Annotated in this window: 204 protein-coding genes, 1 pseudogene and 3 riboswitches (2 of these 208 only partly in view); of the genes and pseudogenes, 114 read left to right on the top strand and 91 right to left on the bottom strand. The window is 58.5% G+C overall.

Annotation, left to right across the window (positions count from 1 at the left end; genetic code table 11):
• Positions 1-2994 carry the 3' portion of a double-strand break repair helicase AddA gene (gene addA / locus ASD46_RS16520; protein WP_025594735.1) on the top strand. 564 nt of this gene lie to the left of the window's left edge, so the window shows 2994 of its 3558 coding nt (coding positions 565-3558); its start codon lies beyond the left edge, outside the window; it ends in the stop codon at positions 2992-2994.
• Positions 2995-3071: 77 nt separating this feature from the next.
• A complete protein-coding gene (trxA, locus tag ASD46_RS16515; RefSeq protein WP_003516334.1) occupies positions 3072-3392 on the top strand; it encodes a thioredoxin in 321 nt (106 codons plus the stop codon).
• A gap of 49 nt (positions 3393-3441) precedes the next feature.
• Here the strand turns inward: trxA and ASD46_RS16510 are convergent, their stop codons facing one another.
• From ASD46_RS16510 to ASD46_RS16475, 8 genes are all read right to left on the bottom strand, one after another.
• Positions 3442-4821, bottom strand: coding sequence for a bifunctional folylpolyglutamate synthase/dihydrofolate synthase (locus ASD46_RS16510; protein ID WP_174041043.1), 1380 nt, complete (start codon positions 4819-4821; stop codon positions 3442-3444).
• 85 nt (positions 4822-4906) lie between these two features.
• On the bottom strand, positions 4907-5800 hold the full coding sequence (gene accD, locus ASD46_RS16505; protein WP_060642530.1) for an acetyl-CoA carboxylase, carboxyltransferase subunit beta: 894 nt from the start codon (positions 5798-5800) through the stop codon (positions 4907-4909).
• Between the two features lie 27 nt (positions 5801-5827).
• On the bottom strand, positions 5828-6667 hold the full coding sequence (gene trpA, locus ASD46_RS16500) for a tryptophan synthase subunit alpha (RefSeq protein WP_003516338.1): 840 nt from the start codon (positions 6665-6667) through the stop codon (positions 5828-5830).
• A gap of 4 nt (positions 6668-6671) precedes the next feature.
• Entirely contained in the window at positions 6672-7892 is a 1221-nt protein-coding gene (gene trpB, locus ASD46_RS16495; protein WP_019565940.1) for a tryptophan synthase subunit beta, read from the bottom strand.
• Between the two features lies 1 nt (position 7893).
• Positions 7894-8556 (bottom strand): phosphoribosylanthranilate isomerase, encoded by a 663-nt coding sequence (locus tag ASD46_RS16490; protein WP_025594733.1) that lies wholly within the window; start codon positions 8554-8556, stop codon positions 7894-7896.
• A 102-nt stretch (positions 8557-8658) separates the two neighbouring features.
• Positions 8659-9426 (bottom strand): M48 family metallopeptidase, encoded by a 768-nt coding sequence (locus ASD46_RS16485; RefSeq protein ID WP_025594732.1) that lies wholly within the window; start codon positions 9424-9426, stop codon positions 8659-8661.
• Positions 9427-9494: 68 nt separating this feature from the next.
• Positions 9495-10727, bottom strand: a complete 1233-nt coding sequence (locus ASD46_RS16480; protein WP_025594731.1) for a polyhydroxyalkanoate depolymerase — start codon at positions 10725-10727, stop codon at positions 9495-9497.
• 125 nt (positions 10728-10852) lie between these two features.
• Positions 10853-11695 (bottom strand): fumarylacetoacetate hydrolase family protein, encoded by an 843-nt coding sequence (locus ASD46_RS16475; RefSeq protein ID WP_019565943.1) that lies wholly within the window; start codon positions 11693-11695, stop codon positions 10853-10855.
• A gap of 127 nt (positions 11696-11822) precedes the next feature.
• Between ASD46_RS16475 and ASD46_RS16470 the strand changes: the two genes are divergently transcribed.
• A complete protein-coding gene (locus ASD46_RS16470) occupies positions 11823-12425 on the top strand; it encodes a nitroreductase family protein (protein WP_025594729.1) in 603 nt (200 codons plus the stop codon).
• 103 nt (positions 12426-12528) lie between these two features.
• Here the strand turns inward: ASD46_RS16470 and gyrB are convergent, their stop codons facing one another.
• From gyrB to ASD46_RS16445, 5 genes are all read right to left on the bottom strand, one after another.
• Positions 12529-14964 carry a DNA topoisomerase (ATP-hydrolyzing) subunit B gene (gyrB, locus tag ASD46_RS16465; RefSeq protein WP_003516345.1) on the bottom strand — a complete coding sequence of 812 codons (2436 nt, stop codon included), beginning with the start codon at positions 14962-14964 and terminating at the stop codon, positions 12529-12531.
• A 155-nt stretch (positions 14965-15119) separates the two neighbouring features.
• Positions 15120-15485: a helix-turn-helix domain-containing protein gene (locus tag ASD46_RS16460; protein WP_003516346.1), complete on the bottom strand. Its 366-nt coding sequence runs from the start codon at positions 15483-15485 to the stop codon at positions 15120-15122.
• Complete coding sequence (locus ASD46_RS16455) at positions 15482-16051, bottom strand: Smr/MutS family protein (RefSeq protein ID WP_025594726.1); 570 nt, start codon at positions 16049-16051, stop codon at positions 15482-15484. Before ASD46_RS16455 ends, ASD46_RS16460 begins: the two co-directional genes overlap by 4 nt.
• Positions 16048-17160 (bottom strand): murein transglycosylase A, encoded by a 1113-nt coding sequence (locus ASD46_RS16450; protein WP_025594725.1) that lies wholly within the window; start codon positions 17158-17160, stop codon positions 16048-16050. The genes ASD46_RS16455 and ASD46_RS16450 overlap by 4 nt, the downstream gene beginning before the upstream one ends.
• Positions 17157-17855 (bottom strand): Tim44/TimA family putative adaptor protein, encoded by a 699-nt coding sequence (locus ASD46_RS16445; RefSeq protein WP_025594724.1) that lies wholly within the window; start codon positions 17853-17855, stop codon positions 17157-17159. Before ASD46_RS16445 ends, ASD46_RS16450 begins: the two co-directional genes overlap by 4 nt.
• A gap of 141 nt (positions 17856-17996) precedes the next feature.
• On the opposite strand from ASD46_RS16445, the gene ASD46_RS16440 reads away from it, so the two are divergent.
• Together ASD46_RS16440 and secB are read left to right on the top strand one after the other, a co-directional pair.
• Complete coding sequence (locus ASD46_RS16440) at positions 17997-18554, top strand: FxsA family protein (protein ID WP_025594722.1); 558 nt, start codon at positions 17997-17999, stop codon at positions 18552-18554.
• Positions 18555-18653: 99 nt separating this feature from the next.
• The gene (gene secB / locus ASD46_RS16435; protein ID WP_003516359.1) at positions 18654-19136 is read left to right on the top strand and encodes a protein-export chaperone SecB; all 483 of its coding nucleotides are present in this window, start codon (positions 18654-18656) and stop codon (positions 19134-19136) included.
• 120 nt (positions 19137-19256) lie between these two features.
• On the opposite strand, the gene dnaQ is transcribed toward secB, so the two are convergent.
• From dnaQ to ASD46_RS16410, 5 genes are read right to left on the bottom strand one after another with little or no spacing between them, the layout of a single operon-like run.
• On the bottom strand, positions 19257-19958 hold the full coding sequence (dnaQ, locus tag ASD46_RS16430; RefSeq protein ID WP_025594721.1) for a DNA polymerase III subunit epsilon: 702 nt from the start codon (positions 19956-19958) through the stop codon (positions 19257-19259).
• Complete coding sequence (gene coaE / locus ASD46_RS16425) at positions 19951-20559, bottom strand: dephospho-CoA kinase (RefSeq protein ID WP_025594720.1); 609 nt, start codon at positions 20557-20559, stop codon at positions 19951-19953. The genes dnaQ and coaE overlap by 8 nt, the downstream gene beginning before the upstream one ends.
• Positions 20559-21419, bottom strand: a complete 861-nt coding sequence (locus ASD46_RS16420; protein ID WP_025594718.1) for a shikimate dehydrogenase — start codon at positions 21417-21419, stop codon at positions 20559-20561. Before ASD46_RS16420 ends, coaE begins: the two co-directional genes overlap by 1 nt.
• Positions 21412-22011, bottom strand: coding sequence for a Maf-like protein (locus ASD46_RS16415; protein ID WP_060642529.1), 600 nt, complete (start codon positions 22009-22011; stop codon positions 21412-21414). Before ASD46_RS16415 ends, ASD46_RS16420 begins: the two co-directional genes overlap by 8 nt.
• A gap of 31 nt (positions 22012-22042) precedes the next feature.
• Positions 22043-22864: a pyruvate, water dikinase regulatory protein gene (locus ASD46_RS16410; RefSeq protein ID WP_025594716.1), complete on the bottom strand. Its 822-nt coding sequence runs from the start codon at positions 22862-22864 to the stop codon at positions 22043-22045.
• Positions 22865-23271: 407 nt separating this feature from the next.
• Between ASD46_RS16410 and hemE the strand changes: the two genes are divergently transcribed.
• The 8 genes from hemE to ASD46_RS16370 all read left to right on the top strand — a co-directional run bounded on the left by hemE (position 23272) and on the right by ASD46_RS16370 (position 32018).
• Positions 23272-24306: a uroporphyrinogen decarboxylase gene (gene hemE, locus ASD46_RS16405; protein ID WP_025594715.1), complete on the top strand. Its 1035-nt coding sequence runs from the start codon at positions 23272-23274 to the stop codon at positions 24304-24306.
• Positions 24303-24848, top strand: a complete 546-nt coding sequence (hemJ, locus tag ASD46_RS16400) for a protoporphyrinogen oxidase HemJ (protein WP_025594713.1) — start codon at positions 24303-24305, stop codon at positions 24846-24848. The genes hemE and hemJ overlap by 4 nt, the downstream gene beginning before the upstream one ends.
• Positions 24849-25033: 185 nt before the next feature.
• Positions 25034-26299 carry a transcription termination factor Rho gene (rho, locus tag ASD46_RS16395; protein WP_013637014.1) on the top strand — a complete coding sequence of 422 codons (1266 nt, stop codon included), beginning with the start codon at positions 25034-25036 and terminating at the stop codon, positions 26297-26299.
• Positions 26300-26384: 85 nt separating this feature from the next.
• Positions 26385-27716 (top strand): tRNA uridine-5-carboxymethylaminomethyl(34) synthesis GTPase MnmE, encoded by a 1332-nt coding sequence (mnmE, locus tag ASD46_RS16390; protein WP_025594712.1) that lies wholly within the window; start codon positions 26385-26387, stop codon positions 27714-27716.
• Between the two features lie 62 nt (positions 27717-27778).
• Complete coding sequence (mnmG, locus tag ASD46_RS16385; protein ID WP_060642528.1) at positions 27779-29662, top strand: tRNA uridine-5-carboxymethylaminomethyl(34) synthesis enzyme MnmG; 1884 nt, start codon at positions 27779-27781, stop codon at positions 29660-29662.
• Positions 29663-29673: 11 nt separating this feature from the next.
• Positions 29674-30291: a 16S rRNA (guanine(527)-N(7))-methyltransferase RsmG gene (rsmG, locus tag ASD46_RS16380; protein WP_025594710.1), complete on the top strand. Its 618-nt coding sequence runs from the start codon at positions 29674-29676 to the stop codon at positions 30289-30291.
• A 19-nt stretch (positions 30292-30310) separates the two neighbouring features.
• Positions 30311-31105, top strand: a complete 795-nt coding sequence (locus ASD46_RS16375; RefSeq protein ID WP_025594709.1) for a ParA family protein — start codon at positions 30311-30313, stop codon at positions 31103-31105.
• 31 nt (positions 31106-31136) lie between these two features.
• Positions 31137-32018, top strand: coding sequence for a ParB/RepB/Spo0J family partition protein (locus ASD46_RS16370; RefSeq protein WP_013637009.1), 882 nt, complete (start codon positions 31137-31139; stop codon positions 32016-32018).
• A 62-nt stretch (positions 32019-32080) separates the two neighbouring features.
• On the opposite strand, the gene ASD46_RS16365 is transcribed toward ASD46_RS16370, so the two are convergent.
• Positions 32081-32281, bottom strand: a complete 201-nt coding sequence (locus ASD46_RS16365; protein WP_003516384.1) for a DUF1674 domain-containing protein — start codon at positions 32279-32281, stop codon at positions 32081-32083.
• A gap of 119 nt (positions 32282-32400) precedes the next feature.
• Here ASD46_RS16365 and htpX point away from each other — a divergent pair, with 119 nt between their 5' ends.
• The 4 genes from htpX (at position 32401) to purH (ending at position 38310) form a co-directional block, all read left to right on the top strand.
• Positions 32401-33366, top strand: a complete 966-nt coding sequence (htpX, locus tag ASD46_RS16360) for a zinc metalloprotease HtpX (protein WP_013637008.1) — start codon at positions 32401-32403, stop codon at positions 33364-33366.
• Entirely contained in the window at positions 33363-34748 is a 1386-nt protein-coding gene (locus ASD46_RS16355) for an RsmB/NOP family class I SAM-dependent RNA methyltransferase (protein WP_013637007.1), read from the top strand. Before htpX ends, ASD46_RS16355 begins: the two co-directional genes overlap by 4 nt.
• Before the next feature lie 151 nt (positions 34749-34899).
• The gene (locus ASD46_RS16350; RefSeq protein ID WP_076845212.1) at positions 34900-36540 is read left to right on the top strand and encodes a heparinase II/III domain-containing protein; all 1641 of its coding nucleotides are present in this window, start codon (positions 34900-34902) and stop codon (positions 36538-36540) included.
• A gap of 153 nt (positions 36541-36693) precedes the next feature.
• On the top strand, positions 36694-38310 hold the full coding sequence (gene purH / locus ASD46_RS16345) for a bifunctional phosphoribosylaminoimidazolecarboxamide formyltransferase/IMP cyclohydrolase (protein WP_025594704.1): 1617 nt from the start codon (positions 36694-36696) through the stop codon (positions 38308-38310).
• A gap of 94 nt (positions 38311-38404) precedes the next feature.
• Here the strand turns inward: purH and ASD46_RS16340 are convergent, their stop codons facing one another.
• Together ASD46_RS16340 and ASD46_RS16335 are read right to left on the bottom strand one after the other, a co-directional pair.
• The gene (locus ASD46_RS16340; RefSeq protein ID WP_025594703.1) at positions 38405-39937 is read right to left on the bottom strand and encodes a UxaA family hydrolase; all 1533 of its coding nucleotides are present in this window, start codon (positions 39935-39937) and stop codon (positions 38405-38407) included.
• A 43-nt stretch (positions 39938-39980) separates the two neighbouring features.
• Positions 39981-40673, bottom strand: a complete 693-nt coding sequence (locus ASD46_RS16335) for a FadR/GntR family transcriptional regulator (protein WP_013637003.1) — start codon at positions 40671-40673, stop codon at positions 39981-39983.
• A gap of 254 nt (positions 40674-40927) precedes the next feature.
• Between ASD46_RS16335 and ASD46_RS16330 the strand changes: the two genes are divergently transcribed.
• From ASD46_RS16330 to ASD46_RS16290, 9 genes are all read left to right on the top strand, one after another.
• Positions 40928-42493 (top strand): sugar ABC transporter ATP-binding protein, encoded by a 1566-nt coding sequence (locus tag ASD46_RS16330; RefSeq protein WP_013637002.1) that lies wholly within the window; start codon positions 40928-40930, stop codon positions 42491-42493.
• 8 nt (positions 42494-42501) lie between these two features.
• Positions 42502-43524: an ABC transporter permease gene (locus ASD46_RS16325; RefSeq protein ID WP_003516396.1), complete on the top strand. Its 1023-nt coding sequence runs from the start codon at positions 42502-42504 to the stop codon at positions 43522-43524.
• Between the two features lie 74 nt (positions 43525-43598).
• Positions 43599-44540 carry an ABC transporter substrate-binding protein gene (locus ASD46_RS16320; RefSeq protein WP_003516397.1) on the top strand — a complete coding sequence of 314 codons (942 nt, stop codon included), beginning with the start codon at positions 43599-43601 and terminating at the stop codon, positions 44538-44540.
• A gap of 121 nt (positions 44541-44661) precedes the next feature.
• Complete coding sequence (locus tag ASD46_RS16315; RefSeq protein WP_025594700.1) at positions 44662-45675, top strand: aldo/keto reductase; 1014 nt, start codon at positions 44662-44664, stop codon at positions 45673-45675.
• A 4-nt stretch (positions 45676-45679) separates the two neighbouring features.
• On the top strand, positions 45680-46501 hold the full coding sequence (locus tag ASD46_RS16310; RefSeq protein WP_025594699.1) for an amidohydrolase family protein: 822 nt from the start codon (positions 45680-45682) through the stop codon (positions 46499-46501).
• A gap of 3 nt (positions 46502-46504) precedes the next feature.
• Entirely contained in the window at positions 46505-47515 is a 1011-nt protein-coding gene (locus ASD46_RS16305) for a zinc-binding alcohol dehydrogenase family protein (RefSeq protein WP_025594697.1), read from the top strand.
• Complete coding sequence (locus ASD46_RS16300; RefSeq protein WP_025594696.1) at positions 47512-48645, top strand: mannitol dehydrogenase family protein; 1134 nt, start codon at positions 47512-47514, stop codon at positions 48643-48645. Before ASD46_RS16305 ends, ASD46_RS16300 begins: the two co-directional genes overlap by 4 nt.
• 11 nt (positions 48646-48656) lie before the next feature.
• Positions 48657-48986, top strand: a complete 330-nt coding sequence (locus tag ASD46_RS16295) for an L-rhamnose mutarotase (RefSeq protein WP_060642527.1) — start codon at positions 48657-48659, stop codon at positions 48984-48986.
• Positions 48987-49022: 36 nt separating this feature from the next.
• Positions 49023-50300, top strand: coding sequence for an L-fuconate dehydratase (locus ASD46_RS16290; RefSeq protein ID WP_003516405.1), 1278 nt, complete (start codon positions 49023-49025; stop codon positions 50298-50300).
• On the opposite strand, the gene cobD is transcribed toward ASD46_RS16290, so the two are convergent.
• Complete coding sequence (cobD, locus tag ASD46_RS16285) at positions 50282-51328, bottom strand: threonine-phosphate decarboxylase CobD (RefSeq protein ID WP_025594693.1); 1047 nt, start codon at positions 51326-51328, stop codon at positions 50282-50284. The genes ASD46_RS16290 and cobD overlap by 19 nt on opposite strands.
• Here cobD and cbiB point away from each other — a divergent pair.
• On the top strand, positions 51327-52292 hold the full coding sequence (gene cbiB, locus ASD46_RS16280) for an adenosylcobinamide-phosphate synthase CbiB (RefSeq protein WP_025594692.1): 966 nt from the start codon (positions 51327-51329) through the stop codon (positions 52290-52292). The genes cobD and cbiB overlap by 2 nt on opposite strands.
• Here the strand turns inward: cbiB and ASD46_RS16275 are convergent.
• Both ASD46_RS16275 and cobO read right to left on the bottom strand, forming a co-directional pair.
• Positions 52279-53736, bottom strand: coding sequence for a cobyric acid synthase (locus ASD46_RS16275; RefSeq protein ID WP_025594690.1), 1458 nt, complete (start codon positions 53734-53736; stop codon positions 52279-52281). The two genes, cbiB and ASD46_RS16275, sit on opposite strands and share 14 nt — an antisense overlap.
• A gap of 1 nt (position 53737) precedes the next feature.
• A complete protein-coding gene (gene cobO, locus ASD46_RS16270; protein ID WP_025594689.1) occupies positions 53738-54355 on the bottom strand; it encodes a cob(I)yrinic acid a,c-diamide adenosyltransferase in 618 nt (205 codons plus the stop codon).
• 127 nt (positions 54356-54482) lie between these two features.
• Positions 54483-54698, top strand: a riboswitch (cobalamin riboswitch).
• 153 nt (positions 54699-54851) lie between these two features.
• Between cobO and ASD46_RS16265 the strand changes: the two genes are divergently transcribed.
• Genes ASD46_RS16265 through ASD46_RS16235 form a run of 7 tightly spaced genes read left to right on the top strand, consistent with a single transcriptional unit; the run spans position 54852 to position 63134 of the window.
• Positions 54852-55238 (top strand): DUF1636 family protein, encoded by a 387-nt coding sequence (locus ASD46_RS16265; RefSeq protein ID WP_025594687.1) that lies wholly within the window; start codon positions 54852-54854, stop codon positions 55236-55238.
• On the top strand, positions 55235-56272 hold the full coding sequence (gene cobW, locus ASD46_RS16260; protein WP_003516415.1) for a cobalamin biosynthesis protein CobW: 1038 nt from the start codon (positions 55235-55237) through the stop codon (positions 56270-56272). The genes ASD46_RS16265 and cobW overlap by 4 nt, the downstream gene beginning before the upstream one ends.
• A gap of 5 nt (positions 56273-56277) precedes the next feature.
• Positions 56278-59628, top strand: coding sequence for a cobaltochelatase subunit CobN (gene cobN / locus ASD46_RS16255; protein WP_025594685.1), 3351 nt, complete (start codon positions 56278-56280; stop codon positions 59626-59628).
• Entirely contained in the window at positions 59625-60983 is a 1359-nt protein-coding gene (gene cobG / locus ASD46_RS16250) for a precorrin-3B synthase (protein ID WP_025594684.1), read from the top strand. The genes cobN and cobG overlap by 4 nt, the downstream gene beginning before the upstream one ends.
• The gene (locus ASD46_RS16245; protein ID WP_025594682.1) at positions 60980-61612 is read left to right on the top strand and encodes a precorrin-8X methylmutase; all 633 of its coding nucleotides are present in this window, start codon (positions 60980-60982) and stop codon (positions 61610-61612) included. Before cobG ends, ASD46_RS16245 begins: the two co-directional genes overlap by 4 nt.
• Positions 61609-62376 (top strand): precorrin-2 C(20)-methyltransferase, encoded by a 768-nt coding sequence (locus tag ASD46_RS16240; protein ID WP_025594680.1) that lies wholly within the window; start codon positions 61609-61611, stop codon positions 62374-62376. Before ASD46_RS16245 ends, ASD46_RS16240 begins: the two co-directional genes overlap by 4 nt.
• Positions 62373-63134 (top strand): precorrin-3B C(17)-methyltransferase, encoded by a 762-nt coding sequence (locus tag ASD46_RS16235; RefSeq protein WP_025594678.1) that lies wholly within the window; start codon positions 62373-62375, stop codon positions 63132-63134. The genes ASD46_RS16240 and ASD46_RS16235 overlap by 4 nt, the downstream gene beginning before the upstream one ends.
• On the opposite strand, the gene ASD46_RS16230 is transcribed toward ASD46_RS16235, so the two are convergent.
• The gene (locus tag ASD46_RS16230; RefSeq protein WP_060642526.1) at positions 63101-63883 is read right to left on the bottom strand and encodes a cobalt-precorrin-6A reductase; all 783 of its coding nucleotides are present in this window, start codon (positions 63881-63883) and stop codon (positions 63101-63103) included. The genes ASD46_RS16235 and ASD46_RS16230 overlap by 34 nt on opposite strands.
• Here ASD46_RS16230 and ASD46_RS16225 point away from each other — a divergent pair.
• From ASD46_RS16225 to cobM, 3 genes are read left to right on the top strand one after another with little or no spacing between them, the layout of a single operon-like run.
• Positions 63882-65159 (top strand): bifunctional cobalt-precorrin-7 (C(5))-methyltransferase/cobalt-precorrin-6B (C(15))-methyltransferase, encoded by a 1278-nt coding sequence (locus tag ASD46_RS16225; RefSeq protein ID WP_025594676.1) that lies wholly within the window; start codon positions 63882-63884, stop codon positions 65157-65159. The genes ASD46_RS16230 and ASD46_RS16225 overlap by 2 nt on opposite strands.
• Positions 65153-65566, top strand: coding sequence for a cobalamin biosynthesis protein (locus ASD46_RS16220; RefSeq protein ID WP_060642525.1), 414 nt, complete (start codon positions 65153-65155; stop codon positions 65564-65566). Before ASD46_RS16225 ends, ASD46_RS16220 begins: the two co-directional genes overlap by 7 nt.
• Positions 65563-66336 carry a precorrin-4 C(11)-methyltransferase gene (gene cobM / locus ASD46_RS16215; protein WP_025594672.1) on the top strand — a complete coding sequence of 258 codons (774 nt, stop codon included), beginning with the start codon at positions 65563-65565 and terminating at the stop codon, positions 66334-66336. Before ASD46_RS16220 ends, cobM begins: the two co-directional genes overlap by 4 nt.
• On the opposite strand, the gene ASD46_RS16210 is transcribed toward cobM, so the two are convergent.
• The gene (locus tag ASD46_RS16210; RefSeq protein ID WP_029658816.1) at positions 66291-67421 is read right to left on the bottom strand and encodes a cobalt-precorrin-5B (C(1))-methyltransferase; all 1131 of its coding nucleotides are present in this window, start codon (positions 67419-67421) and stop codon (positions 66291-66293) included. The genes cobM and ASD46_RS16210 overlap by 46 nt on opposite strands.
• Before the next feature lie 59 nt (positions 67422-67480).
• Between ASD46_RS16210 and cobA the strand changes: the two genes are divergently transcribed.
• The 3 genes from cobA to ASD46_RS16195 all read left to right on the top strand — a co-directional run bounded on the left by cobA (position 67481) and on the right by ASD46_RS16195 (position 70956).
• A complete protein-coding gene (gene cobA, locus ASD46_RS16205) occupies positions 67481-68269 on the top strand; it encodes a uroporphyrinogen-III C-methyltransferase (RefSeq protein WP_025594669.1) in 789 nt (262 codons plus the stop codon).
• A complete protein-coding gene (locus tag ASD46_RS16200; RefSeq protein WP_025594668.1) occupies positions 68266-69582 on the top strand; it encodes a cobyrinate a,c-diamide synthase in 1317 nt (438 codons plus the stop codon). The genes cobA and ASD46_RS16200 overlap by 4 nt, the downstream gene beginning before the upstream one ends.
• A 123-nt stretch (positions 69583-69705) precedes the next feature.
• Entirely contained in the window at positions 69706-70956 is a 1251-nt protein-coding gene (locus tag ASD46_RS16195) for a cytochrome-c peroxidase (protein ID WP_025594667.1), read from the top strand.
• Here the strand turns inward: ASD46_RS16195 and leuB are convergent.
• From leuB to ASD46_RS16180, 3 genes are all read right to left on the bottom strand, one after another.
• Positions 70937-72049, bottom strand: coding sequence for a 3-isopropylmalate dehydrogenase (gene leuB, locus ASD46_RS16190; protein WP_003516442.1), 1113 nt, complete (start codon positions 72047-72049; stop codon positions 70937-70939). The genes ASD46_RS16195 and leuB overlap by 20 nt on opposite strands.
• A gap of 225 nt (positions 72050-72274) precedes the next feature.
• Positions 72275-72880 carry a 3-isopropylmalate dehydratase small subunit gene (gene leuD / locus ASD46_RS16185; protein ID WP_025594665.1) on the bottom strand — a complete coding sequence of 202 codons (606 nt, stop codon included), beginning with the start codon at positions 72878-72880 and terminating at the stop codon, positions 72275-72277.
• 165 nt (positions 72881-73045) lie between these two features.
• Positions 73046-73276: a hypothetical protein gene (locus ASD46_RS16180; protein WP_003516445.1), complete on the bottom strand. Its 231-nt coding sequence runs from the start codon at positions 73274-73276 to the stop codon at positions 73046-73048.
• A 109-nt stretch (positions 73277-73385) separates the two neighbouring features.
• Here ASD46_RS16180 and ASD46_RS16175 point away from each other — a divergent pair, with 109 nt between their 5' ends.
• Positions 73386-74297 (top strand): HpcH/HpaI aldolase/citrate lyase family protein, encoded by a 912-nt coding sequence (locus ASD46_RS16175; protein ID WP_025594663.1) that lies wholly within the window; start codon positions 73386-73388, stop codon positions 74295-74297.
• On the top strand, positions 74294-74500 hold the full coding sequence (locus ASD46_RS16170) for a DUF1737 domain-containing protein (RefSeq protein ID WP_003505258.1): 207 nt from the start codon (positions 74294-74296) through the stop codon (positions 74498-74500). The genes ASD46_RS16175 and ASD46_RS16170 overlap by 4 nt, the downstream gene beginning before the upstream one ends.
• 21 nt (positions 74501-74521) lie before the next feature.
• Here ASD46_RS16170 and ASD46_RS16165 read toward each other — a convergent pair whose 3' ends face one another.
• Complete coding sequence (locus ASD46_RS16165) at positions 74522-74962, bottom strand: metallopeptidase family protein (protein WP_025594662.1); 441 nt, start codon at positions 74960-74962, stop codon at positions 74522-74524.
• Between the two features lie 328 nt (positions 74963-75290).
• On the opposite strand from ASD46_RS16165, the gene rplU reads away from it, so the two are divergent.
• The 14 genes and pseudogenes from rplU (at position 75291) to ASD46_RS16095 (ending at position 87468) form a co-directional block, all read left to right on the top strand.
• Positions 75291-75605, top strand: a complete 315-nt coding sequence (gene rplU / locus ASD46_RS16160) for a 50S ribosomal protein L21 (protein WP_003516451.1) — start codon at positions 75291-75293, stop codon at positions 75603-75605.
• A 40-nt stretch (positions 75606-75645) separates the two neighbouring features.
• A complete protein-coding gene (rpmA, locus tag ASD46_RS16155; RefSeq protein ID WP_003492686.1) occupies positions 75646-75915 on the top strand; it encodes a 50S ribosomal protein L27 in 270 nt (89 codons plus the stop codon).
• 131 nt (positions 75916-76046) lie between these two features.
• The gene (locus ASD46_RS16150; protein ID WP_003516453.1) at positions 76047-76679 is read left to right on the top strand and encodes a GNAT family N-acetyltransferase; all 633 of its coding nucleotides are present in this window, start codon (positions 76047-76049) and stop codon (positions 76677-76679) included.
• Positions 76676-77266, top strand: coding sequence for a GNAT family N-acetyltransferase (locus ASD46_RS16145; RefSeq protein ID WP_025594658.1), 591 nt, complete (start codon positions 76676-76678; stop codon positions 77264-77266). Before ASD46_RS16150 ends, ASD46_RS16145 begins: the two co-directional genes overlap by 4 nt.
• A 168-nt stretch (positions 77267-77434) precedes the next feature.
• Entirely contained in the window at positions 77435-78502 is a 1068-nt protein-coding gene (gene obgE, locus ASD46_RS16140; RefSeq protein ID WP_003516456.1) for a GTPase ObgE, read from the top strand.
• Positions 78499-79668, top strand: coding sequence for a glutamate 5-kinase (proB, locus tag ASD46_RS16135; protein WP_025594657.1), 1170 nt, complete (start codon positions 78499-78501; stop codon positions 79666-79668). The genes obgE and proB overlap by 4 nt, the downstream gene beginning before the upstream one ends.
• Complete coding sequence (locus tag ASD46_RS16130; protein ID WP_060642524.1) at positions 79661-80947, top strand: glutamate-5-semialdehyde dehydrogenase; 1287 nt, start codon at positions 79661-79663, stop codon at positions 80945-80947. Before proB ends, ASD46_RS16130 begins: the two co-directional genes overlap by 8 nt.
• A 42-nt stretch (positions 80948-80989) precedes the next feature.
• The gene (locus ASD46_RS16125; protein ID WP_075807713.1) at positions 80990-81574 is read left to right on the top strand and encodes a nicotinate-nucleotide adenylyltransferase; all 585 of its coding nucleotides are present in this window, start codon (positions 80990-80992) and stop codon (positions 81572-81574) included.
• Positions 81575-81668: 94 nt separating this feature from the next.
• Positions 81669-82113: pseudogene (gene rsfS / locus ASD46_RS16120) on the top strand (ribosome silencing factor).
• Between the two features lie 157 nt (positions 82114-82270).
• Positions 82271-82753: a 23S rRNA (pseudouridine(1915)-N(3))-methyltransferase RlmH gene (gene rlmH / locus ASD46_RS16115; protein ID WP_003516464.1), complete on the top strand. Its 483-nt coding sequence runs from the start codon at positions 82271-82273 to the stop codon at positions 82751-82753.
• Between the two features lie 159 nt (positions 82754-82912).
• Positions 82913-84319, top strand: coding sequence for a murein hydrolase activator EnvC family protein (locus tag ASD46_RS16110; RefSeq protein WP_035198824.1), 1407 nt, complete (start codon positions 82913-82915; stop codon positions 84317-84319).
• Positions 84309-85634 (top strand): S41 family peptidase, encoded by a 1326-nt coding sequence (locus ASD46_RS16105; protein WP_003516467.1) that lies wholly within the window; start codon positions 84309-84311, stop codon positions 85632-85634. The genes ASD46_RS16110 and ASD46_RS16105 overlap by 11 nt, the downstream gene beginning before the upstream one ends.
• 63 nt (positions 85635-85697) lie before the next feature.
• Positions 85698-86897, top strand: coding sequence for a divergent polysaccharide deacetylase family protein (locus tag ASD46_RS16100; protein ID WP_025594653.1), 1200 nt, complete (start codon positions 85698-85700; stop codon positions 86895-86897).
• Positions 86898-86955: 58 nt separating this feature from the next.
• Positions 86956-87468: an RNA pyrophosphohydrolase gene (locus ASD46_RS16095; protein ID WP_029658814.1), complete on the top strand. Its 513-nt coding sequence runs from the start codon at positions 86956-86958 to the stop codon at positions 87466-87468.
• Positions 87469-87516: 48 nt separating this feature from the next.
• On the opposite strand, the gene bfr is transcribed toward ASD46_RS16095, so the two are convergent.
• From bfr to ASD46_RS16075, 4 genes are all read right to left on the bottom strand, one after another.
• Complete coding sequence (bfr, locus tag ASD46_RS16090; RefSeq protein ID WP_003516472.1) at positions 87517-88002, bottom strand: bacterioferritin; 486 nt, start codon at positions 88000-88002, stop codon at positions 87517-87519.
• Positions 87968-88279: a bacterioferritin-associated ferredoxin gene (locus tag ASD46_RS26590; RefSeq protein ID WP_013636971.1), complete on the bottom strand. Its 312-nt coding sequence runs from the start codon at positions 88277-88279 to the stop codon at positions 87968-87970. The genes bfr and ASD46_RS26590 overlap by 35 nt, the downstream gene beginning before the upstream one ends.
• 262 nt (positions 88280-88541) lie before the next feature.
• Positions 88542-89267 (bottom strand): acetoacetyl-CoA reductase, encoded by a 726-nt coding sequence (gene phbB, locus ASD46_RS16080; RefSeq protein WP_035198822.1) that lies wholly within the window; start codon positions 89265-89267, stop codon positions 88542-88544.
• Between the two features lie 127 nt (positions 89268-89394).
• The gene (locus ASD46_RS16075; RefSeq protein WP_025594649.1) at positions 89395-90573 is read right to left on the bottom strand and encodes an acetyl-CoA C-acetyltransferase; all 1179 of its coding nucleotides are present in this window, start codon (positions 90571-90573) and stop codon (positions 89395-89397) included.
• A gap of 241 nt (positions 90574-90814) precedes the next feature.
• Here ASD46_RS16075 and phaR point away from each other — a divergent pair, with 241 nt between their 5' ends.
• Positions 90815-91390 (top strand): polyhydroxyalkanoate synthesis repressor PhaR, encoded by a 576-nt coding sequence (phaR, locus tag ASD46_RS16070; protein WP_003516476.1) that lies wholly within the window; start codon positions 90815-90817, stop codon positions 91388-91390.
• Between the two features lie 51 nt (positions 91391-91441).
• Here phaR and ASD46_RS16065 read toward each other — a convergent pair whose 3' ends face one another.
• Together ASD46_RS16065 and ASD46_RS16060 are read right to left on the bottom strand one after the other, a co-directional pair.
• Positions 91442-92818 (bottom strand): MFS transporter, encoded by a 1377-nt coding sequence (locus ASD46_RS16065; protein WP_025594647.1) that lies wholly within the window; start codon positions 92816-92818, stop codon positions 91442-91444.
• A gap of 106 nt (positions 92819-92924) precedes the next feature.
• Positions 92925-97685, bottom strand: a complete 4761-nt coding sequence (locus ASD46_RS16060) for an NAD-glutamate dehydrogenase (protein WP_060642522.1) — start codon at positions 97683-97685, stop codon at positions 92925-92927.
• Positions 97686-98226: 541 nt separating this feature from the next.
• Between ASD46_RS16060 and ASD46_RS16055 the strand changes: the two genes are divergently transcribed.
• On the top strand, positions 98227-98796 hold the full coding sequence (locus ASD46_RS16055; protein WP_003492641.1) for a CarD family transcriptional regulator: 570 nt from the start codon (positions 98227-98229) through the stop codon (positions 98794-98796).
• A 62-nt stretch (positions 98797-98858) separates the two neighbouring features.
• Here ASD46_RS16055 and ASD46_RS16050 read toward each other — a convergent pair whose 3' ends face one another.
• Complete coding sequence (locus tag ASD46_RS16050) at positions 98859-99362, bottom strand: L,D-transpeptidase family protein (protein WP_029658813.1); 504 nt, start codon at positions 99360-99362, stop codon at positions 98859-98861.
• A 286-nt stretch (positions 99363-99648) separates the two neighbouring features.
• Between ASD46_RS16050 and ASD46_RS16045 the strand changes: the two genes are divergently transcribed.
• Together ASD46_RS16045 and ASD46_RS16040 are read left to right on the top strand one after the other, a co-directional pair.
• A complete protein-coding gene (locus ASD46_RS16045) occupies positions 99649-100332 on the top strand; it encodes a response regulator transcription factor (RefSeq protein ID WP_003492637.1) in 684 nt (227 codons plus the stop codon).
• Positions 100333-100449: 117 nt separating this feature from the next.
• Positions 100450-100905: a cyclic nucleotide-binding domain-containing protein gene (locus tag ASD46_RS16040; RefSeq protein ID WP_003516486.1), complete on the top strand. Its 456-nt coding sequence runs from the start codon at positions 100450-100452 to the stop codon at positions 100903-100905.
• Between the two features lie 18 nt (positions 100906-100923).
• Here the strand turns inward: ASD46_RS16040 and ASD46_RS16035 are convergent, their stop codons facing one another.
• From ASD46_RS16035 to tesB, 6 genes are all read right to left on the bottom strand, one after another.
• Positions 100924-101727, bottom strand: coding sequence for an exodeoxyribonuclease III (locus ASD46_RS16035; RefSeq protein ID WP_025594640.1), 804 nt, complete (start codon positions 101725-101727; stop codon positions 100924-100926).
• A 164-nt stretch (positions 101728-101891) separates the two neighbouring features.
• Complete coding sequence (locus ASD46_RS16030) at positions 101892-102566, bottom strand: outer membrane lipoprotein carrier protein LolA (protein WP_035198993.1); 675 nt, start codon at positions 102564-102566, stop codon at positions 101892-101894.
• Between the two features lie 155 nt (positions 102567-102721).
• Complete coding sequence (locus tag ASD46_RS16025; RefSeq protein WP_019565992.1) at positions 102722-105397, bottom strand: DNA translocase FtsK; 2676 nt, start codon at positions 105395-105397, stop codon at positions 102722-102724.
• Positions 105398-105614: 217 nt separating this feature from the next.
• On the bottom strand, positions 105615-106964 hold the full coding sequence (locus ASD46_RS16020; RefSeq protein ID WP_003516494.1) for an ammonium transporter: 1350 nt from the start codon (positions 106962-106964) through the stop codon (positions 105615-105617).
• A gap of 28 nt (positions 106965-106992) precedes the next feature.
• The gene (locus ASD46_RS16015; RefSeq protein ID WP_019565993.1) at positions 106993-107343 is read right to left on the bottom strand and encodes a P-II family nitrogen regulator; all 351 of its coding nucleotides are present in this window, start codon (positions 107341-107343) and stop codon (positions 106993-106995) included.
• 211 nt (positions 107344-107554) lie between these two features.
• A complete protein-coding gene (tesB, locus tag ASD46_RS16010; RefSeq protein ID WP_003516499.1) occupies positions 107555-108439 on the bottom strand; it encodes an acyl-CoA thioesterase II in 885 nt (294 codons plus the stop codon).
• On the opposite strand from tesB, the gene ASD46_RS16005 reads away from it, so the two are divergent.
• From ASD46_RS16005 to fdxA, 4 genes are all read left to right on the top strand, one after another.
• Positions 108388-109740, top strand: a complete 1353-nt coding sequence (locus tag ASD46_RS16005; RefSeq protein WP_410118127.1) for a ubiquinone biosynthesis hydroxylase — start codon at positions 108388-108390, stop codon at positions 109738-109740. The two genes, tesB and ASD46_RS16005, sit on opposite strands and share 52 nt — an antisense overlap.
• 461 nt (positions 109741-110201) lie before the next feature.
• Positions 110202-113288 carry a helicase-related protein gene (locus tag ASD46_RS16000; RefSeq protein ID WP_025594635.1) on the top strand — a complete coding sequence of 1029 codons (3087 nt, stop codon included), beginning with the start codon at positions 110202-110204 and terminating at the stop codon, positions 113286-113288.
• 3 nt (positions 113289-113291) lie between these two features.
• Positions 113292-113708: an RNA-binding S4 domain-containing protein gene (locus ASD46_RS15995; protein ID WP_025594634.1), complete on the top strand. Its 417-nt coding sequence runs from the start codon at positions 113292-113294 to the stop codon at positions 113706-113708.
• 158 nt (positions 113709-113866) lie between these two features.
• A complete protein-coding gene (fdxA, locus tag ASD46_RS15990) occupies positions 113867-114205 on the top strand; it encodes a ferredoxin FdxA (RefSeq protein WP_003516508.1) in 339 nt (112 codons plus the stop codon).
• Between the two features lie 86 nt (positions 114206-114291).
• On the opposite strand, the gene holA is transcribed toward fdxA, so the two are convergent.
• From holA to leuS, 3 genes are read right to left on the bottom strand one after another with little or no spacing between them, the layout of a single operon-like run.
• Positions 114292-115329: a DNA polymerase III subunit delta gene (holA, locus tag ASD46_RS15985; RefSeq protein ID WP_003516510.1), complete on the bottom strand. Its 1038-nt coding sequence runs from the start codon at positions 115327-115329 to the stop codon at positions 114292-114294.
• A gap of 11 nt (positions 115330-115340) precedes the next feature.
• Entirely contained in the window at positions 115341-115889 is a 549-nt protein-coding gene (gene lptE, locus ASD46_RS15980) for an LPS assembly lipoprotein LptE (protein ID WP_414890567.1), read from the bottom strand.
• Positions 115879-118509 (bottom strand): leucine--tRNA ligase, encoded by a 2631-nt coding sequence (gene leuS / locus ASD46_RS15975; RefSeq protein ID WP_003516514.1) that lies wholly within the window; start codon positions 118507-118509, stop codon positions 115879-115881. The genes lptE and leuS overlap by 11 nt, the downstream gene beginning before the upstream one ends.
• Positions 118510-118702: 193 nt before the next feature.
• Between leuS and ASD46_RS15970 the strand changes: the two genes are divergently transcribed.
• Positions 118703-119362 (top strand): YggS family pyridoxal phosphate-dependent enzyme, encoded by a 660-nt coding sequence (locus tag ASD46_RS15970; RefSeq protein ID WP_025594632.1) that lies wholly within the window; start codon positions 118703-118705, stop codon positions 119360-119362.
• A 109-nt stretch (positions 119363-119471) separates the two neighbouring features.
• On the opposite strand, the gene ASD46_RS15965 is transcribed toward ASD46_RS15970, so the two are convergent.
• On the bottom strand, positions 119472-120176 hold the full coding sequence (locus tag ASD46_RS15965) for a DUF1013 domain-containing protein (protein WP_025594631.1): 705 nt from the start codon (positions 120174-120176) through the stop codon (positions 119472-119474).
• Between the two features lie 232 nt (positions 120177-120408).
• Between ASD46_RS15965 and acs the strand changes: the two genes are divergently transcribed.
• The gene (acs, locus tag ASD46_RS15960; protein WP_003516521.1) at positions 120409-122364 is read left to right on the top strand and encodes an acetate--CoA ligase; all 1956 of its coding nucleotides are present in this window, start codon (positions 120409-120411) and stop codon (positions 122362-122364) included.
• A gap of 106 nt (positions 122365-122470) precedes the next feature.
• Here acs and ASD46_RS15955 read toward each other — a convergent pair whose 3' ends face one another.
• From ASD46_RS15955 to ASD46_RS15930, 6 genes are all read right to left on the bottom strand, one after another.
• Entirely contained in the window at positions 122471-123478 is a 1008-nt protein-coding gene (locus ASD46_RS15955) for a TRAP transporter substrate-binding protein (RefSeq protein ID WP_003516523.1), read from the bottom strand.
• 36 nt (positions 123479-123514) lie between these two features.
• Positions 123515-124792 carry a TRAP transporter large permease gene (locus tag ASD46_RS15950; protein ID WP_019566002.1) on the bottom strand — a complete coding sequence of 426 codons (1278 nt, stop codon included), beginning with the start codon at positions 124790-124792 and terminating at the stop codon, positions 123515-123517.
• A gap of 4 nt (positions 124793-124796) precedes the next feature.
• Positions 124797-125327, bottom strand: a complete 531-nt coding sequence (locus ASD46_RS15945; RefSeq protein ID WP_003516529.1) for a TRAP transporter small permease — start codon at positions 125325-125327, stop codon at positions 124797-124799.
• 116 nt (positions 125328-125443) lie between these two features.
• On the bottom strand, positions 125444-126604 hold the full coding sequence (locus ASD46_RS15940) for a fumarylacetoacetate hydrolase family protein (protein ID WP_025594629.1): 1161 nt from the start codon (positions 126602-126604) through the stop codon (positions 125444-125446).
• A 202-nt stretch (positions 126605-126806) separates the two neighbouring features.
• Positions 126807-127523 (bottom strand): FadR/GntR family transcriptional regulator, encoded by a 717-nt coding sequence (locus ASD46_RS15935; RefSeq protein ID WP_003516533.1) that lies wholly within the window; start codon positions 127521-127523, stop codon positions 126807-126809.
• Between the two features lie 119 nt (positions 127524-127642).
• Positions 127643-129088 (bottom strand): FAD-binding oxidoreductase, encoded by a 1446-nt coding sequence (locus tag ASD46_RS15930; protein ID WP_003516535.1) that lies wholly within the window; start codon positions 129086-129088, stop codon positions 127643-127645.
• A gap of 200 nt (positions 129089-129288) precedes the next feature.
• Here ASD46_RS15930 and denD point away from each other — a divergent pair, with 200 nt between their 5' ends.
• The 4 genes from denD (at position 129289) to ASD46_RS15910 (ending at position 134070) form a co-directional block, all read left to right on the top strand.
• The gene (gene denD, locus ASD46_RS15925; protein ID WP_003516536.1) at positions 129289-130275 is read left to right on the top strand and encodes a D-erythronate dehydrogenase; all 987 of its coding nucleotides are present in this window, start codon (positions 129289-129291) and stop codon (positions 130273-130275) included.
• Positions 130272-131174: an NAD(P)-dependent oxidoreductase gene (locus ASD46_RS15920; RefSeq protein WP_025594627.1), complete on the top strand. Its 903-nt coding sequence runs from the start codon at positions 130272-130274 to the stop codon at positions 131172-131174. The genes denD and ASD46_RS15920 overlap by 4 nt, the downstream gene beginning before the upstream one ends.
• Before the next feature lie 9 nt (positions 131175-131183).
• Positions 131184-132968, top strand: a complete 1785-nt coding sequence (locus ASD46_RS15915; RefSeq protein WP_025594626.1) for an IlvD/Edd family dehydratase — start codon at positions 131184-131186, stop codon at positions 132966-132968.
• 127 nt (positions 132969-133095) lie between these two features.
• Positions 133096-134070, top strand: coding sequence for a threonine/serine dehydratase (locus tag ASD46_RS15910; protein WP_025594624.1), 975 nt, complete (start codon positions 133096-133098; stop codon positions 134068-134070).
• Positions 134071-134083: 13 nt separating this feature from the next.
• Here the strand turns inward: ASD46_RS15910 and ASD46_RS15905 are convergent, their stop codons facing one another.
• Together ASD46_RS15905 and ASD46_RS15895 are read right to left on the bottom strand one after the other, a co-directional pair.
• Positions 134084-135187 (bottom strand): NAD(P)/FAD-dependent oxidoreductase, encoded by a 1104-nt coding sequence (locus ASD46_RS15905; protein WP_025594623.1) that lies wholly within the window; start codon positions 135185-135187, stop codon positions 134084-134086.
• Positions 135188-135639: 452 nt separating this feature from the next.
• Complete coding sequence (locus tag ASD46_RS15895; RefSeq protein WP_025594621.1) at positions 135640-136818, bottom strand: M20 aminoacylase family protein; 1179 nt, start codon at positions 136816-136818, stop codon at positions 135640-135642.
• 567 nt (positions 136819-137385) lie between these two features.
• Between ASD46_RS15895 and ASD46_RS15890 the strand changes: the two genes are divergently transcribed.
• Positions 137386-145881 carry a GH36-type glycosyl hydrolase domain-containing protein gene (locus ASD46_RS15890; RefSeq protein ID WP_025594620.1) on the top strand — a complete coding sequence of 2832 codons (8496 nt, stop codon included), beginning with the start codon at positions 137386-137388 and terminating at the stop codon, positions 145879-145881.
• A gap of 431 nt (positions 145882-146312) precedes the next feature.
• Here ASD46_RS15890 and ASD46_RS15885 read toward each other — a convergent pair whose 3' ends face one another.
• Positions 146313-148076 carry a glucan ABC transporter ATP-binding protein/ permease gene (locus ASD46_RS15885; protein ID WP_013636948.1) on the bottom strand — a complete coding sequence of 588 codons (1764 nt, stop codon included), beginning with the start codon at positions 148074-148076 and terminating at the stop codon, positions 146313-146315.
• A 337-nt stretch (positions 148077-148413) separates the two neighbouring features.
• Between ASD46_RS15885 and ASD46_RS15880 the strand changes: the two genes are divergently transcribed.
• The 6 genes from ASD46_RS15880 to ASD46_RS15855 all read left to right on the top strand — a co-directional run bounded on the left by ASD46_RS15880 (position 148414) and on the right by ASD46_RS15855 (position 156966).
• Positions 148414-149151, top strand: a complete 738-nt coding sequence (locus ASD46_RS15880) for a LuxR family transcriptional regulator (protein ID WP_025594618.1) — start codon at positions 148414-148416, stop codon at positions 149149-149151.
• A 106-nt stretch (positions 149152-149257) separates the two neighbouring features.
• Positions 149258-152719 (top strand): pyruvate carboxylase, encoded by a 3462-nt coding sequence (gene pyc, locus ASD46_RS15875; RefSeq protein ID WP_025594617.1) that lies wholly within the window; start codon positions 149258-149260, stop codon positions 152717-152719.
• Between the two features lie 143 nt (positions 152720-152862).
• Positions 152863-153663: a DeoR/GlpR family DNA-binding transcription regulator gene (locus ASD46_RS15870; RefSeq protein ID WP_025594614.1), complete on the top strand. Its 801-nt coding sequence runs from the start codon at positions 152863-152865 to the stop codon at positions 153661-153663.
• Positions 153664-153675: 12 nt separating this feature from the next.
• Positions 153676-154866 (top strand): MFS transporter, encoded by a 1191-nt coding sequence (locus ASD46_RS15865; protein WP_003516553.1) that lies wholly within the window; start codon positions 153676-153678, stop codon positions 154864-154866.
• Between the two features lie 120 nt (positions 154867-154986).
• Entirely contained in the window at positions 154987-156237 is a 1251-nt protein-coding gene (ispG, locus tag ASD46_RS15860; RefSeq protein ID WP_025594612.1) for a flavodoxin-dependent (E)-4-hydroxy-3-methylbut-2-enyl-diphosphate synthase, read from the top strand.
• 66 nt (positions 156238-156303) lie between these two features.
• Positions 156304-156966, top strand: a complete 663-nt coding sequence (locus tag ASD46_RS15855; protein ID WP_019566011.1) for an OmpA family protein — start codon at positions 156304-156306, stop codon at positions 156964-156966.
• Positions 156967-156998: 32 nt separating this feature from the next.
• Here the strand turns inward: ASD46_RS15855 and ASD46_RS15850 are convergent, their stop codons facing one another.
• On the bottom strand, positions 156999-157913 hold the full coding sequence (locus tag ASD46_RS15850; protein ID WP_025594610.1) for a polyprenyl synthetase family protein: 915 nt from the start codon (positions 157911-157913) through the stop codon (positions 156999-157001).
• 135 nt (positions 157914-158048) lie between these two features.
• On the opposite strand from ASD46_RS15850, the gene mtgA reads away from it, so the two are divergent.
• Positions 158049-158795 (top strand): monofunctional biosynthetic peptidoglycan transglycosylase, encoded by a 747-nt coding sequence (gene mtgA / locus ASD46_RS15845; RefSeq protein WP_003516563.1) that lies wholly within the window; start codon positions 158049-158051, stop codon positions 158793-158795.
• 15 nt (positions 158796-158810) lie between these two features.
• Here mtgA and ASD46_RS15840 read toward each other — a convergent pair whose 3' ends face one another.
• Both ASD46_RS15840 and metA read right to left on the bottom strand, forming a co-directional pair.
• Positions 158811-159830, bottom strand: a complete 1020-nt coding sequence (locus tag ASD46_RS15840; RefSeq protein WP_025594609.1) for an aldose epimerase family protein — start codon at positions 159828-159830, stop codon at positions 158811-158813.
• Positions 159831-159904: 74 nt separating this feature from the next.
• Positions 159905-160831, bottom strand: coding sequence for a homoserine O-acetyltransferase MetA (gene metA, locus ASD46_RS15835; RefSeq protein ID WP_025594607.1), 927 nt, complete (start codon positions 160829-160831; stop codon positions 159905-159907).
• Between the two features lie 82 nt (positions 160832-160913).
• Positions 160914-160990: riboswitch (SAM riboswitch) on the bottom strand.
• A gap of 90 nt (positions 160991-161080) precedes the next feature.
• Between metA and ASD46_RS15830 the strand changes: the two genes are divergently transcribed.
• From ASD46_RS15830 to ASD46_RS15795, 7 genes are all read left to right on the top strand, one after another.
• Positions 161081-161734: a thiamine diphosphokinase gene (locus tag ASD46_RS15830; protein ID WP_025594605.1), complete on the top strand. Its 654-nt coding sequence runs from the start codon at positions 161081-161083 to the stop codon at positions 161732-161734.
• A 4-nt stretch (positions 161735-161738) separates the two neighbouring features.
• The gene (locus tag ASD46_RS15825; protein ID WP_025594604.1) at positions 161739-163565 is read left to right on the top strand and encodes an ABC-F family ATP-binding cassette domain-containing protein; all 1827 of its coding nucleotides are present in this window, start codon (positions 161739-161741) and stop codon (positions 163563-163565) included.
• 91 nt (positions 163566-163656) lie between these two features.
• The gene (locus tag ASD46_RS15820; protein WP_003516574.1) at positions 163657-164049 is read left to right on the top strand and encodes a VOC family protein; all 393 of its coding nucleotides are present in this window, start codon (positions 163657-163659) and stop codon (positions 164047-164049) included.
• Between the two features lie 45 nt (positions 164050-164094).
• Positions 164095-164205, top strand: a riboswitch (TPP riboswitch).
• A gap of 38 nt (positions 164206-164243) precedes the next feature.
• Positions 164244-165257, top strand: coding sequence for a thiamine ABC transporter substrate binding subunit (thiB, locus tag ASD46_RS15815; protein WP_025594600.1), 1014 nt, complete (start codon positions 164244-164246; stop codon positions 165255-165257).
• 19 nt (positions 165258-165276) lie between these two features.
• A complete protein-coding gene (gene thiP, locus ASD46_RS15810) occupies positions 165277-166902 on the top strand; it encodes a thiamine/thiamine pyrophosphate ABC transporter permease ThiP (protein WP_025594599.1) in 1626 nt (541 codons plus the stop codon).
• Positions 166899-167615 (top strand): thiamine ABC transporter ATP-binding protein, encoded by a 717-nt coding sequence (locus tag ASD46_RS15805; RefSeq protein WP_025594598.1) that lies wholly within the window; start codon positions 166899-166901, stop codon positions 167613-167615. The genes thiP and ASD46_RS15805 overlap by 4 nt, the downstream gene beginning before the upstream one ends.
• 307 nt (positions 167616-167922) lie before the next feature.
• The gene (locus tag ASD46_RS15795) at positions 167923-169383 is read left to right on the top strand and encodes a M48 family metalloprotease (RefSeq protein WP_025594597.1); all 1461 of its coding nucleotides are present in this window, start codon (positions 167923-167925) and stop codon (positions 169381-169383) included.
• A gap of 61 nt (positions 169384-169444) precedes the next feature.
• On the opposite strand, the gene leuC is transcribed toward ASD46_RS15795, so the two are convergent.
• Complete coding sequence (gene leuC / locus ASD46_RS15790; protein ID WP_025594595.1) at positions 169445-170854, bottom strand: 3-isopropylmalate dehydratase large subunit; 1410 nt, start codon at positions 170852-170854, stop codon at positions 169445-169447.
• A gap of 428 nt (positions 170855-171282) precedes the next feature.
• Here leuC and ASD46_RS15780 point away from each other — a divergent pair, with 428 nt between their 5' ends.
• The gene (locus ASD46_RS15780) at positions 171283-172560 is read left to right on the top strand and encodes an MFS transporter (RefSeq protein ID WP_003516599.1); all 1278 of its coding nucleotides are present in this window, start codon (positions 171283-171285) and stop codon (positions 172558-172560) included.
• Positions 172561-172684: 124 nt separating this feature from the next.
• Here the strand turns inward: ASD46_RS15780 and ASD46_RS15775 are convergent, their stop codons facing one another.
• From ASD46_RS15775 to rplS, 4 genes are all read right to left on the bottom strand, one after another.
• On the bottom strand, positions 172685-173647 hold the full coding sequence (locus ASD46_RS15775; protein WP_025594592.1) for a hypothetical protein: 963 nt from the start codon (positions 173645-173647) through the stop codon (positions 172685-172687).
• 180 nt (positions 173648-173827) lie between these two features.
• Positions 173828-175141: an HlyD family type I secretion periplasmic adaptor subunit gene (locus ASD46_RS15770; RefSeq protein WP_025594591.1), complete on the bottom strand. Its 1314-nt coding sequence runs from the start codon at positions 175139-175141 to the stop codon at positions 173828-173830.
• A complete protein-coding gene (locus tag ASD46_RS15765) occupies positions 175134-176798 on the bottom strand; it encodes a type I secretion system permease/ATPase (protein WP_236742506.1) in 1665 nt (554 codons plus the stop codon). Before ASD46_RS15765 ends, ASD46_RS15770 begins: the two co-directional genes overlap by 8 nt.
• A gap of 321 nt (positions 176799-177119) precedes the next feature.
• Positions 177120-177659 (bottom strand): 50S ribosomal protein L19, encoded by a 540-nt coding sequence (gene rplS / locus ASD46_RS15760; protein ID WP_003492508.1) that lies wholly within the window; start codon positions 177657-177659, stop codon positions 177120-177122.
• 267 nt (positions 177660-177926) lie between these two features.
• On the opposite strand from rplS, the gene ASD46_RS15755 reads away from it, so the two are divergent.
• Positions 177927-178673, top strand: a complete 747-nt coding sequence (locus ASD46_RS15755; protein ID WP_003516607.1) for a sulfite exporter TauE/SafE family protein — start codon at positions 177927-177929, stop codon at positions 178671-178673.
• On the opposite strand, the gene trmD is transcribed toward ASD46_RS15755, so the two are convergent.
• The 5 genes from trmD to ffh all read right to left on the bottom strand — a co-directional run bounded on the left by trmD (position 178670) and on the right by ffh (position 182446).
• The gene (trmD, locus tag ASD46_RS15750; RefSeq protein WP_019566023.1) at positions 178670-179359 is read right to left on the bottom strand and encodes a tRNA (guanosine(37)-N1)-methyltransferase TrmD; all 690 of its coding nucleotides are present in this window, start codon (positions 179357-179359) and stop codon (positions 178670-178672) included. The genes ASD46_RS15755 and trmD overlap by 4 nt on opposite strands.
• A 4-nt stretch (positions 179360-179363) precedes the next feature.
• Entirely contained in the window at positions 179364-179930 is a 567-nt protein-coding gene (rimM, locus tag ASD46_RS15745; RefSeq protein ID WP_003516610.1) for a ribosome maturation factor RimM, read from the bottom strand.
• A 204-nt stretch (positions 179931-180134) separates the two neighbouring features.
• Positions 180135-180512 carry a 30S ribosomal protein S16 gene (rpsP, locus tag ASD46_RS15740; RefSeq protein WP_003516612.1) on the bottom strand — a complete coding sequence of 126 codons (378 nt, stop codon included), beginning with the start codon at positions 180510-180512 and terminating at the stop codon, positions 180135-180137.
• Between the two features lie 33 nt (positions 180513-180545).
• Positions 180546-180863 carry a chorismate mutase gene (locus tag ASD46_RS15735; protein ID WP_013636924.1) on the bottom strand — a complete coding sequence of 106 codons (318 nt, stop codon included), beginning with the start codon at positions 180861-180863 and terminating at the stop codon, positions 180546-180548.
• An 11-nt stretch (positions 180864-180874) separates the two neighbouring features.
• Positions 180875-182446, bottom strand: coding sequence for a signal recognition particle protein (gene ffh, locus ASD46_RS15730; RefSeq protein ID WP_003516616.1), 1572 nt, complete (start codon positions 182444-182446; stop codon positions 180875-180877).
• Between the two features lie 282 nt (positions 182447-182728).
• Between ffh and ASD46_RS15725 the strand changes: the two genes are divergently transcribed.
• From ASD46_RS15725 to ASD46_RS15695, 7 genes are all read left to right on the top strand, one after another.
• Positions 182729-183844, top strand: coding sequence for an MBL fold metallo-hydrolase (locus tag ASD46_RS15725; RefSeq protein WP_013636923.1), 1116 nt, complete (start codon positions 182729-182731; stop codon positions 183842-183844).
• 121 nt (positions 183845-183965) lie between these two features.
• On the top strand, positions 183966-184868 hold the full coding sequence (gene dapF, locus ASD46_RS15720; RefSeq protein WP_025594586.1) for a diaminopimelate epimerase: 903 nt from the start codon (positions 183966-183968) through the stop codon (positions 184866-184868).
• Complete coding sequence (gene mtaB, locus ASD46_RS15715) at positions 184865-186139, top strand: tRNA (N(6)-L-threonylcarbamoyladenosine(37)-C(2))-methylthiotransferase MtaB (protein WP_019566026.1); 1275 nt, start codon at positions 184865-184867, stop codon at positions 186137-186139. Before dapF ends, mtaB begins: the two co-directional genes overlap by 4 nt.
• 30 nt (positions 186140-186169) lie before the next feature.
• Positions 186170-187600, top strand: coding sequence for a signal recognition particle-docking protein FtsY (gene ftsY / locus ASD46_RS15710; protein WP_013636920.1), 1431 nt, complete (start codon positions 186170-186172; stop codon positions 187598-187600).
• 2 nt (positions 187601-187602) lie between these two features.
• Complete coding sequence (locus ASD46_RS15705) at positions 187603-188253, top strand: septation protein A (RefSeq protein ID WP_003516625.1); 651 nt, start codon at positions 187603-187605, stop codon at positions 188251-188253.
• Positions 188250-188846, top strand: a complete 597-nt coding sequence (locus ASD46_RS15700; protein ID WP_013636919.1) for a DUF2585 domain-containing protein — start codon at positions 188250-188252, stop codon at positions 188844-188846. Before ASD46_RS15705 ends, ASD46_RS15700 begins: the two co-directional genes overlap by 4 nt.
• 121 nt (positions 188847-188967) lie before the next feature.
• Positions 188968-190155: a GGDEF domain-containing protein gene (locus ASD46_RS15695; protein ID WP_025594584.1), complete on the top strand. Its 1188-nt coding sequence runs from the start codon at positions 188968-188970 to the stop codon at positions 190153-190155.
• Between the two features lie 18 nt (positions 190156-190173).
• On the opposite strand, the gene ASD46_RS15690 is transcribed toward ASD46_RS15695, so the two are convergent.
• The 5 genes from ASD46_RS15690 to ccmA form a co-directional block, all read right to left on the bottom strand.
• Positions 190174-190779 (bottom strand): DsbE family thiol:disulfide interchange protein, encoded by a 606-nt coding sequence (locus ASD46_RS15690; protein ID WP_013636917.1) that lies wholly within the window; start codon positions 190777-190779, stop codon positions 190174-190176.
• Entirely contained in the window at positions 190776-190949 is a 174-nt protein-coding gene (gene ccmD, locus ASD46_RS15685) for a heme exporter protein CcmD (protein ID WP_013636916.1), read from the bottom strand. Before ccmD ends, ASD46_RS15690 begins: the two co-directional genes overlap by 4 nt.
• A 4-nt stretch (positions 190950-190953) precedes the next feature.
• A complete protein-coding gene (locus ASD46_RS15680; protein WP_025594583.1) occupies positions 190954-191715 on the bottom strand; it encodes a heme ABC transporter permease in 762 nt (253 codons plus the stop codon).
• Between the two features lie 74 nt (positions 191716-191789).
• Positions 191790-192449: a heme exporter protein CcmB gene (gene ccmB, locus ASD46_RS15675; protein ID WP_003516632.1), complete on the bottom strand. Its 660-nt coding sequence runs from the start codon at positions 192447-192449 to the stop codon at positions 191790-191792.
• A gap of 43 nt (positions 192450-192492) precedes the next feature.
• A complete protein-coding gene (ccmA, locus tag ASD46_RS15670; RefSeq protein ID WP_025594581.1) occupies positions 192493-193134 on the bottom strand; it encodes a heme ABC exporter ATP-binding protein CcmA in 642 nt (213 codons plus the stop codon).
• A 272-nt stretch (positions 193135-193406) separates the two neighbouring features.
• Here ccmA and acnA point away from each other — a divergent pair, with 272 nt between their 5' ends.
• The 3 genes from acnA (at position 193407) to ASD46_RS15655 (ending at position 197826) form a co-directional block, all read left to right on the top strand.
• On the top strand, positions 193407-196100 hold the full coding sequence (gene acnA, locus ASD46_RS15665) for an aconitate hydratase AcnA (RefSeq protein WP_003516634.1): 2694 nt from the start codon (positions 193407-193409) through the stop codon (positions 196098-196100).
• A 195-nt stretch (positions 196101-196295) separates the two neighbouring features.
• Positions 196296-197036 (top strand): DUF1223 domain-containing protein, encoded by a 741-nt coding sequence (locus ASD46_RS15660; protein ID WP_025594580.1) that lies wholly within the window; start codon positions 196296-196298, stop codon positions 197034-197036.
• Between the two features lie 397 nt (positions 197037-197433).
• The gene (locus tag ASD46_RS15655; RefSeq protein ID WP_003516645.1) at positions 197434-197826 is read left to right on the top strand and encodes a DUF2794 domain-containing protein; all 393 of its coding nucleotides are present in this window, start codon (positions 197434-197436) and stop codon (positions 197824-197826) included.
• A gap of 137 nt (positions 197827-197963) precedes the next feature.
• Here ASD46_RS15655 and ASD46_RS15650 read toward each other — a convergent pair whose 3' ends face one another.
• The 3 genes from ASD46_RS15650 to ASD46_RS15640 all read right to left on the bottom strand — a co-directional run bounded on the left by ASD46_RS15650 (position 197964) and on the right by ASD46_RS15640 (position 202188).
• Positions 197964-198701, bottom strand: a complete 738-nt coding sequence (locus ASD46_RS15650) for a Bax inhibitor-1 family protein (RefSeq protein ID WP_013636912.1) — start codon at positions 198699-198701, stop codon at positions 197964-197966.
• 218 nt (positions 198702-198919) lie between these two features.
• Positions 198920-201481: an ABC transporter permease gene (locus tag ASD46_RS15645; RefSeq protein ID WP_025594577.1), complete on the bottom strand. Its 2562-nt coding sequence runs from the start codon at positions 201479-201481 to the stop codon at positions 198920-198922.
• A complete protein-coding gene (locus ASD46_RS15640; RefSeq protein WP_003516652.1) occupies positions 201478-202188 on the bottom strand; it encodes an ABC transporter ATP-binding protein in 711 nt (236 codons plus the stop codon). Before ASD46_RS15640 ends, ASD46_RS15645 begins: the two co-directional genes overlap by 4 nt.
• Before the next feature lie 90 nt (positions 202189-202278).
• Between ASD46_RS15640 and ASD46_RS15635 the strand changes: the two genes are divergently transcribed.
• Together ASD46_RS15635 and thpR are read left to right on the top strand one after the other, a co-directional pair.
• Positions 202279-202929 carry an arylesterase gene (locus ASD46_RS15635; protein WP_025594574.1) on the top strand — a complete coding sequence of 217 codons (651 nt, stop codon included), beginning with the start codon at positions 202279-202281 and terminating at the stop codon, positions 202927-202929.
• A 68-nt stretch (positions 202930-202997) separates the two neighbouring features.
• Entirely contained in the window at positions 202998-203591 is a 594-nt protein-coding gene (gene thpR, locus ASD46_RS15630) for an RNA 2',3'-cyclic phosphodiesterase (RefSeq protein ID WP_003516655.1), read from the top strand.
• Here the strand turns inward: thpR and ASD46_RS15625 are convergent.
• The gene (locus ASD46_RS15625; RefSeq protein ID WP_035198797.1) at positions 203525-204004 is read right to left on the bottom strand and encodes a low molecular weight protein-tyrosine-phosphatase; all 480 of its coding nucleotides are present in this window, start codon (positions 204002-204004) and stop codon (positions 203525-203527) included. The genes thpR and ASD46_RS15625 overlap by 67 nt on opposite strands.
• An 80-nt stretch (positions 204005-204084) precedes the next feature.
• Between ASD46_RS15625 and ASD46_RS15620 the strand changes: the two genes are divergently transcribed.
• The 7 genes from ASD46_RS15620 (at position 204085) to ASD46_RS15590 (ending at position 209894) form a co-directional block, all read left to right on the top strand.
• On the top strand, positions 204085-204390 hold the full coding sequence (locus tag ASD46_RS15620) for a 4a-hydroxytetrahydrobiopterin dehydratase (protein ID WP_025594571.1): 306 nt from the start codon (positions 204085-204087) through the stop codon (positions 204388-204390).
• A 51-nt stretch (positions 204391-204441) separates the two neighbouring features.
• The gene (locus ASD46_RS15615; RefSeq protein WP_003516660.1) at positions 204442-204822 is read left to right on the top strand and encodes a YkvA family protein; all 381 of its coding nucleotides are present in this window, start codon (positions 204442-204444) and stop codon (positions 204820-204822) included.
• Between the two features lie 298 nt (positions 204823-205120).
• Positions 205121-205624 (top strand): invasion associated locus B family protein, encoded by a 504-nt coding sequence (locus ASD46_RS15610; RefSeq protein WP_003516662.1) that lies wholly within the window; start codon positions 205121-205123, stop codon positions 205622-205624.
• Between the two features lie 266 nt (positions 205625-205890).
• Complete coding sequence (gene rlmN / locus ASD46_RS15605) at positions 205891-207063, top strand: 23S rRNA (adenine(2503)-C(2))-methyltransferase RlmN (RefSeq protein ID WP_075807724.1); 1173 nt, start codon at positions 205891-205893, stop codon at positions 207061-207063.
• A gap of 108 nt (positions 207064-207171) precedes the next feature.
• On the top strand, positions 207172-208125 hold the full coding sequence (locus tag ASD46_RS15600) for an ABC transporter substrate-binding protein (RefSeq protein ID WP_003516666.1): 954 nt from the start codon (positions 207172-207174) through the stop codon (positions 208123-208125).
• Positions 208126-208221: 96 nt separating this feature from the next.
• Positions 208222-209103 (top strand): ABC transporter permease, encoded by an 882-nt coding sequence (locus ASD46_RS15595; RefSeq protein WP_003516669.1) that lies wholly within the window; start codon positions 208222-208224, stop codon positions 209101-209103.
• Positions 209100-209894 carry an ABC transporter ATP-binding protein gene (locus tag ASD46_RS15590; protein WP_019566037.1) on the top strand — a complete coding sequence of 265 codons (795 nt, stop codon included), beginning with the start codon at positions 209100-209102 and terminating at the stop codon, positions 209892-209894. Before ASD46_RS15595 ends, ASD46_RS15590 begins: the two co-directional genes overlap by 4 nt.
• Positions 209895-209939: 45 nt before the next feature.
• Here the strand turns inward: ASD46_RS15590 and ASD46_RS15585 are convergent, their stop codons facing one another.
• Entirely contained in the window at positions 209940-210587 is a 648-nt protein-coding gene (locus ASD46_RS15585) for a LysE family translocator (RefSeq protein WP_003516674.1), read from the bottom strand.
• A 151-nt stretch (positions 210588-210738) separates the two neighbouring features.
• Entirely contained in the window at positions 210739-211593 is an 855-nt protein-coding gene (locus ASD46_RS15580) for an SDR family NAD(P)-dependent oxidoreductase (RefSeq protein ID WP_060642521.1), read from the bottom strand.
• Between the two features lie 339 nt (positions 211594-211932).
• Between ASD46_RS15580 and ASD46_RS15575 the strand changes: the two genes are divergently transcribed.
• Entirely contained in the window at positions 211933-213156 is a 1224-nt protein-coding gene (locus tag ASD46_RS15575) for an argininosuccinate synthase (RefSeq protein WP_003516677.1), read from the top strand.
• A gap of 55 nt (positions 213157-213211) precedes the next feature.
• Here ASD46_RS15575 and ASD46_RS15570 read toward each other — a convergent pair whose 3' ends face one another.
• The 3 genes from ASD46_RS15570 to ASD46_RS15560 form a co-directional block, all read right to left on the bottom strand.
• Positions 213212-214390 (bottom strand): multidrug effflux MFS transporter, encoded by a 1179-nt coding sequence (locus ASD46_RS15570; protein ID WP_029658812.1) that lies wholly within the window; start codon positions 214388-214390, stop codon positions 213212-213214.
• A gap of 20 nt (positions 214391-214410) precedes the next feature.
• Positions 214411-214866: a MarR family winged helix-turn-helix transcriptional regulator gene (locus ASD46_RS15565; RefSeq protein WP_003516681.1), complete on the bottom strand. Its 456-nt coding sequence runs from the start codon at positions 214864-214866 to the stop codon at positions 214411-214413.
• A gap of 132 nt (positions 214867-214998) precedes the next feature.
• Positions 214999-215424, bottom strand: a complete 426-nt coding sequence (locus ASD46_RS15560) for a hypothetical protein (RefSeq protein WP_025594566.1) — start codon at positions 215422-215424, stop codon at positions 214999-215001.
• Between the two features lie 176 nt (positions 215425-215600).
• Between ASD46_RS15560 and ASD46_RS15555 the strand changes: the two genes are divergently transcribed.
• From ASD46_RS15555 to ppa, 4 genes are all read left to right on the top strand, one after another.
• Positions 215601-217661, top strand: a complete 2061-nt coding sequence (locus ASD46_RS15555; protein ID WP_025594564.1) for a M3 family metallopeptidase — start codon at positions 215601-215603, stop codon at positions 217659-217661.
• A gap of 149 nt (positions 217662-217810) precedes the next feature.
• Positions 217811-219631: a translational GTPase TypA gene (gene typA, locus ASD46_RS15550; RefSeq protein ID WP_003516684.1), complete on the top strand. Its 1821-nt coding sequence runs from the start codon at positions 217811-217813 to the stop codon at positions 219629-219631.
• 215 nt (positions 219632-219846) lie between these two features.
• The gene (locus ASD46_RS15545) at positions 219847-220353 is read left to right on the top strand and encodes a GNAT family N-acetyltransferase (RefSeq protein ID WP_003516685.1); all 507 of its coding nucleotides are present in this window, start codon (positions 219847-219849) and stop codon (positions 220351-220353) included.
• A 169-nt stretch (positions 220354-220522) separates the two neighbouring features.
• The gene (gene ppa / locus ASD46_RS15540; RefSeq protein WP_003516686.1) at positions 220523-221056 is read left to right on the top strand and encodes an inorganic diphosphatase; all 534 of its coding nucleotides are present in this window, start codon (positions 220523-220525) and stop codon (positions 221054-221056) included.
• 15 nt (positions 221057-221071) lie between these two features.
• Here the strand turns inward: ppa and ASD46_RS15535 are convergent, their stop codons facing one another.
• The gene (locus ASD46_RS15535; protein WP_025594563.1) at positions 221072-221383 is read right to left on the bottom strand and encodes a DUF167 domain-containing protein; all 312 of its coding nucleotides are present in this window, start codon (positions 221381-221383) and stop codon (positions 221072-221074) included.
• Positions 221380-221670: a YggT family protein gene (locus ASD46_RS15530; protein WP_003516688.1), complete on the bottom strand. Its 291-nt coding sequence runs from the start codon at positions 221668-221670 to the stop codon at positions 221380-221382. Before ASD46_RS15530 ends, ASD46_RS15535 begins: the two co-directional genes overlap by 4 nt.
• A 137-nt stretch (positions 221671-221807) precedes the next feature.
• Between ASD46_RS15530 and ASD46_RS15525 the strand changes: the two genes are divergently transcribed.
• Positions 221808-223040 carry an MFS transporter gene (locus ASD46_RS15525; protein ID WP_025594562.1) on the top strand — a complete coding sequence of 411 codons (1233 nt, stop codon included), beginning with the start codon at positions 221808-221810 and terminating at the stop codon, positions 223038-223040.
• Between the two features lie 18 nt (positions 223041-223058).
• Here the strand turns inward: ASD46_RS15525 and ASD46_RS15520 are convergent, their stop codons facing one another.
• The 6 genes from ASD46_RS15520 to hemC form a co-directional block, all read right to left on the bottom strand.
• Positions 223059-223790, bottom strand: a complete 732-nt coding sequence (locus tag ASD46_RS15520) for a glutamine amidotransferase (RefSeq protein WP_003516697.1) — start codon at positions 223788-223790, stop codon at positions 223059-223061.
• Entirely contained in the window at positions 223780-224268 is a 489-nt protein-coding gene (locus tag ASD46_RS15515) for a TerB family tellurite resistance protein (protein WP_003516699.1), read from the bottom strand. The genes ASD46_RS15520 and ASD46_RS15515 overlap by 11 nt, the downstream gene beginning before the upstream one ends.
• A 10-nt stretch (positions 224269-224278) precedes the next feature.
• Positions 224279-225886 (bottom strand): heme biosynthesis protein HemY, encoded by a 1608-nt coding sequence (locus ASD46_RS15510; protein ID WP_025594560.1) that lies wholly within the window; start codon positions 225884-225886, stop codon positions 224279-224281.
• Positions 225887-225889: 3 nt separating this feature from the next.
• Positions 225890-227269 (bottom strand): COG4223 family protein, encoded by a 1380-nt coding sequence (locus ASD46_RS15505; protein WP_035198794.1) that lies wholly within the window; start codon positions 227267-227269, stop codon positions 225890-225892.
• 73 nt (positions 227270-227342) lie between these two features.
• A complete protein-coding gene (locus ASD46_RS15500) occupies positions 227343-228083 on the bottom strand; it encodes a uroporphyrinogen-III synthase (RefSeq protein ID WP_025594558.1) in 741 nt (246 codons plus the stop codon).
• Positions 228084-228087: 4 nt separating this feature from the next.
• Positions 228088-229017 (bottom strand): hydroxymethylbilane synthase, encoded by a 930-nt coding sequence (gene hemC / locus ASD46_RS15495; RefSeq protein ID WP_019566045.1) that lies wholly within the window; start codon positions 229015-229017, stop codon positions 228088-228090.
• A 73-nt stretch (positions 229018-229090) separates the two neighbouring features.
• Here hemC and tsaD point away from each other — a divergent pair, with 73 nt between their 5' ends.
• Complete coding sequence (gene tsaD / locus ASD46_RS15490; RefSeq protein ID WP_013636893.1) at positions 229091-230188, top strand: tRNA (adenosine(37)-N6)-threonylcarbamoyltransferase complex transferase subunit TsaD; 1098 nt, start codon at positions 229091-229093, stop codon at positions 230186-230188.
• A protein-coding gene (locus tag ASD46_RS15485; RefSeq protein ID WP_060642520.1) for an NAD(P)H-dependent glycerol-3-phosphate dehydrogenase crosses the window boundary here: on the top strand, positions 230188-230686 show its 5' portion. The gene runs 485 nt beyond the window's last position; 499 of the gene's 984 nt are visible here — the first part of the coding sequence; it begins with the start codon at positions 230188-230190; its stop codon lies beyond the right edge, outside the window. The genes tsaD and ASD46_RS15485 overlap by 1 nt, the downstream gene beginning before the upstream one ends.

The raw sequence follows: 230686 nt of genomic DNA, 5'->3' as shown, positions 1-230686 counted from the left end.
GATCTCGCGCAGTCTCTCGCCTATGTGCTTGATTTGGCGGACGAAAGCGGGCTCGAATCGCTACTCACCGCCATCATCGCCAATCGCAGCGCCCTTCGTGCCTTTTTGATCGATGCAAAACAGGCTGATGGCATCGATGCCCAATTGCGGCAGGCAATGCAGATAGACGCGGGTGAAACCGAAGAAACGGCAGCGGCGGCATTCTGGCCCTTGCCCGGTCTCTCGGGGCTTTCCCTCGATACCTATCTGACGCTTGCCGATGAAGTGGGCGGATCGCGAGTCATAGATGTCGCTTATGCCCTGCGGGAAGCGAAACGGCAGACGGATTCCGTGCGGCGCATGGAATTCATCGAAGCTGCGCTGTTGACAGCCAAGGGCGAGAAAAAATCCGATGCCTATGTCATCAACAAGGGCATGCAGAAATCCGCACCCGATCTCGTCGACGCGCTGACGCTTGCGCGGGACCATGTCGTGGCCTGTCGCAACCGCTATCGTCTGGTGCGAATGCTGGAGGCGACGAAATGCGCGCTTGTTCTGGCTGAGAGACTGATCGGCGATTTCGAGGATCTGAAAAAGCAGCGAAGCCAGCTCGATTTCGAGGATCTGATCGAGCGCGCCGCCAATCTCCTCAACCGCGATACGGCGGGCGCCTGGGTGCATTACAAGCTAGATCAGGGTATCGACCATATTCTCGTCGATGAGGCGCAGGATACCAGCCCTGTGCAATGGTCGATCATCCAGTCGCTGGCGGCGGACTTCTTCAGCGGCGAGAGCGCCCGCATGGGGCGGCGCACGCTTTTTGCCGTCGGTGATGAAAAGCAATCGATCTATTCGTTCCAGGGCGCACGACCGGAGCGGTTTTCGCAGGAGCGCGACGAGACCAAAAGGCGTGTCGATTCGGTGGAGCAGGCATTTCACCGCATCCGCCTGCCGCTGTCCTTCCGTTCCACGGAAGATGTGCTGGCCGCCGTCGATCAGGTCTTTTCGGACCCTAAAAATGCCAGCGGCCTCAGCGCCGATAACGAGCCAGTCGAACACCGCTCCAACCGCGCCGGCCACCCCGGCACCGTGGAAGTCTGGGATATGGTGGCGCCGGAAACCACCGAGGACGAAGAAGACTGGACGGCACCTTTCGATGCACTTCGGGAAAGCGCGCCGGCCACCATCGTTGCCCGCCGGATCGCCGCGCGCATTGCCGGCATGATCGGCAACCAGACAATCATCGAAAAGGGCGTGGAACGCGCTATTGAGCCCGGCGATATTCTTGTGTTGGTCAGAAAACGCCATGCTTTCGTCAATGCGCTGACCCGTGAGCTGAAACGGCGCAAGAACATTCCCGTCGCCGGTGCCGACCGTCTTCGCCTGACCGATCACATCGCCGTGCAGGACCTTCTGGCGCTTGGCCGTTTTGTCGTGCTGCCTGAGGATGACCTTTCTCTGGCCGCGCTGTTGAAAAGCCCGCTTTTCAATCTCTCCGAAGACGATGTTTTCGACGTCGCTGCCACGCGATCCGATACGGAGAGCGTGTGGCAAAGATTGCAGACGCTTTCGAAAGACGAGAACAGCCGCTTCTTCGCAGTCGCCGACAAGCTCAAGAACTTTATCGGGCTTTCGAAAACGGCAACGGTGCATGATTTCTTCGCTGCGGTTCTGACCCTGCATGACGGGCGCAAAAAATTCCTGGGTCGTCTCGGCAACGAGGCGAGCGATGTTCTGGACGAGTTCCTGTCCTTTGCGCTTGACCATGAAAGGACCGGCTTGCCCGGCCTGCAAGCCTTCCTATCCGTTCTGGAAACGGATTCGCCGGAGGTGAAACGCGAACAGGACAAGGATCGCGGTGAAGTGCGGATCATGACCGTGCACGCCTCCAAGGGTCTAGAAGCGCCGGTTGTTTTTGTGGTCGATGGCGGTTCGAGAGCCTTCAACCACAGTCATGTCCCGAAACTGCGCTTCGTTGAAGCAGACGGGGATGCCTTCCCCGTCTGGCTGCCTGGCAGCGGTTTTTCCAATCATCTCATTCGCGCCGATGAGGAACGCCTGAAGACGGCCGCGGAAGACGAATATCGCCGGCTGCTTTATGTGGCGATGACACGTGCCGCCGATCATCTGGTCGTTTGCGGTTATCGCGGCCAGAAGGAAAATCCCGAATGCTGGCACGCCATCGTCAAGGCAGCACTTGCCGACAATGAAAAGCACTGCCAGCCGCAACAGTTTATGGCCGATGGTGAAGAGTGGCAGGGGCTTGTCTGGCGCAAGTCCGATGCTCGTTCGACCCCCGCTCCGAAAAGGCTGCCTGAACCACAGACGCAAGAAGAATATGCTCTCCCGGCTGGGCTTCTTACCCCCTTGCCCGCCCTGCCATCATTGCCGAGGCCACTCAGCCCTTCCGGTGCGGGCACCATCATTGATGACGGTGCGGACGATCTTGCCGTGCGTTCGCCGCTTTTCGGCGAAAAAGCCGATGTCTCCTCGCTGGCATTGCAACGCGGTCGGTTAGTGCATCGCATGCTGCAGGCCCTGCCGGATTTTGCCGAGAGTGAGCGGGAAGAGGCAGCCCGCCGTTATGCCGAACGTGCCGCACGGTTCTGGCCGTCTGCCGAGCGCGAACATCTGATACGGGCGGTTTTGCGGGTCATGTCAGAACCAGCGGTGCAGCCGGCATTTTCGCCCAATAGCCGCGCAGAAGTTTCCATTATGGGGACCATGACGATCGGCAGGCAGCATTATGCGGTTTCCGGCCGTATCGACCGGCTGGCAGTGGATGGCGACCGCGTCATTCTGGTCGATTACAAGACGAACCGCGTGCCGCCGCGCGACGCGCACGAGATACCCTTCTCCCACACGGCACAGCTTGCCATCTATCGCGAAATTCTGTCACCGCTTTATCCCGGCAAGGAATTTGTCTGCGCGCTGATTTATACGGAAAATGCCGCTTTTATGACGGTTGGTGACGATGCCATGAAGCAAGCCCTTGCCGCAATAAAGACAAAGTGAGATACCGGGGCATTGAAATTTCGACGCCCCCGCATCACATCGATAGTGGAAAAGATTCACTGAAAGGAGAGCCAGATATGGCTACCGTAAAAGTCGACGCCGCCAACTTCCAGTCCGAAGTCCTCGAATCCTCCGAACCTGTCGTAGTGGATTTCTGGGCCGAATGGTGCGGCCCGTGCAAAATGATCGCGCCGAGCCTCGAAGAAATTTCGTCTGAGCTTGCCGGCAAGGTCAAGGTCGCAAAGCTCAACATCGACGAAAACCCGGAACTGGCTGCCCAGTTCGGCGTTCGCTCCATCCCGACTCTTGCCATCTTCAAGAGCGGCGAAGTGGCTGACATCAAGGTCGGCGCTGCGCCCAAGACAGCGCTTTCGGCCTGGATTTCCGGCGCCGCGTAAGCTACTTTCCATGGAATAAAGAAAAGCCCGGCAGCGATGCCGGGCTTTTTTATTCGGGAACCGTACCGTTCAATGCAAGCGCGTTTCCGGCAAGATAAAGCGAGCCGCCGATCAGGATGCGCGGCGGCGGCCCTTCGGGATCGAAGCGACGCGATAGCTCGTCCAGCGCCTCGGTCAGCGAAGATGTAGGCGCCGCAACCAGACCGGCATCAAAGGCCGCATGGGCAAGCACGACGGGATCGATTGCGGCATCAGTGCCGCCGATTGGAACCGTGAAGACATACTCCGCAATATCGGCGAAAGCCTTGAAATAGCCCACCGGATCCTTGGTGTTGATCATGCCGGCAATGATGAACAGCGGGCGCGGTGTCTTTTCTTCAAACCCCGCCATTGCCTCGGCAATGACTTCGCCCGCGCCTGGGTTGTGACCACCATCGATCCAGATTTCCGCATCCTTCGGAGCGATTTCAGCGACTTTTCCGGTTAGGACACGCTGAAGACGGCCGGGCCATTCCACTGTTGTCATGGCCTTTTCGATCATCCGCTCCGTCACCTCAAAACCGGCAGCCTTGACGGCCCGGATCGCGGCAGCGGCATTGGCAAGCTGGTGTCGACCGGGAAGACGTGGCAGCGGCGCGTCGGTCAGGCCGAATTCATCCTGGTAGACCATACGGCCGAATTCTTCATGGGCGGAAAAATCCTGCCCATAGACTGATGCCGGGCAACCAAGACGCTCAGCCGTGGAAACGAGGGTATCCAGCGCCGCATCATACTGCTGATGACCAATGACGACAGGGGAACCCGACTTCATGATGCCGGCCTTTTCAGCGGCAATCAGTTCCACCCGGTCGCCGAGATAGGCCTGATGATCGAGCGATATCGGCATGATAACGGAAACGGCCGGGTTGTTGATCACATTGGTCGCATCGAAGCGCCCACCGAGTCCAACCTCGACCACGGCAGCATCTGCCGGGTGCTCCGCGAAGAGCAGAAACATCGCGGCGGTCAGAATTTCGAAAACCGTTATCATCTGGCCGCCGTTGGCAGCTTCGATGCGGCGCAGCGCATCCGCAAAGACGGCATCATCGACATAACGGCCTTTTTCGCCGGAAACGCCGATGCGATAACGTTCATGCCAGTTCACGAGATGCGGAGAGGTGTGAACGTGCACGGAAAGTCCTGCCGCCTCCAGTAATGCGCGGCAAAAGGCCGTAACCGAACCCTTGCCGTTGGTGCCTGCGACATGAATAACCGGCGGCAACCTTTTCTGAGGGCTGCCTAGTTTTTCCAGAAGACGGGAAATTCTGTCCAGTGAAAGATCAAAACCCTTGGGGTGAAGCTGCATCAGCTTTTCGATGATCTGTTCGGCCTCGCCGATTGCGGGCTTCGTCATATCTTCTGTTCGCCTTTCAGGCGTTGTCTTGGCCATTTGTCCGCCGCACCCGAGATGAAATCATGCAACGTATAACGTCATCCCGAAGGCGCTTCCCGCCTCCGGGCGACATATTTTTCCGTCAGGCCGAAGCCGCAAGCGGAATGACCGCGTTTGCTTCTGCCGGAGCCTTCGTCATGATCTTGAGAAGGCTTGCCAGCGTATCGGGAATTTCGCGGCGATCGATCACCATATCCACCATGCCGTGCTCCAGCAGGTATTCCGATGTCTGGAAGCCTTCCGGGAGCTTTTCGCGAATAGTCTGCTCGATCACGCGCTTGCCCGCAAAGCAGATTTCGGCGCCCGGCTCGGCGATATGCACGTCACCCAGCATGGCGTAGGAAGCAGTGACACCACCAGTCGTCGGGTTCGTCAGAACCACGATGTAGGGCATGCCTGCTTCTTTCAGCATGTTGACAGCAACCGTGGTGCGCGGCAGCTGCATCAGTGACAGAATGCCTTCCTGCATGCGGGCGCCACCGGAGGCCGGGAACATGACCAGCGGGCAACGCTCTGAAATGGCGCACTCGAAAGCCTTGACGATGGCTTCGCCGGCCGCGATGCCGAGAGAACCGCCCATGAACTGGAATTCATGCACAACGGCAACGATCTTCAGGCCTTTCAGGAGACCAACGCCGGCAAGGATAGTATCTTCCTGCTCGGTCTTCGTGCGGCTGTCGCGCAGACGGTCGGTGTATTTCTTGGAATCGCGGAACTTCAGCGGATCCTGCGCCACCTTCGGCTGCGGCAAGGCCTCATAGACGCCACCATCGAAAAGATCGACGAGACGCGCCTTTGCCGGCATCTTCATGTGGTAACCGGAAGCCGGAATGACCCACTTGTTATCTTCCAGATCCTTGTGGAAGACCATCTCGCCCGTTTCCGGGCACTTGATCCACAGGTTCTCAGGAACCTCCGGGCGGCGGCCAAGCATGGAATTGATCCGGGGCCGTACGTAATTGGTGATCCAGTTCAACTGACTACTCCTGACTGGGCCGCGCGCTTATTCCGCAGCGGCAAGGCGCGACGCACGCACGCCCGTTGAAAGTCCTTTTACCAGCGTCGTGACGGATGGCACGGTATCGGCGGTCGCCTGCCCGTCCTTCGTCAGACTGCCGGCAATCTGGTTGACGATGGCCGAACCGACCACCACGCCATCCGCCACGGCACCGATCGCTTTGGCATGATCGGCCGTCTTGACACCAAAACCGACGCAAACCGGCAGTTCAGTATGCGCCTTGATACGACCGACCGCGCCAGAGATCAACGAAGGATCGGGCAGTGCGGAACCGGTAATCCCGTTCATCGATACGTAATAAACGAAACCTGAGGTATTTTTAAGAACGGTCGGCAAGCGCTTGCCATCCGTCGTCGGCGTGGCGAGACGGATGAAATTCACGCCGCGCGCCAAGGCGGGCACGCAGAGCTCATCATCCATTTCAGGCGGCAGATCGACAACGATCAGACCATCGACGCCAGCCGCCAACGCATCGTCAAGAAATTTGTCGACGCCGTAGATGTAGATCGGATTGTAATATCCCATCATCACGATCGGGGTCGCGTCGTCTTCCTTGCGGAACTCGCGGGCGAGATCGAGCGTGGTTTTCAGCGTCTGGCCGCCTTTCAGCGCGCGCTGTCCTGCCAGCTGGATCGCCGGGCCATCCGCCATCGGGTCGGAAAACGGCATGCCGAGCTCGATAACGTCGGCGCCTGCTTCCGGCAGGGCCTTCATGATGCCGAGCGAGGTTTCAAAATCCGGGTCGCCGCCCATAAAATAGGTAATCAGAGCCGGGCGGTTTTCAGCGCGCAGATCGGCAAAGCGCTTGTCCATACGTGCAGTCATGGTCTTACATTTCCATTCCGAGGAACTTGCTGACGGTGTGGACATCCTTGTCCCCACGACCCGAGAGATTCATCAGGATGATCTCATCCTTGCCCATCTTCGGTGCGCGCTTGATGACTTCCGCCAGCGCGTGACTTGGCTCCAGAGCGGGAATGATGCCTTCGAGGCGCGTCAGCATCTGGAAGGCGTCCAGCGCCTCGTGGTCCATGATCGGTACATATTCCACGCGGCCGATATCGTTCAGCCAGGAATGCTCAGGGCCGATGCCGGGATAATCGAGACCTGCGGAGATAGAATGGCCTTCCTTGATCTGGCCATCCGCATCCTGAAGAAGGTAGGTGCGGTTTCCGTGCAGAACGCCCGGTGAACCGGCTGTGATCGAAGCGCAATGCTCCTCGCCCGAAAGACCCCTGCCGCCAGCCTCGACGCCGACGATACGGACACTCTTGTCATCAAGGAAAGGATGGAAGATGCCGATGGCATTCGAGCCACCGCCAACAGCCGCAATGACCATATCCGGAAGACGGCCCTCCGCCTCCAGCATCTGTGCCTTTGCTTCCTCACCGATGACGGCCTGGAAATCGCGAACCATTTCCGGATAGGGATGCGGGCCGGCAGCTGTGCCGATCAGGTAATAGGTGTCGTCGACATTGGTGACCCAGTCGCGCAGCGCCTCGTTCATGGCATCTTTCAGAGTGCCGTGGCCAGCCGTTACCGGCTTTACCTCAGCGCCCAGAAGCTTCATGCGGAAAACATTCGGCGCCTGACGGGCAACATCCGTCGCGCCCATATAAACGACGCAGGGCAGGCCGAAGCGCGCGGCGACGGTCGCCGAGGCAACGCCGTGCTGGCCGGCACCGGTTTCGGCAATGATACGGGTCTTGCCCATGCGCTTGGCAAGCAGGATCTGGCCAAGGCAATTGTTGATCTTGTGCGAGCCGGTGTGATTCAGCTCTTCGCGCTTGAAATAGATCTTGGCGCCGCCCAGTTCGGCCGTCAGGCGTTCCGCGAAATAAAGCGGGCTCGGGCGGCCAGTGTAATGAGCGCCGAGATATTTGAGTTCTGCCTGAAATTCGGGATCGGTCTTTGCCTTCTCCCACTCCGCCTGCAAATCCAGAATAAGCGGCATCAGCGTTTCGGCAACGAAGCGGCCTCCGTAAATGCCAAAACGGCCGTCCTCATCGGGACCGGCGCGGAAAGAATTGGGTGTTGGCGCGTCGTTCACTTCAAGCTCCCTTTGGGCCTTTCGACCAATCATTCACCACATCGAAGAATGCATCAATCATCGCAAGATCCTTGACGCCCGGCGCGCTCTCCACACCGGACGACAAATCCAGTCCGCCAGCTCCGGTTTCGGCCAGAGCCTCCGCGACATTGTCCTTGTTCAATCCCCCGGAAAGCATGTAATCGATACTTCCGTCAAGAGAGCGCAGGATGGTCCAGTCGAAGGATACTCCGTTGCCGCCCGGCAAATCGGAACCCGCAGGCGCCTTGGCATCCAGCAGGAAACGGTCGGCTATGCCTATATAGGGATCAATCTTGGCAAGATCAGCGGCGTCGCGAACGGAAAGCGCCTTCATTACCGGAAGGCCGTAGAGTGCTTTGATGTTCAGCACCCTCTCAGGGCTTTCACTACCGTGCAATTGCAGAATATCCGGTCTCAGCAGATCGACGATCTCGTCCAGATCATCATTGTCGGCATTGACGGTAACGGCGACCACCTTTGCGGCGCCACGGACGGCTTCCGCCAGCCTGCCGGCGATATCGGGCTCGATGTTGCGGGGGCTCTTTTCAAAGAAAATAAAGCCGACATGGGAGGCGCCGCGCCTGACGGCACGCTCCAGCGCTTCCGGTGTCTTCAATCCGCAAATCTTGATATCCGGTTTCATACCCGCGACCTGACACGAAATGCGACAAGAGTCGAGCCAAATCGCACCCGTTTTCCATGGAATGTTTCACGTGAATCCAGATGGCGATGCACGTCTCCACTTTCAATCAAAATCGATGGCGTGGAGTTTAGAGCCGTGACGTTTCAGCCATTCCTTGGCTTCCTGCGTATGCGGGCAGAGTTTTTCGCACAGGGCCCAGAATTTCGGGCCGTGGTTCATTTCCCTCAGATGCGCAACCTCGTGGGCTGCGAGATAATCGATGACCTTTTCCGGAGCCATGACGATACGCCACGAGAAACTCAGATTTCCATCATGGGAACACGATCCCCAGCGGCTGCGGGTGTCCTTCATGCTGATGGATCGCACGGGCTTTCCGGCCGCGCTCGCGTGAACCGCAACAAGCCTCTCCAGATCAGCCTTCGCTTCCTTTTTCAAAAACATGGACACCCGCCTGCGCAGGTGTTCGGGCGCTCCGCTGACTTTCAATACCGCGGTGCCGTCCTCGTCTTTGGAGATATGAGTCAGGCCACGCAGGCTGCCAGTGTGATGGATACGATGGGATACGCCGCGAATATCAACCGACGCACCATGACGCAAACCGTCATCTGGGCTGATTTTCGAAAGCTTGCCTTCAATCCAGCCCTGATGCCTTTCGAGAAAATCATCCACCTGGCCATGGTGAAGCCCCATCGGGATCGTCAGCTTCAGGGCCCGGCCGCCGGGTTCGATGCGCAAGGTGATGCGCGTGGCGCGCGGGTTTTCCTTCACCGTAATGGGCACATGACGGCCAGCCACCTCGACGGTGCGCTGGCTGGGCGCTACCTTTTTCGGCGCCGGCGACTTCACGGATTTTCTGAGGAACGAAAACATGGACTGTTCATAGCCGATTCGACACCGGCTTGGCCACGCAAATGCGCGGCATCGCCTGGCTTCCAGCGCTAGACAGTCTGGTTCTTGCGGATGAATTCCACCATGCGCGGCACAATCTCCTTGCGGAAACGCGACCCGTTGAAAACGCCGTAGTGACCGACGTCGGGCTGCATGTAGTGCGCACGCTTTTCATCGGGGATGTTCCGGCAAAGATCGTGTGCGGCTTTGGTCTGGCCCACACCGGAAATATCGTCGTTTTCGCCTTCCACGGTGAACAGCGCGACGTTACGAATGGCAGCGGGATCGACCGCCCTGCCCCGATGCTGCATGTTTCCCTTGGGAAGCGCGTGTTCGATGAAGACGGTTTCCACTGTCTGCAGGTAGAACTCCGCCGTCAAATCCATTACGGCCAGATATTCATCGTAAAAATCGCGATGCTTCTCAGCGGAATCGCCGTCGTTCTTGACGAGGTTCAGGTAGAAATCCTTGTGTGCCGTCATGTGCTTGTCGAGGTTCATAGACATGAAGCCGGATAATTGCAGGAAGCCGGGATAGACATTCCGGCCAAAAGCCGGCTGCGGCCACGGTACCTGCATGACGACATTGTCGCGGAACCATTCGATTGGCTTGGCCGTGGCCAGACCGTTGACGGCTGTGGGATTGATGCGCGTATCGATCGGACCGCCCATCAGCGTCATGGATGCAGGCGCGAAACCGTCACCATCGGCTTCCATCAGGGACACTGCGGCCAGAACCGGAACCGAGGGCTGACAAACAGCGACCACATGGGCGCCGGGCCCGATCTCGCGCAACATATCGATGACGTAGCTGATGTAATCGTCGAGATCGAATGTCCCTTCGGTGACTGGCACCATGCGGGCATCGATCCAATCGGTGATATAGATATCCGCCGATGGCAGCAGCGCCTCGACCGTTCCCCGCAGCAATGTGGCGTAGTGGCCTGACATAGGCGCCACCAGCAGCACCTTCGAATCTGGTTTGCGGGCCGCATCGAGTTCTTTTTTGAAATGAACGAGATTGCAGAAGGGACGCGACCACATGATCTCTTCAGTGACGGCAACGGTCCGGTCATCGACGGTGGTAGTCGCCAAACCGAACTCCGGCTTGATGTAACGGCGCGTCAGGCGCTCGAATACCTCAAAGCCTGCGTCGAGGCTTCGCCCGAAGGCGGTGCTGGAAAGCGGGTTCAAAGGATTGCTGCATGCCTGGCGCATCATATCGGCACCGGCGCGCAGTGGCGCCATCGCCGCATGGTTCATTTCATAGAGGTGGTAGAACACTGATTACGCCTCCTCGCGGATCAAGCTCTTTTTTTGACCATAGCAGCTTTTCGCAACTGCACAAAATCGAAGGCGCCGGTGGTTTCCCTCCGGCGCCTCAATTTCAGTTGAACGTTTGTTGATAATCAGATGTCGGCAACGAAGGTCTGTTTCTGGGAACCGAGGCCTTCAATGCCGAGTTCAACGACATCGCCGGTCTTGAGGTAACGCGGGGGCTTCTGGCCCATGCCGACGCCCGGAGGCGTGCCGGTGGAAATGACGTCGCCGGGATGCAGAGACATGAACTGGCTGAGATAGGAAACGACATGCGCGACGCCGTAAACCATGGTCTTGCTGGAGCCGTCCTGCATTGTCTGGCCATTCACCTTCAGCCACATTCCGAGGTTCTGCGGATCGGTGATTTCGTCCTTCGTGACCAGCCAGGGGCCGATCGGACCGAAGGTGTCGCAGGATTTACCCTTGGTCCACTGTCCGGCACGCTCAGTCTGGAACGCGCGCTCAGAAACATCGTGCGAAACGCAATAACCGGCGACGTAGTCGAGAGCATCAGCCTCAGATACATATTTCGCGGTCTTGCCGATGACGACGCCGAGTTCGACTTCCCAGTCGGTCTTCTCAGAACCGCGCGGAATGACAACGTTGTCGTTCGGACCGACGATTGCCGAGGTCGCCTTCATGAAAATGACCGGTTCCGGCGGTACGGTCGCACCGGTTTCAGCGGCGTGGTCAGAGAAATTAAGGCCGATGCAGATGAATTTTCCGGTTCCGGCAACGCAAGCGCCAATGCGCTCTTCGGAGATTACGGGAAGAGTGCCGAGGTCGATGGCGGCAATCTTCTTCAGGCCTTCCGGAGAAATGGCTTCACCGCCGATGTCTTTGACATGAGCAGACAGATCGCGGACTTTTCCTTCCGCGTCGAGGATCGCAGGTTTTTCCTGGCCAGGCTGGCCAACGCGCATCAATTTCATGGAACTCTCTCCCGGTTGTCAGACAAGGTGATGCATATATGAACGATACATTCATACTTGTCACCCCTTGACTGCTTCGACTTTCGAAAAATACCTTTTCCCTCCCGACAATCAAAAGGACACGCCCGTGACGAACAGCAATTCCCGGCAATCCGAATATCCCGTCGATCCACTCTTCCTCGATCGCTGGTCTCCGCGCGCATTCGATGGAGATGCGATGCCAAACGAGCATCTGCTGACCATTCTCGATGCCGCGCATTGGGCGCCATCGGCATCCAACCAGCAACCGTGGCGGTTTGTCTACGCGCACAAAGATAGCGAGGATTGGCCGCTCTTCGTGGAACTGCTGATGGAAGGAAACCAGCGCTGGGCAAAAAATGCCTCGGTGCTACTCTTCATCCTTTCCCGCGACCACAATATTTCACGAGAGGGTGAGAAAAAGCCTTCAGCGACCCATTCCTTCGATGCCGGTGCGGCATGGTTTTCACTCGCCATGCAGGCGCATCTGCTCGGTTACCACGCCCATGGCATGGCAGGCATATTTAAAGACCAGATCGTGGAAAAGCTTGATGTTCCGGATGGATATAAGGTGGAGGCCGCAGTTGCCATCGGCACATTGACCGACAAGGCTGTTCTTCCTGACGATCTGGCAGAACGGGAAGTGCCCAGCAAGCGCCTCCCCCTTTCGGACGTAGCTTTCAAGGGACGGTTCACCGGCAAGGCCGATTGATATCCGACAACACAGATGACAAAAGGCCCGGCGGAAATTGACCGCCGGGCCTTTCGTTAAAGTTTCGTTTCACGTGAATCGTCACGCGAGACGTCCCACAGGATTAAATGTCGAGATTGGCAACGCTGAGCGCATTTTCCTGAATGAAGTCGCGGCGCGGTTCCACCTCATCACCCATCAGGCGCGAAAACAGGCCGTCGGCATCCGTCGCATCGTTGACCTTGACCTGCAGCAGCGAACGCACATTGGCGTCGAGTGTGGTTTCCCACAGCTGCTCGGCGTTCATTTCACCGAGACCCTTGTAACGCTGCATGGAAAGGCCCTTGCGGCCGGCGGCGAAAATAGCATCCAGAAGCGCACGCGGTCCGGCCAGTTCCATAGTGCCGTCCTTGCGTTGCAGAACCGGCGGAGTGACGTAAATATCGCGCGTGCGGGCCGCGAGCTGATCGATATGACGGGCATCGACCGAACCGATCAGGCCCATATCGAGCGTCGAGATTTCCTTGACACCGCGTACCATGCGCTCGAAGCGCAAGCCGCCATCTTCCAGCACCATGCCGGACCAGCCGCGTTCGGTTTCTTCCGCGATCATGTCCAGACGCCGGGCCACTTCGGCAACGGTTTCCTGGGCACGGGCGGCATCGGCCGAAAGCTCGGGGTTCAGGGCGCCGGCAATGGCGGCCTGTTCCACGATGGAGCGACTGTAGCGGGAATGCAGACCGTCGATCAGCGTGCGCATGCGCACCGCATCGAGAATGACCTCACGAAGGTCAGCGCCGATGCGTACTTCGCCGGAGCCGAGCGTCAGCGACGTATCCTCGATGCCCATCGAGATCAGATATTCTTCCAGCGCCTTCTCATCCTTGAGGTACTGCACGGATTTGCCGCGCGTCACCTTATAAAGCGGCGGCTGGGCGATATAGAGATGGCCACGCTCGATCAGTTCCGGCATCTGGCGGAAGAAGAAGGTCAACAGCAGGGTACGAATGTGGGCGCCGTCGACGTCAGCATCCGTCATGATGATGATCTTGTGGTAGCGCAGCTTGTCTGCGTTGAATTCGTCCTTGCCGATCGACGTGCCGAGCGCGGTGATCAGCGTGCCGATTTCCTGGCTGGACAGCATCTTGTCGAAACGGGCGCGCTCAACGTTCAGGATCTTACCACGTAGTGGCAGGATGGCCTGCGTTTCGCGCGAGCGGCCCTGCTTGGCCGAACCGCCTGCGGAGTCACCCTCGACGAGGAAGAGTTCGGATTTCGCCGGATCGCGTTCGGAACAATCGGCGAGCTTGCCGGGCAGAGAGGCGATATCGAGCGCACCCTTGCGGCGCGTCAGTTCGCGCGCCTTGCGAGCGGCTTCACGGGCAATGGCCGCTTCCACCACCTTGCCGACAAGGATCTTGGCGTCGGACGGATGTTCCTCGAGCCAAGTGGACAGGGCCTCATTGACGAGACTTTCCACGACAGGGCGCACTTCGGACGAAACGAGCTTGTCCTTCGTCTGCGAAGAAAACTTGGGGTCGGGAACCTTGACGGAAAGAATTGCCGTCAGTCCTTCGCGGCAGTCCTCACCCTGCAAGCTGACCTTTTCCCTTTTCATGATGCCGGAAGTCTCGGCATAGGATGTCATCTGACGCGTGAGCGCCGCGCGGAAGCCGGCCATATGGGTGCCGCCGTCGCGCTGCGGAATGTTGTTGGTGAAGCAGAGCACATTTTCGTGGTAGCTGTCGTTCCACCAGAGCGCGACCTCAACCGTGATGCCGTCCTTTTCGCCATGAATGGCCACCGGCTTGTCCACCAGCGGTTTCTTGGCCCGGTCGAGATAACGCACGAAGGCTTCAAGACCGCCATCGTAGAGCAACTCTTCCTGCTTGATATCAGAATGACGCTTGTCGGTGAGCACGATACGAACACCGGAATTCAAAAACGCCAGTTCGCGCAGGCGATGCTCCAGCGTACCAAAATCATAATCCGTCATGGTGAAGGTGTCGGGGCTCGCCAGGAAGGTGACTTCCGTGCCGGAGCGGCCTTCATATTCGCCAATGACCGAGAGCGGAGCATCGGCAACCCCATGGGTGAAGCCGATTTCGTGCAGCTTGCCATTGCGGCGGATTCTGAGCTTCAGCCAAACCGAGAGCGCATTTACGACCGAAACGCCCACGCCATGCAGACCGCCGGAAACCTTGTAGGAGTTCTGGTCGAATTTTCCGCCCGCATGAAGCTGCGTCATGATGACTTCCGCGGCGGAAACGCCTTCGGAAGAATGGATATCAGTCGGAATGCCGCGTCCGTTGTCCGTTACCGTCACCGAACCGTCGGCGTTCAGCGTCACCGTCACCAGATCGGCATGACCCGCGAGCGCCTCGTCGATGGCGTTGTCGACCACCTCGTAGACCATGTGATGCAGACCGGAGCCGTCATCGGTATCGCCGATATACATGCCGGGCCGTTTGCGCACAGCATCAAGACCCTTGAGGACCTTGATCGAATCGGCTCCGTATTCAGTGTTGGCGCCGACTTCGCTTGACGATGTTTCGGTCATAAGTACTCTTTCCAAAATTTCCTGGCCAAGTTTTCAGTGAGAAGGCCTGAAGCCCGCGAATCACTCAAATCCGACATACGACTATAGAAATTCTACACTCAATCCCAAAGGCCACATGCCTCAGAACGCTGCATAAAGCAGGGGATAGAGGGGTTTCAATCGCAAGAACGGCTTTTTTGTAGCACCGCTGACAGTTCCTCTATCACACTCAGCGGCAGCTTGCGAATATCCCGCGCCAGCCGATTGGCAAAAGCCGTATATTGCGGCGGCAGACCGACCGTGTCGATCGCCACTTTGGGGTCGGAGGAGCCGGCGAGAAAGAACAATTCCTCCGCCTCATCCCAGATGATGTTGAAATATCCGGCGATGCGCTGGAGGAGATCGAAGCTCGGTTTGCCGCGTTTGCCGTGCTCCAGTGCCGAGAGATAAGCGGGGGAAACGCCGATTGCCGCTGCCATCTCCTTCTGTGTCACGCCCTTGCGCTCACGAAGCAGCCGCACAGCTTCTGCAAAGGGCGTCATGATTTTTCACCCTTGCGGCGCGCCAACCGGACATAGAGAGCGCCATCGCCGCCGTGATTGGCGGATGCGTCCTCATAGGATGAAATCAAATAACGATATTCCGGTTTGGCGAACCACATGGGCACGGCCCTTTTCAGCGCACCATCGCTGCCGATGGAGCGACCCTTGCCGGTGATGACGAGCACGTGCCGGAGGCCCCGTTCGTGCGCCCGCAATAGAAAATCGAGCAGAACCGCATGGGCTTCGCTCTGAAACATGCCATGCAGATCGATACGGCCTTCCAGCGGCAACCGCCCGCGCGTCAACTTGCGCTTAACCGGCTTTTCCATCGGTTGATGAATTTTTGGCTTCTTGTCCGGCGTAAAGGGCGAAACGTCCACCGGCTCCGCGAGCATCCTAGGGAAGACGGCGTTTGCCGTTTGCGGGACGACAGGTTGCGCCGCGGCTTCCTCGATATCGTCGAAAGCCAGCAAATCCTCCAGCCTGCCGGAGATAGGTCTGGCTGTTCTTGCGACCTTACCCCACAGAATGCGTTCTTCCTTGCCAAGCTTTCGACTGCCCTTCATCGCCGATACCTTTTCGCAGCAACATGCGGCAACAGCATATAGAAATCGGCGTCGTTGCGCACTGTGCCTGCAAGTTCCCCGGCTTCAAAACCCGAGCCGGTGAAAATGTCGCCGCGTGCCGGGCCAACGATCGCCGAGCCGGTATCGAGCGCCAGCATCAACCGCGCGAAGGGCTTGCCATTATCCAGGTGGGTCAATGACGGCGCATGGATAAAGAAGGGAAAACCGAAGGTGTGGATGAGCCTGTCCACCGCAAGCGCCCGCCCGGCGACCAGCGACACCTTGGCGGCGGCGATCGGTCCCATATCCAGGCCGGCAACATCAGCCTCCCGGAAAAAAATATAGGAGCGATTATGCCATAGCACCCCATCCACCTCATCCGGATGGTCGGCGAGCCATTTGCGAATTGTCTGCATCGAGATCGTTTTCGGATCCAGTTCCCCACGATCCAGAAGCAACCGACCGATCGGCGAGAACGGATGCCCGGCCTTAGCGGCATAGGTGATACGTTTCACCTCTCCATCAGGAAACAGAAGACGGGCAGCACCCTGAACGTGGACGAAAAACAGATCGACCTTCGATCTCGCCCAGGCAATCTCAAGCCCCCTGCCCTGCAGATATCCTTCGTCGATCGCGCGGCGATCGGGAAAATAGGAAATGCCGTCCTCGCCCTCTCTGCCAAAAGCATAGGACGGATCAAAACCGCTCGGGCGATTTTCGTCGTCGATATCCACCAGCTCCGGTGGGCGGCGGTAGACCGGATACTTCCAGACATCGTCGCGGACTGACGATACCTCAAGCTCCGGTTCATAAAAGGCAGTTACAAAACCGCGTTTTCCGCCGGGTGGTGAAATTTTGAAAGGTACACAATTCGTCTCGAAAAACCGGCGGGCCTGCTGGGGACTATCCGCTTGTTCCTCATCGGCCAGTTCCAGAAGCGAGGCCAGTTCGCCGGCGGTGAGACCCAGCGCGCCGGTCCTGTAGGGTTTTGAATTCCGAAGATGTGACAGGATCGTCCGCATCGCCGGAAACAGCTTACGCGGATCGTCCTCCTGCCATCCCGGCAGATCACCGAAAGAAACTTCTTCGAACGAAAAGGGCGTGTTCATTGCTCGGATTCAGTGGCGATCAGCTTCCAGTTGGGATCGCGCGAGCGGACATCACGCGAGAAGGTCCAGATGTCGTCCACTTCCGCAACCGCATCGGGATCGCCGTCCACCAGCTTGCCATCCTTGTCATAGGTGGCCGAAATCAGCTGGCTGACTATTCTGAGCGTGATCTGCTCTTCGGAATCGCGGATACCGGCCTGGGTGATATCGGCCTTCTCTATTCCCACGAAAGTGGACTTGACCACCTCGCCGCGACTTTCCCGCTCAGAAATGGCCGCCTCGAACCCGTCGAAAACTTCCTTCGACAGAAGGTTCTTCAACGTCTTGCGGTCACCATCGGCAAAACCCATGACGATCATCTCATAGGCCATGCGGGCGCCGTTCAGGAATTCCTTGGGGCGGAAGGTCGGGTCCTTGGTCATCAGCTCGCGCAGGGATGTATTCAAGGCAGTATCGACGGGTGCCAGAGCATCCGCCTCGGCAAAGCGGTTTTCTTCCTCCGCCTCAGAGCGTTTGGGCAGGGTCACGACCTTGTTATCGTCCGTGACGGGGCCTTTCGCGACATCGCGCGGCGTGTAAGGGTCGAATGGCGGCTTCTCATTGCCGGTTCGGCGACCAAGAACGCTGCGCAGCTGAAGAAAGATCAGCACCGCTGCAACGAGAAAAAACAATGTGATAAAGTCGCTAAAGCCCATCTTTTACCAAAACCGCCATTTAAATTCAAAAACCTGAACATCATATAGTCTGCATCTTATCATCATTCAAATGTGCAGATTCAATCATCGGTGTTCTCGGGAACCGGCAATCTGCCAGAGATGCACACGCAAGGCTAGAAGATGCGTTTTTCCTTTCTCCCCATTGTCATCCTGATGATGCCAATCCTGGAAATTGCCGGTTTCATCATCGTCGGCAAGACAATCGGTCTGTGGCTGACATTGGCGCTCGTCCTGTTCACGTCGTTTCTGGGGTTGCTGATCCTGCGGCTCGGCGGCATCGGCATGGTGAGAAATCTTCAGGCCGCAGGGCGCACCGGCGCCCAGCCTGCCGATGAGCTGGTCAATGGCGCCATGCGCGTCGTGGCGGGCATCCTGCTGTTCATCCCGGGTTTCATCACCGATATCCTCGGTCTCCTGCTTCTGTCGAAAACGGTGAGACGTTTTTTCTGGAAGATCCTCGGACCCCGCGTCGTCGTGGCCGGTTCTTTTCGCCAGTCGGGTCAACCCGGCGGCCAGACCGGGCCGCAACCCGGTGACTTTTCCGGGTTCAGCAATGGTAAGGGAAATAAGGGTAGCTCCAAGGTCGTGGACCTCGACGAAGAGGAGTTTCACCGCGAAGGGCCCAAGGATTCTCCCTGGTCCCAAAAGCCGGATGATCGCAACCTGCCCAAACCCTGAAGCACGGCAAAGGGTTAGAGAGGCGAGAGCACGAGGGTTGTAAGGCTCAAGTCGAAATGATAGACCGCCTTCCACGAAATCACGCCGCGAGGAAACGTAATGACCGCTGAAAATGGCGCACAGGGCGCAGTTAGTCCTTCCCTCAACATTCTTACCCAGTACATCAAGGATCTTTCTTTCGAAAATCCGGGTGCTCCTCGTTCGCTTCAGGCTCGTGACAATGCGCCGTCGATCAACATCAATGTCAATGTCAACGCAAACCCGATTTCGGGTTCGGATTTCGACGTTGTGCTGACGCTGAATGCCGAAGCCAAGGATGGCGACAAGGTTCTGTTTGCAGCCGAGCTGGTTTATGGCGGCGTGTTCCGCATTGCCGGTTTCCCGCAGGAACATATGCTGCCGGTGCTGTTTATCGAGTGCCCGCGCCTGCTGTTCCCCTTCGCACGCCAGATCATCGCCGATGTCACCCGCAATGGTGGCTTCCCGCCGCTGATGATCGATCCGATCGATTTCGCGCAGATGTTTTCGCAGCGCGTTGCCGAGGAACAGGCCAGAGCCAAGGTTCAGGCCGTACCGAACTGAATTGTACGTGACGCCGCTCTTTTTAGAGTTCACACAAAACAAAACCCGGGTTCATCGCCCGGGTTTTTTATTTGACGGTTCTCGTCATTTTTCAACGGCGCATCTAAGCGCCAGGCGCACTTAATTCTGGTAACGGTTCCAGATCGCCTTGTCGCCCATGCCGAGAACGAGCTTGCCGTGCGCCGCGATGGTCTCCGCATCCAGTCTTGATGGTAGAGGATGCGGCCTTTGCAGCGGCTCATGCGGAACATCATCATCCTCGATAGTGACCGCTTGCTGTTTGGAGCCGGCACCGAAACCGAGCGCTGTCTGGCGCCCACCAATCATTTCTATGTAGACTTCGGCGAGCAGTTCGGAGTCGAGAAGCGCGCCGTGTTTGGTGCGGTGGGAGTTGTCGATCCCGTAACGCCGGCAAAGTGCGTCGAGGGAATTCGGACCCATCGGGTGCTTGCGGCGTGCAAGCGAAAGCGTATCCGTCACCAATTCAGATGAGACCGGCGCAATGCCAAGGCGGGCAAATTCCGCATTGATAAAACCCATGTCGAATGTCGCATTATGCGCCACCCAGCGGGCACCTTCAAAAAATTCGCGGATTTCGTCGACGACTTCGGCGAATTTCGGCTTGTCTTTCAGGAAGTCGTCGGTGATGCCGTGCACCGCAAGCGCGTCCGGGTGAACCTTTCGATCTTCCGGGTTGATATAAATATGCAATGTGCGGCCGGTCGGAAAATGGTTGTTGAGCTCGATTCCGCCGATTTCGATCACGCGGTCCAGTTTCGATTCAAGGCCTGTGGTTTCCGTATCGAAAATGATCTCACGCATTTTTCTCTCCGTTGCCCGAACCGGCACTTAGTCTCTGCAGAATTTCTCTTACCTGATCCCGTGCCGCTTCGACACCATTTCCGCTATCGATGATAAAATCGGCGCGCCGGCGCTTTTCGGCATCGGGCATTTGCCGGGCCAATATCATTTCGAATTTCTCTTCCGTCATTCCTGGACGGGACAAAACCCGCTGGCGCTGTATTTCCGGCGCGCAACTAACAACGACTATTTTATCGACCCTCGTTTCCGCGCCGGTTTCAAACAGCAGCGGGATATCGAGAACGGCGAAATTTTGATTTTCCTCTCTCGCCTTACGGAGAAAAGCTTCCTGTCTTTCACGAACAAGCGGATGGACGATTGCTTCCAGCTTTCTAAAATTAGCCGGATTCTCCCTGAGGATGTTACCGAGTTCAAGACGGTCGACCGTGCCGGAAATGGTCGTGCCCGGAAAGGCGGCTTCGATCATCGGCACGGCTTCTGCTGAATAGAGGTCGTGCACAACCGCATCAGAATCGAGAACCGGTATCCCTTCCGCGGCAAACAGTTTCGCCGTGGTCGTTTTTCCCATTCCGATCGAGCCGGTGAGACCGATGACGATCATCAATGTTTCTCCATATCCTCAATGATGAGGGAACGAAGAGTGTCATCAACTTCCGGCGTTTTGCCGAACCATTTTTTAAAGCCGGGTTTTGCCTGATGAAGGAGCATGCCAAGCCCATCGACCGTCGCAATACCCTGTGTCTGCGCCATCTGGAGGATGGGGGTTCTCAACGGCACATAGACGATATCGGTTACAACAGCACTTGCAGCGAGCGGCGAAAAATCAATCTCGGGCGCTTCCGTTCCGTCCATACCCAGCGATGTCGTGTTCACAAACAACCCGGCGTCCTGCATGACTTCATGAAGCGCGCCCTGAGGATGAGAAAAAACCCGTGCACCGAAACGGTCGGCCATTTCACGGGCACGTTCGACCGTGCGGTTCAGGACATGGATTTCGGCAATGCCGCGGTCCCGCAGCGACTGAACGACGGCCCTGCTTGCACCGCCGGCTCCGAACACCACCGCCCGGTCGGTTTTCTCCCATCCGGGATGGCGCTCATCGAGATTGGAAACGAAGCCATAGCCATCCGTGTTGGTGGCATGCAGCCTGCCTTCTTCCATCCAGACGGTATTGGCTGCACCCAGTTCCTCCGCCAGCTCGTCGGGACTATCCGCCAACTTAAAGGCCGCTTCCTTGTGCGGAATGGTGACATTGCCACCCACCGCTGCACCAGGTCCCTGTTCCTTTAGTGCCGTGATGAAATCGGGGAAGTCATCGGGGGCAACCTCAATGGCCTTATAGGAGCCGGGTATCCCGAATTTCTTCAGCCAGTAAGAATGGATGATCGGCGACCGGGAGTGCTTGATCGGATAACCGACAACGAAGGCATTTATAGTTAATGTTTCACGTGAATCAGCCATCGATGACATCCATGTCGCGCAGTTTCATTAAGAGAGGCAGAAGCGGCAGGCCAAGAATGGTGAAATAATCCCCCTCTATCGAAGTAAATAGCTGGATTCCTTCGCCCTCGAGCTGATAGGCACCGACACTGCTCAAGGCCTTTTCACCCACGCGTTGCAGGTGGCGGGAGACGAATTCGGCGCTCAAAGTTCGCACCGAAAGCTCGGCACTGGAAATCGTCTGCCATACGACATCACCGCCGCGGGCAAGAACGGCTGCACTGTTCAATCGATGAACCTTGCCGGATAATGAGAGCAGATGTGCTTCGGCTTCGGCCATGGTTTTTGGCTTGTGGTACACCCGGGCACCGAGCGCCATCGTCTGGTCGCATCCAAGAACGAGTGCTTGCGGATGCAGGGCACTTACCGCAAGCGCCTTGGCCTTGGCCAGTTCCAGCGCAACCTCTTCCGGCTTTGCGCCATTTTTTTCCAGCTGCTCGTCGAACGCGCGCTCGTCAATATCCGCCGGGATGGCCGAAAATGTCAGCCCCGCATTGAGCATCAACATCTGACGGGATGCGCTGGACGAGGCGAGGATCAACTCTTGTTTCATCGACTATCTGCTCCGAATGGTGCGATCCGGATTATCGTGTCCTCGGGCGAAGGGCAAGGATTGCCGCGGCCGTTTCCTCTATGGAGCGGCGTGTAACATCGATCAGCGGCCAATTGTTAAGGGCACAGAGCGCACGCGCATATTTCAGCTCTTCCATGATGGTAGCGCGATCCGTGTAGCGCCCGCTGTCAAATCCACCGGTCGTGCCGAGTTCCCGGTTTTCACGTACCTGCGATATGCGGTCCGATGTCGCGACGAGACCAACGATCAAAGGACGGGTGGCGGCATAAAGGCTTTCCGGCAACGGCACGTTTGGAACGACCGGTATATTGGCGGTTTTTATGCCTCTGTTGGCGAGATAGATGCTTGTCGGTGTTTTCGACGTTCGACTGATCCCGATGATGACGATATCGGCTTCGTCATAGCTTTCCGGCATTTGCCCGTCATCATGGTCCATCGCAAAATTGAGCGCTTCGATCCGCGCGAAATAATCCGCGTTCAGCGCGTGCTGCGCCCCGACCCGCCGTCTCGAAGGTGCGCCTAGATAGGTCTGGAAAATGCCGATGATCGGCTCGAGGACGTTGACGCAGGGCACCCCGATCGCGTGACAGCGCAAATCCAGAAACTCGGCCAGCTGCTGATCCACGATCGTATAAAGAACGATGCCCGGTTCCTTGTCGATCAGATCCACCACCTGGGCGAGCTGCTTCTGGTTCCTGATCATCGGATAAACATGTTCCACCGGCATCGAAGCGTGGAACTGCGCCGAGACGGCACGACCGGCCGACATGAGAGTCTCTCCGGTTGAGTCCGAAATCAGGTGCAAATGGAAGAAACTTTTTTTGTTCTCCACGCTGTTTTTCTCTCGCTGTTGATAAACCGGGACAAACTTCCGAATTGTTCCGCGGGCCGAGCCGCCTCGTGGATAAAGTGGGTTTTTTCCACAATCCGCAAGTGGCGTCCTTGCTATCAGGCATGCCTGTGAATTGTCTGGAAACTCTGAACTTGTTCAAAACTGTCCACAGATGATCCACAGGCAAAGGCTTCAAAGGATATAACTTAAATCTCTGAAAATATTAGATAAATATCTATTATCCCATTTATTGCGATGAAGCGATGAAATGCCGTGTTCAGGTCTTGGCGCTTACACCCGACTGCGGCATATCGACTGGAAAGATTTTAATCCTTGCTACTCACCGACTCTAAGAAATAGAAAATCTTTTAAATCTCTTAGATTTTATTTTTTGGAAGTTGGGTGGCATGAGCGAGCGTAAGGTTTTAAAGGTGTTGAACGGGCAGACGGTCACACCTCCGCCCATATGGCTGATGCGGCAGGCAGGGCGTTACCTTCCGGAGTACAGGGAAACGCGAAAGAACGCCGGCAGTTTCCTCGATCTCTGTTATAATCCCGAACTGGCAACCGAAGTGACCCTTCAGCCCATTCGCCGGTTCGGTCTTGATGCAGCTATCCTCTTTTCCGATATTCTGGTGATACCGGATGGGCTTGATCGCAATGTTTCCTTCAGCGAGGGAAAAGGTCCGGCCATGGATCCGATCGATGTGGATGGTATCGACAGGCTGGATGCGAGCAACGTGATTGCGCATCTTTCACCCGTTTTCGAAACCGTCTCACGTTTGCGCCAGACCTTGCCTGATGAGACGACGCTTCTCGGTTTTTGCGGTGCGCCCTGGACGGTTGCAACCTACATGATTGCCGGCCACGGAACGCCTGATCAGGCGCCGGCGCGGTTGTTCGGTTATCGGGAGCCGGCAGCCATGGAAAAGCTTCTTGCCTTGCTGGCTGAGGTTTCCGCCGACTACCTTGTGGCGCAGATTGATGCCGGGGCCGATGCGGTGCAGATTTTCGACTCCTGGGCCGGGGTGCTTGGCGAGAAGGAATTCGAGGAATATGCGGTAAAACCCGTCGCCCGTATCATCGCTTCGGTGCGCGCTCGCCGCCCCTCCGCGAAGATCATCGCCTTTGCCAAGGGGGCCGGTTATCTTTTGAAGGATTATCGCCGCAAAACGGGCGCAGACGCCATCGGGCTCGACTGGTCGGTGCCACTCGGTTTCGCAAGGGACTTGCAGAAGGAAGGCCCGGTACAGGGCAATCTGGACCCCATGCTGATGGTGGCGGGTGGCAAGGCTCTGGAGGACGGTATCGACGCTGTGCTGCAGGCTCTGGGACAGGGACCGCTGATCTTCAATCTCGGCCATGGCATCACGCCGCAGGCCGATCCGGAAAACGTTGCAAGGCTGGTGCAGCGGGTGCGTGCCGGCGGAGCCGGGGCATGAGCGGCGAGAAGCAGACCTCCGCCCGCTCAGGAAATAGGGCTGCCCTTCGCGCAGGTATGGCGCTCGGTGTCTTTGCCGCTTTTGCCGCTTTGTTGTTTTACGCCGATCCGGCCGATCTCTATCTCTGGATCAAGGCGCTTCATATCATCGCGGTGATTTCCTGGATGGCGGCGATTTTTTACCTGCCGCGCCTGTTCATTTACCACACCGATGCACCCACCGGTTCGCAGCAATCCGAAACCTTCAAGGTGATGGAACAGCGGTTGATCAAGGTCATCATGAACCCGGCGATGATGATAAGCTGGATATTGGGGCTTTATCTCGCATGGTCGGTTTATGGTTTTTCCGGCGGCTGGCTACATGCGAAAATCGCACTGGTGGTGCTTCTAACCATCGCCCATGTCTATTTCACCCGCAGTGCCAAACGGTTCGCCCGGGATGAAAATATCAGGCCTGCCCGTCACTGGCGGTTGATGAACGAGGTTCCGACGGTACTGATGATCCTCATAGTCATACTTGTGGTTGTGAAACCCTTCGGTTAAGAGGTCGCACCGATAAATTTCGCGGAATTCGTGCTTTCCTCTTGCAGTAGCCCTATTCAATCGCTATTTTCGGACCACTCATCTCGTGGCATGTGAATTATTCAGTCATCTGCGGCTTCTCCCTCAGCATCTGATTCGCGAACACGCCCTCCCCCGACATTACATTATCAAACGGTCTTTCCTTCATGGCTGAAATGAAGCTTCAGGAACTTAAGAGCAAATCGCCTACCGACTTGCTAACTTTTGCTGAATCCCTGGAAGTTGAAAATGCGAGCACCATGCGCAAGCAGGAGCTTATGTTCGCAATCCTCAAGGTTCTCGCGAGCCAGGACATCGAAATTATCGGCGAAGGCGTCGTTGAAGTCCTGCAGGACGGTTTCGGTTTTCTACGGTCCGCAAATGCAAATTATCTGCCGGGTCCGGACGATATCTACATTTCGCCCTCGCAAATTCGCCGTTTCTCTCTGAAGACCGGCGATACTGTTGAGGGGCCGATCCGTGGACCCAAGGAAGGCGAACGTTATTTCGCGCTTCTCAAAGTCAACACGATCAACTTTGACGATCCTGAAAAGATCCGTCACAAGGTTCACTTCGATAACCTGACGCCGCTTTATCCGAATGAGCGGTTCAAGATGGAGCTGGAGCTTCCGACATCGAAGGATCTGTCGTCGCGTGTGATCGATCTGGTCGCGCCACTTGGCAAGGGCCAGCGTGGATTGATCGTCGCGCCGCCGCGTACCGGTAAAACTGTTCTCTTGCAGAACATCGCGCATTCCATCACGGCTAACCATCCGGAATGTTACCTGATCGTTCTTCTGATCGACGAACGTCCGGAAGAAGTCACCGACATGCAGCGCTCGGTCAAGGGTGAGGTGGTGTCGTCAACCTTCGACGAACCGGCTGTACGCCACGTCCAGGTGGCCGAAATGGTCATCGAAAAGGCGAAGCGCCTTGTCGAACATGGCCGCGACGTCGTTATCCTGCTCGATTCCATCACTCGCCTCGGCCGAGCTTATAACACGGTCGTTCCGTCTTCCGGCAAGGTCCTGACCGGTGGTGTGGATGCCAACGCGTTGCAGCGGCCGAAGCGTTTCTTCGGTGCCGCACGTAACATCGAAGAAGGTGGTTCGCTGACGATTATCGCGACCGCGCTGATCGACACCGGCAGCCGCATGGACGAAGTCATCTTTGAAGAGTTCAAGGGTACGGGTAACTCGGAAATCGTGCTTGACCGTAAGGTCGCTGACAAGCGTATCTTCCCGGCACTCGATATTCTCAAGTCCGGTACACGTAAGGAAGACCTGCTCGTGCCGCGTCAGGATCTCCAGAAGATTTTCGTGCTTCGCCGCATTCTCGCGCCGATGGGAACGATGGATGCCATCGAATTCCTGATCGACAAGTTGAAGCAGACCAAGACCAATTCTGATTTCTTCGAATCGATGAATACCTGATCCGGAGTTTTACCGGTTCCATCGACAAAGCTTTAGAGCCGCATCCGTTCATTCGGATGCGGCTTGACTGTTTTAACCGAGGTGAATGATGCCAGCTTCCGCCGATACCATTTATGCGCTCTCCAGTGGAGCATTGCCGGCCGGCGTCGCTATTATCAGGATCAGTGGGCCCGGCGCGTTCGAAGCCTTTGTGACGTTGACCGGTCGTGACCTTCCCGCACCGCGGCAGGCGGTTTTATGTTCGATTCGAAACCGAAACAATGAGATCATCGACCAGGCACTGATGATCGTTTTCCCTGCACCAAATTCCTTTACGGGTGAGAACTGCATCGAAATCCACAGCCACGGAAGCCGTGCGGTTGTCGCATCAATTTTTGCCGAGCTTGAGCTGCTCGAAGGATTTCGGCCGGCGGATGCCGGCGAGTTCTCCCGCCGCGCGTTTGAAAACGGCAAGATGGATCTTCTCGAAATCGAAGGTCTGGCGGATCTGCTGCAGGCTGAAACGGAGATGCAGCGGCGTCTGGCGGTTGAGCAGAGCACCGGTAAGCTGTCAGCGCTCTACGATGGCTGGGCAGGCCGGTTGACGCGTGCTCGCGCCCTGATCGAGGCAGAACTGGATTTCGCCGACGAGGAAGATGTGCCGGATTCAGTTGCCGCGCAGGTGTGGGACGCGATGATGCAACTTCACAGTGAAATCACCGGCCATCTCCAGAACGGCGGAAGCAGCGAGATTATTCGTGACGGGTTCAAGGTGGCGCTGGTGGGAGAGCCTAACGCTGGCAAGTCCACGCTTCTTAATGCTCTGAGCGGCCGTGACGTTGCTATTGTCACTGACATTGCTGGCACGACCAGAGACGTGCTGAGCGTCGATATTAATCTCGACGGTTACCTGGTCCGCATATTCGATACGGCCGGAATCCGGGAGACGCAGGATGTGGTCGAAAAGGAGGGTGTAAGGCGGGCCGTTCTGACAGCGGAAACCGCGGATCTTATTTTGATATTGCAAGATAACGATTCGACTCCGAAACAATCGATCATTTCGCTGGAAAATGCTCGCCATTTGCGCCTACGGACAAAAACCGCGATTTCCTCTTCTACAGTTGATGCTGTTTTTGATCTCGCCATCTCCGCCAGGGAAGGCGTCGGTCTCGACGAATTGCGTCTATTGATCAAGCGAGAGATTGAAAGCAGGGTTGGTGTTGCACAGACATTGGTCCCTGCCCGCGCCCGGCACAAAAAACGACTTGAAGAGACGCTGAACTATGTTAGTGATGCGCTCAATTCCGAGACCATGGACCTTGCGATAAGGTCGGAATATTTGAGACTCGCAGCAACATCGCTTGGACGCATTACTGGCCGCGTCGATGTGGAAGATTTGCTGGGCGTGATCTTCTCGGAATTCTGCATAGGAAAATGATTCACGTGAAACATTGGTTGCCAATACGGCAAAGCCGATGATTTGGGATAAGGCGCAGGGATATGCACCAGTCATTTGATGTCATTGTTATCGGTGGTGGACATGCCGGCAGCGAAGCTGCGGCGGCCGCTGCACGACATGGCGCTAAAACCGCTCTCGTTACCCATAAGCGAGAGACTATTGGGGTGATGTCCTGTAACCCGGCAATCGGTGGTCTCGGTAAAGGACACCTGGTCCGCGAAATTGATGCGCTAGACGGTTTGATGGGCCGGGTTGCTGATGCAGCGGGAATTCAATTCCGTATGCTCAATCGCAAAAAAGGCCCCGCCGTCCGCGGGCCGCGCACGCAGGCTGATCGGCGACTTTATCGCGAGGCCATGCAACGGGAAATCAATGCGATTGAAAACCTTAGCATTATTGAAGGTGATGCTTTCGATATTGAAATGGCGGATGATAAGGTCTGCGCCGTAATCATGGCAAACGGTAGCCGGATTCCTTGTGGTGCTGTTGTGTTGACGAGCGGCACTTTTCTACGCGGCCTTATTCATATCGGCTCCGAAAAGATTCCCGCAGGCCGGGTTGGTGAAAAACCGTCTCTTGGCCTTTCCGAAACGCTTGGCCGTCTGGGCCTTGCTATGGGCCGGCTGAAGACCGGCACCCCTGCCCGGCTTGATGGTCGCACGATCGATTGGAACGCTGTGGATCGGCAAGCGGCCGATGAAGATCCCGTTCCGTTCTCTTTTATGACTGATCGCATTGTCAATCCACAGATCGAATGCGGCGTAACCCGAACGACGCCGGCCGGACACAAGATCATTCAGGATAATATTCATCTGTCAGCGATGTATTCGGGACAGATCGAGGGTGTTGGTCCGCGCTATTGTCCGTCGATCGAAGACAAGATTACACGCTTCGGTGAACGGGACGGTCATCAGATATTTCTGGAACCAGAAGGCCTCGATGACCACACAATTTATCCAAATGGTATTTCGACGTCGCTTCCTGCCTCAGTTCAGGAGCAGTTTATCCGCACCATCCCCGGCCTTGAGCAAGTCAACATCATTCAGCCCGGCTACGCGATTGAATATGACTATGTCGATCCGCGTGAGCTGAAGCCTTCTCTGGAATGCCGGAAAATTCCGGGATTGTTCCTGGCAGGGCAAATCAATGGCACGACGGGTTATGAAGAAGCAGGCGCCCAGGGTCTGGTTGCCGGGTTGAATGCGTCGCTATATGCAGGCAATGCAGACCCTATCCATTTCAGTCGTACCGAATCCTATATCGGTGTGATGATCGACGATCTCACCTCCAAAGGTGTCAGCGAACCCTATCGCATGTTTACGTCGCGAGCCGAATATCGGCTTTCGTTGCGCGTTGACAACGCTGATTTGCGACTTACACCTATCGGCCAGATGGCCGGCATTATCGGGCATGACCGCCAAAAACGCTTCGCAGATTTTATCTCCGATCTGGATCGGGGTCGCGAGCTGATGAAGAGCATTTCCATCAGTCCCTCCCAGGCTGCTAAACAGGGATTGAAACTCAACCAGGACGGTCAACGTCGTTCGGTTTATGAAATGCTCGCCTACCCCGATATCACAATGGAAACTCTTGCCGATCATTGGCCGGAGCTACGGGCGCTTAATACCAGGGTCGCTGAGGTTTTGGAAATCGAAGCGAGTTACGCTGTCTATATGCAGCGCCAAAGCGCGGATATTGTGGATATCAAGCGAGACGAAGACAGAAAAATCCCCAATGATTTCGATTTTCAGTCTTTGTCCGGTCTCTCCAACGAACTGAAACAAAAGCTGGAAAAGGCACGTCCAGAGAACATTGCCCAGGCTGCGCGTGTTGACGGTATGACACCTGCTGCGATATCGCTGCTTCTCGCACTTCTGCGGAAAGGCTCCGCATCAGGAAGTGAAAAATTGCGCATGCACCAATAGCGAGTCGGACCATGAAGATAAACGGCCAGAGTGTTTCACGTGAAACACAGGAGAGGCTCGAGCATTTCGTCGAGCTTTTCAAGAAGTGGAACAAAACCACAAATCTGGTTGCGCCTTCGACTCTCACTGAGCTCTGGAGCCGGCATGTCGCGGACAGTGCACAGATATTTCAGCTCGCCCCTCAACCACAAAAATGGATTGATCTGGGAAGCGGCGGCGGTTTTCCGGGCATCATTACAGCGATTTTTCTCGCGGAACTGGGTGATGGTTGGGTCGATCTGGTAGAGAGCAACAATAAAAAGGCTGCGTTTTTGCGAATTGCGCTGAAGGAAACCGGCGCAAGAGGCGCGGTTCATCCAGTCAGAATTGAAAAAGCGCCTGAAACCGTTGAAAATTGCGATGCGGTTTCGGCGAGAGCCCTCGCCGAGATGAATTTACTTTTTGAATATATTCACCCGTGGGCGCAGAATAATCCAAATCTCAGGGCATATTTCAATAAAGGCAGGGATTATGAATCCGAACTGCAGAAAGCGCATGGCCGCTGGCAGTTTGATCTGATAAAACACCAGAGTGCCATTGAGGCAGATTCTGTTGTTCTTGAAATCAGTAACCTCACTAAGAGGCACTGACGAGCTGGTCAGGTGCGGTATGACTTCTGAAAAAAACCGGATTATCGCAGTCGCAAACCAGAAGGGTGGCGTTGGAAAAACAACGACGGCCATCAATCTGGCTACTGCATTGGCGGCTATTGGTGAGCGGGTGCTGATCATTGATCTTGATCCGCAGGGTAATGCTAGCACAGGTTTGGGAATCGACCGCAAAGAGCGCAAGCTTTCTTCCTATGATCTTCTGGTGGGTGAGCATACCGTTGCCGAAGTTGCGGTTCCGACAGCAGTTCCGAACCTCGATATCGTCCCGTCAACGATGGATCTTCTGGGCTTTGAGATGCAGGTTGCGAATGTTGCCAACCGCGTCTTTCTGTTGCGTACTGCCATGGAGACGCAGGAAGCCAGAGACTATTCCTATATTTTGGTAGATTGCCCGCCCTCTTTTAATCTTTTGACGATGAATGCCATGACCGCCGCCCATTCGGTGCTGGTACCGTTGCAGTGCGAGTTCTTTGCGCTGGAAGGCCTCAGCCAGCTGCTGGATACGGTTAGCCAGATACGCGGCTCCGTCAATCCGCAGCTTGATATTCAGGGTATCGTTCTCACGATGTTCGATGCGCGCAACAATCTTGCCCAGCAGGTGGTTTCCGATGTGCGGATGCATCTGGGAGAAAAGGTTTACCACACTCTCATTCCGCGCAATGTTCGGGTTTCCGAAGCGCCGTCTTATGGTAAACCGGCAATTCTTTATGATCTGAAATGCGCTGGCAGCCAGGCTTATTTGCAATTGGCGTCCGAAGTGATCCAGAGAGAGCGTCTGCGCAAGGCGGCCTGACGTTTTGCCGGACTATATGGAGTAATATCTTATGAGTGATGATCTTTCCAAGCGTCGACTCGGACGCGGTCTTGCGGCGTTGATCGGCGAAATGGATCAGCCTGTGCCGGTGGGTGAACCGCAGCGCGCCGTTAGTGCGGATCGCGCCATCCCGATCGAGTTCATCGCTCGCAGCCAGAGAAACCCACGTCGACACTTTGACGAAAATGAGTTGCAGGATCTTGCCTCATCCATTCGTCAGCACGGGATTGTTCAGCCTGTGGTCGTGCGAACGATTGGCGTCAACCGTTACGAGATAATCGCTGGTGAACGGCGCTGGCGCGCGGCACAGCTGGCCGGTTTTACGGACGTTCCTGTCATCGTTCGGGATGTAGACGACCGCACGGCTCTGGAGCTGGCTATCGTCGAAAACGTCCAGCGTTCCGATCTCAATCCGCTTGAAGAAGCGATGGGCTATGAGCAGCTGATCGCCGAACATGGCTACACTCAGAACGACCTCGGTGAAATCATCGGCAAGAGCCGAAGCCATGTTGCAAACAGCCTTCGTCTTCTGAAACTTCCCGATCCGGTTCGAGACATGTTGGCGGATGGTTCGCTTTCCGCTGGCCATGCGCGCGCGCTTGTTTCCACTTCCGATCCGTCAGGTCTGGCTCGGACTATCGTTTCCAAGGGTCTTTCGGTGCGTGATGCCGAGCGCCTGGCGCAAAACGACATCAAGTCGCAGGGTGACGTCTTGGAGAAGCGGCCTTCGGCTGAGAAGGATTCCGATACGGTCGCGCTTGAACGCAGCCTGTCGGATGCTCTCGGTCTGGACGTGAAGATCAGCCACAAAGGCGGATCGGGACAAATCCGCATCGGATACCGCACGCTAGAGCAGCTGGAAGCCGTGTGCCGGCTTCTGGAGCAAAAATAAGCAAGTATCTGTTTTAATTGATAAAATACCCGCGTTTAGCGGGTATTTTTATGCTGTGGTGCTCAAAAGTCGATAGCGCGGCCGTTTATTTCGTAGTCACCGAAACGAACAGGTTCCGCGCCGCCGCGACCGCCGGTTTCCTGCGGCAATTGAAGATCCGCCTGTTGTTTGCGCCGTTCTTCCGCTTCCTTCAACGCACGTTCCGCCGCCGGCGAAAGCCGCTTGAGCATTTCCGCGCCGTTGTCATTATCCGCATCCTGCATGAGTAATCCTCCCTATGACGGGATATTGAAATATGTTTGCCGTTCACCAGATTATATAAACAGATGGGCTTTATAAACCCCGGAATATTTCCTGAGTGGTAACAAGGAGAATTTGACATATGAACATGATGCGCACGGCAATGCTTCTGGCCTTCATGACGGCATTGTTCATGGGTGTCGGTTTTCTGATCGGCGGTAAGGGCGGCATGATGATTGCCTTGCTTATTGCCGCTGGTATGAATCTTTTCTCCTACTGGAATTCGGACAAGATGGTCTTGTCGGCCTATCGTGCACGCGAGATCGATGAGGCGAATGCGCCTGAATTTTTCCACATGATCCGCGATCTCTCGCATAATGCCGATCTTCCGATGCCCAAGGTTTATATTTATGATAGCCCGCAGCCGAACGCCTTCGCGACGGGAAGAAACCCGCAGAATGCCGCTGTCGCCGCCTCGACGGGCCTGCTGGAGCGCCTCACCCCTGAAGAAGTGGCTGGTGTCATGGCGCATGAGCTGGCCCATGTGCAGAACCGAGATACGCTAACGATGACTGTGACCGCGACGCTGGCAGGCGCCATCTCGATGCTCGGCAACTTCGCGTTTTTCTTTGGTGGCAATCGTGAAAACAACAATAATCCGCTGGGCTTTATCGGCGTACTGGTTGCGATGATCGTGGCGCCGCTTGCCGCGATGCTGGTGCAGATGGCGATCAGCCGTACCCGGGAATATTCTGCCGACCGGCGGGGTGCGGAAATTTGCGGCAATCCGCTCTGGCTCGCTTCGGCACTGCAGAAAATTTCGGGCATGGCGCAGAGCATTCATAATGAGGATGCGGAGCGTAACCCGGCGACGGCGCATATGTTCATCATCAATCCCCTGTCCGGTGAGCGCATGGACAACCTGTTTTCTACGCATCCGAATACGGAAAACCGGGTGGCGGCACTTCACGCTATGGCACAGGAGTTTTCCCCGCGAGGATCGACGCCAGCGCCATCGGGTGATAGACCTCAGCGCAAATCAGGCTCCGTTCCCAATACGGGCTGGGGACGAGGCAAAGAAAACGAGCGCAAGGGACCGTGGTCTTGACATCCGATACTCAAAATAAGCCGTCGCGGTCCAAAAAACCGGGACAGGACCATGCAAGGGGCCGCGAAGACGGCCCTTCGTCTTTCCAGGATAAACCCGGCCTTGCTGCACGCGTTGCCGCAACCCGCATTCTGGCGGCCGTTCTGGAAAAGAAAACCTCGCTGGACGGTATGCTGGACAGCGAAAACGGCAATCCCGTCTATCGCGCGCTATCCCTTGCGGACCGGGCGCTGGTGAGAGCGATCGTCAACAGCGCGCTTCGCCACCTTCCGCGTATCGAAGCCGCCTTGTCGATGCTGCTTGACGGACCGTTGCCGCAGGGCGCCCGGTCGCTTCATCACGTCCTTGTCGTTGGCGCAGCGCAAGTGCTTCACCTTGATGTCCCCGATCATTCTGCGGTCGATCTTGCCGTGGAACAGGCACACCGCGATCCGCGCAACAGGCGCTTTGCCAAGCTGGTGAATGCCGTCCTCAGGCGATTGGGCCGGGAAAAAGCAGAAATCGAAAAGGCGATCGCGGATGTGCCCGTGCTGCCGGACTGGTTCTACGCTCGGCTTGTTTCGGCTTATGGAGATGAGGTTGCCAAACGGATTTCCGAAGCGCAGCTGACGCCCTCTTCCATCGATCTCACGGTGAAGAAGGATCAGGCTGTCTGGGCGGAAAAGCTGGGCGGTACGGTTTTGCCGAATGGCAGTGTCCGTCTCGGTGAATTTGAAGGCCAGATTCCCTCGCTTGAAGGCTTTGCCGAGGGTGCCTGGTGGGTTCAGGATCTCGCGGCCAGCATGCCTGTGAAGCTGATGGGCGATATTTCCGGCAAACGTGTTGCCGACCTCTGTGCAGCTCCGGGCGGCAAGACTGCCCAGCTCGCGCTTGCCGGCGCGAAGGTGACTGCCCTGGACCAATCCGGCAATCGTCTTCGCCGCCTCAGGGAAAATCTCGACCGGCTTGGTCTTCACGCCGAAACCGTTGAAGCCAATATGCTGAAGTACCAGCCGGAACAGCTTTTCGACGCCGTTCTTCTGGATGCCCCCTGCTCGTCTACCGGCACGTTGCGTAAACATCCCGATGTCTGCTGGACGAAGGACGAGAATGATATTGCCAAGCTTGCAGCTCTTCAGGGCCAGATGTTGCGACACGCGCTCACGCTGGTGGGAGCCGGCGGCATTGTGGTGTTTTCCAATTGCTCGCTCGATCCCTCTGAAGGGGAAGCGATGATTGCACAGGTCCTAGCGGAAAACCCGGACTTCGAGCGTGTTGCCGTTCGCAAGGACGATTGGCCAGGAATGGAAGCCGCCGTCACTGCCGAAGGCGATCTTCGTACAACGCCGGATATGTTCGGCGGCATCGACGGGTTTTTTAGCAGTGTCTTGCGTAAGAAGTAGAAAAAAGCCAAGCTTCCGCGAATCATTGGATAATTGCCGATACGTTCCGATCATCACGGTTCACTCATAAAAACAAAACATGTGAAACGGGAAACACAGCTTGTCAGGGTCCTTTGCAGGCAGCATCAATGCCGCCGGTCTTCTCTCGCGGATGGCGTATCGTCATCTGTGTGTGGGCCTCGCTCCTTTGCGCCTGCGCATATCCCGGTTTGCCAATCGCGTTCCCGATGGTCTCGTGGCGGCGCCGACCGATCTGAGGGCAATCGATCCGTATTTTGCCGAGGAATTGCTGCGGGGCCGGATTGCGCTCGCCGGTCGCGTCGTCGAGACCGGCGGTCTATCGCCATTTCAGGTGGACTATCCCTCGCTGGTTTTTGAAGAGCGGCTGCATGCATTTGGCTGGCTGCGGCATATCCGTTCCGACAGATCGAGTGAGGCCAGCAAGCGGGCGCGCCGTATCGTTGCCGAATGGATGACTATTCACGGCAAGCGGGTTGCGGGGATCGCCTGGTCTCCGGAGATCGCGGCACAAAGGCTGATTGCCTGGCTGTCCCATTCTCCCGTCGTTTTACATGAGGCCGATGCGGGTTTTTATCGTCGTTTCCTGAAAAGTCTTGCGTTTCACGTGCGTTATCTCGACAGGATCGTCAAACATGCGCCGGATGGGGAAGCGAGGCTGCGGATCAGGATTGCGCTGGCCGTCGCGTCCATCGCCATGCCGACCCGCCTTTCCCATATTACTCGGCACGGAATGAAGCTGGCGCAGGAAATGGAACGCCAGATTCTTCCAGATGGCGGGCATGTTTCCCGCAATCCGCGGGTCATGCTGGATTTGCTGCTCGATCTTTTGCCGCTTAGGCAAAGCTACATCAATCTCGGTCACGATCTGCCCTCGGGGCTGGTGCCGGCGATTGACAGGATGTTTCCGGCCATCCGGTTTTTCCGCCATCAGGGCGGCGATCTGGCGCTGTTCAATGGCGCCACCGCCACGCTTGCCAATGAACTTGTGTCGGTACTTCGTTATGATGAGACAGCCGGCCGGCCGTCCAAAATGCTGCCGGATGTCAATTATCATCGTCTTGCAACTGATGAGACGGTCATCATCGTGGATACTGGTCATCCAGGCTCGGCGGAGCTTTCGCGTAACGCCCATTCGGGCTGCCTGTCCTTTGAGATGTCCTGTGGCAAGAGCCGGTTCATCGTCAATTCGGGCTTCCCGAAAAACGCAGCACCCGAATATCAGCGGGCGAGCCGCTCGACGGCGGCCCATTCGACAGTCACGCTGGCCGACACGTCGTCTTGCAGACTATCCCGCTCGAGACTGCTCGGGCCGATCATGGTTTCCGGTGTCAGTCAGGTGGAGAGCCGCCGCGGAACGGATGCAAATGGCAATGATGTCCTGTGGGCGTCGCATGACGGTTATTTGCAGAATTTCGGTTGCTATCACGATCGGGAAATTGAGCTGAATGTTGCCGGTACGAAGATAAAGGGCCGTGATCTGCTTCGGGCCGACGAGAATGTGGTGAAGGCGCAATTGCAATCCATATCGGCGGTATCGCGGTTCCATATCCATCCCCACATCCAGCTTTACCAACAGGACGAGGAGTCGGTTTATCTGGAGGCAGCGGATGGAACCACCTGGCTGTTTTCTGCGCCGGGACTGGAGCTTTTCGTGACCGAGGATGTTTTTATGGCGGATGCATCCGGCATGCGGCCTTCGCAGCAGATCGAGCTGCCATTCAATCTGGCGAACACTCGGGAAATCCGCTGGATCATCGAACGCAAGGCGTAGAGGATTCCTGGCGAGTTTCAGGCAAAAACCGCCATAGTTTTCGCCGTTCCGCGTCCCCGCTGTTTATTAATATGGCAAGCTGTGTTAACGCGGCGGCAATTGCTGGATCAATCCCAGTCCAGCCTGTCCTCCCCGTCAAACGGAGTATGCCCGATGGCTGTCGTTTCCAAAAAAATCCCCGCTCCCGATAAAGTCAAAATCCGTACAGCCCTTCTTTCCGTTTCTGACAAGACGGACATTATCGAGCTGGCGACTGTCCTGTCCAAACTTGGCGTCAAGCTGCTGTCGACTGGTGGCACGGCAAAGGCCATCGCTGACGCGGGACTGCCGGTAACGGATGTTTCCGATGTGACCAATTTTCCGGAAATCATGGATGGTCGCGTCAAGACCCTGCATCCCAACGTGCATGGTGGACTTCTGGCTATCCGGGATGATGCTGATCACGTCGAGGCAATGAAGGCTCACGGTATCGAGGCGATCGATCTCTCCGTCATCAATCTCTATCCCTTCGAGGAGGTTCGCGCCAAGGGTGGCGACTACCCCACGACGGTCGAGAATATCGATATTGGCGGCCCGGCAATGATCCGCGCTTCGGCCAAGAACCACGCCTATGTCACTGTTGTCACCGATCCGTCCGACTACCCTGCGCTGGTGGAAGCCCTGCAGGCCGATGACGGTCAAACCTCCTACGCGCTGCGCCAGACCTTCGCCGCCAAGGCATATGCCCGCACTGCGGCTTATGATGCGGTGATTTCCAACTGGTTTGCTGAGGCGCTGGCTATCGAGACGCCGGATTACCGCGCCATCGGCGGTGCGCTGAAGGAAAAAATGCGTTACGGCGAGAACCCGCACCAAAGCGCCGGTTTTTACCTGACCGGCGAAAAGCGCCCCGGTGTTTCCACGGCGACGCTTCTTCAGGGCAAGCAGCTTTCCTATAACAACATCAATGATACGGATGCAGCCTACGAGCTGGTAGCGGAATTCCTGCCGGAGAATGCGCCGGCTGTAGCGATCATCAAACACGCCAACCCCTGTGGTGTTGCGACGGGTCCAACACTTGCAGAAGCCTACCGGCGCGCGCTGGCATGCGATTCCGTTTCGGCCTTCGGCGGCGTCATCGCCTTGAATCGCACGCTCGATGCGGAAACGGCAGAAGAGATCGTCAAGCTCTTCACCGAAGTCATCATTGCACCCGATGTGACGGAAGAGGCAAAGTCCATTATCGCCCGCAAGCCCAATCTGCGACTGCTGGAAGCTGGTGGCCTGCCAGATCCGCGCGCTGCCGGCATTACGGCCAAGACGGTTTCCGGCGGTCTTCTGGTTCAGAGCCGTGACAACGGCATGGTGGAGGATCTGGAACTGAAGGTGGTCACCAAGCGTGTGCCGACACCTCAGGAACTTGAAGACATGAAGTTCGCCTTCAAGATTGCCAAGCACGTGAAGTCCAATGCGGTGATCTATGCCAAGGATGGCCAGACGGCAGGTATCGGCGCCGGACAAATGAGCCGGGTGGATTCCGCCCGTATCGCCGCCCAGAAGGCGGAAGATGCGGCCAAGGCACTCGGCCTTGCTGAGCCGCTGACGCGCGGCTCTGCCGTGGCTTCTGAAGCGTTTTATCCCTTCGCCGATGGTTTGCTTGCAGCTATTGCAGCAGGTGCCACCGCAGTCATTCAGCCTGGTGGTTCCATGCGCGACCAGGACGTGATCGATGCGGCCAATGAGCACAATGTGGCGATGGTCTTTACCGGCATGCGTCACTTCCGCCATTAAGCAGAAACGGCGCACAGAATTTAAAAGGCCCGGAAAGTGATTTCCGGGCCTTTTGTTTCACGTGGGACAGTCCGATGCACATATTGGAAGCGGGTCAGGTAACCGCGCCCACCTGCCACGGCACAAATTCATTGTCGCCGTAGTCGTAAATCTCACTGACGGTCTTGTCTCCCGAAGCGACTGCAAGAATGTGCTCGAAAATTCGTTTGCCGGATTCCTCGATGGTTTCCGCGCCGGTAACGATCTCGCCGCAGTTGAGGTCCATGTCTTCCTTCATGTGTTCATACATTTCGGAATTGGTGGCGATCTTGATGCAGGGTGCCGGCTTGAATCCCGATACGGAGCCGCGGCCGGTGGTGAAACAGATGACGTTACAGCCGCCGGCGACCTGGCCGGTGACGGCAACAGGATCGTAACCGGGCGTATCCATGAAGACGAAGCCCTGCTCAGTAACGGTTTCCGCGAATTCGTAGACCGCTTTCAGTGGCATGGAGCCACCTTTGGCCACTGCGCCCAGCGATTTTTCCAGAATGGTGGTCAGTCCACCAAGCTTGTTGCCGTGCGATGGGTTGTTGTTCAGCTCATCGCCGTTGCGAGCGGTATAATCCCGCCACCAGTCGATGCGCTGCAAAAGCTTTTCGGCAACAGCAGGCGTGACGGCACGCTTCGTCAGCAGGTGTTCAGCACCGTAAATCTCCGGCGTTTCGGCAAGAACCGTTGTACCGCCGTTGCGGACGATGAGGTCTGATGCATATCCCAGGGCCGGGTTTGCCGATATTCCGGAGTAACCATCCGAACCGCCACATTCCAGCGCCACCTTCAGTTTCGAAAGCGGCTGTTCAGTGCGCTGGGCAGCATTGACCATTGGCAGCATTGCCTTGATCTCGGCAATGGCGGCATCGATCGTTTTGCGTGTGCCGCCGTGCTGCTGGATCGTCATGGTGCGCAGCCGTTCGCCCTCCTCCATCTTGTAATGTTCGAGGATAGGGGCGATCTGGTTGGTCTCACAGCCGAGGCCGATCAGCAGAATACCGCCGAAATTCGGGTGGCGGGCATAACCCTGAATGGTGCGGATCAGAAGACGATAACCTTCCGATTTCGTATTGAGCGCGCAGCCGCCGCCATGGGTCAGTGCCACAACGCCGTCGACATTGTCGAACCCTTCAAGGCCGCCCTGCTTGTTAAAATAATCGGCGATGTAACGCGATACGGTGGCGGAACAGTTCACGGATGCGATGACGCCGATATAGTTGCGTGTGCCAACGCCACCGAGACCCCGGTCAAAACCCTTGAAGGTCCGGCGCTCGCCCTCGGGCAGCATGCCTTTTTCCTCGATATCGACACTGAACTGATGCGTGTGTTCGGAAGGCACCATGGCGAGATTGTGCAGATGCACATGCCGGCCAGGCTCGATATCCTGTGTCGCGATGCCGATCACCTGTCCGTATTTCAGGACCTCGTCTCCGGATCTGATAAACGTCAGGGCCACCTTGTGGCCGCGTCCGATCAGCTCCCGGGCTGTCAGATCGCCTCTGCCCGTCGCACCACCGGCCGGTATCGACCGGCGTGCCACCGCGACATTGTCGTTGGCGTTCAGCAAAATGGTTGCCTCGGAATTCTCACTCACGGGTTTTTCTCCTCCCCGGTACATTGCCTGCTATGTTTTGAATTCAGCCGTCTACCCAGCGTCTCTTGGAACCTTCCAGATGGGTATGCATGGCCGCCTGCGCCAGCAGCGGATCTTTCAACTCCAGGGCCGCCAAAATCGCCTCGTGCTCCTGAAGGGCGTGGGTCCAGGTATCGCGATCCTCAAATTTCACACGCAATTGTGCCGAAATCGGGCTGTGGCGCTCATCGAAGAGGTTTGCCACCAGCCGGGCCAGAACGCTGTTACCGGATTGTTCGGCAATAGTGACGTGGAAAAGCCGGTCCTGATCGAGAGGTTTGCGCGCGGCCTCGATTTCCTGCTGCATCGTGTTGAGAATCTGGCGAAGGTTTGCAATCGTTTCATCGGTCATGCGGCTCGCCGCCAGTACGATTGTTGCGCCTTCCAGCGCTGCGCGCGCTTGCATCAGTTCGGAGGGGCTGTCGCCCAAGGATTTGGTGTTGTGGGTTGTCTGAAGGGCCTCGGTGGACACATAGACACCGGAACCCATGCGGATTTCGACGGTGTTGTCGATTTCAAGCGCAATCAGTGCCTCGCGCAGTGATGGTCTCGAAACCCCGAGCTTCTGTGCCAGTTCCCGTTCGGCGGGAAGTCGTGTTCCAGGCAGAAACTCTCCCAGATCGATCAGCTCGCGTATCTGGTCCGCAATCTGCTGATAAAGCCTGCGTGGTTCCGCTATTTTGGCCTGACCATTCATGTGTTTTCTGACGAACCTTGTCTGTTATCTGAATTTGGCCTTACCGTAGCGCCAAGCGCATCAATACGCAAGAAATTACATAAGTACATGAATTTAAAATGTTATTTCAGGAAGTTTTTCGATATGATTTCGCGTGTATCAGACGCGGGATTCAAATTTTGGGCTAATTGGCTTGACCATTTTAAAAAAGCGGCCTAACCATTTGGCTCATTATTGCCCCCGGTGGAGCGGGGAGCGCGGGTGGAGGTTTCTTGATGTCGCAGGGCGCATCGACAATTCGAGGCGATTTTTCGCCTGAGGAGACGGCGCGCGGCCTTGGTTCAGGCCTCCTGCGTCTCGAAAACATCAGCAAGGAATTTCCGGGCGTCAAAGCGTTGTCGAATGTGCATTTCGACTTGCGCAGCGGCGAGGTTCACGCTGTCTGCGGCGAAAACGGCGCCGGAAAATCCACCCTGATGAAAATCATCAGCGGCGTTTACCAGCCAAGCGACGGAACCATCCTGCACAAGGGCGTCAAAGTGCAATATGCATCGCCGCTGGAATCCGAAGCCGCCGGCATCGCCATCATCCATCAGGAACTCAACCTCGTTCCGCATCTTTCCGTTGCCGAGAACATCTATCTCGCCCGCGAGCCGCGCCGTGGTTTCCTCGTTGACCGCAAGAAGCTGCGGCTTGATGCAAAGCGCTGTCTCGATCGGCTGGGCGTCGATATCGACCCTGACCAGATTGTCCGCGGCCTCTCGGTCGCTCAATGTCAGATGGTGGAAATTGCCAAGGCGCTTTCCCTGGATGCTGAAGTCCTCATCATGGATGAGCCGACCTCCTCGCTGACCGAGCAGGAAACGCGGCTGTTGTTCAAGGTGATCCGCGATCTCAAGGCTTCTGGCGTCGGCATCGTCTATATTTCCCACCGGCTCGATGAAATGGCCGAAATCGTCGACCGCGTGACGGTTTTGCGGGACGGGCGTTATATTTCCACCGACGATTTTGCATCGATCACCGTTGACGATATCGTCACGCGCATGGTCGGGCGTTCGCTGGAGGAGAAGTTCCCGGAACGCACGTCGCGCCCTACGGATGATGTTATTTTCTCGGTGGAAGGGCTGACGCGCAAGGGTGTGTTCCACGATGTCGGTTTCTCGCTGCGGCGCGGTGAGATTCTCGGCTTTGCCGGACTGATGGGTGCGGGTCGCACGGAAGTCGCACGGGCTATCTTCGGTGCCGATCCTCTGGATGCTGGCAAGGTCGTTTTCAACGGGCGGGAGCTTTCCATCAGTTCCCCGCGAGATGCCATCGAAGAGGGTATCGCCTATCTGTCCGAAGACCGCAAAAGCGATGGTCTTGCGATCAAGATGTCGGTTGCGGCCAATACGACGCTTGCCAATATCGGCGAGGTCTCCAACCGCTTCGGGCTGATCGACTTCAAGAAGCACGACGATGTCGCCAGACGTTACGTCGATCTCCTTAACATCCGTACCCCTTCGATCGAACAGACGGTGCGGCTGCTTTCAGGTGGCAATCAGCAGAAAATCATCATTGGCAAATGGCTGTTCCGGCAGTCGCGCGTGCTGTTTTTCGACGAGCCGACGCGCGGCATCGATGTCGGCGCAAAATTCGCCATCTACAAGATCATGGACGAGCTGGCTGCACAGGGCATCGGCGTCATTCTCATCAGTTCGGAACTGCCGGAAATTCTGGGACTGACGGATCGTATCGCCGTTTTCCACCAGGGCCGGATCACGGGCGTGCTTGAGACCGCCAAGACCAATCAGGAAGAAATCATGCGGTACGCGTCCGGTTACGGCCGGGCCGCGCAGTGAGGAACGACATGGCTAATATTGCAGAACCCAAGAAGAGCTTCGCTTTCAGCGACCGCCAGAAGGACATCATCCAGAAGTTTGCGGCTCTTGGCAGTCTCGTTGTGCTGGTTATGGTGTTTTCCGCCACCAGCAGCGCCTTCTTCTCCGTCAACAATGCCATGACCATTGCACTTCAGGTGACCTCCATAGCCCTTCTCGGCATTGGTGCGACCTGCGTCATCATCACCGGCGGCATCGATCTTTCCGTTGGTTCGGTGCTTGCTCTGGCCGGGGTCGTTGCCGCGCTTGCGGTGAAGGAGTTGGGTATGCCGGTGCCGGTCGGCATGCTGCTTGGCATTCTGACGGGGTCGCTTTGCGGTCTCATCAATGGCCTCATGGTCACGCGCTTCAAGCTGCCACCGTTTATCGCGACACTCGGCATGATGTTGATCGCCCGTGGCGTGGCACTGCAGATCACCGGCGCGCGAGCGGTTTCCGGCCTCGGCGAATCCTTCGGTGAACTCGGCAACGGCGCCCTCTTCCGCATCGTCAACATCGGTGATGACGGTTTTCCGAACGTGGTGTTTCCGGGCATTCCCTACCCCGTCATCCTCATGGTGGTTATTGCGCTGGCTGTTTCCTTCATGCTCAACCGCTCCATCCTTGGCCGTCACATCTATGCCGTCGGTTCGAATGCGGATGCTGCGCGTCTGTCCGGCGTAAACGTCGCACGCGTCACCAATTTCACCTACATCCTGTCCGGTACGCTCGCCGGGTTGACCGGTTGCGTGCTGATGTCGCGCCTCGTCACAGCCCAGCCAAATGAGGGCGTGATGTATGAGCTGGACGCCATTGCCAGCGCCGTTATCGGCGGCACATCGCTCATCGGCGGCGTGGGTACGATTTCAGGCACGGCAATCGGTGCCTTCGTCATCGGCATCCTGCGCAACGGTCTCAATATGAATGGCGTGTCCGCCTTCACGCAACAGATCATCATCGGTCTTGTCATTCTGGTCACCGTCTGGATCGACCAGCTGCGCAACCGTCGCTGATACAGGGCTGCGGACCCTATCCGCAAACAAGATCGGCACGGGAGGCCCGGTATGCCGACATCACGGAGGAAGAAATGAACAAGCTTACGACCGCCCTTCTGACATCCGCAATCGCGCTGTGGAGCGTCTCCACCGTGCAGGCCGGCGAAATCGCCGTCATCGTCAAGACCGTCAATTCCACCTTCTGGCAGAACGTTCAGAAGGGCGCCGATGCGGCGATGAAGGACTCTGCCGGCAACACCATGACCTTCCAGGGTCCGGCTTCTGAATCGGCCATCGCCGATCAGGTCAACATGGTTGAAAACGCCGTAAACCGTAAGGTTTCGGGTATCGTTCTTGCTCCTTCCGATCCTGATGCGCTGGTTCCGGCTGTCAAGAAAGCCTGGGAAGCCCGCATTCCCGTGGTTCTGATCGACTCACAGCTCGCCAAGGGTTCCGAGCAATATTATCAGTCCTTCCTGGCGACCGATAACAAGAAAGCCGGCGAACTGGCTGCTCAGGCGCTGATCGACAAGGTTGGCAAGGAAGGCAAGATCGCCGTGATGTCCTACGTCGCCGGTGCCGGTTCGGAAATCGGACGCGTTGGCGGTTTCACCGACTATATCCAGATGCATTCCAACCTTAAGATCGTAGGTCCGTTCTATTCGCAGTCGCAGATGGCGACGGCGCTGAACCAGACAACCGACGTTCTGGCCGCCAATTCCGATCTCAAGGGCATCTTCGGCGCCAACGAACCCACCGCAATCGGTGTAGGCCGCGCGCTCGCCCAGGCCGGTAAGGCAGGTAAGGTTGTCGGCATCGGCTTTGACGGTAACCAGGACCTTCAGGGCTTTGTCAAGGACGGCACGCTGGCCGGCATCGTCGTTCAGGGTTCGTATCAGATGGGCGAAAAGGGCATCCAGACTGTTTCCAAGCTCATCAGCAAGGAAAAGGTCGAAAAGTTCGTCGACACCGGCGTTGTTGTTGTCACCAAGGACAATATCGAGAAGCCGGAAGCCAAGAACGTTCTTTATTAACGCATGACGGCGCGCCGCTCTTTGAGCGGCGCGCCTCACAAATTTCAGAAGCGGGATTTCAGTCAATACCGCATACGGTTTTCAACATCCGCTCTACCGAAAAATTCAGGAAGCCCTTGCGATGAAAGTCTCCGATACACGTAAATTGCCGCGCCGTGCCGTTGAAGTCACGGTCATGGGCCTTGGTTGCGCCCAGATGGGTAATCTCTACCGCGTTACGCCCTACGAGGAATCCAGAGGTGCGTTCGACAAGGCATGGGAAAGCGGCATTCGCTATTTCGATACCGCACCTTTTTACGGTTACACGCGTTCGGAGCGTCGCCTTGGAACCATGGTGACGGAGCATGACCGAAGCGAATACACCCTCTCCACCAAGGTCGGTCGCGTCATGGTTCCTGATGAAACTGTGGGCCCGGAAGAGGACGCCTATATTGCGCCGCTGCCTTTCCGCCCGGTCTATGATTATTCCTATGACGGTATTCTACGCTCCTTCGAAGCGAGCCTGCAGCGGCTCGGCGTTCTGAAGCCGGATATTCTCTATGTGCACGATATCGGCTCTTTCACGCATGGCGAAAAGCACCAGCACTACTGGGAGCAGCTGACCACCGGCGGCGGCTTCCGGGCACTCGGCAAGCTGCGCGAGGAAGGGTCGACGGGTGCTATCGGCCTCGGCGTCAACGAGTGGGAAATCGTCGGCGACGCCATGGATGTTTTCGACATCGACGTTGCCATGCTTGCCGGCCGTTATACGCTTCTGGAGCAGCAGAGCCTTGCCTTCATGAACCGCTGCGCGGAAACCGGCGTTGCGATCGTGGTCGCCGGTGCTTTCAATTCAGGCATTCTGGCAGGCAACCGCAAATTCAACTATGCCGATGCGCCTGCCGACATCATCACGCGGGTGGATGCGCTTCAGGGCGTTTGTGACGACGTTGGTGTTTCGTTGCAGGCGGCTGCGCTGCAGTTTCCGCTCGGGCATCCGGCTTCGGTCACGGTCGTATCCGGCGCGCGCAATGCGCAGCAACTTGCCGCAAACATCAAATGGTTCGAACAGGTTGTTCCGGACGAATTCTGGTCGGAGCTGCAAAAGCGTGGCCTGATTTCCGAAGGCGCACCTGTGCCTGGCACAAAGGCCTGAAGCGATGATCATCGATGCCCACCAGCATTTCTGGCTGATGAAGGATCGTGCCGGGCAATGGCCGCCACCGTCTCTGGCTGCCATCTACCGGGATTTTCTTCCGCAGGATCTGTCTCCTCTGCTGGCAAAGGCCGGAGTTTCCGGAACGGTGCTGGTGCAGACGATGGAAAGTGCGGCCGATACGGATTTCATGCTCGATCTGGCTGGCAGCACCGATTTCATCAAGGGCGTGGTCGGCTGGGTGGACATGAAGTCCGCGGATGCTGCGGCGGAAATCTCCCGGCGGGCAAAACATCCGGCCTTCAAGGGCGTACGGCCGATGCTGCAAGGCATGGATGATGTGACCTGGATCGACGATCCCGCGCTCGATGCCGCTGTGGATGCGCTGGTGAAACATGCACTGGTGTTCGATGCGCTGGTCCTGCCGCCGCATCTGTCGCATCTTCTCGCTTTCGCGCGCCGCCATCCGCAATTGCCTGTTGTCATCGATCACGGCGCAAAGCCGCTTATCGCCACGGGCCAATATGGCGACTGGCGCAGGGACATGGCAGCTTTGGCGACCCTTCCCAACCTCCATTGCAAGCTGTCCGGCCTGTTGACCGAGCGTGGCGAGCAGAGACCGGAAGCCGTCCGGCCCTATGCCGAAACCATTCTGGAACTGTTCGGCGGCGAACGCGTGATCTTCGGCAGTGACTGGCCGGTATTGCGGCTGGCTGGCAACTATCAGGAATGGCTGGACTTCTGCCGCGAAATCGTGCCTGAGCACGACCATGCGGCCGTCTTTGGCGGCAACGCCGTTCGTTTTTATTCCCTTCCCAACAGGTGATGCATGCTGGCGATTTTCTGCGAGACCCCCGGTCAACTTGTCCCCAAGGAACTACCAAAGCCCGCCCGTGGCGAAGGTGAAGTGCTGGTGCGTATTCGTCGCATTGGTGTCTGCGGCACGGACCTGCATATTTTCACCGGTAATCAGCCTTATCTTTCCTATCCGCGCATCATGGGCCACGAGCTTTCCGGCACGGTGGAAGAGGCGCCGGAAGGCAGCCATCTTTCGGCGGGCGATGTCGTTACCGTCATACCCTATATTTCCTGTGGTGAGTGCAGCGCCTGCCGCAAAGGAAAGAGCAATTGCTGCCGCAACATCGGCGTGCTTGGCGTTCATCGCGATGGCGGCATGGTCGAATATCTGAGCGTTCCGCAGCAATTCGTGCTGAAGGCGGAGGGCTTGAGCCTCGATCAGGCGGCAATGACCGAATTTCTGGCGATTGGCGCGCATGCCGTGCGTCGTGGGTCGGTGGAAAAGGGTCAGAAGGTCCTGATCGTCGGCGCCGGTCCGATCGGCATGGCGGTTGCGGTTTTCGCCGTTCTCGATGGCGGCGAGGTGACGATGATTGACGGGCGCACCGACCGGCTGGATTTCTGCAAGGACCATCTCGGCGTTGCCCATACGGTGACGCTTGGCGAGGGCGACAAGGATCGCCTGTCGGATATCACCGGCGGCGATTTCTTCGATGCCGTTTTTGATGCGACCGGTAATCCTAAAGCCATGGAGCGTGGCTTTTCCTTCGTCGGCCACGGCGGTTCCTATGTGCTGGTTTCCATCGTGGCCAGCGACATCTCCTTCAACGATCCCGAGTTTCACAAGCGCGAAACCACGCTGCTCGGCAGCCGCAACGCCACGCCGGAGGATTTCGAGCGGGTGCTGCAGGCGCTGCGGGAAGGCAAGGTACCGGAGGCACTCATCACTCACCGCATGACACTTGCCGATGTGCCTTCCAAATTCGCCGGGCTGACCGATCCGAAAGCCGGAGTCATCAAGGGCATGGTGGAGGTCGCATGACGACCGACACACCCATCCTGCAATTCGGTACCAGCCGCTTTCTTCTGGCCCATGCGGATTTGTTCATTTCGCAGGCGCTGGAAAAAGGCGAGGCTCTCGGGCGCATCGCAATCGTCCAGACGACCGGCAATGCGGAGAGCCTGAAGCGTGTGGCAGCATTGAACGATGGCACGCCCTATCCGGTGCGCATTCGCGGCATTCGCGATGGGCAAGAGGTGGATGAGGAAATTCCAGGTAAGGCTGTCGCGCGCGCGCTGACGGCGGCGGCCGACTGGGCCGAGGTGCGGCGCATCGCCTGCGGGGCAGGGGTCATTCTGTCCAATACGGGTGACCGCGGTTATGAGCTGGATTCGTTCGACGGGCCGGGTCTTGCCGACGACTTCACGCTTGTGCCAAAGAGTTTTCCGGCAAAGCTCTGCCTGTTGCTGCTGGAACGTTTTCAGACCAATCCGGAAGCCCCTGTATCGATCTTTCCTTGCGAGCTTGTTCCGCGCAACGGCGACCGGTTGAAAGAGGTTGTTCGCCAGCTTGCCGACGAATGGCAGCTGCCGGCGGGTTTCGGCTTCTACCTGAATGAGAAATGCCGTTTTGCCAACAGCCTTGTAGACCGCATCGTTTCCGAGCCGATCGATCCGGTTGGCGCAGTTGCCGAGCCCTATGCGCTTTGGGCAATCGAGAAGCAGGAGGGCCTTGTTCTGCCCTGCACCCACCCTTCGGTGGTGCTGACTGATGATCTCGACCGCTATGAAAAGCTGAAGCTGTTCCTGCTCAATCTTGGTCATTCCTATCTGGCGGAGCGATGGTTGCGGGATGCCCGTGCGAAAGACGAGACGGTGCGGCAGGCAATGGCCGACGATGCGCTTTCGGGAGATCTGGAAACGCTCTGGCTGGACGAGGTTCTGCCGGTCTTTGCCGCAGAAGGCATGGGGGAAGAAGCGCAAGCCTATATCCGTGCTGTGCGGGAGCGTTTCCTGAACCCCTTTCTCGCCCACCGGCTCGCGGACATTTCAGGCAATCACGATGAAAAGAAACGCCGTCGTTTTGTCCCGGTCATCGCAGCGGCGGAACGTCTGGGGTTAAACGTGCCGCAGCAGAAACTGCGTGCGGCGCTCGCCACCATCAAGCAATAACGGAGTTTTGTATGCAGCGCATGGGAATGGTCATCGGCGTCAAACCGGACATGATTGCGGAATATAGAAGACTGCACTCCGCCGTCTGGCCCGAAATTCTGGCGCTCATCAGCGATTGCAACATCCGCAACTACACGATCTTCCTGCGCGAACCGGAAAATCTGCTGTTCGGATATTGGGAATATCACGGCACCGATTTCAGCGCCGATATGGCGAAGATGGCGGCAAGCCCAAAGAACCAGGAATGGTGGTCTTTCACCATTCCCTGCCAGCAACCACTCGAAAGCCGCAAGGAAGGCGAGTGGTGGGCAATGATGGAAGAAACCTTCCACCATGACTGAACGATATCCTTTGACACTGACCGCGAGTGAACGGCCATGACCAAAATTACTGATCTGCGAGTTTTCGACCTGCGTTTTCCGACCTCCCAGAGCCTTGATGGTTCGGATGCGATGAACCCCGACCCGGATTATTCGGCGGCTTACGTCATTCTCGACACCGACGAACCGGAACTGAAAGGCCACGGGCTGACCTTCACCATTGGCCGCGGTAATGAGATTTGCTGCATGGCCATCAAGGCCATGCGCCATCTGGTGGTGGGAACCGATCTGGCGACGGTGACCGAGAACCCCGGCAAATACTGGCGCCACCTGACTGGTGATAGCCAGCTTCGCTGGATCGGCCCGGACAAGGGCGCGATGCATCTCGCCACCGGCGCTGTCGTCAATGCTGTCTGGGATTTGCTGGCCAAAAAGGCGGGAAAGCCGGTCTGGCAGCTTGTTGCCGATATGAGCCCGGAAGAAATCGCCGATATCGTCGATTACCGTTATCTAACTGACGTGCTGACGAAGGACGATGCGCTTGCGATCCTCAAAAAAGCCGAAAGCGGCAAAAAGGAACGTATCGAGACGCTGAAGAACGAAGGCTACGCCTGCTACACCACATCAGCCGGCTGGCTCGGTTATGACGACGCCAAGCTGCGCCGTCTTTGCCAGGAAGCGATCGATGCCGGTTTCAACCATGTAAAGATGAAGGTTGGCCGTGATCTCGAAGACGATATCCGCCGCCTCACCATAGCCCGCGAGGTGATCGGCCCCGACCGTTATCTGATGATCGACGCCAACCAGGTGTGGGAAGTGGATCAGGCGATTGAATGGGTCAAGCAACTTGCCTTCGCCAAGCCCTTCTTCATTGAAGAGCCGACCAGCCCGGACGATGTCGCCGGCCATCGCAAGATCCGTGCAGCCATCGGCTCCGTGAAGGTGGCGACCGGCGAAATGTGCCAGAACCGTATCATGTTCAAGCAGTTCATCGCCGAAGGTGCAATCGACGTGGTGCAGATCGACAGCTGCCGCATGGGTGGTCTTAACGAGGTGCTGGCGGTTCTGTTGATTGCTGCCAAATACAATTTGCCGGTCTGGCCGCATGCCGGTGGCGTCGGCCTTTGCGAATATGTGCAGCATCTGTCGATGATCGACTATCTCGTGGTTTCCGGCACCAAGGAAGGCCGCGTGATCGAATATGTCGACCATCTGCACGAGCATTTCATCGAACCCTGCGATATTCGCAATGCCGCGTACATGCCGCCGAAGCTGCCCGGTTTCTCCATTGAAATGAAGCCGGATTCTATTGCGACCTACACGTTCAAGGGATGATTGAAGGATAACAGCGCTTCCGTGAGGCGCTGCCACTCCGCTTCGCTGCCGGGAAGGCCGAAACGCATGTCGTTCGGCCTTTCATCAAAAATGCGCACCAGAATGCCGTGCAGGCCAAGGTGATCGAACAGTTCTTTAGCCCGGTGGTCCCGCACCAGGGTAAACAGGGACGTACCGCCGGCAATCTTCAGGCCCGCTTTTTCGAGCAATTCACTCATACGCTGTGCTTCTGCCGCAAGCCGGAGGCGCATGGATGATTGCCATTCCCTGTCTGCCAAAGCCTGCGTCGCGATGTTGAGCGCCGGCCCGGATACTGCCCAGGGGCCAAGCCTTGCCTCCAGTTCGGCAGCGATGTCGGGATGCGCAAGCGCAAAACCGAGCCGGACCCCTGCCATGCCATAGAACTTGCCGAAGGATCGCAGCACCACCAGCGCGTCGCGCCCTGCGGCATTCGCAAGACTTTCCGTATGTCCTGTCTCGATAAAGGCCTCGTCTACGACGAGCAGGCCGCCTTTGCGGCGCATCGCCTCGGCCAGCGACAACAAAGCTTCTCGATCCGTGATGCGACCATCGGGGTTGTTGGGATTGACCACCACCGCATAGTCGTACGCTGACAGATCACTGATATGGTCTACCTCGGTCACGGTCAGTCCGGCCATGCGCGCGGTTCGGGCATGTTCGGCATAAGCGGGGGAGAGCACGGCTCCGCTTTTCGCTCCGCGTTCGAGTGCCAGCTGAGCCAGCAATGGCATCAGCATTTGGGTGCCGGGGGACAGAGCCACATGCCCGGCTGATGGTGCGCCGAAAGAGGCGACGGCCAGCCTTTTCAATTCTTCGGCCGCGTCAGGCTCCGGCAGGCGGGCAAATGCGCTGGCGGGAACGGGAGAATGCGGGTAGGAGTGCGGATTGATCCCGGTCGACAGGTCGATCCACGGTTCCGGCGCTTCAGAAAACATCAGACGCGCCTTGCCGAGATTGCCGCCGTGACGGATCGCAGCCTGCGCTTTTTCCGGTACCTTATCGCCCATGTTCTTCGCTCTCGCTTTTCTGTCGCTCTTGATCGAACGCCTGACTGGATATCCGGACTGGCTGTTCAAACGCATCGGTCATCCCGTCACCTGGATCGGTTCGCTTATCGCGCTGCTGGACAAAAAATGGAACCGGGAGAGTGCTTCATTTTCGCAGCGCAAGGCGGCAGGCGTCGTGGCGCTTTCCGTTTTTCTGGCGCTGACGGTGCTTGTCGCATGGTTAGTGCAATCTGTTCTGCTTTTATTGCCCCTTGGTCTGTTGCTTGTTGCGGTGCTTGGGGCGTCACTTCCGGCCCAAAAAAGTCTGGAACAGCATGTGGAGGCCGTCGCCATTGCGCTGGAACGCGAGGGGATTGACGGCGGGCGCAAAGCTGTCTCCATGATCGTCGGGCGCGATCCGCAGGCGCTGGATGAGGCGGCAATCTGCCGGGCGGCGATTGAAAGCCTGGCTGAGAATTTCTCTGACGGCATTGTCGCCCCTTCCCTCTGGCTTGGTATTCTGGGGCTGCCAGGCGGTGCGGGTTATAAGGCAATCAACACGGCCGACAGCATGATCGGTCATCGCTCGCCACGCCATGAGGCCTTTGGTTGGGCGTCGGCCCGGCTGGACGATCTGGTCAATTTGCCGGCATCGAGACTGAGCGGCGGTCTTTTCGTGGTCGCCGCGTTTTTCGTGAAGGGTGCATCACCGAAAGGGGCAATTGCCGCGATACGCCGCGATGCGCGGCATCACCGCTCTCCCAATGCCGGCTGGCCGGAGGCGGCATTGGCCGGGGCACTGGGCTTTGCGCTGGCCGGGCCGCGCTCCTATGGCGGGCAGATGATCGAGGCTCGTTTCATGGGCGAAGGCGGAAGAGCGACACTGGTTGCTGGCGATATTCGCAAAGCGCTCAGGCTGGCGAGGATCGCAGACTTCTTGCTGATCGCGCTGTTCGGATTGCTGGCAATCCTTATCGCGCTATAGAAAGCAGTCTGTCGAGATCGAGGTGGTTCTCCATATGGGCAGCCAGGCGATCAAGAACGGCATCCACCTGCGCATCATAGTTCAGTTGCGTGCTCTGCCCACCAAGGCGCTCAAGCCACGCCCCGCGTTGGCGGTCATCCGCAAACAGGCCGTGGATATAGGTGCCTAGGATGCGGCCATCGGGCGAAATTGCGCCATCGGCATGCCCGTCGATGGTCGAAAATGGCAGTTTGCCCGCAGCACCCGTCGTTTCCCCAACATGCATTTCATAGCCGGATAATGGAATTCCGTCGAAACTCTGTCCCTGCACGGAAACGAGCCTCTTGTCACCGGTCAAAACCGTCGTCACATCCAGCAGGCCCAACCCATCGACCGTCATTGGTGGTCCTTCGATGCCGTCAGGGTCGGCAACGGTTTTTCCAAGCATCTGGTATCCGCCGCAGAGACCGAGAACATAACCGCCGCGGCGCACATGTGCCTTGATGTCGATGTCGAGGCCTGCATTTTTCAGCACGGCGAGATCAGCTATGGTGGATTTCGAACCGCAGAGCAGAACCAGCCGGCAATCGGCGGGAATGGTCTCGCCCTGCCGCACTCGGATCAGTTCCACATCCGGCTCCATGTCGAGCGGATCCAGATCGTCGAAATTGGAAATATGCGGCAGGATTGGCACGGCAATGCGGATTTTCGCGCCGGGCTTTTGTTGCGCTGGGCCAGTAAGCCCAAGGGCGTCCTCCGCTGGCAATTTCGCAGCATCGGAAAAATGCGGCAATAGCCCGATGGACGCCCAGCCGGTCTTTTCCGCGATCATCCGCATGCCGTCTGAAAACAGCGTAGGGTCACCGCGAAAGCGGTTCACGATGAAGCCCTCTATCATCGCGGCATCATCGCGTTCGAGAACGGTTTTTGTGCCCACGAGGCTGGCGATGACCCCGCCCCGGTCGATATCGCCGATCAGAATCACGGGAGCATCTGCGGCGCGGGCAAAACCCATATTGGCGATGTCGTTGGCGCGGAGGTTGATTTCGGAAGCACTTCCCGCCCCTTCCACCAGCACCAGATCGGCCTGTTGTTTCAGGTGCTCGAAGCTCTCCAGCACACGCGGCATCAGCCCGGCTTTCATGTGCTGATAATCGGCAGCTTTGGCATTGCCGACAATTTTACCCTGTACGACGACCTGTGCGCCGGTTTCGCTCTGCGGCTTTAAAAGCACCGGGTTCATGTGAACCGACAGCGGAACGCCTGCTGCCCGCGCCTGCAGCGCCTGCGCGCGACCGATCTCGCCGCCATCGGCAGTGACCGCCGCATTGTTCGACATGTTCTGCGGCTTGAACGGCATGACGGACAGGCCACGCCTGACGAAGGCGCGGGCAAGGCCAGCCACCATCAGCGATTTGCCGACATCCGAGCCGGTTCCCTGAAACATCAGCACACGTGCAGTCATGTCAGTATTCTATCCCGGCCTGCGCCTTTACGCCCGCCTTGAAGTGATGTTTGACGAGGGTCATTTCCGTCACCATGTCGGCAGCGTCGATCAACGGTTGTTTGGCGTTGCGGCCGGTAACGATGACATGCAGATCGGATCTACGGTTGGAAAGCGTTTCGACGACCTCTTCCAGCGGCAGGTAATCATAGCGGAGCGCAATGTTCAGTTCGTCGAGAACCAGCAATCCGATCGTCTCGTCGGCCATCAGTGCTTTCGCTTCGTCCCAGGCCTTTTTAGCTGCCGCGACATCGCGCTTCAGGTCCTGCGTGTCCCAGGTAAACCCCTCGCCCATAGTGCGCCATTCCACCCTGTCGCCGAACAAAGTCAGGGCCTGCTGTTCACCCGTCGACCATGCGCCCTTGATGAATTGCACGACGCCGACGCGCCGCCCTGTGCCGAGCATGCGCAGGGCAAGGCCGAAAGCGGCCGTGGATTTGCCTTTGCCAGGGCCGGTATTGATCATCAGCAGACCTTTTTCGATGGTCTTTTCCGCGACTTCGGCATCCTGAACCGTCTTGCGGTTGACCATTTTCTGCCGGTGGCGTTCGGCTTCGCTGTCGCTGATATCGCGTGTCATCGCGTTTTCCTTCTCGTCCAGAGGCGCGGGACCGTATGCCCCCGCCATTCGGAGCGGCGACTATACTCAATTTGCCGCACCCGGCAATCGACAAGCCGGCAGCATTGACCGTCACGCCCGTTCAGCCTAAGGGTAGGGCACTGACGGTCTTTTCCCGGCAACGGGAAAAGCTAAGAGGGAACACGGTTCCACCCCATACCGGGTCATTCCGTGGCTGCCCCCGCAACTGTAAGCGGTAAGCCCGCACTGTGAAGCCACTGGACCATAAAATTGGTCCGGGAAGGTGGTGCAGGGTGTTTTAAAGCCGCAAGCCAGGAGACCTGCCGTTCAGGAAAAAACGTCTCCCGGGCGGGGTGCTCCGGTCAGCCGGTCGAATTGATTTGCAGCCGCGCTTTTCAGTGCGCTGTTTTCGACATCCGCACCCCGATGAGTTTAAAGACGCGGAAAGCGGAACGGTTTGGATATTACCACAACATCTTCTTGTGCGGACGGGACAATGGAAGCCAACACAGCTTCCGGCGTGGTCGTTTTTGTCTGCCGAAGCTGTCGCGACTACACCGATCCCAATGCGGAGCCGCGCCCCGGCACCATCCTTGCGGAAGCTGCCATCGCAAAAGCGCGTGACTCCGGCATCGATGTTCGCTCCGTCAATTGCCTTGCCAATTGCAAACGCGGCCTCAGTGCCGTGCTGCGCGGTGCCGATGGCTGGTCCTATGTATTCGGCGGGCTGACGACCAACGATGCGGAAGACCTGCTCACGGGCGCGCAAATGCTGGCCGCCTCCGCAGACGGCCTGATGCCCTGGCGCGGCCGCCCCGACACATTGAAGCGCGGCATGGTGGCGCGCATTCCCCCATTCGATTTTACCGAGGAGAGATCATGAGCACCCTTCTGGACCGCGTTCCCTGCACCATCGTCACTGGCTTTCTGGGGGCTGGAAAAACCACGCTGCTGCGCGGTCTTCTCGAAAAGCTAGATGGCAAGCGGCTTGCCATCATCGTCAACGAATTCGGTGATATCGGCATCGATGGGGATATCCTCAAGGGATGCGGCATTGAGAGCTGCCCGGAGGAAAACATCGTTGAGCTGGCCAATGGCTGCATCTGCTGCACGGTGGCGGATGATTTCCAGCCGGCCATCGAGCAGATTCTGAGCCGCCAGCCGAAGGTGGAGCATATCCTCATCGAGACCTCCGGCCTTGCCCTGCCCAAGCCGCTTGTGCAGGCATTTCAATGGCCGGCCATCAAGAGCCGCGTGACGGTTGACGCTGTTGTGGCTGTTGTGGATGGCGCTGCCCTTGCCGAGGGTCAGGTGGCGCATGACATGGAAGCCCTTGCCGCCCAGCGCGCAAATGACGAAGCCCTCGATCACGACGATCCGGTCGAAGAGGTTTTTGAGGACCAGATCGCCTGTGCCGATCTTATCGTGCTGACCAAGGCGGATCTGCTCGATAGCGCCGGTCTGGACAAGGCGAAGGCTCATATTCTCGAGCATTTGCCGCGGGCCGCAAAGATCGTCGTCGCCTCGAATGGCGTCATCGATCCGGCCGTGCTGATCGGCCTCGGTCTTGCGGTTGAAGAGGATATCGAAAACCGCCGCACCCATCACGATGGTGAACTTGACCACGAACATGACGATTTCGACAGCTTCGTCATCGACCTGCCGGCCGTGACCGATCCGGAAGCGCTGGCGGCTCGTATCGCCGAGACGGCGGCTGCGGAAAATGTTCTGCGCATCAAAGGTTTCGTCGAAGTATCCACCAAGCCGATGCGCCTGCAGGTGCAGGCAGTCGGTAGCCGCGTCAACCATTATTATGACCGTCCCTGGGCGGCCGGTGAAGAGCGCCGCAGCCGCCTCGTCGTCATAGGCGAAAAGGGCCTCAACCGCGAAAAGATCGAACAGATGCTGGCCGCCTGATAGAAATGCACATTCTCGCCACCACATCTTCGTCTCTGGACGACCTGATCGAGCCGGTTGATCTCAACCAGCCGCGATCGGATGTGGTGATGCTGTCTTTTTCGGCAAGCGATCTTGCCGGGCTGGAACAGGCATGGCGGCAGGCAGAGGGCGCGCTTCCGTCCCTGTCCGCCGCCAACCTCTCCGAGCTTCGGCATCCGATGTCGGTCGATCTGTGGATCGAAAAGACGGCCGAACATGCCCGTGTCATCCTTATCCGGATTCTCGGCGGCGCGGAACGCTGGCGCTATGGCGTCGATCAGCTCAGCACGATGGCGCGGCGACGTGGCATAAAACTTATGCTCCTGCCGGGTGAATGCAGTGAGAGAGACGAAAAGCTCGAAGCAGCCTCGACTGTTGATCGCCAGACGTTGGCGTCCGTCCTCGCCTTCTTCCGCGAGGGTGGGCGGGAAAATATGGACCGGCTTGCCATTGGTCTTGCTGCCCTTGTAAGTGGTGGCGCATGGCCAGATATCGAGGCTCAACCGCTGCCGAAAGCCGGCTTTTACCGGCCGGGTAAAGGCGTCGTGGATCAGGCGGAAGCCTGCGCCGGTTTTCCCGCCGGTGCAGCTGTCCTTCCCATTCTCTTTTACCGCTCCATGCTTCTTGCGGCCGATGCGGCGCCGGTGGATGCGCTTTTTAACGCGCTCTCTCAGCGCGGTTTTGCGCCATTGCCGATTTTCGTCAGCGGCCTTAAGGATGGGGAGGCGATCCGCTTTCTCGAAACAGTACTGCCCGAACTCCAGCCCGCCGCCATCGTTGCCGCCACGGCTTTTGCCAGCCAGATGGACGACAGCGGTAAAACCCTGTTTGACCGCCTCGGCGTGCCGGTGTTTCAGGTGGTTATGGCGACGACGCGACGGGACGGCTGGGCGGAAAATGCGCGCGGTCTAAACCCTTCCGATCTTGCCATGCATGTGGTCCTGCCGGAACTCGATGGCCGGATTCTTGCTGGCGCGATATCATTCAAGCAGGTGCGGACTGATGGCGGCATCAGCCTCATCAATGTACCGGAGGCTGATCGCGTCGAACAGGTGGCAAACAGAATCGCTGCCTTTCTGCAATTAAAACAGTCCACGCCACAGGAACGGCGGATCGTCATTCTGATGCCGGATTATCCCGGTGCTGCGCCGGGGCGCACGGGTTATGCCGTTGGTCTCGATGTGCCGCAAAGCGTGCTTGAAATGCTGCGCGATCTGGCCGCGGCAGGATATGTCGTTTCGGATATTCCCGAAACGGCGCGGGCTTTGCTGGATTGTGTCGAGCAGCAGGAAGCGGCTGTCGGACTTTCAGACTATCGTGATTTTCTTTTGGGTTTGCCTGAAGGGGTTGCCGTCTTCGTGGATAGCACGTGGGGTTCGGCCGAACAGGACGACGCACTAGCCGACGGCGCATTCCGTTTTCGCGTCGCCCGTTTCGGCCAGATATTCGTAGCCCTGGCACCGGATCGTGGGCGAAATGAGGATCGGCGGGTGGATTACCATGACCCTGCCCTGCCGCCACGTCATGCGTTGGTCGCTTTCGGCGCCTGGATGCAGCGTGTCGCAGGGGCGCATGCCATTGTGCATGTCGGTGCGCATGGCACGCTGGAATGGCTGCCCGGCAAGACAGTTGCGCTTTCCCGCGATTGTTTTCCTGAAATCGTCACCGGGTCTTTGCCGGTGGTCTATCCGTTCATCGTTTCCAATCCGGGCGAAGCGGCGGTTGCCAAACGGCGGATCGCTGCCGTCACGATCGGCCATGTTCCGCCTGTGCTGGTAGATGCCGGGCTTTCGCCGGAACAATCGGCTCTGGAACAGCTCGTCGACGAATATGCGCAGGCGGATGGGCTCGACCGCCGCCGCCGCGACCGGCTGGCGAAACTGATCGTGGAGAAGGCGCTGGAAACCGGTCTTGCGGCGGATGCCGGTGTCGGTGCAAAGGACGATGCCGATGCGGCGCTGTCGCGCATCGACGCCTTCCTCTGCGATCTCAAGGACTTCGCCATCAAGGATGGCCAGCATGTTTTTGGCCGCAGCCCCGAAGGAGAGACCGATCTTCTGAGGCTTGAAAGTGCTGCGGCGGAAAAAACAGCGCTGCTTGCCGCGCTCGATGGCCGCCATATTGTCCCCGGTCCTTCCGGCGCACCCGCGCGCGGGCGTCTCGATGTCCTGCCGACGGGCCGCAATCTTTATGCTGCCGATCCGCGCACCATGCCGACGCCGACGGCTTTCGAGCTGGGCCGCATGGCGGGCGAAGAAGTGCTTCGGCACCATCTGCAATCCCATGGCGACTGGCCGAAACATCTGGTTTTTGATCTCTGGGGCAGCGCCAGCCTGCGCAATGGCGGCGAGGATGTGGCGCAGGCGCTGCATCTGATGGGAGCGAGACCGATCCATGACCCGGCGACGGGCCGCGTCACAGGCATCGAGGTTCTACCGCCGGCGAGTATCGGGCGGCCGCGTGTCGACGTCACATTCCGGATTTCCGGCCTGTTCCGCGACATGTTTCCGGCGTTGATCGCTCTTCTAGACGCCGCTGCCAAGGCCGTCGCGCGGCGGGATGAAGCGCCGGGTGACAATCCGCTGGCGGAAGAAGCGGCGGCACTCGGGCATATACCGGCACGCATCTTCGGCTCCGCACCCGGCACCTATGGTGCGGGCACAGAGGAAAAACTCGCCAGCGGAAAATGGGAAGAACGCGAGGAACTGGGCCAGGCGTATCTGGATGCGGCAAGCCATGCCTTTGGCGGTGCGGATGGGCTTGAGATTTTCGAGGATGCCGGTTTTGTCGAGCTGGTGCGCCGGGCCGATCTTCTCATTCACACCGGTGACGATCCGGGCCGCGATCTTCTCGACGGCTCGTCAGATGTCGCCTTTATCGGTGGTTTTTCCGCCGCAAAAGCACTCCTTGGCGGCGTTGCCGATATTGTGGCGCTGGATACCACCGATCCCGCGCGTCCGCGCGCGCGATCCATTTCGCAGGCGCTGACGCGCGTTGTTCGGGCCCGCGCCGTCAATCCGCGCTTCATTGCCGGACAGATGCGGCACGGCCCGCGCGGGGCGGCGGAATTTGCCGAGACGGTTGACCGGCTGATCGGTTTTGCGGAAACCACCCATGCGGTATCTTCCTCGCTGATCGAGGCGCTTTACGACGCCTATTTCGGCAATGAGGACGTGCGCGATTTCATCCTGCGGGAAAATCCGAAGGCGGCGGAGGTCATGGCGACGCGCTTTTTATCCGCCCGTCGTCGCGGGTTGTGGCACAGCCGCCGCAATGCGGTGGATGCGGAACTTGAAATGCTGATCCTGCCCCGTTCTGAAAGGGTCGGCGCATGAGGATGGCCCCTTCCGATCCGGTCCAGCCGTTTGGCCGCCGTGGCACGTGTCCGGCCTTGTCGACCCCGATGCTGACCGGTGACGGCTACCTGTCGCGCATCGCATTCGAGGCGGATATTGCGCCCCATGATATGATCGCGCTTTGTGAACTTGCTGAGCGACACGGCAACGGGGTGATCGACATCACGGCACGCGGCAGCCTGCAATTTCGCGGCCTGACGCGGGAAAGCGCCTGCGACCTGGAGAATGATGTTCTGGCGCTTGGTTTGCCGCTTCGCGACGGACTGGCAGTCGAGACCTCACCTCTTTCCGGTCGGGACGATCGGGAAATCGCCGATGGCAGTGCTATTGCGGATGAGATTCGCAGAGAGGCTGCCGCGCTGGCGCTGCACGAAAAGCTCGCCGCAAAAATGTCCGTCATCATCGATGGGGGCGGCCGTCTTTCCATGGGCGATTTGCTGGCCGATATCCGTCTGAAGGCGGTGCGGCTCGATCATCGAGTTTTCTGGCAATTGCTTGTCGGAGGTCCGGAGAGCAAGGCGTTGCGCGCGGGATTTGTTGAGGCCGACAAGGCGGCGGATGTTGTCCTGTTGCTGCTCGTCCATCTGGCCGGCAAAGGACCGCTTGCCCGTGGCCGCGATCTGGATTTGCGGACGATAAAGGCGATTTGCGGAGACCGCCTGGTAGATAGCGAGAGCCAAGGCGAGATGCCTGCGCCTTCCTCTCCCCTGGGGCTGATGGCGGCCGGTAGTGGTACCTTTGCTGCCGTTATCACTCCTGCTTTCGCGCAAGTTCGTGCTTCCGATCTGTCGCGGCTCTGTGGACTGGCGCGCGCATTTGATATCGAAACATTGCGGCCGTCGCTCAATCATAGCCTGCTATTTTTCGGGTCGCGGGATGCTTGCGATGCGCTGATGCAAATTGCGGACAGTGCCGGTTTCATCACACGGGCAGGTGATGCGCGATCTTCCATCGCTGTCTGTCCCGGCACGCCGGGGTGCGCTTCGGCTTTCTTTCCCACACATGATCTGGCGGCCTTTGCATCGCGGGAACTAGCTTCCATGCTCGATGGCTCCTTCACACTGCATCTCTCCGGCTGCGGAAAGGGTTGCGCGCATCCTGCCCCCTCGTTTTTGACCTTTTCCGGCACCGCCGATGGTCTCGCCTTTTCGTTTTCGAGCCGCGCCTGCGACCCGCAGGACGGTATTTTACCTTTCGAGCAACAGAGGACGGCGCTTTCGCGGCTTGCCCGTCTTTACGAAAAAGAACATAAGCCCGGGGAAAACGCTGCCGACCTGCTTGCCCGTCTGGGTAAGGAGGCAATCGTTGCCGCGCTTCGACAGGATGACCGATGACCGACCATGACTATATTCGCGACGGCAATGCGATTTACGAGCGCTCCTTCGCCATCATTCGCGAGGAAGCGGATTTGTCCGCTTTTACCGAAGATCAGGCGGATATCGCCATTCGCATGATCCATGCCTGCGGGCTGGTGGAAGCGACCAGCCATTTCCGTTTTTCTCCGGATTTCGTTGTCGCTGCACGTGGTGCTTTGCTGGCGGGCAAGCCCGTTCTGTGCGATGCGGAAATGGTCGCCCACGGCGTGACCCGCGCCCGCCTTCCGGCCAATAATGACGTGATCTGCACCCTTCGCGATCCGCGCACCCCTGAGCTTGCGAAAACGATTGGCAATACCCGTTCCGCCGCCGCACTCGATCTCTGGGCGGAAAAGCTGGACGGTGCTCTCGTTGCTATCGGCAACGCGCCGACAGCGCTGTTCTATCTTCTGGAGATGCTTGAAAAAGGCGCTCCACGTCCAGCTGCCATCATCGGCATGCCGGTCGGTTTTGTCGGTGCGGCGGAATCGAAGGATGCGCTGGAGGCTAGTTTGCTCGGCATTCCCTATGCCATCGTCAAGGGACGTATGGGTGGATCGGCCATGACGGCCGCTGCCGTCAACGCCGTTGCGAGGGCAGGTCTGTGAGCGCGGCTCTTTTCGAAAATTCCAGGGGTAAACTCGTGGGCGTCGGCACCGGCCCCGGCGATCCAGAGCTTCTGACGCTGAAAGCCGTGCGCGCCATCGAAAATGCCGATGTTCTCGCCTTCTTCTGCAAGAAAGGCAGCAGCGGCAATGGTCGCGGTATCGTTGAGGCCTTCATTCGTCCGGGCACACTGGAAATGCCGCTGGTCTATCCGGTAACCGTCGAGAGCGACAAAAACGGCGAGGATTATCGCGGTGCGATCGCCGCATTTTTCGATCAGTCGGCAATGGATATTGCTGCCCATCTCGATGCCGGGCGCAATGTCGCCGTGCTGTCGGAAGGCGATCCGCTGTTTTACGGTTCCTATATGCATCTTCATCTGCGGCTTGCGCCTTCCTATGAGGCGGAGGTCGTTGCCGGCATTACCGCCATGTCCGGCTGCTGGTCGATGGCCGGTCTACCGCTGGTGCAGGGTGACGATATCTTGAGCGTGCTTCCCGGCACGCTTGCCGAAGATGTTCTGACAGAGCGTCTGTCCGGCACGGATGGCGCCGTGATCATGAAGGTCGGGCGCAACCTGCCGAAGATCCGCCGGGCGCTGGAAAAGGCCGGCAAGCTTAATGAAGCGCTGTATGTCGAGCGCGGCACCATGGCGAACAGCCATGCGGTGCCGCTGATCGAGCGGGACGCATCACCCGCCCCCTATTTTTCGCTGGTTCTGGTACCTGGCTGGAAAACCAGACCCGCTGGCGGTGAAGCGCCATGACCGGCAGGCTGGTCGTTGTCGGCCTTGGCCCTGGCAGTTCTGCGCAGGTGACACCGGAGGCGCTCGCCGCCGTTGAGGCGTCGGAGGATTTCTTCGGTTACATTCCGTATCTCGATCGGCTGTCGCTCAGACCCGACCAACGTCGCCATGCCTCTGACAATCGCGAGGAAATCTCCCGTGCCGAACAGGCTCTGCGGCTTGCAGCCGGGGGCGGCAAGGTCTGCGTGGTTTCGGGCGGCGATCCCGGCGTTTTTGCCATGGCGGCGGCTGTTTGCGAGGCGATTGAAAATGGCCCGCGCGAATGGCGTGAGATAGACTTTTCGGTCGTGCCGGGCGTGACGGCCATGCTTGCTGTTGCTGCACGAGCCGGCGCGCCGCTCGGGCATGATTTCTGCGCCATCTCGCTGTCGGACAATTTGAAGCCCTGGGGGATTATTGAAAAGCGGCTGATCGCGGCTGCGGAAGCCGGATTGGTGATGGCTTTCTATAATCCCGTCAGCAAGGCGCGCCCGCACCAGCTTGGCACCGCCTTCGATCTTTTGCGCGCACATTTGCCCGGCTCGGTGCCGGTGATCTTTGGCCGTGCGGCAGGCCGTGCGGATGAGCGCATCCGGGTCGTGCCTTTGTCGGAAGCATCGAGCGACATGGCGGATATGGCCACCTGCATCATCGTTGGTTCGGTGGAAACCCGTCTTATCGAGCGTTCGGACAAAGATCCGCTGGTTTACTCGCCGCGTTTTTCGAGAAGAGAAAGCTGATGGCGGATGGCGGTGAGCGCAGTCGCTATATCCGGCACGTTCGCGCCATTGAGGATTGCGGCGTTCAGCTGTGGCGGCCGCTCGATCATGATAACCGGCAGACCGAGCCGCCTCGCCGCTTCGATCTTGCCGTAACTGGCGTTGCTGCCGGAGTTCTTGGAAACCACAGTGCCGATACGGTTTTCCTCCAGCATGCGGATCTCTTCATCCAGCGCAAAGGGGCCGCGCGCTGTAATATAGCGAGCATCCGGCACCTTCAGCGGCGGCTCTACCGGATCAACGCTGCGAATGAGATAGCTGTGTTGGGGTGCTGCCTCGAAAGGAAGAAGTTCCTGCCGGCCGAGCGCCAGAAACACCCGCTTGCCTTCATCGCCGAGCGCGATAACAGCCTGTTCGACGGTATCGACCCTCTGCCAATTGTCATTCGGTTGGCGCTCCCAGGCGGGGCGCGAAAGCATGATCAGCGGAACTTTGGCAAGTCGTGCCGCCTCGATGGCATTGGCGGAAATCCTCGCCGCATAGGGATGGGTGGCGTCGACCAGAATATCGAAATTCCCGGTGCGGATGAAATCCGCCAAACCCGCAGCACCGCCAAACCCGCCACTGCGCATCGGCACCGGCTGTTCCACTGGCGAAAGCGTACGACCGGCCATGGAGAGCAGGATTCGGTAGCCGGAGTCCACCGCCAGCTTGCCGGCGAGAATGCGGGCATCCGCCGTGCCGCCAAGGATGAGTATGGAGCGTGTCATGACGTCTGAATATTCCGGAACGGGCAACGCTTCCACTCAAAAGAAAGCTTCCACTGAAAAGAAAGGCAAGCCATGGCTTTTCATCGTCGGCATTGGCGAAGATGGGCTGGATGGGCTCGGTCGCAATGCCGTGGCGGCAATAGAGGCGGCCGAGATTGTTTTCGGTGGCAAACGTCATCTGGAACTGGCGGCTGCAGCCATTCGTGGTGAGGCGCGCCCTTGGCCGGTGCCGTTCGATGCGGAGATGAGCGATGTCGTGGCGTTGCACGGTAGACGGGTCTGCGTGCTCGCCTCCGGCGATCCGTTCTTGTATGGCGCCGGCGTCACACTTCTGCGGCGGATACCGTCGGAGGAGACAGTCTGCTATCCCTCACCTTCCGCCTTCTCGCTGGCCGCGGCGCGGCTTGGCTGGGCTTTGCAGTCGACCGAATGCGTGTCGTTGCACGGGCGTTCCATCGATCTTTTGCGACCGCATCTGCATCCCGGAGCGAGGATCATCGCGCTTACTTCGGATGAGCGCGCGCCCGCTCTCATTGCGGAATTGCTGTCTCAATCCGGTTTCGGCCAGTCGGAATTTGTCCTGCTCGAAGCTTTGGGCGGAAAGCGGGAGAGGCGGCGGCAAATCAGGGCGGTAGATTTTACCTTTGACGACATCGATCCTTTGAACGTCGTGGCTATCGATGTCGTTGCTGCTGAGGGCGCACGCGTCCTGCCTTTTGTGCAGGGGCTGGATGACAGCCTGTTCGAACATGACGGGCAGATCACCAAGCGTGAAATCCGTGCCGTGACGCTTTCATCGCTGGCTCCGCGCCGGGGCGAGCTGCTGTGGGATATCGGTGCCGGTTCGGGTTCGATTGGTATTGAATGGATGCTGTCGCACCCCTCGCTCCGTGCCATCGCCATAGAGCAGCATACCGACAGGGCGGAGCGTATCGCCCGCAATGCCGAGGCATTTGGCGTTCCGGGGCTTGAAGTCATGATCGGTGCAGCACCTGCGGCTTTTGAAGGCCTGCCTCAACCGGATGCGATCTTCATTGGTGGTGGCGGCAGCGAAACGGGTGTGCTGGAAGGCGCTATGGAGGCCCTGAAACCGGGCGGGCGGCTGGTTGCCAATGCGGTGACGCTTGAAATGGAAGCGGTGCTGCTTGCGGCCCATGCCAGATTCGGCGGTTCGATGATCCGTGTCGATGTGTCGCGCGTTGTTGCTGTCGGCTCCATGTCGGGCTGGCGTCCGGCGATGCCGGTGACGCAATGGAGCTGGGTCAAGCCATGGTGACTGTCGCTGGCATAGGCTGTCGCAAAGGCACGGGTTCGGATGCAATTATTGCAGCTGTGAGAGCTGCCGAGTTCGCATTCGGCATGACGGCAGAACGCTTGGCGACGGCGCCTCTCAAGGCCGAGGAAGCTGGTCTTGCGGAAGCGGCGAAAGGTCTGGCGCTGCCGCTTGAAATCGTATCGAAGGAACAGCTCGAGGCGGCTGCTTCGAAAACAATGACATTTTCACAGGCAAGCCTTGATCATGCCGGGACGCCCAGCGTCAGTGAAGCGGCGGCACTTGCTGCCGCCGGAGAAAATGCGCGGCTGGTCGCGGCGCGTCTCGTGGTTGGCGATGTGACGGTAGCCATCGCCACGACGATCGATGCGCGAAATGACCGCGCCATCGAACATGGAGAACAAAAATGACGGTTCATTTTATCGGTGCCGGTCCGGGCGCTGCCGATCTCATCACGGTGCGCGGGCGCGATCTTATTGCTACCTGCCCGGTCTGCCTTTATGCCGGCTCGCTGGTGCCGAAGGCGCTGATCGAGTATTGCCCGACGGATGCACGCATTGTCGATACGGCAGCACTGTCGCTTGATGAGATCGAGGCGGAATTCGTTGCGGCGGCAAAGGCCGGCAAGGATGTGGCACGGCTGCATTCCGGTGATCTGTCCGTCTGGAGCGCCATGGGTGAACAGATCCGCCGGCTGGAACGGCTGGGTCTCGATTATACCGTGACTCCAGGTGTGCCCTCTTTCGCTGCTGCCGCTGCCACCCTGCAGCGGGAATTGACGGTGCCGGAAGTGGCGCAAAGTCTTGTTCTGACCCGTATTTCGGGCCGCGCTTCGAAAATGCCCGAGGGCGAGACGCTGAAAGCCTTCGGTGCGACGGGGGCGACACTTGCCATCCACCTCGCCATCCATGCCATCGGCCAGGTGGTGGAAGAACTGACGCCGCTTTATGGTTCCGATTGCCCAGTCGCCATCGTTGTCCGCGCCTCCTGGCCGGATGAGCGGGTCATTCGCGGCACGTTGTTCGACATCGAAGGAAAACTGGCGGCCGAACCGGTGGAGCGGACCGCGCTGATTTTCGTCGGGCATGGGCTTGCCTCGACGGATTTTCGCGAGAGCGCACTTTATAGTACCGATTATGTCCGGCGGTTCCGCTCCCCGAAGGAAGATGCGAAGGGCTGATGCGACGGCGTGGAGGCGGTGCGTCCCTTGAGCGTGCCCTGACGATCGAACACCAGAATATCAAGCTCGATGCCGGGCACCTTCAAAGCGGCAGCCGCTGTTACCCAGGCTTTTTCCGCAACGATCGCGCCGAGGTCTATCCCCGCGCGTTCGGCCAGCTCAAAGGCGTGCGCAACCATGTTGGCCTGACGAATGGCGAGGGCAAGATTTTCATCTCCGCCAGCCTCGGTTGCGAGTACCGCCAGCGCATCAAGATCGGCCAGGCCTTTCTTGGAATGCACGTCCAGCATGCCCTGGGCGAGCTTCGTCATCTTGGCGACGCCGCCGGCAATGGTTACCCGTTCGACGGGGTGGTTGCGCAGATATTTCAGCATGCCACCGATAAAATCGCCCATATCGATCAGTGCGGTCTCTGGCAGGCCGTAAACTGCCTGCCCTGCCTTTTCGGAGGTGTTGCCGGTCGCGCCGAGCAGATGGGTGCAGCCGGTGGCGCGCGCCACATCGATGCCGCGCCAGATGGAGTGGATCCATGCCGAGCAGGAAAACGGGATGACGATGCCGGTGGTGCCAAGGATGGAAATGCCGCCGACAATACCGAGCCTGCCATTCAGGGTCTTTTCCGCGATTTTCTCGCCGTCCCGAACGGAAATCTCGACTTCGAAATCTGCACCGTCTCCGGCTACTTCGCGAATGGCGGTTTCGATCATCTTGCGCGGTACGGGGTTGATCGCGGGTTCGCCCGGCGGCAGGGGCAATCCAGGCCGGGTGATGGTGCCGACGCCTTTTCCAGCCTTGAAGGTTATGCCGCTGCCGGGCTTTCCCCGTCGCACGGTGCTTTCGATCAGCGCACCATGGGTCACGTCGGGATCGTCGCCAGCATCCTTGACGACGCCGGCTCTTGCAAAGTTTTCACCTTTTTCCTCGGTGGCGAGAGAAAATGCCGGCCTCGCGCCGCTTGGAAGTTCGACTTCGACAGGGTAAGGAAACTCGCCGGTCAGAAGGGCAGCGCAGGCCGCCTTCGTGGCGGCTGCCGCGCAAGTGCCCGTGGTCCAGCCGCGGCGAAGGGTCTTTCCATCCGTTTCCATATGAATTCCTATAGCCGGGACGGCTATTTCCGTCATCGTTAAAAAAGCAGCCGAGAAGAATGTCGATAGCGCAGGTTTTGAACAGCATCGCCGCAAAAGGTCCGGTCTTTGAGGCCGGGCATGTCTGGCTCGCAGGCGCGGGTCCGGGCGATGTGCGTTATCTGACGCTCGAAGTCGCGCTCGCGCTTTCGCAGGCCGATGTGATCGTGCGCGACGCGCTGGTGAGCGACGATGTCGTTTCCCTGGGGCCTCAGGCTGAAATCGTCTTTGCCGGCAAGCGCGGCGGCAAGCCGTCGGCAACGCAGGACGACATCACTGCCTCGCTGATTGATCTCGCCCGGCAGGGTAAGAAGGTGTTGCGGCTTAAGGGTGGCGATCCGTTTATTTTCGGGCGTGGCGGCGAAGAGGCGGAGGCGCTTGTCCGCGCCGGCATCCCATTTCGTATCTTGCCGGGCATGACCTCGTCGCTTGCAGCCCTTGCTTCAGCGCGCATTCCCGCCACCATGCGCGGTATCAGCCGCGCTGTCACGCTTGCCACCGGCCATGCCGCCGGGACCGAAGAGGATCTGGATTGGCTGGCACTGGCGAAGACACAGGAACCCATCGTCGTTTATATGGGGCTTAAGAACATAGGCTCGATCGCCGGTCTTCTGATGCAGGGCGGTCGTTCGGGCAAGACGCCGGTCGCCGTCATCATGTCGGCAACGACCGCGCAGGAACGGATTTTCATCGGCACACTGGAAAGCATAGCTGACGATGCAAAACGGGAAAAATTCGAGGCGCCGGCGCTGATCGTTATTGGCGAGATCATTTCGATGCGCGACCGACTTGGGGTGCCGACCTTATGACCACACGGGCGATCATCATCGGCGCACCGCGCTCTGGATCCGGCAAGACCAGCGTAACAATCGGCTTGCTCAGGGCCTTTGCCCGGCGCGGCATCAAGGTGCGCGGCATCAAGACGGGGCCGGATTATATCGACCCCGGCTTCCATGCCTTCGCCACCGGCACATCCGGCCTCAATCTCGACAGCTGGGCCATGCAGCCGGAATTGCTTCGACACCTGTTGTTGCAACAGGCTGATGGTGCTGACCTCGTTTTGATCGAAAGCGCCATGGGCCTGTTCGACGGTATCCCCGTGGCGGAAAACCGCACCGGTTCTGCGGCGGATCTGGCCCGGCTGTTCGGCATTCCCGTGCTGCTGGTGCTGGATGTGTCGGGTCAATCGCAGACAGCCGCTGCTGTTGCCTATGGTTTTGCCCACTATGATCCTGTTGTCACCATGGCGGCGGTGGTGCTGAACCGCGCCGGCAGCGAAAGACACCGGACGCTGTGCACGGAGGCCATCGAAAAAATCGGTCTGCCTGTCGCAGGATGCGTCCTGCGTGATCCGTCACTCATCCTGCCGGAACGGCATCTGGGCCTGGTGCAGGCCAGCGAACATCCGGAAATCGACGCGCATATAGAACGGCTGGCGGATGCGATGGAAAGGTCCATTGATCTCGATGCCTTGCTTTCGCTCGCTGCGCCTGTGGATGTGCCCTCCGGCTCGGTGGAGGCAGCGATTGCGCCGCCCGGCCAGCGCATCGCGCTTGCAGACGACGCGGCTTTCACCTTTCTTTATCCGCATCTCAAGAACCACTGGCATGCAGCGGGGGCAGAGGTCGTGCCCTTCTCACCGCTGGCCGACGAGGCACCCGATGAGACCTGCGACATTTGCTGGCTGCCAGGTGGTTATCCCGAACTTTACGCTGGAAGGCTTGCCGATGCTGCCGTGTTCAAGGCAGGCATTGTCCGTTTTGCCGAGACGAAGCCGGTGCATGGCGAGTGCGGCGGCTATATGGTTTTGGGAGCGGCGCTGGAAGATGCCGATGGCGTCACCCATGCCATGACCGGGCTTCTGTCACATGCCACCAGTTTCGCCACGCGCAAGATGAACCTCGGTTACCGGCAGGCTGCAATCGTGGCAGATGGGCCGCTGGGCAAAGCGGGCGAGGTTCTGCGCGGTCACGAGTTTCACTATGCGCGTGTTATCGATCCGGGTCACGATGAGCCTTTCGCTCAGATCGCTGACGGGCAGGGTCGTCCGCTCGGCCCTTCCGGTGGCAGGCGGGATCTTGTTTCAGGCACTTTCTTCCACGCGATAGCCAAAGCCGGGTAAGCAATTTGGCGTCCGGATGCGGGGTTGCGTCAAAGTGGAGCGGGCTGAGAAAGTTTGTAGTCTGGTGCGATAGGTAAGTGCTATATAACCACTGTCGTCCCGAGTTTCCGAAACGCTATTTCAATGAAAAGACTGCGCCTATTCATTTCTGCCGCCCTTGCCGTGGCCATGATACCGGTTCCGCTCGAGATCGGTGCTGGTCAGATGCAGGCTCACGGCGGCGAAGATTATGCAACGCTTGAAAAACTCGGCGCGGCGCTGTTCGATGATGCCAATCTTTCCATGAACCGAACGATGGCGTGTTCCACCTGCCATATGCAGGCGGCCGGTTTTTCCGATGCGCGCGAAAGCGACAAGGTCGGCCGGGACGTCTCTCTCGGCGATGACGGGATTTCGCTGGGCGACCGCAATGCGCCGACTGCAGCCTATGCCCGGTTCACGCCGCCTTTCGGCAGGAACGCTGCGGGAGAGTATGTCGGCGGGCAATTCTGGGATGGTCGTGCCTCCCTGCTGGAAGACCAGGCGGGTGGACCACCGCTCAACCCGATCGAAATGGGCATGCCGGATAAAGCCTCTGTCGTCAAACGGCTCAAGGAAAACCCTGATTATGTTGCGTCGTTCGGCACACAGTTCGGCAACGATGTTTTCCAGAGTGACGAAGGCGCCTTTGCTGCGATGACCAAGGCGCTGGCAAGCTTCGAGCGTTCCGATGAATTCTCCACCTTCGATTCCAGGTATGACCGTTTCCTGCGCGGCGAAGAAAAGCTGACCGATCAGGAGGAGCTGGGCCGGGTTCTTATCTCCTCGACGCAGTTCACCAATTGCAATACCTGCCATGAAATCCGTGGCGCCAAGGGTTTGGAAGACGGCCTCTTCACCAACCACAAATATTTCAACATCGGTGTTCCGGCCAACACGTCGGTCAGGGCAGCCAACGGCTCCAAGCCGGATGCGGTCGATCTCGGATTGGCACAAAATCCCGCCGTGGCCGGCGATCCGGCTCAGCGCGGCAAGTTCAAGGTGCCTACCCTTCGCAACGTCGCTGTCACTGGTCCCTACATGCACAATGGCGTGTTTAAGGATCTGCGCACGGTGGTGCTGTTTTACGTGAAATACAAAAGCAAGAAACCCAGCCGGCAGATCAACCCTGAAACGGGTAAAACCTGGGATGCGCCGGAAGTGCCTGATAATATCGCCATGACAGAGCTGACTTCCGCACCGGCGCTGGACGACAAGCGTGTGGACGCCATCGTCGCCTTTTTGAAGACGCTGACTGACAAAAGATATGAACATCTTTTGCCAAAGGAAGATGGGCAAGCGACCGTGCCGCCTGCCCAACCGGTTGCTGTCAGCGTTACGCCGAAAGCGCCTTGAATTCTGCGAGAACCGCGTCACCCATTTCGGAGGTGCTGACCTGACGGGAACCGTCGGACATGATGTCGGCGGTGCGGATGCCTTTGTCGAGCACGTTCGCAATTGCAGTTTCGAGCTTCGTTGCCTCATCTACCATGTTGAACGAATAGCGCAGGCACATGGCGAAGGACGCGATCATGGCAATGGGGTTGGCGATGCCCTTGCCGGCAATGTCAGGTGCCGAACCGTGCACCGGCTCGTACATGGCCTTGCGCTTGCCGGTCTTGGCATCCGGTGCACCAAGCGATGCCGACGGCAGCATGCCGAGCGAGCCCGTCAGCATGGCAGCGACGTCGGAAAGCATGTCGCCGAAGAGGTTGTCGGTCACGATCACGTCGAACTGCTTGGGCTTGCGCACCAGCTGCATGCCGCCAGCATCGGCCAGCATATGCTCCAGCTGAACGTCCTTGTATTTCGCAGCGTGGGTTTCGGTGACAACCTGGTTCCACAAAACGCCAGATTTCATGACGTTGCGCTTCTCCATGGAGCAGACGCGGTTATCGCGCGTGCGTGCCAGTTCGAAAGCGACGCTGGCGATGCGCTCGATCTCGAAGGTGTCATAGATCTGCGTGTCGATACCGCGCTTCTGGCCGTTGCCGAGGTCGATGATCTGCTTGGGCTCGCCGAAATAGACACCGCCCGTCAGTTCACGGACGATGAGGATATCGAGACCCTCTACCAGCTCCGGCTTCAGTGAGGAGGCTTCGGCAAGTGCCGGGTAGCAGATGGCGGGGCGCAGGTTGGCGAAAAGTTCGAGATCCTTGCGCAGGCGAAGCAGGCCGGCTTCCGGGCGGTGTTCGTAGGGAACGCCATCCCACTTCGGGCCGCCAACGGCGCCAAACAGGATCGCATCGGCGGCAAGGGCCTTTTCCATATCTGCGTCGGAAATCGCCACGCCATGGGCATCATAAGCGGAGCCGCCGACCAGACCTTCCTGCGTGGTGAAGCCGGCATTTTTCGCGCTGTTCATATAGTCGATCAGCTTGCGGACTTCGGCCATGGCCTCGGGGCCGATACCGTCACCGGGCAGAAGGAAAAGCGTGCGGACTGTCATGAGAACCCTCCTTGGGCGGCGCGCCGGAAACCATCATGAAGGGTTTTCGATTGCGGCGAGCGCGGCGTCAAACTCGTTTCCGTCCTGCCGCCTCACAAGTCACGTCGCCAGCCGAACGGGATCGGGGGCTTCTTATCCCCGCCTCAACGGCTTTTCAAGCAAAGCAAAAGCCGATCCGGTACGGTTTTGTACGGGATCGGCTTTTAAAAGAGGATAGAAGTGCGGTCAGGCCCAGGGGCGGACCGAGGCATTTGCCTTTTCGAACGTGTCGATGGCGCCGGAATGCTCCAGTGTCAGGCCGATGTCGTCGAGGCCGTTCAGCATGCAATGGCGCTTGAATTCATCGATCTCGAAGGTGATCGTGCCGCCATCAGGGCCGCTGATTTCCTGACGTTCCAGATCGATGGACAGAACGGCGTTCGAGCCGCGCGAGGCGTCGTCCAGCAGCTTTTCGAGATTCTCGGGGCTGACGACGACAGGCAGGATGCCGTTCTTGAAACAGTTGTTGTAAAAGATGTCGGCGAAGCTGGTGGAGATCACGCAGCGGATGCCGAAATCGAGAAGCGCCCATGGTGCATGTTCGCGCGAAGAGCCGCAGCCAAAATTGTCACCCGCGACGAGGATCTGGGCGTTCTGGTAAGCGGGCTTGTTCAGCACAAAATCTGGATTGGGCGAGCCATCTTCAAGATAACGCGACTCGGCAAAAAGGCCGGTGCCAAGACCCGTGCGCTTGATGGTCTTCAGATAGTCTTTGGGAATGATCATATCGGTGTCGATATTGACGACCGGCATGGGCGCAGCAACGCCCGTCAGCTTGGTGAATTTTTCCATCTGTCGCTTCCCGTGTTTCCCTGGTCACAAAATCCGGCGTGGACTGACGCCCGCCGGATATTTTCTGTCGGGAAATACTGCAAAACGGATCGCTTTAGAAGCGCAAACCCGCATTCTTCGGTACGCCGCGTGCAGCGTTCTCGCATTTTAACAGGATTAACGATCTCAGAGATCGATGATCGTGCCTTTGCCGTCGTTCCAGACGCGCATATCGCGCTGGTTGCGGGGCTTGACCGGAATGGGTGCCGGCTTCATACGCGCCGAAAGCAGACGGGCAGCGCTGAGAACGGCGAGCACGCCGATAAAAGCGACCGTAAGCGAGGCGGTAAAAAGAGCCACCAAAGCCAGAAGTGCGATGCCGGATGCGGCAATGAAAAATGAACGGATGCCTTGCATGATTCAACCTTTCTTTCCAGACGAATGTGGGCCTTCTTCTTCCGGCTTGCAAGAGGATTCAGTGGATTGTCGTGTTGCAGATGTCACAAAAGCTTGACACAAGTGCGGCATGACTAATTTTTTCGAAAATATTCCTGTGAGACCGCGCCGTTCGCTGCTGTCGGTTCCGGCCATCAATGTCAGGGCGCTCGAAAAAATCCGCGATCTCGATTGCGATGGGGTTATTCTCGATCTGGAGGATTCCGTTGCACCCGATGTGAAGGGCGAAGCGCGAGAGAATCTGGGCAGGCTGTTTTCGGATACGCCCTTTGCGGGACGCGAGATCATTATCCGTATCAATCCGCTGTCAACGCCGGATGGTATGGAGGATTTAAAGCTCGTGCTTTCCTGCCGGCCGGATGCGGTATTATTACCGAAGGTAGAGCAGCCCGCCGATATTCACGATGTGGCCGACCTTCTGGCGGAGGCCGATGCGCCCCAGGGCTTGAAAATCTGGGCGATGATCGAGACGCCGCTCGGTGTGTTGAACGCAGCGTCCATTGCTGACGCTGCCCATACGCCGGATGGACGGCTTGCCGCTTTCGTCCTCGGACTGAACGATCTGCGCAAGGAGACACGGGTTCCTTCCGTGCCCGGGCGAACCTACCTCGTGCCATGGATGATGCAGGTGGTGCTTGCCGCCCGCGCCTATGGGCTTGATGTCATCGATAGCGTGTCGAATGATTTTCGCGATATCGCGGCTTTTGGCACCGAGTGCGAGCAGGGCCACGCCATGGGCTTCGATGGCAAGATGCTGATCCACCCGGCCCAGATCGAGCCCGCCAATCGTCACTTCGGCCCCGATGAGGCCGCTGTCGCTGAAGCCAGGGCGATTATTGACGCTTTCGCAAAACCCGAATCTGTGGAATTGAACGTCATCAACATGAACGGGCGGATGATCGAACGGCTGCATGTGAGCCAAGCCGAAAGGCTGGTTGCCATGGCCGATATCATCACACAACGAAAGGCGCAAAAGACGTGAAGGTCTATCGTTTCATTACAGGTCCCGATGACGCGAAGTTCTGTCACCGGGTCACCGAAGCTCTGAACAAGGGGTGGGAACTTGCCGGTTCGCCCAGCTACGCCTTCAACGCCGCAAGCGGTGTCATGCATTGCGGCCAGGCCGTGACCAAGGTGGTCGAGGGCAAGGAATACCACCCGGATATGAAGCTCGGCGAGCAATAAGAAGCGTGGCTGTCGGCAGGCTCAGCGCTCCGCCGCGGCCTCGTCGGCGCTTTCCTCGATCCGCTCCATGTCGTCATCCGACAGGCCGAAGTGATGGCCGATCTCGTGGATGAGGACATGGGTGATGATGTCGCCCAGCGTTTCCTCATTCTCGGCCCAGTAGTCGAGAATGGGGCGGCGATAAAGCGTGATGCGGTTCACCATCTCGCCGGTTTCCATGGTGAAACGTTCGGAGATACCGCGCCCCTCGAACAATCCCAGCAGGTCGAACGGTGTTTCGAGCGCCATGTCCTCGAACACTTCGTCTGTCGGGAAATCCGAGATCTCGATGACGAGATCCTTGGTCAACGCACGGAATTCTACTGGCAGGTGGCCATATGCCTCGATCGCAAGCGACTCGAAGGCGGAAAGTGTCGGCGCATGGCGGTCCCGCCAATCGTCGGTCTGGTCTATGCGGGCCATTTCTGCTCCTTGTTGAAGGCCCATATAAACACTTGCTGCGCAAATTTCGAGACCTGACTGCTTCGCTTGCCAAAAAAGCATGAAATTCTTGGCGTTAGAGTTACTTTTCAAACATCCGTCATCTTGACATAAACTGATGTCTCGCGTAATTCGCACCCAAATTGATGGCGTATTGCGCCTTCTGTTTATTCCGCCCCTCAAAGGCGGCTTCACCGGCAGACTTTCAAAAGGGCATTCAGTCCTGACGGATTTCCGCTACTCCGACTGATAAAAAGACGGCCAGCTTGCTTTGGCGGGCAGAGCCGGAACGAACATGAAAGGATAACAAATGTTCGCAGTCATCAAGACCGGCGGTAAGCAGTACCGCGTAGCGGCCGATGCCGTGCTGACCATCGAAAAGCTGGAAGCAGAGGCAGGCGCAACCGTAGAATTCACCGAAGTTCTCGTGATCGGCGAAGGCGCCGACGCTCAGTTCGGTGCTCCCTTTGTCAAGGGTGCCATCGTCAAGGCTGAAGTTGTCGAGCACAATCGCGGCAAGAAGGTCATCGCCTTCAAGAAGCGTCGTCGTCAGAACTCCAAGCGTTCGCGCGGCCATCGTCAGCATCACACTGTCGTCCGCATCACGGACATCGTTGCTGCCTGATCGGCGCGACACGGGAAACAAGGTTTAAAGGAGAACTCCAATGGCACACAAAAAAGCTGGCGGTTCATCGCGTAACGGTCGCGATTCCGAATCCAAGCGCCTTGGCGTAAAGAAGTTCGGCGGCGAAGCTGTCATTCCAGGCAACATTATTCTGCGTCAGCGCGGAACCCAGTGGCATCCGGGCGCCAACGTTGGTATCGGCAAGGACCACACGATTTTCGCACTGACCGCAGGTAACGTGAACTTCCGTACGAAGGCCAACGGCCGCGTATTCGTATCCGTGGCCCCGAAAGCGGAAGCCGCAGAATAAGCCGGTAAGCGTCATATGCAGCCGGTGTCCCATCGACCCGGCTGAGACGTATCAGGTTCAGTCAAGAAAACAGGGGAGATGGGGTACCACCCAACTCCCCTTTTTCTTTAACCCCCAGGAGGGACTGAACCATGCAAGCTGAATTGTTGAGGGTTGACCAATCACGGTCACCCGAAGAGCGGCCGAGGCCCGATCGGTCGAGGAGCGATTGCCCCGTTTTACTGTCGCAGAGGCTGGTTTTACGCAAGCCTCACGAAGAAGACATCGACGCCCTTGCCCATCTTGCCAACAATGCCAATATCGCGACCATGGTGTCGCGTATGCCGCACCCGTACACGGCCAAAGACGCCGCGGACTTCGTGCGACGCACCAATGCTGGCGAGATCGGCAAGTGCGTCTATGCGATTACCCGCATGGACAATGGCGAGTTTCTGGGTTGCTGCGCGCTTGAACCGCAGGAAGACGAAAAGACGCTGGAAATCGGTTACTGGCTGGGGGAACCCTACTGGAACCGGGGCTACATGACCGAAGCCACGCATGCGCTGATCGACATGGCCTTCCGCACGCGTGAAATCGACCAGATCGATGCCCGCTGCCGGGTCACCAACATCCCCTCGCGCCGGGTCATCCAGAAGTGCGGTTTCCAGTTCCAGGGTTCCGGCATGGTCGGTTCGCTGGCACTGGGCGGCATGGTACCGGTAGAATGGTACAGGCTGGACCGCAAGACCTGGGTTTCGCTGAAGAGCTGGGGGGACATGGGATGAGCACGATCGAGCTTACCCGTCACCGGGCAACTGCGACGGTCGCGCCGCCCGGCCCCTGCCCGGTCATCGAGACGTCGCGTCTGGTGCTGCGTCCGCAGCGGCTTTCCGATGCCGGCAGCATTGCGGAATCGCTTGGCGATTTTGCCGTGACCAGGATGCTGGCCCGTGTTCCCGCGCCGTATCATCGACAGGATGCGCTGGAATGGCTGGTCCTGCGCACTTCAGGCACCCTGCCCGATTGGGATTTCGCCATCACAAGCGGTGACGATACACTCATCGGCGTCGTCTCGGTCGAATTGCGGCATGGCGAGTGGCATCTCGGCTACTGGCTGAACCGGTTCTACTGGGGCAAGGGTTACATGACCGAGGCGGTGGCCGCCGTGGTCGAGCGGTTCTTCCGCCGCATGCCCGGTGTGGTTCTCCACTCCGGTGTGTTTGCGGATAATCCGGCTTCGCTGCGCGTGCAGGAAAAACTGGGCTTCCGGGTGACTGGCTGCCACCAGATTTACGCCACGGCGCGTGCTGCGATGGTGGCGCATATCGATACGGCGATCACGGCTGAGGATTTCGTTCCGCAGCACCGCTGACAATCAAAACAAGGCCGGTTGCCGCAAACCGGCCTTGTCTCACGCAGGCGCTTCCCGCACGATAGTCTTTGACCTTGTGGAGAAGCGCTTGTATTCGAAACGACGATATTTTTGTTTGGCACAACGCCTTGAGCTGATGTGCCCGCAAACCGACAGAACGGCAGTCCGATGAAATTTCTCGATGAAGCAAAAATCTATATCAAGTCCGGTGATGGCGGCGCGGGCGCCGTTTCCTTCCGGCGCGAAAAATTCATCGAGTTCGGCGGCCCTGATGGCGGCGATGGCGGACGCGGCGGCGATGTCTGGATCGAGGTGGTCAACGGTCTCAACACGCTGATCGACTTCCGCTTCCAGCAGCATTTCAAGGCCTCGATCGGACAGCACGGCATGGGTAAGACCCGCACCGGCGCCAAGGGTTCCGACGTGGTTCTGAAAGTGCCTGTGGGCACGCAGATTTTCGAGGAAGACAACGAGACGCTGATCGTCGACCTCACAAAGGAAGGCCAGCGTTTTCGTCTTGCCGCTGGCGGTAACGGCGGTTTCGGCAACGCCTATTTCAAGTCTTCGACCAATCAGGCGCCGACCCATGCCAATCCGGGCCTTGCGGGCGAAGAAAAGACGCTCTGGCTTCGCCTGAAGCTGATCGCTGACGCCGGTCTCGTTGGTCTGCCGAATGCAGGTAAGTCGACATTCCTCGCGACCGTGACGCGCGCGCGGCCGAAGATCGCCAATTATCCATTCACGACCCTGCATCCGAATCTCGGCGTCGCGACCATCGACGGCCGTGAATTCGTGCTGGCCGATATTCCCGGCCTGATCGAAGGCGCGCATGAGGGTGTGGGCATCGGCGACCGTTTCCTCGGCCACGTGGAGCGCACCCGTGTGCTTCTGCATCTCGTCTCCGCGCAGGAAGAAAAGGTCGGGCAGGCCTATAAGACTGTTAAGGCCGAACTGGATGCCTATGGTGGCGGCTTGACCGACAAGCCAGAAATCGTGGCGCTTTCGCAGATCGATGTGCTGGACGAAAAAGAACTGAAAAAGAAGGCAAAGGAACTGGAAAAGGCCTGCGGCCGTCCTCCGCTCCTTCTGTCTGCCGCTGCCCACATTGGTATGACGGAGGCGCTGCGCGCCCTTCGCGATATCATCGTCTCGGCAAGCAATGGCGGCGAGACCGCCCTTCCCGACCGCTCAATGCCTGTGGATAGCGAGGCCGAGGAAGAGGACGATCGCCTATGAGCCTCACCCGCAAACCGCTGGGTAGCCACCACCGGATCGTCATCAAGATCGGTTCGGCACTTCTGGTGGACCGGAAAAGCGGGCTCAAGAAAGGTTGGCTCGACGCCATTTGCGAGGACATCGCTGCGCTGAAGAAAAACGGCGCAGATGTTCAGGTGGTGTCTTCTGGCGCCATCGCGCTAGGCCGCACGGTGCTCGGTCTGCCCTCCGGCGCATTAAAGCTGGAGGAAAGCCAGGCAGCGGCGGCCGTCGGCCAGATCGCTCTGGCGCGGGCATGGTCGGAAAGCCTGTCGCGGCATGAGATCGTCGCTGGCCAGATTCTGCTGACGCTGTCCGACACCGAGGAGCGCCGCCGTTACCTCAATGCGCGCGCCACCATCAACCAGCTGCTGAAGATCGGTGCTATTCCGATCATCAATGAAAACGACACGGTGGCAACCACCGAAATCCGCTACGGCGACAATGACCGTCTGGCCGCCCGCGTGGCCACCATGACCGGTGCCGATCTTCTGGTGTTGCTGTCTGATATTGACGGGCTTTACACGGCTCCGCCGCATCTTGATCCGGATGCGAAGTTCCTTGAGACGATTGCAGATATTACGCCCGAGATTGAGGCCATGGCAGGCGGTGCGGCTTCCGAGCTTTCACGCGGCGGCATGCGCACCAAGATCGATGCCGGCAAGATCGCGACCGCTGCCGGCTGCGGCATGATCATCGCTTCCGGCAAGACGCTCAATCCGTTGAAGGCCATCGAAAACGGCGCCCGCTCCTCGTGGTTTGCGCCATCAGGCACACCGGTGACGGCGCGAAAGACCTGGATTGCCGGTCAGTTGCAGCCGGCAGGTGAGATTCATGTGGATGCGGGTGCGGAAAAAGCGCTCTATGCCGGTAAAAGCCTGCTTCCCGCGGGCGTGCGGGTGGTGAAGGGCAATTTTGGACGCGGCGATGCGATTGCCATTATCGGCGTTGAAGGCCGAGAGGTCGCGCGCGGCCTTGCAGGCTACGATGCGGAAGAGGCGCGTCTTATCATCGGTCACAAGTCCAACGAGATCGAGGCGATACTTGGCTATGTCGGGCGTGCGGCGATGATCCATCGCGACGATCTGGTGATGACGGGTGCCGCCGTGAAAGTTAAAAATACTGAAAAGGATGAGGTCCATGCCTGAACAGGCCGTGAAGCAGAGCCATGATATTGATGCACTGATGATGACCATCGGTGCACAGGCAAAAGCTGCTTCGCGACCGTTGTCCATCGCAGGTACGGATCAGAAAAACCGTGCGCTTCTCGCCATGGCGTCCGCCATCGAGGCGTCGAGGGAAACGATCCTTGCCGCCAACAGGAAAGATCTGGCGGCGGCGGATAATAGCGGCCTTGCCGCTTCCTTCATCGACAGGCTTACGCTTGACGATGCGCTGATCGCCGGCATCGCCGAAGGCATCCGCTCGGTTGCCGCGCTGCCTGATCCGGTTGGCGAAGTTATTGCCGCCTGGGATCGCCCGAACGGTCTGAAGATCGAGCGCGTGCGCACGCCGCTTGGCGTCATCGGCGTGATTTACGAAAGCCGCCCGAATGTGACTGCAGATGCCGGCGCGCTCTGCCTCAAGGCGGGCAATGCGGTCATCCTGCGCGGCGGCTCGGATTCGCAACATTCATCGCGTGCTATCCATGCCTGCCTTGTGGAGGGCCTGAAGATCGCCGGTCTTCCCGAGCACGCTATTCAGCTAGTGCCGGTCACCGACCGCGCTGCCGTGGGCGCGCTTCTTGGTGGATTGAATGGCGCGGTTGACGTGATTGTGCCGCGTGGCGGCAAAAGCCTGGTTGCGCGGGTGCAGTCTGAGGCGCGGGTTCCGGTCTTTGCGCATCTGGAAGGTATTTGCCATATCTATGTCGACGGATCGGCCGATCTCGACATGGCGAAACGCATCGTCGTGAATGCCAAGATGCGCCGCACCGGCATTTGCGGCGCGGCGGAAACACTGCTGGTGGATGCCGCTGTTGTTGCCACGCATCTTGAACCGCTCGTCAAGGGCCTGATCGAGGCCGGTTGTGAAGTACGCGGTTCGCAGGCTGTGCGGAATGTTGTCGAGGGCTTGAAAGCCGCAACGGAAGATGACTGGCGCACCGAATATCTCGATGCGATCATTTCGGTTGCTGTCGTGGACGGTATTTCCGGCGCGATCGAGCACATCAGCACCTATTCGTCCAACCACACGGAGGCGGTGATCGCCGAGGACCCAGCGGTGGTCGAGCGTTTCTTCAACGAACTCGATTCGGCCATTCTGCTGCATAACGCTTCCACGCAATTTGCCGATGGCGGTGAATTTGGCATGGGTGCGGAAATCGGCATCGCCACGGGCAAGATGCATGCACGCGGCCCGGTTGGTGTCGAGCAGCTCACGTCGTTCAAATACCGCGTGCATGGCACCGGTCAGACGCGGACCTGATAGTTGCTGGTCGAAACACGCCTCGACAGACGTTATCTCACCATGCCGCATGCGGAGCGCGGCATGGTCGTCGGGCTGTTTGGCGGCTCCTTCAATCCGCCGCATGCCGGCCATGCCCTTGTTGCCGAAATAGCGCTTCGCAGGCTGGGTCTAGACCAGCTCTGGTGGATGGTGACGCCAGGCAATCCGCTGAAAAGCCGCTCGGAACTGGCGTCTCTGGAGGATCGTATCGCTGCCTGCGAAAGGCTGGTCAGCGATCCCCGCATCAAGGTGACGGCTTTTGAAAAATCGCTGGGGATCAGCTACACGGCCAATACGCTTGCCAAGGTGAAAGCAAAAAATCCGCATGTCCGTTTCATCTGGATCATGGGAGCCGACAATCTGAAAAGCTTCCATCGCTGGCAACAATGGCGAAGGATCGCCGAGACCTTTCCGATTGCGGTGATCGACCGGCCGGGTTCCACCCTCTCCTACCTCTCCTCCACCATGGCGCAGGCTTATAGCCAGGCGCGGATCGATGAGGATGATGCGGGAGTTTTGTGGAAAAAAAAGGCACCTGCCTGGGTCTTTATCCATGGTCCGCGTTCCACGCTCAGTTCGACGGCGCTCCGCAATAATCACAAATGATGTATGCGACAGCCGTTGAAGGCTCCATATCTTGAAAAGTTAATGCTTTGGTGCCACCTTAATCTGGTGACGCACAGATTCGCGTCGCCAGTGCCTGCTTTGTCATTCTTGGAAAGGGAAAACCTCTGACAACAGTACACGCCAAGGGAAGAGCATTTGTTGCTATCCCGAAGGGTCAGGACAGTGGCGCCGATGCCGCCGACCACGCCCTCGAAACCGTCCTCGCGAGCCTCGAGGACTCCAAGGCTGAAGATATCGTATCTCTCGACATTGCCGGAAAATCGGCGCTTGCGGACTACATGGTGGTGGTCTCCGGGCGATCGAACAGGCATGTCTCGGCGATCTGCGAGCATCTTCTCAAGGATATGAAGGATGAAGGGTTTGGAAGCGCCCGCGTCGAAGGTCTGGAGACCGGAGATTGGGTGCTGATCGATACCGGCGATATCATCGTTCATGTGTTCCGTCCGGAAATCCGTGTCTTCTACAACATTGAAAAAATGTGGGCGACGCCGGAAATGCCGGAAGACACGCTGCATTGATGCGGTGAGCCTTTGACGTCGCACATCGGGCCTCCCGAATATCATTTTGATTTCGGGTCGATGTGTGTGGTCGGAAAGCAAGCCGGCCGCATAGGAATCCGTAGGCTATGCTGTTAAGAGCGTGACCCTGTTCGGTCACGATGGATGCAGGTTTGCGATGCGGATTTCGATTTTTGCGGTGGGACGGCTGAAATCCGGCCCGGAAAAGGATCTTGCGACCCGTTATATCGAACGCCTTGCCAAGACCGGCCCGGCGATCGGGTTGGAGTTTTCGCGCGTGATCGAGGTCGCGGAAAGCCGGGCATCGAACGCGGAGACGCGCAAGCGCGAAGAAGCGGCGATGCTGGAAAAACATCTGGCTGATGGTACTGTGCTCGTGCTGCTGGACGAGCGCGGCAAGGCGCTGGATAGCCCGGCCTTTGCCTCGTTTTTTGGCGATCTGCGTGATAGCGGCAAGCGCGACCTCGTGATCGCGATTGGTGGCGCCGACGGCCTAGATCCTGCACTTTACGACAGAGCGGCGGCCGTTCTTAATCTCGGCAAGCTCACATGGCCGCACCAGATCGTTCGTATTCTGATCGCCGAACAGCTTTACCGCGCCGTCACCATCCTCTCCGGTCATCCCTATCATCGCGTTTGAGCGTGATCTTCATGTGGAAAATTGTCTCAATTTCAACATGAAGCTTCGCGAGACGGAAAGGCGTGAAGGCTTTGAAGCCAGCCTGTTTCTGGCCTCTTGGAAGATTGGGGCAAAATCCCTAGTATCGGCGCTCCTGCTTCGGCATCAAAGAAAGTTCAAATGGACAAGAGGTCTCAACGAAAACGCCACGCTGCCCTTGCGGGCGCGGTTTTCGCTGTCCTTGTCCTGGGGATTTCCCCCGTTGAACGCGCCTTTTCGCGCGATGATGCGGGTGCCGCGCCTGCTGGTGAGGGTGATACGTCGCCGGAGGCGCTTCAGACGCTGGAAAAGCGCCGTGATCAGAACCGCCAGGATTTGGAAGAGCTGGTCGACAGCATCGGACTTTCGGAAGACAAGACCCGAAATCTCGAAGAAAGCATTGCTTCCCTTAATCAGGATAGCGCCCGTATCCGCGACGAGCTGATAGCATCGGCTGCGCGCCGCAAGGCGCTGGAAACCAAGATCAGCGATGGCGAGGATCGTCTGGCCAAGCTTTCGGTCCGCGAAGATGGCGTCAAGGCATCACTGCGCGAGAGGCGTGGTGTGCTGGCGGAGGTTCTGGCGGCGCTGCAGCGTATGGGCAGAAACCCTCCCCCCGCCCTTCTCGTTTCGCCTGATGATGCGCTGGCCTCGGTGCGCAGCGCCATTCTTCTCGGCGCCGTCGTGCCCGGCATTCGCGGTGAGACCGACAAGCTGGTTTCTGCTCTCAAAGAATTGACCGACGTCAGGCAGGCAATCGCTCGCGAAAAGGACGATCTTACGGGTATGATGACGGCAAGTCTGGAAGAGGAGAAACGCCTCGACCTGCTGCTTGCTGAAAACGACCGCAGAAATTCGCAGACGGCCGCGGCGCTGGAGGCGGAACGCAAGCGATCCGAGGAGCTTGCAAGCAAGGCGACCAGCCTCGAGGGTCTGGTCGGTTCGCTTGAAAGTGAGATCAGTTCGGTGCGGGAAGCCATGGAAAGGGCGCGTGCGGAAGAGCAGCGCGTGGCCCGTCTTTCCGAAGCGGAACGTGAGAAGGAGCGTGCCGCAGCCGAGGCGGGAATGCCCGATAAAAACCGTATTGCGCCCGCATATCCCTTCGCGAGTTTGAAGGCAAAGCTGGACCTGCCGGTGGCTGGAGATGTGTTGCGCCGGTTCGGCGATGCGGATGGTACGGGCCACTTTTCCAAGGGAATTGTCGTCGCGACCGGGCCCGAGGCCATCGTGACGGCACCCGCAGACGGCTTTGTTGTATTTGCTGGAGATTTTCGCAGTTACGGCCGAATGATCATCCTCAATACGGGTGACGGATACCATGTGGTCATGACGGGAATGGACAATGTGAGGACACGACAGGGAATGTTTGTGTTCTCCGGAGAGCCAATCGCCTCCATGGGTGCAAAAAGAGTAGCGAGTGCAGCAGCATTGGCGCTGGAAACCGACCGGCCAACGCTCTACATTGAGTTCAGGAAAGATGGTGTGCCGGTTGATTCCCAACCTTGGTGGACCGCAAAAAATACCGGAAGGGCGCACAATGATTCGTAAGGTTTCGCTTCTCCTTATCGGTGGGCTTATGGGCGCCACGGCGATGAGTGTGATTTATTCGGCGAGCATGCCGGCACAGGCGGCCGGGCCTTCGACCTATAAGGAACTGTCAATCTTTGGCGACGTGTTCGAACGTGTGCGTGCGCAATATGTGACGCCGCCGGATGACGAGAAGCTGGTCGAAAATGCCATCAACGGCATGCTCAGCTCGCTTGATCCGCATTCGAGCTTCATGAATGCCAAGGACGCCAACGACATGCGCACCCAGACCAAGGGTGAGTTCGGCGGTCTCGGCATCGAAGTGACCATGGAAAATGAACTGGTCAAAGTCATCTCGCCGATGGACGACACGCCGGCTTCGCGCGCAGGCATTCTTGCCGGCGACTATATTTCGGAAATCGACGGTACGCCGGTTCGCGGTCTGAAGCTGGAGCAGGCGGTCGAGAAGATGCGCGGCGCGGTCAAGACGCCGATCAAACTGACGATCATCCGCCAGGGCGCCGACAAACCGCTCGAATTCACCGTCATGCGTGATGTCATTGCCGTACGCGCGGTCAAGTCCCGTGTCGAGGGCGATGTCGGTTATCTTCGCGTCATCTCATTTACCGAGAAGACCTATGACGATCTCGAAAAGGCGATCAAGAAGATCAAGACGGATGTGCCGGCTGACAAGCTGAAGGGCTACGTGCTCGATCTGCGTCTCAACCCCGGTGGTCTGCTCGATCAGGCGATCAATGTTTCCGACGCCTTCCTCCAGCGTGGCGAAGTCGTTTCGACCCGTGGCCGTAACCCGGACGAGACCCGCCGCTTCAATGCGACAGCTGGCGATCTGACCGATGGCAAGCCGGTTATCGTGCTCATCAACGGTGGCTCTGCTTCGGCGTCTGAAATCGTCGCCGGTGCGCTGCAGGATCTGCGTCGCGCGACTGTGGTCGGCACGCGCTCTTTCGGCAAGGGTTCGGTCCAGACGATCATCCCGCTCGGCGAGGCCGGCGCGCTGCGTCTGACCACGGCGCTTTATTACACGCCGTCTGGCAAATCGATCCAGGGCACAGGCATTACGCCTGATATCAAGGTCGAACAGCCGCTGCCGCCGGAATTGCAGGGCCGCGTCACGACAGAAGGTGAATCCAGCCTGACCGGCCATATAAAGGGCCAGAGCGAAACGGACGAAGGTTCGGGTTCTTCTGCTTACGTTCCGCCGGAAGCCAAGGACGATATCCAGCTGAATTATGCGCTGGACCTGTTGCGCGGTGCCAAGACCGATCCGTCGTTCCCGCCGAACCCGGACAAGGCTGTGGTCAACAAGCAGTAAGATGGATGCGCCGGCCAGCCGGCGCATTTTCTCGATTGCCTAACCGTTTGGACGGATCGTTCATTGCCTTCTGACCTGCGAAAACCGCTTCTGGGTCGACAGAAAAAAAGCGCCGGTATCAACCGGCGCTTTTCCGTCATTATGGTTCTGTCCGCGCTTGCAGTTCTGACGATCGGCGGGCTTTCCGTCTATACGGCCCTGTCTCCCGGCAATCTCCAGAAGACGGCTTCCGGGCCGGACACCCAGCCCCAGCTCCCCGAAGATGCTCCGAAAACGGCAGCAGCCGATGTGGCGGATCCCAACGATACGGCTGGTCTGAAGCCGGAAAGCGGCCGCTCCGGCGCCAATATAAATCGGGCGACGATGCCGGATGGCAATGTGGTATCGGTCTATTCTCCTCGCCCCCGTGACAGCGACGGACCGGTGCTGATGAGCGGCCAGACCTACGGTCAGGATCCGCGCATGGCCACGCGGCCGAATGATGCATTGCTGGAAGAAACCGCATTCGGCAGATTGCCCGTCGTCGGTGCCGATGGTTTGCGGCCGATGGAGCAATATGCCCGGCCGTGGTCCGGCGCACGCGGCACCCGGGTGGCGATCGTGGTCGGTGGTCTCGGCCTCAGCCAGACGGGTTCGCAAAAGGCGATCCGGGAACTGCCGCCGGAGGTGACGCTCGGTTTTGCTGCAAGCGGCAACAGCCTGCAGCGCTGGATGCAGGAAGCACGCCGTGAGGGGCATGAAATCCTTCTCCAGATACCGCTGGAGCCCTTCGGGTATCCCGGCACCAATCCCGGCCCGGACACGCTGCTGGCGGGCGATCCCGCGAAGGTCAATATCGACCGGCTGCATCGCTCCATGGCGAAAATTACCAATTATACTGGCATCATGAATTATCTCGGCGGGCGTTTCCTTTCCGAGCAGGCGGCGCTCGAGCCGGTCATGCGCGATATCGGCAAGCGCGGGCTGCTTTTTCTGGACGATGCCTCTTCGGCGCAGTCGCTGAGCGGCGGGATTGCCAAAGCCATTTCCGCGCCGCAGGGCTTTGCCGATGTTCTGCTTGACGGTGAGGTCACCGAAGCCACTATCCTGCGCAAGCTGGACGAATTGGAGCGGATCGCGCGACGTAACGGTCAGGCGATCGGCGTTGCCTCGGCTTTTGACGAAAGCATCGCTGCAATCTCGAAGTGGTCGCGGGAGGCGGGCGGTCGCGGTATTGAGATCGTTGGTGTTTCTGCGCTTGTTTCGCAGCAGGCGGGGCAGTAAACCTTCTGCACGGCCATTCCTTAGCGCCTTTTCGGCGCGCAGACAGTGCGGGTTTCCAATGACAATCAAAGCAGAAGATTTGCCTTACCGTCCCTGTGCGGGGATTATGGTTCTGAACGCCGAAGGCCTTGTCTGGGCCGGCCGGCGCATCAGCGAAGGCAATTCGGAATATGACGGTTCACCGCAATTGTGGCAGATGCCGCAGGGCGGCATCGATGACGGTGAACGGCCTTTGACGGCCGCCATTCGCGAACTTTACGAAGAGACGGGGATGAAAACGGTGACGTTGCTGGCGGAAGCGAGCGACTGGATCCATTATGATCTGCCGCCCGAACTGATCGGCATCGGCCTGAGAGGCAAGTATCGCGGGCAGGCGCAACGCTGGTTTGCCTTCCGTTTCGATGGCGACGAAAGCGAAATCCAGATCGACCCACCTCCAACAGGGCATACGGCTGAATTCGACGCCTGGGACTGGAAGCCGATGGAAAGCCTGCCGGAGCTCATCGTGCCCTTCAAGCGCGCGGTCTACGAGAAAGTGGTTGCGGAATTCCGGCACCTTGCCGGCAAGTAATAAAAAAGGCGGCCACTGGCCGCCTTTTCTTTGGTCGATTGCGAAAGCTTATTCTGCTTCGTTGGCGGAATCGGCGTTGAGTTGGCCGTATTTTTCCGCACCGATCTTGCCGAGCAGTTCGAGCTGGGTCTCTAGGAAGTCGATGTGACCTTCCTCGTCGATCAGCAGGGCTTCGAACAGCTTCATCGAGACATAGTCTCCGGCCTCGGAACAGATGTCGCGCGATTTTTTGTAGGACGTCCGTGCGTCATATTCGCCCGCCAGATCGGCTTCGAGCACTTCCTTGACGTTCTGACCGATGCGCAGGGGAGCCAGGGTCTGGAGGTTGGGATGACCTTCCAGGAAAATGATACGATCGATGATCTTGTCGGCGTGCTGCATCTCTTCGATGGATTCCGCACGCTCCTTCTTTGCAAGCTTGGTGTAGCCCCAGTCATTCAGAAGTCGGTAGTGAAGCCAATACTGGTTTACCGCACCGAGTTCTAGAAAAAGGGCTTCGTTAAGCCGCTCGATGACTCTTGTGTCGCCTTTCAATGTCCGCTCTCCTGTTCTCTTCATGGAATCGCTTCAAGCGGGACATAAAATCAAAAACATCTGCTTCCGTCGAGTGGCGACGGGCGTGATATTCTTCAGTTGTCTGTATGATCAGGTCGACGACAGTCGGGAAACAGCCGCAGCAGCGGCCACGTTTTTCCATGGCATGATACACTTTTGCCGGAACGATAAGCTGCCAACAGTCCTCATCGAGGAGTTCGTTAATGACGTCCCGGATATCGTGGTCGGTGATGTAATTGCAGCTGCAAACCAGCATGATCGACTGCCTGTATGACGCAACACGTTGTTTTCGTTCTTAAACCAAAACAGGACACCCACTGTCAAGAAAAACCTCCGAGGATATCCGAAAGTGAACTCTGGATTCATTCTAAACTATACGAAAACTGTCGTATTTTCATTAGTTTAGCAGTTCCTATATTGCGGTATTTTTCGATCAAGTTTTTGTGCGTGGCGATATTACCAGGGCGGATATCACGAAAAGTTTACCTGCTTCCTTCCCGTTAGAAGGGGTCCCGATCTCAGGCGAAATATTGCCCGCCATTTGCGGTCATCGTGGAGCCGGTTATGAAACCAGCCTCGTCCGACACGAGAAACAGAACGCAGCGCGCGATTTCTTCCGGTTCGCCCAGGCGCCCGACCGGGATTTGCGGCACGATCCGCTCGGCCAGCACTTTCTCCGGTATAGCCCTCACCATCTCCGTGCCGATGTAACCGGGGCAGATGGCGTTGACGGTAATGTTGCGGCTTGCGCCTTCCTGGGCGAGCGCCTTGGTGAAGCCGATATCGCCAGCCTTTGAGGCGGAATAGTTGACTTGGCCAGCCTGGCCCTTCTGGCCATTGATGGAGGAAATATTGACGATGCGACCGAAGCCGCGGTCGCGCATACCCGGCCAGACGGGATGCGTCATGTTGAAGACGCCGGTGAGGTTGGTGTCGATCACCTCGCGCCATTGCTGCGGTGTCATCTTGTGAAACATCGCATCGCGGGTGATGCCGGCATTGTTGACGAGTACCTCGACGGGGCCGAAGGCCTCTTCAACCTGGGCTATGCCTTTCGCGCAGGCATCATAGTCTCGCACGTCCCATTGAAACGCGGGTATGCCGGTTTCTTTCTGGAAGGCCTCTGCCCTATCGGTCGTAAAGGCGTAATTGACGGCCACCTGGTAGCCGGCTGCCTGCAAGGCGCGGGCTATTGCTGCGCCTATGCCGCTTGTCCCGCCCGAAATCAACGCAACCCGGCTCATATGGCCTCCATTTCCTGAACTGTTTTAGCCGTGCTCAACGGCCACAGAAATGCGGCCAATGGGAGACCGCTTCTATCCTATTGGCCGCTGAACCGGAATTGCTTTTTGGAAGGCCGCACGGCGGTTTTCAGAGCGCCTCGATGCACATGGCAACACCCATGCCGCCGCCGATGCAGAGCGTTGCGAGGCCCTTCGATACGTTGCGGCGGCGCATCTCGAAAATCAGCGTGTTCAGCACACGGGCGCCGGATGCGCCAATCGGATGGCCGATGGCGATCGCACCGCCATTGACGTTGACGATATCAGGATCAAGACCAAGCTCACGCACGACAGCGCAGGACTGGGCGGCAAAGGCTTCGTTGGCCTCAACGAGGCCGATATCGCCGATCGACCAGCCTGCCTTGGCCAGCGCCTTGCGTGAGGCGGGGATGGGGCCGGTTCCCATGATCTGCGGATCGACACCCGCCGTCGCCCAGGAGGCGATGCGCGCCAGCGGTTTGATACCGCGCTTTGCCGCTTCCTGCTCCGACATCAAAAGTGTGGCAGCAGCGCCATCATTGAGGCCGGAGGCGTTGCCGGCCGTTACCGTGCCCTCCTTGTCGAAGGCGGGGCGCAGCTTTGCCATGGTTTCTAGCGAAACACCGGTACGGATGTGTTCGTCAGCTTCGATGATAATATCTGCCTTGCGGCCCTTGACCGTGACAGCCACGATCTCATCTGCAAAACGGCCGGCGCTCTGCGCGGCTTCGGCCTTGTTTTGCGATGCGACAGCGAACTGGTCCTGTTCATCACGGGAAAGCTGCCATTGCCGGGCGATGTTCTCGGCGGTTATGCCCATGTGGTAGCCGTAGAAGGCATCCGTCAGGCCGTCTTTCAGCATGGTGTCGATCATCTTGAAATCGCCCATCTTCACGCCGCCACGCAAATGGGCGCAATGGGGCGCCATAGACATGGATTCCTGCCCGCCGGCAATGATGATGGCCGCGTCGCCGGTAACGATCTGCTGCATGCCGAGTGCGACAGCGCGCAGGCCGGAACCGCATAGCTGATTGATGCCGAAGGCGGTTGCTTCCTGCGGAATGCCGGCTTTCATTGCCGCCTGCCGCGCCGGGTTCTGCCCTTCGCCTGCCGTCAACACCTGACCGAGGATGACCTCATCGATCTCATGGGCTGCGACACCGGCGCGCTCCAGGACGGCGTTGATGACGGTTGCCCCAAGCTCGTGGGCGGGCGTATTGGCAAAGCCACCATTGAAAGAACCGACGGCAGTGCGCGCAGCGCTGGCAATCACGATTGAAGGCGTCATCTGTTTCTCCTCACTTGCGGGCGGAGACTGGCAAAGCTTTGAATACAAGTCAAATGCCGAAAGTTGCTTTAAAAGATGTTGCTAAATCAAGCCGGAATCTTGCGGAAAATTGCTGCGCAAAAAACAAACTGTTGCGATGCACAAAACATTTGTCACGGGGCTTGTTTTGCGCATACACTTCGCGCGGGAAGAGCAATAACACCAAAAAACAAGAAAATACCATCATCGCGAGGAGGCGGGCATGGCAAAACACGACGGCGAAACAATCATTAAAAAATATGCCAACCGGCGGCTCTACAACACCGGAACCAGCACCTATGTGACGCTGGATGATCTGGCGCAGATGGTTAAACGCGGCGAGGACTTCAAGGTTCAGGACGCCAAATCATCCGAAGACATCACCCATGCGGTTCTGACGCAGATCATTGTTGAACAGGAAGCCAAAACCGGCAATACGCTTTTGCCAACGGCGTTTCTGCGGCAATTGATCTCCTATTACGGTGACCAAATGCAGATGGTCGTTCCGACATTTCTCGAACATTCGATGAAAACCTTTTCCGATCAGCAGAGCCAGATGCAGGAGCATATGGCCAAGGCGTTCGGTGACGGGTCGCTTGCGCGGAATTTCCAGGCTCCATTGCAAATGATGGAAGAGCAGATCCGCCGCAATACCGAACTGTTCCGGCAGGCAATGCAGGGGTTTACGCCTTTTGCAATGCCGCAGGCGCCCAAGGAAACGCGCAAGCCGAATGCATCCGAAATCGATGAGCTGAAGTCGCAGCTGCGCGCATTGCAGCAAAAACTCGATCAGCTCTGAAGGAGGCTGGAGCATTTCGAGTGAGACCCCTCAAATGCTCTCTCCGGTTCTTCAGTTTGCCGCCCGTTCCGGGACGCGCAGCAACAGAACAAACCCCAACCCCAGAAAAACGATGAGGGTGGCCATGCCGATATGTGCGGAGCCACTGAGGTAGGTTGCTATTGAAAAGGACAGCGTCGCCATGAAGCTGGTGGCGCGGCCCGATAGCGCATAGATGCCGAAATAGCGTCCCGCCTCGGCAATGGTGATGTTGCGCGCCAGATAGGAACGCGACGAGGCCTGAACGGGACCGAAGGCGAGGCCAATCAATATGCCATAGAGCAGATAGGCCTTTTCCGCGCCGGTTGCGAAGATACCGCCATTATCCGCTGTCGGCAATTGGATCCAGCCAAACAGTGTCGAGGCCTTTTCTGTCGAGACGATGCCGACCGTTGCGATGAGCAGAAGAACCAGGCTGATGAGGATGGTGATCCGCGAGCCAAGTTTCTGATCGACGCGCCCGGCCGCAAAGCAACCCACGATGGCGACGACGTTGAGCAGGATGCCGAAGAGGCCGATTTCCATCGTCGCCCAGCCGAACATTCCCGCCGCAAATACCCCACCCAGAATGAGCACGCCGTTGACGCCGTCCTGATAAAGCATACGTGCAATCAGGAACCGCAACAGGACGGGTCTGTCTCGAAGTTCGCGCAGGGTGGTCTTGAGCTCCGCAAGACCAGAGCGGATCGCCGCTCCGAAGGGTAGGCCCCTGTCCGCATCCGGGGTCAGCAGAAACATCGGCAGAATGAAGAGCAAATACCAGATTGCGGCTATCGGGCCGGTTATTCTGGCGTCCTCGCCGGTTGCGGGATCGAGACCGAAAAGCGGCTTGATACCGGCGATAGTCAGCCCTGTCTGTGGATTTGCGGCCAGAAGCGTCACCACGGCAATCAGCACCACCATGCCGCCGAGATAACCGAGCCCCCAGGCGAGATTGGAAATGCGTCCGACATTCTGCGGATTGGTCAGTCGCGGCATCATGGAATCGTTGAAGACGATCGAAAACTCCGCCGCGATGGATGCGAATATCATGCAGACGATGGGCAGGATGATCGGCGAACCCGGTGCTGCAAACCAGAGGAATAAAAGGCTGACGATCTTGATGGCGGCAAAAAAGGCGATCCACGGTTTGCGCGCGCCGGACTGGTCGGCAATGGAGCCGAGGATGGGCGAGAAGAGGGCGATGATGATCGAGGAGACCGTCGCCATATTGCTCCATGTCGCCTGCGCCGAAATAGGATCATCGGTGAGGCGGGCGACAAAGTAGGGTCCGAAAACGAAGGTCGTAACGACCGTGAAAAAGGGCTGTGCCGCCCAATCGAACATGACCCAGCCCCAGATGCCGCGTTTGGCAACCACTGTTTCCGCATTTGGGGAGGGGACAGTCATTCATCGTCCTATCGGATATGGGGGATAAAATGCGTGATGCCGGCGCAAACGCTTCATTTATGGCCATCCGGGCCAGTCACCCGGATGGCGTTTGTCGAATGGTCGATCAGCGCGTCTGAACGATATCACCAAGCAGCCCTGCCGCCACTGTCAGGCGGGCGAGGTTGGTATCGCCGCTTTCGCTCAGTGCACCGAGTTCCGAGACGATGCGATTGACGCGCACGCGGTCGGCCGCATACCAGGCCTGAACCGGGTCCTTTTCCTTCGCATACTCGGTGAGGGCCGAGATGACGATCCGGCGTCTCGACGAGGCGATCTGGTCCTGGCTGCGCAGGAGAGCCAGGCTCTCGTAGTGATCGGCCGGTGTGATGCGCTGGCTTGCATCCAGCAGACGCGCGACGCGGAAGGTCGAGGAGACCGTGGCGTAGCTTTCGGCGGCACGGGCAAGCGTCGTGCCCGCATTTTCGGCGATACGCATGATTTCAGGCACATAGACCAGCAGGGAAAGCGTATCCAGCTCCTCCAGAAGGCCAGAGGGAACACCGTCGATTTCCGTGACGCCGAGCTCGCGGCGATATTTCGCCGCTGCCGGCGATAGCGTCTTGATGGCAGTTTTCAGGCGCTCGATTTCGGTTGCCATGTCGCTCGTTCCAGCGCCCACGCTCCCGGTTTGCAAATAAAGCCTGCTTGCATCGGAGTAGATGCGGGTGATCGTGGCATAAAGTCCGTTCTGGACTTCTCCGCCGATCTTTCCGTCGAGCGCGTCGACCTCGCTCCAAAGACGTTTGAGGCCGAAACCATCCTCCACGATCACCGCTGCCTTGACGACATCAGCCGACAGGAGGCCGCTCGCATCGGCGAGTTTCTGCACGAAGCCAGGGCCGCCGCGGTTTACCACGGCATTGGCGAGCGCTGTCGCAACGATTTCGCGGTGCAGGCGATGCGCCTTGATATCGTCTGCATAGTTCTTCTGCATCTTGGCCGGGAAATAGTCTGCGAGCAGATGCTGGAGATAGGGTTCGTCGGGCAGCGGGCTTGCCACCAGAGCGTCGAACAGCGTCAGCTTGGCATAGGAAAGCAGCACGCCGATTTCCGGCCGGGTCAGCGGCTTGCCGGTGGCATATCTTTCGCTGAGCTCGGCATTGCTCGGCAAGGTTTCGACCTTGCGGTTCAGTTGGCCGGTTGCCTCCAGCGCGCTCATCAGGCGGCCGAGTTCTTCCCGGTTTGCAAGCCCAAGCCGCTCCGTCAGCGAGATTGCCAGCGATTGAAGGTAGTTGTTGCGCAGCACCAGCTGCGCCACTTCCGGCGTCATGGAGGCAAGAAGCTGGTTGCGCTTCGGCATCGTCAGGCGACCGCTATTGACCGCGGAGGCGAGGGCGATCTTGATATTGACCTCGACGTCGGAGGAATTCACGCCGGCCGAGTTGTCGATGGCGTCGGAATTGCAACGCCCACCCGCCAGCGCATAGGCGATACGGCCCTTCTGGGTAATGCCGAGATTGGCGCCTTCGCCGATGACCTTGGCGCGCAGCTCGGTGGCGTTGACGCGGATGGGGTCGTTCGCCCTGTCACCCACCTCGGCGTTGGTTTCCACCGCCGCCTTGATATAGGTGCCGATGCCGCCGAACCACAGAAGATCGGTTGGCGCCTTCAGAATGGCGGTCATGATCTCGAAGGGTGTAGCGACGGATTTGTCGATGCCGATGGCAGCGACGGCTTCCGGCGTCAGCGTCACCGATTTTTCGGAACGCGAGATGATCATTGCGCCTTTAGAGAGCGTCGAACGGTCGTAATCCTGCCAGCTTGAGCGTGGCAATTCGAAAAGCCGCTTGCGCTCAGCGAAGGATTTGTCGGTATCGGGATCCGGATCGATGAAGATATCGCGATGATCGAAGGCTGCGATCAGCCTGATCTTTTCCGATAGCAACATGCCGTTGCCGAAAACGTCGCCGGACATGTCGCCGACACCTGCCACTGTGAAGGGCGTGGTCTGGATGTCGGTGTCCATTTCGCGGAAATGACGCTTTACCGTTTCCCAGGCACCGCGCGCGGTGATGCCCATCTTCTTGTGGTCGTAACCGGCGGAACCACCCGATGCGAAGGCATCGTCCAGCCAGAAGCCGGCGTCGTGGGCAAGGCCGTTTGCCGTATCGGAGAATGTCGCGGTCCCCTTATCGGCGGCGACGACGAAATAGGGATCGTCACCATCAAGCCGCAACGTATCGGCCGGCGGTACGACGGCGTCGTCGACGATATTGTCGGTGATGGACAGAAGAGTGCGGATATAGGTCTTGTAGGCTTCACGGCCTGCATTGAAGACCTCGTCGCGGGAGCCGCCAACAGGCAGGTTCTTCGGGAAAAAGCCGCCCTTGGCGCCAACGGGAACGATCACCGCATTCTTGACCTGCTGCGCCTTGACGAGACCGAGCACTTCCGTGCGGTAATCCTGGCCGCGATCCGACCAGCGCAGACCGCCGCGCGCCACTTTGCCAAAGCGCAGATGCACGCCTTCTACTTCGGTTCCGTAGACGAAGATTTCGCGGAAGGGACGCGGATCGGGCAGGCCGTCCAGATGTTTGGGATCGAACTTGAACGCCAACAGGTCACGCGGCGTGCCATCGGTGTTTTTCTGGAAGTAGTTGGTACGAAGCGTGGCGTCGATGGCGTTGACATAACGCCGCAAGGTGCGGTCTTCGTCGAGATTGGGAACACCGCTCAATGCCGCTTCGATCGTCTTGTGCATCTCTGCCAGTTTCTTCAGCCGCTTCTTCTCGTCGATGGACGGATCGAAGCCAGCCTTGAACAGCGCGAAAATATTCCGTGAAATGGCCGGATATTTAAAGAGCGTTTCGGAAATATGCTCCTGGGAATAAACGATTCCGGTCTGGCGCAGATAACGCGCATAGGCGCGCAGGACGGACACTTCGCGCACGGTTAGGCCGCAGGCGAGGATCAGCCGGTTGAAGTTGTCATTATCGACCTTGCCGGAGAAGGCAGCAAGGAATGCTTCTTCGAGTTTCTGTCCGTATTGCGGCAGATCCAGCGTCACGCCCTTGGCGACGGCGAGTTCCATATCATGCAGCACGATATCGCGCTTTTCGCCATCCGAGATGACACCGATGTCGAAGGTGCGCTCACTGATGACGTTGAAACCGAGGTTTTCCAGCAGCGGCACACGGCGCGACAGTGGCAGATGGCCATCCCGATGGAAGATCTTCAGCGACAGCGTCTCAGCTGACTGGCCTTCCTGCTGGTAAAATTCGATGCGGACCGGCTCACCCTTCACAGTGGCCAGAATATCCGCCATGTCGCCAATCGCCTCTTCCGGCGTGAAGGCTTCCTGATAGGCCTGATCCACCTCCAGCACCGGCGCGCCAGGTTCGGAAAGGGCAACGAAATGGTCTATCCAGCGTGCTGCGATATCGCTGACGGCATCCTCCAGCTTGTCCTGCGCGATACGCGGCGTCTTGCCTTCCGTGCGGCCGACGATGAAATGGACGCGGGCGACAGCGCCTTCGGGGAAGGCCGGGTAATAGGCGGAAATATGCCCGTCATAGACCTTGCTAAGATAGTCGCCGATCTTCTCGCGCACATAGGAATTGTATTCCTCGCGCGGCACGAAGATGATGGCCGAGACGAAGCGGTCGAAACGGTCGATACGCGCAAGGACACGCACGCGTGGCCGGTCGCTCAGTTCCATGATTTGCTCGATGAAGCGGATCAGAAGATCCGTTTCGATCTGGAAGAGATCGTCGCGCGGATAGGCTTCCAGCGTGTTCTGCAGAATGCGGCCGGAGTGGCTGTTCGGATCAAAACCGAAATGCCGCTCGACATCCGCAATTTTGGCACGTAGCAGCGGGATGTGCTTTACCGAACGCGTATAGGCGGTGGCGGTGAAAAGGCCGACGATGCGCAATTCACCGATGACATTGCCGTCCTCGTCGAAGCGCTTGATGCCGATATAATCCATATAAGCGCGGCGATGCACGATGGACTTCACATTTGCCTTGGTGACGATGAGGAAATCCGGACCGTCGAGGAAGGCGAGGATTTCAGGCGTCGTCGTCACGGCGTCCTTGCCAAGGCGCAGCACGCGCACATCCGGATCGCTCAAACTGCCGAGGCCGACGCCGTCACCGCGTTCGATTTTCGCGTTCTTTCCCGTTCCGGAATAGGTGTAATCGCGCATGCCGAGGAAGGTGAAATTGTCGTTTCGAAGCCAGTTGAGAAACTCGACGGCTTCCGCGCGCTCGGTCTTGCGCCGCGAGGAGCCGCGTTTTGACAATTCGTCTAGGGCTTCGTCGAGTTTCGACAGCATGGGCCGCCAGTCTCTGTAGGCGGACTGAACCTGCGCCAGCACGAAACGCAATCTTTCTTCCAGCGCCGTTGCTGCCTGCTGGGTCAGTGGGGCGATGTGCAGCTGGATGAGGCTGATATTCCCGGTGGGATCGTCATCAGGCTCCGCAAGGCGATAACCCGCCTGCGCCGTTGCATCCGGCACCAGAATGGGGTGGACCGCGAGATAGAGGCCGCGATAGCTGCTTGTGACCTCACCCATGACGGAATCGTAGAGGAAGGGCATATTGCGGCCGATAATCGTCAGAACCGTTACCGGAATATCCCGCGGGGTGACGCCCTCCACCTGGGCGATGCTGATATGGGGCGCGTCTCCAGTCCAGCGCGAAAGAGCCTCGAAACTGTGCGCCGCGCTTGCGGCCAGCATTTCGGCGGAATAATATTCTATGTCGTCGGCGCTTGCTCTTCCATAGACTATACCCGGATCAAGAAATGGCGCGTTTTCGGCGATTGCCTGCTGTCGTGCTTTTTCGATCTGTTTTTCGCGTTTTGGATTATTTCTGTAGCCCATTTGATGTGGATTCCTCCAAAAATCACACTTTAACGTAAAAAAGCACCGTCAATTTGCGGATTTTGCCTTTTCATTCGAATCGGATATTGGCGTGTAATTACGAAGAGTTTAAGAGGCTTTCGTGTTTCTTCAGTTGGGAAGTGAAATTTTTTTGCTTCTTATACGGTAGGGACCGGTTACGAAGCATTTGACAGTATTCCGGTAGCCCATTTATAGGTGGTTCTTTGGCCGCCATGTGATGTTGCGGCCACGGTCGAAGCAAATTATTGATTTGTGCCTATTTTTGTGGTACACCAACGATACTGATCCACAGCGTGGCATTTGTGTGCCCAAAAACACCACGAAAGCAACACCTCTTTTGCACGCGGTTTCCGTGACATATCGAGCGTTTACGTTATCGAAGCCCGCAATGCGGGAAGGTGTGTTTTTGCGTGCACGGCTGGACCAGTGCGGAGTCACCTGACGGTTCCCCCGTCTCATCAGGGCCTGACCGACCCAACCCCGGCGTTGCCGGGTATGTAACAGGGAGTTTTTAGAACGAATGACGACCCAGCAGAAGAAATCTCCAGCACATCACGGTTTCAAAACCGGTGAAGCGATTGTGTATCCCGCTCATGGTGTCGGTACCATTTCTGCCATCGAGGAACAAGAAGTTGCCGGCATGAAGCTTGAGCTTTTTGTCATCGATTTCGAAAAAGACAAGATGCGTCTTAAAGTTCCCGTCGCTAAAGCCGTGAGCATCGGCATGCGCAAGCTTTCCGAAGGCGATTTTGTCGAGCGGGCGCTGAAAGTGGTGCAGGGCAAGGCGCGTGTGAAGCGTACCATGTGGTCGCGCCGCGCCCAGGAATATGATGCGAAAATCAATTCCGGCGATCTTATCGCGATTGCTGAAGTTGTGCGCGATCTTTACCGTGCGGAAAACCAGCCGGAGCAGTCCTATTCCGAGCGTCAGCTTTACGAAGCTGCTCTTGATCGCATGGCGCGCGAAATTGCTGCTGTCAACAAGATGTCTGAAACCGAGGCTGTTCGCCTGGTGGAAGTCAACCTTGCCAAAGGTCCGAAGCGCGGCAAGGCCGTCGAAGAGGACGATTCTCAGGAAGAAGCCGCGTAATCACCGGCTTTCTCCTTTTTTAAAAAAACCCGCCAAGAATGGCGGGTTTTTTTGTGCTTGATCTACAGGATGCGAATTTTCGTACCCTTGCGCATATAAGGCAGAATGCGCCTCATGTCGCGGGGATGGAGAGCGACGCAGCCGGCGGTCGGCTCATATCCCGGGCGGATCATATGCATGAAGATTGCCGAACCGCGGTTCCGACTTCTCGACGTGATGTTCCAATCGAGCACGAGGCAAACGTCATAAAGGCCGTCCTTTCGCATCATCTCCTCGTGGCTCAGTGCGAAAGGGGACTTGACCAACCTGTTGTAACTGGCGCTGCGTGGCTCGTCGCACCAAAGCATGGATTGCTGCGTCCGTTGCATCGGCAATGTCGTGGCGATGGCGGGGGTTCGGTCGCCGCGATAAAATCCGTGCAGCAGGCGCGCGACGGAAATCGGTGACTTTCCATCTCCCTCGCGTTTGAGCACGGTACGGCCGTTGCGCCCGATCGCTGCGGGAAAGGTGAGATGCCCGAGCTGAACGATGGCCCGGCTTATTTTCAAAGGCGCCGGCCGAACCATGAGCGTCGATGCGCGTTTATGTTGCTTTACGGGCTGTCTGCTCATGTTTTTCACGAGATTTTGCTTTGCAGGTTATCTAACGTGAAGTCATAGCACTTCGTAATATCATGGCAATGGGTTGACCTTTTATCGGCAAACCGCTGAATTGGCTGACAATTAGAGCGCCGTGCCTTATTTCGGAGGCACAATGGATGCTCTAACTCTTTTAAACTACGCATTGCGCTTTCCGAAAATCAACGGCGATTTTTGGGCCGATGCGCTAAAGTAAGAAAGGCTGAGAATCCGAATGACGGCTCGCACTATCCTTTTGGTGGACGACGACGACGATCTTCGGGAGACGCTGACTGAGCAACTATCTCCCTATGAGGAATTCTCGCTTCTGAGCGGCGCAAACGCTGCGCAGGCGATGCAGACCGCAAAGACTGCCCAGGTCGATCTTCTGATCATGGATGTCGGTCTTCCTGACATGGATGGCCGCGAGGCGGTGAAGCTGCTGCGCAAGGGTGGCTTCAAGGCACCGATCATCATGCTGACCGGGCACGATACCGATTCCGACACTATTCTCGGTCTCGAAGCGGGCGCCAATGATTATGTGACGAAGCCATTCCGCTTCGCCGTCCTTCTGGCCCGCATCCGGGCGCAGCTGCGTCAATACGAGCAGAGCGAGGACGCGGTTTTCACCGTTGGCCCCTATCAGTTCAAACCCAGCCAGAAGCTGCTGACGACGGAAGACGGCAAAAAAATCCGGCTGACGGAAAAGGAAGCGGCGATCATCCGTTATCTGTACCGAGCCGGGAGCGCCGTCGTCACCCGCGACGTCTTGCTGGAAGAGGTCTGGGGTTATAATTCCGGAGTGACGACGCATACGCTCGAAACGCATGTGTATCGTCTGCGCCAGAAGATCGAGCGAGACCCCTCCAATGCCGAAATTCTGGTGACCGAGAACGGCGGATACAAGATCGTTCCCTGAACGAACGCCCTTTCTGCGTTCGAAAGGACGCAGAATATTCTGACATCTTGTATTTTGAAGGCCGATATCCGAAAACCGCTATAGTGGTGCAGGCGGTTTTCTGGAGTAGCAATCGACATGGCCTTGACGGATGACATCATGCTTCTGGGGCAAGTGCCGTTGTTTGCGGGCTTCAGCGACGATCAGTTGCGGCTGATCGCCTTCGGCGCGGAACGCCGCCGCGTGGCGGCCGGTCAGACTTTGTTCCGGGAACATTCCCCGGCCGAGTGCGCCTTTGCGGTGACGTCAGGCCATTTCGAGCTATTTACGGCCGGGCGGGATGGAAAACCCGCGTTGCAGGCGACACCGGGCAAGGGGGCGCTGCTTTCGGAGCTGGCGCTTTTCACGCTCTGTGAGAGGAAGTTCACCGCCATTGCCGCGGAGGATTCCGAGGTCATCCGGATAACGCGCATTCTCTTTCACCGGCTGGTGGAGGAGTTTCCCGAGGTTGCCGATATCGTGTCGGCACGCATTCGCGATAATATCGCCGCACTCGCTGCGGGCGCGGCCCGTTTGCAGAACCGCTTCTCCTGATTTTAAAGAGCCAGCGCTTCAGAAACGGAAATGGGCCGTAACCGGAACGTGGTCGGATGGCCGGTTCCAGCCGCGTGCTTCGCGCAAGATATCGATCTTTTCAAGCGAGGGGCCGAGATCCTGCGACGACCAGATATGGTCGAGACGGCGGCCACGGTCTGCGGCTTCCCAATCCTTGGCGCGGTAGCTCCACCAGGTATAAATCTTTTCACTATCAGGCACGTTCAACCGCATCAGGTCGAGCCAGTTGCCCTTCTTCATGATATCGAGCATGCCGTCGGTTTCCACCGGTGTATGGCTAACGATCTTCAGCAGTTGCTTGTGCGACCAGACGTCATTTTCAAGCGGCGCGATGTTGAGATCGCCCACGAGAATGGACGAGGTGCCGGGCACACCGTCGGCGCGAAGCGCCTTCATCTCTTCGATGAAATCCAGCTTGTGGCCGAATTTCGGGTTTATCGACCGGTCGGGTTCGTCACCGCCAGCCGGAACATAAAAATTATGCAGCCGTATGCGGCGCCATCCAACCTGAAAAATCGCGGAAATGTGTCGTGCATCGCCTATGCCGCAATAGTCCTGACGGTGATCTTCTGTCAGCGGAATTTTCGAAGCGATTGCCACACCGTGATAGCCCTTCTGGCCATGGATGATGACGTGCTCGTAACCGAGCGCCTTCAGCGGCTTCATCGGAAACTCGCCATTCGGGCATTTCGTTTCCTGCAGGCAGAGAATGTCGGGTTTGTAACGCACCAGAAACTGCTCCACGATCGGCATTCTGAGCCTGACCGAGTTGATGTTCCAGGTGGTTATCGAAAACGACATGCATGTGCTCCGCTTCTATAGCCTCGAAGCCGATTGTTTCGAGACATGTTTCCGGGGCGCAGGCTTATAACATCGCGATGAAAACGGGAATGCATTTTAGCGGCAAAATAAAAAAGGCGACCGCAGGGCCGCCTTTTGAACTGTCGCCGTGGAGCGCCCCGGCCTTAGCCGCGTTTGCGGACTTCTTCGTAGTTGATGTTGAAAACGCGTTCGTCGAGGTTAACGCCCGTCTGCACGTTGAAGATCATGACAGTCGTGTCCTTGTTCTGGGCATCGGTCGTCGTCCATTGCCTCAGATCGAAGGTTTTCGGGTCAAACATCAGGGTAATGGTGGAATCGCCGAACACGCTCTTGTCACCCAGTACGATGGTGGTCAGGTCCGACTCTTCCTTCACGTTCCGGACCTTCTGGTTGCTCAGATCGATCTTGTCGGACAAAAGCAGGCTGAGCGGGGTCTTTGACAATGGATACAAATCCCATGTCTTCAGCTTCATGTTGCCGATGACGACATTCTTGCCGTCGGAGATGACCCGCATGGGCGAGGGGTCTTCGTAATTGAATCGAAGCTTGCCGGGCCGTTCGATGTAAAATTTGCCGCCGGTCTGTTCACCGCGCGGGCCAAACTGGACAAACTCTCCCATCATGGTTTTGACCGACGAGAAGTGATTGGCAATTTTCTGCGCGGTCGCGCTGTTACCGGCAGCCTGAGCGAATGCGTTGAGCGGCGACAGGCCGGCCATGACCGCAGCCATGGAAAACGCCGTCAGCAAGCCACGTCGCGTCACGCCGTTCTCTGGTGTGTTTGCGGTGGCAATCTCGCCGGTAGTGAGGTCGTTCATTCTGTTCTCCTTCATCGCAGCGATTTTCCGCATAAAGGCGGCGGCTTCATGACGTTGAAAGCGTGTATTAACGCTTCTTCGCCCCGCTTGGTTGCCGTCTTCGCCTCACGCATGTCGTTATCCCGAAACCACTACAGCCTTTTGGGCGACGTGCATTACCGCTCGATGATGTCTGCTTCCGTTGGTACGAGTATTTCACGTTTTCCGGCATGATTGGCGGGGCCAATGATGCCTTCCTGCTCCATGCGTTCGATCAACGAGGCGGCGCGGTTGTAGCCGATGCCGAGACGCCGCTGGACGTAGGAAGTTGAGGCCTTGCCGTCCCTCAGCACGACAGCCACGGCCTGATCATAGGGGTCTTCCGAATCGGAGAAATTGCCGGCGCCGGCCGGGCCGCCGCCATTGCCTTCCTCATCGTCTTCCTCGGTGATCGCTTCCAGATATTCCGGCGTGCCTTGCGTCTTGAGATAGGCGACGATCTCTTCCACTTCATTGTCGGAGACGAAGGGACCGTGCACGCGCTGGATGCGGCCGCCACCGGCCATATAGAGCATGTCACCCATGCCGAGCAGCTGTTCGGCGCCCTGTTCGCCCAGAATGGTGCGGCTGTCGATTTTCGACGTTACCTGGAAGGAGATGCGGGTCGGGAAGTTCGCCTTGATGGTTCCGGTGATGACATCGACGGACGGACGCTGAGTTGCCATGATGACATGGATACCGGCGGCACGCGCCATCTGAGCGAGGCGCTGTACGGCACCTTCGATATCCTTACCTGCCACCATCATAAGATCCGCCATTTCGTCGATAATGACGACGATATAGGGCAGGGGCTTCAGGTCGAATTCTTCCGTCTCGTACATTGCCTCGCCGGTCTGGCGGTCGAAGCCGGTCTGCACCGTGCGGGTGAGGATTTCGCCCTTGTCGATCGCCTGCTGCACACGGCTGTTGAAGCCATCGATGTTGCGCACACCGATCTTCGACATCTTCTTGTAGCGCTCCTCCATCTCGCGCACCGTCCACTTCAGCGCCACGACGGCTTTTTTCGGATCGGTAACGACGGGGGAGAGCAGATGCGGAATACCGTCATAGATCGATAGTTCGAGCATTTTCGGGTCGATCATGATCAGGCGGCATTGCTCCGGCGACATGCGGTAAAGCAGCGACAGGATCATGGTGTTGATGGCGACAGACTTGCCCGAACCCGTGGTACCGGCAACGAGAAGATGCGGCATCTTGGCAAGATCGGCGATGACGGGTTCGCCGCCTATGGTCTTGCCGAGCGCCATGGCGAGCTTGGCCTTGCTGTTTTCAAAGTCGCGGCTGCCGACCAGTTCACGCAGGAACACGGTTTCACGCGTCTGGTTCGGAAGCTCGATGCCAATGGCGTTGCGGCCAGGCACGACGGCAACGCGCGCGGCGATCGCGCTCATGGAGCGGGCTATGTCATCGGCAAGGCCAATGACGCGCGAGGATTTGATGCCGGGTGCTGGTTCCAGTTCGTAGAGCGTGACGACCGGGCCGGGGCGGACGTGAATGATTTCACCCTTGACGCCAAAATCCTCGAGAACCCCTTCCAGAAGGCGGGCATTCTGCTCCAGCACTTCCTCGTTCAGCGTATGGTCGCGAACGACGTTCTTGGGTTCCGCCAGAAGATGCACGGTGGGCAGCTGGAAACCGTCTGCGGCAATAAAGGAGGCCTGCGCTTCCCTTGCCACGCGCTCGCTGGGCTTCGGGCGTGCGGAAGGGGCGGTTATTCTGGGTTGGCCGCGCCCAGGTGCCTGTCTTGCCACGAACTTCGGGTCGTTCTCGTCCAGGCTGTGGTCGTCCGAGAGAATGCCGTTGGGCAACCGCCGACCGTCTGCGTCCAACGACGGTTCGTCGTCCCCGTCCGCATCATGATCGGGCGCGATGGAGGGAGGCGACATCTGGCGACGGGATGCGGCGCGTTCTTCGAAAGACGGTTCCGCGCGCTGGTCGAGGCGGTTGATCGCCGTCTTGAGGCGGGAGGGTTCGTTCAGCGTGCCGAATTCATATTCGTTGAAATCGTAAGGGTGTTCGAATTCGCCGTGCAGGGATTTCGACTTCAGGCCGAACAGGCGGCGAAGGCGGGCCTGCGAGATGTACCAGTAATGTGCGATTGCGCCGAAGGCGAGAATATTGGCGAAGAAGCCTTCGCCCTCGTCATCGTCTTCTTCCTCTACCTGACGGGTGGCACGGGCCTTGTTTGCGACCGGCGCGCGTTCTTCCTGTTCCAGGTCATCTTCCGGGCGTCCCACGAGACCGGCGGCAAACAGCATCATCAAGGCGGCGGGAGCAGCGAATATAGCGCCCAGCACCGTCGCAATCGTGCCGGTGGGGTAAGCGCCGATGAAGAGAGCAGGGAAGCGCAGGATCATATCGCCGATGACGCCACCGATGCCGTTCGGCAGCGGCCATGTCACGGGCGCGGGAAAACAGCCGAGCGAGGCGGCGCAGACGATGGCGCCGGCGATCCAGGCGACGAGGCGGGCGGGTATCCGGTTGAACTTGCGACCGGCGATCAGGGCGATCGCCCAGGCAATCACCGGCAAAAGCGCGATGATTGCGGAAAGGCCGAGGAACTGCATCACGATATCGGCGAAGATTGCGCCGCCGTAACCGAGAAGATTGGTGGGTTGGTTGCCTGTTGCATAGGACAGGCTGGGGTCCGCCACGTTCCATGTGGCAAGTGCGGTAATCCCCAGCGCAATCGTGGCAAGCAACGCAAAACCGGCAAGAGCCATGACCTGCCGCACGAAAAACGCCGTCAGCACGAAACGCGTGTGACGACCGTCGAATGTCGGAGAATTCATTCTGCCCATGTCCCTGAACCCGTAGTTTTTGTGGTTTCGGCAAGATCCGGCAGTTGACCAGATCCCGGATTGACAGGGAAAACTAACAGCTTGCTGGTTAATGTCGTGTTAACCATGCGGTTTTTTAAAAGCCGCTTCCGGATTTGCGGCAAAGAAAAGGCCCGCCGAAGCGGGCCTTCTTTTGGGAGAGGGGATGGAGAACCCCTTTTCCCGGATATCAGGAGTGGTAGGCGGCTTCGCCGTGGGTCGCAAGGTCGAGACCTTCGCGTTCCGCTTCGACCGGAACCCGCAGACCAACGATCACGTCGACGATCTTGTAGAGGATTGCCGAGACGACTGCGCACCATACGATGGTGATGGCGACGGCAACGAACTGCGTCCAGAGCTGCGAGGAGATGGAGAAGTCCGCCTTACCAGTGCCGCCAAGCAGCGGCGACGTGAAGATGCCGGTGCCGAGGGCGCCGATAATGCCGCCGATGCCGTGGACACCGAAGACGTCAGCTGTGTCGTCGTAGCCGAACTTGTTCTTCACAACCGAGACGAAGAAGTAGCAGATCGGCGAGACGATGAGGCCGAGAACGATAGCGCCCATGGGTCCGACGGAACCGGCCGCAGGCGTTACGGCGACGAGGCCGGCGATCATGCCCGAAGCTGCGCCCAGCATGGAAGCCTTGCCGCGGGTGAAGCTTTCAACCAGCGACCAGGAAACGATGGCTGCTGCAGTGGCGAGGAAGGTGTTCATGGTTGCAAGAACCGCACCGCCAGATGCTTCGAGGTTGGAGCCGGCGTTGAAGCCGAACCAGCCGAACCACAGCATGGCTGCGCCAACCAGCGTCAGCGTCATGGAGTGCGGGGCCATCATGTCCTTGCCGAAGCCGGTACGCTTGCCGACCATGATCGCGCCGATCAGACCGGCGATACCGGCATTGATGTGAACGACCGTGCCGCCGGCGAAGTCGAGAGCGCCCATGCCGAAGATCAGGCCGTTCGCGTCCCAGACCATGTGAGCGATCGGGAAGTAGACGAAGGTGGCCCACAGGATGGTGAACAGGATGACTGCCGAGAACTTCACGCGTTCCGCGAATGCACCGATGATCAGCGCGGGCGTGATGGCCGCAAAGGTCATCTGGAAGGCGATGAAGGTGTATTCGTAGATCACGACGCCCTGGGAGAAGGTTGCCGAGGTGCTGTCAAGCGAAACGCCGGACAGGAACAGCTTGCCGAAACCGCCGAAATACGGGCCGGTGCCGCCGCCGAAGGCGAAGGAGTAACCGTAGATTACCCAGACGAGCATCATGACCGCGCCGATGACCGTGCACTGCATGAGAACGGAGAGCATGTTCTTTGTGCGCACGAGGCCGCCATAAAACAGGGCGAGACCCGGAATGATCATGAAAAGCACGAGGATCGTCGCGACATACATGAATGCGGTATCGGCTTTTTCCGGAACGGGGGCCGCCGCTGCTACTGCCGGCGCGGCATCCTGCGCAAAGGCGATTGCCGGGGCCATCAGGGCTGCCACACCGGCACCCAGTTTGCCGAGCGTTGAAAACTTGTTGAGTTGCATAGCTAGAAAACTCCCTGTCAGCCGTGCTTCAAAGCGCTTCTGTGTTGGTTTCGCCGGTACGGATGCGCACGGCCTGTTCGATAGAGTAGACGAAGATCTTGCCGTCACCGATCTGCCCGGTTTTTGCAGCCGACGCGATTGCCTCGACAGCCTTGTCGACGACGTCTGATGCAACCGCGATCTCGATCTTCAGTTTGGGAAGAAAGCTCACCGCATATTCCGTGCCGCGATAAATCTCGGTATGTCCCTTCTGGCGTCCGTAACCCTTTACCTCGGTCACGGTCAGGCCTTGGATGCCGACGCCGGTGAGCGCTTCGCGCACTTCATCCAGCTTGAACGGCTTGATAATGGCCATCACAATTTTCATCTGGTTTCCCATCCTTTGTTTGTCCTCGGCACGGAGCCGACTCTCCTCGCGCTGGCAGATCAGTAACAGCGACTACGGACATACATTCAAGGGGCGTGCCAGTTTTGATGCGGCCTCTAAGTTATTGAAATATAAAAATTATATGACAGACGTCTGAAAAACGGGCATTGGGTGGCGCAATTTTCGTCTATTAAATGTGCGATTTTTTAAAAAAGCGCATTATTTAAGCATTTGCCCTTTTGCGGATCAAACCCTCCTGTGCGACGGAGGCGATCAGTTCACCCTGTCTGGTGAAAATATTGCCACGGGTCAAACCGCGTGCTCCCGAGGCGCTGGGGCTGTCCTGCGTGTAGAGCAGCCAGTCGTCCAGCCGGCAGGGACGGTGGAACCACATGGCGTGATCGAGGCTCGCCACCTGAATGGCCGGATCAAAGATCGTCGTTCCGTGGGCATAGAGCGACGTGTCGAGCAACGTCATATCCGAGAGATAAGCGAGAATGGCTGACTGGAAACGTGGATCGTCCGGCACATCGCCGACAGCGCGAACCCAGATATCCTGCTGCGGTTCCAGCTTTTCCTTCGAAATATAGTGGGTCAGCGAAACCGGCCGGATCTCTATCGGGCGCTTGTTGCTCCAGTATTTTCGGATCGAAGCGGGTGCGTTGGCGAGGAAGGCCGCCTGCATCTCATCTTCACTCATCAGCCTTTCGGGCGGCGTCACATCCGGCATTCTTATCTGATGATCGAAGCCGTCCTCGACGATCTGGAACGACGCCGACATGGAGAAGATCGCCTTGCCATGCTGGATGGCGACCACGCGCCGGGTGCAGAAGCTTGCACCGTCGCGAATGCGTTCCACCTGGTAGAGGATGGGCACCAGCGGGTCGCCGGGGCGCATGAAATAGGAATGCAGTGAATGAACGAAACGGTCGTCATCCACGGTTCGTTGAGCTGCGATCAATGCCTGCGCGATGACCTGGCCGCCGAAAACGCGCTGCCAGCCGATTTGCGGGCTTTCACCCCGAAACAGGTTTTCTTCCAGCTTCTCGAGATCGAGTGTGGAGATCAGATTGGCCATCGGATCTGACGTTTGCGAGGGATGCGACATTTTTTCGGCCTGCTCCGGCTGTAGGAAGACGTCACATGGTCTATAGTGCGCCGATGATGCGTGCACAAGATTTGAGGAGAAGCGCGATGCTGGACGTGGTGGTGGCAGGCGGCGGTTATGTCGGCCTTTCCGTTGCTGTCGCAATTAAGCAGGCAGCCGGACATCTTAATGTGCAGGTGGTTGAAGCCGCTCCCGAGGATGTCTGGAAGAAGGACGTCCGCGCCTCCGCCATTATCGCGGCGGCCACGCGTATGCTCGACGTTTTCGGCATATGGAACGAGATCGAGCCGGAGGCCCAGCCGATCCACAAGATGATCGTCACCGATTCGAAGACCGCCGATCCGGTTCGCCCGGTGTTTTTGACATTTGACGGCGCGGTGGAGGAGGGCAGGCCCTTCGCTCATATGGTCCCGAATGTCGCGATGGTGGGTGCGCTGCGAGGCCTGTGTGAGCGCCTCGGCGTCGAAATCCGCCATGGTCTCAGTGTTTCCGGCTTTTCCGCCGGCCCGCAATCGACGGCTATTTCACTTTCCGACGGCTCGTCGCTTGAGGCGCGACTGCTCATAGCCTGCGATGGGGTCCGCTCGGCTTTGCGGGATATGGCAGGAATAAAAACCGTGCACTGGAATTACGATCAGTCCGGGATCGTCACCACCGTTGAACACGAGCGGCCGCATGAGGGCTGCGCGGAGGAACATTTTCTGCCGTCGGGGCCTTTCGCCGTGCTTCCCTTGAAAGGGAACCGCTCCTCGCTTGTCTGGACCGAACGTACGGCCGATGCCGACAGGCTGGTTGCTGCCGACGATCTGGTGTTCGAGGAGGAACTTGAACGCCGGTTCGGCCACAAGCTCGGTCCGGTCTGTCCCGTCGGTCCCCGTCGCGCCTTTCCACTGGGCTTGACGTTGGCGCGTTCCTTCGTCGCGCCACGTTTTGCACTTGCCGGCGATGCGGCGCATGGAATTCACCCGATTTCCGGTCAGGGCCTCAATCTCGGCTTCAAGGATGTTGCGGCACTGGCCGAAACCGTGGTCGAGGCCGACCGTCTCGGCATTGATATCGGCTCTCTCAACGTTCTCGACCGTTACCAGTCCTGGCGGCGTTTCGACACGTTGCGGATGGGCGTGACGACGGATGTGCTGAACCGGCTTTTCTCCAATGATGTCGGTCCCATTCGCGTCATGCGTGATTTCGGTCTGGGTGTGGTCGATCGTTTGCCGGGTCTGAAATCCTATTTCATCGGTCAGGCTGCCGGCACGACAGATGCGGGCGCGCCGCGCCTGCTTGCCGGCGAGGCGCTCTGATACTGCCGTTCCTGCCTGTGCCGGAGCGGCTTTCCAGCGATTGCCGCTTGACAGTCGATTCCGGTGTTTTCCGCCGGAAGCCGGTGCCGCAAAGCTGAATCCGGACAAGGACTTACCCGGATTCACAATCTGGTATAGGGCAGGCATCTGCCAACCAGATGTTGCGGAGAACAAAAGCTGAATCCATTGGAGTCAGCGATTCGTATTCGATTCGTTCGCAGACTGTTCCGTATCCGAATCAATTCCGGTTTCGCCGGATTCTTTTTAATATTTCAAGTATCTGAATCAAAAAGGAAAATTCCGGCGGGGAAGGACCTGTTACCACTTTGCGGACAAGGCCTATTGCCTTTGTCGGCGGGCGTTGCCATGTGTGTTGCGTGTGCGGCCCGTATCAGTGAATGGCGGGCGGTACAGCAAGCAGATGAAGTCGATTCACGGATAGTACGTTGAATTTTCGCCCCATGATCCTGAGCGGCCGCGGTGTCACGGCCGTTCTCGGCCCCACCAATACCGGCAAGACCCATTACGCCATCGAGCGCATGGTGGCACATGGCAACGGTGTCATCGGCCTTCCGCTGCGCCTTCTGGCGCGTGAGGTCTATACCCGTCTTGTCGAAAAGGTGGGCGCGCCGAATGTGGCGCTGATAACCGGCGAAGAAAAGATCGCCCCTCCTAAAGCCAAATATTCCGTCTGCACGGTGGAAGCCATGCCGCGCGAGACAACGGCCGCATTCGTCGCCATCGATGAAGTGCAGCTGGCCGGTGATCTGGAGCGCGGGCATATCTTTACCGACCGCGTGCTGCATCTGCGCGGGCGGGAGGAAACGCTGCTTCTGGGTGCGGGCACGATGCGCCCGATCCTCGAAAAGCTGCTGCCGGGAATTACCGTGGTCGAACGTCCGCGCCTGTCGCAGCTTTTTTATGCGGGCCAGAAGAAGATAACCCGCCTGCCGCAACGCACGGCAATCGTCGCCTTTTCGGCGGAAGAGGTCTATGCCATTGCCGAGCTGGTGCGTCGCCAGCGTGGTGGCGCAGCCGTTGTGATGGGCGCGCTTTCGCCGCGTACGCGCAACGCCCAGGTGGGGCTCTACCAGTCCGGCGACGTCGAATATCTCGTGGCGACTGATGCCATCGGCATGGGTCTCAACCTCGATGTCGATCATGTCGCCTTTGCGCAGGACCGCAAGTTCGACGGCTATCAGTTCCGCAATCTCAATCCGGGCGAGATCGGCCAGATCGCCGGCCGCGCCGGCCGCCATCTTCGCGATGGCACCTTTGGCGTGACGGGGCGCGTCGATCCATTTGACGACGAGTTGGTGGAGCGTATCGAAACCCATCAGTTCGACTCGGTGAAGGTGCTGCAATGGCGGACGAAAAATTTCGATTTTTCCTCCATCACCAATCTGCGTCTGAGCCTCGAAGCCGCCCCGGCGATCCAGGGACTGTCACGGGCCTTGCCGGCGATCGACCAGCAGGCGCTCGAATATCTGTCGCGCTACCCTGAAATCATCGACGTGGCGACGACGGAGGCGCGGGTGGAAAAACTCTGGGAGGCCTGCGCGCTTCCGGATTATCGCCGTATTGCGCCCGCTCAACATGCTGATCTGATCTCAACGCTCTATTTCGATCTGGTAAAACGTGGCACGGTGAATGAAGATTTCATGGGCGAACAGGTGCGCCGCGCCGATCGTACCGATGGAGAGATCGATACCTTGTCTGCAAGGATTGCGCAGATCAGAACATGGACTTATGTATCGAACCGCCCAGGATGGCTTGCCGATCCGACACACTGGCAAGAAAAGACGCGGGAAATCGAAGATCGATTGTCCGATGCTCTACATGAAAGGTTGACGAAACGCTTTGTTGATCGCAGGACATCTGTGCTCATGAGGCGCCTGAGAGAGAATGCGATGCTTGAAGCTGAAATCAGTGTAAATGGTGATGTCTTCGTAGAAGGACATCACGTCGGCCAGTTGGCCGGGTTCCGGTTCACGCCGGTGCCGGGAATGGAAGGGCCGGATCAGAAGGCCGTGCAGGCTGCTGCGCAGAAGGCGCTCGCGCTCGAATACGAGGCGCGTGCCGCGCGTCTGCACGCCAGCGGAAACGGTGATCTCGCTTTGAGCTCCGATGGTCTGGTTCGCTGGTTGGGCGAACCGGTGGCCCGCCTTTCGGCAGGCGACAATATCATGAAGCCGCGCGTGATCCTCTTTGCCGACGAGCAGTTGAGCGGCAATGCCCGCGATCATGCGCTGGCGCGCGTCGAACGTTTCGTCAATCATCAGATTGCGACCGTGCTGAAGCCGCTGGACGATATTTCGCGCGCCGAAGACCTTCAGGGTCTGGCGAAGGGGCTGGCGTTCCAGCTGGTCGAAAATCTCGGTGTCCTGTTCCGCCGTGACGTCACCGAAGACGTGAAGTCGCTGGATCAGGATGCGCGTGCCTCCATGCGCCGCTACGGCGTGCGTTTCGGCGCCTATCACGTCTTCCTGCCCGCGCTTCTCAAGCCCGCTCCGGCGGAGCTTGTCACGCTGCTCTGGGCGCTGAAGAACGATGGTCTCGGCAAGCCGGGTTACGGCGATCTCATTCCGGTGCTGGCCGCCGGTCGCACCTCTGTCGTGACGGACCCGACCTTCGAGCGGATGTTCTACAAGCTCGCCGGTTTCCGTTTCCTCGGAAAGCGCGCCGTGCGTATCGACATTCTCGAGCGTCTGGCCGATCTCATCCGTCCGCTGTTGCAGTGGAAGCCCGGTCAGCAGCCGCGTCCGGAAGGCGCTTATGACGGCCGCCGTTTCACGACGACGACCGCAATGCTTTCCATTCTCGGCGCAACGCTCGACGACATGGAAGAAATCCTCAAGGGTCTCGGTTATCGTGCCGATCAGGTAACGGCGGAAGAGGCGCAGGCCTTCCTCGCCAACCAGACCGGTGCTGCCGCTCCGGCCGCTTCTGAAGCGGTGACGGAAGACGAGAGCGCAGAGACCGAACACGAGGAACCGGCTTCGGAAGAGCAGGTTCCCGAGACGACGACTGTCGAAGCTGCTGAAGAAGCGCCGGTTGCGGAAGCTGTGGGCCAAGAGGCTGCTGTTAGCGAGGCTGCGCCGACGGAAAGCGCCGAGGCTGCCGAGCCGAAGCCTGTTCTTCTTTGGCGTCCGGGTGGTCGCAACGAAAACCAGCGTGGTGAAAACCGTCGTCCCGGCAATCGCGGTCAAGGCCGTGGCGAGGGTCGCGATCAGGCGCCACGCGAACAGGGTGAACGTCGTGGCGAAGGCCGTCGCGATAATCGTGACGGAGCAAATCGCGAGGCTGCCAATCGTGGCGGTGACGGCGAGCGCAAGCGTGATGGCGGACGTCCCGACCGTGGCAACAACCGCAATAATGATCGTCAGGATCGCGGGGAGCGCAAGGACAGGCCGGACCGCAATGACCGTGGCGGGAAACCGCAGGGTCAGCAGCGTTTCGAAGCCAAGCCGCCGCGTAAGGAAAAGCCGATCGATCCGGATTCGCCCTTCGCCAAGCTTGCTGCTCTCAAGGAGCAGCTGAAGAAGTAAGCTATGGGGAGCAACGAACAGCCACTCGAAAGCACGCGCCAGCGTCTGGACAAGTGGCTGTTCTTTGCCCGCATGGCCAAATCCCGTTCACTTGCCCAGAGCTACATTCAGTCGGGCAAGGTCAAGGTCAACGGTGTCTCCATTCGCCAGCCCAGCTATCTGGTAAAGGCTGGTGACAGGCTCGATATCGGTTTCGAGCGCATGGACAAGGTGCTTGTCGTCAAATCCGGGGGCGAGCGGCGCGGGCCCTATGAAGAGGCCAAACTTCTCTACGACGATCTGACGCCGCCGCGCGAGCCTTCCGACAGGCTGAGCCCGCTGGAGCAGGCGATACGTCAGCCGGGAAGCGGTCGCCCCACCAAAAAAGAGCGCAGGGCGCTCGACAGGTTCCTGTCGGACAGCGACGGAAACAAAGAATAGAATAAACCTTCAAGTCTTAGCGGTTTTTCAGAATTGTTTATCCTTGCTATCTGAAGGCAAAGGCATTACCTCACTTGCAAAATTGCGCTGTCTGAATTCCGGGCGACGGCTTGTGTTCCGAAGCCCACAGACCCGGCCTGCATATTCTGGAGTTCATCATGACATATGTCGTGACCGACAATTGCATCCGCTGCAAATACACCGATTGCGTTGAAGTCTGCCCTGTCGACTGCTTTTACGAGGGTGAAAATTTCCTCGCTATCAATCCTGACGAATGCATCGATTGTGGTGTGTGCGAACCGGAATGTCCTGCCGAAGCGATCAAGCCTGACACTGAGCCGGGTCTCGACAAGTGGCTGAAGCTGAATACGGAATATGCGGCGATCTGGCCGAATATCACCATCAAGCGCGACCCCTTGCCGGAAGCCAAGGAAATGGATGGCGTGACAGGCAAGCTCGAGCTTTATTTCTCTGCCGAGCCGGGTAAGGGCGACTGAGTTCTCAACGACTGGTGTCCTTGGTATCATGATTTTAAAAGCCCTCGCAGCGTCAGCGTGAGGGCTTTTTGCCGATCTTCAGCGAGTTATCCGCCGCGGCCTGATTGCAATGTGGTCGATAGCAGGGTCAAAAGCGCCACGCTGTCTTCCAGGCTTTGGCGCTGGCGGCTTTGCAATATGGCCGCTTGCAGGCGGTTCATCTCACGGGCGATCGCCGCTGGCTGCCAGGTTCGCAACGCCCTTTCGATAACCGGTTTCCTGCGAAAATGGATGTGGCGTCCAAGCGTTTGCATGACCTGCCCGGCCTGCTGCTTTTTCTCATCCATTTCGGCGCGCATCTGATCCAGCAACTGAAATTGCTTGAGGCATCCCTGAAGCACGAGAAAGATCGGCGTCTTCGACGAGACGATCTTCTGGGTCGCGTGGAAAAAGGCGTTTCTGTCGCCCTTCAGGATGGCATCGACGGCGTCGTCAGCCGAAACCGTGCTGGCATCGCCGATGATTGCCAGCACATCATCTTCCTCGATCACCTCTGCGCCACGGCAATAGAGCGCAAGCTTGCGGATCTCGTTGCGCGAGGCAATCCGGTCGCCGCCCAACTGCTCGATCAGCCTCTGCCGTGCGGCAGGGGCAATGCGCAGATTGTCGGCAGACAGTTCCTGATCGATCAACGCATTCAACGAACGGGCGTCATCCGCATAACACGGGATTGCTGCGATAGAGCGAGCGGGTTCTGCGATCTTGCGCAGGCCCGTGCCTTTTTTAATGTCGCCGGCCTCGATGATGAGGAAGCTGGCTTCGGGCGGCGTCTCAGCCAGAATCTGGAGAGCATCCACCAGCGCCTTTTCAGCCGAGGCACTTTTGATCCAGACGAGTTTTTCGCCGCCGAAAAGGCCGATGGCGTTCACTTCGTCGAGAAGGCGGCCGGGATCGCCCTGCAGGTCGGATGCGCTCAGCTTCAACGATGCAAATGCGTCATCCGGGTCAATGCCGGTCTTTTTGGCGATGAGGTTGGCTCGCTCCGACACGAGGCCGCGATCCGGGCCGTAGAGCACGAAAACGCGAAAGCGCTCCGCCGGATTTTCGGCGAAGCGCTCAAATTCATGCGATTTTATCTCTGCCACGGCCGCCGCTCTCAGCGGCCAAGGGTGGCGGCGATATCGGTACGGATAATTTCAGCCAGTTCCCGGGCCGCACGGTTTTCTGCGTCGCGGATCGCCCTGATCTTGGCGAATTCCTGCTGTGGCAGATCCACCTGCGCCGTTACGCTACGCCGCGCGGAGCGCATGATCTGGCCGTCGGAAATACGCGTCAGGACGTAATTACCGTTCATCACAACACGGCCTGGGTAAGGGCCGTTATAATTGCTGTTGGTACTGGTCGTCAGATCGTAGTTCTCGACTTCCGTGGACGTGGCGCTCGAGCTTACGGATAACTTGACGTTGTACTGAGCCGTAGCCGGTTCACCCGCACCGCCGGACACCAGGAAGATCAGCTGATTGCGCACTTCCTGCGTTATCCGGTCGCCGGCATTCGAGATGCTGACAGCCGCCAGTCTCTCCTTGGTTCCGGAAGCCTCGCCGTAAAGCGGGCGGACCTGGCAGCCTGCCAGAACACCGGCCATCATCACGACGGAAACTGCTGCCGCAACGCGGCTCCATCTCGAAAAAACGTCAGACAACAATGTTCACAATCCTCTGCGGAACCACGATGACTTTTTTGGGCTCGCCACCGGCAAGAATGGATTTGACGGCATCCAGCGCAAGGGCAGCCGCTCGGACCGCATCTTGATCCGCATCGCGCGCGATTGTCAATTCGCCGCGCTTCTTGCCGTTGACCTGAACGGGCATGACCACATCGTTTTCCTCGACCAGCGAGGGTACAAAAGTTGGCCACGGCGTCTGGGCGACGAGACCCTCGTTACCCAGCGCCGACCAGCATTCTTCGGCCAGATGCGGCGTCATGGGGGCAATGATGCGAATGAGGATTTCGACGGCATCACGCGCCGCCGCCTTGACGTCATCAGGCTTGCCACCAGCCGCGACATCCGCCAACGGAGCTGCGAGCGCGTTGACCAGTTCGTAGATGCGGGCGATCGCCTTGTTGAAGGCAAGCTTGTCCAGATCCTCCTGAACGGCCTTCAGCGTCTTGTGGGCCGCCTTGGATACTGCCAGGCCCTCGCCCTCGCTCGCGGGCTTCGGCGTGACGCTCTTCAGTTCGGTTGCGACTTCGCCGATGATGCGCCAGACGCGCTGTACGAAGCGGTTTGAGCCTTCCACGCCGGCTTCGGACCAGATGACGTCGCGGTCGGGCGGAGAATCCGACAGGACGAAGAAGCGAGCGGTATCCGCACCGTAGGATGCGATGATGTCATCCGGATCGACCACGTTCTTCTTCGACTTCGACATCTTCTCGATCGAGCCGATCTTCACTTCCGCACCGGAGGACAAGAGGAATGCCCGGCGGGCACCGTCAGTCTCTTCGATGCGCAGGTCGGCGGGCGCGACCCATTCACGGGTCAGGCCTTCACCGTGGCTGTAGGTCTCGTGCACAACCATGCCCTGCGTGAAGAGGCCCTTGAAGGGCTCCTTGACGCCGACATGGCCGGTCTCGCGCATGGCGCGGGTGAAGAAGCGCGAATAGAGCAAGTGCAGAATAGCATGCTCGATGCCGCCGATATACTGGTCCACCGGCAGCCAGTGGTTTGCGGCCTTCGGATCCGTCGGCTCATCTTCCCAAGGCGCGGTGAAGCGCGTGTAGTACCAGCTGGAATCGACGAATGTGTCCATCGTGTCGGTTTCACGGCGTGCGTCATGGCCGCATTGCGGGCAGGCAACGTGACGCCATGTGGGGTGGCGATCCAGTGGGTTGCCGGGCACGTCGAAGGTCACGTCGTCGGGCAGCTTGACCGGCAGGTCCTTCTTCGGAACCGGAACTACGCCGCAGACTTCGCAATGGATGACGGGTATCGGGCAACCCCAGTAACGCTGGCGGGAAATGCCCCAGTCGCGCAGGCGGAAATTGACCTTGCGCTCGGCCTGCGGCGTGTTGCCCAGCGTCTGGGCAGAGAGCTTCTGCACGACCGCCTCAAAGGCGTCAGTCGTGTTCATGCCGTTCAGGAAGCCGGAGTTGATCATCACGCCATCATCGGTGAAGGCGACGTCTTCAATTGTGAAGCTGGCAGCGTCGGGGCCTTCCGGCGCAACGACGGCCACCACCGGCAAATCGTATTTACGGGCGAAATCCAGATCGCGCTGGTCACCCGAAGGGCAGCCGAATATCGCGCCGGTGCCGTAGTCCATCAGCACGAAGTTGGCGACATAGACCGGCAGTTCCCACGTCGGGTCCAGCGGATGTACGACCTTGACGCCGGTATCGATACCCTTCTTTTCCGCTGTTTCCAGCGCTGCGAGAGACGTGCCATGGCGGCGGCATTCGTCGCAGAACTCGGCAATATCAGGGTTCTTCTCCGACAGCTCTCTTGCCAGCGGATGGTCGGCGGCGATTGCCAGGAAGGATGCGCCGAACAGGGTGTCGGGACGCGTGGTATAAACGGTGATATCGGCAAAGCCTTCCGGCACTGTGCCAGCAACGGTCTGCCAGCGCAGCGACAGGCCTTCAGAGCGGCCGATCCAGTTCTTCTGCATCAGGCGTACTTTTTCCGGCCACTGATCCAGCGTGTCCAGCTCGTCCAGCAGATCCTGGCTGAAATCGGTGATTCGGAAGAACCACTGCGTCAATTCGCGCTGTTCGACCAGCGCGCCGGAACGCCAGCCGCGGCCGTCGATGACCTGCTCATTGGCCAGAACGGTATGGTCGACCGGATCCCAGTTGACCTTGGACTGCTTGCGGTAGACCAGACCCTTTTCCATGAAATCGACGAACAGCGCCTGCTGGCGGTGGTAATATTCCACATCGCAGGTCGCAAATTCGCGGGTCCAGTCCAGCGACAGGCCCATGGATTTCAGCTGGCCACGCATGGTGGCGATGTTCTGATAGGTCCAGTCCTTCGGGTGAACCTTGTTCTGCATAGCCGCGTTTTCGGCAGGCATGCCGAAGGCGTCCCAGCCCATGGGGTGCAGAACGTTGAAGCCGCGCGCGCGCTTGTAGCGCGCAACGACATCGCCCATCGCGTAGTTGCGGACGTGGCCCATGTGAATGCGTCCCGACGGGTAGGGAAACATCTCTAGAACGTAATACTTCTCGCGCGGATCGCTGTTGTCGGTCACGAAAACCTTGTCTTCGTTCCATTTCTGCTGCCAGCGCGGCTCGGCGTCGCGAGGATTGTAACGTTCGATGGCCATTGTTTAGAATTCCGGGTATCGAGGGGAAAAATTTGCGCTGACCTTCACCATGAAACGACCGGGGCGTCAAGTTTGGCGGGGCCTCCGGGCGTTCAATCTTGGCCAGCGTGCCTCAAATGGTGCTAAACCCGCTTGGCATCAAGGCAATCGGCGTCTAGTTAGCGTTCAGAATGTTACAAATAGAGGTCCTGTGATGGAAATCGAAGCACGTCTTGAGGATGTCAGGCAACGCATAGCGGAGACAGCGGAAAAGTCCGGCCGCAAGGCGACGGATGTTTCTCTCGTCGCCGTCTCGAAGACGTTCGATGCGCAAGAGATCCAGCCGGTCATCGACAGCGGCCAGCGCGTGTTCGGCGAGAACCGCGTACAGGAAGCGCAGGGCAAGTGGCCTGCGCTTAAAGAAAAGACATCGGGTATAGAGCTGCACCTGATCGGGCCGCTGCAATCCAACAAGGCGGCGGATGCCGTTGCGCTGTTCGACGTCTTACAGAGCGTTGATCGGGAAAAGATCGCCCGTGCGCTTTCCGAGGAATGCGTCAAACAGGGCCGCAGCCTTCGTTTTTATGTGCAGGTCAATACCGGGCTGGAGCCACAGAAGGCTGGCATCGATCCACGCGAGACCGTCGCCTTCGTGGCTTTTTGCCGGGACGAGCTGAAATTGTCGGTCGAGGGCCTGATGTGCATTCCGCCTGCGGATGAAAATCCCGGTCCGCATTTTGCGCTTCTGGCGAAGCTTGCCAGACAATGCGGCCTCGAGAAGCTCTCCATGGGCATGTCGGGGGACTTCGAGACAGCGATAGAATTCGGCGCCACCAGCGTGCGTGTCGGCTCGGCAATCTTCGGTGCCCGCTAGAGCATTTCCGGTAAAAGCGCATAGCCGGTTTACTGGAAATGCCCTGAAGCTCTGAAAACAAAAAAACCCGGCACGACGGCCGGGTTTTCATAAACGGAAAGACTTTCGATCAGTAGTGATCGTCCTCGTCTTCGTCCTTCGGAGCCGATTTCAGCGAGCTGAGCTTCTTGAAGACGGCGTCCGCGTCGATCTGCTTTTCTTCTTCGTCGCGCTGGAAGTTGTAATCCAGACCTTCCGTCGCCGTTGCCGGCTGCAGCGTGTTGCCAAGCTCTTCTGATGTCGGCAGCGGTCGGCCGCGCGATGCGCGTTCAACTTCAAGATCGAGATCGATCTGGCTGCAGAGACCAAGCGTTACCGGGTCCATCGGGGTGAGGTTTGCCGAGTTCCAGTGGGTGCGGTCGCGGATCTGCTCGATGGTGGATTTGGTGGTGCCAACAAGACGCGAAATCTGCGCGTCCTTCAGCTCAGGATGATTGCGGACCAGCCAGAGAATGGCGTTCGGACGATCCTGACGCTTGGAAACCGGCGTGTAGCGCGGGCCACGGCGCTTGGATTCCGGCACACGAACCTTTGGCTCGGAAAGCTTGAGCTTGTGGTTCGGGTTGCCTTCAGCGCGGGCGATCTCGTCGCGGGAAAGCTGTCCGGTCGCGATCGGGTCGAGGCCCTTGATGCCCTGCGCGGCTTCACCGTCGGCGATTGCCTTGACTTCGAGCGGATGCAGTTTGCAGAACGTGGCGATCTGATCGAACGACAGCGCGGTGTTGTCTACCAGCCATACAGCCGTAGCTTTTGGCATGAGCAATTGTTGAGCCATAGATACAGTCCTTCTGTCCGTCCGCGCCGGGGTCGCGGGCGTGGTATCAACCACTGATTTCCGGGATATTGGCGCTCTATAACCGGATTGCATCATAATTGCAATTCTTTGCGAAACAAATGCCTTTGTCTAATTGCCGTGTGCATTTGAACTGCTATGAATTCAACACATGCCTGAGGTGGGAGTCTCAAGGTCGCGCATATCAAGCCATATCTGGTTCCAGGAGGAGTTCATGTCTGCCAAAATCTACCCCGTGCTCAAATCGGCGAAAGCCCGCACGCTCATCGACAATGAGCGTTACCAGAAATGGTATCAGGAGAGCGTCGAGGATCCCGAGAAGTTCTGGGACAAGCACGGCCGGCGGATCGACTGGTTCAAGCCCTATACCAAGGTCAAGAACACGTCCTTCAAGGGAAGAGTGCCGATCAAGTGGTTCGAGGACGGCCTGACGAACGTCTCCTACAACTGCATCGACCGGCACCTGAAGACGCATGGCGAACGCACGGCGATCATCTGGGAAGGTGACAATCCCTATATCGACAAGAAGATCACCTACAATCAGCTCTATGACTATGTCTGCCGCCTGGCGAACGTGCTGAAGAAGCATGGTGTCAAGAAGGGCGACCGGGTCACCATCTATATGCCGATGATACCCGAGGCGGCCTATGCCATGCTCGCCTGCGCCCGCATCGGCGCCATTCATTCGGTCGTGTTCGGCGGCTTCTCGCCGGAAGCCCTGGCCGGCCGCATCGTCGATTGCCAGTCCACCTTCGTCATCACCTGCGATGAAGGCGTGCGTGGCGGCAAGCCGATCCCGCTCAAGGAAAATACCGACAAGGCGATCGATATTGCTGCCAAGCAATATGTCATCGTCAACAAGGTTCTGGTCGTGCGCCGCACCGGCGGCAAGACCGGCTGGGCGCCCGGCCGCGACATCTGGTACCATCAGGAGATCGCCACGGTGAAACCGGATTGCCCGCCGGTGAAGATGAGGGCGGAAGATCCGCTGTTCATCCTCTACACGTCAGGCTCCACCGGCAAGCCGAAGGGCGTGCTGCACACCACGGGCGGCTATCTCGTCTATACGTCGATGACGCATGAATACGTCTTCGACTACAAGGACGGGGAGGTCTTCTGGTGTACCGCCGATGTCGGCTGGGTCACCGGCCATTCCTACATCGTCTACGGGCCGCTGGCGAACTGTGCGACGACCCTGATGTTCGAAGGCGTTCCCAACTTCCCGGATCAGGGACGGTTCTGGGAAGTCATCGACAAGCACAAGGTCAACATCTTCTACACTGCACCGACGGCGCTCCGATCCCTGATGGGGGCGGGCGACCAGTTCGTCACGCGTTCGTCGCGCGAAAGCCTGCGGCTTCTCGGCACGGTGGGCGAGCCGATCAATCCCGAAGCGTGGGAGTGGTATTACCATGTGGTCGGCGAGGACAAGAGCCCCATCGTCGATACCTGGTGGCAGACGGAAACGGGCGGCATTCTCATCTCGCCGCTGCCGGGTGCGACGGACCTGAAGCCGGGTTCGGCGACAAGGCCGTTCTTCGGCGTGCAGCCGCAGCTGGTCGATGCCGAAGGCAACGTGCTGGAGGGGCCGGCCGACGGCAATCTCTGCATCATTGATAGCTGGCCGGGCCAGTCGCGGTCCGTTTACGGGGATCACCAGCGCTTCGTCGACACCTACTTCTCGACCTATAAGGGCAAGTACTTCACCGGTGACGGCTGCCGGCGCGATGAGGACGGTTATTACTGGATCACTGGCCGCGTCGATGACGTGCTGAACGTCTCCGGCCACCGCCTCGGCACCGCCGAAGTCGAGTCGGCACTTGTTTCGCATCATCAGGTTTCGGAAGCGGCGGTCGTGGGTTACCCGCATGCCATCAAGGGGCAGGGCATTTATTGTTATGTCACGTTGATGGCGGGCCAGAGCGGCGACTATGCGTTGCGCGAGGAGCTGGTAAAGCACGTCCGCAACGAGATCGGGCCGGTTGCGACGCCAGACAAGATCCAGTTCGCGCCGGGCCTGCCGAAGACCCGTTCGGGTAAGATCATGCGGCGTATTCTGCGCAAGATCGCCGAGGATGATTTCGGCGCGCTTGGGGATACATCGACGCTTGCCGATCCCGCGGTGGTCGAAGATCTCATCGCCAACCGGCAAAACCGCACGGCGTCCTGATTTTCTGGAAGAGGCTGCTTTGGCAGCCTTTTTTCTTTTCTGTATTCGCATAGACAAAAACACCCGGAGGCTGACCTCCGGGTGTTTTAATTTTATCCAGACAGGATTACTGGCCGCGGATCTTCTTCAGGTCCGCCAGAACGGCGTCAACGACGTCGGCACCGATTTCAGCCTTGTGCTTTTCGTAGACGACCATCGACTTTTCGCGGATACGTGCCTGCTCTTCCGCAGACAGCGAGTTCACTTCAAGTCCTGCAGCCTTGATCTTTTCCAGCGACTTCTGGTTCAGTTCGCGGATGACCTTGCGCTCTTCGTCACGGCCGACGACTGCGCATTCGCGCAGGGCCGTCTGTTCTTCGGGCGTGTAGCTGTCGAAGATCGGCTTGGAGAAGAGGAAGAGGAACGGCGTGTAGGCGTGGTTCGTCTCGGTGATGTACTTCTGCACCTCGTAGAACTTGGAGGTGTCGATCGTCACATAGGGGTTTTCCTGTGCGTCGATCGCGTTGGTTTCAAGTGCCGAGAACACTTCACCGAAAGCCATCGGCGTTGCATTGGCGCCGAGGTTCTGGAAGGTGTCGAGGAAGATGTTGTTCTGCATCACGCGAACCTTCAGGCCGGAAAAGTCTTCCCACTTGTTCACGGCGTGCTTGGAGTTCGAGAGGTTGCGGAAACCGTTTTCCCAGTAGGCCAGGTTTACGAGGCCCTGTTCTTCCAGCTTCTTGTTCATCATGTCGCCAAAGGCGCCGTCCATCACGGCATCGGCTTCCTTGGCATTGGAAAACAGGAACGGCAGGTCGAAGACGCCGAGCGACGGGATCAGGCCGACGAGCGGTGACGAGGACGTAACAACCGCTTCCTGAACGCCGGAGCGCAGGGCCTGCGTCGCCTGAAGGTCGCCGCCGAGAGCGCCGCCCCAGAATGCCGTCAGCTTCAGCTTGCCGCCCGACTTGTCGTCGAGGCAGGCCTGCATGGCCTTGATGCCGTTGCCGACCGGGTGGTCCTGGTTGATGCCGTTCGAAACGCGGATGTTGCGGCTGTTGAATTCAGCCATTGCCGGGGCTGCGGCGCCCACCGCAAAAGCGATGGCCGTGGTGGTCAGAAGAAGCTTTCTCATAATATCCTCCCTTGGATTTTGGTTGAGAAGTGGCGATTAACGAAGGTACTGCAGCGGAACCATCACGATGTCCGGGAAAACCACGAGCAACGCCAGAACGATGGTTTCTGCAACGAGGAAAGGCCAGACACCGATCGTGACCTTGCCGAGCGGGATGCGTCCGACGCCTGAGACGACGTTCAGCACGACACCGACCGGCGGGGTGATCAGGCCGATGGCATTGTTGATGATGAAGAGGACGCCGAAATAGACCGGGTCGATGCCTGCCTGCTTGACGATTGGCATCAGAACGGGCGTCAGGATCAGGATGGTCGGTGTCAGGTCGAGCGCGGTTCCTACGATGAAGACCAGCACCATCATGGCAACCATCAGAAGCATCGGACGATCGATCAGCGGTTCGATATAACCGGCGACTTCGTTTGGAATGTTCGCAGCCGTGATGAGCCATGCGGAGACGAGGGCTGCGCAGACAAGGAACATGATGATCGAAGTGCTCTTGGCAGCGCGCAGAAGAACGTGGAACAAATCCGCCGGCTTCAGTTCGCGGTAGATCACCATGCCGACGAAAAGAGCGTAGCCGGCAGCGACAACGGCGGCTTCCGTCGGCGTCATGATGCCTGCCTTGATGCCGCCCAGAATGATGACCGGCATGCCAAGCGCCCAGCCGGCGCGGACCGTGGCAACCAGACGTTCCTTGCCCGAGGTCTTGGGCAGCGGCTTGATGTTATCCTTTCGGACCACGATCAGCCAGGCGATTATCAGCGAAATGCCCATCAGAATGCCGGGTACGATACCTGCAAGGAAAAGCTGGGTGATCGAAACGTTGGCGGCGACGCCGAAGACGATGAAGGCCATGGAGGGCGGAATGACCGGGGCAATGATGCCGCCTGCAGCGATGAGGCCGCCGGAGCGCGGAATGTTGTAACCGGCTTTCGCCATCATCGGGATGAGGATTGCGGCAAGGGCTGCGGTGTCGGCAGCGGCCGAACCGGAGATGCTGGCCATGATGATGGCCGCGACAATCGCCACGATGCCGAGACCGCCCCTGATATGGCCCACAAGCGCAATCGCAAAGTCGATGATGCGGCGGGAAAGACCACCGGAGTTCATCAGTTCGCCAGCCAGAATGAAGAAGGGGATGGCGAGCAGCGTGAAGGTGTCCGCGCCCGAGATCATGTTCTGGGCGATGATCGCTGTGTTGAACATGCCCATGTACCACATGAGCACGACGCCACAGAACATCAGCGAGAAAGCGACGGGAACGCCAATCGCCATGGCTCCGAGAAGAGAGCCGACAAAAACGAAAAGTGTCATGGTATCAGCGCTCCGAAAGCTGTTCGATCGTGAGGTTCTCGCCGGCGAACTGGGCGATTTCATCCTCTGTCACGCGGCCCGTCACATAACGGTAGAGGCGTTCCAGAGCGATGATGAACATCAGGCCGCCGGTGAACATGCCGATGCCGTAGACCCAGATCATCGACAGCTTGGTGACTGGCGCATGCATGCTGGCGTTGATGGCAGACTGCTTCCATGTTCCCCAGAAGAAGATGGCGGAACAGCCCAGAATAATGATGTTCGACAAGACCATGCACACGACACGGGCGCGGCGCGACAGGAACATCACGAGAGTTTCGATGCCCATATGGCTGTTTTCACGGAAGGTCAGTACGGCGCCGATGAAGGTCAGCCATACGAAGAAGTATCGCGACAATTCTTCCGAGATATTTATGCCGGAATTCATCGTGTAACGCATGACAACGTTGACGAAGACCATGATCGACATGCCGGCGAGCAGCAGGACGAGAATGATTTCGAGAATCCGGTAAAAGAGATTGATGGTCTTTTGCATTTTCCCCTCCCGAAGAAATATCTGGAGCATTTTCGACGAAGGATCGCCCTCAATGCTCCACCTATGGGTTTTCGCAATTCTGGGCGCAAAACCGCGATGCAGTTTTGCTGGATTGCCTAGAGCAGCCCGCGTTTCGCCAGGTTGCGCATGAGGGCCGCGGTGCCGAATGTCCATTCCGGGCATTCGTCTGTCGTCGTGACCCAGTTGATCAGCTTGCCGAGCTTGGGCGTGGAGATTTCGACACGGTCGCCCTTGGAGTGGGTGAAGCCGAGACCCGGGCCATGGCGGTCCTTTACCGGCGCGAACATCGTACCAAGGAAAAAGACGGCGCCGTCAGGATACTGATGGTTGCGGTTCAAGAGTTGGGAAGCGAGGTTTTCCGGCGTGCGGCTGATCGCCTGCATTGCGCTTGCACCCGTCATGGTGAAGCCGTCCTCGCCTTCGACCAGAAGCGATATCTGCGCCTTCTTCACGTCTTCGATGGTAAAGCGTCCATCAAACAGGCGGATGAAGGGACCGATTGCGCAGGATGCGTTGTTGTCTTTTGCCTTGCTGAGCAGGAGGGCGGAGCGGCCCTCGAAGTCGCGCAGGTTGACGTCGTTGCCAAGCGTCGCGCCAACGATACGGCCGTCGGAGGCAATGGCCAGCACCACTTCCGGCTCCGGGTTGTTCCACTGCGACTTCGGGTGAACGCCGATCAGCGCGCCGCAGCCGACGGAGGCCATGGCCTGCGCCTTGGAGAATATCTCCGCATCCGGACCGATGCCAACTTCCAGATATTGCGACCACAGGCCCATTTCCTGCAGCAGTTTCTTCACTTCGGCTGCTTTTTCCGAACCGGCCTCAAGTCCCTTGAGATTGTCGCCGAGAACCGGCGCCAGCCGTCCGCGTATTTCCTGCGCGCGAAGTGGATCGCCCTTGGCCTGCTCCTCGATCACGCGTTCCAGCATGCTGTCGGCGAAGGTCACGCCTGCAGCCTTGACGGCCTGAATATCGTTGGGGGCGAGAAGTTCACCAGCGGAGCCATCCAGAAAGGCCTCGAGCGCGCCAAGCGCCACGAATGTGCCGGTGTCTGCAAGCAGCTCCACCAGATCCGTCTTTTCCAGAAGTTCCGACATGGTCGGCGAAAGAGAGGTGAGGTCGTATAGCACGCCGCCTTTGAGCAGAACGGGGCAGGGGCCGCCTTCGCTTTTCGACCATACGCGGCCGACGAGCAGGGCGTTTTCAAAGTCTTCAGGCAAAATAGCGGTAGCGTCGATGGACCTTGAGCCGGTCATATATATCCTCCCCTTCAGCCCTCCGACAGCCGCCTCCTGCGGTCATATTGTCTGGATGTCTGACAACCTAATCTCATTCTTCTTAGTATGACTTTTACAGCGAGTCTAGCGGCACCGCAGACAAAATTATCGTCTTTCGCCTCTGGATTGCCGGAAAGCAGCGAAACCTGTCCTATAGCTTTGCCGTTTAAGCTTCTGCGGCTCAGAAGATATCCAGTTCCAGATTGACCCGGCTTGCTGCCCCTAGCAGATGTTTGCGCATCGCATCCTTGGCCGCAGTCGCATCGGCGCGTTCGACGGCTTCGAAGATTGCCACATGTTCGGCGATCGTCACCTCTAGGATTTCCCCGAAAATAGCACGGGAGAAGGCGATGTTGATAGCCGAGCTGATGCGTTCTGCGATAAAGCCGAGAAACATCAGGAAATATTCGTTCTGCGTCGCTTCCGCCAGAATACGGTGAAAGTCGAGATCGGCCGCAACGCCCTCCGTCGACCAGTCGTCGGTCGTTCGCATCTTTTCCAGTGCCGCCGCCAGCCGCGCCAGCTGCTGCGGGTTGCGGTGGAGTGCTGCGAGACCCGCCGCCTCGATTTCCATCGGCATGCGAAGCTGGAAGAGATCGCGGAAATTTTCCGGATCGTTCAGACGGGACCGCTCGATGCGAATGGACAGTCTCTGCCGGGGATCGGTGACGAAAGCGCCCACGCCTTGCCGTGTTTCGACAAAACCTTCGTTGCGCAATTGCGCGATCGCTTCACGGATGACCGAGCGGCTGACGCCGAAGGTTTTCGCCAGAACATGTTCCGTCGGCAGCCTGTCGCCCGGCCCGAGTTTCGAATCATTGATTTCGCGGGCGATCTCCGCGGCGATCCGGCCGGGCAGATGATCGTTGCGATGTATCTGACTGAACTCCAGCGTCATGATTGCTCCCGTTCCACAGAAACGATTGGTCCGTTTTTTCCCGCGGCAGGCGACTTCCTCCTTCGCCGTCAGCGGGGTTTTCAGAGGCGGCGTATTCCGCCGCCTTTGCTGTTTGTCGATTAGCTATCCGGTTGCAGGGTTATCTGGCAACCGGGATTCATCCGCAAATCGGGGTCAAAGGCATTTTTCAAACCCGTGATCATCCGGCGCTGCACATCAGATAGCCGGCTTTCGAAATCGGAGCGTTTCAGGCGGCCGATGCCGTGCTCGGCGCTGATGCTGCCGACGTAACGGTCAAGGACTTCGTTGACGAGGGTTTTCGATTTGTAGATGAAGGCTTCGCGCTCCTGCGGCGTTGCTCCGTTTGGCGGCAGCACGTTGAGATGGACGTTGCCGTCTCCGACATGGCCATAGGAAACCGCCAGGCATTCCGGCAGTTTTTCCGCCAGTTCAGCCTCTGCTTCGGCCACGAACGCCGCAAGTTTTGACAGCGGCACGGAAATATCGGTGCGCATATGGCTGCCGCGTAGCGCCTGACCCTCGTTCATGCCCTCGCGGAAAAGCCACAGAGATTGCGCCTGTGCTCGCGAGGAGGCGATGACGCCGTCCAGCACCAGACCGTCTTCCATGACGCCCTCGAGGAACCGTCCCATCAGGTCGGCAGTGTCTACTAGCCCCGAGCCGGAAATTTCCATCAGCACGTAGGCCGGATAATCTCCGGCGATCGGCATTTTAAGGTCAGGGATTGCTTCGATTGCGAGCGTGAAGGCGACGGGCGGCATGAATTCGAAGGCGGACATCAGGTCGCAGCATTCGCGGCGGGCGCGGCGATAAAGCTTGATGGCGTCATCCAGCGAATTGAGGCCGAGCAGTGCCGTCTCGACATGTTCTGGATTGGGGTAGAGCTTTACGGACACGGCCGTGATGATGCCGAGTGTTCCTTCCGCGCCGATGAAAAGCTGCTTCAGGTCAATGCCACGATTGTCCTTACGCAGCGTCGACAGGCCATTCCAGATGGTGCCATCAGGCAATACCACTTCGAGACCCAGCACCAGTTCGCGGGTCATGCCGTAACGCAGAACGTTGATGCCGCCAGCATTGGTGGAGACGTTGCCGCCGATGCGGCAGCTGCCCTGCGCGCCGAGCGACAGCGGAAAGAACATTCCCTTGTCCTGAACCGCATCCTTGAATTCCGACAGAATGCAGCCAGCTTCAACGACAGCCGAAAAATCGTCGCTGTCTATGGTGCGGATGGCGTTCATGCGCTCGAGGCTCAGCACGACCTGACGCTTTGGCTCATCGGGAATGCCGCCGAGCACCAGCCCGGTATTGCCGCCCTGAGGGATGATGGCGAGACCGAGTTCAGCGCAGGCGCGAACCGTATCGGAGACTTCCTTGGTCGAACGGGGGCGGATGACGGCTACCGCCGAACTGGTGACGTCGCCATGCCAGTCGCGGCAATAGCGCAGCATGTCTTCCTGCGATGTCAGCAGCAATGCCTCGCCCAGCCTGTTCTTCAGCGAGAACCGCAATTCCTCGATATCGTGTTCGCTCACGATCGTCATTCCACCCTCTCCGTCCAATCCGCCCTAAAATATCCGGGCAAAGGTCTTTCGCCCTTGCTTTTGCCGGTTTGTGAAAAAATACTATTTTCAATCAAACCATATAAGGTTATCAGACAACCTTACAAGCTAATTTATCGGTTCACGAGCCGATGATGTTTTTTCGGTCTCGGGAGAATGACCGGGCCAAAGAGGAGGAAGATATGCATATCGCAATCATCGGTGCTGCAGGCATGGTTGGCCGTAAGCTGACGCAGCGTCTCGTCAAGGATGGATCGCTTGGCGGCAAGTCGATTGACAGATTCACGCTTATCGACGTGTTTCAGCCTGAAGCGCCGGCCGGCTTCTCCGGTGCGGTTGATGCGCGCGCAGCCGATCTGTCCGCGCCGGGCGAAGCCGAAAAGCTGGTCGAAGCCCGCCCCGATGTGATCTTTCATCTTGCTGCCATCGTATCCGGTGAAGCCGAACTTGATTTCGACAAGGGCTACCGTATCAATCTCGATGGCACGCGTTATCTCTTCGACGCCATCCGCATTGCCAACGGCAAGGACGGTTACAAGCCGCGCGTGGTCTTCACCTCGTCGATCGCCGTATTCGGTGCGCCGCTCCCTTATCCGATTCCGGATGAGTTCCACACCACGCCGCTGACCAGCTACGGCACGCAGAAAGCGATCTGCGAGCTGCTGCTCTCCGACTATAGCCGTCGCGGTTTCTTTGACGGTATCGGCATTCGCCTGCCGACGATCTGCATTCGCCCCGGCAAGCCGAATGCGGCCGCTTCCGGCTTCTTCTCCAACATCCTGCGCGAGCCGCTGGTTGGTCAGGAAGCGGTTCTGCCGGTGCCGGAAAGCATTCGCCATTGGCACGCTTCGCCGCGTTCCGCTGTTGGTTTCCTTCTTCATGGTGCGACGATCGACGTGGAAAAGGTCGGTCCGCGCCGCAACCTGTCCATGCCCGGCCTCAGCGCCACCGTTGGCGAACAGATTGAAGCGCTGCGCAAGGTTGCAGGCGAAAAGGCTGTTGCCCTCATTCGCCGCGAGCCGAATGAGATGATCATGCGCATGTGCGAAGGCTGGGCGCCCGGTTTCGAAGCAAAGCGCGCCCGTGAACTTGGCTTTACGGCTGAAAGCTCCTTCGAGGAGATCATTCAGGTTCATATCGAGGACGAACTGGGAGGTTCACTGAAATGAGTGTCGGCGGGGAGGAGAAAAAGCGGTCGGTTGCCTTTATCGGCACAGGCCTGATGGGCGGGCCGATGGCCCGGCGTCTGCTGGGCGCGGGCTTTTCGGTTGCGGTGTGGAACCGTAGCGTCGAAAAGGCTGAGGCGCTGGTTGCCGATGGCGCGGTTCTCGCGGCATCGCCGGCCGAAGCCGCCAGGGGTGCCGATATCGTCATCACCATGCTGAGCGACGGTAAAGCCGTGGGCGAGGTGCTGTTCGAGGCGGGTGTGGCGGACGCGCTGGAAAAAGGCGCTGTTGTCATCGACAGCAGCTCCATTGCGCCGCCTATTGCGCGCGAACACTCCTCCCGGCTACGGGCAATGGGCATTCATCATGTCGATGCGCCGGTCTCCGGCGGTGTGCCGGGCGCAACGGCGGGTACGCTCGCGATCATGGCCGGTGGCGATGAGGCGCTGATCTCTGGTCTTACGGATTTCTTCGCGCCGATGGGCAGGCTCACCTATGTCGGCCCCTCCGGTGCGGGCCAGCTTTGCAAACTCGCAAACCAGCAGATCGTCGCCATCACCATCGGCGCGGTTGCCGAGGCGATGATGCTTGTGGAAGCGGGCGGGGCATCCCGCGAAGGGTTCCGTAACGCCATACGTGGCGGTTTTGCCGAAAGCCGGATATTGGAATTGCACGGCGAACGCATGGTGAAGCGCAATTTCGCGCCAGGCGGACCCTCCAAGTTCCAGCTCAAGGATCTGAACGGGGTGCTGGCGACGGCGAAGGATTTGTCCCTGACGTTGCCTTTGACCCAGCAGGTAACGCGGGAGTTCGATGATTTCGTCAGCGATGGTGGAGCCGATATCGACCATAGCGGTATCCTGCTTTACCTCGAAAAACTCAACAACCGGGAACAGGGCTGAGGCGGTCTCATGAGCGACGACAAGACACCCGTGCGGCGGCTGCGATCCCAGGACTGGTTCGACAACCCTGACCATCTCGACATGACGGCGCTCTATCTGGAGCGCTTCATGAATTATGGCGTGACGCCGGAAGAGCTGCGTTCCGGCAAGCCGGTCATCGGCATCGCGCAGAGCGGCAGCGACCTGACGCCCTGCAACCGCGTCCATGTCGAGCTGGTCAAGCGGGTGCGCGATGGTATCCGTGATGCGGGCGGCATCCCCATCGAGTTTCCGACCCATCCGATGTTCGAAAACTGCAAGCGACCGACAGCGGCGCTTGACCGCAATCTTGCCTATCTCAGCCTGGTGGAAGTGCTTTACGGTTATCCACTCGATGGCGTCGTGTTGACCACGGGCTGCGACAAGACCACGCCTTCGGCGCTGATGGCGGCAAGCACGGTTGATATTCCGGCTATCGTCTTATCCGGCGGGCCGATGCTCGACGGATATCATGACGGCGATCTGGTTGGTTCCGGCACGGTCATCTGGCGCATGCGCCGCAAATACGGCGCCGGCGAAATCACCCGCGAGGAATTCCTGCAGGCGGCGCTCGAATCCGCTCCTTCGGTCGGTCACTGCAACACCATGGGCACGGCCTCTACCATGAATGCCATTGCCGAAGCGCTCGGCATGTCGCTGACCGGCTGCGGCGCAATCCCGGCCGCTTACCGCGAACGCGGCCAGATGGCCTATCGCACTGGCCGCCGCGCCGTCGAACTGGTTGTCGAGAATATCAAGCCTTCGGATATCATGACGCGCGAGGCGTTTTTGAACGCGATCCGCGTCAATTCGGCAATCGGCGGTTCGACAAATGCCCAGCCGCATCTGGCGGCGATGGCGAAACATGCGGGCGTCGAACTTCGCGAGGACGACTGGCAGATTCACGGTTATGACATTCCGCTCATCGCCAATGTCCAGCCCGCCGGAAAATGGCTGGGCGAGAAATATCACCGTGCCGGCGGTACGCCAGCCATTATGTGGGAGCTTCTGAAGGCAGGCAAGCTTGATGGGAGCTGTCCGACCGTGACCGGCAAGACCTTGGCGGAAAATCTGGACGGGCGGGAATCGACCGACCGCGACGTGATCCTTCCTTACGATAAGCCGCTCAAGGAACGGGCCGGTTTCCTCGTCCTCAAGGGCAATCTGTTCGATTTCGCCATCATGAAGACGAGCGTGATTTCGGCGGAATTTCGGCAGCGTTATCTGAGCGAGCCGGGTCGTGAGGGGATTTTCGAGGGCAAATGTGTGGTTTTCGATGGTTCGGAAGACTATCACGCCCGTATCAACGATCCTTCTCTCGATATTGATGAGCGCACCATTCTCGTCATTCGCGGGGCCGGACCGCTCGGCTGGCCGGGTTCGGCTGAGGTCGTCAACATGCAGCCGCCGGACGCGCTGTTGAAAAAAGGCATCACCAGCCTGCCGACAATCGGCGACGGCCGGCAATCGGGAACCGCGGATAGCCCGTCGATCCTCAATGCCTCGCCAGAAAGTGCCGCCGGTGGAGGACTGGCATGGCTTCGCACGGGTGATGTGATCCGCATCGATTTCAATCAGGGCAAGTGCGACGCGTTGGTACCGGATGCAGAGCTTGCTGCCCGAAAGGCCGATGGCATTCCTGCGGTGCCTGCGGATGCCACGCCCTGGCAGCGCATCTATCGTCAATCGGTGACCCAGCTTTCGGACGGTGCGGTTCTGGAAGGGGCCGCGGATTTCCGCCGGATTGCCGAGAAGATGCCCCGGCACAACCACTGACCATTCATTTGCAAGCGCATGACGAAAGATCCCCGGCCAAGACCGGGGATTTTTCTTGTCCAGCCGGTTTCACTATTAATTGCGACCTCCTAATGTACACCCAACATCCGCATTACAGGGGCAGGGCATGACAGATATTTCGATGATTGAGGCAGCGCGCCAGCGCATCGGCGAACATGCGGTACGGACACCGCTTCTGTCGTCGCATTTTCTGGATGAGATTGCCGGGCGAAAGCTGTTCGTGAAGGCCGAGTGCCTGCAAAGAACGGGTTCGTTCAAATTTCGCGGCGGCTGGTCGGCGGTATCCGGTCTGCCGGCCGATGTGCGCGCCCGTGGCGTGATCGCCTTTTCCTCGGGCAACCATGCGCAGGGCGTCGCGCTTGCTGCTCGTCTGCACGGCGTGCCTGCCGTGATCATCATGCCGTCCGATGCACCAAAAATCAAAATCGACAATACCCGCGACTATGGTGCGGAAGTGGTGCTCTATGATCGGGCGAATGACGATCGCGACGCCATTGGCGACCGCCTGTCGAGCGAGCGCGGATTGACCCTGATCAGGCCCTACGACGAACCGCTGGTGATTGCAGGGCAGGGGACTGTCGGGCTGGAAATCGCCGAACAGGGCTTGGAACTCGGTATCGATGCGGCCGAGGTTCTCGTGCCCTGCGGCGGCGGCGGCCTCACATCCGGCATCTCCCTTGCCCTTGCGGCGAAAGCGCCGAACTACAAGGTCAGGACGTCAGAACCCGAGCGGTTCGACGATGTGGCGCGCTCACTCGCAGCGGGCAAGATCGAGCGGAATGCAACGACTTCCGGTTCGATCTGCGATGCAATCGTCACGCCTCAGCCCGGTAACATCACCTTCCCGATTATGGTTGGGCTTTGCGGAAAAGGCATTGCCGTGACCGAAGATGAAGCACTGCGGGCCATGGTTCTCGCCTTCAACAGGCTGAAGGTCGTTGTCGAGCCGGGCGGCGCGGTGGCCTTGGCGGCGGCGCTGTTTCACGGCAACGAGCTGGAGAGCGAAACGGTGATTGCGGTTGCCTCCGGCGGCAATGTCGATCCGGAGATCATGGCGAGCGCACTGTCCCGTTTCGGCTGAGATCCGGGTGGGATCAGGCCTCGAGCCGTGCCGCAACCTCGTTGGCTATCGCCAGCGAGGCGGTGAGGCCGGGGCTTTCGATGCCGAAAAGATTGACGAGACCGGCAAGTCCGTGGGTTTCCGGCCCGTCGATGCGAAAATCCATGGCCGGTTCGTCGGGTCCTGAAATCTTCGGCCGGATGCCCGAATAGGCCGGGATCAGCGCGTGTTCCGGTAGGCCCGGCCAATAGCGGCGGATCGCGTCGCCAAAACCCTCCATGCGGCGGGGATCGACGGCATAATCAATGGTGTCGACCCACTCCACATCCGGCCCGAAACGGGCCTGGCCGGCAAGATCCAGCGTCAGGTGCACGCCAAGGCCGTGGGTGTGCGGAGCGGGGTAGATGAGCCGTGAAAAAGGCGACTTGCCGGTCAGCGAAAAATAGCTGCCTTTGGCGAAACGCGCCTCCGGGATCGTGTGCTTCGGCAATCCCTCGATCTGTTTTGCTGCCAGCGGTGCCAGAAGGCCGGCGGAGTTGACGAGCAGCCGGCATGTCAGGCTGAGAGGTTCCTTGCCGCCAACGTGAACGCGGAAACCGTTGCCGGTCGCTTCCGCGCTTTCGAATGGTGCATTCAGGGCGAGGGCTGCGCCATGGTCTTGCGCGTCGCCGAGCAGCGCCAGCATATAACCATGGCTATCAATGATGCCGGTCGAAGGTGAAAGCAGGGCCGCTACGCAGGTGAGCGCAGGCTCGAGCGACAGCGCCTGCGTGGCATCGATCAGTGCGAGGTCGTCGCAGCCATTGGCGTTACCCTTTTCCTTGAGGGCCGCCAACAGAGCCGTCTCGTCCGCGTTCGCTGCCACGATGAGTTTGCCGCAGCGGCGGTGCGAAACGCCATGGCTCTGGCAGAACGTATAAAGCCGCTCCCTGCCTTCAACGCAAAGGCGTGCCTTGAGGCTGCCTTCAGGATAATAAAGCCCGGCGTGAATAACCTCGCTGTTGCGCGACGAGGTGGCGGAACCGAATTCCTTTTCGCCTTCGAGGATGATGACGGAAAGACCACGCATCGCCAGCTCGCGGGCCGTCGCCAGTCCGATCACCCCGGCTCCTATGATGATGGCGTCTATATCCGTCATGGTCCTTATCCGAGCCTGCCAATGATTTTGAACGGAAATGCCGTCTGCGACGTTGATCCTGCGCAATGGGTAGATTGATGCTTGTCCGGCGGCAAGTCGCGATCCGTATTTTTCCCAATGCGCCGAACTTATGGAATTTTATCTCTACTGAAACAGTGGGGAATAAAGCTATTCTTCACGGGAAATAAGCAGTGCCCGCTTTGACGGGCCGAGCAGGGAAGGGAGTTGTACAATGTCTTATTCCAAGGCCGGAAAAGCAAGAGACTTTGTCTCGCAGCCCCAGTCGCAGCGAAACTGGAGAGATTCGGTTCACGCGGCTCTTGTCGGCGTGTGCGTGGCTTTTGTCGCGGCGGTCATACTCGGTCTCGTTCCCTGATCCTCCCAGATTTTCTCATCAGGAAACTTGAGAAAAAAAGGCCGGTCGCTCCTCCGACCGGCCTTTTTATATTCATTCACGCCTTCAGATAATCCTCCGCCAGATCGACCCAGAAGGCGGTTCCGATTGGTAGGATATCGTCGTTGAAGTCGAATTTCGGATGGTGCAGCGGCGGGTCGTTTTCGGTGCGCGCGGTGCCGAGGAAGAAGTAGCAGCCGGGCCGTTTTTCAAGCATGTAGGCGAAGTCTTCCGCGCCCATGGACGGGCGCTGCATTTCAACCACCTTTTCCGCCCCGGCAAAACGACGGGCCAGACCGGCGACATAGTCCGTTTCCGCCTTGTGGTTGACGGTCGCATTGTAGCCGCGCTCGTAATCGAGCGTGACACTCATGCCATAGCTGGCCGCCTGGCCTTCGGCTATCGCCCGGATACGCTTTTCCAGTTCGTCGCGCACACCCGCGTCGAAGGAACGGATGGTGAGCAGCATTTCCGCCTTCTCGGGAATGACGTTGCTCGCAACACCAGCATGGAATGCGCCAACAGTGACGACCGCCGACAGTTGCGGATGGATGTTACGGGACACCACCGTCTGCAAGGCCATGATGATACTGGCGCCCGCAACGATGGGGTCGGCCGCATCCTGCGGTTCGGCGCCGTGGCCGCCATATCCGTTGACGGTGATCCTGCATTCATCGACGGCGGCAAGGATCGGGCCGTCGCGCAGGACGAATTGTCCGAAGGGCACGCCGGGATCGTTATGGAGGGCAAAAACCGCATCGCATGGGAAGCGGTCGAACAGTCCGTCCTCGATCATGATGCGGGCGCCGCCGAAATTCTCCTCCGCCGGCTGGAAGATCAGATGCAGGGTCCCATCGAAATTCCTGCGTTCGGCGATGATCTTCGCGGCTCCCAGGAGCATGGCCGTGTGTCCGTCATGGCCGCAGGCATGCATGACGCCATCATTGGCGCTTGCATATTCCGCTCCGGTTTCCTCACGGATCGGCAGGGCATCGATATCGGCGCGAATGCCGAGCGTGCGGGCACTGTCGCCATTGCGGAGCGTGGCGACGATACCGGTTCCGGCAAGTCCGCGCGTTACTTCGTAACCCATTTCCACCAGCTGTCCGGCAATGAAATCCGAGGTCTGGAATTCGGAAAGACCGATTTCGGGATGCCGGTGCAGGTGGCGGCGGATTGCCACCACATCCGGCATATGGTTGGCGAAGGAGGAAATGTTTGCGGTCTGTCTGGTCATTTTCGAAGTCCCTGGTTACGCCGCTTTTTTCCAGCGCTTTTTGCAAATTTCATAGCAGCATATACGCGGTCATGTAAGGGGCGTTCCCGGAGCCGGAATGCCTTGAAATTCATCGCTTGCATCGTATCGCGACAGGTGGCATGGAACTATAGACGTCCTGGGGCATTAGCGTTTCGGATGTGGCGCAGGCCTTCTCGGCCTCGCGTTGCCCTTCAGGTGTCAAAGGGGGACTATCTGACGTTGCGCGAACAATTTTCGCCGTGGGGGAAGGTGCGAAATCCGGTTGGAACGGCATTGCCGGGCCATAGGGCGAAATTTTCCTGTCGTCGAAAATCCATTCTCCGCAGAGATCCCCGGCTTTGCATGCTCGGAGGGATCGCGCAGCAAAACGCCGTGCTTGCGGATATTCGCCGTTTGACGATGCGTTGCACACAACGTCTGATCCGGTTCACCGAAGGTTCAGGATAAGTCATAAATATAGCGTGGCCCGATTTCGTGCGTATTCCCGCCACGGACGAAACGCCGGTCAAGTCGAACAATTCTCCATAAAGTTCAGAATACGAGCCGATGTCATTTCATATTACCCCGACCGCCGCCGCCCGTGATTCCGAGACGAAGCAGATCGATCACAATGATTCGATCCGCGCGTCCTATATGACGGTCGAGGAACTGCATGATGCCGGTGCCGCGCTTTCGCGCGACGGTGCCGATACCCTTCCCGGCTTCATGGAGTTCGACTTCTTCGAGCGCCACCGTGAGAACGAGAAGGAAATCCTGCGGGTCTACCGCACAACGGCCGTCGACGCGGAAAATGGCGCGACGATAACGCCGGCGGCGGAATGGCTGCTCGACAACCACTACGTCATCGAAGAGGCGATCCAGGAAGTCCGCCGCGATTTTCCGCGCAAGTTCTATCGCCAGCTGCCGACAATGACGGTGGGCGGCGTGACGATCCCGCGGGTCATGGCGCTCGGCTGGCTTTATGTCGCCCATACCCACAGCACGGTCTCGCGCGAGAACATGACGGCGCTGGTAGATGGCTATCAGACGTCGAAGACGCTGCAGATCGGCGAATTGTGGGCGCTGCCCTCCATCATCCGTTTCGTCCTCATCGAAAATCTTCGCCGCATTTCCATTCGCGTGGAACGCTCGCGCCGCATGCGCCAGAAGGCGAATGAAGTCGTCGACGAAATCATTCGCCTGAACGATGCGGAAGCCTCCGCGGCACTTCTCAAGCAGGTCGATTCGCTGGTCGATGACCCGACGTTTGCGACGCAGTTCCTCTATCGCCTCAGAAACGGCTCGCAGACTTCGGGTTTTGCGGTGGCCTGGCTTGAAGAACGCCTGCATGCTGCGGGCACCGACGCTGAAAATGTCATGATGTCGGAACACAACCGGCTGGCCTCCGGCAATGTGACGATGGGCAATATCGTCAAGAGCCTGAGGGAAATCGACGATACCGAATGGTCGGTGTGGTTCGAGGAAGTCAGCCATATCGACAAGGTTTTGCGCGAGGAAACCGATTACGAGATTCTCGATTTCGGTTCTCGCAACACCTATCGCAACACGATCGAGCTTCTGGCGCGTCGCTCCCCCAAGACAGAGGTAGAGGTCGCGCGTGCCGCCGTGGAAATGGCGAGATCCGGCGAGCCTGCCGCGGTGTCTGAAAACCATCGCGTCAATGTCGGCTCCGTACTCGTCGGTCAGCGCCGGTTCGAGCTTGAAAAGGTGCTCGCTTACAGGCCGCTGGTCTCGCAGCATATCGTCCGGTCAATGCGCAAGTTCAACTGGCTCGCAATTGCGGCGCCAGTGTTTCTCATCACCGCGCTCGTCATGCTTGCCGTCGGCTGGTTCCTGGCCGAAGCGGGCATGCCCTGGTATGTGGTGACCGCATTCCTCCTGATGTTTGCATTGCCTGCTTCGGAAGGCGCGACCGGTCTGTTCAACACGCTCGTCACTTTCTTCGTGAAGCCGTTCCGTTTGGTGGGATACGAGTTCAAGAACGGTATTCCACAGGACGCCCGCACGCTTGTTGCCGTGCCCTGCATGTTGACCAGCCGCGACAGCGTCGACGAGATGATGCGCAATATCGAGGTGCATTATCTCGCCAATCCGCATGGCGAGATTTATTTCGCGCTGGTCAGCGACTGGCGCGATGCCCAATATGAGCAGTCCGGCGACGATCTCGAGATTCTCGAATATGCCAAGCGAGAACTGGCGGCGCTGAACAGCCGTTATGCCTTCGATGGCAAGACGCGTTTTTACCTGCTGCACCGCCGCCGCATCTACAACCCGTCCGAAGGCTGCTGGATGGGCTGGGAGCGCAAGCGTGGCAAGCTGCATGAACTGAACATGCTGCTGCGCGGCGACAAGGACACGACATTCCTCGGTGGCGCCAATATCGTGCCGGCCGATGTCAAATACGTCATGACGCTTGATGCCGATACGCGCCTGATGCGCGATGCGGTGACCAAGCTCGTCGGCAAGATGCATCACCCTATCAACCGCCCCGTCATCGATCCGGTCTCAGGACGTGTGGTTGAAGGTTATGGCCTGTTGCAGCCGCGCGTTACGCCTTCGCTGACGACGGGCAAGGATGCCTCCGTCTTCCAGCGTGTCTTCTCGATCAATCGCGGTATCGACCCCTACGTCTTCACCGTTTCCGACGTTTATCAGGACCTGACCTCCGAAGGCACCTTCACCGGCAAGGGTCTTTACGACGTGGATGCCTTCGAGGCGGCTCTTAAGGGCCGGATCGAGGAAAACTCCATCCTCAGCCATGATTTGCTCGAAGGATCCTTTGCGCGCTGCGCGCTGGTGACCGATGTGGAACTGGTCGAGGATTTCCCGACCCGCTACGAGGTGGAAGTCTCGCGCCAGCATCGCTGGGCGCGTGGCGACTGGCAGCTGCTTCCCTATATTCTCGACCGCGCCCGTGGTGTTACCGCGATCGGCCGGTGGAAGATGGTCGATAACCTGCGCCGTTCGCTGACGCCGATTGCCTGGTTCTTTGCCTCGATCCTCGGCTGGTATTTCATGGACCCGCTCGGTGCGCTGATCTGGCAGATCCTGCTGATCTTCTCGCTGTTCGTCGCTCCGACGCTCTCGCTGCTTTCCGGCCTCGTGCCGCGCTCCACTGATATCGTGCCTCAGGCGCATTTCCACACCATCTGGTCGGAAATCCGCGCCACCAATGCGCAGGTTGCGCTGCGTATCGTCTTCATTGCCGATTCTGCCTGCATGATGACGGATGCAATTGTCCGTTCGCTCTACCGTCTGCTCGTCAGCCACAAGCTGATGCTGGAATGGCGCACCGCCGCCAGCATGCAGTCTAGCGCCCAGGGCGGCATCACCTATTATTTCCGCCAGATGTGGCATGCGCCTGTTGTGGCCATGCTCGGCCTGTTGTTTGCGGCGCTGCCCGGTGACAATGCCTTCCTGATCGGCATTCCCTTCACATTGCTCTGGGTTCTGTCTCCCGCCGTTGCCTGGTATGTCAGCCAGTCGGCGGAAACCGAAGACCGGCTGTTCGTTTCGGAACACGTCTCTTTCGAGCTTCGCAAGATCGCGCGTCGCACGTGGCGTTATTACGAAGCCTTCGTGACACCTCAGGAAAACCACCTGCCGCCGGACAACTTCCAGGAAACGCCGGAGCCGATCGTTGCCTCGCGTACATCGCCTACCAATATCGGCGTTTACCTGCTTTCCATCATTTCGGCGCGCCAGTTTGGCTGGATCAGCTTTGCCGATACGCTGGAGCGGATCGAGAACACGATCCAGACCGTCGAGAAGATGGAGAAACATCGCGGCCATCTCTACAACTGGTACCATACGGACACGCTGCAGACGCTTGGTCCCCGTTACGTTTCGGCGGTGGACAGCGGTAATCTCGCCGGTCACCTGATTGCGGTTTCGTCTGCCTGCCGCCAGTGGGCAGAAGCGCCTTCCGCGCATCTTCAGGGTAATCTCGACGGTATCGGCGATCTTGCCGGTATTCTGCGCGAAACGCTGAAAGCGCTGCCTGACGACCGCAAGAACCTGCGTCCGCTGCATCGCCGCCTCGAAGAACGCATCATCGGTTTTTCGAACGCTCTTGCCTCGGTCAAGCGCGAGCATGAATTCGCATCGATCCGCGTCATCAATCTTGCGGTACTCGCGCGCGACATCCAAAAGCTCGCTACCAATGTCGATCACGAAGTGAAGTCTGCGCAGAGCGCGGAAGTGACGCGCTGGGCACAATTGCTCGTGGATTGCTGCGAGGCGCATATTTCAGACAGCGCCATCGACCTCACCAATATGGAGCCGCTACGCCAGCGTCTTGCATCGCTGCGCGACCGCAGCCGCAACCTCGCTTTCTCGATGGATTTCACGTTCCTTTATCGCAAGGATCGCCGTCTTCTGTCGATCGGCTACCGCGTCGAAAGCAAGGAACTGGACGAGGCCTGCTACGACCTTCTGGCGTCCGAATGCCGCCTGACCAGCCTGTTTGCCATCGCCAAGGGCGATCTGCCGACCGAGCACTGGTACCGTCTCGGCCGCCAGGTCGTGCCGATCGGTGCGCAGGGCGCGTTGGTCTCCTGGTCGGGTTCGATGTTCGAATATCTGATGCCTCCGCTCGTCATGCAGGAGCGTCAGGGTGGCATTCTCAACCAGACCAACAATCTGATCGTCAAGGAACAGATGAACCACGGCCGCCGTCTCGGCACGCCATGGGGCATTTCCGAAGCGGCGTTCAATGCCCGCGATCACAACATGAACTACCAGTACACCAACTTCGGTGTGCCGACGCTTGGCCTCAAGCGCGGTCTCGGCCAGAATGCTGTCATCGCACCCTATGCGTCGATCCTCGCCAGCCAGTACGATCCTGACGGTGCGCTGGAAAACCTCGACAAGCTGCGCAAGCTTGGCGCGCTTGGACAGTACGGCTTCCATGATGCCGTGGATTTCACGCCGACACGTGTGCCTGACGGCAAGGTCTGCGCGGTGGTCTACAACTATTATGCCCACCACCACGGCATGTCGATCGCGGCTGTCGCCAACGTCGCCTTTGACGGTGTATTGCGCGAACTCTTCCATTCCGACCCGGTAATCGAGGCGGCCGAACTCCTGTTGCAGGAAAAGGCACCGCGCGAAGTGCCTGTCATGAGCGCCAAATACGAGCCGGAAACCCCAGGCAAGGAACAGGCAGACCTGCTGCGTGCGGAAGTGCGCTCCATCGCCGACCCGGCCGTGCGCGACCGCGAAGTGGTGTTCCTGTCGAACGGCCATTATTCGACGATGCTCACCTCAACGGGTGCGGGATATTCGAAATGGAACGGTCAGGCGATTTCCCGCTGGAAGGCCGACCCGACGGAGGATCGTTGGGGAACCTTCATCTTCCTGCGCGATACCACCAATGGACAATGGTGGAGTGCGACGGCTGAGCCGCGTGTCATCGAAGGCGAAAAGACCAAGACGATCTTCACCGACGACAAGGCCGAATTCCACAAGAATGTCGGCGATCTGCAGAGCGTCGTTGAATGCATCGTCGCCACCGAGCACGATGCCGATGGCCGCCGCGTCACGCTGCTCAATGTCGGTTCCGAGGATCGCTACATTGAAGTGACCTCCTATATGGAGCCGGTCATTGCGTCGGAAGACGACGACAACGCCCATCCGCTGTTCTCGCGCATGTTCGTGCAGACGGAGATCGGCCGGCGCGGCGATGTCATCCGCGCCTGGCGTAACCGCCGCAGCCCGAATGAGCCCGGAACGATCATCGCGCATCTTGCTGCCGATAACGCCGGCCCATCGCGCCCGACGGAGTTCGAGACGGACCGTGCCAAGTTCATCGGCCGCGGCAGATCGCTCGGTGAAGCGGCTGCATTCGATACGGGTGCCACGCTTTCCAACACCGACGGCTTCACGCTCGATCCAATCCTGTCGTTGCGCCGCACTGTGCGCGTACCGGCCGGCAAGAAGGTGAGCGTGATTTTCTGGACGATTGCCGCGCCGAGCCGCGAGGAAGTCGACAAGGCGATCGACCGTTATCGCCATCCTGACGCATTTGCCCATGAACTCGTGCATGCATGGACGCGCACGCAGGTGCAGATGCGCCATGTGGGTGTCACTTCGCAGCAGGCCGCCGCTTTCCAGCATCTCGGCCGTTATCTGACCTATCCGGACATGCATCTGCGCGCGGACTCGGAAACGCTGAAAACGGGCCTCGCTTCGCAGCGGGCGCTTTGGCCGCTTGCAATTTCGGGCGATTTCCCGATCTTCAGCCTGCGTATCAACGACGATATGGACATGGATATTGCCCGTGAGGCGCTCAGCGCCCACGAATATCTGCGTTCGCGCGGCGTGATCTTCGATCTCGTCATCGTCAACGAACGGGCCGCATCGTATGCACAGGATATGCAGCATGCGCTGGATCATATTTCCGAGGCACAGCGTCGCATCAATCCCGCCGATGGTGGTAGGCCGCATGTGTTCTCCGTTCGCCGCGACTTGATGGACGAAGAGACCTGGAGCGCGCTTCTGGCGGCCTCCCGTGTCGTGCTGCATGTGAGGAATGGCAAGATTGTCGACCAGATCAACCGCGCCGTGTCGCTTTTTGCGGCGCATCGCGGTCCTGACGGCGCGACTGAGGCCGCGCAGGCTCGCCTGCCGGTGCCTGCGTTCCCCGTCGCTGAAGCTGTCGAGGATGCCGGCGATCTCGATTTCTGGAACGGTTTTGGTGGTTTCGCCAAAAGCGGTGAGGAATATGTCGTGCGCCTGCATGGTGGGCAATCCACGCCGCACCCTTGGATCAACGTCATCTCGAACGAAAGTTTCGGCTTCCATGTGTCGGCGGAAGGCGCTGGTTTCACCTGGAGCCGCAATTCCCGTGACTATCAGCTGACACCCTGGAGCAACGATCCGGTCATCAACCGGCCGGGCGAGGCCTTCTATGTTGCCGATGTGGAAACAGGAAAGCTCTATACGCCCTGTGCTGCCCTTTCGCGTGATCCGGAAGCCCTGTTCGAAACCCGTCACGGTCTAGGTTACTCCGTAATGACCGGCAAGACGGATAAGCTTGAAGTTGAGGTGACACAGACGGTAGACCGTGAAAAGCCGGTCAAGTTCTCGCAGCTCATCGTACGCAACAAGGGTTCGAAAAGCCGCCGCCTGAAAGTCTATGCTTATGTGGAATGGGTGCTGGGCAATAATGGCCAGAAATCTGCGCCGTTCATCCTGAGCAGGCACGATGCCGGCAGCAATGCGATTTTTGCTTCCAACCCTTACAGCATCGACTATAGCACCCGCACTGCCTTCCTGACGCTCGACAGCGAGGCAAGCGGCTTCACCACCAGCCGCCGTGAATTCATCGGCCGCTTTGGTTCTGCACAGGCTCCACAGGGCATCGTGTCCGGTGCGGCACTCAGTGGCAGCACCGAGGTGGACGGCGATCCCTGCGCCGCCTTGATGCAGGAAATCCACCTGAAGCCGGGCGAAGAACGGCATATGACCTTCATTCTCGGCGATGCCGACAATGCGGAGGAGGCGGCAACGCTGGTCGAACAAGTCCGTGCGGCGGATTTCCAGTCGGTGCTGGAGGGCAGCAAGGCGTTCTGGACTGGCTTTACCGGCCAGTTGCAGGTTACCACGCCCGATGCCGGCTTCAACCACATGGTCAATAGCTGGTTGCCCTATCAGGCGCTGGCGTGCCGCATTCTGGCGCGCACGGCCTTCTATCAGTCGAGCGGCGCCTTCGGCTTCCGTGACCAGCTTCAGGACACGCTGGCATTCCTGCTCTACCAGCCGGAGCTCGCTCGCAAGCAGATCCTGCGTGCGGCAGGCCGCCAGTTTGCTGAAGGCGATGTCCAGCATTGGTGGCTGCCTTTGACCGGTGCCGGTGTCCGCACGACGATCTCTGATGACGTGGTCTGGCTCGCTTATGCGATCAACCAGTATGTCTCGGCTACGGGCGATGCGGCCATCCTTGATGAAAGCATCCCCTTCATCAAGGGACCGGCATTGATGCCGGGGCAGCACGATGCCTTCTTCCAGCCGGAGACGAGCGACAAATCCGCTAGCCTCTACGAACACGCGGCGCTGGCGCTTGATCTCGCGATCCATCGCACCGGCGAAAACGGTCTGCCGCTGATCCTCGGCGGTGACTGGAACGACGGCATGAACCGTGTCGGCATCGGCGGCAAGGGCACCAGTGTCTGGCTTGGCTGGTTCCTGGCCGGAGCGCTTCGCGACTTCATCGCGATCGCCGAAAAGCGCGGTGATGCAGACCGTGTCGGCAGGTGGTCGGCGCATCGCGAAAAGCTTCGCAATGCTCTCGAAACTGCGGGTTGGGACGGCAGCTACTACCGTCGCGGTTATTTCGATGACGGCACGCCGCTCGGTTCCGCCACCAGCGAGGAATGCCAGATCGATTCACTTGGCCAGAGCTGGAGCGTTCTTTCCGGCGAGGGTGAAGAAGGGCGGTCACGGCAGGCGATGGACGCCGTCATTGAGCATCTGGTCGATGAAAAGGCCGGTATCATCCGTCTGTTCACCCCGCCATTCTCGCGGGCGCCGCATGACCCGGGTTATATCAAGGGATATCCGCCGGGTGTGCGCGAAAACGGCGGACAATATACCCACGCGGCGACCTGGGTAGTGCTTGCCCTTGCCAAGCAGGGGCGCGCGCAGGAGGCGTGGAACTGCTTCAAGCTGCTCAACCCGGTCAACCATGCGCTCGACGCGGCATCCTCCGAAATCTATCGGGTCGAACCCTATGTGGTGACCGCCGATGTCTATGGTGAGGGCGCTTATGCAGGTCGCGGCGGCTGGAGCTGGTACACGGGTTCCGCCGGCTGGCTCTATCGCGCCGCGATCGAGGGCATTCTCGGTATCACCCGAACCGAAGGCAAGCTTCACATCGCGCCGTCGCTGCCCGAAGACTGGAGCGGCTTCTCGGTGAAGATCACGCTGGACGGTAAAGCAAAGGACATCGTCGTCAGCCGTAAGGCCGGCACGGCGGAGGTCTCGGTATCCGTCGACGGCAAGCCCCTGTCGGCTGACGATCGGGTGATCCCGTTCGACTGAGACGATCGGCTCTACGTTTGCTTTTAAAATCAGGCTCCTGCGGTGACGCAGGGGCCTTAATTTTTATTGTGGCTGCCCTGGTATTGTTTGTCTGTACGGAGGCGCGGTGACAACTTTGTCCTGGCGGGTATCTCCAGCATCATCTCATGAGAGAAATGACACAGCCTCGCGACGGTCTTGCAAGGGCCAACGAGAATGTGAGCCGTGCTCCTCTCGACGTGGCACGCAGGCAGAGCAGTTTTACAGGGCCATGTTTCTGCGCTGTTGGATCGCTGAATGCTGATGGCTAAGGCTAAGGCTAAGGCTAAGGCTTGGCCCTTTCCTGCATTATCAAGGCACATGTCTGCTGCTTCGCAGACTTTGGAAAACGGACAAAGAAAAAGGGCGGACACCACGGTGCCCGCCCTTATTATATTCCGTAAGCCAGAGTGTCAGGAGGCGATGGCTTTAGGCCGGGGCTGGCCCTCGTCCTCTGTCAGCAGGCCGCTGGTGCGCAGCAGCGAGGTGAAGCGTCCGCCACGCTGGCTGAGCTCGTCGAACGTGCCCTTTTCAATGATACGGCCCTGATCGAGGAACAGCACCTGATCGGCATCGCGCACCGTGGAAAGGCGGTGAGCGATGATGAAGGTCGTGCGGTTCATTCTCAGCGCGTCCACGGCGGCCTTAACCCGTGCTTCCGTTTCCACGTCCAGCGCGCTGGTTGCCTCGTCAAGGACCAGGATGGGAGCGTTCTTCAGGATAGCACGCGCAATGGCGATACGCTGGCGCTCGCCACCGGACAGGCGGTTGCCCCGTTCACCCACCTGGGTCAGGTAGCCGGTGATACGGCTGTCGATGAAATCCGTCGCAGCAGCAGCTGCTGCTGCTTCCACGACCTCCGCGTCGGTAGCAGATTCGCGACCAAGGCGGATGTTTTCGCGGATGGAGCGGTTCAGAAGGCCGGCATCCTGGAACACCGTGGCGATGGAGTTTCTGAGCGAGTTCTTCGTCACCGTCGAGATGTCGGTTCCATCGATCAGAATCTGGCCTGAATCCGGATCATAGACACGCTGCAGAAGATTGATGAGCGTGGTCTTGCCCGCGCCCGTCGGTCCGACGATGGCAATCGTCTGGCCGGCCTTGGCCGTAAACGAGATGTCGTGGACACCCTGCTTGGTGTTGGCGAAACCGAAATTGACGTTGCGGAACTCCACGGTGCCGGAGACATTGGACAATTCGCGGGCGTCGCCCGGTTCTTCCCGTTCCTTGACGGAATCCTCCAGCACGAAGAAATCCTCGAGCTTTGCGCGCGCCTCGAAAATCTGGGTCACGAACTGACGCATCTGATCGAGACGGCCGATGAGAAGATTGGCGAAACCGATGAAGGCAATCACGTCACCGACGCGCAATTCGCCGTTCTTCACCAGCACGGTGCCGATGACGAGGATGATCATCATCGAAACGGTGGAGGCAGTGCGGTTCAAGGCACTTGCGAAAGCCCACCAGTCGAGCACCGGATATTGGGCGCTCAGCAGTTTTTCGGTGAAGGATTTCAGCGCCTTCGTTTCAGCCTCGATGCGGTTGTAGCTGTGCAGGACGGACACGTTGCTGATGGAATCGCTGACATGGGCAAAAACGCTGTGATAATGTTCCTCGACCGAAGCCTGGCCATCCTTGGTGCGGCCCATCACCCACTTGCCAATGAACCAGTAGACGATGCCAAGACCGATCAGGACGAAGCTGAGGCGCAGGTCCATGGCAATGGCTGTCGGAATAAGCAGCACGAGCGCGACGAAAGTCGCCAGATGCGTGCGCATGAATTCGAGCCACAGGCCGAACAGCGTCTCGCTGGCGCGCAGAAGCGTATGCAGCGCGTTCGAGGTGCCGCGCAGATGGTGCCAGGAGAGCGGCATGGAGATGATCCGGCCGAAGGCTTCCGTCAGCAGGGTCGCGCGGCGACCGTGGGCCAGCCGGTCGGCCTCGCGGGCGACAGCGACATAAGCCACGGTGTTGAAGACGCCGAAACCCGCCCACAGGATGAGGATGGACGTGACATCGGAGCCGGAGGAGATGGCGTCGATGATCCGTCCAAACAGCACGGGTTCGGCAATGGTGATCGCTGCAAGAATGATGTTGGCGATGACAACGATCAACACCCGCCATTTATGTACGGTCAGATAGCGCAGGGCGCGTGTGTAAACCTGAAACAAGGTCAAATTTTCAATCCAGTCCAGCGTCTGTTTCGAGCGGTTGATTGTTCGGTCTCAATACAATGCTGTTTTAGCAAGGTTGCATGAGACGGCGAAATTTGTGTAATTATCGCTCTTTCAGTCTGAATGGCGGCTTAACAAACCGAGCACGCGTGCGAACCGAAAAAAAACTGAACCCGATGTTTCTAGGGGACGCCGTCACAAGATTTTGCATGTTCGTTTCAGGGATTGCTAACGACGATATGTTCAGTCTGAACCGACCGGCGCCCGAGTAACATGACGTCCTCGCGGGACCATGTCCTTCATGTCATCCCTTCCAGCCAAGCTCCGGGCATGTGTCTTTATGCATGATATTCTTCACTTCATCTCTGCGTGCTACCAGACGGGAAACGCTGATCGTGTTCGCTCCGAATTTGTAACACTTATTCGCGAATATGGTTTCGAATATTTCCTCGTCAGCCGGCGGATGACCGGGGAGCTTGCTTCCACCGGCCAGATTCTCGCACAACATCTCCCGGAAGGGTGGATCGAGGTCTACCGCGCCAAGAAATATAATCTCGTCGATCCCGTCCGTAAGGTGATCGGCATGGTGCACAAGCCGTTTCAGTGGAAAGAGGCGCTTGAGGGCCTGCCCCGCGCGATGCATCGAAAAAGGGCGAATGTGTTTTTTCACGATGCCGGCCGTTACGGTCTGCAGGGTGGGTATGCCTTTCCGGTGCACGGGCGCGCGGGATTCATCGGCGCGGTGTTCCTTGGCGGCGAGGACCGGCAATTGCCCTCGTTGCACGTTGAGCTGCTGGATGCGGCCACGCGCGCGGTGTTCTGGCGTCTGCTCGATCTTTCAGGCCAGGTCCATAACCTCAACAACGCGCCGAATGTTTCCGCTCTTGAACTTACAAGGCGGGAAATGGAAGTGCTGACGCTGATGGCTGATGGCATGACCTCAACCGAAATTGGACGCCAGCTATCGATCTCCAATCACACGGTCGACTGGTATATCAATGGAATCCAGCGTCGGTTCAGCGCCAAGAACAGGCAGCATACTGTAGCACTCGCCTTTCGCAACGGCTTGCTGAGCTAGTTACGACAGTACGCTTCTCTCCCGAATTGCCCTTTTCAAGACCGGGTTTTGCTGCTTAATTCCGCAGTGCAGCAGAAATTCTGTTTTGGCGTGTGGGGAGACCGTCTTGAAAATATCGAAAATACTTGTTGCCAACCGATCCGAAATTGCGATCCGAGTTTTCCGGGCAGCGAACGAGCTGGGGATAAAAACCGTCGCCATTTGGGCGGAAGAGGACAAGCTGTCTTTGCACCGCTTCAAGGCGGATGAAAGTTATCAGGTCGGCAGGGGTCCGCATCTCGCCAAGGATATGGGACCGATCGAGAGCTACCTCTCGATTGAGGAGGTCATCCGCGTGGCCAGACTTTCCGGCGCGGACGCGATCCATCCCGGTTACGGCCTTTTGTCCGAAAGCCCCGAATTCGTTGAGGCCTGTAACAAGGCTGGCATCACCTTCATCGGACCGACGGCGGATACGATGCGCCAGCTCGGCAACAAGGTTGCCGCCCGCAATCTGGCGATCTCGGTCAATGTTCCCGTTGTTCCTGCAACCAAGCCGCTGCCGGACGATATGGCAGAGGTGGAGCGGCTGGCCGAAGAGATCGGTTATCCCGTGATGTTGAAGGCCTCCTGGGGCGGCGGCGGTCGCGGCATGCGCGCCATCCGCAAAAAGGAGGATCTGGCACGCGAGGTCACCGAGGCCAAGCGCGAGGCGAAGGCTGCTTTCGGCAAGGACGAGGTCTATCTCGAAAAGCTGCTCGAGCGCGCCCGCCACGTCGAGAGCCAGGTTCTCGGTGATACCCATGGCAATGTCGTGCATCTGTTCGAGCGCGATTGTTCGATCCAGCGCCGCAATCAAAAAGTGGTTGAGCGCGCGCCGGCACCCTATCTCAGCGAAGCGCAGCGTCAGGAACTGGCCGCCTATTCCTTGAAGATTGCGGCTGCGACCAATTATATCGGCGCCGGCACGGTCGAATATCTGATGGATGTCGATACCGGCAAATTCTACTTCATCGAGGTCAATCCGCGCATTCAGGTGGAGCATACCGTCACCGAAGTCGTGACCGGCATCGATATCGTCAAGGCGCAAATCCATATTCTGGAAGGGGCCGCCATCGGCACGCCGGAATCGGGTGTGCCGAAACAGGAGGATATCCGCCTCAACGGCCATGCGCTGCAGTGCCGTATCACCACGGAAGACCCGGAGCACAATTTCATTCCCGACTACGGCCGTATAACGGCGTACCGCTCGGCGTCCGGCTTCGGCATTCGTCTGGATGGCGGGACGTCCTATTCGGGGGCGATCATTACCCGTTATTACGATCCGCTTTTGGTGAAGGTAACGGCCTGGGCGCCGCAGCCGGATGAAGCGATCAGCCGCATGGACCGCGCGCTGCGCGAATTCCGAATTCGCGGTGTTGCGACCAACCTGACCTTCCTCGAGGCCATCATTGGCCATGCGAGTTTTCGCAACAACACCTATACGACCCGCTTCATCGATTCGACGCCGGAGCTGTTTGCACAGGTCAAGCGTCAGGACCGCGCTACGAAGCTGCTCACCTATCTTGCCGATGTGACGGTGAACGGGCATCCGGAAACCAAGGGCCGCGTCAAGCCACCGGCAAATGCGGCACAGCCGGTGGTTCCCTACATCGATGCGCCGACGCCTGATGGCACCAAGCAATTGCTCGACCGGCTGGGGCCGAAGGGCTTTGCCGACTGGATGCGCAACGAAAAGCGGGTGCTGGTAACGGACACGACGATGCGCGACGGCCATCAGTCGCTGCTGGCCACGCGCATGCGTACCTATGACATTGCCGGCGTCGCAAGCGTCTATGCCAAGGCCTTGCCGCAGCTTCTGTCTCTGGAGTGCTGGGGCGGCGCCACTTTCGACGTTTCCATGCGCTTCCTGACGGAAGACCCGTGGGAGCGCCTGGCGCTGATACGCGAGGGTGCGCCGAACCTGCTGCTGCAAATGCTGCTGCGCGGTGCGAACGGCGTCGGGTACAAGAACTATCCAGACAATGTCGTGAAATATTTCGTCCGTCAGGCTGCGAAGGGCGGTATCGACCTGTTCCGCGTGTTCGACTGCCTGAACTGGGTGGAGAATATGCGCGTATCGATGGATGCGATCGCCGAGGAGAACAAGCTCTGCGAAGCGGCCATCTGCTACACAGGCGATATCCTCAATTCTGCGCGTCCAAAATACGACCTGAAATATTATACCAACCTCGCCGCCGAGCTGGAGCGTGCAGGCGCGCACATCATCGCCGTCAAGGATATGGCGGGACTTCTGAAGCCTGCCGCTGCCAAGGTGCTGTTCAAGGCGCTGAGGGAGGCGACCAGCCTGCCTATCCATTTCCACACGCATGACACATCCGGCATTGCGGCTGCGACCGTGCTTGCCGCCGTCGATGCGGGCGTGGATGCGGTGGATGCCGCCATGGATGCGCTTTCGGGCAACACGTCCCAGCCCTGCCTCGGTTCCATCGTGGAAGCGCTGGCCGGATCGGAACGCGATACGGGTCTCGATACGGAATGGATCCGCCGCATCTCGTTCTACTGGGAGTCGGCGCGCAACCAGTATGCGGCTTTCGAAAGCGATCTGAAGGGCCCTGCCTCGGAAGTCTATCTGCATGAAATGCCCGGTGGGCAATTCACCAATCTAAAGGAGCAGGCGCGCTCGCTCGGTCTTGAGAGCCGCTGGCACGAGGTCGCGCAGGCCTATGCCGACGCCAACCGGATGTTCGGCGATATCGTCAAGGTCACGCCGTCCTCCAAGGTTGTCGGCGATATGGCGCTGATGATGGTGAGCCAGGATCTGACGGTCGACGACGTGGAAAATCCTGATCGCGAAGTGTCCTTCCCGGACTCGGTGGTTTCGATGCTGAAGGGCGATCTTGGACAGTCGCCAGGCGGCTGGCCGGAAGCCCTGCAGAAAAAGGCGCTGAAGGGTGACGCGCCCTATACGGTTCGTCCCGGCTCTTTGCTGCCGGATGCCGATCTCGATGCGGAGAGAAAGGCGATCGAGACCAAACTCGAGCGTTCCGTGAACGACTTCGAATTCGCATCCTATCTGATGTATCCGAAGGTGTTCACCGATTTCGCGCTGACATCCGAGACCTACGGTCCGGTTTCCGTGCTTCCCACCCATGCGTATTTCTATGGCATGGAGGACGGTGAAGAGCTGTTTGCCGATATCGAGCGCGGCAAAACGCTGGTCATCGTCAATCAAGCCTCTTCAGGCACTGACGATAAGGGCATGGTGACGGTGTTCTTCGAGATCAACGGCCAGCCGCGCCGCATCAAGGTGCCGGATCGCGCTCATGGCGCATCCGGCTCTGCGGTGCGCCGCAAAGCGGAACTCGGCAATGGCACACATATTGGTGCGCCGATGCCGGGCGTGATCAGCCGCGTCTTCATCAATCAGGGTCAGGAGGTCAAGGCCGGCGACGTGCTGCTCTCCATCGAGGCCATGAAGATGGAAACCGCGCTTCACGCCGAACGCGATGGCAAGGTCGCCGAGGTTCTCGTGCGCCCGGGTGACCAGATCGACGCAAAGGATCTGCTGATCGCTTACGCGGAATGATGCCCATACGGCGTCGCTAGCAGCGATTTTTGTCTTTCGTTATAAACGCCCGCCCTCCCGGCGGGCGTTTTGCTGTTGCACCTTCGCTAAAACTCAAATATGCATGTTCGTGCACGTTTGTTCCTGTTTATGCATGAGTTCCGATGAGCGATCATTTTGTCAGCGAGCGGCAGGCGCTCATCCTTGCACAGTTACGGCAAAGCGGCCGCGTGCTTGCGCAGGATCTGGCCCAGAATTTCGGCGTTTCGGAAGATACGGTCCGCCGGGATCTGCGGGATATGGCGGCGCGCGGGGAGTGTCTGCGCGTCTATGGCGGGGCGTTGCTTTCCGATAGCAAGACGGTGCCGCTGAAGACACGGATCGCCGAGGATGCCGATCGCAAGGCTTCGTTGGCGCGCGCAGCAATTCCGCTTTTTGAGCCGGGCATGGTCGTCTTTATCGATGCCGGCTCCACCAATCTGGCCATTGCAAGAGCTATCCCCGCCGGTCTCAAATTGACGGTGGTAACGAATACGCCTGCTATTGCCGCTGAACTCACGGGGCGCGCCGATATCGCTTTGATCATGATCGGCGGCAAGGTCGATCCGGCCGTCGGTGCGGCCATCGACGCCATGGCGTTGCGGCAACTCGAGCTGATGCGGCCCGAACTGTGTATTCTTGGCGTTTGCGGTGTTGCGGCTGAGACCGGCTTGTCGGCGGATATTTTCGAGGACGCCGTGTTCAAGCGGCTTGCCTGCAGCGCCAGCCAGCGGATTGTTGCCGCCATCACCACGGAAAAGCTGGGCCACAAGGCGGCGTTTCACGTGCACGACTTTTCTCCGCCTCTTTCCCTGGTGCTGGAACATGACGCCGACCGCACATTGGTCGAGGCGCTGTCGGCTAAAGGCGTACAAGTTCATTTCGGCGACGATGACGCCGTCCAACTCTCTCACGGTCAAGTCTGAAGGATATTACCGATGAACGGCCCCACGACATTTTCGCCGACGGTCAAGCGCTCCTCCTATCTGACGCGGCACAGGCTCGGTGTATCACTGCTGTTTTTAATGAACGGTTTCATGATGGGATCGTGGGCGCCCAAAATACCGGAATTTGCGGCGCGCTTATCCCTCAGTGAAAGTGCGCTTGGCCTGATCATTCTGGTTTTCGGCGTCGGCTCGCTGGTTTTCATGCCGATCGCCGGTTCCCAGATCGCCCGTTTCGGATCGCGAACGGTCAGCCTTGCGAGTGCGGCTATTTTCTTGCCGACACTGCTTTTCATCTCCTGGGCAGACACGATCTGGGCAGGTGTGATTGCGGTTTTCCTGTTCGGTGGGCTGACAGGGGCGATGGATGTCGCCATGAACGCCAATGCGGTGGCGGTCGAGCGTGACATGCGCCGCGCCATAATGTCGTCGTGCCATGCTTTCTGGAGCCTGGGCGGCCTGATCGGCGCCGGTCTTGGCGGCTATCTCATCACGGCCATTGGCGTGCAGGGGCATGCGATCGCGTTGACGGTCATCGCCCTTGTTTTGCTCGTCGTCGCGTGGCCGCGCGTTCTTGCGGATCGCCCGCATGCCGAGGAGGAGCGTCCGAAAGGTCGCTTGCCGCTGACGCCCTTGCCGTGGATTATCGGTCTGATGGCGCTGTTTTCGATGATTCCGGAAGGCGCGATCCTCGATTGGGGTGCCCTTTATCTTCGCAATGAACTCGGCGCTTCCGTGTCCCAGTCCGGTTTCGCTTTCGCCGCCTTTTCCATGACCATGGCGGCCATGCGTTTTGCCGGCGATCTGGTGCGCGACCGGTTCGGCGCGGTCAACACCCTGCGGTTCTGCTCGGTCATGTCGATTGCGGGCCTTCTGATTGCGGGTCTTGCGGGAAATTCCACGTTTGTGATCATCGGCTTCGCGATTGCCGGCATCGGTATTTCCAACATGGTGCCGATCGCCTTTTCGGCGGCGGGGAACATGCCGGGACTGGCACCCGGCATCGGCCTGTCGGTAGTCACCACCATGGGTTATTCCGGGATTCTGGTAGCACCCTCGGCCATCGGCTTCATTGCCGAACATACCGGCCTGGCCAGCGTATTTCTCGCTCTGCCGTTGTTGCATGTGGTGGTTTTGCTGCTTTCGCGGCTCGCCCGGCATGCGGATGGTGCGGGCAAGGAATAGGCGTCTCGAATTTTGCCATGATTGCGGTAAAGTAGAAGCTCTTATGCGTTGGGTGTTGACAAGCAGGCCCCCTTGTTTCACCTCAATTGCCAGACCTTGCCGCAAGCTCCAGAGACCGCCATGACGTCACACGCCGATTACGATCCAAAGCCCCGCCGTGCATCCGTTGCCGTCGACGTAGGGGGCGTCATCGTGGGTGGCGGTGCGCCTGTCGTCGTACAATCCATGACCAATACCGACACGGCGGATATCGACGCCACCGTGCAGCAGGTGGCGGCACTCTTCCAGGCCGGTTCTGAAATGGTGCGCATCACCGTCGATCGCGATGAGAGCGCTGCCGCTGTGCCGAAAATCCGCGAACGGCTGCTGCGCCTTGGCATGGACGTGCCGCTGATTGGCGATTTCCACTATATCGGCCACAAGCTTCTGGCCGATCATCCGGCCTGTGCCGAAGCACTTGCGAAATACCGCATCAATCCCGGCAATGTCGGCTTCAAGGACAAGAAGGACAAGCAGTTCGGCGAAATCGTCGAAACGGCGATCCGTTATGACAAGCCGGTTCGCATCGGCGTGAACTGGGGGTCGCTCGATCAGGAATTGCTGACGACGCTGATGGACAAGAACAAGGAGGAGGGTTTTCCGCTCTCTGCCCGTCAGGTCACCCGCGAAGCCATCGTCCAGTCGGCACTGATTTCCGCAGAGCTTGCCGAAGAAATCGGCCTGCCGCGCAACCGCATCATCCTGTCTGCCAAGGTCAGCCAGGTACAGGACCTGATTGCCGTTTATTCGATGCTGTCGGAACGCTCCAACCATGCACTGCATCTCGGTCTTACCGAAGCCGGCATGGGTTCCAAGGGCATCGTCGCCTCGTCTGCTGCCATGGGTTATGTGCTGCAGCACGGTATTGGCGACACGATCCGCGTCTCGCTGACGCCTGAGCCGAACGGCGACCGCACCCGCGAGGTGCAGGTGGCGCAGGAATTGCTGCAGGTCATGGGTTTCCGCCAGTTCATTCCTGTGGTTGCGGCATGTCCCGGCTGCGGGCGCACCACCTCTACCGTCTTTCAGGAACTTGCCCAGAATATCCAGAATGACATTCGCAAGAACATGCCGATCTGGCGTGAAAAATATCCCGGTGTGGAAGCGCTCAATGTTGCTGTCATGGGCTGCATCGTTAATGGGCCCGGCGAAAGCAAACATGCCGATATCGGCATTTCACTGCCCGGAACCGGCGAAAGCCCCGCTGCACCGATCTTCATCGATGGCGAGAAGGCGCTCACCCTGCGCGGTCCCAACATCGCTGCGGATTTTGAAGCGCTTGTGATCGATTACATCGAAAAGCGTTTTGGCCGGAAAGATGCGGCGGAGTAAAAACTACCGTGAAAATGCCGAAATTCCACTGTCATACCGCCTGAACCCTTCGGAGCATCAAAACACATGATCAAAAAAATCGCGATCGTTGCCCTTTGCGGGACCTATCTTTCCGCCTGCACCACCACCGATCCCTATACGGGTGAGCAGAAGATGTCGAACACGGCGGGCGGCGCTGGTATCGGCGCTGTCGTCGGTGCTCTCGGTGGTCTGGCTGTCGGCGGTTCGCCGGTCGGTCGCCGCAACGCAGCCCTCATCGGCGCCGGCATCGGTGCACTCGCCGGTGGCGCAATCGGCAATTACATGGATGGTCAGGAATCCGAGCTTCGCGCCCAGCTTCAGGGCACTGGCGTTTCCGTTAGCCGCCGTGGCGACAGCATCGTTCTCAACATGCCGTCGAACATCACCTTCGCGACGGATCAGGATCAGGTCATCCCGCCCTTCTATCAGACACTCGATTCCGTCGCCATCGTGCTGAACAAGTTCAACCGCACGCTCATCGACATCAACGGCCATACCGACTCCACCGGCAGCCAGCAGCACAACCAGGCGCTTTCCGAGCGTCGTGCGGCGTCTGTTGCAAACTATCTCGGCGCACGCGGCGTCGACCAGCGCCGTATTTCGACGCTCGGCTTCGGCCCCTCGCAGCCGATCGCTTCGAACGCAACGCCGGATGGCCGCGCCCAGAACCGTCGCGTCGAAGTGCTGATTTCGCCGCTCAAGGGCTGATTGGCTGAAAAACGGTGAGCCGGGAAACCGGCTCAGCTTTTCCGTTCGGCGATGAATCTGGCGGCCGCGATGAGTATCGCGGCCTTTTCGCCGTAGGGGGCCAGAAGTTCGGAGGCTTCCGCCACCTGTTCCTGAAGCTTGAGGCGCGCCCAGTCTTCACCGCGTAGTGCCACCAGCGTTCCCTTGCCGCGTGCGGCATCCTTGCCGGTTGCCTTGCCCATGGTGGCGGCATCGGCGGTCAGATCCAGGAGATCGTCTGCAAGCTGGAAGGCAAGGCCGATCTTTTCACCGAAGAGGCGCAGTCTTTGTCTTTCGGAAACATCGCTGCCGGCGATGATCGCGCCTGCCTCGCAGGCGAAGCGAAGCAGCGCACCGGTTTTCATAGCCTGCAATGTAATAATGCCGGTCTCATCAGGTGCGTTCTTTTCCGCAGCCAGATCGAGCGCCTGACCGCCCGCCATGCCGCCGACGCCCGCGGCGCGGGCAAGGGAGAGAACGAGAGACGCCTTGCGGTCTGCCTGGAGAGGATTTTCGTCCGATGCGATAATGTCGAAAGCGAGTGTCAGCAGGCTGTCGCCTGCGAGAATGGCGGTCGCCTCGTCGAATTTGCGGTGCACTGTCGGCTGGCCGCGGCGCAGGTCGTCGTCATCCATCGCTGGCAGATCGTCGTGCACCAGCGAGTAACAATGCAGGCACTCCAGCGCGGCACCGACATGATGGGCTGCTTCGGCATTTCCGCCGAGCAAGGCCGTGCTTTCTATGACCAGGAAGGGCCGCAGGCGTTTGCCGCCGTTCAGCACACCATGACGCATGGCGTCGAGCAGGTTTTGCGGGCGCGTAATCTCATCCGCACGCGCCTCTGCGGAAAGCAGGCGACCAAGCAGGGATTCGGTCTGTGCCGCGTTATCGCGCAGCTTCGTTTCGAAATTCGTCATCTGAGCGTCCATGTCGCGCTCTTTGGCATGGCGCGCGGGGTCAGGCAACCTTTTCGTGATTCCTGAGGTCAACTGTTTGACCGGACTCGCCTTGAAGGCGGCAATGGAATATGAAAGGCTTCGATTGGTGCGGGGCTTTGACGAATATTGAGCAGTACGCCTGAAAGCGACGCAGATTACGCCGTGCTGGCGGAAGACCGGAGCAGTCCGAAGGTGGATTTTCGCACGTTGGCAAAGCGTATCATCATGACCTTGCTGGCGTTGCTGATCCTGCCCTATCTGCTGATCCCGGTTTATGCCCTGCCTTTCATGCGGCCGGTCTCGACGCTGATGCTTGCCGATCTGGTGACACTTCAGGGTTATGACCGGCGCTGGGTGCCGCTCGAGGATATTTCGCCGCGCCTTGTGCAATCCGTAATGATGTCCGAGGACGGACAATTCTGTTTCCACGGCGGCGTTGACTGGAACCAGATGCAGTCCGTGGTCAACAATGCGCTCGAAGGCGCGTCCACCCGTGGCGCCAGCACCATTCCCATGCAGACGGCCAAGAACCTGTTCCTCTGGAACGGCCGCTCGTTCTTGCGCAAGGGGCTGGAGTTGCCGCTGGCGATTGCTGCCGATTTCGTCTGGTCCAAAAAACGGATGATGGAGATTTATCTCAACGTTGCGGAATGGGGACCCGGCATTTACGGCATCGAGGCCGCAGCACAGCACCATTTCAAGGTACCGGCGGCAAAGCTCAGCTCCCGCCAGGCGGCACTGCTTGCCGTTTCTCTGCCCAATCCCATCGATCGCGTTGCCAGCAAGCCGGGGCGTGGTTTGCAACGGCTTGCCGGCCTTATCGAACGGCGTGCCCGGGCATCGGGCGGTTATGTGGGATGCGTGCTGGACTGAGCCCAGCCCGCCGCCTCAACCCTTCTTGAAAATATAGTCGGTTTCCTGACGCAGGGTCTCGCCGGGACGCAGGATCGCGTAGGGGAAATCGGGATGATTGACGGCATCAGGCCATATCTGCGTTTCCAGACAAAAACCGGCAAAGGGGCCATAATGGCGGCCATCGAGGCCTGGAACGGGAACATTCAGCTTGAAGGCTGAATAAAATTGCACGCCGGGTTCGGTGGTGTGAACCTCAAGGGCAATGTCGGAGGCGGGCGAATAGGCGCGGGCAACCTTGCGCTTGGCACGACGCTCGGGCGAAAGGCAGAAATTATGGTCGTAGAGCACCTGCTCGCCATCCTCCGTTCGCCGCATCGGCGTCGGGTGGCGCAGGTCGAAGACGGTGCCTTCGACGGAGCGGATTTCGCCTGTCGGGATCTGTTTGTCGTTGGTTGGCAGATAAAAGTCAGCGGCGATGCTGATCTCATGTCCAAGTGCGGTATCAGCACCGTCGAGGTTGAAATAGGAATGCTGGCAGATATTGGCGATGGTCGGTTGGTCGGTCACCGTTTCATAGACCACCGAAAGCACGCCGCCGTCGCGGATCGTATAGGTCGCGGTCACCGTGCAATTGCCGGGATAACCGGCGCGGCCGTCGGGATCGATGATCTGCAGAACCGCATGGCTTTCGCCGTGTTCCATCAGCATCCAGTTACGTTTGCCCATCCCGTCGCTGCCGCCATGCAGGTGGCTGACGCCTTTTTCGTTCAGTTCCAGCTGGTATTCGTGCCCGTCGATCGAGAATTTTCCGTCACCGATACGGTTGGCGTTGCGGCCGGGTGTGGCGCCGAAATAGGATGAATATTTGTAGTCCTCGAATGTATCGAAGCCGAGAACGAGCGGCGGCTGGTGCCCATCGAGGCGTAGGTCCTGAATGACGGCGCCCCAGGTGATAACCTTGGCCGTCAGCCCGCCCCTCGAGATGGTGACGCGCTCAACCTTTTCGCCGGTTGCCGTGAAACCGAAATTCTCCCGTGCCGCCGCGTCGCTCATTGCGTCATTCTCCCGATATCTTTGAATTGCCGGCGGACGTTGCGTCATTTTCCGGCAATTCGCAATCCCGCAATTTACGCCGCTAGTTTGCCGATTGCTTCGAGGTCATAAGGCGTCGTCTGATATATCTCGTTGATCCAGTTGCCGAAAAACAGATGGGCATGGCTGCGCCAGCGGTTGAGCGGGGCAAGCTCCGGATCATTGTGCGGAAAATAATCATGCGGCAGCTTGATTGGAACGCCCGAGTTCACATCGCGGAAATATTCATCCGAAAGCGAGGTTGAATCATATTCGACGTGGTTGAACATATAGAGGCGGTTGCCCTCTTTTTCATGCACCAGACATACGCCCATTTCCTCTGACTCCATCAGGATTTCGAGTTCCGGGTGTTTTTCGATGTCGGCGCGGCGCACTTCCGTCCAGCGTGAGACCGGAACCTGAAAGTCGTCGGAAAAACCGTTGAGATATATCGACGAGGGGCAGAGATTGCGGTGACGATAGACGCCGAAAGCCTTTTCCTTCAGTTCGTATTTCGGCACACCATGGAAATGGTAGATGGCGGCCATCGCGCCCCAGCAGACGTTCAGCGTCGAATGGACGTTGGTTCGCGTCCAGTCGAAAATCTTTTGCATCTCGTTCCAGTAGGTCACGTCTTCATAATCAAGCATCTCGATGGGCGCGCCTGTGATGATGAAACCGTCGAACTTGCGGTGGCGCACTTCCTCCCATGTCTCATAGAAGGACAGAAGGTGCTCTTCCGGCGTATTCTTGGCACGATGGCCGCCAATGCGGATCAGCGAAAACTCCACCTGCAGCGGCGATGCGCCGACGAGGCGCGCCATCTGCACTTCCGTCTTGATCTTGTTCGGCATGAGATTGAGAAGCCCGATCTGGAGCGGGCGGATATCCTGCCGGATGGCCGCCGTTTCTGTCATGACCCGCACGCCCTCATGAACGAGGGTGTCGAAGGCGGGAAGCGTATCGGGAATCTTGATCGGCATGTCGAACTCTCTTTTCGGATGACGTAAAGAACGTTGCGAAAACAAAAAAACCGGCAGCGAAATCGCAGCCGGTCCCAGGAAATTACCCTTTTCCTCGACCCTTTAGCGACTTCTTTAAAGTGGCTGCAAGCCGGTCGGCAAATCACCACTGAGGCGTTTCATAATCCCGAAGCCGACGAAAATCAATATCGGCTGATTTCATCGGGTTTCTGCCTTTCCATTTTTGCCTGAGGTGCGATAAGGCAGGGCATGGATAGAGAACGCTTCACCATTCTGCTTGGCGGCGATGTCACCGTTACCGACCGCCTCAAAGCGGCGGTTGAGGGTAGCCGTGTGATTGCGGCCGATGGCGGCATGCGCCATGCCGCACCGCTCGGGCTCACACCCGAGCTCTGGGTGGGGGATTTCGATTCCACCGACAAGGACCTGCTGGACGCCTGGCCCGATGTGGTGCGACAGCCCTATCCCGCTGCAAAGGCTGTGACCGATGGCGAAATTGCGGTGTCGGAGGCACTTGCCCGCGGCGCGCGTTCTCTGGTGCTTGCCGGCGCGCTTGGTGGAGCGAGAAGCGACCACGCACTTCAGCACCTTCTTTACGCCGTGGCGCTTACTGAGCGTGGTCTCAACGTTACGCTGACCTCCGGCGAAGAGGAGGCCCGCCCGCTGCTGGCAGGGTCGTTCGATCTTGATCTGCCTCCCGGTGCGCTGTTTTCCGTTGCCGGGTTTACCGACCTTGTGGGGCTCGATATCGGCAATGTGCGTTATCCTCTCAAGGATTTCCCGCTTGCTTTCGGCTCTTCCCGCACTATTTCCAATGTCGCGAATGGCGGCCCCGTGCATTTCTCGCTGAAAAGCGGAAAAGCCATCGTGCTCGCCCGCCCTTATGATCTGACCGGAGCCTGACGCCTTGGCACCCCCAATTTTGAAACTCGATGACATCAAGCTGACCTTCGGCGTGACCCCGCTGCTCGACGGCGCCAATCTTCAGGTGGAGCCGGGCGACCGCATCTGCCTTGTCGGACGCAACGGTTCGGGCAAGTCGACCCTGATGAAGATCGCCGCCGGTCTGGTCGAGGCGCAGTCGGGCGAGGTTTTCCGTCACCCCTCCGCCACCATCCGTTATCTGGAACAGGCGCCGGATTTTGCCGGTTACGACACCGTGCAGGCCTATGCCGAGGCGGGGCTGGGACCTGGCGACGATCCCTATCGCGTTACCTATATTCTCGAGCATCTGGGCCTGACGGGACAGGAACATCCGGATAGCCTGTCCGGCGGCGAAGCGCGGCGTGCGGCCCTTGCCCGCGTCATGGCGCCTGAACCCGATATTCTGATGCTGGACGAGCCGACCAACCATCTGGACCTGCCCACCATCGAATGGCTTGAAGGCGAGTTGCAGCAGACGCGTAGCGCGCTGGTGCTGATCTCGCACGACAGGCGTTTTCTGGAAAAGGTTTCGACCTCGACCGTGTGGCTGGATCGCGGCCAGTCCCGCCGTCTCAATCGCGGTTTTGCGCATTTCGAGGAATGGCGCGACAAGGTGCTGGAAGAGGAAGAGCTGGAGCAGCACAAGCTCGGCAAGGCCATCGAGCGTGAAGAACACTGGATGCGTTACGGCGTGACCGCGAGACGCAAGCGCAACATGCGCCGCGTGGGCGAGCTTCAGGCAATGCGTGCGGACTATCGCGGCCACAAGGGACCGCAGGGCAGCGTGCAGGCGACGGCTGCGGAGGTGCGGGAATCCGGCAAACTGGTCATCGAGGCAGACGCAATCACCAAGTCTTACGGCGAGCGCGTGATCATCGCGCCGTTTTCGCTGCGGGTGCATCGCGGTGATTGCATCGGTCTCGTCGGGCCGAACGGTGCCGGCAAGACAACGCTTTTGAAGATGCTGACCGGCCAGCTTCAGCCCGATAGCGGCACGGTAAAGCTCGGCACCAATCTGGAAATCGCGACGCTTGACCAGAAGCGTGAAGATCTCAATCCAAACGATACGCTCGCTCATTACCTCACCGACGGTCGCGGCGACAATTTGCTGGTCAATGGCGAGTTGAAACATGTGACGGGTTACATGAAGGACTTCCTGTTCCAGCCGGAACAGGCCCGCACGCCCATCCGCAACCTCTCCGGTGGTGAGCGCGCCCGTCTTATTCTTGCGCGCATTCTGGCGCGGCCTACCAACCTGCTGATCCTTGACGAGCCGACCAACGATCTCGATATCGAAACGCTCGATCTGTTGCAGGAGATCGTTGCGGGGTTTTCCGGCACGGTCATTCTCGTCAGCCACGACCGCGACTTCCTCGACCGTACCGTCACCTCCACAATTGCGCCCGCCAATCCGGACCAGCCGGACGGACGCTGGATCGAATATGCCGGCGGCTATTCGGACATGATGGCGCAACGCAAGGGTGCTGCGGAAGAAAAGCGCAAGGCGGAGAAGCAGGAAAAGGCAAAGACCGCCCCTTCCGCCTCCGCGTCGCAGGACCCCTCAAAGGCCAAGGGCAAGCTTTCCTTCAAGCAAAAATTTGCGCTCGAAAACCTTCCAAAGGAGATGGAGAAGGCGCAGGGCGAAATCGCCAAGCGTGAGCAGCGCATGGCCGATCCCAATCTGTTCACCAAGGACCCGGCTACCTTCAATACGCTGGCGCAGGAAATGACGAAGCTGCGCGAAAAGCTCGAAGCCATGGAAGAGGAATGGCTGGAGTTGGAGATGCTGCGCGAGGAAATTGAAGGGTGACTGGGTCGCGATTTCTTGACTGAGGTCTCATCCACCTTTGACAGGGAGGCGGAATTGCCGTTTCCTGTGCGGGTTCGGAGGAGTTCAGAAAATGCGCATGATCTTCGTCAATCTGCCGGTCAAGAATATCGAGACATCGAGAAGCTTCTTCACGGCTCTCGGTTTCACCTTCAATCCGGAATATTCGGATGACCGCACGCTCTGCATGATCGTTGAGGAGAACATCTTCGTGATGCTTCTTCAGGAGGAGCGTTTTCGTGATTTCATCAATGGCGATATCGCCGACGCCACACGCAGCACCGAGGTCCTGACCTGTCTCACAGCGGGAAGCCGTGAGGAAATCGACCGGATGATCGAAACGGCGCTCGCCTCGGGTGGCAGCAGCTGGAAACCGGTTCAGGATCACGGTTTCATGTATGCCGGTAGTTTTCAGGATCCCGACGGCCATGTCTGGGAACTGGTGCACATGGTGCAGCAGGCCTGACGGCAGCCATCTTGCCAATCAGAGACAGCGGGACTACATCATCATCTTGATCTAACGGGGTGTCTTTTGTGCTTGCGTGCAAAAGGCTGAGAGGCTTGCCAACCCGAAGAACCTGATCCGGTTCATACCGGCGGAGGGATTAGACGGCTTAAGGCAAGCGGCTATTTCCCTTTTCGTTTTTTGAGGAGATACCCGTGCGCCGTCGTCTTTTCCTGAATTCCCTCGTTGCCGTTTCGTTGTTTCTGCCCGGTCTTGCCACTGCTCAGGACAGACAGGAACTGACCGTCTACACCTATGAAAGCTTCGTTTCCGAATGGGGTCCCGGCCCCAAGGTGAAAGAGGCCTTCGAGAAAGTGTGCAATTGCACGGTCAATTTCGTCGGTGTGGCGGATGGCGTGGCGCTGCTCAACCGCCTGAAGCTTGAAGGGGCAGCGTCGAAGGCGGATGTCGTTGTTGGTCTCGACACCAATCTGGTCGCGGAAGCGAAACAGACCGGCCTCTTCGATATCAGCGGTATCGAAGCATCGGCGGCCAAGGTGCCGGGCGGTTACAAGGACGACATTTTCGTCCCTTACGACTACGGTCATTTCGCCGTTGTCTATGACACGCAGACGATAAAAAATCCGCCGACGAGCCTGAAGGATCTGGTGGACGGCGATCCTTCACAGAAAATCGCAATTCAGGACCCGCGCACCTCCACGCCGGGGCTTGGCCTGCTGCTCTGGGTGAAGTCCGTTTACGGCGACAAGGCACCGGAAGCCTGGGCGAAGCTCCGGAAGCGCATTCTCACCGTCACGCCGGGCTGGTCGGAATCCTATGGCCTTTTCACCAAGGGTGAGGTGCCGATGGTGCTCTCCTACACCACGTCGCCTGCCTATCACATGGTCTCGGAAAAGACGGATCGCTATCAGGCCGCGGCTTTTTCCGAGGGGCACTACATCCAGATCGAGGTTTCCGGCCTTCTCAAAAACGCGCCGCACAAGGAACTGGCGAAGCAGTTCCTCGCTTTCACGCTCACATCAGGATTTCAGGATGCCATTCCGGAAAACAACTGGATGATGCCGGTCGCGGCAACGTCCACGCCCCTGCCTGAGGCATTTTCCAAACTCGTCGTACCGCAGAAGACCTTCCTGATGGACCCGGAAGAGGTGGCGAAGAACCGCAAGGCCTGGATCGACGAATGGCTTGCGGCCATGAGCATGAACTGAGCAAGAGGCACGCCCGCGCATGATGCTGCGTCGCGACTACAGATGGTCGATCATTGGCGGAACGGCGGCGTTTGCCGCCGTTTTCCTGTTCATGGCGCTTGCTGTCTCAGCACTCCTGTCTTTCGATGCCGGCACATCCGCCACCGGAATCGTGGATGCCTACACGCTGCGCATCCTGCGCTTCACGCTCTATCAGGCAACGTTGTCCACTGTTCTTTCCATTGTTCTCGGCCTGCCGGTGGCGCTTGCGCTCTCCCGCAGACAGGATTTTCCGGGGCGGATTTGGATTATCAGGTTGATGGCTGTGCCGATGGGGCTGCCGGTCATCGTCGGCGCCTTCGGCATCATCACGATCTGGGGCAGGCAGGGTGTTTTGAATACTGCCCTTGTTTTTGCCGGTGCGGAGCAGCCCTTCAGTATTTACGGCCTTTCCGGCATTCTCATCGCCCATGTGTTTTTCAATCTGCCGCTTGCGGTGCGGCTGATGCTGGCCGGGCTGGAGCGGATTCCGGGCGAATATTGGCGGATGGCGGCAAGTCTTGGCATGGGGCCGGTTTCGGTTTTCCGCTTCATCGAGTGGCCGGCCGTCTCGCGGCTTGTTCCCGGTATTGCCGGGCTTGTCTTCATGCTGTGTGCCACCAGCTTCACGCTAGTGCTTATGCTGGGCGGTGGACCGGCGGCGACGACACTTGAGGTCGCAATCTATCAGGCGCTTCGGTTTGATTTCGATCCGCAACGGGCAATCGCGCTTTCGGTTTTGCAGATTGCAATCACAGCAGTTCTGCTCGGCCTTCTTGCCTTTTTGCCATCGCCCGAGGCGGAAATTGCCTCGATTGGTCGCCCTGTTCGCCGTTTCGACGGCAAGCGTGTTGGCGCGCGCCTGTGGGACGGAGCGGCAATCATTTTTGCGGTTCTGCTGGTCGGCCTGCCGCTTGTTGCCATAACCGTCTCGGGTTTGGGGGCCGATCTGCCGCGTCTTTTGTCAGCGCCGATCTTCCTGCGTGCGGCGGCGACCAGCCTTGCAATCGCTGCGTTCTCCGCAACTCTCGTCGTGCTCTGCTGCTTTGCGATCATCGGTGCGCGACAGGCCGTGGGTTCCAAACGGCACGCGGCTCAACCCTTGCGCCTTTTGTCCGCCACGCTCGGGGCGGGGTCATCGCTGGTGCTGCTGGTACCGCCCGTCGTGCTGGGAAGCGGGTGGTTCCTGTTGCTGCGGCCCTTTGGAGATGTCAGTTTTTATGCTCCCGTTCTCGTGGCGCTCATCAACATGCTGATGGCGTTGCCGCTTGCCATGCGGGTGCTGGAGCCAGCCTTCACCAGCCATTTTTTACGCACGTCCCGGCTCTCCGCCAGCCTTGGGCTTCAGGGATTGACGCGGCTGCGGTTCGCCGATCTGCCGGTATTGCGGCGGCCACTGCTGATGGCGTTTTCCTTTGCCATGGCCCTGTCGCTCGGTGATCTCGGGGCGGTCGCCCTGTTCGGATCGGAAAATTTCATCACCTTGCCATGGCTGGTCTATAGCAATATGGGCAGCTACCGCACCAATGATGCCGCCGGATACGCGTTCATCCTTGGCGTCGTCTGCCTGCTGCTTGCCGCGGGCGGCGTTTCACGGCAATCCCAATCAGCAAGGGCGAGCATATGACGGGTGACGAATTTGCCGTGGGGCTGGACAAGGTCAGGCTGCGGCTCGGAACGCAGGATTTCGATCTCGATTGTACATTCCCGCAAGGCCAGATGACCGCCGTTGTCGGTGCATCCGGTTCTGGCAAGTCGACGCTCCTCAATCTCATCGCCGGTTTTGAATTGCCCGATTCCGGGCGCGTCCTGATCGGCGGGCGGGACATGAAGGCGCTCGATCCTTCCGAACGACCGGTCTCCTCGATCTTCCAGGATAATAATCTTTTCGCCCATCTCGATATCTTCACCAATGTCGCGCTCGGCATCAGCCCCGGGCTGAAGCTGGGGGAGGAAGACAGGCAGAGGATCGACGTGGCGCTCACACGCGTTGGTCTTGCGGGTTTTGACAAACGTTTGCCGGGCACGCTTTCCGGCGGGGAAAGGCAAAGGGCGGCGCTCGCGCGTGCGCTGGTCCGGAAAAAACCGGTCATGCTGCTGGACGAGCCTTTCGCGGCGCTCGATCCGGGGCTGCGGGCGGGCATGACCTCCCTGCTTCTCGACTTGCATGCCGAAACAAAAAATACGGCGATTATTGTTACGCACCATCCAGACGACATAAAAAAGCTGGCACAGCGGGTGGTTTTTCTTGATCGTGGCCGCGTTGTCTATGCGGGCTCGACCGCAGATTTCTTCGCCACACAAAATGTGAAGGCGGTCGACAGTTTTCTGAACGGCTGATCGCCTTATTTTCGACGCGTGCCGCTGGCAATCGCTTTAGATAACTTCAATGGCGTTAATTTGCACTTGCCAGTTTCAAGTCGTTGCCCGAGAAAAGACGAGAATTATTGCGTTCTTCAGGAATATTCCGGACTTGATGGATCGTTTTTACCGTTTCGACATTCATGGCTCGTTGGGGCGAATCTGTTATTCTGGTCTGCAATTAACGGATGATCAGGAACGTTAGGGGCAGGCATAGAGAATGAGAAATAGCATGACTGCGCAGTGGAGGCTTTTCTCCCGTTCAGGCCTTCGCCGTTCGGGCAGGATGGCTGCCGTGTGTTCCGTGCTGACGGCGTCTGCCGTATTCCTGTCATCGTGTCAGTCTCTCTTCAGCCCGGCCTACCAGTCTACCTTGCGGCCTTCGGACAATCCGCAGACCGTGGAAGAGGTGCAGAAGAACGATCCCCGTGCGCAGATGGGCGCGCGCGAGCATCCGCGTATTGTGGCGAGTTATGGTGGCGAATATCGTGATGCCAAGACGGAGCGGCTTGTCGCCCGTATCGCCGGCGCGCTGACGGCTGTTTCGGAAAATCCGCAGCAATCCTATCGCATCACCATCCTCAACTCGCCTGCTATCAACGCTTTTGCGCTGCCGGGTGGGTATCTTTACGTGACGCGCGGGCTTCTGGCTCTCGCCAACGATGCCTCGGAAGTGGCCGCCGTGCTTTCGCATGAGATGGGCCACGTTACCGCAAACCACGGCATCGAGCGCCAGCGCCGGGAAGAGGCGGAGGTGATTGCAAGCCGTGTGGTCGCCGAGGTTCTGTCGAGCGATCTCGCCGGCAAGCAGGCGCTTGCGCGCGGTAAGCTGCGGCTTGCGGCTTTTTCGCGCCAGCAGGAATTGCAGGCGGACGTGATTGGCGTGCGCATGTTGGGTGAGGCCGGCTACGACCCCTTCGCATCGCCGCGGTTTCTGGATTCCATGGCAGCCTATGCGCGTTTCTCCTCGGCTGATCCCGAAAATGACCAGAGCCTCGACTTTCTTTCCAGCCACCCCAACACGCCGCAGCGCATCGAGCTTGCACGCCGGCATGCCCGCGCCTTCGGCCAGGACGGTCAGGTCGGGGATCGGGGTCGCGACTGGTTTCTGGATGGCATAGACGGCCTGCTTTACGGCGACAGCCCGCAGGAGGGTTATGTCCGGGGCCAGACCTTCCTGCACGGAACGCTCGGTATCCGTTTCGATGTGCCGGAAGGTTTCGTCATCGACAACAAGGTGGAGGCCGTTCTTGCGACGGGTCCGGGCGATGTGGCGATCCGTTTCGACGGCGTGGCCGATCCGAAACAGACCACTCTTGCCAATTACCTTACCAGCGGCTGGGTTGCCGGCCTGATGCCGGAAACCGTGAAGGAAACGCAGATCAACGGTCTGGAGGCTGCGACAGCCCGTGCGACGGCGGACAAATGGGACTTTGACGTTACCGTCATCCGTGTTGGTCAGCAGATATTCCGCTTCCTGACGGCCGTGCCGAAGGGTAACACGCAGCTCGATTCCATCGCCAACGTATTGCGCACGAGTTTCCGCAAGATGACGCCGCAGGAGATCGCATCGTTAAAACCTCTGCGCGTGCGCGTGGTGACGGTCAAGCCCGGTGAAACCGTGGCAACGATTGCCGCACGGATGATGGGGACCGACCGCAAGCTCGACATGTTCCGCATGATGAATGCGATGAGCGCCACCGCCACGCTTCAGCCCGGCCAGCGGGTGAAGATCATTGCGGAATGAGATGCTAACAAAAAACCCCGGATTGTGATCCGGGGTTTTTCGTTTCAGACGTTATCGATAATTACCGCCACTCGCGCACATCGACGAAATGACCGGCGATGGCCGCCGCCGCTGCCATGGCGGGGGAGACGAGGTGGGTGCGGCTCTTGTAGCCTTGGCGGCCCTCGAAGTTGCGGTTCGAGGTGGAGGCGCAACGTTCGCCAGGCTTCAGGCGGTCGTCATTCATGGCAAGGCACATGGAGCAGCCCGGTTCGCGCCATTCGAAACCGGCTTCGAGGAAAATCTTGTCCAGACCTTCCTTTTCCGCCTGTTCCTTCACGAGACCGGAGCCGGGCACGATCATGGCCGAGACGGTGGGTGCGACCTTGCGGCCGTCGACGATCTTTGCCGCTGCGCGCAAATCCTCGATACGGCCATTGGTGCAGGAGCCGATGAAAACGCGGTCGATGGCGATATCGGTGATGCGCGTACCGGGTTTCAAGCCCATATACTCCAGCGCACGCCACTTTGAAGTACGCTTGTTTTCTTCCTCGATATCATCCGGATTGGGAACTATGCCCTCGACGGACGTCACGTCCTCAGGCGATGAGCCCCAGGAGACGATCGGCGGCAGATTGGCGGCGTCCAGCACCACGATCTTGTCGTAATGGGCGCCCTCATCGGATTTCAGCGTCTTCCAGTAGGCGATGGCCTGTTCCAACGTCTCGCCCTTTGGCGCGCGCGGCTTGTCCTTGATGTAGTCGAAAGTGGTCTCATCAGGCGCGATCAGACCTGCACGGGCGCCGCCCTCGATGGTCATGTTGCAAACCGTCATGCGGCCTTCCATGGAGAGCGAGCGGATTGCCTCACCGGCAAATTCAATCACATGGCCGGTGCCGCCCGCTGTGCCAATCTCACCGATAATGGCGAGGATGATGTCCTTGGCGGTGACGCCTTCCGGAACCTTGCCATCGACACGCACCAGCATGTTCTTGGCCTTTTTCTGGATCAGCGTCTGGGTCGCCAGCACATGCTCCACTTCCGACGTGCCGATGCCGTGCGCCAGCGCGCCGAAAGCACCATGGGTGGAGGTGTGGCTGTCGCCGCAAACAATCGTCATGCCCGGCAGAGTGAAGCCCTGTTCCGGGCCAACGATGTGGACGATGCCCTGACGCTTGTCGCGCTCGGAATAATATTCGACACCGAAATCCTTGGCATTCTGCGCAAGCGCTTCCACCTGGATACGGCTTTCCTCGTTCTTGATGCCTTCCAGCCGGTCGGCTGTGGTTGGCACGTTATGATCGACGACGGCAAGCGTGCGGGCGGGCGAATGGACCGGACGGCCGGCGATGCGCAGGCCTTCAAAGGCCTGCGGGCTCGTCACCTCATGGACCAGGTGACGGTCGATATAGAGAAGACAGGTTCCGTCCGGGTCACGATTGACGACGTGGTCGTCCCAGATCTTGTCGTATAAGGTGCGGGGTGCGCTCATGGCTCTATGCCTTGTCATGGAAAGGTAAAATCAGGGTTCAGTAAGGCGGTGGACAGCGGGTGCTGTCAGGCGAGCCTAAGTCGGCTGTTGAGCGCCCCGGAAATGCGCGCAAAAAACCGTGCCGGCAGACGCTTGTGGTCCTGCAGCACATAAACATTCTGCGCGAGACATCCGAATTTAGATCCCATAGTGGTCTTCATAGCAGATTGCCGGTTTCGCGGCAATATGAATGCACGCAGACCGTAAAACGGTGACCCGGCGGCTTTGATGTGCGCCGCATCATGCACTCAGGGCTTTAAAATGCCGGTTTCGCAGCCCTTTCGGCATTGGTTATGATGCAATGCAACTTGCGTATCTTGCGGCGCACATATAGATGGGTCCCCTTATCATTTGCATTTCGACGAGCAATCGAAGGGAGGGAAAAGCACATGGTATCGGAAAAATCCCTAATCTCGAAGATCACCTGGCGGCTGATGCCGTTTCTTGGCCTTCTCTATCTCATCGCCTATATCGACCGGCAGAATGTCAGCTATGCCAAGCTGCAGATGGTCGATGCGCTGAGCCTCAGCGAATATGCCTACGGACTTGGCGCTTCGCTGTTCTTCATCGGCTATTTCCTCTTTGAGGTTCCGAGCAACCTTTTCCTCAACCGTTTCGGCGCCAGCAAATGGTTCGCCCGCATTCTGGTGTCCTGGGGTGCCGTCACCATCGCGCTTGCCTACACGCAGAATGCGACGATGTTCTATATCCTGCGCTTCCTGCTCGGGCTTTGCGAGGCCGGTTTCTTCCCGGGCGTGCTGTTCCTTATGACGCTGTGGTTCCCGCGCGATTATCGCGGCCGCATGATCGGCCTGTTCATGATCTTCAGTGCGCTTGCCAATGCCATCGGCGCACCGCTTGGCGGCATGCTGCTCGATCTCGATGGTTTCCTCGGTTATGCCGGCTGGGAATGGGTGTTCCTGGCGACGGGTATTCCCGCCGTGATCGCTGGTATCGTTACCTTCTTCTATCTGGACGATACGCCGGAAAAAGCGAAGTTCCTGACGCAGGCCGAGAAGGACTGGTTGAAGAACCGACTGGCCGAAGAAAACAAGGGCATGGAAGAGCATGCGGAGGACGGCTTCAAGGCGCTGATCAATCCGCGCGTGCTGTTCATGGCGCTTTGCTATGTCGGCTTTCCGCTGGCGGCCTATGGTCTCAGCTACTGGCTGCCGACAATCGTAAAGAGCTTCGGCGTTTCCAACACCGCCAACGGCTTCATCAACATCATCCCCTGGGTGATCGTGGCCGTCGCTCTCTTCGTCGTGCCCCTGGCGGCTGACAAGGCAAAAAACAAAACGCCTTATATCGTCGGCCCTGCCTTCGTCGGCGCGTTTTGCCTGCTGATGTCGGCGCTGCTCAGCGATCCGGTATTGCAGTTTGCCTTCCTTTGCATCGCCGCTGCGGGCATTTTTGCCGGCCAACCGGTGTTCTGGAGCCTGCCCGGCCGCTTCCTCAAGGGAGCCGGTGCCGCTGCCGGCATCGCCGCCATCAATTCCGTCGGCAATCTCGGTGGTTTCGTGGCGCAGAACGTGGTGCCCTGGATCAAGGACCAGACCGGCAGCACCATTGCGCCGATGTTCTTCCTTGCCTTCTGCCTTGCGCTGGCAGGTGTGCTCGTCATCATCGCGGCGAGAAAAATGGGCAATCAGGCCGAGGCCGCCTGATCTGCAAGATTGCGAAGCGCAGGTATAATTTCCGAACCGCCGCATATGTAAAAAATCATGGCCCGGATATGTCCGGGCCATGATCCATTTAAACGGTAACCGATGAAATTCTCTTCGAGAGAAATTACGCCGTGAACCAATCGCTGCCGGTCAGGTGAACGCCGGAGAGAATGATCTTCTCACCCTTGTGCTCGCCAGTAACGTTGTAGCTGAGGACGGTATCGTTATCAAAGGTCGAAACCGCCCAGTTATCGATCACTGTACCGACCAGCTTGAGCTTGTCCATGGAGGCGTTGAAGCCTTCGATGGTATCTGTGGCAAAGCTCTTCGCCATGTCACCCAGATTGAAGACGAAGGTATCGGCGCCACCGCTTGCGATGATGTGGTCGATGCCCTTGCCACCGGTGACCAGCGACGAAGCGAGCTTTACACCGCTCAGGTCGATAGAGTCGTTACCCGCACCGGCATCGATCTTGACGGAGGTGTAGCTGCCGTCGGTGATACCAGCACCACCATTCACAGCGCCGGTATTGGCGGCAAGACCGCCCGTGCCCGCAGCCGACGTGTCATTGAAGGCAGCGCCTGCCTTGACGGTGATCGTGTCGTTGCCTGCGCCGGTGTCGATGTTGAAATTGTTGACCCAGGTCTTTTCGTTCGAAACGACAGATACGGTAACCGTGTCGTTGCCTGCGCCGGTCGTGATGTTACCGCGCTTGGCATTGAGAACTTCAACGGTGGACGAACCGGTGCCGCCGAGGTGAACGTCTACCTGTACGAAATCCTTGAACTTAAGGTTTTCAGAGGTGTCAGACTGGGCGAGAGCGTTCTTCACCGAATTCCATGCCGAGGATACGTCAAATGTGAAGCCGTTTGCGTTGGGGTCGTAGCCGACATCGACAGTGCCACCAGCACCGGTACCGGCAACCGCCACAGCGCCAACACTGACAGCGCCCGAATCGAGCGTAGAGCCGTTTTTGACCTGTGCTGTGGATTCCGTGAGGAGCTTATATGCTTCCTGATCGATCAGGCTGGTGAGCGACGAAACCGATGCCGCGCCGCCATTACCAAAAGTTACTTTTAACGCCATTTTACTCTCCTATAAATTTTTGAGAATTCGATGTATCGAAATTAAATTTAATAAATATTGCGGGTGATAATTAGTACATTATAAATGGCAAGACAATATGAGAAATTGTTTTTTTTGGAAAAATTCTCGCTCTTGGTGTATTTGCGAATCGTTTCTAAGAAAGCATGTAATGAAAGTCTTTTATTCCTGCAGGAACGTCTTTCTAAGCCTGTCCTGGAACGGTTTGACAAAATAGGAAAGAACGCTTCTTTCGCTTGTCTGTATGAAGACTTCGGCCGGCATGCCCGGATACAACCGTCCACCTGGTATATGGTCCATTCCAGTTTTGCTCGGCTTGATGCGCAGTGCGTAAAATGACGCACCGCTTCGGGAATCTGTCTGCAAGTCCGGGGCGACGACTGCGACTTCAGCGCTTACATCCGGCGTCGTGCTCTGATTGAAAGCCGTGAAGCGAATGGTCACTGGCTGCCCGACATAGATCTGGTCTATGTCGTTTGGAAGAACATTGGCGTCGATTGCAAGATCTTCCTTTGCCGGCACCACCAGCATAAGCACTTCGCCCGGCTGGATGACGCCGTTTATGTTGTGTACCGACAGCTGGTAGATACGCCCCGCAATCGGCGAGCGAATATCGAGGCGGTCGAGCTGGTCGCGTGTTGCCGCAAGCCGTTCCTCGTATTCCGCAACGGTGGCTTCGATTGAGGTCAGATCTTTAGTGACCTCGGACTTGCGGTCCTCGTCAAGCTGAAGCGACTGCAAGTCCATTTCGCTCAGCTTGCCTACCGTCTGCGCACGCGCGGCCATATACTGGCCCTGCTGACCTTCGAGATTGGAAAGCTGCCGCTTGAGAAGGTTGAGGCGCTGAAGCGTTACCAGCCCCTTGGCATATAGCTCCTGTGTCTTTGAGACGTCTTCCCTTACGATAGCAAGTTCATTGTTGGTTGCCTCAATCTGCACGTCCATGCCCCGCGCTTCATCGGCTAGCTGATCCTTGCGCGTTACCAATTGCTTCTTCATGCCAATCAGTGCACTGCGACGGCTGTTGAAAAGGTTCTGCTCACTGTCGATGAATGTTTTGGCAGCCTTCGAATTGGTCAAGACGGCCAGATCTTCCGGCGTTGTGAAAGAGGTGGCGTCGGAGATTTCGGCACGCAGACGCGCACGGCGTGCATAAAGCTGCGCGAGCGTATTTTCGACAATGGACAGGTTTGCCTGAACGATCGTGCCACTCAGCCGCAGCAAAACCTGACCGGCCTCCACCGTGTCACCTTCCGCAACATTGATCTGGCTGACAATACCGCCGGAAAGGTGCTGAATTTTCTTGGAGTTGCCTTCGACAACGACCCGGCCCGTGGCGACGACTGCCCCCGAAAGCTTCGCGAGAGCCGCCCAGCCACCCAGGCCGAAAAGAAGGCCGGCAGCAAGAACGACTACGGCGGTTGAGTGTTTGACGATAGATGTTTTCGTCACGCCGGTTTTTTCTCCCTCAACCATTTTCACCCACCCGGCTTTCCAGCTTGCGTACTTCTTCTTCTGTTTCCGGCACCTGGCGAATATTTTGACGAAGGATTTGCGCAAGCACCTCTTCCTTGGTGCCGAAGCGAAGCATGCGGCCGTTGCTCATCACCATCACAAGATTGACGCTTTCGATGGCGCTCGGACGATGGGCAATGACGACCACGATGCCGCCCCGCGCCCTTATGTCGCCAATGGCGTTGCGCAAGGCTGCCTCGCCTTCGCTGTCCAGATTGGAGTTCGGCTCATCGAGGATGACAAAGAATGGCTCCCTGAAAAGCGCCCGCGCCAGGCCGATGCGCTGTTTTTGCCCGCCTGACAATGCCTCTCCACGGTCGCCGATATAGGTGTCGTAACCGTTGGGCAGGTTCAGGATGAGATCATGAACCTGAGCGGCCTTGGCTGCCGAAACGATGGCTTCCGCCGTTGCGTCACGGTCGAAGCGCGCGATATTTTGCGCGACCGTGCCTGGCATCAGCTCCACCTGCTGGGGCATGTATCCGATGGATTTACCGAGAACCTCGAAATCCCACTGGTTCAGTGCGGCCCCATCGAAGCGCACGGAGCCGCGCTCATAGGGCCAGATACCGGTTATCAAACGTGCCAGCGTGGATTTACCGGAAGCGCTCGGCCCAATGATGCCAAGGCCATCGCCCGCGTTCAACGTGAAGGAAATATCGGCCACGGTATCTCGCGCACCATTGGGCGGACCGCCGGTCACGCGATCGATGGCAACGGTATATTTCGGTGGCGGCAGGGAAAGCGGCTGTGCGGGTTCCGGTACGAGTTCAAGAAACTCGTTGATGCGTTTCCAGCCCTGTCTCGCAGTCATGAAGCTGCGCCAGTTTGCAATTGCGTGTTCGACAGGGCCCAGCGCTTTGGCCGAGAGGATGGAGCCTGCGATGATGCTACCCGCTGACGCATGCCCCTCGATAACCAGCAGGGCGCCGATTGCCATCACACCCGACTGTAACAAAAGGCGGAATGTTCGGGAAATCGCGGCGAGCATGCCCGCCGTGTCCGACGTCGAGAGTGTGACGGCGCGGTAATTGGAGTGCAGATCGTCCCACATCGACGTCACCGCATTCATCATGCCCATGGTTCTTATGGACTCGATGTTGCGCTGGCTGCTGCCGACGAGTGCATTTCTCTGTCCGCGCACGGTGTAGGCCTGTTTGGTCGCCCTTTCGGTCAGCCAGTTGGTTACGAGCGTCAGCACGACAAGGACCAGGGCGCCGCCAAGCACGGCAAAACCGATCCAGGGATGCAAGGCAAAACAGATCAGCAGATAGATGGGCAGCCAGGGAATATCAAAGAAAGCTGCTGGTCCCGGCCCGGACAAGAATTGACGTATCTGATCGAGATCGCCGACGATCTGCAGCCCGTCTACCTTGCCGTAGGCGGCAAGTGGTGCGCTGATTGATGCCCTGAAGAGCTTTTGATTGAGATCGTCGTCCATATTGTCCGAGATGCGAGCCAATATCCGGCCGCGCAGAGCATCGAACCCCACAAGAAAGGCATAGAGAATAACCAGCAGAACAACGAGAGCGACAAGAGAAGGAATACTCTTGCTCGGCAGAATCCGGTCATAAACCTCCAGCATGAAAAGGGAGCCGGAAAGATTGAGAATATTCATGAGTGCGCTGGCAATGCCGACAGCGAAGAAAGCGCGCTTATTTTTTGTTAAAAAAGAATTAAAAAAAAACATATCAACACCTAAAACTGCGCGAAAATTGCACAATAAGTGAAACTAGGCAATGCTATTAGAGAATGTTCTAAATAAATTAGGCAAAGAGATAAGTAGCAATACGACTTTGATCTTGATCTGTCGATACGGAGATGGGGTCGAAGGCTGGACGTGACGCTATGTCGCCCACCAGATTGTTATAGCGCATCGATGCAACAAAAAAGGCGGTCCAAAGACCGCCTTCTCCGTAAATCCATCAAAATGGAAATCTTATTCCGCTGCAGTTTCCGCAGCCTTTGCTGCTTCTTCCGCTGCCTTGGCTTCTGCTGCTTCGGCTGCTGCCTTTTCGGCGGCGAGAGCCTGTGCTGCTGCTACCTTTTCAGCTTCCAGACGTGCCTTTTCTTCGGCGACTGCCTGGCGCTCGGATTCGTTCAGCTTGCGGGCGCGCGTACCGGTGTTTTCAACGATACGGGCAGCCTTGCCGCGACGATCGCGCAGGTAGTAGAGCTTCGCGCGGCGAACCTTACCGCGGCGAACGATTTCAACGCCTTCGACCAGCGGGGAGTAGATCGGGAATACGCGCTCGACGCCTTCGCCGTAGGAGATCTTGCGAACGGTGAAGCTCTCGGAAAGGCCGCCGCCGGAACGGGCGATGCAAACGCCTTCGTAAGCCTGAACGCGGGTACGGTTACCTTCGGTAACGCGCACGTTGACGCGCAGCGTGTCGCCCGGAGAAAACTCAGGCAGGGTGCGCTTCGCTTCGATCTTGGCAGCCTGTTCGGCTTCCAGCTGCTGAATGATATTGGTCATGTTAACCTCTGATTTCTTCTGAAACAGCCAGAGCGCTCAACGTTTCGTCTGTCGGTCAATGCCTTCAGACCATGCCGTGCGGCAGGAGCGGGTTCGCCATTCTTTGCTTGCGGTTAAAGGGGAAAACCCCAATTCCACGCGGGCACATACACGAGGCAGCGCCATTTGTCATCCCTTCATGACAATATTTTATCAATTGTGGGCGACGTACGGGCTGTTGCGAAGGTGCGTTTCCCCGGTTATGGCATGAAAACCTTGGGAGGGGCCATGTCCGTACTTATTATCATGATGCTGTTTGCGACCGGCTTTCTATCTGGCGTGGTCAATGCGATCGCCGGTGGCGGCACCTTTTTGACCTTCGGGGCGATGACGCTTGCAGGCCTGCCGCCGATTGTCGCCAATGCCACGTCGGCGATCGTGCAGTTTCCCGGTTACATCACCTCCGTGATCGCCTACGGGCCTGAAATCCGCGCCCACTGGCGCGAGGCGATCCTCCTGTCGGCCGTCTCCATCGTCGGCGGGCTGGCGGGGTCGCTTTTGCTCCTGTCGCTCGACAACCCCTCCTTCCGCCAGCTTGTGCCATGGTTGCTTCTGGCCGCAACGGTTGTTTTTGCCGCTGGCCCGTGGCTGCGACCGAAGGCCAGTGCCGAGCGTTCACCCGGTAATGTGCCGAGCCTCTTCTTTCAGGGGCTCGCCTCCATCTATGGTGGTTTTTTCGGGGCGGGCATGGGCATCATGATGCTGGCCATCCTCGGAATGACCTCGGGTGGCAGCTATCATCATCTGAATGCCCTGAAGAACCTGCTCTCGGTGGTGATCGCGATCATCGCCATTACGATCTTCGTCAGCGGCGGCGTCGTTTCCTGGTGGGCCGCCCTCATCATGTTCCCGGCGGCCGCGCTTGGCGGATATGTGGGAGTGCACACGGCAAGGCGGGTGCCGCAGTGGATCATCCGCTGGCTGGTCATTGCAGTCGGGCTGGTGCTGACGGCCTATTATTTCGTCTCGGTTTAAACCTTGGCCTTTTCCAGCAGGTCGGGCCGTCTTTCCTTCGTCAACGCCAGCGCCTGCTCGTGCCGCCATTTGTCGATGACGGCGTGATTGCCAGAGGTGAGAACGGCTGGGATGTCGCGGCCTTCCCAGACCTGCGGACGGGTGTAGTGCGGATGCTCCAGAAGCCCACCCTCGAAGCTCTCATGCACGCCTGAGAGATCGTTGCCCATGACGCCCGGCAGAATGCGGACAATGGCGTCCAGAAGCGTCAGGGCGGCCGGCTCGCCGCCGGAGAGAATGTAATCGCCGATCGACACTTCCTCCAACCCGCGCGCCTCTATGACCCGCTGGTCGACCCCTTCGAAGCGGCCACACACGATAATCGCGCCGTCGCCTGCCGCCAGTTCGCGCACTCGGTCTTGCGACAGTGGCTTGCCGCGCGGGCTCATCAGCAGACGCGGTCGCGTATCTCCATCTGAAACATGGTCGATGGCTGCGGCCAGAATGTCGGGTTTCAGCACCATGCCGGCGCCGCCGCCTGCCGGTGTGTCGTCCACGCTTCTGTGCCTGTCGGTGGCGAATTCACGGATCTGCACGGCCTCAAGTGACCATTGCTTGCGCTCCAGCGCCTTGCCCGCCAGCGAATATCCGAGATGCCCGGGAAACATTTCCGGGTAGAGCGTCAGAACGGTAGCCTTGAACGTCATGACCTTATTTCTTGCCGAAAGGCGATGCGCCGGTTTCGTCTTTGTCGTCCGGATTGTCGATCAGGCCGGCAGCCATGGGATCGATGAGAATGCGTCTCGCCTCCAGATCGATTTCAAGCACGGCTGCTTCCGAAAAGGGGATGAGGGCGGGACGGCGGCCCGCACCTTTCAGCTCCAGGAGGTCGCCTGCGCCGAAATCGTAAACGGCGCTGACGGCGCCATAGCTTTTGCCTTCGGCATCGACGGCTTCCAGCCCTTCGAGGTCGGCATAATAAAATTCGTCGTCGTCCAGCTCGTCATCCGGCAGATTGTCGCGTTCGATGAAAAGTTCGAGCCCGTTCAGGCTTTCCGCCGCATTGCGGTCGTTGATACCCCTGAAGCGGACGACAACCACATTCTTGCCCTCGCGGACTTCCAGAATTTCGAAGACGCGGCCATCGGCGCTGACCAGATTGCCGTAATCGCCGAGCGCCATCGGTTCGTCCGTATAGGTGCTGACGCGGACTTCGCCGCGCAATCCCTGTGCGCCGCCGATCTTTGCCATGAGTATCGGGTTTTCCAGCTTTGCCATCGGGCCGTCCGTCTTCTGGTGTTGGTTGCGTCTGGTTTACAGCATCAGCGTAAAAATCGGAATCGATTTTCACAGGGCACGATGCGCAGATCCAACGCGTTAGAGCATAGTTCCTGACGCTCTAAAGTTTGTTGATACCAAAATAAACAAAAAACGGGCGGCATGGAAAACCACGCCACCCGTTCTCTAAAATTCTATTGCAGATTATTCTGCAGCAGAAGCTTCTGCTGCGGCAGCAGCTGCGTCTTCAGCCTTCTGCTTCTTTTCTGCAACGCGTTCCAGAGCGCGCTTGCCCGGCAGTGCCTTTTCCGGGTTGCTGCGAGCGGCGCGATCGGCAAGGCCTGCCTCTGCGAGGAAGCGCAGAACGCGGTCGGTCGGCTGTGCGCCCTTGGCGATCCATTCCTTGATGAGGTCAGCCTTCAGCTCGATGCGCTGCGGGTTGTCCTTGGCGAGCATCGGGTTCCAGGAACCGACCTTCTCGAGGAAACGGCCGTCGCGGGGCGAACGGGCGTCAGCAACGACGATCTGGTAGTACGGGCGCTTCTTGGAACCACCGCGTGCGAGACGAATTTTAAGTGCCATGTTATTTACTCCTTGAGATAGCTTGTCCGCCGGTTAGGCGGTCTTTTCATTACCGCCATGTTCGGCGGCTATTGCTTCATGATGCCGGATGACTTCCTTGATGACGAAGTTTAGAAACTTCTCGGCGAAATCCGGATCCAGATTGGCATCCTTTGCCAGACGGCGAAGGCGTTCGATCTGGTATTCCTCGCGCGCCGGGTCCGCCGGCGGCAAATTGTATTTTGCCTTCAGCACGCCCACCGCCTTGGTACAGCGGAAACGTTCGGCAAGAATGTGAACCAGTGCGGCATCGATATTGTCGATCGACTGGCGGTATTCGGAAAGCTGGGCTTTCACTTCTGCGTTGTTCACTGGCGTCGCCCTCACTTCTTTTTCGGGAAGCCGGGAAGGCCCGGCATGCCGCCAAGACCCGGCAGCTTTGTCCCGCCCAGACCGGGTAGCCCGCCGGGCAGACCACCGAGACCGGGCATTGCGCCCGGCTTGCCAAGACCGGCAGCTTCAGCCTGTTTTTGAAGCGCTTCGAGCTGCTTCGGGTCGATGTTCGACAGATCAGGCATGCCGCCGCCCATCATGCCACCAAGCCCCATCTTGCCCGCAAGGCCGCCCATCATCTGCTTCATGATGCCGCCCTTGCCCTTGCCGCCCATGGCTTTCATCATGTCGGCCATTCCACGGTGCATCTTCAAGAGCTTGTTGATTTCGGCGGCATCGGTGCCGGAACCGGCGGCGATGCGCTTTTTGCGGCTGTGTTTGAGGATATCGGGATTGGCGCGTTCGGCCTTGGTCATCGACGAGATGATGGCGATCTGGCGGTCGAACATCTTGTCGTTGAGGCCTGCGGAAGCCATCTTGTCCTTCATGCCGGCCATGCCGGGCATCAGCCCCATGATACCGCCCATGCCACCCATCTTCTTCATCTGCGCAAGCTGGTCGGAGAGATCGTTGAGGTCGAACTTGCCCTTGGCCATCTTCTCGGCCATGGCACGGGCTTTTTCCGCATCGATGTTTTCGGCAGCCTTCTCGACCAGCGAGACGATGTCGCCCATGCCGAGAATACGGTCGGCGATACGGCGCGGATGGAACTCGTCGAGTTCATTCATGCGCTCGCCGATACCGATCAGCTTGATCGGCTTGCCGGTGACGGCGCGCATGGAGAGGGCCGCACCACCGCGCCCGTCGCCATCCATACGGGTGAGCACGAGACCGGTGATGCCGACGCGCTCATCGAAATTGCGCGCCAGATTGACGGCGTCCTGACCGGTCAGCGAATCCGCGACCAGCAGGATTTCATGCGGGTTGGACTTCTTCTTGATGTCGGCCATTTCCAGCATCAAGGGTTCGTCGATATGGGTGCGGCCGGCGGTGTCGAGAATGACGACGTCATGGCCGCCGAGCTTGGCGGCCTGCACGGCGCGTGCGGCGATATCTGTCGGGGACTGGCCGGCGATGACCGGCAGCGTATCGACACCGGTCTGCACGCCCAGTTGGCGAAGCTGTTCCTGTGCGGCCGGACGGCGCGTGTCGAGAGATGCCATCAGCACCTTCTTCTTGTCGCGGTCGGTCAGGCGCTTGGCGATCTTGCCTGTGGTCGTGGTCTTGCCCGAACCCTGCAGACCCACCATCATTATGACGACGGGGGCGGCCGCATGCAGGTCGATCGAGACGCCTTCGGTGCCGAGCATCTCGACAAGTTCGTCATGCACGATCTTGACGACCATCTGGCCGGGCTTGATGGATTTCAGAACGGCTGCGCCGACAGCCTTTTCACGCACCTTGTCGGTGAAGGAACGCACGACTTCCAGCGCAACGTCCGCTTCCAGAAGCGCACGGCGAACCTCGCGCAGGGCGGCGGCAACATCGGCTTCCGTCAGCGCGCCACGGCCGGTCAGTCCATTCAGAATGGAACCAAGGCGGTCCTGGAGGTTTTCAAACATCGTTTCTTCCTTCTTCGTTCCGGGATCTCCGAAACGTCGGTGCTTTCGCTGCCAAAAACAAGACGCAAAGCCAAAAAGCACCCGAGGGCGCATCGCGCTGTCGGGTGTTGACCTCCGGGATCTCTTTATACCTTTGCGGGTCCCGGTCGGCGGCTTGGAGTCGTGAAACTGCCAGCTGATTGGCCGCGATAAACAGGAAAGTGCCGTGAAAGTCAAGACAGTGCCGGTTTTCATGCGGCAAAGCATGCCTTGTCATCTTTACGTGATCAGACGAAAGCTGCGATGGCGGTGCTTGAACGGCGTCGCCTGGCTTCTTATACCTTTCCCATGAAACGTCGAAACTTCTTTCGTTTTTCCGCACTTGGTCTGCTTGCTCTTGCGGGCGGCGGCCTGTTTGCGCGCCGCTCTAACGCCAGCGCCTATTATAGTGGGCCGGTCTCCGATCATTTCGACGGGGTGCGTTTCTTCAATCCCGGCGGTTCGCCGCCCGGCAATTTCATGGGCCTCCTGAAATGGCGCTTCAACGGTGAGCGCGCCACGTGGCCGGAAAACTATCCCAGCCCGTTTCCGTTCGCAAAGCCGGAGCCCCGCATCGACGGCAAGGACATTCGCGTCACCTTCGTCGGTCACGCCTCCTTTCTCATCCAGACGGCAGGGCTGAATATTCTCATCGATCCGGTGTGGTCGCAGCGTACCAGCCCGTTCAGCTTCGCCGGTCCCAAACGCGTCAACCCGCCGGGCATCCGTTTTGAGGATTTGCCGCCGATCGATCTGGTGCTGGTGACGCATAATCACTACGACCATCTGGATATGGAAACGCTGAAGCGCCTGCATGTCGCGCACAAGCCGCTTTTCATCACGCCGCTTGGCAATGACGCTATCATCCGCACCGGCGTCGAGGCAGCGCGCATCAAGGTGGGGGACTGGGGCGATGTCCTTGAGATTGGTTCGGTCAAAATTCATTTCGAGCCGTGCCACCATTGGTCGGCGCGTGGGCTGAACGACCGGCGCATGGCGCTGTGGGCGGCCTTCGTCATCGAAACGCCTTATGGCAAGATTTATCATATCGGCGACACCGGCTTCCACGACGGCCTCAATTATCACGCCGCGCGCAAGAAACACGGTGAGTTCCGTCTCGCCAACCTGCCTTTCGGCGCCTATGAGCCGCGCTGGTTCATGAAGGGCCAGCACCAGAACCCTGCGGAAGCCGTGGAAGGCATGAAGATCTGCGGTGCGGCACATGTCTGCGGCCATCATTGGGGCACTGTGCAACTGACCGATGAAGCGGTCGAAGCTCCTCTTGTCGCGCTGAAGGCAGCGCTTGCTGAGCAGGGGATAGACGAGAGCCGCTTCCAGCCCATGCGGCCCGGCGAAGTCTTCGACGTACCTTCCGCCTGAGCGGCTCAGCGGTTTGCGCCGCAACAGTCTGGTAATTTGCCGTCCTTTCCGCCATATAGAGCGAAAGTGCGGGCAAAGCCCGTCTTTATTCCGGTTTCAGGTAGTTTTCAGGTTCAGTACGATGGCGGATACGGTCGAATTTGCGAAGATGAACGGGCTTGGCAACAAGATCCTCGTTGTCGACATGCGCGGCCGCAGGGATATGGTGACGCCTGCGGCGGCCATTGCGCTCAATGCCGATCCCGCCACGCAGTTCGATCAGATCATGGCAATCCACGATCCGCGTGTCGGCGGCACCGATGCATTCATCGATATCCTCAATTGCGACGGCACGAAGGCGCAGGCCTGCGGCAACGGCACGCGCTGCGTGGTGCAGGCGCTGTCCTCTGAAACCGGCAAGACCACCTTCACCTTCCAGACGGTGGCGGGCATCCTGAACGCCGTCGAGCATGAAGACGGCATGATTTCCGTTGATATGGGCCTGCCGCGTTTTCGCTGGAGCGACATTCCGCTTTCTGAAGAGTTCCACGATACGAGCCGCATCGAGTTGCAGATCGGGCCGATCGACGCGCCAATCCTGCATTCGCCCGCCGTCATGTCCATGGGAAACCCGCACGCCATTTTTTGGGTGGATCGCGATCCGATGGAGTTCGATCTGGAACGCTTTGGTCCGCTTCTGGAAAACCACCCGATGTTCCCTGAAAAGGCCAATATCACCCTGGCACAGGTTATTTCCGACAGTGCGCTTCGCACCCGCACCTGGGAGCGCGGCGCCGGGCTGACGCTCGCCTGCGGTTCTGCCGCATGTGCCGCTGCCGTTTCCGCTGCGCGCACCGGCCGCACGGGCAGGAAGGTCACCATCGATGTCGCCTCCAGCCCTGTGCGTGTGCCGCTGACAATTGAGTGGCGCGAGGACAACCACGTCATCATGACGGGGCCGGCCGAATGGGAATGGTCCGGCATGGTCGATCCCATCAGCGGCGCCTTTTCGCGCGATGCCGTGGCTGAGCAGGGGGCCATATGAGCGGCGTCGAGGTCATAACCTTCGGCTGCCGTCTCAATACCTATGAATCGGAAGTGATGCGGGCGGAGGCCGAAAAGGCCGGGCTCAACAATGCCGTCTTGGTCAATACCTGCGCGGTGACGGGCGAGGCGGTGCGCCAGGCGCGCCAGGCCATCCGTCGGGCAAGGCGCGACAATCCGCATGCGCGCATCATCGTGACCGGCTGTGCTGCCCAGACTGAAAAACAGACCTTTGCCGAGATGCCCGAAGTGGATGCGGTGCTGGGCAATGAGGAAAAGCTGAAAAGCGCCTCCTATCGCGCACTGCCGGATTTCGGCGTTTCGGCGGAAGAAAAGCTGCGCGTCAACGACATCATGAGCATCAAGGCGACGGCGCCGCAGATGGTCAAGCACATTGACGGGCATGTCCGTGCCTTCATTCAGGTGCAGAACGGCTGCGATCATCGCTGTACCTTCTGCATCATTCCCTATGGGCGGGGCAATTCCCGCTCCGTGCCGATGGGCGCTGTGGTGGAGCAGGCGCGCAGGCTGGTGGAAAGCGGTTATTGCGAAATCGTGCTGACCGGAGTGGATGCTACCAGCTACGGTGCCGACCTGCCGGGCGAACCTTCGCTAGGGCTTCTTGCCAAAACATTGCTGAAGCAGGTGCCGGAAATCTTGAGACTTCGGCTATCCTCGATCGACAGCATCGAGGCTGACCACCATCTGATGGATCTGATTGCAGGTGAGGCGCGTTTCATGCCGCATCTTCACCTGTCCCTCCAGCATGGCGACGACATGATCCTGAAACGCATGAAACGCCGTCATTTGCGGGCCGATGCCATCCGTTTCTGTCACGAGGTGCGGTCGCTCCGGCCGGATATCGCATTCGGTGCTGATATGATCGCCGGTTTTCCGACCGAGAACGAAGAGATGTTCGAAAACGCCGCGACGCTTGCGGAAGAATGCGGCATTTCCAGCCTGCACGTATTTCCCTACAGCCCGCGTGCCGGCACGCCGGCGGCGCGTATGCCGCAGCTCGACCGTGCGCTGGTGAAGGAGCGGGCGGCGAGGCTTCGCGAACGTGGCGAGGCACTCAGGCTCGTGCATCTGCAAAATATGGTTGGTTCGACGCAAACGATCCTCGTTGAAAACACCGGTTTTGCGCATACCGACAATTTCACGCTGGTGGCGGCGCCCGATCTTCTCCCGCGCACTCTTGCGCAGGTTGAGATTACCGGCCACAACGGCAAACATCTGAACATGAAGCTTCTCGCAGCGGACGCGGCCTGAAGCGGCACAGGAAAAGACACGGGAACGACCATGGCCCTCGGCTTCATCAAAAAAGTCTTTTCTTTCGGCAAGGACAAGGCCGGGACTGACGGCAAGCCGCAAGAGGATTCCGCGCTTGAACGCGCCAGAGAAAATGTCTCTTTCGATGAGGCGCTGAGCGAAGCCGAAGCACATCCCATTGTCGAGAAAGACCCGGTTTCCGAACTGGAGATTGAGACGGCCGGTGGGCCTGCTCCGGATGCTGATGCGGCCCTTTCCGATGACCAGGAGGAAGAGGACGCGCCGCTTCTGCCCGGTGCCGAGCAGGCCGGAGACATCGGCGTTGTTCCGCTGTCGCTGTTGCAGGCCGAAGCCGCTGCCGAAGAACAGGCCGAGGTTTTGCCCGAAGCTGCCGATGCCGTGCTCGATGCAGATGCGATGGATGCGCTGCTCGATGAGGCGGAGGCTGCCGGTGCCGTCGAGCCCCCTGCCGTTTCGCCTATCTTGCCGAAAGGTTTTGCAGCGGCAAGCGAGCGCGAAGAGCCTGTCGCCGAAGCGCCGCAGCCGAAGCTCAGCTGGTTCCAGCGCCTGCGGGCCGGGCTTGCGCGCACCTCCTCGCAACTTACCACCCAGATTTCGGCGCTGTTCACCAAGCGCAAGCTGGATGAGGATACGCTCGACGAACTGGAAGACCTTCTCATCCAGTCGGATCTCGGTGTCGAGACCGCCATGCGCATCACGGGCGCCTTGTCTTCGGAACGTTACGGCAAGGATGTCAGTGGCGAGGATGTGGCGCGCATCATGGCGGGTGAGATCACCAAGGTCCTGAAACCTGTCGCCAAGCCGCTGGAACTCGATCTTTCACACAAGCCGCATGTCATTCTCGTCGTCGGCGTGAACGGCACCGGCAAAACCACGACCATCGGCAAGCTCGCCTCCAAGCTCTCGGGCTCTGGCCTCAAGGTCATGCTCGCGGCCGGCGATACGTTCCGTGCGGCGGCAATCGAGCAGCTCAAGATCTGGGCGGATCGTACCGGCTCGCAATTCATTGGCACCAAGCTCGGTGCGGATGCCTCGGGTCTCGCTTACGACGCCTATGAGCAGGCGCGTGCGCAAAAAAGCGATGTGCTCATCATTGATACTGCCGGCCGTTTGCAGAACAAGACGGAGCTGATGGCGGAGCTGGAAAAGATCGTGCGCGTGCTCGGCAAGCTCGATCCCGATGCGCCGCATACCGTGCTTCAGACACTGGACGCCACGACCGGGCAGAACGCCTTGAACCAGGTGGAGATATTCCGCAATGTTGCGGGTGTTTCGGGCCTGATTATGACAAAATTGGATGGCACGGCGCGGGGCGGTATCCTCGTGGCCATTGCCGCCAAACACAAGCTGCCGGTGTATTTCATTGGTGTGGGTGAAGGCGTGGACGATCTGGAGCCCTTCGAGGCGGAAGATTTCGCCAAGGCCATTGCGGGAGTTTGAGTATGGATATTGAAAGCAATTCCAAGGAAAGCGAAAAGATGGTGGCGGAAATCAGCCCGCTCCTGAAATTCGTGCTCGAGCTTGGCCCGCTTATGGTGTTCTTTTTCGCCAATTCCCGCGGCGAATGGCTGGCCTCCACTTTTCCGGTACTGACGGAGTTCGGCGGGCCGATCTTCATCGCCACCGGCCTGTTCATGATCGCAACCGCAATTGCGCTTTCCGTCTCATGGATGCTGACGCGCAAGCTGCCGATCATGCCGCTGATATCAGGCATCGTGGTTCTCGTGTTCGGTGCGCTGACGCTGTGGCTGCAGAACGATACCTTCATCAAGATGAAGCCAACCATCGTCAATGCGCTCTTCGGCGTCATTCTGCTGGGAGGCCTGTTTTTCGGCCAATCGCTGCTTGGCTATGTCTTCAATTCGGCCTTCAGGCTGAACGATGAGGGCTGGCGCAAGCTGACGCTGCGCTGGGGCGTGTTCTTCCTCTTTCTCGCCGTGCTGAACGAGGTGGTCTGGCGCATGTTCTCAACCGACGCATGGGTTGCGTTCAAGGTGTGGGGCACGATGCCGATCACGATCATCTTCACCATGGCGCAAATGCCGCTCGTCATGCGTCATTCGCTCGAACCGCTGAACAAGGACGAAAAATGACAGTTGCAGAGGTGCCGGCTTCCCGTCCGCGCTCGTTCAAATGGTTCGGTGTCGCCGCCGGACTTCTTCTCCTGCAGATCGTCATCCTCTATGCCATGGGCCGCATTCCCATTTGCGAATGCGGTTATGTGAAGCTGTTCGAACCCGGTGTGAACACGCCGGGCAATTCCCAGCATCTTGCCGACTGGTACACGCCCTCACACATTATCCACGGCTTCCTGTTTTACGGGCTCGCCTGGCTGCTGTTTCGCAAGAAACCCCTTTCCATGCGGCTTTCTTTTGCGGTTTTGATAGAGGCAGCGTGGGAAATTCTCGAAAACTCGCCGCTCATCATCGATCGTTACCGCACGGCGACCATGGCGCTGGGTTACACCGGCGACAGCATCCTGAACTCCGCGATGGACACCGTTTTCATGGCGCTGGGTTTCCTCTTCGCCGCCCGCGTGCCGGTGTGGCTGACGGTTGTGATCGCCATCTTCTTTGAAATCTTCACCGGCTGGCTGATCCGCGATAATCTGACGCTGAACGTAGTGATGCTTGTCTGGCCCGTCGAAGCGATCAAGCAATGGCAGAACGCGCTCCCGCCAATGTGAAGATATCTGCCCGTACGTGCGTCGGAAAGGCACGAAAACCCTGCCTTATATGCAAGTTTTCTTAAGGGCATTGCGGTAGTGTCCGGGCTCAAAGGCTCGTCTTTTCGTCCGGCAGAACACTGTGCAAGATAATTTCGCCTATCTTCTCCCCTTCATCATGCTGACATTCGGTGTGGTATTCCTGTTCCTGCAGAGGACCGGCCACGCTTCGGCGCGATATTGGGGTTTCGGATATCTTTCGGCGGCGTTTGGTTTTGCCGCACCTCTGGTGCTTGGCGGCTTGCCCTTCGAAGTACAGGCGATCGTCTCGAACCTGTTGTTTTTCTCTGCCTTTTTTCTCTACGGCCATGCGCTGCTCACCCATTTCGGACGGTCACTTTATACAACGGCGCGACTGTCGATCGTGGCTGCGGCGGTTTTGCTGGTCTCGTTCCATGTCTTCGTCACACCGGATCTGAAACGTGAGCTGGTCATCGGTGATCTTGTCTGCGCCCTGCTGCTCGCCATCCCGGTCTGGATCGTGCGGAAGCGGCCCCTGGCGCTTGCAGATAGGCTGATGGTGGCGATTGCGTCACTCGTGGTGCTCGAAACGCTGGTGCGCATCGGCATGTTGCTGGTGATGACGCCGAACGGTTCGATGATCGAACTCAGTGAATTCTTCGAATCCGATTATGCTTTCTACATGCAGCTTGCCGCGAGCATATTCGGCTTTCTGCTTGCGCTATCCGTACTCGCGAGCCAGATTTCCGTGACTGTCGACCGGCACCTGCAAGCGGCTGAGCACGATCCGCTGACGGATGTGCTGAACCGCCGTGGGTTCGACCGGCGCGTTCCCGATTTTCGCAGCGGGACACCAATAGGCGCAGTAATTGCGTGCGACATAGATCATTTTAAGCGTATCAACGATGACTATGGCCACGCCGCCGGTGATATCGTTCTCATCGGCCTTTCAGACCTTCTGAGGAAAAGCGCGCGTAGCGACGCTCTGGTGGCGCGTTTCGGTGGCGAGGAATTCGTGGTTTTCCTGCCCGGCCACACCGCCGCCGCGGCCGGTCACCTCGCCAATGCCATGCGTTTGAACCTTCTGTCGCTGGATTGGCGTAGCCGTGGCGTGGCCACCAAGGTCACGGCAAGCTTCGGCGTTTCAGCTGTCGCGAGGGGAGATCATTCAATTCACGATGCGATCAAACGCGCTGACGACAGCCTGTATGCGGCAAAGCGTGGTGGCCGCAATCAGGTCGTGCTTGAAGGAATGGGTTTGCAGGCGACAGCCGAAGGGCCGTCGCTAAGGGTGATTTCCAAGGTATAGTATCGTTCGGCGCGCGGGCTACTTTCCGGCCGCAGCGGTGATTGCCGGCAATAAATCCCGCTCGACGCTGCGGGCATCGAAGGGGCCGACCTTTTTGTAGAGGATCGTGCCGTCGGCGCCGACCAGATAGCTTTCAGGGATACCATAGACACCCCAGTCGATCGCGGCCTTGCCGTTCGGGTCTACGCCTATCGCGGCAAAGGGATTGCCGAGTTCGCCGAGAAAACGAAGCGCGTTGTCCGGTTTGTCCTTATAGTTGATGCCGACGACGGTGATGCGTTTGTCTTTCGCCAATTCCTGAAGGATGGGATGCTCCTGACGGCACGGAATGCACCAGGAGGCGAAGACGTTGACCAGCGTCAGCTTACCCTTGACGGCGGCATCGTTGAGGGCCGGCAGGTTTGAGCCTTCCAGCGGCGGCAGCGACAGTGCGGGCGCCTTGGTTCCGATGAGCGCCGACGGAATGGCGCTGATATCCAGCCCGTTGACGTCCTGATCGTAGAGCATCTTGCCGGCGATAATGGCAAAACCGCCGAAAAGCAGAAGCGGCAGAAGCGCCAGGGCATATCGCGTGCGCCCCGTGCTTTTGGCTTTGGTGTTCTGGTCCTGGCTGGCCTGTGTCATCGGGTTTCACCCGCAGAACCGGCTTTTGCCCTGCGGCGCACGCCGGATGCTTCCAGTTCTTTCAGTTCCCGTTTGCGCGCCTGACCATCCAGGATGACCCAGGCGATGAGACAGAGGACGACAAGGCCCGTCGCCGCATAGGACATGCCGATATAAAAGGCGTGTGTCATGTTCTCATGCCTCCCGGTTTGCCATGCGGGCGGCAAGCCGCCGTTGGGCTGCCACGCGCCGGCGCCAGATTTCATTACGCATTGCGGCGATGTGCAACGTGAAGAACAGTAGCGTAAAGCCAATCGCCATGGTCAGAAGCGGCCAGAGAAACTCCGAATCGATTGCCGAGCCGCCCATGCGGATGACGCTTGCCGGCTGGTGAAGCGTGTTCCACCATTCAACTGAAAACTTGATGATGGGAATATTCACAAAACCAACGAGGATCAGCACGGCGCTGACACGGGCGGCTCTGGAAGGGTCGTCCATGGCGCGGTTGAGCGCTATCAGGCCAAGATACATCAGAAAAAGCACGAAGACGGACGTCAGCCGCGCGTCCCATACCCACCAGGTTCCCCACATGGGTTTACCCCAGAGCGAGCCGGTAACAAGCGCAATCAGCGTGAAGGCAGCGCCTATGGGTGCGGCCGCTTTGTGGCTGACATCCGCAACCGGATGACGCCAGACGAGCGTGCCGATCGCTGAGACCGCCATGACGGTATAACACATCATCGAAAGCCAGGCGGAGGGGACATGCACATACATGATGCGCACGGTATAACCCTGCTGGTAGTCGCCATCTGTCGTGAAAGACAGATAGAGACCGGCGGCCAGCACCAGTGCCGTCAGGACCGCAAGCCAGGGCAGAATGCGTGCCGAGAGCGCCAGAAACCGCGTGGGATTGGCGAGATCACTGAATTTGGTGATGGTGAAAGTCTGCTGGTTCATGCCGTTTGTGTAACCCGAGAATGGCTGCCCCGCAATTGATCGCCGTCAATCGTAGATCGGCAATTGCCGTTTCATCAATCCATAACATTGCGCAATGCCAAAGCGGCAAAGAAAGGACCGGTCACGGCTGAAAATAACGTGATCGCGCAGAGAATGAGGAAGGGCGGCAGAAAGGGTGCCGGATCCTGCACCGCCGCATAGGACGCGCTGACGCCGAAGATCAGTACCGGAATGGCCAATGGCAGCACAAGGATGGAGACCAGAAGGCCGCCGCGCGGCAAGGCAACGGCGACAGCGGCACCCACCGCGCCGATGAAGGTAATGGCGGGCGATCCGACAAGGAGTGTAAGCATCACCGCGCCGATCGCCACTTCGTCCATATTCATGAACAGGCCGATGAGCGGCGAGGCGATGACCAGTGGCAGACCCGTTCCCACCCAATGTGCCAGGCATTTGACGAGCACGGTCAGCACAAGCGGGTTTTCCTGCATGAGTATGAGGTCTAGCGAGCCGTCATCCCGCTCTGCCTGAAACAGCCTGTCGAGGCCGAGGAGGGTGGAGAGCAGCGCGCCGATCCAGACGATGGCCGGGCCAATGCGTGCAAGCAGATTGAGATCAGGCCCGACACCGAAGGGGATGACGGCGACAACGGTCATGAAGAACAAGACGCCGATCAGCGCGCCACCGCCGGCGCGGATGGAGAGTTTCAGGTCGCGGAGGAAGAGGGCGGTCATTGGAGGCGCCTCGGTAGGCGGGCATACCCCGCACACGCACCCATCATGCCCAAGCCTCCACACCTGCAAATCCCGTCATCTGCAATTCCCGCGCATTGTCGAGCCCAAGCGGCTGATGGGTCGCAGCCATGACGATGCCGCCTCTCCTCAGGTGGCTCTTGACCAGATCCGTAAACATGCCGTCCGCTGCTTTGTCGAGCGCCGCTGTCGGCTCGTCGAGAATCCACACCGGCCGCCACGCGACCAAAAGCTTTGCCATGGCAAAACGTCGCTGCTGACCCGCGGACAGGTAACCGAAGGGCAGGTGGGCGATGCCCGCAAGGCCGACGATGTCTGCCGCCTCATCGATATCGACACCGGCGCCGCTGGCGAAGTCACCGAGAAAGTCTTTCCAGAACCACAGATTCTCCGAAACCGTCAGTTCCGTTTTCATTGCGTTGCGATGGCCGAGATAATGGCAGGCCTCCGATGGGCGCATGTCCGTTTCTATTCCTTTGCCGGCTATCTTTACCCAGCCCTGGTCGGGGCGCAGCAGGCCGGCCACAGTGCGCAGAAGCGTGGATTTTCCCGAGCCGTTGCGGCCGGTCAGCACCAGCGCTTCGCCGTCACTTAACTTGAAGGAAATGTTCATGAATATGAAATCTTCGCCGCGCCGCACGCCAAGATTTTCCGCCGTCAAATCCATGCTGCGTTTCCGTATAAGATTTTCATCGTCTCGCATAAAAAAATCGATTTGATTTCCTGAATGGTCTGGCACGTTTCTGAGAAATTATCTATATGGGTGTCAACCACGCCAGCGGCCGGCGTGAACATCATCTTGCGCCGGACTTGACGATTGCGAGGAGCAATTTTCACGTGCGGACAGCGGAAATGGTCGTACCCGCATCCTGATGTGCATGAGTGCATAGGTGTCCGCACGCACGTGTTGGCTATCAGAGTAAGCGGGGTTTTTTATCCATGCCCAAATCACTCGACAGTTTTCATTGTCGTTCCGTCCTTACCGTTGATGGTAAGGACTACGTCTATTTCAGCCTTCCCAAGGCTGAGGCAAACGGCCTGAAGGGCGTTTCCAAGCTCCCCTATTCCATGAAAGTTCTTCTGGAAAACCTGCTTCGTTTCGAGGACGGCCAGTCCGTCACCAAGGAGCATATTCTGGCCGTTGCAGAGTGGCTGAACAATAAGGGCCTGACCGAAAACGAAATCGCTTATCGTCCCGCCCGCGTTCTCATGCAGGACTTCACCGGCGTTCCGGCTGTGGTCGATCTCGCCGCTATGCGCGATGCTATGGTGTCGCTCGGTGGCGACCCGGAAAAGATCAATCCGCTCGTTCCCGTCGACCTCGTGATCGACCACTCTGTTATCGTTGACGAATTCGGCACGCCGACGGCGTTTGCCCGAAACGTCGAGCTTGAATATGAGCGCAATGGCGAGCGTTACCGCTTCCTGAAGTGGGGCCAGCAGGCATTCAAGAACTTCCGCGTGGTTCCGCCCGGTACCGGCATCTGTCACCAGGTAAACCTCGAATATCTCGGCCAGACCGTCTGGACCAAGGAAGAGGACGGCGAAACGATCGCTTACCCGGATACCTGCGTCGGCACCGACAGCCACACCACCATGATCAACGGTCTTGGCGTTCTCGGCTGGGGCGTTGGCGGTATCGAGGCTGAAGCAGCGATGCTCGGCCAGCCTGTCTCCATGCTCCTGCCTGAGGTCATCGGCTTCAAGCTGACCGGCAAGGTGAAGGAAGGCGTGACTGCGACCGACCTCGTGCTGACCGTCGTGCAGATGCTGCGCAAGAAGGGCGTGGTTTCCAAATTCGTCGAATTCTTCGGCCCTGGCCTCGATTCGATGACGCTGGCCGACCGTGCCACCATCGGCAATATGGGTCCGGAATATGGCGCTACCTGCGGCTTCTTCCCGGTTGATGGCGAGACCATCAACTATCTGACCATGTCCGGTCGCACCAAGGACCGTATCGCGCTTGTCGAAGCCTATTCGAAGGCACAGGACATGTGGCGGACCGGCGACGGTTCCGACCTCGTCTTCACCGACACCCTTGAACTCGACCTCGGCGACGTCGTGCCATCCATGGCCGGTCCGAAGCGTCCGGAAGGCCGTCTGCCGCTCGAAACCATTGCACCGAATTTCGCAACGGCTCTCGAGAACGACTACAAGAAGCCCGGTCAGCTCCACAGCCGCTATGCGGTTGAAGGTGAGGAGTTCGATCTCGGCCATGGCGATGTGGCAATTGCCGCCATCACCTCCTGCACCAACACGTCCAACCCTTCCGTTCTCATCGCTGCCGGCCTTCTCGCCCGCAATGCGGTTGCCAAGGGTCTGAAGTCCCAGCCGTGGGTAAAGACCTCGCTGGCGCCGGGGTCGCAGGTCGTTGCCGAATATCTCGACAAGTCGGGTCTGCAGAAGGATCTCGATGCGATTGGCTTCAACCTCGTTGGTTTCGGCTGCACCACCTGCATCGGCAACTCCGGCCCGCTGCCCGCACCGATCTCCAAGACGATCAACGACAAGGGCCTGATCACGGCCGGCGTTCTTTCCGGCAACCGCAACTTCGAAGGCCGTATCTCGCCTGATGTTCAGGCGAACTATCTCGCCTCGCCGCCGCTCGTCGTGGCTTACGCGCTTGCCGGCACGGTCCAGAAGGACCTGACGAAGGAGCCGATCGGCGACGACCAGAACGGCAATCCGGTCTATCTCAAGGATATCTGGCCGACCTCGCAGGAAATCCAGGAATTCATCCTGAAATACGTCACCCGCGAACTTTACGAATCGAAGTACGCTGATGTCTTCAAGGGTGACGCGAACTGGCAGGCCGTTCAGGTTCCCCCGGGCCAGACCTATGCCTGGGACGACAAGTCGACCTATGTTCAGAACCCACCTTACTTCGTGGGCATGGGCAAGACCGGTACGGGCCTTACGAACATCAAGGGCGCCCGCGTTCTCGGTCTCTTCGGCGACAAGATCACAACCGACCACATTTCCCCGGCCGGTTCGATCAAGGCTGCTTCGCCCGCCGGCGCCTATCTGACGGAGCACGGCGTGGGCGTTGCCGACTTCAACCAGTACGGTACGCGTCGCGGCAACCATGAAGTCATGATGCGCGGCACCTTCGCCAATATCCGCATCCGCAACCACATGCTCGGCCCGAACGGCAAGGAAGGTGGCTACACCATCCACTATCCGTCGAAGGAAGAGATGTCGATCTACGACGCTGCCATGAAGTACAAGGCGGAGGGCGTTCCGCTCGTCATCTTCGCCGGTGTCGAATATGGCAACGGTTCTTCCCGCGACTGGGCGGCGAAGGGCACCAACCTGCTCGGCGTCAAGGCAGTCATCGCACAGTCCTTCGAGCGTATCCACCGCTCCAATCTCGTCGGCATGGGCGTCGTTCCCTTCGTCTTCGAGGAAGGCACGACCTGGGCGAGCCTTGATCTCAAGGGTGATGAAGTCGTCGAGATCGATGGTCTCGAAGGTGAAATCAAGCCGCGTGAAAAGAAGATCGCCAAGATCACCTACAGCGACGGTTCGGTGAAGGAAGTTCCACTTCTATGCCGCATCGATACGCTGGATGAAGTGATCTACATGAACAATGGCGGCATTCTGCAGACGGTTCTTCGCGATCTGGTTGCCTGACAAAGCTCAGACCAACAAGGGACGCCGGGATTTTTCCCGGCGTCTTTGCGTTTCATCATCTCTTTTTTTGTGATTGCCACTCACCCCTTCGTGACTTTCTATTGAAGTGGAATAGACGCTATTTTCCGGTTTGCATCCGGTTGGGTTGATCGCATCAATTCGTCTGGATATCTGCTCCGGACAAAGGTTCTTGTAATGCCGCTGAAATTGCCCCTGTCGATATGTCTTCTCGGCACGTTCCTCGTCACATCCGCGCATGCGCAGGAGGCTGTGAAGGGCGTTGTCGAGTTGTTTACATCGCAGGGATGCGCGTCCTGCCCGCCGGCGGACGAAGCGTTACGCAAGATGATCCAGAAGGGTGATGTGGTCGGCCTCTCCTACCATGTCGACTACTGGAATTATCTTGGCTGGACAGATTCCCTGGCATCGAAGGAAAATACAGAGCGGCAATATGGCTACATGCGCGCTCTCGGCCGCAACGGTGTCTATACGCCGCAGGCCATCCTGAACGGTCGCGACCACGTCAAGGGTGCGGATGTCCGCGGGATTTACGACAGGCTGGATGCTTTCAAGCGCGAGGGTCAGGGGCTGAACGTGCCGGTCGCGTCCAAATTTGCCGGTGACGAGGTGGAGATCGATATTGGCGCCGGTAGCGGCAAGGCCGATGTCGTGGTCGCCTATTTCACGCGCGAGCAGACGGTTGATGTGCAGAAAGGCGAAAATCAGGGGAAGAAAATGTCCTACTGGCACAGCGTCTATGACGTGCAAACGGTTGGCATGTGGGATGGTTCACCGATGACGGTGAAGCTTCCGGCAAGCGTGGTGGCAAAGGTGAAAAAGGGTGGCTGCGCCGTGCTGTTGCAAACGGCAAATGCCAGCGGCGATCCGGCGGCAATCGTCGGTGCAAGTATTTTACTGGGGAACGAAACACACTGATCGCCTGTCTGGCGATGGAAGATCCGATCCGGGCATTGGGGGCTGGGGGTAAAGGGTCAATGCACCGGATCGGGTCATCTTGGTGCCTAGGCATCAATTGACAATAGGACTATTCCATTCAATTCGGGCCATGGTTTGACCGAAATACGGCAGGCCATGCTAAAATGGCTGCCTAAATGGTTACCTTTTTTACCCCTGCTTTTTTCTATGGCAGCGTCCTTATGGGCACCGGCAGGTGTCTTTCTGCGTCGCAGACGCCGGGTTTCGCTGCCGTCCTAAGACCGTAAAACCCTCCTCCAAAGTTGCGATCTCATGTTCAATGGCTGTTCGAGACTTGCAATTTTGTCTTCTCCGGCTCACATTAATCGGACGACTTGGGTGGAATCGGAGGTATTGGATGACCGATCAACCGGATGTGCAGCAGGTTCAGACCGCTTCACGCGACAGTTCCACCGTTGTCGATCTCCGCGAGTACAAAAAAGACAAAGACCCTCTGCCAATTACATTCCATCGGCGCGAGCTGGATGCGATCCTGCGCATTTATGGCCGCATGGTGGGAGAGGGCGAGTGGCGCGACTATGCCATCGACCACTTGAGGGAAAAGGCGGTATTTTCAGTGTTTAAACGCTCGGGTGAAATGCCGCTCTACAGGATCGAGAAGAACCCCAAGCTGGCGGCGAAACAGGGGGCCTATTGCGTTGTGAATACGGATGGCCGCATTCTCAAACGTGGCCACGAGCTGCCGCAGGTTCTCAAGGTTTTCGACAAGGTCCTGAAGCTCATCGAGTGAGATGAGACGGGACGAGCTACCCTGCCGCAGCTTCATGCGGACACGCGGGTGGAGAGGCGATCAAGTCTCGAATTTCGGTAAATAAAAAGGCGGCCGAATGGCCGCCTTTTGCATGTTTGCCAGTTGGGTTCCTGCCCTTACTTGTCACGGTTGCCCATGAACTGCAGGAGGAACATGAACAGGTTGATGAAGTCGAGATAGAGCGTCAGCGCACCCATGATCGCCTTGCGGCCAGCCACGGCAACTTCGTCGCCATCGAAATACATTTCCTTGATCTTCTGCGTGTCATAGGCGGTGAGGCCAGCGAAGATCAGCACGCCAATCGCGGAGATCGCGAACTGCAGCGCGGAAGAGGCGAGGAAGATGTTGACGATGGACGCGATGATCAGGCCGAACAGACCCATGATCAGGAACGAACCCATGCCCGAAAGGTCTTTCTTCGTCGTGTAACCGTAAAGCGAGAGCGCGCCGAACGAGGCAGCGGTCACGAAGAACGTCTGTACGACGCTCTGGCCGGTATAGACCAGGAAGATCGAAGACAAGGACACGCCCATCAGTGCCGCATAGACCCAGAAGGTCATCTGGGCGGCAGAAACGCTCATGTTCTGGATACGGAAGCTAAGAAAGAACACCAGTCCGAGCGGTGCGAGCATCACAACCCAGCGCAACGGCGATGCATAGAGCAACTGGGCGAAAGCCGGATTGGTGGTCGCCAGCGTGAAGGTAGCGAACGCCGCAACACCGGTGATGACCAGAGCCAGTGCCATAAGGTTGTAAACCTTGAGCATGTAGGCACGAAGACCTTCATCGATCATCGCACCAGTCTGTGCACGGGTCTGGGCCATGCGGTTCTGGTAGTTATTGAAGTCAGCCATTGTTTCCTCTTTTGAGCTCCGTAATTGCTACGGTGTCGGGATACCTCCCGGGCGCCGCTGCGGAGCTTCAGCAAGCCTGCCCAAGAATATGATGGCAGAACGTGTCCGATACAAGGCCTTTCGCAGTCGAAAAGACACCATATGCGCGAAAAGCGCTCACGTTTCAGCGATCATTACAAAGAATTAATCGTTAAAGTTAAGCAGTGCACAACCGAAGATTATTCACCCGCCTGCCGCAAAACCGGAGCGGCCTTCTGCCCGAGAATTCGCCATGTGCCCATGAGGCCGATGCCTACCGTCATGACGAGGGCGACGACGACCGTGCCGATCGCCACATCCGGCAGGAAGCTGGAGGGCAGCTTCATGATGCGGGAAATGACGAACCAGGCGGAGACGCCGCCGGCGAAAAGCGCAAAAACCGCGGTGGCGAGACCGAGCATCATATATTCATAGGAGAAGGCGCGGATCAGCAGGCTGCGTGTACCGCCCAGTGTTTTCAGGATGACCGCATCATGGGTGCGGGCACGGTTTCCGGCGGCAAGAGCGCCGGCGAGGACGAGGACGGAGGCTATGAGCGCAACGGCCGCTGCGGCGCGAATTGCGGTTGCAAGCTGGCCGACCAGCCGGTTGACCACATCGAGGGCGTCCTTCACGCGCACGCTTGTTATCGTCGGGTAGGCGTTGGTAACGGCGCGCAATATCTGGCCCTCCTCGCTTGCGGATGCGGAGGGGTCGGCGAGTGTGGCAAGCCAGGCATGTGGTGCGCCACGGAAGGTATTGGGTGAAAACACCATGACGAAATTGATCGACAGCGATTCCCATTCGACATTGCGCAGATTGGCGATCTTTGCCGTGATGCTGCGGCCGAGCACGTTGACGGTAACGGTGTCGCCGATCTTGAGGCCCAGTTCCTGCGCCTCTTTCGCCGCAAAAGAGACCAGCGGCTCGCCGCTATAATCCGGTCCCCACCATGTTCCTTCGGTCAGCTTGGCGTTTTCGGGAGCATCCTGCGAATAGGTTATGCCCCGATCACCGCGCAGCAGCCAGCGGCCGGATGGCAGCACATCTATCTTCGTCACGTCCTGGCCATTAAGAGCCAGAATGCGGCCGCGCAGCATCGGCACCTCGGTCAGCGTGCCCTGAGGCGCTTCTTGCCTGAGAAGATCGCGGAAACCCTGCAACTCGGTGCCCTGAATATCCACGAAGAAGAAATTCGGCGCTCGTTCCGGCAGGCTGTCGGTCAGTTCGCGGCGCAGATTGCCGTCGATCAGCGTCAGGGTCACCAGCAGCGTCAGCCCGAGGCCGAGGGAGAGAACGACGGAGGGGGTGAGCGCACCCGGCCGGTGAATATTGCCGATCGCCAGGCGAAGGGCGGCGGAATGAACGCGCGGGCTGCGTTTGGCGATGGCCTTGACGCCTGACGCCACCAGTCGCAGTACCACAAACGCGAAGGCGATGGCGGCAAGGAAAACCGAGGCGATGAAACGTTCTTCTGCCGAAAAGATGGCAAGTATGGCCAGCGCAGCCAACAACAAGCCCGTCACTGCGAGATAAGGCCAGGACGGCCAGCTGCCCTCCTCGAACCCCTGCTCTCGAAAAAGGGCGGTCGCGGGAACTTCGCGCGCCTGGCCGAGTGGCACGATGGCGAAGGCAAGTGTCGTCAAGATGCCGAACAGGGCGGCAAGACCAAGTGCTGCTGGATAAAAGGCAAGCTCTTTCGGCACCGGAAGCACACCCTCCAGGAACCGCATGGCGATCAGCGGGGCGATGGCGCCCACAGCGAGGCCGATGATGATGCCAACGGCGGCAATGAACACGATCTGGAAGAGATAGGTCATGGTGACCACGGAAGCCGGCGCGCCGAGGCATTTCAGTGAGGCGATCGTGGTGCGCTTGGAATCGAGGAACGCGCGAACGGCGTTCGCAACGCCGACACCGCCAACGATGAGGGCGGTCAGGCCCACCAGCGTCAGGAATTGCGAGAAGCGGTTGACGTTTTCGGTAAGCGATGGCGCTGCCCGGTCACTCGTGCGGATGGACCAGCCGGCATCGGGAAACGTCTTGTTGGCCGCATCGGTCATCGTGGCCCGCGCTGCAGGATCGTTCAGCATGATCTTGTAGGCGTGTTCGACCAGACTTCCGTTCTGAACGAGGCCTGAGGCGAAAAGCGCATCGCGGCTGACCATCAGCCTTGGGGCAAAACCGAAGCCGTCGGACAGGGCATCCGGCTCGTCGACAACCGTGCCGGTCAGTTTCAGCTTCACATTACCGAGAAGGATGTCGTCGCCGACCTTGATGCCCAGCCGCTCCAGGAGAAGCGGCGCGGCAACGGCGCCATAGGTATCGCCGTTCGCAGCCAGAAGCTCGCTCAGAGGGCGGTTTGGATCTGCCACGAACGCGCCGTAAAGCGGATAGGCGCCGTCTACGGCCTTGACTTCCGTCAGCGTCTGTTCGGAACCATCGGCAAGGCGCGCCATGGAGCGCAGCCCGGTGGAAACGGCGATTTTGCCGAGGCCATCGAGGTAGGCCCGTTCCTCTGCGGTTGCCTCCCTGTTGCGCAGCTCGAAGCGCACATCGCCAGCCAGTATCGATTGGCCTTCCGTCGCAATCGCGCTGGTGACGGCGCGTGACACGGAGTTGACAGCGGCAATGGCGCCGGTTCCGAGCGCGATGCAGGCGAGGAAAATATAGAAGCCACGAAGGCCGCCGCGAATTTCGCGCCGCGCGAGCCTCAATGCGTTTTTGATGTTGGCAACAGACGGGAGAATGGAGCCGATCATGCCGATACCGCCCGGGCCATATGGGCAGTGGCGCTGTCACCCTCTATCTCGCCGGAGCGCACCTTGATCTGTCGCGAGCAACGGGCGGCCAGTGACGGATCATGGGTGACAAGGATCATCGTCATGCCGCGTTCGGCCTGTTTTGAGAAAAGAAGATCGGCGATCTGCTGGCCCGTATCCGCATCCAGATTGCCGGTCGGTTCGTCTGCGATCAACACGGCGGGGGAGGGTGCAAGCGCGCGGGCGATCGCAACACGCTGCTGTTCGCCACCGGAGAGCTGGCCGGGATAATGGTTGAGGCGTTCGCCGAGACCGACAGCTACGAGTTCCCGTTTGGCGATCTCGAAGGGGTTCGGCACGTTGGCCAGTTCTAGCGGAACGGCTACGTTTTCCAGCGCCGTCATATTGGCGATGAGGTGGAAAGACTGGAAAACGATGCCGATATTCTTGCCGCGGAAATCCGCGAGAGCATCCTCGCCGAGCTTATGCAATTCCGTGCCCGCTATGACGATCTCGCCGCTATCCAGCCTTTCGAGACCGGCAAGCACCATCAGAAGGGTCGATTTTCCCGAACCGGAAGGGCCGACGATCCCCACCGCCTCGCTTTCGCCAATGGCAAGATCGATGCTCTTGAGAACGTGAACGGAGGCGGCGGCGTTGCCGAGCGTGAGGTCGGCCTTCTTAAGCTCTATGATGCTTTTCGTCACAATTCTCGTTCCTATATATGATGAAAACAGTCTGGCGGTGTCGATGCGGACGGTATTTCAGACAATGCAAACCAAGTTAGGAAAGCCGTGATGAGATTTAAAGCTGCCCTGTTTCACTTCATCGTCATTTTCGCCGCCGCCTTTTCCGCCTCGGCGGCCATGGCGCAGGAGCGGACATTGCAACTGGTTGGCCTGGGCGACAGTCTCATGGCGGGTTACCAGTTACCCCCCACCGATGGCTATACGGCACAGCTTGAAGCTGCATTAAAGGCCAAGGGCATCAATGTTACCGTCACCAATGCCGGTGTGTCCGGCGATACGTCCTCAGGCGGTTTGGCTCGGGCGGAGTGGTCGGTTCCCGATGGCACGGACGGGGTCATTCTGGAACTCGGCGCCAATGATGCGTTGCGCGGTATTGCGCCGGAACAGACGGAAAAGAACCTCGACGCCATCATTTCCGGCTTTCAGAAACGCAACATAGCGGTGCTGCTAGTCGGCATTATGGCACCGCCGAACATGGGTGACGATTACGCCAAGCGCTTCAACCCGATCTATCCGCAGCTTGCAGAAAAATACAACCTGCCGCTTTATCCGTTTTTTCTGGATGGCGTGGTGACGGATGATAAGTTGAAGCTGGAGGACAAGATGCATCCCAATACGCAGGGTGTGGCGATGATGGTGGAGAAATCTTTGCCGGCTGTTGAAAGCTTCATCAAGACAATCGGTGCGCAAAAAAAATAAGCACTTGCGCCCGCCTGCATTGCATGATTCGCTATGCTTGTTCTGCCAAGAGATTCGGGGAGCTCGCCATGCCGAGACTGTTTATCGCCCTCGAAATTCCGCGCAATGCGGCTATGAGCCTGTCATTGTTGCGCGGTGGTCTGCCGGGAGCCCGGTGGATCGATGTGGAGAATTATCACATAACCCTGCGTTTTATCGGCGATATCGACGGGAGAACCGCCGATGAGGTCGTTGACAGGCTGGACCGGATCGACAGGCCGGAATTCCAGCTCAGTCTCAACGGGATGGGTTCCTTCGGCTCCAAGAAACCGCATTCGATCTGGGCGGGGGTTTCCCCCTCGCCGGAAATGAATGCGCTTCAGGCGGAGGTCGAGAGGATCTGTCAGAGGATCGGCCTGCCGCCGGATCCGCGCAAGTTCATGCCGCATGTGACGCTGGCGCGGTTGCGCTCTTCACGGCTGGACGATGTGGTGCAGTATCTTTCCGGACGCGGCAATTTCCGCACATCGGCCTTCACGGTCGGTCGTTTCGTGCTGATGTCGTCCAAGGAATCGGTGGGTGGCGGACCCTACATCGTGGAAGAGGTGTTCCCGCTTCACGAAGCGCGGTCCAGCGCCATCTTCTCGAGCAACGAGCTGCATCCCGCAAAAAGCATGTTGTAGACGGCCAGAAATCCGTCGTCGCCACCGAAGTAGGGATCGGGCACGTTTTCGTGGCGTCCCGAAGCGTAGTCCAGGAACAGGTGGATTTTGTGCTTCCGGTTTTCGGGCGCCTTTCGGAGCAGTTTCGCGAGATTTCCTCCGTCCATGGCAAGGATGAGATCGAAGGTTTCGAAATCGGCCTGGCTGACCTGCCGCGCACGCTGCAGGGAAATATCGATGCCATGCTTGCGGGCGATTGCGATGGATCTGCGATCCGGGGCGGTACCGGTGTGCCAACCGCCGGTGCCGGCGGAATCGACAGTGAGTTGGCGAGACAGGCCTCCGGTTTCGGCAAGGTTTGTCAAAATGCCTTCGGCAAGCGGTGAGCGGCAGATATTGCCCATGCAGACAAAAAGAACGGCTGTATGTTTCATTGAATATGCGTCGATCCGGTCGTTGAGGCGTTAATGTTTGTCCGAAACAGCGGATCGCATGTCAAGCGGAGGCAAGATGCATGAAATATCCCAGACTTGAACCGGAAGCGGTCCGGCAGGCGCTTTTAAAACTCGAAGGCTGGTCCTTGCGCGAGGACGGGGCGGCAATCGTCCGGTCGTTCAAATTTGCGAGTTTTGCGGAGGCTTTTGGTTTCATGGCGGAGTCCGCACTCGTGGCAGAAAAGCTCAATCATCATCCAGAATGGTCTAACGTCTATTCGCGCGTCAGGGTCTGCCTCACCACCCACGATTCGCAAGGCGTTACCGAGCGGGATTTCCTGCTCGCGGAGGCCATGCAGAAGGCGGCAACGGGCCGTGGGAATTGAACGGCGGGCTTTAACTCCCATATAATAACCGTGACCGGAGGACCGTCGATCATGGATGATGTGAAAATCGGTGAAATTCTTTTGCCCGGGGAAACGGGCAGCCAGGGCGAACGCGAACGCGTCGTGCGCGCCAAATTCTGGCCAAAGCTTAAGCGTGTGATGACCAAGGTGCCCTTCGCGCGCGATGCGGCAGCAGCCTATTATTGCGCGATCGACCGGGATACCCCGCTGCGTGCCAAGGGCATCATTCTGGCCGCGCTCGCCTATTTCATCATGCCGTTTGATGCCATACCGGACATGCTGGCGGTCGTTGGATTTACCGACGACATCGCGGTCATTACGGCCGCGCTTGCGATGATCCGCGCCCACATCAAGATGGAGCATTACGATGCGGCGGATGCCATGCTGAAACGGCAGCAGGAGGCCGAATAACACGTCTGTGATGACGAGGCTCCTCGGAGCCGGGCAGGTGACAAATTGTTGCCTGAATTTGTGTGTCATAGACATGACGGGGAGGGCGTGCCACGCCTTTCTTCTCAGGGTGCGGGCGTAGCCGATCTGTAACACTTCAAGACGTTTTCGGCATTTTATACGTGTTGTTGACGGTTTGGTAACCGCTTCCTGACCACAATGAGAAAAGACGATCCGCACCTGAACGTGGCCGATCCATACACATGGAGCCCGCCGCTGCTTCGGGCCAATGGAAGACAATAACCCGGCAGGAAATTCTATGTTTGTAAGAAGTGTAGCAACCGCAGTGGCCATTTTGCTGACCAGCGTCGGCGTAGCATCTGCACAGTCGCCCACGCGCATCCAGCAGTTCAATGCATGGGGCGCCTATTCGTACAAATCGGGCAACAGCACCGTCTGCTACGTTCTTTCCATCCCCACTTCCAAGGAACCGGCTAGCGTCGATCACGGCGATATCTTCTTCATCGTGTCGCAGCGTCCGGGCCAGAATATTTCCTACGAGCCGCAGGCCATGGTGGGTTACCCGCTGAAGCAGGGCTCCAAGGTCAATGTCACGATCGACAACAAGAACTTCGTGATGTTTACCAAGGACAAGGCTGCCTGGGTTGAAAATGCTGCCGAAGAACCCGCTCTCGTGGCCGCGATGAAGGGCGGCAAGTCGATGACGGTGAAGGCGGTGTCCGGCCGCGGTACTGCGACTTCCTATTCCTATTCGCTTTCGGGCATTTCGGCTGCTTTCAAGCAGATCGAAAGCTGCAAGTAATCCTGACGCTTCGTCAGCTTTGTGATTGGCCGGTCATCGACCGGCCATTTGCGTTTTTGCTTGTTTGATGCTAAAGGCGCGGCAACATTGACAGGCGGATGCGCGAAAAGTGCTCCGCCTTTGATTTTCTCGACATGCAGACGATTTTCCGCCTTTCCTAAAGGCCGGTCGTGCGATGCATTGGATGATGGGATAGCGTGATGTCCGTATTGCATGCCCCTGCCGGTCTGGCAGTCAAAACTCCCCTGATCGCCAATAGCGATCTCATGTCCGGCAAGCCGTCGCTGATCGGCATGACGCGTGAGGAAATGGGCGAGGCGCTGGCCGAGATCGGCGTGCCGCAGAAGCAGGTGAAGATGCGTGTCAGCCAGTTGTGGAACTGGCTGTATGTGCGCGGCGTCTCGGATTTCGACAACATGACCAATGTTGCCAAGGAACTCAGGGAAAAGCTGAAAGCAGCCTTCACCATTGCCCGCCCGGAAATCGTCGAGGAGCAGATTTCCAACGACGGCACCCGCAAATGGCTGATGCGTTTTCCGCCGCGCGGTGCGGGACGCCCTGTCGAGATCGAGACGGTCTATATTCCCGAAGAAGGACGCGGCACGCTTTGCATTTCGAGCCAGGTGGGCTGTTCGCTGACGTGTTCCTTCTGTCACACCGGCACGCAGCGTCTGGTGCGGAACCTGACGGCCGAGGAAATTCTCTCCCAGCTTCTGCTCGCCCGCGACCGGCTCGGCGATTTTCCTGACGGTTCGACGCCGGTCGGCGCCTATGTGCCGAGTGAAGGCCGCAAGGTCTCCAACATCGTGATGATGGGCATGGGCGAACCGCTCTACAATTTCGAACATGTGAAGACCGCACTTCTGATCGCCACCGATGGTGACGGCCTGTCGCTCTCCAAGCGTCGCGTGACCCTGTCCACCTCGGGCGTCGTGCCGGAAATCTTCCGCACGGGCGATGAGATCGGCGTCATGCTGGCGATTTCACTGCATGCGGTGCGCGACGATCTGCGCGACATGCTGGTGCCGATCAACAAGAAGTACCCGCTGAAGGAGCTGATCGAGGCTTGCCGCAATTATCCGGGTGTCTCCAACGCCCGCCGCATCACCTTCGAATATGTGATGCTGAAGGATGTGAACGACAGTCTGGAAGACGCCAAGATGCTGGTGCAGCTTCTGAGGGGCGTTCCAGCCAAGATCAATCTCATTCCTTTCAATCCGTGGCCAGGCACGAATTACCAGTGCTCCGAATGGGCGCAGATCGAGAAGTTCGCGGATTTCATCAATCAGGCGGGTTACGCTTCGCCGATCCGCACGCCGCGCGGCCGCGATATTCTCGCTGCCTGCGGCCAGCTGAAATCGGAATCCGAGCGCATGCGCAAAACCGAAAGGCTGGCTTTCGAGGCGATGATGATTGCCAACCACGGTGCGGACGACTGAATCGACGCCAATCGCGGCAGAAAGCTTGGTTCGTTACGGTTCTTTGATTGATTTCGGGCGGTCTTGTTTCTAATAAGACGGCAATAAGAAACCAACTGGAGGATACCTATGCGTGCATTCATTCTGGCGCTCGCAGCCGCGAGCGCCCTCGTTCTGCCGGCCAAGGCTGAAAACGTCACCGTTGCCGTCACCGCCATTGTCGAACATCCGGCGCTTGACGCCGCACGTGACGGCGTCAAGGCAGCGCTTGCCGAAGCCGGTTACAAGGAAGGCGAGAACCTCAAGTTCCTCTACGAGTCCGCGCAGGGCAATCCAGGCACCGCAGCGCAGATTGCGCGTCAGTTCGTGGGCGAAGCCCCCAATGTCATCGTGCCGATCTCCACACCGTCCGCCCAGGCTGTCGTTGCGGCGACGCGCGACATTCCGGTTGTCTTCACGGCTGTTTCCGATCCGGTTGGCGCACAGCTCGTCAAGGACATGCAAAAGCCCGGCCGCAACGTGACCGGACTTTCCGACATGCTGCCGGTTGCTGAGCATCTGGCGCTGATCAAGGAAATTTCGCCCAACGCCAAGTCCATCGGCTTTATCTACAACTCCGCCGAGGCCAACTCCGTCTCGACGCTTGCAGCGCTGAAGGCTGAGGCTGAAAAGGCCGGCCTGAAGGTCGTTGAATCTGTCGCCACAAAATCCGCCGAAGTGCAGGGCGCGACGCGCGCACTGGTCGGCAAGGCCGACGTGATCTACGTGCCGACCGACAATACCATCGTTTCCGCTTTCGAGGCGGCAGCCGGAGTTGCGAGTGAGGCGAAAATTCCGCTTTATGCCGCCGATACGGATTCCGTCGCGCGCGGTGCGGTTGCGGCTCTCGGCTTCAACTATTTCGACGTTGGCAAGCAGACCGGCGCTGTCGTTGTTCGCATTCTCAAGGGTGAGAAGCCCGGCGACATTCCGGCAACCGTTGCCGTCGGCACCGATCTGGTGATCAACAAGAAGGCTGCTGAAAAAGCTGGCGTCACCTTCCCCGAAAGCGTGACGAAGCGCGCCACCAAGGTCATCGACTAAACCGGACTTCGGGCGGCGGTCACTCGCCGCCCGCTTTGCGCGGCACGCAACGGTGCCCGTATCCGCCGACGCGGCGGCAATAACAAGGACATTACCGTGAGCCAAATCGCTTTCTGGGGTGCCGTGGAACTGGGACTGGTCTTCGCCTTCGTGGCGATCGGCGTCTATCTCGCTTTCCGGGTACTTGATTTTCCTGATCTGACCGTTGACGGTTCCTTTCCGCTCGGCGCAGCCGTTGCGGCCGTGATGATCATCGCCGGCCTCAATGCCTGGGTCGCGACGGCGATTGCGATGGTTGCCGGCGCCGGTGCTGGCATCGTTACGGCCACGCTCAACGTTCGGTTCAAGATACTCAACCTGCTTGCGTCAATCCTGACGATGATCGCGCTATTTTCGGTGAACCTTCGGGTGATGGGAAAACCGAATGTGGCGCTGCTCAATCAGGATACGATGATCTCGCCGTTCTACGGTCTCGGTCTTTCCGAATATCTCGTGCGGCCACTCTTTATCGGCGTTCTGGTATTGCTCGCTGTCATTCTCGTCTGGCGTTTCCTTGAGAGCGACGCGGGCCTTGCCATGCGGGCGACGGGCGCGAATGCGCGGATGGCGCGCGCCCAAGGGGTGAAGACCGGCAACCAGATCTATCTTGGCATGGCGCTTTCGAATGCACTGGTCGCGCTCGGCGGCGCGCTTTTTGCGCAGACCAATGGCTTTGCCGATGTGACTGCCGGTGTCGGCACCATCGTCGTCGGGCTTGCGGCCGTTATCATCGGCGAAACGCTGTTTGGCTCGAGGGGCATTCTGATTGCGCTCATCGGCTGTGTCTTCGGCTCCATCGCCTACCGCCTTGCCATCCAGCTCGCTTTGTCGAGCGATGTGCTGGGTCTCAAGGCCTCCGATCTCAATTTCGTTACGGCGGTATTGGTAGCCATTGCATTGATCCTGCCTCGACTGCGCCGCGGGGGAGCAACATCGTGATTTCCCTTTCCGACATTCAGGTCATCTTCGGGCGTGGCACACCGCTGCAAAAGCAGGCGCTGGCCAAGATTGATCTTACCATCGAGGATGGTTCCTTCGTTACCGTGATCGGCTCCAACGGTGCCGGCAAATCCACGCTTCTCGGCGTTCTCGCGGGCGATGTCCTGCCGACGGCCGGAAAGGTGATGGTTGGTGGCGCCGATGTCACACGCAAAACGACCGCCAGCCGGGCTGGGCGGGTGGCGCGCGTGTTTCAGGACCCATTGGCTGGCAGCTGTGGCGCGCTCACAATTGAGGAGAACCTTGCTCTTGCGGCGTCTCGCGGAGAGCGTCGCGGCTTGTTGCCGGCGCTTGGGCGCGGCAGGCGGGATTTCTTCCGGGAGCGTATCGCTTCGCTCAATCTCGGTTTGGAAAATCGTTTGAAGGACCGCATGGACCTGTTGTCCGGCGGGCAAAGGCAGGCGGTCTCGCTTGTCATGGCAACGCTTTCCGGTTCGGACGTGTTGCTGCTTGACGAACATACGGCAGCACTCGATCCCGGCATGGCGGAGTTCGTGATGGAGCTGACCCGCAAGGTGGTTTCCGAGCGCAAGCTGACGACACTGATGGTTACCCATTCCATGCGTCAGGCGCTGGACTATGGCGACCGCACGATCATGCTGCACGCCGGTGAAATCGTGCTCGATGTGTCCGGCGAAAGCCGCAAGGGTCTTCAGGTCGAAGATCTTATCGACATGTTCCGCAAGATACGCGGCCAGACGCTTGATGACGATGAGCTATTGATTGGCTGATGAGTTATCCGAAAGGCGCCTGCGGGCGCCTTTTTTATTTGTGCGTCATCGCGTCTGGGTGAGGAAAATCTTGACGGCGAAAAGCGAAAATACACCGGCGATCGTATAATCCAGCCCGCGCAAAACCTTCTTGTTGCGCTGGAGCCAGGCCGACAGCACATCGGCGGCAACGACGATGCCGATGCCGATCGGCAGCGCCACGATGATTGACCAGAGCCCAAGGAAAATAAGCTTGCCGGTGACATGCGGATCGGATGCGCTGACGAATTGCGGCAGGAAGGTCATGAAAAAGATGATGACCTTTGGATTGAGCAGATTGACCCAAATACCGTTCAGCAAGGCGGATTTCAGTGAGGATTGCTGTTTTTCGCCCGTGGTCTTGACCATCACGAAATCCGAGCCCTTGCGGATCGCCTGAATGGCGAGCCAGACAAGATAGGCGGCCCCGCCGGTCTTCAGGATGAGGAAGGCTGTAGGCGATGCGACGATGAGGGCCGCGACGCCGAAGGCAACCAGCATCGTATGCACGGTAATACCGAGATTGGTGCCCACAAGGGTCATGAAACCCGCTGCCCGACCCTCGCGTATTGACCGGCTGATCCATAGCGTCATGTCAGGACCGGGCGTTACCGCCAGAAGCAGGATGGCGACGGTGAAGGCGGCAAGTGTTGGCAGGCTCGGAACGAAATCCATCGCGGCACCCGTAAAGCTGGAGACTGCCGTTGCTTAACGCGAATTCGCGTTTCTGCCAATGTTTTTGCGCGCCGGGACATTGGTACGAAAACCGGGGATGATCAAAAGTGGATAGCCGCCGCAACTTTCAAAGTGCGGCGGCGTCGGGCGATCAGTTTTTGAGGAAGCTGGTGAAGGCGGCGGAATATTCGGTGTGCCAGCGCGACAGTGGCGGACGATTTTGGACGATGTCTTGAGCTGCCCACAGAATGCGTTTCTCGTCCGTCGGGCGATCCACTTCGCCATCCGGGCAAAGAATATAGAAATCGCCCCTGGCGATGCTCTCGATCATGAAATCAACGGTTTGCTCGCCGGTCCAGGCTCCTGCTGGTTTTTCCGTCCTGCCATTTGCCGTGAGGCCGGTGAAGACGAAACCGGGGATCAGGAGATGGGCGGAAACCGCGCTGTTCGGAATATTGCGCAGCTCGTGCTGTAGCGCTTCCGTGAAGGCTTTGACGCCGGCCTTCGAGACATTATAGGCCGGATCGCCCGGCGGGGTGGTGATGCCCTGTTTCGAACCGGTATTGATGATGAGCGCGGCCTCGCCATGGGCGACCATGCCCTGCCCAAACACCCGGCTGCCGTTCACGACACCCATCAGGTTGACGTTGATGACTTTTTCCCAGTTGGCCTGAGCGCCGAAGATGGCGCTGCCCGGCTGGATGCCGGCATTGTTCATCAACACATGAACCCGCCCGAAACGCTGGATGACAGCGCGTTCCAGCGCCTCAAGCTCATCGAGTTTCGACACGTCGGTCGGTATTGCGACGATCTGTGCTTCGCCATCCTTTGCGATGGTCAGAATATCAGCATGCGCTGCGGCAAGCCTGTCACCGTCGAGATCGATGAGGACGACGCTCATGCCGAAACCGGCGAATTTCCGGGCCGCGGCAAGTCCGATACCGGAGGCCGCGCCGGTGATGACGGCGACATTATCTTCCTTGAATGCGGGGTGGATGGTCGTCATAGGTTTTCCTTTCGCGTCGTTTTGTGCTGTTTCCAGCCGTTTGCAACGTTGCCTGAACCCTGAGTGGCTTCATTCACGGTCTTCAAGTTGATCGCGCCGCTTCATGTTAAAGCGCGAAATCGCATAATGCATGTGACAATTCGTTCGTTCCAGTCATGACGCGCTGTTGCGGGGATCTGACCTTTCGCAAATGCCTATTGCCCTTTCGTCCTATTCGTTGTTTTGTCGGGCATCTTTTCCGAAAATCGCTTCACAGTTTTCGGGTTGCACTGTAAAAGTGCCGAAATCCCAAGGAAATGGCGGTACCCCGATGCCGTCATCATGCAGATGGACATCATAATGGCACTCCCGAAAGACGTTAAGAAAGTCGTTCTCGCCTATTCCGGCGGCCTCGACACCTCGATCATCCTGAAGTGGCTTCAGACGGAACTCGGCGCTGAGGTCGTGACCTTCACCGCCGATCTCGGCCAGGGCGAAGAGCTTGAGCCGGCGCGCAAGAAGGCCGAGTTGCTGGGCATCAAGGAAATCTTCGTCGAGGACGTCCGCGAAGAGTTCGTGCGTGATTTCGTTTTTCCGATGTTCCGTGCCAACGCCGTTTATGAAGGTGTCTATCTGCTCGGTACCTCCATCGCCCGCCCGCTGATTTCCAAGCACCTGATCGAGATCGCCAAGAAGACCGGCGCCGATGCCATTGCGCATGGCGCCACCGGCAAGGGCAACGACCAGGTCCGTTTCGAGCTTTCGGCCTATGCGCTGAACCCGGATATCAAGATCATCGCCCCATGGCGCGACTGGACTTTCAAGAGCCGGACCGACCTTCTGGAATTTGCCGAAAAGAACCAGATTCCCGTGGCCAAGGACAAGAAGGGCGAAGCGCCTTTCTCCGTCGACGCCAACCTGCTGCACTCCTCGTCCGAGGGCAAGGTTCTGGAAGACCCGGCTAAGGAAGCCCCGGAATATGTGCACATGCGCACCATTTCCCCGGAAGCAGCGCCTGACAAGGCAACCGTTATCAAGGTCGGTTTCCGCAAGGGTGATGCCTGCTCCATCAACGGTGTGGAAATGTCGCCTGCCACGCTTCTGGCGACGCTCAACAATTATGGTCGCGAAAACGGCATCGGCCGTCTCGATCTGGTCGAGAACCGCTTCGTCGGCATGAAGTCGCGTGGCGTCTACGAAACGCCGGGCGGCACCATCCTGCTGGCTGCGCATCGTGCGATCGAATCCATCACGCTCGACCGGGGTGCCGCGCATCTGAAGGACGATCTGATGCCGCGTTACGCCGAACTCATCTATTACGGCTTCTGGTTCTCGCCCGAGCGCGAGATGCTGCAGGCCCTGATCGACAAGAGCCAGGAGCATGTGGAAGGTGAAGTGACGCTGAAGCTCTACAAGGGCAATGTCATGGTGACCGGCCGCGAGAGCGCGAAGTCGCTCTATTCCGACGCGCTGGTGACGTTCGAGGACGACCACGGTGCTTATGACCAGAAGGACGCAGCTGGCTTCATCAAGCTCAATGCCCTGCGCCTGCGCACCCTGGCGAAGCGTAATCTCGGCAAGTAATTCTGCTGAAGCATGAATTGGAAAAACCCGCAGGTGGCAACGCCTGCGGGTTTTTTCATGTCTCTCTTCTGGAAACGGCGCGAAAGCCGATGTAGCTGGCAACGGCCACGAATTCCATAACCGGAATGATGATGCCGAAGCTGGTCAGCGGGGAACCTATCAGCGAGGCCATTGCCCCACCCGCAAAACCAGATCCCATCTGGATGAAACCCATCATGGCCGATGCCGAGCCGGCGATATGCGGGAAGGGGGCGAGGGCCGCCGTGACCATCGAAGGCGTCAACAGCGCGATCCCGACGGTCGCCACTGCGACGGGCCCCATGATGGAGAGGAAGGATGGCGGCACGAGGAAAACCGACAGCATGATGAGAAGACCGCCCGTGCCGGAAAAACAAAGGCCAAGCACGACGGAACGCCGGTCGCCCAGTCTTGGCGCGATGTAACGCAACGCAATCGAACCGAAGAAATAGGCGCCTGTTTGCATCAGCATGCCGACACCGAAGGCCGTGGGGGACATGCCGACTTCGTTGATGAGGATGAAGGTCAGCATGGTGGCTTGCGCATAAAGTGCGCCGATGGAGCCGCCGAGCACGAGGGCGGCCAGAAGAAAACGCGGCTGCTTCAGCAATGTGGCATAGGCCGACAGAAGGTGTCGGGGTCGGATCCTGGTTTTGTCAGGCACCGTCGTTTCACGCAGAAAAAGCACCACCGAAAGGATGGCGATAGCTCCGAGACCGGCCATGAGGAAAAACACCGATTGCCAGCCAAAAGCCGCAAGTGACAGACCACCGATCGTCGGCCCCATCGCAGGGCCGATCGCCAGCATGATGCCGATGAGGTTCATGATGCTGGAGGCTTCCGGGCCGGTGAACTGATCGCGCACCACGGCGCGCGCAACAGTCATGCCAACGGAAGCGCCGATGCCCTGAACGAGGCGCGCGAACAGCAGCACTTCGATGGTTGGGGCCAAGAGGGCGAGCACACCGCCGCCCAGAAAGATCGACAGGAAGACGAGGCTCGCCTTGCGCCGTCCGAAGGCATCGGATGCCGGCCCGGCAAGCAATTGGGCTAAGGCAAAACCGGCAAAATAGAGCGACAGGCTGAGTTTTATGGCGGAGTCGCTGGTTGCGAAAACCCGTGTCAGTTCCGGCATGGCCGGCGTGTAAATCGACATGGAAATGGGCGCCAGCGCTGTCAGCAATGCTCCGAGCAAAGCCGTGCGTTTTCTGGACATGATCGTTTTCGACATTGCGATCAGCCGTTCTGGCCCTGCTGTTCCGGTTGCAGATTGTTGCGAAGCGTCTGCAGGAAGCTACGGAAAAGCGCGACTTCCTCTTCGTTCAGTCCCTGTGTGGCCTGAAGAACGAGCTGGTCGATTTCGTGACCGACAGCTTCCAGCATGTCGGCGGATGTTTTCGTCAGGACGATACGTTTGGAACGCCTGTCCTGCGGGTCCTGCTGGCGTTCTATCAGATTGAGTGACTGCAACTTGTCGAGATAGGCGCAGATCGTCATGGGTTCGATGCCGAGACGGGCGGCGATGTCAGCCTGCTTGCTGCCATCGATAACCGCAACTGTCAGCAATGCTCTTGCCTCGCCGGGGGTAAGGCCCAGTCCGGCTTCCGAGATACGGCGCTCAAATGCACTGTTCAGCAGGCGTGCGCCGCTGTTCAGCAAAAATGCCAATGAATCTTTTTCGCGTGTGCCCATGCTTCGCCTTTTGGTAAGTCAGCCTTACTAAGTTTCGGACGATAAGCAATGGCGCATAAATCATATTATCGAAAATTGCGTAAAGTATTCGTCAGTTTGATTGCGGACGTCCAACAACATTGCCTGTCATCGTCACGTCGAAGCAAAAAAAGACAATACACCCTGCATTTTTTCCACTTCATCCGTCGTGCCAATGGAACGGGCAATCTCGATCCGGTCAGAAAAATACGTCACAAAGTCGAAATCCGTGTCGTCGGTCACGTCGGCAATGTCAATCACCTCGCCATTGGCATTCAGCGTCTGTGCCGGAAGTTCGGACGAAAGCTCAAGCCAGGTATCGTGGCTGATTTTTCCGGTATCGTAATATTCCTGCGCGATTTCCCGCAATTGCCGGGGGCTGACACGGGTGAAATCGATGCGGTCTATCGTTTCTTCAAAGCCGGTGGCCGCGTCGGATGGGGCTGCCTTGCCGAAATCGGGGCTTCCCACGGGGCTGCTGTTTTTGGGATTGTCCCTGAAAAGGAAACTATTGGCAGACCTTAAAGAATAAATCTCCATAATACATATCTCCATCATGGGATATTATTGCGAGAAATCAAAACATGCCGTCGCCATGCCGGTCAATACTTGGCGGTGTTGACGATCATGTCTTCCACACCAAATTCCGGCATATTGAATTGGCGGTGGAGGCATGCCCATATGGGCGTAAACCGGAATTGTACAAGGAAGATGAAATGCCATCCACGACCGCGCCCTATCCCGCACTCGTTACCTGGAACGGTCAGAACGGTCTGCCGAAATTCGATGCGGTCAAGGATGAGAATTTTGCTCCGGCCTTTGAAGCCGCCCTTTTGTCCCATGAACAGGAAATCGATGCGATTGCCGGCAATCCGCAGGCGCCGACCTTCGAAAACACCGTGACCGCGCTTGAAATCGCCGGCGACGAACTCTCGCGCATTTCGGCGCTGTTCTGGAATAAGGCGGGTGCCCACACCAACAGCGTCATTCAGGCACTGGAGCGGGAAATCGCGCCGAAAATGTCACGGCACTATTCCAAGATCGGCATGAACGAGTCGCTGTTCAGACGCATCGACACGCTATGGGAAACGCGCGATGCGCTTTCCCTGATCGGCGAGGAAAAACGCGTTCTCGAACGGCACTGGAAGGGTTTCGTGCGCTCCGGCGCAAAGTTGCAGAAGGACCGTCAGGAGCGTCTGGCGGCCATCAATGAAGAGCTTGCCGGTCTCGGCGCCAAATTCGGGCAGAATGTTCTGGCGGATGAAAAGAGCTGGAAACTTCTGCTTTCTACCGACGACGAGCTTTCCGGCATTCCCGGTTTTCTGCGTGATGCCATGGCGGGTGCCGCGCGCGAACATGGCGAAGACGGCAAATTTGCCGTTACCCTTTCCCGCTCCATCATCGAGCCATTCCTGACCTTCTCCGAACGCCGCGACTTGCGCGAGCAAGCCTTCAAGGCCTGGGTGGCTCGCGGCGAAAATGGTGGCGATACCGACAACCGCGCAACCGTCCGCCGTACGCTGGAACTGCGTGAGGAAAAGGCACAGCTTCTCGGCTACAAGAATTTTGCTGCCTACAAGCTGGACGACACGATGGCAAAAACGCCGGATGCCGTGAACGGTCTTCTGGGCCAGGTCTGGGAAAAGGCCGTGCTGCGCGCAGGTGAGGAGGAGGCTGAACTTGCCGCCATCATCGCCGCGGAGGGCAAGAACCACGAGGTGATGCCCTGGGACTGGCGCCATTACGCCGAAAAGCTGCGGGCACAGAAATTCAGCTTCTCCGAGACTGAATTGAAGCCGTATCTGCAATTGGAAAAGATCATCGATGCGTGTTTCGATGTGGCCAACCGGCTTTTTGCAATTCGTGCCGTCGAGATCAAGGGTGTCGCCGCCTATCATCCCGATGTGCGGGTTTTTGAAATCCGCGACGACAAGGGCGACCTGAAAGCCATGTTCCTCGGCGATTATTTCGCCCGCCCGTCCAAGCGTTCCGGCGCGTGGATGAGTTCGTTCCAGTCGCAGCACAAGCTGCCTTTGAAGAACGGCACTGTCGGTGAAATACCGATCATCTACAATGTCTGCAATTTTGCAAAACCGGCAGAGGGAAAGCCTGCGCTGCTTTCGCTCGATGATGCGCGCACGCTGTTTCACGAATTCGGCCACGCCCTGCACGGCATGTTATCTGATGTCACCTATCCTTCCGTTTCCGGAACGGGTGTGTCGCGCGATTTCGTCGAGTTGCCGTCGCAGCTTTACGAACACTGGCTGACCGTGCCGGAAATTCTGGAGAAATATGCCCTGCATTATGAAACCGGGGCACCGATGCCAAAGGCGCTGCTGGACAAGGTTCTGGCAGCACAGACCTTCAATGCCGGTTTCAGCACGGTGGAATTCACTTCTTCGGCCATCGTCGATATGGCGTTCCACACCCGTGACAGCGTCGGCGATCCCATGGTCGTACAAGGTGAGGTGCTTTCCGCCCTGAACATGCCGAAGTCCATTGTCATGCGGCATGCGACGCCACATTTCCAGCATGTGTTTTCCGGTGATGGTTATTCGGCCGGTTATTATTCCTACATGTGGTCGGAGGTGCTGGACGCCGACGCGTTTTCTGCCTTCGAGGAAACCGGCAACGCCTTCGATGGTGAAATGGCGCGCAAGCTGAAAGAGAATATCTATTCAGTCGGTGGCTCGATCGATCCGGAGGAGGCCTATCTCGCTTTTCGCGGCAAGATGCCAAGTCCCGATGCCATGCTTTTGAAGCGCGGCCTCGTATAAAAGACTGTCATATTCTTGAGCTAGAACCTGAGCGCAGGGGGCATATGACAATGCCCCCCTTTCGCATTTGCAAAAAAAAGGTTATGAGCGCGCCAAACTAAATTGGCGCATCTCACGACGGTAGCGCCCAACCTCAGAGATTTTGAACAATGGCAATTCGCAACATCGCGATTATCGCGCACGTTGACCATGGAAAAACGACGCTCGTTGACGAGCTTCTGAAGCAGTCCGGCTCGTTCCGCGACAACCAGCGCGTTGCGGAACGCGTGATGGATAGCAACGATCTCGAAAAGGAACGCGGCATCACCATTCTTGCCAAGGCGACTTCGGTGGAGTGGAAGGGTGTTCGCATCAACATCGTCGACACCCCCGGCCACGCCGATTTCGGCGGCGAAGTTGAGCGTATCCTGTCGATGGTGGATGGCGCGATCGTTCTGGTCGATAGTTCCGAAGGCCCTATGCCGCAGACGAAGTTCGTCGTCAGCAAGGCGCTGAAGGTTGGTCTTCGTCCGATCGTGGCGATCAACAAGATCGACCGTCCGGATGGCCGCCATGAAGAAGTCATCAACGAAGTTTTCGACCTTTTCGCAAACCTCGATGCTACCGACGAGCAGCTCGACTTCCCGATCCTTTACGGTTCCGGCCGTGACGGCTGGATGAACGTCAACCCAGAAGGTCCGAAGGATCAGGGTCTTGCACCGTTGCTCGATCTGGTTCTCGAGCATGTTCCGGAGCCTACTGTTGAAGAAGGCCCGTTCCGTCTGATCGGTACCATCCTCGAAGCCAACCCCTTCCTCGGCCGTATCATCACCGGCCGTATCGCTTCCGGTTCGATCAAGCCGAACCAGGCCGTGAAGGTACTTGGCCAGGACGGCAAGACGATCGAAACCGGTCGTATTTCCAAGATCCTCGCATTCCGCGGCATTGAGCGCACGTCCATCGATGAAGCCCATGCAGGTGACATCGTTGCCATCGCTGGTCTTTCCAAGGGCACTGTTGCCGATACCTTCTGTGACCCTTCCGTCACTGAGGCGATGACCGCACAGCCGATCGATCCGCCGACCGTTACCATGTCCTTCATCGTCAACGACAGCCCGCTTGCTGGCACCGAAGGCGACAAGGTCACGAGCCGCGTCATCCGCGACCGTCTGTTCAAGGAAGCCGAAGGCAACGTCGCGCTGAAGATTGAAGAAGCTGAAGGCAAGGATTCGTTCTTCGTTTCCGGGCGTGGCGAATTGCAGCTGGCAGTTCTCATCGAAACCATGCGTCGCGAAGGCTTTGAGCTTGCAGTTTCGCGTCCGCGCGTTGTCATGCACAAGGATGAGAACGGCGCCATGATGGAGCCGATCGAAGAAGTCGTGATCGACGTCGATGAAGAGCATTCCGGCGTCGTCGTTCAGAAGATGTCCGAGCGCAAGGCTGAAATGGCTGAGCTCCGTCCCTCCGGCGGTAATCGCGTTCGTCTGAAGTTCTACGCTCCGACCCGCGGCCTGATCGGCTACCAGTCGGAACTTTTGACCGACACGCGCGGCACGGCGATCATGAACCGCCTGTTCCACGACTATCAGCCGTACAAGGGTGCGATTGCTGGTCGCGTTAACGGCGTTCTTTTGTCGAACGGTTCGGGCGAAGCTGTCGCCTACGCCATGTTCAACCTGGAAGATCGTGGCCCGATGATCATCGAGCCGGGTGAGAAGGTTTATGCCGGCATGATTATCGGCATTCACTCTCGCGATAACGATCTCGAAGTGAACGTGCTGAAGGGCAAGCAGCTGACCAACATCCGCGCCGCCGGCAAGGATGAAGCCGTAAAGCTGACGCCGCCGATCCGCATGACGCTCGACCGCGCGCTTTCCTGGATCCAGGACGACGAGCTGATGGAAGTGACGCCGAAGTCCATCCGTCTGCGCAAGATGTTCCTCGACGCCAACGATCGCAAGCGTTTCGAAAAGGCGAAGCTGGCAGTTTGATTGCGGCTTCCCGTCAAGAATTTGAAAAAACCCGGCCGCGAGCCGGGTTTTTTTATGCGCATGTTTTATTTGTGCATGAGTCGAAAGACCCTTGTGTCAAAGGTTAAGGATGCGTTAATTTTTCTCGGTCGTCCACATGAATAGGCTGTGGGTAAGCTTGCTGTCGTTAACCTTTATGGCTGGCAAGTTTTCATGGTCGGGGCCAGAATCGCGTTATGAAAACGTTATCCATAGATGTTCGCCGAGCCGAACCGCAAGATGCGCGCGCAATAGCCGAAGCGCACCGTCTGTCATGGCAACAGGCCTATGCCGGGCTGATCCCGCACCGACCGCTGACGCAGATGCTGGAGCGCCGCGGCGAAATCTGGTGGAAGAAGGCGACCCGGGGTTCCGCAACCATGCTGGTGGTGGAAGTGAAGGGCGTGGTTGCCGGATATGCCACGCTGGGCTTAAGCCGTGCGCGTGGGCTGCCGCATGACGGCGAGATCTACGAGCTTTATCTGCGGCCGGAATATCAGGGCATCGGGCTTGGCTCGCTGCTATTCACGGAAGCTCGCCGGCTGCTGACCTCGCTCGGCTGCAACGGTGTTGTGGTCTGGTGCCTCGAAGATAGCGAGGTTGCCAATCGGTTTTTCCGTTCGCATGGCGGCCGGGACATCGCCGAGGGCATGGAAGATTTCGGCGGCAGGTCGCTGCGCAAGATCGGTTTCGTCTGGAACTAAGTACGCAGCCGGGTGATTTCACGCCGGTTTCATTTTTTCCGGTCGGCCATTCGCAATCCCGATGCCCTCAAATTCGGCATTCTGCCTTATCCGCCTAAAGCCATGTTGCAATACGGCGACTTTCCCAGTATCGAAAACCAAATCCAACCCCGTCGAATGAGGGAAGCGAATGCGTATCGATGCAATTTCCATTGGCAAGAATCCGCCGGAAGACGTGAATGTTATTGTCGAGGTGCCGGTTGGCGGCCAGCCGATCAAGTACGAGATGGACAAGGACGCCGGTGCGCTGATCGTCGATCGCTTCCTCTACACGCCTATGACCTATCCGGGTAACTATGGCTTCGTGCCGCACACGCTTTCCGACGATGGCGATCCGATCGACGTTCTTATCTGCAATACCCGCCCGCTGGTTCCTGGCTGCGTGATCAATGTGCGCCCCATCGGCGTCATGATCATGGAAGACGACGGCGGCAAGGACGAGAAGATCCTCGCCGTTCCGGTTCCGAAGCTGACGCGCCGTTACGACAAGGTCCACAACTACACCGACCTGCCGGAAATCACGCTGAAGCAGATCGAGCACTTCTTCGAGCACTACAAGGATCTGGAGCCCGGCAAGTGGGTGAAGATGGGCGGTTGGCAGGATGTCGACGTTGCCAAGAAGCTTATCGTCGAAGCCATCGAGCGCTACAAGACGCAGGGCTGATTTCAGCCCGTTGCCTTAGACTTCCAGCTTTCTAAAAAGCTTTTCGAAATCCTCCGGGTCGGTATCGATCCGGAGGATTTTTTTACGCGCTGTTTCACCTGAAATGAAGGTGATGGACGATTTGGGCAGGCCGAATTTTTTCGCCAGCAAAATGACCAGGGCCTTGTTCGCCTTGCCGCCTTCAGGCACTGCGCTGACGCGAGCCTTCAGATGGGCATTTCCGTCAGCATCCTGCTCCACGCCGTCAATGGCATCGCGTCCCCCGTTCGGGGTGAGGCGAACGGACAGGCGTATGTGATCGCCGTGTTTTTGCCAGAGGTCGCTCAAGCGACCATGGGATAGAGTGTATTCCACATGAAGGAGCGGATGAAGAAGATGATCAGCAGAAGGATGATCGGCGAAATATCGATGCCGCCGAGATTAGGCAGAATGCTACGGATTGGGCGCAGAACCGGCTCGGTGACGTTGACCAGAAAGCTGCCGATGGCATTCACGAACTGGTTGCGGGAGTTGATGACGTTGAAGGCGTAAAGCCAGGAAAAAATGGCGCTGGCGATCAGCACCCACGTATAGAGGTTCAAAGCCAGATCGATGGTCTGAAACAGGGCAAGCATCAATATCTCCGTATCTTGATTGCAAGACATTTAGACATTCGCTCGTGAACCGGCAAGTGTTGCGCCTATAGGGCTGGCGATTCTTGTCGTATCGCTCTATTGCAGACTTCTCATATTGTCTCGAGAGCACCCAGCCGATGTCCCTGCCTTCTGCCGAAAACCGCTTCGGTGCATTCCGGCATAGTTCCTATCGCCGTTTTTTCAGCGCCCGGTTTTTTTCGGCCTTCGCAATCCAGATCGTCAGCGTTTCCGTGGGCTGGCAGATGTATGAGGTCACCGGCAATGCCTTTTATCTCGGCTTGATCGGTCTTTTCCAGTTTCTGCCATCGCTGCTTTTGATCCTTGTCACTGGAACGGTGGCGGACAGGCACAATCGCCGGCGCATTATGGCCGTATGCCTTCTGATCGCGGCCGGTTGCGCGGCGGCTCTGCTTGGCCTGACGCTGGCACACAGCTTTTCTCCCTGGCCGGTCTTTGCCATTCTCGTCGTGTTCGGCATAGAGCGGGCTTTCATGGGGCCGGCGGTGCAATCGCTGGCTCCCAATCTTGTGCCTGTCGAGGATTTGCCGAACGCCATCGCCTGGAACTCCTCTTCGTGGCAGATGGCGTCCATTCTTGGCCCTGTCGCCGGTGGCCTGCTTTATGGTCTCGGCGCTTCCGTGGCCTATAGCGTGGCGCTCGTGCTGTTCATCGTGTCCGCTATGCTGGCGGTGACGATCCGCAAACCGGACCAACGAGGTCCGGCGAAAGCGATCAGCCTCGAGACCATGCTGGCCGGGTTCAAATTCATCTCGCAGGAAAAAGTGGTTCTCGGCGCCATCTCGCTCGATCTTTTTGCCGTGTTGCTCGGAGGCGCTGTCGCCCTGATGCCGATTTTCGCCAAGGAAGTGCTGACACTCGGGCCTTGGGGGCTTGGGCTTCTGCGCGCGGCACCCGGTATCGGCGCCATAACCGTCGCGGTCATTCTGGCGTTCAGGCCCATCCGCCACCATGCCGGCCTGCTGATGTTCGTCGGTGTCGGGTTTTTCGGCATTTCCACCGTGGTTTTCGGACTTTCTCAAACCGCATGGGTGTCCATTGCCGCATTGGTGGTCATGGGCGCATCGGACATGGTGTCGGTTTACGTGCGGGAAACGTTGATTGCGCTCTGGACGCCGGATGAGGTGCGCGGGCGCGTGAATGCGGTGAACATGGTGTTTGTCGGGGCGTCCAACGAGCTGGGTGAGTTCCGCGCCGGCACCATGGCCCATGTCGTCGGGGCCGTGCCAGCCGTCGTTATCGGCGGGGCGGGCACGCTTGCGGTTGCGGTCATCTGGGCACTCGGCTTTTCGAAGCTGCGCAGGATCGATAATCTCGACGCACCACGCTGACGCTGACGCTGACGCGCCTCAGCGCTGCGGTTTGCCTTCGAAAACCAGATCAAGGAAATTGCCAAGCCAGGACCGGAGCGGTGTGTCGAACAACATGCGCCCCTCCAGATGCTGGCTGCCGACCTGCGCATTGGGCATGCCGAAACGCTGTGCGCCACGCACCACCCAGCTGTGCATCATCGCGCGGGTCAGTTCTGCGTGAAACTGCAGTCCCCAGGCGTTTTTTCCGTATCGGTAAGCCTGGTTGGGATAGGTTTCGCCCGATGCCAGAAGCTCCGCTCCCCGCGGCAAATCGAACCCTTCGCGGTGGAAATGATAGACCATCTTCGGCCAATGCGGCATCAGCAATCGCCCGTGTTCGGTCGCATGAAGCGGATACCAGCCGATTTCCACCTTGCCTTCACGGTCGGCCTCTACCTTACCACCCAGATGTTTGGACAGCATTTGTGCGCCGAGGCAGATACCGAGAAAGGGTTTGTTTTCCTTCAGCGGCACTTTCAGCCAGTCAATTTCGGCTTTGATATAGTCATGCGGGTCGTTGGCGCTCATGGGGCCGCCGAAGATAATGGCGCCCGCATGTTTCTCCAGCGTTTGCGGCAGATCGTCTCCAAGCGCGGGGCGCCTTATATCTAGCCGATAGCCTTTTTCCACCAGCATCTGGCCGACGCGGCCGGGCGTGGAACGTTCCTGATGCAGGATGACGAGCAGCGAAGGTTGTTTTCTCTGTTGCCTGGAGGGGTCAAACAGCATCGTCTTCGTTTTCGCTTTCTTCAGCGGGTCCGGACCTGGTGGCGGCCTGCTGACGTTGCAGAACCCTGTCGCGCACGGAAACACCGAGTAGATCGGCCACGCGCCAGATCACATGATCTTCCATCTCGCTTCGTTCGCCGTCAGCGTAAACAATATCCCAGAGGATGCCAATAAGCTCCACGCGCTGCTCTTCATCGAGATGGCGGCGTATATCGGTGGTGAAGCGATAATAGTCTACCGCTTCCTTGCCTGCCTCCTGGCCGGCGGCAAGAAGCGCGTCCAGCTTGCCGGCATCGAGATGATAATAGTCGTGGAGGATCTCACGAAGGCGATCACGCTCGCTTTTGGAGACCGTGCCGTCCGCTTCCATTACCTGAAAACAGAGGGCGGCCACCGCGACCCTCAGATCATCGGGGCTGAATTCATCCGCATGCTGGCCAACGAGGTTTTGAATAAACGACTGGATCTGGTTGAACATCGATAGCCTGTCAGAAGAGTTTTAGCCGGGTTTTGGGTTCGGCTTCCACGCCGGGTTTCTTGACGCCGGGATCATCCGGTGCACCACCGAAAAATGGCACTGGTTCTGTCTTCGCATCCGCTGGCCTGGCTTCCACCGGAACTTCATTTGTTGCCGGCTTTTTCTCCTTCGGGGCAGATACGTCCGGCTTGACCTCGATGGGTGCGGGTTTCGTCACAACAATGGGCTGAGGTGCCACTTCAACAACGATCGGGGTCGGAGCCTGTTCGGTCCTTGCCGGTGCTGCTGCAATCGCATTTTCGATTGTCAGGTCTTCGACAGGTCCTTCAAGCTGGCCAAAAGGCGCTTTCCACTCGAACGCGTCGAGACGGCCTGTCACGGGCGAAACCGGAAGCCATTTTTCCGAAGTGACACCATCTGCCACCCAGACGGGATCACGCGGTGCGCGCAGCGCCTGCGCCATCCAGTAACGCACCCGCCCCTGATCGCCGGTTTCGGCTTCCTCGATGTCGGCCATCAGCAGGAAGATGCTTTCGCGCGGCTCGATCCGGGCGGCGGCTTCCGCTTTGGCACGCGCCTTGGCAAATTCCTTGGCGTCGAGAGCTGCCTGCGCCACGGCAAACAGAGATTCGATGTTGTTGGGTTTCAGGCTCTCAAGCCGTTCGGCACGTTTAAGGCGATCAATGGCCGTATCGCCGCTGCGCGCCCGAACATAGAGATCGGCGATCTGCGAGTGGGGATCGTTCTTCCATACCGGTTCCAGAACCGCTGCGGCCTTGCGCAGATTGTCTTCGCGCAGATAGGATTTTGCTGCGATCAATGCTGCGGGCACAAGGCTTTTTGCAAGCTTCAGGGCTTGTTTTGCGTCTTCACGCGCCCCCACCGGGTCGCTCTCCAGTTTTTCACCGGCCTTTGCGGTAAGAAGCACAGCTTTCAGCCGCTCAGCCTCGCCGCGTTGGATGACGCCTGCTGCTTTTTGCTGGTCGAGCAGGCGGATCGCGTCATCCCACTCGCCGTTGCGGCAGCGGGTTTCCAGCGTCGCCTGTGCTGCCCAGGGCAGGTAAGGGGCTTTTTCGGCTGCGTCCTCGGCATATTGCTGGGCTGCTTCATGGGCTCCCTGTCGGCGCGCCTCGATATAAAGGCCGCGAAGGCCAAGTTCGCGGGTTTCAGGATCGCGGGCCATCGCCTCGAATTTGCGCCGCGCCTCGTCATATTTGCCTTCGATGAGGTCGGCCTGCGCATCGAGCAGGTGGATCAGCGGCTCCTGATCAGCACTGAGAAGCCCCTGCGTGCGGGCCGTCATCTTGCGGGCCAGAATGGCGTTGCCGGCGCCGGCAGCGATGAGGCCGGTGGAGAGCGCCTGATAACCTCGGTCGCGCTTGCGGGCGCGAAAATAGCGTCGTGCCGCGTTCGGCGATGTCCATATGGCATTGACGACCCACCAGACCAGCATGACGGCCGCAACCAGTGCAGCAACGATGGAGGCGGCGACCATCAGGCTCATTTCGATCAGCTGGCCCTGCCAGACGATTGAGAGGACACCGGGCCTATCCGCCAGCCAGGAGAAACCGAAACCGAGCGCCAGAACGATGAGGACGAAAGTCAGAATTCTGGTCATGCCTTACCCCTGCTTGCCGGTGCTGGTGATGGCGCGGTTTAACGTGCCTCCCACCAGGTTTTCGACCTCGATGCGCGCATCCAGAGATTTTTTATAGTCGGCGGATGCTGTCTTGGCGGCCTCGGGAAGCCCATTCCATTCAAGTGCCGCACCCTGCAGATCTCCGTTGCGCAACTTGTTTTCCATGCGCGCGATCATGGCGTCGGGGGTCTCGCCTTCGATGTTTCCGACGGGGCGGACCTTCACCAGCGAAAAGGCACTTTCCGTCAGACGTTCCATGATGCCCTGATTGGGATCGGGCCGATTGATCGCCGAAAGCATCGCATTCGCAACGTCGGGGAATTTCTGCATCAGCTCCGAGCGCGATGGCACGCCGGTTGCGGCGAAAGACTGCAAGGATGCGATTGCCGGATCGTCCGGGGTTACCTTGGACAATGTGTCGAGTTCAGTGAGGAACGGCCCACCGCGATCGATCGCGGCTTTCAGTGCGGCCGACGCAATGGCGCGGGCGACTTCTATATCGTCGCGCGGTTCATTGATCTTGGTTTCCGCGTCAGTCAGGCGGCGTGTCAGTTCCGCCGTTGCTGAGGCCTGCGCGGAACGCTCTGACGTGAGCGCGGATTCCAGCGCGGTTATTTTTTCCGAAAGTGCGTCCACCTGCGGGGCTTCGCCCTTTGCGCCCTCAAGAGCGGCGATGCGCTGTTCCAGCGCTGAGGTATCCCCTCCTGCTGCGGGAACATTGGCGAGCTGCTGACGCAGGCTCCCTAGCTCGGTTCTCAATGCGGCAATCTCATCGCTTCCGGTCTTGCTCACATTAAACGAGGGCAGAATGCCGGCATATTGCATGCTGCCGGCAGCTGCGAGCGCCACGAGGCCACCCACGATACCCGCCGCGATCACACCGGAGGTTGCCGCCTGTTTGCGCTCGGATTGCTGTGGCGTGGATGGCTTGGCCGGTCCGGAGGATGACGCGCCTGTCGATGGCTTTGCGCCCGCCGAGGAAGCGGAAGCAGCGCTTGCGTCAGTCGCGCTGGTCACCGGTTTCGCTTCGGGTTTTGGCGAAGCTGTCTCGGGCTGTTTGTCGGCAGGTTTTTCCACCTGGGGCTTGCCGGTTGCCGGTTCCGCCTTGTGAACGTTCGGTGCAGGCTCCATGGGTGTTTTATGCGTCTGTTCCCAAACGGGAGCCGGGCTGGACGTTTCGGCTGCTTCTGGCTTGGGAGGAACGTTTGGCTGAGCTGCTGCCGGTGTCGTCTCGCCGGTCTTGTCATCAGTCTTCGCAGCATCCACGTCGGCGGAAATTGCTTTCACGTCTTTTGCGTCCAGGTCGATGGTGACCGGTTCGGCGTTTGACTTGGAGTGGCGTGGCGGCTTTCCCGATACCATGACAACCTCATTTCTGCCTGCAATAGTCTAAACCTAGTCAGTGACGGCGGCAAAGGAAAGAGGCGAGCCTGAATTAGGTTCCAGACTTTCGGTGGAGAAGTTCAAACATGGCTGCCTCGTTTGCCCCTTCGGCGGCTGCGGCGTTCGCGCGGAAGATTTCCGGAACCAGTGAAAGCACATTGCGGCTGATGCAGACGAATTGTGTGGTGGTCAGCGCCGCCACATATTTTTCCGACGATGCGTGGCGGAAAAAGGCCCGTGCGGCTTCCGACGAATAGAGCAGGACCACATCGGCAGCTGTCTTCACAAGTGCTGTTTCGAGCATATCGTCTGAAAGATCTGACGGCTGCATTTCGTAACAATCGACGGTCCGGAAGGAAATTCCCGCAGCGGCAATTCCGTCCTCGAACACGGCGCCTCGCGGCGTGCCGGCAAGATAGAGCAATGGATCTGTGCTCTCCGTTAGGGGGCGATGCTCCGAGACAAGCCCCGCGAGAGCCACCGCATCGCCAGATCCGGTGAGGATGTTTTGGAAGCCGATTTCCCTCGCCGCTTCCGCCGTCGCCTCGCCGACGGCGAAAAGCGGTTTTGAAAGATGGGGCGCAAGTCGGTGGCGGAAATCTCTAAGCGCCCGCAAGGCCTCGGCGCTGGTCACGGCGATGGCCGAGAGCGGCTCCGATAGCGCTGGTATGGCGCGCTGGCCGTGGTGGACGGGATGAAACAGCGGAAGAAGCACCGGCTCGTGACTGAGGGCTTCAAGCTTTGCGGCCGTCTTTTCGCCCGAACGAAGCGGCCGGGTGACGACGATCCGCATCGGCTCAGCTCCAGCCGTCGAAGAAGTTGCTGCCTGCCCTGGCGCGCACGTCTTCACCGGCCTTGCGACCCAAGTCCTCGGCATCCTTGCGAGCACCGGAAATCTCGACGCTGTGGCTCGTCTGTCCGTCCGGTGTGAGGATCAGGCCGGAGAAATGAAGTTCCTCGCCGTGGCAGGTAGCAAAGCCTGCAATCGGGGTGCGACAGGAACCATCGAGGGCGGCCAGAAAGGCGCGCTCGCAGGTAACGGCATCGTAGGTGGGTATGTCGTTGATAGGTGAAAGCAACTCGTCCATGCGTGTGTCGCCAATACGACTCTCGACGCAGATCGCGCCCTGCGCGGGGGCTGGTGGAAATTCCTTCGGGTCGAGAATGTCCGTCGGGACGTTCTCCATGCCCAGCCGTTTCAGGCCGGCAAAGGCGAGAAGCGTGGCATCCGCCTGGCCTTCCTCCAGTTTGCGCAGGCGGGTTTCGACCTGGCCGCGAAAGATGATGACGCTCAGGTCGGGACGCAGGCGGCGAATCAGCGCTTGGCGGCGCAAGGATGCGGAGCCGACAACGGCGCCCTGCGGTAGTTCCAGAAGCTTCGGTGCGGTGCGACCAATAAAGGCGTCGCGCATATCCTCGCGCGGCAGGAAAGCGGAAAGATAAAGGCCCTTCGGCAAAACGGTCGGCATGTCCTTGGAGGAATGCACGGCAATATCGAGCTCGCCGGAAAGAAGCTGGCTCTCCAGTTCTTCCGTGAACAGACCCTTGCCGCCGATCTCCGACAAAGCGCGGTCGGTTATCCGGTCACCCTTGGTGGAAAGCACGACGATTTCGAACATATCTTCCGGCAGACCGTGTGCCGACATCAGCCGGTTACGGGTCTCGTAAGCCTGTGCGAGCGCCAGAGGGCTGCCGCGCGTGCCGATTCGGAAAGGTTTTGTTTGCATCCGCGTCTATCCATTGTTACCGGAGTTGTCTTAGACCAACTCAGCGCATGATCGCAATGAACGAACAGAATTGATGACCCCCTTTCTTCGTATCCTCGGCATAGAGACAAGCTGTGACGAAACCGCTGCATCCATTGTGGTTCGGCATGCGGACGGACGTGGCGAGATCGTGTCCGACGTCGTTTTGTCGCAGCTTGAGGAACACAGCGCCTATGGCGGCGTGGTGCCCGAAATTGCTGCCCGCGCCCATGTCGAGGCGCTGGACACGCTGGTGGAAGAAGCGCTGGAACAGGCGGGTGTCACCCTTGCGGACGTCGATGCCATCGCGGCCACATCCGGCCCCGGCCTCATTGGCGGTCTGCTGGTGGGCCTGATGACCGGCAAGGCGATTGCGAAGGCTGCAGACAAGCCGCTTTACGCCATCAACCATCTCGAAGGCCATGCGCTGACGGCGCGTCTGACCGACGGTCTTTCCTTCCCCTATCTGATGCTGCTGGTCTCCGGCGGCCACACCCAGCTTGTGCTGGTTCGCGGTGTGGGTGAATACGAGCGCTGGGGTACGACCATTGATGACGCGCTTGGGGAAGCCTTCGACAAGACTGCTAAGCTTCTGGGATTGCCCTATCCCGGCGGGCCTGCGGTTGAAAAGGCAGCAGCGAAAGGCAACCCTGACCGTTTTGCACTGCCGCGCCCGATGGTCGGCGAGACGAGACTCGATTTTTCCTTCTCCGGTCTGAAGACAGCGGTGCGGCAGGCGGCAACCGCGATCGCTCCGCTTTCGGATCAGGATATTGCCGATATCTGCGCCTCCTTCCAGAAGGCGGTGTCACGCACGCTCAAGGACCGTATCGGCCGTGGGCTTGCCCGCTTTAAGGAAGAGTTTCCGCATCTCGAGACGGAGCCCGCTTTGGTCGTGGCCGGCGGCGTTGCCGCCAATACGGAAATCCGCCAGACCCTCCAGGCGCTTTGTGATGCCCACGGGTTCCGCTTTGTCGCACCGCCGCACCGGCTCTGCACCGACAATGCCGCGATGATTGCCTGGGCCGGTCTGGAGCGGATGGCATGCGGCCGGGAACCCGATGCGCTGGAGATCGCGCCGCGCTCGCGCTGGCCGCTTGATGGCAGCGCGGAGACATTGATCGGTTTCGGCAAAAGGGGAGCCAAGGCCTGATGCAGCGGGAGAAAATCGTCGTCATCGGCGCTGGCGCCTTCGGAACCGCGCTCGCCGTCGTCATCGCGCTGGAGAACCGGCATGACGTGACCCTGCTCGGCCGTGATGCGTCCCTGATGGCCGATCTTAGGGCTGATCGTATTCACGAGGCTGCCCTGCCGGGTGTAGACCTGCCGGATGCGCTGGAATTTTCCGTTGAGCCGGATGTGCTGGCCAATGCAGGCATCGTGTTGTTTGCCATGCCCTCTCAGGCCCATGCCGATGCGGCGCGCCATTACGGTCCTTATCTGGCTAATGATTGTATCATCGTTACCTGCGCCAAGGGCATCGACCGGGTGTCCGGCCGGCTGCTGACGGAACTTCTGGAAGCGGAACTGCCGCATCATCCAATCGCCGTTCTCTCCGGTCCGGGTTTTGCGGCCGATATCGCGTTCGGACTGCCGACGGCGATGGCGATAGCGGCGGAAGACGCTGTCATCGCCGAGCGGCTGGCGACCA

Source organism: Rhizobium sp. Root491 (assembly GCF_001427205.1).
Classification (GTDB): domain Bacteria; phylum Pseudomonadota; class Alphaproteobacteria; order Rhizobiales; family Rhizobiaceae; genus Agrobacterium; species Agrobacterium tumefaciens.
The sequence above is the reverse complement of the archived record's forward strand: the minus strand, read 5'-3'. Positions and strand labels throughout refer to the sequence as shown.

Bases quoted from the DNA above. Each gene is read 5' to 3' on its own strand.
- dnaQ (WP_025594721.1), bottom strand. From the start codon at position 19,958: ATGCGTGAGATCATTTTCGATACGGAAACCACAGGCCTTGAATCGAAA.
- rpmA (WP_003492686.1), top strand. From the start codon at position 75,646: ATGGCACACAAAAAAGCTGGCGGTTCATCGCGTAACGGTCGCGATTCC.
- ASD46_RS16195 (WP_025594667.1), top strand. From the start codon at position 69,706: ATGAAAAGACTGCGCCTATTCATTTCTGCCGCCCTTGCCGTGGCCATG.
- ASD46_RS16445 (WP_025594724.1), bottom strand. From the start codon at position 17,855: ATGGGCTTTAGCGACTTTATCACATTGTTTTTTCTCGTTGCAGCGGTG.
- rplS (WP_003492508.1), bottom strand. From the start codon at position 177,659: ATGACCAATATCATTCAGCAGCTGGAAGCCGAACAGGCTGCCAAGATC.
- ASD46_RS16150 (WP_003516453.1), top strand. From the start codon at position 76,047: ATGCAAGCTGAATTGTTGAGGGTTGACCAATCACGGTCACCCGAAGAG.
- ASD46_RS15935 (WP_003516533.1), bottom strand. From the start codon at position 127,523: ATGACGCTGGAGTTCAGTCAGATACATCGCAACGATCATCTGCCCGGC.
- thiP (WP_025594599.1), top strand. From the start codon at position 165,277: ATGATGCTGCGTCGCGACTACAGATGGTCGATCATTGGCGGAACGGCG.
- ispG (WP_025594612.1), top strand. From the start codon at position 154,987: ATGACGTCACACGCCGATTACGATCCAAAGCCCCGCCGTGCATCCGTT.
- ASD46_RS15700 (WP_013636919.1), top strand. From the start codon at position 188,250: ATGACAGTTGCAGAGGTGCCGGCTTCCCGTCCGCGCTCGTTCAAATGG.
- tsaD (WP_013636893.1), top strand. From the start codon at position 229,091: ATGACCCCCTTTCTTCGTATCCTCGGCATAGAGACAAGCTGTGACGAA.
- ASD46_RS15945 (WP_003516529.1), bottom strand. From the start codon at position 125,327: ATGCAAAAGACCATCAATCTCTTTTACCGGATTCTCGAAATCATTCTC.
- ASD46_RS15510 (WP_025594560.1), bottom strand. From the start codon at position 225,886: ATGACCAGAATTCTGACTTTCGTCCTCATCGTTCTGGCGCTCGGTTTC.
- ASD46_RS16105 (WP_003516467.1), top strand. From the start codon at position 84,309: ATGATTCGTAAGGTTTCGCTTCTCCTTATCGGTGGGCTTATGGGCGCC.
- ASD46_RS16460 (WP_003516346.1), bottom strand. From the start codon at position 15,485: ATGACGCCCTTTGCAGAAGCTGTGCGGCTGCTTCGTGAGCGCAAGGGC.
- ASD46_RS26590 (WP_013636971.1), bottom strand. From the start codon at position 88,279: ATGCTGGTTTGCAGCTGCAATTACATCACCGACCACGATATCCGGGAC.
- ASD46_RS15560 (WP_025594566.1), bottom strand. From the start codon at position 215,424: ATGGAGATTTATTCTTTAAGGTCTGCCAATAGTTTCCTTTTCAGGGAC.
- ASD46_RS16095 (WP_029658814.1), top strand. From the start codon at position 86,956: ATGACAATCAAAGCAGAAGATTTGCCTTACCGTCCCTGTGCGGGGATT.
- ASD46_RS16235 (WP_025594678.1), top strand. From the start codon at position 62,373: ATGACCGGCAGGCTGGTCGTTGTCGGCCTTGGCCCTGGCAGTTCTGCG.
- ASD46_RS15970 (WP_025594632.1), top strand. From the start codon at position 118,703: ATGGAAATCGAAGCACGTCTTGAGGATGTCAGGCAACGCATAGCGGAG.
- ASD46_RS15660 (WP_025594580.1), top strand. From the start codon at position 196,296: ATGCCGCTGAAATTGCCCCTGTCGATATGTCTTCTCGGCACGTTCCTC.
- rlmH (WP_003516464.1), top strand. From the start codon at position 82,271: ATGCGGATTTCGATTTTTGCGGTGGGACGGCTGAAATCCGGCCCGGAA.
- ASD46_RS16310 (WP_025594699.1), top strand. From the start codon at position 45,680: ATGATCATCGATGCCCACCAGCATTTCTGGCTGATGAAGGATCGTGCC.
- ASD46_RS16175 (WP_025594663.1), top strand. From the start codon at position 73,386: ATGACTAATTTTTTCGAAAATATTCCTGTGAGACCGCGCCGTTCGCTG.
- purH (WP_025594704.1), top strand. From the start codon at position 36,694: ATGGCTGTCGTTTCCAAAAAAATCCCCGCTCCCGATAAAGTCAAAATC.
- rho (WP_013637014.1), top strand. From the start codon at position 25,034: ATGGCTGAAATGAAGCTTCAGGAACTTAAGAGCAAATCGCCTACCGAC.
- ASD46_RS15840 (WP_025594609.1), bottom strand. From the start codon at position 159,830: ATGAGCGACGCGGCGGCACGGGAGAATTTCGGTTTCACGGCAACCGGC.
- ASD46_RS16335 (WP_013637003.1), bottom strand. From the start codon at position 40,673: ATGAATGGTCAGGCCAAAATAGCGGAACCACGCAGGCTTTATCAGCAG.
- ASD46_RS16370 (WP_013637009.1), top strand. From the start codon at position 31,137: ATGAGTGATGATCTTTCCAAGCGTCGACTCGGACGCGGTCTTGCGGCG.
- metA (WP_025594607.1), bottom strand. From the start codon at position 160,831: ATGCCGATCAAGATTCCCGATACGCTTCCCGCCTTCGACACCCTCGTT.
- ASD46_RS15910 (WP_025594624.1), top strand. From the start codon at position 133,096: ATGACAGATATTTCGATGATTGAGGCAGCGCGCCAGCGCATCGGCGAA.
- mnmE (WP_025594712.1), top strand. From the start codon at position 26,385: ATGATGCCAGCTTCCGCCGATACCATTTATGCGCTCTCCAGTGGAGCA.
- rimM (WP_003516610.1), bottom strand. From the start codon at position 179,930: ATGGCAAAGCTGGAAAACCCGATACTCATGGCAAAGATCGGCGGCGCA.
- cobW (WP_003516415.1), top strand. From the start codon at position 55,235: ATGAGCACCCTTCTGGACCGCGTTCCCTGCACCATCGTCACTGGCTTT.
- ASD46_RS16130 (WP_060642524.1), top strand. From the start codon at position 79,661: ATGCCTGAACAGGCCGTGAAGCAGAGCCATGATATTGATGCACTGATG.
- cobN (WP_025594685.1), top strand. From the start codon at position 56,278: ATGCACATTCTCGCCACCACATCTTCGTCTCTGGACGACCTGATCGAG.
- ccmA (WP_025594581.1), bottom strand. From the start codon at position 193,134: ATGGATTTGACGGCGGAAAATCTTGGCGTGCGGCGCGGCGAAGATTTC.
- ASD46_RS15755 (WP_003516607.1), top strand. From the start codon at position 177,927: ATGTCCGTACTTATTATCATGATGCTGTTTGCGACCGGCTTTCTATCT.
- ASD46_RS15635 (WP_025594574.1), top strand. From the start codon at position 202,279: ATGAGATTTAAAGCTGCCCTGTTTCACTTCATCGTCATTTTCGCCGCC.
- ASD46_RS15520 (WP_003516697.1), bottom strand. From the start codon at position 223,790: ATGCTGTTTGACCCCTCCAGGCAACAGAGAAAACAACCTTCGCTGCTC.
- ASD46_RS15915 (WP_025594626.1), top strand. From the start codon at position 131,184: ATGAGCGACGACAAGACACCCGTGCGGCGGCTGCGATCCCAGGACTGG.
- ASD46_RS15880 (WP_025594618.1), top strand. From the start codon at position 148,414: ATGCATGATATTCTTCACTTCATCTCTGCGTGCTACCAGACGGGAAAC.
- ASD46_RS15795 (WP_025594597.1), top strand. From the start codon at position 167,923: ATGGCTGCCGTGTGTTCCGTGCTGACGGCGTCTGCCGTATTCCTGTCA.
- leuB (WP_003516442.1), bottom strand. From the start codon at position 72,049: ATGACAGTCCGCACGCTTTTCCTTCTGCCCGGTGACGGTATCGGCCCC.
- fdxA (WP_003516508.1), top strand. From the start codon at position 113,867: ATGACATATGTCGTGACCGACAATTGCATCCGCTGCAAATACACCGAT.
- ASD46_RS15995 (WP_025594634.1), top strand. From the start codon at position 113,292: ATGGGGAGCAACGAACAGCCACTCGAAAGCACGCGCCAGCGTCTGGAC.
- ASD46_RS15965 (WP_025594631.1), bottom strand. From the start codon at position 120,176: ATGGCTCAACAATTGCTCATGCCAAAAGCTACGGCTGTATGGCTGGTA.
- ASD46_RS15930 (WP_003516535.1), bottom strand. From the start codon at position 129,088: ATGACGATCGTGAGCGAACACGATATCGAGGAATTGCGGTTCTCGCTG.
- ASD46_RS16110 (WP_035198824.1), top strand. From the start codon at position 82,913: ATGGACAAGAGGTCTCAACGAAAACGCCACGCTGCCCTTGCGGGCGCG.
- ASD46_RS16015 (WP_019565993.1), bottom strand. From the start codon at position 107,343: ATGGGAAACCAGATGAAAATTGTGATGGCCATTATCAAGCCGTTCAAG.
- ASD46_RS15515 (WP_003516699.1), bottom strand. From the start codon at position 224,268: ATGTTCAACCAGATCCAGTCGTTTATTCAAAACCTCGTTGGCCAGCAT.
- gyrB (WP_003516345.1), bottom strand. From the start codon at position 14,964: ATGACCGAAACATCGTCAAGCGAAGTCGGCGCCAACACTGAATACGGA.
- typA (WP_003516684.1), top strand. From the start codon at position 217,811: ATGGCAATTCGCAACATCGCGATTATCGCGCACGTTGACCATGGAAAA.
- ASD46_RS15565 (WP_003516681.1), bottom strand. From the start codon at position 214,866: ATGGGCACACGCGAAAAAGATTCATTGGCATTTTTGCTGAACAGCGGC.
- ASD46_RS16325 (WP_003516396.1), top strand. From the start codon at position 42,502: ATGGCTAATATTGCAGAACCCAAGAAGAGCTTCGCTTTCAGCGACCGC.
- ASD46_RS16350 (WP_076845212.1), top strand. From the start codon at position 34,900: ATGGCGTATCGTCATCTGTGTGTGGGCCTCGCTCCTTTGCGCCTGCGC.
- ASD46_RS15765 (WP_236742506.1), bottom strand. From the start codon at position 176,798: ATGAATATTCTCAATCTTTCCGGCTCCCTTTTCATGCTGGAGGTTTAT.
- proB (WP_025594657.1), top strand. From the start codon at position 78,499: ATGAGCCTCACCCGCAAACCGCTGGGTAGCCACCACCGGATCGTCATC.
- ASD46_RS15770 (WP_025594591.1), bottom strand. From the start codon at position 175,141: ATGGTTGAGGGAGAAAAAACCGGCGTGACGAAAACATCTATCGTCAAA.
- ASD46_RS16275 (WP_025594690.1), bottom strand. From the start codon at position 53,736: ATGACTGCACGTGTGCTGATGTTTCAGGGAACCGGCTCGGATGTCGGC.
- ffh (WP_003516616.1), bottom strand. From the start codon at position 182,446: ATGTTTGAAAACCTCCAGGACCGCCTTGGTTCCATTCTGAATGGACTG.
- ASD46_RS16220 (WP_060642525.1), top strand. From the start codon at position 65,153: ATGGTGACTGTCGCTGGCATAGGCTGTCGCAAAGGCACGGGTTCGGAT.
- ASD46_RS15530 (WP_003516688.1), bottom strand. From the start codon at position 221,670: ATGCTTGCCCTGTTTCAGACCATCGATCTGGCTTTGAACCTCTATACG.
- ASD46_RS15680 (WP_025594583.1), bottom strand. From the start codon at position 191,715: ATGAACCAGCAGACTTTCACCATCACCAAATTCAGTGATCTCGCCAAT.
- ASD46_RS16030 (WP_035198993.1), bottom strand. From the start codon at position 102,566: ATGAACGACCTCACTACCGGCGAGATTGCCACCGCAAACACACCAGAG.
- ASD46_RS15905 (WP_025594623.1), bottom strand. From the start codon at position 135,187: ATGACGGATATAGACGCCATCATCATAGGAGCCGGGGTGATCGGACTG.
- ftsY (WP_013636920.1), top strand. From the start codon at position 186,170: ATGGCCCTCGGCTTCATCAAAAAAGTCTTTTCTTTCGGCAAGGACAAG.
- acs (WP_003516521.1), top strand. From the start codon at position 120,409: ATGTCTGCCAAAATCTACCCCGTGCTCAAATCGGCGAAAGCCCGCACG.
- ASD46_RS15615 (WP_003516660.1), top strand. From the start codon at position 204,442: ATGGATGATGTGAAAATCGGTGAAATTCTTTTGCCCGGGGAAACGGGC.
- ASD46_RS15830 (WP_025594605.1), top strand. From the start codon at position 161,081: ATGGATAGAGAACGCTTCACCATTCTGCTTGGCGGCGATGTCACCGTT.
- ASD46_RS16295 (WP_060642527.1), top strand. From the start codon at position 48,657: ATGCAGCGCATGGGAATGGTCATCGGCGTCAAACCGGACATGATTGCG.
- mtaB (WP_019566026.1), top strand. From the start codon at position 184,865: ATGAGCGGCGTCGAGGTCATAACCTTCGGCTGCCGTCTCAATACCTAT.
- ASD46_RS15650 (WP_013636912.1), bottom strand. From the start codon at position 198,701: ATGGCTGACTTCAATAACTACCAGAACCGCATGGCCCAGACCCGTGCA.
- rsmG (WP_025594710.1), top strand. From the start codon at position 29,674: ATGAAGATAAACGGCCAGAGTGTTTCACGTGAAACACAGGAGAGGCTC.
- ASD46_RS16510 (WP_174041043.1), bottom strand. From the start codon at position 4,821: ATGGCCAAGACAACGCCTGAAAGGCGAACAGAAGATATGACGAAGCCC.
- ccmD (WP_013636916.1), bottom strand. From the start codon at position 190,949: ATGACACACGCCTTTTATATCGGCATGTCCTATGCGGCGACGGGCCTT.
- ASD46_RS16265 (WP_025594687.1), top strand. From the start codon at position 54,852: ATGGAAGCCAACACAGCTTCCGGCGTGGTCGTTTTTGTCTGCCGAAGC.
- phbB (WP_035198822.1), bottom strand. From the start codon at position 89,267: ATGAGCCGGGTTGCGTTGATTTCGGGCGGGACAAGCGGCATAGGCGCA.
- ASD46_RS15525 (WP_025594562.1), top strand. From the start codon at position 221,808: ATGTCCCTGCCTTCTGCCGAAAACCGCTTCGGTGCATTCCGGCATAGT.
- ASD46_RS16125 (WP_075807713.1), top strand. From the start codon at position 80,990: ATGCCGCATGCGGAGCGCGGCATGGTCGTCGGGCTGTTTGGCGGCTCC.
- ASD46_RS16375 (WP_025594709.1), top strand. From the start codon at position 30,311: ATGACTTCTGAAAAAAACCGGATTATCGCAGTCGCAAACCAGAAGGGT.
- ASD46_RS15955 (WP_003516523.1), bottom strand. From the start codon at position 123,478: ATGAGAAAGCTTCTTCTGACCACCACGGCCATCGCTTTTGCGGTGGGC.
- ASD46_RS15600 (WP_003516666.1), top strand. From the start codon at position 207,172: ATGCGTGCATTCATTCTGGCGCTCGCAGCCGCGAGCGCCCTCGTTCTG.
- ASD46_RS16330 (WP_013637002.1), top strand. From the start codon at position 40,928: ATGTCGCAGGGCGCATCGACAATTCGAGGCGATTTTTCGCCTGAGGAG.
- ASD46_RS16165 (WP_025594662.1), bottom strand. From the start codon at position 74,962: ATGGCCCGCATAGACCAGACCGACGATTGGCGGGACCGCCATGCGCCG.
- ASD46_RS16300 (WP_025594696.1), top strand. From the start codon at position 47,512: ATGACGACCGACACACCCATCCTGCAATTCGGTACCAGCCGCTTTCTT.
- rpsP (WP_003516612.1), bottom strand. From the start codon at position 180,512: ATGGCACTTAAAATTCGTCTCGCACGCGGTGGTTCCAAGAAGCGCCCG.
- ASD46_RS15555 (WP_025594564.1), top strand. From the start codon at position 215,601: ATGCCATCCACGACCGCGCCCTATCCCGCACTCGTTACCTGGAACGGT.
- hemJ (WP_025594713.1), top strand. From the start codon at position 24,303: ATGAGCGGCGAGAAGCAGACCTCCGCCCGCTCAGGAAATAGGGCTGCC.
- ASD46_RS15950 (WP_019566002.1), bottom strand. From the start codon at position 124,792: ATGACACTTTTCGTTTTTGTCGGCTCTCTTCTCGGAGCCATGGCGATT.
- ASD46_RS16210 (WP_029658816.1), bottom strand. From the start codon at position 67,421: ATGGAAACGGATGGAAAGACCCTTCGCCGCGGCTGGACCACGGGCACT.
- ASD46_RS16475 (WP_019565943.1), bottom strand. From the start codon at position 11,695: ATGAAATTGATGCGCGTTGGCCAGCCTGGCCAGGAAAAACCTGCGATC.
- ASD46_RS15780 (WP_003516599.1), top strand. From the start codon at position 171,283: ATGGTATCGGAAAAATCCCTAATCTCGAAGATCACCTGGCGGCTGATG.
- rplU (WP_003516451.1), top strand. From the start codon at position 75,291: ATGTTCGCAGTCATCAAGACCGGCGGTAAGCAGTACCGCGTAGCGGCC.
- ASD46_RS16230 (WP_060642526.1), bottom strand. From the start codon at position 63,883: ATGACACGCTCCATACTCATCCTTGGCGGCACGGCGGATGCCCGCATT.
- ASD46_RS15610 (WP_003516662.1), top strand. From the start codon at position 205,121: ATGTTTGTAAGAAGTGTAGCAACCGCAGTGGCCATTTTGCTGACCAGC.
- ASD46_RS16025 (WP_019565992.1), bottom strand. From the start codon at position 105,397: ATGAATTCTCCGACATTCGACGGTCGTCACACGCGTTTCGTGCTGACG.
- ASD46_RS16490 (WP_025594733.1), bottom strand. From the start codon at position 8,556: ATGAAACCGGATATCAAGATTTGCGGATTGAAGACACCGGAAGCGCTG.
- ASD46_RS15855 (WP_019566011.1), top strand. From the start codon at position 156,304: ATGATCAAAAAAATCGCGATCGTTGCCCTTTGCGGGACCTATCTTTCC.
- ASD46_RS15575 (WP_003516677.1), top strand. From the start codon at position 211,933: ATGGCACTCCCGAAAGACGTTAAGAAAGTCGTTCTCGCCTATTCCGGC.
- hemC (WP_019566045.1), bottom strand. From the start codon at position 229,017: ATGCAAACAAAACCTTTCCGAATCGGCACGCGCGGCAGCCCTCTGGCG.
- ccmB (WP_003516632.1), bottom strand. From the start codon at position 192,449: ATGACCGCCCTCTTCCTCCGCGACCTGAAACTCTCCATCCGCGCCGGC.
- cbiB (WP_025594692.1), top strand. From the start codon at position 51,327: ATGTTCTTCGCTCTCGCTTTTCTGTCGCTCTTGATCGAACGCCTGACT.
- ASD46_RS16075 (WP_025594649.1), bottom strand. From the start codon at position 90,573: ATGACGCCTTCAATCGTGATTGCCAGCGCTGCGCGCACTGCCGTCGGT.
- ASD46_RS15890 (WP_025594620.1), top strand. From the start codon at position 137,386: ATGTCATTTCATATTACCCCGACCGCCGCCGCCCGTGATTCCGAGACG.
- secB (WP_003516359.1), top strand. From the start codon at position 18,654: ATGACCGCTGAAAATGGCGCACAGGGCGCAGTTAGTCCTTCCCTCAAC.
- ASD46_RS16040 (WP_003516486.1), top strand. From the start codon at position 100,450: ATGGCCTTGACGGATGACATCATGCTTCTGGGGCAAGTGCCGTTGTTT.
- coaE (WP_025594720.1), bottom strand. From the start codon at position 20,559: ATGATCGTCATCGGTCTCACCGGCTCGATCGGAATGGGAAAAACGACC.
- ASD46_RS16305 (WP_025594697.1), top strand. From the start codon at position 46,505: ATGCTGGCGATTTTCTGCGAGACCCCCGGTCAACTTGTCCCCAAGGAA.
- leuD (WP_025594665.1), bottom strand. From the start codon at position 72,880: ATGGAAAAATTCACCAAGCTGACGGGCGTTGCTGCGCCCATGCCGGTC.
- ASD46_RS15895 (WP_025594621.1), bottom strand. From the start codon at position 136,818: ATGACCAGACAGACCGCAAACATTTCCTCCTTCGCCAACCATATGCCG.
- ASD46_RS16145 (WP_025594658.1), top strand. From the start codon at position 76,676: ATGAGCACGATCGAGCTTACCCGTCACCGGGCAACTGCGACGGTCGCG.
- ASD46_RS15545 (WP_003516685.1), top strand. From the start codon at position 219,847: ATGAAAACGTTATCCATAGATGTTCGCCGAGCCGAACCGCAAGATGCG.
- ASD46_RS15705 (WP_003516625.1), top strand. From the start codon at position 187,603: ATGGATATTGAAAGCAATTCCAAGGAAAGCGAAAAGATGGTGGCGGAA.
- phaR (WP_003516476.1), top strand. From the start codon at position 90,815: ATGGCAAAACACGACGGCGAAACAATCATTAAAAAATATGCCAACCGG.
- trmD (WP_019566023.1), bottom strand. From the start codon at position 179,359: ATGACGTTCAAGGCTACCGTTCTGACGCTCTACCCGGAAATGTTTCCC.
- mnmG (WP_060642528.1), top strand. From the start codon at position 27,779: ATGCACCAGTCATTTGATGTCATTGTTATCGGTGGTGGACATGCCGGC.
- thpR (WP_003516655.1), top strand. From the start codon at position 202,998: ATGCCGAGACTGTTTATCGCCCTCGAAATTCCGCGCAATGCGGCTATG.
- ASD46_RS15500 (WP_025594558.1), bottom strand. From the start codon at position 228,083: ATGCGGATCGTCGTCACCCGGCCGCTTCGTTCGGGCGAAAAGACGGCC.
- ASD46_RS15625 (WP_035198797.1), bottom strand. From the start codon at position 204,004: ATGAAACATACAGCCGTTCTTTTTGTCTGCATGGGCAATATCTGCCGC.
- ASD46_RS15870 (WP_025594614.1), top strand. From the start codon at position 152,863: ATGAGCGATCATTTTGTCAGCGAGCGGCAGGCGCTCATCCTTGCACAG.
- ASD46_RS16450 (WP_025594725.1), bottom strand. From the start codon at position 17,160: ATGAACACGCCCTTTTCGTTCGAAGAAGTTTCTTTCGGTGATCTGCCG.
- cobM (WP_025594672.1), top strand. From the start codon at position 65,563: ATGACGGTTCATTTTATCGGTGCCGGTCCGGGCGCTGCCGATCTCATC.
- ASD46_RS16455 (WP_025594726.1), bottom strand. From the start codon at position 16,051: ATGAAGGGCAGTCGAAAGCTTGGCAAGGAAGAACGCATTCTGTGGGGT.
- ASD46_RS16415 (WP_060642529.1), bottom strand. From the start codon at position 22,011: ATGAAACAAGAGTTGATCCTCGCCTCGTCCAGCGCATCCCGTCAGATG.
- ASD46_RS15920 (WP_025594627.1), top strand. From the start codon at position 130,272: ATGAGTGTCGGCGGGGAGGAGAAAAAGCGGTCGGTTGCCTTTATCGGC.
- htpX (WP_013637008.1), top strand. From the start codon at position 32,401: ATGAACATGATGCGCACGGCAATGCTTCTGGCCTTCATGACGGCATTG.
- ASD46_RS15645 (WP_025594577.1), bottom strand. From the start codon at position 201,481: ATGATCGGCTCCATTCTCCCGTCTGTTGCCAACATCAAAAACGCATTG.
- ASD46_RS15505 (WP_035198794.1), bottom strand. From the start codon at position 227,269: ATGGTATCGGGAAAGCCGCCACGCCACTCCAAGTCAAACGCCGAACCG.
- ASD46_RS16060 (WP_060642522.1), bottom strand. From the start codon at position 97,685: ATGGGCTACAGAAATAATCCAAAACGCGAAAAACAGATCGAAAAAGCA.
- leuS (WP_003516514.1), bottom strand. From the start codon at position 118,509: ATGGCCATCGAACGTTACAATCCTCGCGACGCCGAGCCGCGCTGGCAG.
- cobD (WP_025594693.1), bottom strand. From the start codon at position 51,328: ATGGGCGATAAGGTACCGGAAAAAGCGCAGGCTGCGATCCGTCACGGC.
- trpA (WP_003516338.1), bottom strand. From the start codon at position 6,667: ATGACTGCACGTATGGACAAGCGCTTTGCCGATCTGCGCGCTGAAAAC.
- ASD46_RS15570 (WP_029658812.1), bottom strand. From the start codon at position 214,390: ATGTCCAGAAAACGCACGGCTTTGCTCGGAGCATTGCTGACAGCGCTG.
- cobG (WP_025594684.1), top strand. From the start codon at position 59,625: ATGAGGATGGCCCCTTCCGATCCGGTCCAGCCGTTTGGCCGCCGTGGC.
- cobO (WP_025594689.1), bottom strand. From the start codon at position 54,355: ATGACACGCGATATCAGCGACAGCGAAGCCGAACGCCACCGGCAGAAA.
- ASD46_RS15775 (WP_025594592.1), bottom strand. From the start codon at position 173,647: ATGGCGTTAAAAGTAACTTTTGGTAATGGCGGCGCGGCATCGGTTTCG.
- ASD46_RS16440 (WP_025594722.1), top strand. From the start codon at position 17,997: ATGCGTTTTTCCTTTCTCCCCATTGTCATCCTGATGATGCCAATCCTG.
- ppa (WP_003516686.1), top strand. From the start codon at position 220,523: ATGCGTATCGATGCAATTTCCATTGGCAAGAATCCGCCGGAAGACGTG.
- dapF (WP_025594586.1), top strand. From the start codon at position 183,966: ATGGCGGATACGGTCGAATTTGCGAAGATGAACGGGCTTGGCAACAAG.
- obgE (WP_003516456.1), top strand. From the start codon at position 77,435: ATGAAATTTCTCGATGAAGCAAAAATCTATATCAAGTCCGGTGATGGC.
- ASD46_RS16365 (WP_003516384.1), bottom strand. From the start codon at position 32,281: ATGCAGGATGCGGATAATGACAACGGCGCGGAAATGCTCAAGCGGCTT.
- ASD46_RS16065 (WP_025594647.1), bottom strand. From the start codon at position 92,818: ATGACTGTCCCCTCCCCAAATGCGGAAACAGTGGTTGCCAAACGCGGC.
- ASD46_RS15725 (WP_013636923.1), top strand. From the start codon at position 182,729: ATGGCGGTGCTTGAACGGCGTCGCCTGGCTTCTTATACCTTTCCCATG.
- ASD46_RS16245 (WP_025594682.1), top strand. From the start codon at position 60,980: ATGACCGACCATGACTATATTCGCGACGGCAATGCGATTTACGAGCGC.
- ASD46_RS15620 (WP_025594571.1), top strand. From the start codon at position 204,085: ATGAAATATCCCAGACTTGAACCGGAAGCGGTCCGGCAGGCGCTTTTA.
- ASD46_RS16225 (WP_025594676.1), top strand. From the start codon at position 63,882: ATGACGTCTGAATATTCCGGAACGGGCAACGCTTCCACTCAAAAGAAA.
- leuC (WP_025594595.1), bottom strand. From the start codon at position 170,854: ATGAGCGCACCCCGCACCTTATACGACAAGATCTGGGACGACCACGTC.
- ASD46_RS15655 (WP_003516645.1), top strand. From the start codon at position 197,434: ATGACCGATCAACCGGATGTGCAGCAGGTTCAGACCGCTTCACGCGAC.
- hemE (WP_025594715.1), top strand. From the start codon at position 23,272: ATGAGCGAGCGTAAGGTTTTAAAGGTGTTGAACGGGCAGACGGTCACA.
- ASD46_RS15940 (WP_025594629.1), bottom strand. From the start codon at position 126,604: ATGACCGGCTCAAGGTCCATCGACGCTACCGCTATTTTGCCTGAAGAC.
- rlmN (WP_075807724.1), top strand. From the start codon at position 205,891: ATGTCCGGCAAGCCGTCGCTGATCGGCATGACGCGTGAGGAAATGGGC.
- ASD46_RS16200 (WP_025594668.1), top strand. From the start codon at position 68,266: ATGACCACACGGGCGATCATCATCGGCGCACCGCGCTCTGGATCCGGC.
- ASD46_RS16290 (WP_003516405.1), top strand. From the start codon at position 49,023: ATGACCAAAATTACTGATCTGCGAGTTTTCGACCTGCGTTTTCCGACC.
- ASD46_RS15690 (WP_013636917.1), bottom strand. From the start codon at position 190,779: ATGACACAGGCCAGCCAGGACCAGAACACCAAAGCCAAAAGCACGGGG.
- ASD46_RS15580 (WP_060642521.1), bottom strand. From the start codon at position 211,593: ATGACGACCATCCACCCCGCATTCAAGGAAGATAATGTCGCCGTCATC.
- ASD46_RS16045 (WP_003492637.1), top strand. From the start codon at position 99,649: ATGACGGCTCGCACTATCCTTTTGGTGGACGACGACGACGATCTTCGG.
- ASD46_RS16420 (WP_025594718.1), bottom strand. From the start codon at position 21,419: ATGGCTGATTCACGTGAAACATTAACTATAAATGCCTTCGTTGTCGGT.
- ASD46_RS15865 (WP_003516553.1), top strand. From the start codon at position 153,676: ATGAACGGCCCCACGACATTTTCGCCGACGGTCAAGCGCTCCTCCTAT.
- ASD46_RS15805 (WP_025594598.1), top strand. From the start codon at position 166,899: ATGACGGGTGACGAATTTGCCGTGGGGCTGGACAAGGTCAGGCTGCGG.
- ASD46_RS16020 (WP_003516494.1), bottom strand. From the start codon at position 106,964: ATGCAACTCAACAAGTTTTCAACGCTCGGCAAACTGGGTGCCGGTGTG.
- ASD46_RS16485 (WP_025594732.1), bottom strand. From the start codon at position 9,426: ATGTTTTCGTTCCTCAGAAAATCCGTGAAGTCGCCGGCGCCGAAAAAG.
- ASD46_RS16315 (WP_025594700.1), top strand. From the start codon at position 44,662: ATGAAAGTCTCCGATACACGTAAATTGCCGCGCCGTGCCGTTGAAGTC.
- ASD46_RS16055 (WP_003492641.1), top strand. From the start codon at position 98,227: ATGACGACCCAGCAGAAGAAATCTCCAGCACATCACGGTTTCAAAACC.
- acnA (WP_003516634.1), top strand. From the start codon at position 193,407: ATGCCCAAATCACTCGACAGTTTTCATTGTCGTTCCGTCCTTACCGTT.
- ASD46_RS15850 (WP_025594610.1), bottom strand. From the start codon at position 157,913: ATGGACGCTCAGATGACGAATTTCGAAACGAAGCTGCGCGATAACGCG.
- ASD46_RS16320 (WP_003516397.1), top strand. From the start codon at position 43,599: ATGAACAAGCTTACGACCGCCCTTCTGACATCCGCAATCGCGCTGTGG.
- tesB (WP_003516499.1), bottom strand. From the start codon at position 108,439: ATGTCGCATCCCTCGCAAACGTCAGATCCGATGGCCAATCTGATCTCC.
- ASD46_RS16035 (WP_025594640.1), bottom strand. From the start codon at position 101,727: ATGTCGTTTTCGATAACCACCTGGAACATCAACTCGGTCAGGCTCAGA.
- ASD46_RS15820 (WP_003516574.1), top strand. From the start codon at position 163,657: ATGCGCATGATCTTCGTCAATCTGCCGGTCAAGAATATCGAGACATCG.
- cobA (WP_025594669.1), top strand. From the start codon at position 67,481: ATGTCGATAGCGCAGGTTTTGAACAGCATCGCCGCAAAAGGTCCGGTC.
- denD (WP_003516536.1), top strand. From the start codon at position 129,289: ATGCATATCGCAATCATCGGTGCTGCAGGCATGGTTGGCCGTAAGCTG.
- ASD46_RS15585 (WP_003516674.1), bottom strand. From the start codon at position 210,587: ATGGATTTCGTTCCGAGCCTGCCAACACTTGCCGCCTTCACCGTCGCC.
- ASD46_RS16180 (WP_003516445.1), bottom strand. From the start codon at position 73,276: ATGCAAGGCATCCGTTCATTTTTCATTGCCGCATCCGGCATCGCACTT.
- trxA (WP_003516334.1), top strand. From the start codon at position 3,072: ATGGCTACCGTAAAAGTCGACGCCGCCAACTTCCAGTCCGAAGTCCTC.
- ASD46_RS16050 (WP_029658813.1), bottom strand. From the start codon at position 99,362: ATGGTTCGGCCGGCGCCTTTGAAAATAAGCCGGGCCATCGTTCAGCTC.
- ASD46_RS16000 (WP_025594635.1), top strand. From the start codon at position 110,202: ATGATCCTGAGCGGCCGCGGTGTCACGGCCGTTCTCGGCCCCACCAAT.